We start from the raw sequence: 230,686 nt of genomic DNA, 5'->3' as shown, positions 1-230,686 counted from the left end.
TTGGAGCGGCCGGGTTTCTGCATCATAAAACAGCGACTACGAATGCACCGGCCTATGAGCTGCTGGCTCCATATTGCAAAACAATCGTAACCGACCACCGCATTGTGGAGGACGGAACTACGATAACGGCCGGTGGCGTGTCCGCTTCGCTCGATCTTGGTTTATTCGTTGCCGAGCTGCTGAGCGACACCGAAACAGCGCGGGATATTCAGAAGTCGATGAACTACCCGTATTATCAATCCGCGGCCATTAAACGGGTATGACCCGGCAGCGCCACCTCGCCGCCGGGCTTAAGAAAGCTGTTTATGGTCTTATCATGTGGGTAATAGTCCAATGTGTAGGTGTAAAATCTCTCAAAATCAGGAAGCCTATACCGTTGAAGGGAGTGCATGATAATGACACAGCAGCAGCAAAATACCCCTCCGTCCAGTGCAGCGCCAAAGAGGCCGACATCTTTTCCGCCGCAGCATCAAGACCGCAGGCCGGGTTTGGAGACAGAGATGAACCCGCGTCCGCAGTCGGATTCCCCGGCATACCGACCCGCAGGCAAGCTTCAGGGGAAAATAGCCGTTATATCCGGAGGCGACAGCGGCATAGGCCGTGCGGTAGCCATCGCTTACGCCAAAGAAGGCGCCGATGTGGCAATACTTTATTTGAACGAGCACGGGGATGCGGAAGAAACGAAACGCCTCGTGGAAGAAAAAGGCCGCCGCTGCATCACGTTCGCAGGAGACGTGGGGGATCCTGCTTTTTGCAAGTTAGCCGTGGAAGAAACGGTTAAACAGCTTGGCAAACTCGATATCGTTGTCAATAATGCAGCCGAACAGCATCCACAGGATAGGATCGAGAAGATTACGCCGGAGCAGCTTGAAAGGACGTTCAGAACGAACATTTTTGGAATGTTCTATTTGACGCAGGCCGCAATGCCTCATTTGTCTGCAGGTTCGACTATCGTTAACACCGCCTCGGTTACCGCCTATCGCGGAAATCCTATTCTGCTTGACTATTCTTCGACCAAAGGAGCCATTGTTTCCTTCACACGATCATTGTCGACGAATCTTGCAGACCAGGGTATTCGCGTTAATGCCGTCGCCCCCGGTCCGGTATGGACTCCTCTGATCCCGTCTACTTTCGATGCGCAGAAGGTTGCCAGCTTCGGCTCGGACGTGCCTCTGAAGCGCAGCGGTCAGCCTGACGAGATGGCTCCTGCATATGTATATTTAGCTTGCGAGGACTCGTCCTATATGACCGGACAAGTCCTGCACATTAACGGCGGCGAAGCCGTAAACGGATGATTATAAGGCAATTGATTTAGGAATATACGGCAAAGCAGAAAGAGACACCGTTGGTGTCTCTTTACTTTTTTACTATTACTGGCGATCAATGATGTTCTGCCAAGAAGCAATTTATTGACTGAGTGAACTCGGTTTGCGATCGCGTTTCCATGAAGCGATTGCCAAAAACCCGCCGATAAGCGTAACGAACGCCGCTACAAGAGAGATCGAATCAAGCCCCAGCCTGCCGTCGATAACCCGACCGCCGAGCCATGCCGCAAAGGCGGCGGCAATCTGGAATGCGGAAGCGTTTATTGCGATACCCAGCGTTGGGGCGGCATTAGCGGAAATCAGTACTTTGGTCTGCATGGCAGGGATGACCGAGAAAGCCAATGCACCGATAATAAAAACCATGATCGCGGCTGGAACCTGATATTGACGTACGAGCCAGAACAACACCTGCACGCCTGCCAAACCTGCGAGTAAGCCAATAAGAGACGGCATAAGAGCGCGGTCCGACATCCATCCGCCAGCCAGGTTCCCGACTGTGGCGCCGAGCCCGTATACCAGCAGCAGCACGGGGACAGAACCGGCGCCGAATCCGCTGATATCGGTCAATAGCGGCGCGAGATAGGTGAAAACCGTTAAAACTCCCACATTTCCGACCGCGGTGATCGCGAGGGCAAGCTGCAGCTCACGACTCCTTAGAACGCGCAGCTCAGTTAAAACGGAACCTGTCCTGGTCCCCCCGCGTACAGGCACGAATCTCATCAAAAAAATCAAAGCGATAACGGTAAAGGCTGCAATTGTCAGAAACGTCGCCCGCCATCCGAACTGTTGGCCGATGGCCGTGCCGATCGGGGCACCGAGAATCATCGCCAGGTTGAAGCCAAGGCCTACCTTCGCCACGGCCGAGGCCTGCTTGCCGGGCTGTGCCAGCGAAACGGCTATTACAACGGCCATCGCAAAAAAAGTGGCGACAACGAGCCCGCTGATCAATCTAGCCAGGAGAAGAATGACGTAACCCGGCGCTGCCGCCGCGACAAGGTTACCAATTATGAAGACTAGAACAAGGGCCACGATTAAAGGCTTGCGAGGGATGCCGACTGTTAGAACAGTGAGTATCGGTCCCCCGATAACCATGCCGAGCGCATAGGCCGTTACGAGGTGACCTGCCGAAGAGATGGAAACGGACAGGTCAGCCGCGACCACCGGCAGAATACCGGCGATGACAAACTCGGCTGTGGTGAGCGCAAAAGCGCAAAGCGTTAAGGTCAGAATCGAAAGAAGCTTTGGCGGCTCGCTCCGATATCGTGCGGACTGCATGTCTTCTTCTTTTATTGTGGGTGCATCCCCTTTCAATCCATTCCCCATATTACTGAACTCCTTCATTTGTCGGTTGTTCTCCCGCATAATTGTTTGCCCTCCAGCGCATAAGCTGGAACAATATAAATTAGTAACAATATTGGTATCTGATCAGGGAAATACTAACAAAAACTTTTTTGCCCGTCAAGGTGTTTCTTTGGAATCATCCTATCGATTTCTTGCGTGTGATTGAGAAGAAACCTCATTGACAATAGAAACGACGATACATACAATGGAGGGCAAGACAAGGATAAGATACTTTCCTCACGCCGTATTGAAAAGGAGAATCAGGCAATGTTTACCAACAGCCAATTTGTTATCGCTGTCCATATGATGACGATTCTCGCCGGGAACTGCGGGCAAAGAGTGAATTCGGACATCATGGCGCAAAGCATTAATACGAATGCCGTTATCATTCGCAGAATATTACGCAAGCTGGTCAATGGCGGGCTTGTATCCGCCGCCTCAGGGGCTGCTGGGGGCTCCATGTTGACTCGGAGACCGGAGCAAATCACTTTGCTCGATATTTACCGGATCGAAGGAAAGCAGCCGGTCTGCCTCCCCGGGAACAAACCGAATTGTTCGCTCGGCAACAATGTCCGAAGCGTACTAAGCAATAAACTTGCGGATGCGGAGCAGGCTTTGGAACATAAACTAGCGGAGATCACGATCGCGGACTTGTACATGGAATGTAATATTGCCGAGCATGCGGGAGTGACGGCTGAAACCAGCCTCGTTTTGAATAGAAAGCAGCCATATAAAAAGTAAAACAACCAGCTCCGAAAGTGCTGGTTGTTTCGCTTTATACGGGTTTGAACACTTCGCTCGAAACGTTTAGCGCCTTGCGGTGAGGAGGCTACCGAGCCTCAAAAACAAATGGAAACCCTTCTCGTCAAATCCGCTTCAGCAGCCTTGCAATCGAGCGATCGGCTTCGCGCAGTACGACTTGCTTGTCGACAGTACGTACCAAGCCGCCTTCGACGACCTGCTTGCCGTCGACCCATACCGAATCCACATTGCCGCGGGAAGCGGCATAGACAACACGCGAGTACGGATCGGCTTCATACGATGGAAAGGTGTGAAAATCGTTCAAATCGAGCATAGCGAGATCCGCCTTCTTGCCGGGTTCAATGCTGCCGATGAGGTGATCCAGACCGAGCGTCCTTGCTCCACCGATCGTCGCCATGCGCAGTACGGTCCTCGCATCCATGGTTTCCGGCCCGCAGCGGGCCTTATGCAGCAGCGCGGTAAGCCGCATCTCCTGGAACATATCCAGCGTATTGTTGCAGGGCGCCCCGTCCGCTCCGATCCCCATCCCGATACCATCCTCAAGCAGCTCCGGAATCAGAGCGATGCCTGACGCCAGCTTCAGGTTAGAGCCCGGGCAGTGCGTCATCTTCGTACCGGTCCTCTTCAAGATATCCCGTTCCTCATCGTCGAGCCATATGCAGTGGGCGAGAACGAGCCTGGGGGATGTAAGGCCGATATGGTCCAGATAAACGATGTTGCGCATCCCTCTCTGACTCATAACCAGATCGATTTCCTCACGATTTTCCGCTGCATGTGTATGTACAAGCACGTTATAGTGCGCGGAGAGATCGCGTACTTCTTTAAGGAGCTGCTCTGAGCAGGATACAACAAATCGAGGGCAGTAGGCATATCCGAGCCGGCCGCCGTCGTGGCCGTGCCATTGCTCGAGCAGACGCGTACTCTCTGCGATCGAACGGGCGGTTTCCTCCTGCAGCCCTGCGGGGACGTCGCCACCGGCATCCATCATAACCTTGCCGGATATCGCGCGAATACCGCTGTGCGACAACGCCTGAAACGCCGAATCAGTATGGCTTACCGTCTCCATATCGAGTATCGTTGTCGTCCCACTTCTCAAGAGCTCGCCGATACCGAGCATAGCTGAGTAGTAGACGGACTCTTCATCATGTGCCGCTTCAAGAGGCCATATCCTGGTACGCAACCAGTCCATCAGCGCCATGTCGTCCGCGCGCCCGCGAAACAAGGTCTGGCATAAATGAATATGCGTCTGCACGAAGCCCGGGAGCAGCAGCTTGTCTTTCGCTTCCACGATCTTCGTATCAGCCGCATAGTCCGTGATCGTGCCGCCGACGGATACGATTTTATCGTCCCGAATAAGAACGTCGCCTGTAGCGATATCGTCCCGGTCGTTCATCGTCACAATAGTTGCATTGCGCAGTAAGGTTGAACTCATACAGCCGCCTCCTTTATATTTCCCTTATGCGACTATTGTAGCAGAATGAAAGTGAAGGAGACGACTGTTTTCAAATAATCGTCATAAGTCAATTTGCGCTGTTCAGGCGGCTGCACGTTTGGCCTGCAGCACCACATTATTTTCTGACGCTTTCACTGGGGTTGTTCTGCGCCGGCTGTTTGGCGTTTTTCTCGAGAACCTCTTCCGCATAGTTGTCATTGGCGGCAAACTTTTGGCTTTTATTATCCTTTGTATTCTTCATGTCGGTTTAAATTCACCTCCTCTCTTCATGATCCGCCCAAGCGGCTGCTTAATTCTGCGCGTACTCCGGGATAAGACAGTATCTGCTGCTTAAAGGTTTCCCGTCTGCCCCAGTCCGTCTTCATCGTGACCGTCTCGAACAGATCAACGCTGATTTCCGTAAATGCATTGTGTAAATTGTTATCGAACCAATCGATCTCCGTAGCGGCTTCGTTCTTGATAACTGCAACCATGTCATAGTCGTTATCGAGCGACTCACTGAAAAACGCGAGCAGCTCAGGCGTTTCACTGCTCCCGGTATGTACCTCGACCTCGCAGCACCGCACGCCGTCCCTCTCGACGGTTCTTCTCACATGGGCGTTCGTCACGTTCATGAGAGCTCACCCTCGGGAAAAAGTCCCATTCCTTTGATATGCTTCTTCGTGACCGGCGTGCCAAGCTCGTAGAGAAGCTTGTAAATATCCTTCATAAAGACGTCGTAGCCCTCGTTGATTTCTTCGGAAGAAGCCGTTCCGTATGGATGGCTCGTAAAATGGAACGCCTGTGCTTCATCCATGCTGACCAGCTCCTCGAACAGCTCCTGCAGCCTGTTAAGCTCCTCTTCGTTGGCCCGGATTTCGAACTCGAACACCGCTGCCTCAGGGTCCTCGAGGATCGACCCCGCTTGGACCGAAACATAATAAGTGTGGCGGTCGTAAAACGCGGCCTCACTCCCGTTCTGCACGCTGCCCGGCTCTTTAGGCGAGTCTAAACGCTCATCCATCGTACACCTTCACTCCCTTTTCTGGCGTTTTTCCATGCGATAGCATCCCCCTTCGGACAGACATTTTATCCATATTTACCGCATAACCATCATAGTATCGCTGTTTAAGCCCCGCATAGAGAGGAATGAGAACCATGTGTGGATTCACGGGCTGGATTGATTGGACCGATGACCTGACAAGACAATCAGCGACGTTGGAAAAGATGACCGAAACAATGGCCTTTCGCGGTCCTGACTCATCGGGCACCTGGATATCTCCGAGCTGCGCTCTCGGACATCGAAGGCTTTCCGTCATCGACCCGGTGAATGGCGCTCAGCCGATGGTCCGAACCTCCGACGACGATACGTATGTCATTGTGTATAACGGAGAATTGTATAATGCCCCCGAGCTGAAGAAGGAGCTGGAGGGCAAGGGAAGAAGGTTTACAACGACTTGCGATACCGAAGTGCTTCTGGTTGCTTACATGGAATGGGGAAAAGCTTGCGTTGAGCGGTTGAACGGGATTTTCGCGTTTGCCGTATGGGATTCACGGGAGCAGCAGCTGTTTCTTGCCCGCGACAGGCTCGGCGTCAAGCCGCTGTTCTATGCGAAGCAATCAGGTAAATTCATATTCGGCTCCGAGCCGAAGGCAGTGCTTGCTCACCCTGCGGTTAAGACGGAGGTCGGGCCTGAGGGACTGGCGGAAATTTTTATCCTTGGCCCTGCGCGTACGCCCGGACATGGCGTATATCGGGATCTCGGCGAGCTGCTTCCCGGCCAATACGCGACTGTTAGCCGCTCCGGAGTTTCCATTGCCCACTATTGGAAGCTGGAAAGCCGCCCGCACAGCGAGGACGTGAACGCCACCGCCCGAACGGTTAGAGAACTGCTCAAGGATACGGTCGAGAGGCAGCTCGTATCCGATGTGCCTCTGTGCACGCTGCTGTCCGGCGGCCTCGATTCCAGCGCGCTGACAACGTTGGCAGTCCGCTACTATGAACATACCGGTCAGGGGAAGGTTCATACGTACTCAGTCGATTATGTCGATAACGACAAGCATTTCAAAGCGCACGATTTTCAGCCGAACTCCGATGCGCCTTGGATTGAGAGGATGAACAGCTATTTGGGCACGGTGCATCATCCGGTGCAATTCGATACGCCCGAGCTGATCGAAGCTCTGCGGACAGCCATGCAGGCCCGTGATTTGCCGGGTATGGCGGATGTAGATGCGTCCCTGCTGCTTTTTTGCCGCGAGATAAAGAAGGAAGCGACTGTCGCCATTTCAGGCGAGGCTGCTGATGAGATTTTTGGAGGTTATCCGTGGTTCCATCGGGATGATGCTCTGAATGCGGATACGTTTCCGTGGTCGCTTGCATCCGGCATGCGCGCCGAGCTGCTGTCGCCTGATGTAGCGGCCTGGATCCGTCCGCTCGAATATATACGAGACCGCTATTCCGACGCGGTGGCGGAAGTGCCTAAGCTGGCCGGAGAAGATCCAGTGGCCGCACGGATGCGGGCCATGTCGTATTTGAATATAACCCGATTCATGCCGACGCTGCTTGACCGCAAGGACCGGATGAGCATGGCCGTCGGACTCGAGGTGCGAGTACCCTATTGCGATCACCGGCTGGTTGACTATGTATTCAACATCCCGTGGGAGATCAAGACCGCAGGCGACCGGGAGAAGGGTATCCTTCGCTTTGCGCTCGAAGGAATCCTGCCTCATGACGTGCTTTACCGGAAGAAGAGCCCCTATCCGAAAACGCATAACCCAAACTATCTGAATACGGTGCGCTCACAGCTGCTTGAGGTGCTGGACGAAGGGACGTCGCCGCTTCTCCCGCTTATTAATGTGAAGAAAATTCGCGAGATTGCCGAATCGGACACAGCCAGCTCCAATCTGCCATGGTTCGGTCAGCTTATGTCCGGCCCGCAGTTGTTCGCCTACCTGCTGCAGGTCGACATGTGGCTTCGTGATTACAAAGTGGTCATTCGTTAACAGCGGCGGAATCCCCCGAGCGGCAGCCGCGCCGTGCAGCAATTGATAAAGCCCCGAGACAAGCGCTGGCAGCGCATGCTTCGGGGCTTCTCTCATATTTAAGCACGAACGGTGCAGCGATTTTGGCAAACCAGACTGCCTTAGGCTTTCAGCTTCTTAAGCAGGGATGACAGCGCAGCGCCGCGGTGGCTGATCGCCTGTTTCTCCTCTGTCGTCAGCTCAGCCATCGTTTTGTGAAAAGATGACAGCCAGAACAGCGGATCGTAGCCGAAGCCGCCATCTCCTCTGGGCTTATCGGTAATGCTGCCGGCCACATAGCCTTCAGCCTCGGTGAACGTGCTGCCGGATGGATCGTACAAAGCGAGAGCACATACGAACCTCGCTTCACTAAGGAGCTTCATTCCGTCTTCAAGCCGGTTCGAAGCCGCTGTTATCTTCGAAAGCTCGTCCAGCAGCTTCGTATTATTGCGGGCATCGCTTGCTTCAGGCCCGGCATAACGCGCCGAATAAACACCCGGCTGACCTCCGAGCACTTCCACCTCCAGCCCTGAATCGTCCGCAAGCGCCGGAAGCCCGAGCGCTTCCCCGACGGCCCGAGCCTTCTTGCGGGCGTTCTCGGCGAAAGTGCTGCCATCCTCCACGATATCCGGCAGGTCCGGATAATCAAACATACTGACGACATTCATGCCAAGCTTCCCGAATGCATGGGCAAACTCTCTTACTTTCCCGGCATTTTTCGTCGCTACAACAATCGTATCGCCGGGCTTCATGCTTGAGTCATACCGATCCGGCTGCCGATCGGCCCAAGTACGTCCCGTTGTTTCGCGATCAGCGACTGGATTCCCTCTTCGGCCAAACCGAGCAGTCCGTCCAATTCCTGCCGGGTAAACGGCGATTCTTCGCCCGTCCCCTGAACCTCGACAAATTTGCCTGCTCCCGTCATGACCACGTTCATGTCGACCTTCGCTTTCGAATCTTCCTCATAGTTCAGGTCAAGCAGCGTTCTCTCCTGTATGACACCAACACTTACAGAAGCCAGGAAATCGGTTATCGGATATTTTGCATAATCGACTGTTTTGGAAATCCTATGTACCGCGATCGCCAGTGCCACAAACGCGCCGGTTATCGAAGTCGTCCTTGTACCGCCGTCCGCCTGGATAACATCGCAGTCCAGCGTAATTGTACGCTCGCCAAGCGCTTGAAGATCGACAACCGAACGAAGGGCGCGTCCGATCAGCCTTTGAATCTCCATCGTTCGCCCTGTCAGCTTGCCCTTGGCCGATTCACGTTGATTGCGTACTTGGGTGGCGCGGGGCAGCATGGCGTATTCGGCGTTAATCCAGCCTTTCCCCTGTCCTTTCATAAAGGGCGGCACTCGTTCTTCTACCGATGCGGTGCACAGCACCTTCGTATCGCCGAATTCGATCAGCACCGAGCCTTCCGCATATTTATTCGGATTCATCGTTATTGTAACCGGCCGCAGCTGGTTCTCTTGCCGTCCGTCAGTTCTCATTTAAAGTAATCCTCCATCTGTATGCAGCATGTTACCCGCCTGCCCTGTTACGCGGCTGCAGTTTAATTCATCCCATTTTACCAAACACAGGAGAGAAAAGCACCTTCCGTGTCCTTATTGCCCGATTCAAATAAGCGCCGACTGCCCTAATATGGCGGAAGACGCTCCTTGGGGACGTTCTCGATTCTTAAAATGCCGGTTCGAGCGATTCTTTATACTTGCCCTCGATTTATTTTTTACTTCCCGCGAATTAAGAGCTTTGGCCAACATTCGCTTCCTTCAATAATAGCTGGACTCTAGTATTCTTCCGATTAAAGTTGACAAAAAGTACAATAAACCGAACTATGGATTGTCAATCGATCGATATACTTTCATAAATATGTCGAATAACATTATTTATTATTAATTGTAATGATTAACAAATATAGGCCTAAAGTATGATTACCATAAAAAGTTCATAGTGACATAATATAGTAAGATACAAGCCATCCCCAAACGATTCATTCCTTCGACTTTTCATTATTCCGCCTCAACACACCATCCTGTTCATGGTGCAAGACGGGGATGGCGCTTCAACAATCCCAGTTTCGAGAGAGAAGGGTGTGAAGTAAAAGTATGAATAATCGAAGGTTTTCATTAGTACTTGTATTTGTTCTTCTTTTGTCAGGAATCATACCGTCTTATGCCTCCGCCGATGTCCTTGACGAGTGGCATCCCCGTAATCCGCTGCCAGCCGGCTACGATCTTTCTGCTGTTACTTACGGCAACGGCACGTTTGTGGCAGTAGGAAGTCGCGGAACAATATTGACCTCCGGAGACGGATCAAACTGGGTTAGCCGCCCGTCCGGCATTCCGTATGATCTTGTAGATGTCGCTTTTGGCAACGGCAGGTTCGTAGCGATGAATAAGGATGGCGTATTTCTGACATCCAGTGACGGAACGTCATGGAAGATTAGTTATCTGGTCGGATCCTCGTTAGACCCGGTTGACTATCGACCTTTTATTCGTTTTATTCAAAGCAGTATCACTTACGGCAATGGAAATTTCCTGGTATCTGGCAAAAAAGTATTTCGGGCGTATCCTGCAGATACGACCATCGTATTATTATCGACAACGACACTTAATGGAGACACAATTACGGATTCAAGATCAGTGAATATACCGTTAACTGGGACAGCAATTTTCTTGACATTGCATATGGCGGCGGCAAATTCGTAAAGACAGGCGAGGGTGGAATGGTTTACAACTCCCTGGATGGAAGGAACTGGACTAAATGCGAGTCTGGCACCATAGAACCGCTAGACGGGGTGGCGTACGTCAACGGCATATTCTTGGCGGTGGGGAGATCCGGAACGATTCTGGCATCCGCTGACGGAACAACCTGGACAAGCCGCCAGTCGGGCACATCAAAATATTTAAATGAAATCGCATACGGAAATGGTTCATATATCGTGACGGGTGAAGATGGAACGATTCTGACATCCCCTGATGGAATTAACTGGACGAGTCGCTCTTCCGGCGCTACGCTAGATCTTCAAGGCATCGCTTACGGATACCGCACCTTTGTGGCGGTGGGTAAGGCTGGAACAATCCTGCAATCCTCCATGTCAGCACCTGCACCTGACAATGCTGCCCCCATAACCAAATACTCTGTCAAGCCAAACTGGGTCAACGAAGGGGGCAAAAAATACATCAAAGGCTATACCGTCACTTTGACCGCTACAGATAATTCGTCCGGCGTAAAAATAACTTATTACCGAATTAATAAAGGCGCGTGGACCGTCTATACCGACCCTTTCGTTTTGTATGGCTCGGGCAATTTGGACTTTTACAGCGAGGATAATGCCGGCAATAAGGAAGCGGTGTATTGATAATTCCGTAAAAGAATGGATTTTCAAACCTCATAGCTTTTTTAGTTCGAAGAAGCCTGCCGATAACCTCGGCAGGCTTCTTGCGTTGCGTTATGCACTGCAGCGCTGTCGGTGCATTATATTAAGACTTGAACGCGTTGACATGCTGCGGGGCGCTCACAGGCTGACTGTATGATTGATTGTTGGTATCCTTAATGTCGGTTTTTCCGTTCAGCTTGATTTGGACCTTGGCGGCGCCTGTATTCTCAGTCAATGCGAGAACGATAGCCTGCAGCATTTCAGCCGGCTCCTGCTGCCCTTCTTGATAAGAGTTATCCTGCAAATCGATGGTTACGACGTCGTTCTTCTTGGTGACGCTGTTGACTACGACGTCCGGCGTCATGACGGCGGTAAGCTGGCGGGAGTCGGCAGGGCCGCTGATCATCTGCTGGATAGCCGCTTTCGCCCGGTTATCAGACCGGTTTACGAGCCGGGTGACAGGTACGAAATACATCTGGTCATTTGGCGTGACGGCAGAGAAATACAACGTGACCGGCGTTGTCTGGCTGTAATTATTGACTCCGTCCGCCGCCTCGAGATTAATGCCCACCGCACGGGTCAGCGGCTGATCGATAGGCATGCCGTCAACCGGCATTTCGTTCAGCTTCTGTCCTTCCAGCCAAATCTGCACCTTCTGGATGCCTTCCATTCCGGTTAATGTCCATGTGACCGCTTCAACCATATGCCGTTCGTCCGCTGCGTTATAATCCTCGAACGCTTTCGAGAAATCGACTATTGCCAACTTCTGGTCAGCCACAATGTTGAAACCCTTAACTTGAGTCCCTTTCGGAAGTACCGCTTGGAAGCCTTCCGGCAGTTCATTCGCGTATGGACCGCCGTCTACCATCATTTCGAGCGCTTTCTGGCCGGCTTTTTCTCCGGCTCCCAGTGCGGCTTGTACGGTAACCGGAGCGAGCATACCGTTATCGTCCTTCAGGTATACCGTCATTTGTGTCTGATCGCCCTGTGCGGCGGTCTGTGCGGTATTAATCATGCTGTCGACGTTTTGCGCACCGGTTTGCGGCGGATCAATCGATTTGCTCGCTTCTTGCGAGAATAAACCGCAGCCGGTGGTCAGGATGGGCAGCGCCAGCGCTCCGGCGAGCGCAGCCCGGCGAAACAGGCGATAGTAATTCATGTCGTTTTTTCCTCCCCGTTAATTGGTTGGCATTCATGTAATTGGTATTCATTTGGTACAAGTTCGTCTTTTGTAGTACTATGTATACGAGCCCTTCCTATCAATTAGACCAGTTTTGTCCACCATTTCGAGACAAGAGGTGAGTCCATATGTCCAAATCGAAATTGTACAGCTTAAACAGTGAAAAAGTCGCCTCAGCCACGAACGAATGGCTCGCCAAACGCGGTGTAACAACGAAGCAAATCGCCGAGCTCGTTATGTTCTTGCAAAAGGATTACTACCCGGAGCTGACTATCGAGGAGTGCGAGCTTTACGTTCAAGCCGTACTCTCCAAACGCGAGGTCCAGAATGCGGTGCTCACCGGCATTCAGCTCGATCTGCTGGCTGAAGAAGGCAAGCTGATGCCGCCGCTCCAGGAAATGATCGAGAACGACGAAGGTTTATACGGCTGCGACGAGATTTTGGCGCTTTCCATTGTGAATGTATACGGCAGCATCGGGTTCACCAACTTTGGCTATGTCGATAAGCTCAAACCGGGCATTTTGAAAAAACTGAATGACAAAGAGGGAGCGCAGTGTCATACGTTCCTTGACGATATTATCGGCGCCATTGCTTCGTCGGCCAGCAGCAGGATCGCTCACCGGAAGCAGGCGGAACGTGAAGGAAACATGGATCTGCCACTCGATTGATCCGTTCGCCGGCAGGCTTAGAGCCGCTCCTCATCGAAAATTTCGGCAAAATAAAAAGGGACAGCGAAAGCCAATTGGCTTTCGCTGTCCCTTTCTTACTTTAACTGCGGCTAAGCGCTTCATAGACACGCGCTGCCGCTTCTTTGCCCTGGCGGATACAATCAGGTAAGCCCACGCCGTCGAACGCGGCGCCTGTCACCCAAACGCCTGGCATTTGAGCGGCCATGGATGCGCGCAGGGAAGCAACCTGCTGCGTATGTCCGACGGGATATTGCGGCATGGAACGATGCAGCCGTGTGATTTCCGTAAACAAGGGCACCGCAGTGATTCCCATGATTTCGCGGATATCGCGTCGAACCGCTTCGGTCAGCTGATCATCCGGCAGATCGACGACTTCTTCGTCTCCGGAACGGCCGACATAGCAGCGAAGCAGCACTTTATCGCCCGGGCTCGAATGCAGCCACTTGGCGGATGTCCAGGTGCAAGCCGTAATAGTGGTACCTTCGGACCGGGGAATAACGAACCCCGACCCGTCAAATTCAAGACCGAAGGTCTCCTTGTCGAAAGCCATGACAACATTGGCGACCGAGACGTAACGTACGGCATGCAGTGCCGCTGTTTCCATATGAGGCTCGAGCAGTTCCGCAGCGTCATAAGCCGGTGCGGTTATGACAATACCGTCCGCCCCCAGTATCTCGCCGCTGCTTAGGAGAATTTCGTAAGGTGCCGGAGGTTGTCCGCCAGCTTCCGTACCTGCGCCGGAATCCGGCAAATATAAGCTATCCCCGTCTTCTCCGATATCAGGCTCGTTAATTCGAAAGGCTACCGCTTTGATACCGAGCTTTCGTTCCACGCCGGAAAGCGCGCTATCCAGCGCATTAATCATCGTAGCCAGTCCGCCTTTAAATGTGAGAAACATGCTGCTGCGAAGCTGTGGAGGCAGATTGGCTGCTCCGGAAGCCGCAGCTGCAGCTGCCTTTCTCTTGTTCGCCCGCATTCCCCGGATTAGGCTCCCATGCTTTCTTTCCGCTTCGCGGAACTGCGGGAATGTCGACTGCAGGCTCAGCTTGCGCAAATCGCCCGCATAGATCCCGGCAAGGAGGGGCTCGGCCACCCGTTCCATCACTTCGTCGCCCAGACGGCGCGACAGAAAATCGCCAAGCGACTCGTCACCTTCCTCCCTGCGGGCAGGAAGCACAAAATCCAGCAGAGCGCGCAGCTTCCCGGGCCACGAGAGTAAGCCGGTCTTTGCAAATGGTGTAATTTCCGTCGGTATTCCCAGAACCAGACCCGTCGGCATCGGGTACAGCTTGCCTCGATGAAGGATATATGTTTTCTTGGCCCCCGGGTTGGTGCCGACAAGCTCATGCTCGATACCGAGATCATAAGCCAGATCGATAATCGGCGTCTTACGGGCCAGGAAAGAATCCGGCCCTCTCTCGATAACGAAGCCGTCCCGTTTTAACGTGTTGACCTTGCCGCCTAACCGCTCCGCCGGGTCAACGATAGTAACCTGTATGCTGCGTCCGCGTTTCTCCGCTTCCCGCAGCAAATAAAAAGCGGAGCTCAGTCCGCTGATCCCGCCGCCAATGACGACTAATCGATCAGGTTGTCCGCTTCCCCGCATTCGCGTTCATCTCCTCTTCCTGCATGTGCCGCTTTCTATACATGATATGACAACCTAAAATGGCCATTTATCCTGAGTTCGTACCGATTCCGCAAGCGTGTCCATATAAAGTGGATCGGTATTCAGCATCTGAATCCGCTCAAACTTAACTCCGATTTCCCGCGCTGCCGCTTGTGCTTCGATATCGAGATCGTACAGCACCTCTAAATGATCGGACACAAAGCCGATCGGAGCGGAGAGCACCTGCTTGTATCCCCTCTCGCCTGCTTCCGCCAGCGTTTCCAGAATATCCGGTCCGAGCCACGGCTCGCGCGTTCGGCCTGCGCTCTGCCATGTAAACTGCCAGTCGGACACGCCTGCACCTTCGGCAACCGCAGCTGAGGTTTCGTTCAGCTGGCGTTCGTAAGGATCGTTCATCTCCCTGATTTTCTCCGGGAGACTGTGGGCGCTGAACAGCACTTTTAAAGGCCGCGTACGGTCAAATACATCAAGCGCCGATTTCACCCGGTGCACAAGCGCTTCGATCAGCTTAGGATGTAAATGGTAGCTCTCCACAAAAGTCATTTCCAGGCCAAGCTCATCCGCTTTTTCCCGAGCGCGCTTGATATAACCGCCAACGCTCATAACCGAGTAATGCGGCGCCAGAACGATACCGATCGCCGTGCGAATGCCGTCTTTGAACATTGCGGCGACACCATCCTCAATATATGGCCGCGCATGCTTTAATCCTTGATAACAAACGTAGCGCCCCGGCGCAATTGTATCCAGCTTCTCCTGAAGCCCGGCCACCTGCCGGTTCGTGTTCTCCCGAAGCGGGAAGACGCCGCCCACGACTGCCTCGTAGCGGCCGCTCAGCTCGGCGAGCTGCTCCGTTGTAGGAGGGTGTCCCCTCCTGATATGGGTGTAATATTCTTCAATGCCGTCCATGCTCTCCGGCGTTCCGTAAGACATGACAAGCACCCCGATTTTAAGGTCAGGCATGACGCGCTTCCTCCCGCTTCGACCCGGCAATCGCTTCCGCCGAATACTTATGAATATATGAGGTCAGCTCGCGCAGCTTGTCAAGTGAAGCTTCCGGAAACAATCCATGGCCAAGGTTGAAAATAAATCCCGGCTGCGCGATACCCTCATCAATAATCCCTTTTGCGTAAGATTTCACGACATCCATAGGCGCGGTAAGCACATAAGGATCGAGGTTGCCCTGCACCGCGAAACCTCCGCCCAGACGGCGCCGCCCCTCTGTAATCGGCACGCGCCAGTCGAGTCCGATCACATCAGCCTTTACCGAGCCAAGAGTCGGAAGCAGCTCGCCTGAAGCAACTCCGGGAAAATATATTTTCGGCTGCGGCAGGTCGGACAGCTCATCGAAAATCCGCTCGATCGTAGGCAGCACGAACCGCCGGAAATCGTCGGGCGCGAGCGCACCGACCCAGCTGTCGAACAGCTGGAACGCTTTGCCCCCCGCCGCCATATGGGCACGCAGGTAAGCAATAACCATGTCGCCAAGTTTATCCATCAGCTGATGCCATACCGCCGGATCGCCGTACATAAGCGATTTGGTCCGTATGTAGGATTTGGACGGACGACCTTCAATCAAGTAGCTCGCTATTGTAAAGGGCGCTCCCGCAAAGGTGATAAGCGGCACATCAAGCTCGCGGTCCAATATACGAATCGTATCCAGAACGTGAGACAAATCACCCTCAACATCGATCGGTCTCAGCTTGGCCACATCAGCGGCTGTACGGATCGGATTGTCTATAACCGGCCCGACATTCGGCACAATATCAAAATCTATGCCGATCGATGCGACCGGATTCATAATGTCGGAATACAAAATAGCCGCATCAACACCGAGCTTCTTCACCGGCATAAGCGTAACCTCGGCTGCCAGCTCTGGCTGACGGCATATTTCAAGCAGCGAATATTTCTCTTTTATTTTACGGTATTCGGGATCATAGCGCCCCGCTTGTCGCATATACCAGACGGGTACGCGATCGACTTGCTCCTTGCGGCAAGCGCGGATGAACCGATCGTTGTAGCTCATTGACGTTCCCCATTTCTACTGTTTTCCCATCGTTTCCATTCCATTATGCCCTTTTTACAGCGGTGTAACAACTGTCAACATTCGACGATCATTGACAATCGTATGACAAATGGGCATCGTCCGGCTTCACCCGGCTGTTCGTAAGCGGCCGTCGTTGACAAGCATTCCAAATCTGACCCGATTTTCAGAGCGGGTTTTTGGGGGAGTGGCGGGCTGCCCTTCTATGATATACTGTCTTTATTGTGTTTAATGAGTCAAGCAGCAAGACGGGAGGGCCTTACTATGGAACAATGGAAGAAGAACCTGGCCGTCCTTTGGGTGGGACAGTTCCTCGTTATGGCCGGAATGACGATGATTATTCCATTCATGTCGCTGTATTTGCAGTCCGAAGGCATAGGACTTACGAACCCGCACGAAATCGCCACGTGGGCGGGCGTTATTTTTGCGGGAAACTTTGTGACAGCCTTCCTGTTTCAGCCTCTATGGGGCAAGCTGTCCGACCGTTACGGGCGAAAAATGATGCTGCTGCGTTCAGGGTTCGGCATGGCGATCGTAATGGCGCTCATGGGCTTTGCCACCTCGCCCTGGCATCTGCTGCTGCTGCGGATGGTGAACGGGACGATCTCCGGCTTTAACCCTGCATCGATTTCGCTCATATCCGCCACGACTCCGAAAGACCGGATGGGCTTTGCGATGGGGACGCTGCAGTCCGGCGGTATCGCGGGCACGATACTCGGACCGTTCATCGGCGGATTGTTGGCCGACCAGGTCGGCTTCCGTCCTATCTTCTACCTGACCGGGACACTGTTGTTTCTCGCATCGCTGCTGGCTTTGTTTGTCGTCAAAGAAAGCTTCGACCGCGCGTCCGCCGCGAAACGGCCGAACGTATCGATCGCCCACGGCTTCAAGCTGCTCGGACGGATACCGCAGCTCAGCTCGTTATTCGCCGTAACCTTTCTGCTCCAGTTCGCGATGATCGGACCGATGCCGCTGATGCCTCTCTATGTTCAGCAGCTGCACGGGTCAACCGTTAATCTCGCTTTCTGGTCGGGTTTCGTTGGTTCAGCGGCGGGACTCTCAAATATGATTGCCTCTCCGCTTCTGGGGCGGCTGAGCGATCGGATCGGACAAGAACGCGTGCTGGGCGTCTCGCTTATTGGTGCTGCACTTCTGTTCATCCCCCAGGCTATGGCGACGTCGGTGTGGCAGCTTCTTCTGTTCCGGTTTATTCAGGGAATATTCCTCGGGGGCCTCATCCCTTCCGTAAATGCGCTTATCCGCAGGTTCACGCCGGACGGAATGGAGAGCCGCTCGTACAGCTTCAACAGCAGCACGCTCAGTCTCGGCAACATGATCGGTCCGATTGTCGGCGGGGTAATATCGGGCTGGATCGGTATCGGCGGCGTCTTCCTTACATCAGCGGCACTGTTCGTTATCAATGCCGTCTGGGTTTGGCGGACACTTATTCGAGCGGCTGTGCGAAAATACCCGGCGGCACAATAAACTGCGCCGCCGGGTGCTCATCAGTTCCTCCAAGAACCGCGCCGCCGAGAAACAGAGCTGACGTTTATCCCAGCGTCAACAACTCTCGCTTGCGGGCTACAAGCCGCTTGAACTCGGCGTCGAGCTCAGCCGGATCTTCGCCAGGGCGGAGAACCGACAGCCGGCCGAGCGTTTCGGTGATCGCCCACTCCAGCCGGAGCAGCTCGAGCCGGATTTCCTCGTCCGCTTCTTGCGAAGCTTTGGCAGAGGCTGCTGCTCCGCCTGGACCGGCTTGCGCCGAATCCGGCTCATCCCCGTGTGCATTCAATTCCCACTCTCCATCCCTCAGATACAGCTTATGTGTTGCTACCTTTCGAACGAATGTCTTGTCGTGGGATGCGAACAATATCGTACCGGGGTATTGTCCTAGCGCCTCCTCAAGGCTTTCCCTTGCGAATAAGTCAAGATAATTGGTCGGCTCGTCAAGCAGAAGCGTATTGTATCCGCCGAGTAGCAGCTTCGCAAGCGTAGCTTTGACTCGTTCCCCGCCGCTTAGCTCGCTAACATGCTTGAGCGCATCCTCACGCTTGAACAGCGTTCGCGCCAACACGGTCCGCACATGGGTTTCATTGTAGTTTGTCGTTGCCATGATGTTTTGCAGCACCGTCTTGCTCTCATCGAGCAGCGTAAGATTTTGCCGGAAATATCCCATTCGGCAGCTTGGCGAGAACGTGACGCCCTTCACCTGCCCCGCGATCATCTGCAGCATCGTTGTTTTTCCTGCACCGTTTCGTCCGAGCAGGGCGATGCGCATGCCGGGTCTGACATGCAGGTTCAGCCTGCGAAACAGCACCCGGTCGCCGAATTCCGCTGTGAGCTCTTCGATACGCAGCACATGCTTGCTGCGGCAGGACTCATGGGCTGAGGCATCGAACAAGGGAGCCTCTTCGTCCCGCGGCTTTTCTTTAACCTCCAGCCGCGATAATCGCGACTCCAGGCTTTTCACCTTGCGGTGAAGGGACATTTCGGCGCCGTCACGCTTGCAGATGCCGAGGTTCGCCTCTTTATAGCTCATCCGTCTCGGCTTTTTCCGTACTCCCCTGGCTGAGTCCATGACCTCGGCAATCGCCGTTTCAAGGCGCGCTCTGTCTTTCGCATACTGCTCGTACTCGAAACGTGCACGGGCGATGCGGGCTTGCTTCTCCCGGCGGTAGTCGGAATAATTGCCATCGAATAAAGTAAGCTTGCCGTCTTCCAGCTCAATGATTTGGGTACAAACAGCGTCAAGCAGCGCCCTGTCATGAGATACGAGCACGACAGCGCCGTCATAGGCTGCGATAGTATCCTCAAGCTGCTTCGTGCCTTCAGCATCCAGATGGCTCGTCGGTTCGTCCGCTATGAGCAGCTCCGCTCCGGTCGCCATTAACGCGGCCAAGGCCAGCCGTGTCCGTTCACCTCCGCTGCCGTGAGCTTCAGCCGCCTCTTCCTCAGGGGCGGCCCACCGCTTGGCCGCTTCCGCTTCGCGTTCCGGCGCTGCACCCGGCATCGCCGTCTCCCGGGCCGCTTGCTTACCGCCGCGGCTGCCGGCCGCCTGCAGCAGCTCGGCGGCCGTACATGAACGGATAATCCGCCCTCCGTCCGCCTCCATCCGCCCGGCAAGTATCGCAAGAAGCGTCGATTTGCCCGCCCCGTTGCGTCCGACCACGCCGATTCTGGCCGCGCCTTCGATCAAGATGCGTCCTTCCTGCCGAAAAAGCAGACGGTCGGCGATATATTTTTCGATTCCTTCAATTGTCATCAGCTGCATAAAAAAACCTCCCCAGTTCGATTAGCTCGATCTGAAGGAGGATTCGCTCATTTGTGTCCATGGAAATCCGGTTTCACGGCTTGCAAGCCTTGCCGCACTTTGGAAGCTGCGTGTGAAAACGGGATCAGGCCGCCGGTATGCGAAGGAGCGGTCAAAATAATTCATCTTGAACGCAAATACGGGTGTTTACCGGCAGGGTATGGAGTGAAATGGACAAACGAATCCTATCTTCAGAACATGTACACCGTATGAAATATACGATCGTGCGTGTCTAAAAAGGATTAGTTATCCATGCTCCTGTTACCTTGCCTTTCCCGCTGTGGGCGCTTGTAATGATAACCATTATATAGGAGCCCCGGAAGATCCGTCAACCGCAACCGCAAGCGTAACCAAACATGTGAACGAAGCCGTTATTTCACCATAGCCACTGCAAGCCCGTCGTAAGCCGGCAGCAATGTGCCGATTAGCCGCTTGTCAGTAACCATTCGTTCGTTAAATTGACGCATGGCGATGACAGACGGACCCGATTTCTCCGGATCGGTCGTTTTGCCGTGAAGAAGCGCATTATCGCCTGTAATAACCGCACCGGGATTGGCCAGCTTGATGGCATATTCCAGGTAAAGCGGATAGCTTTCTTTGTCCGCATCGATGAAGAAGAAGTCGAACTTCCTCCCTTCCCGTTCAAGAAGGGACAAATTCGCTTTCGCATCGCCGACGATATATTCGGCCAGGTGCCCAAGTCCAGCCGCTTCCAGGCTGCCTCGGGCTACATCGGCATAGTCCTGAAGAAGCTCAAGGGATGTGAGCCTGCCCCCATCCGATAATCCCCTTGCCAGACAAATGCCGCTATATCCGCCGAGAGCGCCGATTTCAAGCACATTCCTCGCCCCTGACATACGGACAAGCATCGTCAGTAATCTTCCATACCCGGGCGCTATCGAGATCTCCGGCATTTCATGCTCTCGAATTGTCTTATGTACACGCTCCAAATCGGCATCCCTACCGAGCAGCCGCTCCACATATTGCTCTGTAGACATCGGTCTCATTCCCCTTCCCAGCTATAAGTTTGTATTGCCACCTTCGTTTGTCCTATACTTGATTGTATGATTTTCGGTGAACGGAAACAACCAAAGAAGCGAAGCGGAGTGAACATAACTTGGAAAAGCTGCAGTTGATTGCAACATCCCCTATGGGACTTGAGGCGGTAATCGCGAGGGAATTGAAGGATCTTGGATATGACGATGTAAGAGTCGAGAACGGCCGAGTCAACTTTACCGGCGGGCCCGCCGATATTTGCCGCGCCAACCTTTGGCTGCGTACATCAGACAGGGTATTGGTGAAAATGGCCGAATTCCCGGCGCGTACGTTCGAAGAATTGTTCGAAGGAACGAAGGCGGTCGATTGGGCGGACTGGATTCCGGGAGACGGCGAGTTTCCGGTTGAAGGCCGCTCGCACAAATCGCAGCTTACCAGCGTGCCGGCATGCCAAAGTATTGTGAAGAAAGCCGTTGTTGAGAAAATGAAAGCGACATATGGGACCGAATGGTTCCCGGAGGACGGCGCGAGATTCGTTATCGAAGTGTCGCTGCTTAACGATATGGCTCTGATCACGCTCGACACGACTGGACCCGGACTGCATAAGCGCGGCTACCGCAAGCTTGTAACAGAGGCGCCGCTGAAGGAAACGATGGCGGCGGCAATGGTGCTGCTCAGCCGCTGGCGCCCCGAAAGGCCGCTGTACGACCCTTTCTGCGGGTCGGGCACGATTCCGATCGAGGCCGCTATGATCGGCTGGAACATTGCGCCGGGCCTGCGCCGTTCGTTCAACAGCGAGGGTTGGCCGCTTGTCCCCGAGGAGCTGTGGGAAGCGGCGCGCGAGGAAGCATTCGACTCGGTGAAGGACGATATTCCGCTTTCAATCGCAGGCTCGGATTTCGATCCTGCCGCGATTGAAGTGGCCGAAGCCGCCGCGAAGAAGGCGGGCTTTGCCCGCGACATCAAATTCAGCGTCCTCCCGATCGCCAAAGCGAAGCCGGAGGGCGACTACGGCTGCATTATTACGAACCCGCCATATGGAACCCGGTTAGGCGATGAAGCGGAAGCGGAGAAAGCGCTTCGCGAGCTTGGACGATTTGCGCTTTATTTGCCGACCTGGTCCTTCTTCGCAATAAGCCCGTCCAAAGCGGTAGAGCATTATTTCGGCCGCAATGCGGATAAGCGGCGGAAGCTGTTCAATGGCCGGATCGAATGTGCGCTGTACCAATATTTCGGGCCGCTTCCTCCTTTTCCGGGTAAGGAAAAGCCTTGATTCTTGAAAAGATCGGACAGTGTAATATAATTGGGAGGAGAATTATTGACATTTCGTAAAGACAGAGAGGATTACACTGCTAATGGCTGGATGGTTACAACCTGTTATGCGGCGCGCAGCGAGTGCGGCGCTTGGCATGATAGATCGGACGAAGGGCATTGACCTGTTTTTGTTTTACGTGTTAATGATGGCGAAGCTCGTTTTATTCGACCGCTTTGTCGATGTGCCGAATATGAGTATGGATGTGGACGACGTATTTGTCGGGCTGGGGACGCTGGCACTCGTTTCATTTTGGACGCTGTGGCTGCCGGTTCGCGCACGTGTGACCGTACTTGCGCTGCTTAATATGGTGCTGACGATTATCGTATACGCGGATCTGCTGTACTTCAGGTATTTTCAGGATCTTATTTCGATTCCGGTTCTTACACAGGCCGGACAAGTCGGCTCGCTCGGCGAAAGTATCGGCTCTCTGCTTACCCCTGCCGACATATGGTATTTCATAGACTGGGTGTGTCTGATTCCCCTCGTGTTATATTTAGCCTTCCGAAAACGCAAGGCTCGGGCGCAGGTCTCATTCGTTAAGCCGAAATGGGTGCGCCGGTCGTTAATGAGAATGTCGCTGAGCATGATTGTTTTTGCGACCGGACTCACGCTCGTCTTCGTTCCTGTCAACATGGCGACGCGGACCTGGGCGGCCGGACTGTTCGCCAGCAATTGGTGGAACATGTCGCTCTATAACATTACAGGCGTTATCGGCTTCCACGGCTATGATATTTACCGCTTCGGGAAAGAGCGCTTGTTCATGGATAAAACGGTCCCGGCGGAGCAAGTCAGCGAAGCGGAGCAGTGGTTCGGTGAGCGCGGCGCCGTCCGAAAACAGCTGGAAGATGACCCGATGTTCGGTAAATATAAAGGCATGAACGTCATTATGGTACAGCTAGAAGCGTTCCAAAACTTCGTTATCGGTCAAAAAATAAACGGGCAGGAAGTAACGCCGAACATGAACAAGCTGCTCGGAGAATCAATGTACTTCAAAAACTTCTATCATCAGACGTCCCAGGGCCGTACGTCCGACGCCGATCTGGCGGCGAACATTTCGCTTCAGCCCCTGCCGACCGGATCGGTATTCATCCGCTACCCTCAGCACCAATACGACAGCATGCCGTCCGCGTTGAAGGACAACGGCTATACGACGGCCGCCTATCACGCATATGACGGCGGCTTCTGGAACCGCAACACGATGTACAGTGCGATGCGCTACGATGCTTTCTACAGCAAGAAAAGCTTTAAAATCGATGAGCCGCTTGGTTGGTCGCTCGGAGACAATTCGTTCTTTCAGCAATCCGTGGATCTGATGTTGAAGCAGAAGCAGCCTTTCTATTCGTACCTGATCGGATTATCCAGTCACCATCCGTATACGATTCCGGAGCGCGCCCAGTCATTGGACACCGGAGAATTCACTGGAACGATATTCGGCGATTATCTGCAATCCGTCCATTATGTAGACGCTTCGCTCGGACATTTGGTGGAGCGGCTGAAGGAGGAAGGGTTGTGGGACAAATCCATATTCCTGTTCTATGGCGACCATGATAATTCGATCAGGGAATGGGAGCCGTTTGAGAAATTCCTCGGTAAGCCGCTGAGCGAACTGGAACGGCTGAATATTCTGAAGCAAGTACCGTTATTCGTTCATATTCCCAATGGCGACCGCTCAGGGGTATACGAACAGGTAGGCGGGCAGCTTGACCTAACGCCGACCATCCTGCATCTGCTTGGCATTTCAAGCGCGGACAAGTATATGATCGGTACTCCGCTCGTAACGGAAAAGCCGCTTGAGGGCAAAAAGGTCGTGCTTCGCAACGGCAGTTTTACCGACGGCCAAGTGTTCTATATTCCATCCGAGGATTTGCTGCCTGAGCACGATAAATGTCTCGATTTCGCGAGTGCGGCTCCCCTCGAGACGACCGTCTGCCAAGCCGGTGCGGACTATGCCCGCGATGAGCTCACTCATTCCGATCTGGTTATTGAACATAACCTGATTAAACATTACCGGAAACAGCCTTAAAGCCGATAGCCCGTCTCTGAAGATAGGTCAAGCTTCTTCTCTCAAAATTATAAGCAAAGTATACTGTAACCTTATACTTCCTCATAAAAGAATCCCCGCTGATTGTTTAATCAGCGGGGATTCAGCTTATTTCACATATTTGCGGGCCTTCTCGATCGCTTCGTCCTCCGTAGGCGCCGTAACATAACGCCCGTTAATGAAAATAAACGCGAAGCGCGAGCAAGGTCCGCAGTACGACTTGCAGCCAACGCGAATTTCCGCGTCTGGAGCCATCTGCTGCAGCTTTGGCAGCATGGTCTTCGTACGGATATGTTTACATTTGTCGCAAATGCGAATGTCGTTAGCCATCGTCTGTCTCCCCGCTTTACTTTCCGGCAGCAACCTGCTCCTTAGTGATCGCCGTGGTTGCCTTTTGTCGGGTTGGAAATGACGAAGCCTTCCTTAGGCAAATAAAAATAATCGATCTTCACGCCGTCAAGCAGCTCGGCACCCTTCTCCAGTACAACGGTTATTTCCTTGTCGGTTTCAACGACCTCGTCGTCAGCGCCGGCATCGTCCATTCTCATTCCATAATGCGCATGATCGCCATGCGAGTGGGTAACGTAAATACGCAGCAGTTTCCCTTCATTCTCGGGCTTGTCCAGCTCCTGACGCAGAACCTTTGCTGCGTTACGCGTTATTTTGCATTTCATCGTCATGTTCCTCTCCTTATCCCGCTTCCGTTCACAACCGGGAACAGCACCCAAGCCGGAAGTATCCTCAATAAATCATCTTTCCTATTGTAATGAAACCTTGCGGTTTATTCAAGCCGCTTTGTCTCCCGTTTAAAGAAGAATTCTATTGCAAACGGTTGCCCGGCTGTTCCCCGTATTTTCGTTCCATGTACCGGGTATACCATTCCGCGGCGATCATCGTCACCGCAATGTCATCGATCGGCAGAAACGGTATGAAATCAGGCAGGACCCAGTACAGCAGGACGGGCACCGCATATAGAAGCTTGTCCAGCAGCCGGACTTCCCGCGAGGCGAGCAGGCGGAATATCCGGACAAACACATGACGCCAATGGCGAAGCGAGAGCAGTTTGCTCATAATGGCAGTCTCCTCAGGTTTTTATGGCGAAACATCCCATCACTCGAAGAAAGAGTTAAATCTCCCTTCAGGAAACGTACGCTTCCGCCCATTATAGCATACCTTAAGACCAGCCGCCCGTCAGCCACCGCCGTTATTGCTTCAACCCTGCAGCGGCTTCGAGTGCGGCAATCAGCAGAGGGCGGACTTCATCGTACAAATCCGCAAATGATTCAACAGGCAGCGGATTCACGCCGAGTCCGACTTCGACGGTGAAACCGGGTTTACGGAAGTCCTGGATAAACCAGTCCTTAAAGCCGGCATCGCTCCCCTGCAGCTTCACGGACTTATAGCCCGCGGCTTTCGCCAGCCTGCGCGCGATCCGTTCGGATTCCGGCGGCTCATATCCGCGGTAATTCCAGTAAATTTCTTGTCCTTGCGTGTGCAGCGCCACGACAAGATCGAACCGCTGCTCACGGGTAAATTCGGCCAAAGCCAGCGCTTCGGGTTCGGTGAGCGGTGCTTCCCCGGGATAGTCGCGAGGACCCGGCCCATCGGCGCACCTTCTCTCGACCTCCTCTTCCCAGAATGCGGGAAATTGGTCGTTCAGATCGACTCCGCGGATGTTAGCCTTCCATTTCATGAAACGAAAGGACTGCCTGTTCCACGCAAGCAGCTCGGTATAGTGCGGATGACCCGGCCGAAGCCCTTCCTGGACCAGTTCGACTCCGTCGGGATTCACCATCGGAACGAACCATACGGTTACCTTCTGAAGCAGCCCGCGGATGTCCGCACCTCCAAGCTTGCCGCCCAATGCGCATGCTTTGGCCGCATCCTCTGCAAAGGTCATCAGCAGCGTGGAAGTAATCCACTCATTGGCATGCATGGATGCGCTGAACTGGATGGTGCGAGGACCTTCTCCCAGCCTGATGGCAGGAAGCGGCTTACCCATCACACTGTTCCCGATTACAGTCATTTGCAGAAAAGGGTATTCACTTTCAAGTATTTCAAGGTCCTTTGTCAGCTCTTTATATCCGTATTCGGCTCGAGGATCGACAATCCGGTGGTAGCCACCCGCCGGCACGGTGAGCAGCTGCCCTGGTACTGGTCGCTTCGGATCCAGATGAGGATTCGAAGCAATAAGGGCAGTAACGGTAACTGAGAAAACAGACGCAAGCCGAAGGATCGTATCGCCCGGCTGAACGCAGTATACGGTGATGCTCTGCGCCGGAATTGACAGCAGCAGACCGGGCAGAAGCTGCTCTTCCGGAGAAATCCGCGGATTTGCGGCAATAATGGACGCTGAGTTGACCTCAAACCTTCGCGCGATGCGCAGCAGCGTGTCACCAGGCTGTACGATATAGGGAAGCATCACAAACCTCCTTTTTGAACATGCTTTCACGAGCGGTTCGCTCCTTCTAGTCACATGCTATGCAGGGCAGGTTTAGCGCATACCAACCTATTGCCGGGACGAAGAGAAGGTCGGCAAGAGAAGCGGCTGTCGGCCAGCACGGACCAACTCCATGGGTGCTCCTTGCACCTTGGTTCTGTGCAGCGTAGTATAGCGAAAAACTATAAAAAAGAGCGGCTCCATCGTCCTAATGAACGATTGGAACCGCTCCCTGAACCGAAGCTGTCAGCCGATTTGGGGCACTTGCCAGACCACCGGTGTCAGTTCGATCTGTTCGCCAAGCCATTGCTGCGCGATCGTTTTGAACATGCGGGCATCCCCGCTGCAAAAAAATTGGTGCACCGGAAGCTCGTCATTTCGCGCAAGCCGGTTGCGGTCATACAAAATGGTACTGATCTCACGCGCTGTCTCATCAGCCGAACTTATCAAATTAACGCTGCTGCCCATCACTTCGGAAATCGTGTCAACCAGAAACGGATAATGGGTGCATCCCAAAATCAACGTATCAAGTTTTCGCGATCTCAACGGTTCAAGCGATGCGCTTACTGTTTCATAGGTTTCTTGCGAACGGAAGTTACCCTGCTCCACAAGAGGTACGAAACGCGGGCAAGCCAAGCTGATCACTTCTATGTTCGGCGACAGCTGCTTAAGCGCTTGCTCGTATGCGCCGCTGCGGATCGTGCCTTCCGTTCCGATGACGCCCACGATTCCGGTTTGGGTCCGGCCGTTTGCGGCACGGGCACCAGGATGAATAACGCCGACTACCGGTATGGCAACTCGGGAACGTATGTCATCCAGTGCAACCGCTGTCGCAGTATTACAAGCGATAACGATCATTTTCGGACGAAATTGAACCAAATAATCAACGATTTCCCGGGTGAACCGCGTAACCTCTTCTGCAGGACGCGGACCGTATGGTGTGCGGGCCGTGTCTCCAAAGTAGATGATTTTCTCCCGTGGGAGCTGGCGCATTACTTCACGAACGACGGTTAGGCCGCCTACGCCGGAATCCAATATTGCGATCGGTTGTTGCACATACACACCGCTTTCTTGTACGTTTTGGCTGGACATCAATAGAATATGAATGCGGGTATAAAAAGGTACCTACATCTTAGCGCAAAACCGGACAAGGTTCAACAATAACAGAAAGCCGGACCCCTTTCTTCGGGATCCGGCCGAGACTGCGGTACATGTAACTGCCCCGACTCTAACGGTATGCGGGCAGCCAATCCCCGTGAGCTTCAATTAAATCATCGCACATTGCTATGATGTCATCCATTGACAGCTCCGCCCCCGTGTGCGGATCAAGCATCGCAGCATGATAAATATGTTCGCGTTTGCCTGTAATGGCCGCTTCGATCGTCAGCAGCTGCGTATTGATGTTCGTCCTGTTAAGAGCGGCGCATTGCGGAGGGAGGTCGCCGACATAAGTCGGAGTGACGCCGCTGCTGTCTACAAGACACGGCACTTCCACGCATGCTTCGCGCGGCAGGTTCGTAATCAGTCCCGTATTCATAACGTTGCCGCCGATTTTAAACGGAACATTCGTCTCGATTGCTTCGAAGATATAGGATGCATACTCGTGAGTGCGCTCGTGATGAAGCTCCGAATTGTGAACAAGGTCCTGCTTCAGCTTCTTCCAATTATCGATTTGCTCAATACACCGGCGCGGGTATTCATCCAGGGGTATGTTGAAGCGATCGACCAGCTCCGGATAACTCCGTTTGATAAAATACGGATGATATTCCGCATTGTGCTCGGACGACTCGGTAATGTAATACCCGAAATTCAGCATCATTTCAAGCCGCACCATATCCCAGTGCTTCTCTTGTTGCTTTTCCCGGGCACGGCGTTTAATTTCAGGATATAAATCGACGCCGTCTCTGGACACCTCAAGCAGCCATGCCATGTGGTTAATTCCGGCAATTTTCGATTTAACGCCCGTTTGGTCCATGCCCAGGTTCTCAAACAAGCCTTTGACGCATACTTGTACGCTGTGGCACAGACCGACAGTCTTAATGCCTCCTTGCGTGTTCATCACGTTTGTCAGAACAGCCATGGGATTCGTGTAATTCAGGAACAGCGCATCCGGACATACCTCCTGCATATCGCGTGCAAAATCAAGCATAACCGGTATCGTGCGCAGATTGCGGAAAATGCCTCCTATGCCGACCGTGTCCGCAATCGTTTGGCGCAGGCCGTATTTTTTCGGAATTTCAAAATCGGTTATCGTGCATGGGTCGTAACCGCCGACCTGTATGGCATTCACTACATATTTCGCACCGCGAAGCGCTTCCTTACGATCTGTGTATGCTTTAATGACGCTTGTGCTTCCGCTCGTGTTTTTGATATGACTCAGCATTGTTTGAGATTCCGAAAGCCGCTCCGGATTAATATCGTAAAGCGCGAGTTCAAAACCCTGAAGCGCCGGGGTCATTAAGCAATCCCCTAACACGTTTTTCGCAAATACCGTACTGCCAGCACCGATAAATGTAATTTTGGACATGCTCATCCTCCTCGATTGGTCTGACTGATGTAAGCGTTTGAATCCGTTTATCTACTTCATAATATAGAGCAGAACCCAATCTTTTGAGTATGAATTATTGCATGTTTAATATGGACATTTGTAGTTTATTGAGATAGTCTTTATTGTAGGAAGATAAGCTAAAGAAGGGATGACAGCCATATGGTTGTTGATCATTATAAAATTTCGGCCGGCTCGAACACCCAGCCTGCGCATGGCGAACTGACCGTTCTCTTCAGCGGCGAAGGGAAGCCGTTCCCGGCCCATCAAATCGGTCCTGCTGTTCACAACTATTACCTTGTCCATACGGTTATGTCCGGCAAGGGAATATTTGAAATCGACGGGAGGCGGTATGAGTGCGAGAAAGGCGACACCTTCTTTATATTCCCGGATGTGCTCTTCACCTACGCAGCCGACGCCGAGGAGCCTTGGCATTATCGCTGGGTTGCCTTCAAGGGTCATCTGGCGGAACCGCTGCTGCTAAGCTTAGGGATTACCCCGGCAAATCCCGTCATCCACAGCGATAATATCCGCCGGTTCACCAGTCTTTACCGACGCATGCAGGTCACTCTGGAGCGGAGCGTGCATCCTGAGCTGGCAGATCTGGAAGCAAACGGACTGCTGCGAATACTGCTGAAAGAATTCGGCGAAGTAAACGCGAGCAAATTGATGTTTAATACGCCGACGGTTGTGCCGGATATTGAGAGGCAGATTAAACAGGCTGTCCGCTGGTTGTCCTTCCAATACGCCGAGCAGGTCTCAATAGAAGACTTATCCCGAAGGCTTGGCTACCACCGGACACATTTGTCCAAAATGTTCAAACAGCTTACCGGCGTCTCGCCGATACAATTTCTGCTGAAAGTGCGAATGGAAAGAGCTAAAGAGCTTCTCGTCGGCGAGATCTACCTGTCTATCGATCAGATTGCTTCTTCGGTAGGCTACGGCGACGCTCTTTATTTCTCCAAGCAATTCCGCAAAACATACGGGGTCTCGCCTACGGAGTACCGCTCCCGGAGACGCGGGGTACGCTAACCGGGCAAGCTCAGGCAGCAGACGCCTCGTGCAGCTTCATCTCAACATTTAAAGGGCAGAGCCGTAAAACTGGCTCTGCCCTTTAGTCAGGTGCACAAATCCATTGCCTGCTTCGTCGATGAGCGATTTGCATTTCGGTGTCTCAGGTTATCGACTGCAGCTCTTCCGATTTGCTTTCTATGGATTGGTTCTGCTCGTCTTCTCCGCCTTCCGCCGATTCATCACTTTTTGAATTGACGGCATGATTGTCGCCTCGAGATGTGCGCCAGCCGCGGACTCCTTCGATAACACTTCCGGCTGTCTCTTTGGCTCTTCCGGCAGCATTGGAGGCGGTGCTGCCAACCTGCTTGGCGATACGTGTTGTGGTATCACTGACTTGGCTGGCTACACGAACTGTCCGCTCCCCTACCTCCTGCGCGCCTTCCGCAAGATCCTTGCGAATTTCGCGTCCGGCTTTGGGCGCCAGTAAAAGCGCTGTGACCGAACCAATAATTCCTCCGGCGATTGCGCCGAACATAAAGCTTTTCCTTTGATTTCCCTTTGCCATAGTAACTCGCTCCTTTTGCTGCAACCGTGAGACGCTAGCTCTGTGGCGGCTCGGTGTTGTCAGTTTCATCTGCAACCGTTAGACGCGGGTTCGCTGCGGCTCGGTTGTCAGTTTCATCTGCAACCGTTAGACGCCGTTATACTGCGGCTCGGTTGTCAGTTTCATCTGCAACCGTTAGACGCGGGTTCGCTGCGGCTCGGTTGTCAGTTTAATCTGCAACCGTTAGACGCGGGTTCGCTGCGGCTCGGTTGTCAGTTTCATCTGCAACCGTTAGACGCCGTTTTTACTGCGGCTCGGTTGTCAGTTTCATCTGCAACCGTTAGACGCCGTTTTTACTGCGGCTCGGTTGTCAGTCTTTAGTATCGTGCCCTTCGCCATAGTCCGAACATGCAGAGGAGGAACTGTTTTCTTTTCGTTTGGCCTGCCAAAATTGCCATGCCGCATGGCCGATTTCGGCCCAATCTAGCGCATCGGCGATTTGCCGCCGATATTTGCCTCCGGCCTTCGCCACATACCGCTCTGTCGTATCCGAAAGCGCGCCGGATAACCTGCTTACCGCGTCAGCGACCTGATCCGCTGCATCGCCGATGCGCCTTGCCGATTCGAATACCCTTGTGGCTGAATCCAGCTGCCGCTGCACTGATTTAACTGTGGCCGAAGCGGGCTGGATAAACTGTGTGAACTGATCCGCGGTCGTCTTCGCATGACGCTCCAGCGCTTCCGCCGTCTGCAGCAGCCTTAGCAGCTTACGGTCCGCTGCGCGGAGCCACAACAGCACACCAAAAACAAGCATTACGAAAGCCGCGACGAAAGCGGCCGCAAGCCATGTCACTGCCATCCGTTGTTCTCCCCTCCGGGCTGAAGGTACTAGACGAATGCCCAATTCGTAATGTCATTATAGTCAGCATGAGCTTGACTTGATACAATGAAATAAGAATAAAAACCCGGTGAAGTTAAAGAGACTTGGACCATTGACCTGAGGCGATGTTTGACTGGCAAGAGAAGTGAAATGCAGAAAACGTCGTTTATTTAAACAATGTGGTCAGCTTGTTCAGCTAAATGTTCTACCGATGCAAAGAAATCTAATTTATAATTTCTGTTCTCATATATTAATTTTGTTATCGAGCACTCGGGAATAAGGCCGCTTTGCACCGCCACAAAATTGGGGTGCCATTGATTTAGCTGCTTCTCGGAAAATGTATAAACCAGAAAATCAGTAATTAATCCTCCATGTGTAACAATTACAATGTTACTGCCAAGAGGATGTTTCTTAGCCGCTTCCGATAAAAACAAGGATAAGCGTTCGCCAGCCTGCTTCGCGGAATCGCCTATGGGCGGCATATACTCGGGATCATGCGTGCATCGCTCCCACATGGCGACAAATTCTACAAATGGTTGTCCAGGTAAATCTCCCCAGTTTGCCCGTTCCCGCAAACGAATGTCCTCCGAAATAGTTGATTTCGTTTCGCATGCAATATATAAGGCGGTTTCTTTTGCCCTTCGTAGCGTACTTGTGACTATCGCTGCTATCGGCAAGTTACAAAAATATCGGGCCGTCGCTTGCGCTTGCAACCTTCCCTTGGCGGTAATTGGTACATCTCCAATCGCCTTTTCTTTTAAAGCATGTCTTACAAGAAAGAAAGTTGTATTCATCCAACCAAGCCTCCTTCTGATACTGATAATATTAGATAGTTATCTAATTTGATAATGATATAATGGCATTTTACTGCTTTTTCCTGGGCTTAGGCAATAGGTCATTGTAATTATCACAGATCCCATTCAAAAAACATACAAACAAAAAAACACCGGATACTTAGTTCCCGTGTTTTAATGGCCAAACTCTATTTGTCCCCTTCATGCGCCGGTAATGCGGTAGCTGCATTTTCCTCCGCCTTTAGCCAGGCATTCCGTTCGTTCAACCTCGGCGCCGAGCAGCTGCCGAAACAGCGCAAGCTCGCAATGGCACGCTTGCTGATAGCGGCCGGCCACCCGGGAAATCGGACAGTTGTATTCATGCAGGATGAAGCTATCGTCATCGTTCTCCAGTTGAACCATATATCCGCCGTCGTTCTGAATAGCGGCAAGCTCAAGCACTTTATCCTCTAGCGATTTGCCTTCCATGCGCGAAGCGTATCGCTCGATCAGCTTTCGCTTACGTCCCTCAAACAGACGGTCCACGAGAGCGGCGGTTTCAGGGTTGTCTTCCAGTTCTTCCAGAAGATCAAGCGCAAGCACATGATAATTTTTTGGAAATAAATGCTCGGCCTGCTCCGTCAAGCTAAACATATGCGTCGGTCTTCCCATCGCTTGCCTCACCACGGTCGGCCGAATGAGACCGTCGCGTTCAAGCGTGCTTAAATGGCGTCGCACCGCCATTTCCGTAATTTGCAGCCTCTTGGCCAGATCGCCCGCATTCATCTTCCCACTAGTCTTGAGCAGCATGAGTACGGTCTGGCGCGTTGAGCCATCATGCCGGACCGGCAGCTCCTGCTTCGCAATCGGATCTCCTGCTTGTTCCACCCCTGTCACCACCTTACGCGTTCGCCCGATAGTCCGGGACGGAATATTTACGCTCCGTACATCTTTATAATAGCGTCATTTTAACGCATTTTTGTTTTTTCGTAAATCGTTTAGCTGGCAGCAGATTCATAACCGCCCTATCGGCTTTATATGCTTCTATGAACCCAGCTCTTGTGCCACATAGTATTCTACCGCATTTTTAAATCGAACCAGTACTTCAGGTATCGTCAGTGTCAGCGGATGCAATTGATTTCTTGGCCATTCATAATAATCCTGGACAAGCGGCCTGCGCAATCTGACAAGCTCCTGAAGGAGTGCATGCAGCTCGGTGGGAAAGACGCCTTCTCCCGCAATAATGTCCACGATATCCTCGTAGCTGCTCGCATCTCTCATAATAAAGCCGTCAATCAGGAAACTTCCGATATCGGTTACCGTTTCGATCGCCAGATGCAGTGCGCGCTCTTGGGCAAGTCCGTTAAGCAGACTGCCATCCCACTCGGCTTGGAGCGTACCCAGAGCCCTTACGATGTCCGGTATGGTGTCCAGTCTTGCCGATAATTGTTCGCGATTTACAAAATACATCCAATAAAACCCCTGTCTGTTCGATCTGCTTGCAGCTTGATCTTCTTTAGCTTTCGTAGTCGACGCTTGCCGAAGATTCCCGCACTTCACTCATATGCTCGATTACTTTCTTATGGACGGGGTGAATCTGGTATGCTGCAAGCGCATCCATTGACGCGAACTTTGTAACAAGCGCAATGTCGAATGAGCGATCGGAATGAAGCACGTCCGTACCGACTTCGATCGACAGAAGCTCTTCGATTTTCCCCTCCATATCCCTTAACACCTGCACCGTACGTGCAATGCTCTCCGGCGTGCGGTCCTTCAGCTTAAATAGTACAATGTGAGTAATCATACGCAATATCGCTCCCTCGTTTTGTTTATTTTTAATGCGGGCATACGCATGGCGGATGCCCTTTTGTCACATAATAACCCAAGCTGCCGCGCAACGGCAATCATTTTACTGACAACCGGGCTGTATAACCGGCCGAAGCTAACGGTTAAAGGAGATCTGTCACCCATGCGTTATCCGGTTACGATAGTTGCAACGCTGATCGGCGTCGCTTTATGTTTATATAACTTTACGGGATACGACCCGCACAATATGGTCTTCTTTATGCTCAGCGTACCGGGCTGGTTCGCCGATTTGTTTATGGATATCCATGACTTGAATGTGATCCTGATGTATATACTTACAATCGCCAGCTGGGCGCTGCTCGGCTTCTTCTGCGATTGGCTCATACACAAAGGCAGGCGCAGGGGAAGTACCCGCGGTTAAAGCTAAAAAAGGAGCCGCTCCCGGCTCCTTTTGTCTGTTATTCCACAATAATGACAGATTTCATATCAGCATGGCCTACTCCGCACATAACGGAACAGTGTATTGGAAACGTTCCTGCTTTGTCAAAAGTAACTTCCTGCTCCAGCTTGTCGCCTTGTAGGTCGATTCCCAAATCCGGAATCGCAAGACCGTGGATGCCGCTTTTATTTACGAGCTTCAGCAGTACTTTATCGCCTTTTTTCACGTGGTATTCCTTCTGGTCAAATACGAAGTCCTGGCTTGCTTCCACTTTCATCATCGTAACGCCAGGCGGCAGAGTCGCTGCTTCATCTACCGGCTTCTTAGGAAGTTGTGTTGTCAGCAAAAAAACACCCAATACCGATGCCGCCGCGAAAACGACGAACATTATCCACTTATGCATTGCTCTTGCTCCCCTTTGTCATCAGAATGTCTCTCCCTATATTACCTAAGATCGTCCGATGTTCTCAACCTTAAACTGTATAAAGGGGTAAACTTTTTTCGTTTTTTGACAAAACGATGAACGTTATTTGGTCATATACGCTTTTAGAAGCCGTTCAGCTTCCGCCTTGACGAACGTCCAAAGCATGGTAAATGAATGATGGCAGCCGCGGCAAGCGTAGGTAGTCGTCAAAGCATCACTGCCGCGCTTCCCGTCGTACACTTGTATGCCGCTGTCCCGAAATTGCTTCCGCAGCGCTGCCAGCTCCAGCAGTACCCGGTCCTGCAGTCCGCGCAGCATGGACTCGTATACTCTGGGCAGCTTTGTCGCCGCGGAGCCGACAATACGTATATCATGGTCAAGAATCCTCATAAGAATTCCAAGCAGCACATAATGCTTCACAAGCTCCAGCTCTTTACCGATTTGAACAGGCGGCAGAGAGTCGATGTCAACGGCCATATAGAACCCTCCAGCATAATAAGAACATTTGTTCTCATTATAACTCAGCCGAATCCCGGATGCAAGGAGGAGCGTGCAGGTGAAATGAGGAAAGGCCATCCCCTCGAAGGATAGCCCCATATATGGAAATTATTCAGCCGGTCATTTTTTGTTTTTTAGCACTTCAATGAGCTGGCGCAGCCTGTCCGGTATCGGAACGCCAATACGGCCGAGATTTTCGGTAATGGAAATGAATTCGTTGGCCAGATAGAAGTAAATTGCGCCGCCCATCGCTGAGTTCTCCACCTCAAGCAGAACGTCGATCCGATGGGCCAGCAGTATAACGAGCAGCATAATGCCTTTCTTCGCAAGTCCCCATGAACCGATGGCGCTGTTTAAACCTCTCTTCTCCTTCAGAGCGGCAGCTATTCCGGTCAAATAATCTACTCCCATTGCGACAAGCAGCAGTGAAAGGGACTCCGACCACAAGCCGTAAGCGAAAGTAATCAGAGAGCCCATTAGCGCTGTTACCGAGCAAACCATCAATTGTTGCACGACCATCCCCCCTCATATGGAAATATGCTATACCATATGCGGGATGGAGCAAGGTTGTCCGTTTGGCTGTACCGCTGTTAAACGCACAATCCCCCATGACGCGGCCGCGTGCTTCCTCTTAAACGGCCTTAAAGCGATAGACAATACTTGAAAAATCGTCATGGGCACGCGGTCTGACGATGCCCGCATGCATGAGCTCGTCGCCGCCGATAACATCCTCTGTACCGATCAATTCATATCTTCGTTCCGGATCAAGGCCCTTCAAGCGAAGGCGTTCCAGCCGTGCGTTCGGCTCGTTGAGCACGATGACGTGAACGGCAAACGCTTCCGAGCGGTCCGGCGAGACAAACATCCATGCCGTCTCTTCGCCTTCGAAAGGACTTAGCAGCCGGTAAAAGTGCCCGTTCTGCGTCAGCTCCCGCAGTTCCTTTACCATTGCGATTTGCCGCTTCACTTCTTCCTTCTCGGCTTCGGTAAACCGGGTCAAATCCAGCTCGTAGCCGAAGTTGCCCGACATCGCTACGTCTCCGCGGGTTTTGAGCGGGGTCATCCGGCCGACCTGATGATTGGGCACATCTGAAACATGCGCACCCATTGAACTGATCGGATAGACAATACTTGTCCCGTACTGGATTTTCAACCGGCTGACTGCATCCGTGTTATCGCTTGTCCATGTTTGCGGCATGTAGTAGAGCATACCGGGATCGAAGCGGCCTCCACCGCCCGAGCAGCTTTCGAACAAGACGCCGGGGAAAGCCGACGTGATTCGTTCAAGGACATTATACAGACCGAGCATGTACCGGTGCGCGGTTTCCCTCTGACGCTCGGCCGTCAGCAGTGCCGAACCGATTTCGGTCATATTGCGGTTCATGTCCCATTTCACATACGAAATCGGGGCGCTGTCCAGTATGGCGCTAACCGAATTCACAATGTAGTCCTGCACATCCGCCCGGGAAAGGTCGAGGATGAGCTGCCGCCTGGCCTCCGAACGCCGGCGGCCTGGCACATGCAGGCACCAATCCGGATGGGCGCGGTACAGCTCGCTGTCCGGAGAAACCATCTCAGGCTCGAACCAGAGCCCGAACTGCAGCCCCCGGCTCCGAACACGCTCCGCCAGATCATCAAGTCCGTGCGGCAGCTTCTTCCTGTCTACCACCCAGTCGCCAAGCGAGGAATTATCGCTGTCGCGGCGGCCGAACCAGCCGTCGTCGAGCACCAGCAGCTCAATGCCAAGTTCGCTTGCGGATTCGGCAAGCGCTTCGATCTTGTCCGCGTCGAAGTTGAAATATGTCGCTTCCCAGTTATTCACAAGGATCGGCCGGTCCGCATCGCGGTATGCTCCGCGGCAGAGCCGGGTCCGATACATCTCATGATAGGTGCGGGACATGCCCCCGAGTCCTTCGGCGGAGAATACCATAACGGCTTCCGGCGTTTGAAACGATTCCCCCGGCTCGAGCCGCCAGGAGAAGTCAAACGGGTTAATGCCAAGATAAGCGCGCGCTGTATGAAACTGGTCGACTTCTATCCCGCCTACAAAGCTGCCGCTATATACGAGGCTGAATCCGAACACCTCGCCATGGTCCTCCGTGGCATCTTCGGACAGCAATGCAAAGAACGGATTGTTCATATGGCTGCTCGATCCGCGGCGGCTCTCGACCGACTGCGTGCCCGGCGTTAAAGGCCGCCGGTGGATATATCGCTCCCGTGCCCATGCACCGGACAATTGCAGCATTTCATAACGGTCATGCGGGAAATCTATACTGCAGCTGAGTGCCCGCTGCAGCGTGATTACGCCGTCGCTGTTATTGATGATCCGCGAGGAGCGGATTACGGCATCGAACGCTTCAAACACCGTATAGGACAGCTCCACGGCAAGTCCGGACACCCGGTCTTCGAGCTGGATGTACAGCGTCTGCGCTTCCTCTTCGCTTTCCGCATATACGGCCGGCAATCCGCTGAGCTGCGGCTTACCCTTCACGATCGCGTGCGAGACATACAGAAGCTCGGAAGCGGTCGTCCCGTTCGGCAGCTGAGCGGCATATGCCGGATTGCGGTTATCGGTTGTTCCATACCCGGGATATTCCTGCGGAAGCGTATCCAGCGAGATCGAACGGTCTTCCGGCACCGGGTTGGCCGAGAAGGACGCACGCTCCGTGCGCTCCAGCAGACGCCGCGGGTTGGCTTCATTTATTTTGCGTCCCCAGTAGAGATGAGCGGGATAACCGTGAATGGCTTGAAAGATATAGCTCATGGACTTGGTTTGAAGATGAAACAATTGATTGGCTGCTTCATAGCGAATGGACATGATTGTCGTTTCCTCCCAATGCAGTTGTTCGGACTCCCCGATTCAGCTGCAGCATTACTAATAGTATAGGCGGGCATGACCAAAGCTGAACATGGACGGTTTTAGCCGCGATATGGACAAATGTAGGGAGACGATTAATGCATTGCCGTTTTCTTCCGTTGGAGGCCGCAAGGCCATAAAAGAAACCGGCACGCCCTCTCCAGAGTGCGTGCCGGCTTCTTCATATCGCGCCGGGGCCCGGGCGTGATTATCGCTCCATGTGGTCTTCCGGCTGAGCCGCTTTGACTGACAGACCGCCGTCCACCATAAGCAGATGGCCGTTTACCTGCATCGCCTCATCAGATGCGAGGAATACGGCAGCGTCGCCGATCTGTCTTGCAGTGCCGAGCCGTCTCATCGGATTGGCTTCGATTTCCTTACGCCGTATCTCGTCGTCGGCCAGAAAATCGGTGCACATATCGGTATCGACTGTGCTCGGTCCGACAGCGTTGACGTTAATGTTGAACTTGCCCAGCTCGATCGCCATCCCTTTGGTCAGCATATGCGCGGCCGCCTTGGACGATTGATAATGAGGAATGACCGGGCTCGTAACGACCAGGCTGGCCGTGGACAGTACGTTTACGATTTTTCCGTAACGCCGTTCAATCATCGAAGCCGCCGCACGCTGGGAGCATAGGAAAATCGATTTTACATTCGTATTGAATGTACGGTCCCACGTTTCCTCTTGAATTTTCATAAAAGATTCGAATGGCGCCACTCCCGCGTTGTTAACAAGAATATCGACCGGGCCAAGCGATTGCTCAACGGCGTCGAACATGCGCAGCACCTGGTCTTTACTCCCGACGTCTGCTTGGACGGCGATTGCGCGGCATCCGAGCGCCTGTACCTGTTTAACGACGCTACCCGCCTTCTCCCTGCTCGAATCGGATGTGAAATTAACCGCTACATGTGCGCCCTCTTCGGCAAGCCGGATGACGATCGCCTCGCCAATCCCCCTGCTTCCCCCTGTGACAAGCGCTATTTTTCCCGATAATCTACCCATGTCATACGCTCCTTCTCAAAGTTCGGTGAGAAACCTCATTATTATCACTTGAAAAGCTTGGCTTACAAGCTCGGACCGATACGGTTGATGCTGAACTCCTGATGGCCGAGAATCTCGGCTTTCGTGAGCTTGCCGCCCGCCACTTCCACGATTTCGTTCCAAATGGCCTCGCCCGCCTGCTCCACACCCGTCGTTCCTGCAAGAATATCGCTGACGTCTATGTCCATATTGTCCGACATGCGCTCGAACATTTTCTTGTTGCCGGTAATTTTGATAACCGGTACGACGGCGGCGCCGGTAGGCGTTCCCCTGCCGGTCGTGAAGCAGACCAGATGCACGCCGCTTGCGGCCATACCCGATACGCATTCTATGTCATTGCCGGGAGAATCCATGAAATAAAGCCCTGTGCCGGGGATCTCCTCTGCATACTCGAAAGCGCCCATAAGCGGTGATGTTCCGCACTTGCTGATACAGCCGAGCGACTTCTCTTCAATGGTCGTAAGTCCGCCGGCAATATTGCCCGGAGACGGGTTGCCCCCGCGCATATCCGCTCCCATCCGCTCGACCTCGCGCTCGAACCGCTCCACGAATGCATACAGCTGATCCGCCACTTCCTCTGTCGCACAGCGGGCTGCAAGAACGTGCTCGGCTCCAATGATTTCGGTCGTTTCGCTGATGACGACCGTTCCTCCTTGTTCGATCAGAATGTCGGAGGCGGCGCCGAGGGCCGGATTGGAGGCCATTCCGGATGTCGCGTCGGAACCGCCGCATTTCACGCCGATACGCAGCGCGCCGGCGGGAATGGGCTCGGGCTTGATCCGGTCCAGCTCGCTGCGAAGCTCACGGGCAAGCTCGACGCCGCGTCCGATCGCTTTGATCGAACCGCCTGTTTCCTGGATATCGATCACCTCGACCCGTTTGCCGGTCGAAGTACGGATATCCTCAGCCAGTGCATAAGGATCGACAACCTCGCAGCCTAGACTGACGACGAGGACAGCTCCGACATTCGGGTTTTTGCCTGTGCCGGCAAGCGTTGCGAACGTCCGGTCTTTGTCCGCGCCGATTTGGCTGCATCCGTGCTGGTGCGGAATGGCAACGGTTTCAGGAACAAGCTGTGTGATACGGCTCGATACCTGGTTTGCACAAATGACAGTCGGTATGATAAGTACATGATTGCGAATGCCATACTCCCCATTTGGGCGCAAGTAGCCTTGAATCGTTGTCGTCATTTCGTCTCTCCCCCCGCCTGATCTCCGCGTCCGCGAATGCCTTCGACATTGTGAACATGGACATGCCGGCCAACTGCAATCTCTTCGGTCGCTTGACCTATGACTTCACCGTATTTGCGAACTTGACTTCCTGCCGCAATCGGTTTGATCGCAATCTTGTGGCCGAATTGAATATTGTCGAGGGCTTCGACCTGTTGAACATTTTCCCCCGACCGGTACATGATCGTTTCTCCCGATTTAATATCACGGAGGGCGGTCGCGACATCATCCTTGACGTCTACGACAAGCGCATCCGCACCTGTTTGAATAAGTCCTGCCACTACGAATCACCTCATTAGAGTTATCGATAACCCTAAATTAACAGTATAACGGATTGCTGTCAAGATAAGATTAAGTTATAGTAGGATCATATATTCCACCTTGATTATAGGGGTTTGATAATGCGCATATGGTAACTATATATGATATAGCGGAGAAAGCGAACTGCTCGGCGATGACCGTATCCAGAGTTATCAATAACACCGGTCGTATCAGCGATAAAACGCGAAAACGGGTACAGGACATTATGAGAGAAATGAACTATGTGCCAAACACCATGGCGCGAAGCCTGGTCGTTCAGGAAACCCGCTTGCTGTCGCTGCTCATAACCGATATCACAAATCCGTTCTACACGACGCTTGCACGCGGGGCGGAGGATGCGGCACGGCATCTCGGCTACAGGCTGCTGCTCGCAAACAGCGACGAGAGCGTTGATAAGGAGAAGGATTACATCGATACGGTTATTTCCACGCGTGTCGACGGAGTACTGTTCGCCCCGGCGGGCGATCAGTCGCTGCCGAACTTAAAAAAACTTACGAAGCAAAAGATTCCGATCGTCCTGCTGGACCGGGAAGTGCCGGGCGTCGAGTGCGATCTTGTGCTTGGCGACAGTAAAGAAGGTGCGAAGCAGCTTACCGAGCATTTGATAGGGCTTGGTCACCGGCGCATCGCACTGCTTAACGGCTCTTCGTCCGTCTCGACAGCCCGATTGCGGTTAACCGGTTATATTGAAGCGCTTAAGCTCAACAATATTACGTTTACCGAGAGCTATATCGCGGAAGCGGATTATAGGAAAGCCGAAATGGACGGTATCGTGGGAGGGCTGTTCCAATCAGAAGAACCGCCTACCGCTTTGTTTGCCGCAAACAATTTCCTTGCTTTGGGCGCGATCCGTTCGCTGCAGGAGCGGGGATTGCGCGTGCCGGACGATGTATCGGTCGCCTGCTTCGACGAGCTTGAGGCCGGATTCGTCGTCGATCCTTTTATGACGGTTATCGCTCAGCCTGCATACGATTTCGGGTATATGGGAATCCAAATGCTGGTTGACCGCATTCAGGGCAAAGCCCCGGAGAGCTGGCGCCGTATAATTTTGCCGTCCAGGCTGCATTCGAGAAAATCGGCTGCGCCGCTGCAAGGGACATAAAAAGCGAGTCCAAGGCTGCCATTAAGCTGAAGGACTCGCTTTTTATTTTAGGCTATGTTAAACCTAAATGTTGATATTTGATAAATACGAACTAATGTTCTATGATAGAGGTAATATCATAGTTCGGAGGTGGTGTGCCCATGGATTTAAAGGAACTGAAGAAGCTTGCTGAAACGTTGGACGATAATAGCAAGCGGGAGCTTATCTACTTCTTGCAGTCCCGAACCAAGGGCATGTCGGCTCAAGTTCGAGCAATTGATGAAATCCAAGAGCAGAAGCACAAAGATGGGCTTGTTTGTCCACATTGCACAGCCCATGCTGTCGTGCGATTTGGGAAATATACTGTTCAAACACGTGCTGGAGTGGTCAAACGGCAGCGTTACCGCTGTAAATCCTGCTTACAGACGTTTTATGACCTCACAAACACCCCTCTTCAGCGCACACGTAGACCTCATCTGTGGGTTCGTTTCATCGAATTCATGATTGAAGGTTATTCACTGAGAAAATGTGCTGCGGAGCTGCTTGGTGAAGTTACACATGTCACCTTGTTTTATTGGCGGCATAAGATTCTTGCTGCCTTGAAACAGATTCCAACCGAAGCCTTCCAAGGTATCGTTGAAATGGACGAGACCTATTTTCTGTTCTCTGAAAAAGGCAAGCGTAGCATCGTTGAACGCAAGCCAAGGAAACGCGGTGGCAAATCCAAATTACGTGGCATAAGCAACGACCAAGTATGTGTGCTTGTAGCCCGTGACCGTCAGAAGATGACTTACTCTGGCGTTCTTGGACGTGGACGTATTAAGACAACGAAATTGGATGAAGCGATTGGCGGTCATCTATCCGACTCCAACGTGCTTTGTACGGATTCCTGGAGGGCATTCAGCTCTTATGCGAATTCAAAAGGTTTGGCTCATTACCGATTCAAATCCGATGGAAAACAGCGCGTTAAGGGCGTTTATCATATCCAAAACGTAAATAGTTACCACAGCCGCTTGAAGAAATGGATGGACCGTTTCAATGGTGTTGCTACCAAATATTTGCAACATTATTTGGCTTGGTTCCGTTATATAGACAGTAAGGAATATGAGAATACCTCATCGAATAAGAAGAATATGTTAGTCAAATCGTGCCTGTTCACTGTGGAAGACACGAATAAAAAGCTTCGGTTATCTGCTTATTCCTGTTAAGTCGATTGCTGGATAAACAAACCTTTTCTCAAATAATTTCATAAGGTGGTGTAGTGTTGAACTTCGTTATCATAGTTATTTCTTTCATAGTTTCAACGATTTTATCTGTTTATATTATGAGAAATACAAAAAGAAAATGGTTAGGAATGTTATCGGCTTTTGTTATTAACACGACGATATTGGGATTAACCTTTTGGTTCATGTACAACTTAGATGAGGAGTCAAGATTGTTCGGAATTGATTTTCATAATCGTTACGTATTAGTGATGTTCATCCCTTTATTAACTTGGATTAACTTTGTCATTCTCTCTTTTAAAAGAACACGGGGAGTAAGTGCATGAATTGAACAGTCAAGAAAACCGCCTTTTATCGGGGCGGTTTTCTTGTGGTCATAAATCAACATTAAAATTGAACATAGCCTTATTTTAATCGATTCCAATGTCATCAATCATCACTTTGCCCTTTTTCCCACTGAAACGAAACGTGACACGGGAGAGCTCTTTCGGATTAAACTGCGGATTCTCCTCGGCGAAGCGTGTAATGGGCAGCCGGTAGGTCTGAAAGACCGGCTCGGCCGACTGGTTGTACTTGCCGTCTTTAATCCTCTTCTCCAGCCATGAAGCGATAGTGAATGTCGCATGCTCAAGCGGAGCAACAGGCATGAAACGGTCCAGCGGCAGTTGTACGGCCGCCCCATTCCGACTCTCCAGTTCAACGACGATTTGCGGCGGAGCAAATGTGTCCGCTGCAGTCTCCTCATTCAATTCAAGTAGCATATTTGTCATGGAGAAAACGAATGCTGCCGATTCGCCGATTTGCAGTCTATCGCTAAACGGCTCCGGCATTTCAATGGTAAACGAGCCGCCGCCGTTATCTTTCCACTGCAGCACCGCTCCTCGCGTTCCTTTCCCATTACCGTCGCGATCCTCCGCATTCTCCTCCGTCCACAGCAAGCCCCCATCCGTTTCCGCCGTCACTCCATCGCTATGTGTCGTTTTATTCCGGTCATCGTCAAAGCGGACAATCGGACGAAAGCTGCCGTCCTCATAACGGTTCGTATAAGAAGCGCCCGGCAGCCACTCCTCTCCCGACCGGTAATCCATAAACAGCGGCTTATAGTCTTGGTTCCCATGGAGTGCCGTTTCCAGAAATGCGGACACATACACTTTGGTCACTTCCCGCTGGTCGGAGCCATCCATCATACCGCGCCTGTTCAAGAGCAATCCGCCGGGGAGGCTGTCATCCATCGTACCCCACTCGGTGTTAAACCGGCTGTGATTAGCGTCTCCGATATAAAGCGAAGCTTTAAAGCGCTCCGATCCCGGCGTGAACGAGGAGCGTATATACTGCCTTTCCCCGCTGAACGTATCTACATCGCCGTCCATGGCTCCCTGCAGTGTGAGATAATAGGTATCCTTCAGCACCGCCGATTGCTTGTCGACGGTTTTATCGGTCGGCGCAATCCCGATCACCGCCCGTATTTGAACGGCGTCCAGGCTGCTTAAGGACCTGTCGGAAGCAAACCAGCGCGAGCGGTCCGCTGCCATCGCCGCCGCCTGGCCGCCTCTTGAATGACCGATCAGCGCTACCCGGCTCAAATCCACCCTGTTATTAAACGGACTGCCTTCCTGCCCGCTGAATTCAGCGATTTGCTGCAAATGTTTGAGCAGTATCCATGCCCGGGCTTTCATATCCTGCTCTGGTATACCCGTCCATACCGAATAGTTAAGAAAATTCTCATCGACCGATACGGCGATAATGCCGCGGCTGGCCAAGAGTTCCCCCAAATAGGCGTAACCGACATCTGAAAACTGCTCCATTAGATGATTGCCGTGAACGATTAGCGCAAGCGGAAAAGGTCCTTCGCCTCGTGGCATCCAAACATGGCCGTTTAAAGGCAGTGCTTGCTGGTCGAAGCCCCAGAATATTGAGCGCAGCCATGGCCAATACTTAATATAAGAGGATGCATCAACGGGCATGGCTCTAAGCTGGGCGCCTCGGCCGAATTCATCGCGGTGAAGGTCCTCGCCGCTGCCATAGGTGAAGCCGTATATCTCATAGGGCCCCGGCTCGGCCGGATTGGTTGTTTGCAGTGGAGCTACCGCGAACGCTCCGGTCTCCGCATCATCCTGTATCACGGCAGGGACAGGGGGAACCGCTGTACGGCTGAACGCAGGCCAATAAGCCAGCGCCAGACAAATAACCGGCAAGCTTGATAGTGAAACGAGCTTTGTCTTCAAGCTGACAGTCCGGCTTGCAAGAAGGCCTGCAATCATTCCTGCCGTTATACCGGCCCCTGTCTGAATCGCGGACAGGATAACGGCCGAAGAGTATCCGATATCCGCATAAAACCATATGGCATAGATGGAAGAACCTGTATACAGCAATGCTCCGGTATAAAAGCGGGGCAGCGGCACATAACACAGTGAAAGTACAAAAGCCGCCACCCCGGCGGCGGCGGCCATTATGATCGTCCCTAGAAACGAAATAGCGACAGTATCGAATACGATGCCAAGCCCGGTAGGCATTCCCAGAGCGGCCGTTATTAACGTGACGGTATTAATAACCCATAGCCCTATGACCGATATCCGCCAGAAGGGCGTATCGTATTTGAACATGCCGTTTGTTCGGCCCAGGAGCCATAGCAATAACACCGATTTTCTACTAACGGGCGTTACCTGTACATCCATTTCCATATACGTGTCTCCAAATGTTCATTCAGCTATGATAAGCCTTATACTTATACCTGTGACTATTATAAGCCGAATATTCGTTTAACCCAATATTTAACTTTCCAGTGGAGCGAAATTCACTGTAATGTTCAATATCTCCGAGCGGCTGCCGGTCCGGATCGGCGGTCCCCATGTGCCGTAGCCGGAGGATACGATGGCGTGCAGATTCCCCTTGCGCAGGTAACCCCAATCCAGCTCAAACAGCCGACGTGTCAGAAAATGATTAGGCGCCATTTGGCCGCGATGGGTATGACCGTGCAGCGAGAGATCGATGCCGTTGTCGGCAGCTTCGCTGATCGCCGAGGGTTGGTGGTCCATCATAATCAGAGGAAGCGACTGGTCCAAATCCTCAACAAGCTCCCGAACCGCAAGACGTCCCTTCTTCCCGAACCTGCCGCTTCCGGCCGCTTTGTCTTTACGGCCGACAATATAGAAGCTGTTTGCGATCTTCACAGTCTCATCCGTGAGGACGGGGATGCCGGCTTTCTCCATCAGAGCGATAAATTCCTCGATTTTGCCCCCGATATATTCATGGTTTCCAAGCACCGCATAGGTGCCGAAACGTGATTTGAAGCCTTTGATAATACTGCCGAAATCAAATCGCTTGAACGGCTCGACATCATCGTCGATAACATCGCCGGGCAGGAGAACGATGTCCGGCTTCAGCTCATTGACGCGGTCCACCAATAGACTGAGATAACGCCGCCCCACGACCGTACCGAGATGAAGATCGGAGGCCGCGGCGATACGAAGCTGCTTGAGATCGCCCGCCCGTTTGTTTACAGTAACGGTATATTCCCGTACAATCGGATTCCACGCATTCCATGAGCCCCGGAGAAGAATACCTGCATAAATAGCAATTATGACCGTTCCGACGATCATAATCGAAGTATCCTTCGGCAGGGAAGCGCTGCGGAGCACCCAGACGGAAAGATCCGCCACCGGCAGCAGAAGTACGCTGTACTGAAGAATCGCGAACCAATAGGAGCCAATCCATTTGAGCCAGAGCGCAATTCGTCCCGGCAGGACTCTCTCTAGCAGTCTGGAGATCACGTACGACATCGCTACGATCCAATAGAAGGTCCAGAATAACACATCAGATACGCCGCCAAACCATGCGTCCAGAAACTGTATTCCATTCCAGCCGATATAAAACTGCAAGCCGAGAAAAATCAATAAAACAACAACGACCCTTGATATGAGCCGGAATATTCGCATGATTGCACTTCACCTGTCTTTCTCTTAAGCTGATAAACTGATTACTCTATTATAAACCGGAAGGTTCGTCAGTTCTACTAGAATGCTGCCGGAAAAAGAAGCAAGCCTGACCAGGATCATCCTAGGCAGGCTTCTGCTCGTCTTTTCGATATTTAAAAGTCTTCCAGCTGAATTATTTCAACACGTCGTGGTCGACATAACGTTCGCCGTTCATTTCGCTAATCACATTGATTGCGACCTTCGCGCCATCGCTCCTGCCGCCCAGATACCGTCCAGATTGGTTTTGCCCGAAGCGTCAACATCGAATACGGCTTTGACCCGAGGCTCGGTCCCCGGTTTTGTCCGGACTCCTATCTTGTCGGCCAAATCCAGCATGAGGCCGGTTGCGAGAATAACAGCTTTCGCCTCGTATGCTCCGCTCTCGCTTTCAATACGGAAGCCATCGCCGTTTTTCTGAATATCCGTCACTCTTACTTGAGCGAGCTCAGCGCCGAATTTCTGCGCCTGCTTGATGCCTGTCTCTACAAGATCGGGACCTTTGATCTCAGGCACGCCGTAATGATTCTCGATCCACGCCCGTTTCGTGATGCTTTGGTCGCTGTCGATCAGCAGCGTTTTCTTCCCGGCCTTTGCCGTAAACAACGCCGCGCTTCCGCCTGCAGGCCCTGCTCCGATTATCGCAATGTCAAACATCTGTACAAAACCTCCTCACATGGTATAAGCTTACATGCCTATCATACTGCTAATAGGAGGACCTGTACAATTCACATAGCCGATATCATGTCAGTCCTGTTCCGCCAGCCGTTATTTGAAATCGGCCGCCCTTCGCCGCCTTATCTTCGAGCTTGGACTACGGATCCTCTTGCTTCCACAGCGGCGCTTCTTGTCTTATACAGCACCGCGCACAGGATCAATGCGCCTCCATTAATAACAAACAACCAACGGATCGGCAGCCATGCGCCGAGGAGTCCACCGACAATCGGCCCCGCCATTGTTGCTATTTGCGAAGCGGATTGATTCAGACTAAAGGCACGGCCTCGAAAGCCCTTGTCCGTCGCTTGAACGATCATCGCATTGATCGCCGGATATACTCCCGCAAAGAACAGCCCGTACACAAAGCGCAAAATACCGAACCCGATATAATTGGTGATGAAAAACTGCAGAATATTGCCGATGCCTCCGCCAAGAAGCCCAATATACAGCACTTTTCCATAGCCTATGCGCCCGCCCCATTTACCCCACCTTGGAGCCATAAGGACGGTTGCGATGCCGACCGCCGAGAATATAATGCCCGAGCTGAGCGATGCGCTCTTTGTTGACACCCCCATCTGCAGCACATATACCGTGATGAGCGGCTCCAGAATCATGACGGAAAACGTGCTGATCCCGACCATGAAGAGAAGCGCCATAAAAGGCCGGTTGGCAGCGGCCTGCTTCAGATCGTCGCTGACATGCGACCGCGCCGCCGAGCGGTTGAAATTCTGTTCTTTCGCGAAGAATGTGGCGATTAACGCCGAGATAAGAACAATCAGGCTGGAGAAGATAAAAGCCTCCCGGTTACCGTAATAATGGCTGACGACACCACCGATAAGCGGACCGATAATGCTGCCCGTAGCTCCGGCGGTCGACATTACGCCGAGTGCATATCCGGTCTTCTCCTCCGGCGTATTCGTAGCGACCAGCGCAATCGCAGCCGGAACAAATCCAGCCAGCAGCCCCTGAAAGATGCGGACAATAAGGAATAAGTATGGATCATGGACAAAGTAATTTATGAGATAAAGCGCGGCCAAGCTGAAACCCGAACGAATAAGCATCGGCTTCCGTCCATATTTGTCAGCAAGCGAGCCCCAGTATGGTGAAATGAGAGCGCTCGCCAGAAACGTGATTCCGAATGCAAAGCCGGACCATATTTCCAAGTGGGTGTGAACGCCCAGTTCCACGTTCAAAAAAATTGGAAGAAAAGGAATCGACACTGAATATGCCATACTGCAAAAAAATACCCCTGTCCACAGCACTATCAAGTTACGTTCCCATGAAAACTTCAATCGCCACCACGTCCTTTCTTCGTTCAAAAATACCTCCCGGTTAACAACATGCTTTTATATTACTCCTATTCAGCCGGAATCTCTAACCCAAATTAATTTGCCATGTCGAGAAATAGTTACTTCACAGGCGCAGTTTATGACAAACATCGCACTTCTTATCTGATAACATCTATTTCACATTCTCTCAGTCGACCTCCAGGAAAGCGCGTTCAAAAAAGCTGCAGCAGACCGGCCGATGCCCGCCCGCCAATTGCACGTACCGACAGTAGTACTACTTTAAGGAGTGAACTTATGGATTTAATTATGGACCAGGAATTTGATAATGAAACGATTGTATTTGACGGCTTTCACTTCATCGGGTGTTCCTTTACCAAATGTATCATTATCATTACCTCACCCGATTTCGCCTTTGATCGGTGTTCCTTTAAGGATACAGCCTTTCATGTCGACCCGGCCCTTTCGGCGTTTCAGATCGCTCAAACATTCTATCCCGACAGCACTGACAGCTGGACCGGCATTTCGGTCAACGAAACACCCTCCAATCTGCCTTGACCGGTTCCCGCAGCCAGGAAGAATAAGTATGACCAACACGGCGAACCGCGTCGATTGAGACGCGGTTTGGCTTTTGTTATGCGGTTAATCATTCAACGGAGTGAATCAATATGTCTGGAGTCCATTATCCGTATACCGGAAGATAAACACTGATTGTCGTCCCTTTGCCGATTTTGCTGGAGATCTCCATCCGTCCATTATGAGCATCAATAATTCGGTGTGTAACGAGCAGCCCGAGGCCGGTACCCTTTTCTTTCGTGGAATAAAATGGCTCACCCAATTTCTCCAGTTTATCCTCCGGAATGCCGCAGCCTTCGTCGATAATTTCAACCCGAATATGGGCGCTTATCCGCTTCATTGTAACGAGAATGCTGCCGCCGCCCGGCATTGCCTCAATGGCGTTTTTGAGCAGGTTCACAAACACTTGTTTCAATTGAGTCTCCTCTCCCACAATTGGGGAAAGACCCTCTTCAAAATCCGTGATGATTTCGATGCTTTTCATATTTGCTTCGCTGTTCAACAATATATTCACATGATTAATAATATTCTTGAGACTCAGCTCTACATTCCTCGTAACATGAGGTTTGGAGAGGACAAGCATCTCGCTTGAAATCATTTCGATGCGCGCGAGCTCATCATTAATAATTTCAAAGTAATCCTGTCTGCTGTCAGTCCCCTTCATTTGAAGGAGCTTGATAAACCCTTTCAATGCGGTCAGCGGATTACGTATTTCGTGTGCGACTGCTGCGGCGAGCTCCCCTACCACCGATAATTTCTCCGATTTTCGAAGCAACTCCTCCGTTTCTTTCTGCTGTGTCATATCCTTCACAATTGAATACATTCCCACGATACCGCCCGTCATGATGATCGGTACGATCGTGCAGCTCACATAAACAATCCGTCCTTCTTTAGTTCGAATACGAACTTCAATACGGTCCGGAAACGCATCTCCTGCCGCTTCGCCGTATATAGCTCTCATTCTTTCGACATCTTCCGGAATCAGAATATCCCTATAGTCCATGCGAAGCAGCTCTGATCTTGAGTATCCGGTCAAGCGCTCATAAGCAGGATTGACGCATGTGAAACGACCCTTAGTGTCGATAGAACAGATCCCGTCGGGGTGGTTTCCAGCAAAGGACTTATATCGCTGCTCGCTTTCCCACAGCTCGCGCTCCGTCCGCTTCAAATCGGTAATATCCTGAATAATGCCGGACATCCGGCCCTCCGCATTGGTATCGCTGTTACGTGTGGAATAGACCACTCTCTCTTCCCCGTTAGGGCGGATAACACGATACTCGATCCCGAATTGCTTTCCTTTGTGGCCATCCGCCACCGCCTGCATCACCTTTGCCCTGTCTTCCGGATGGATTCTTTTCAAGTGCTCCTCAGTTGCAATACTTCCATGCGGACCAGGCTCAATCCCGAATATTCTAAACGTTTCCGCCGACCAGTAGGAGGTCATCTGCTGGAAATCATGCTCCCAGCTGCCGACATGCAGCATAGCCTGTGATTCCGCAAGTATCTTCTCGCTTTTCCGCAGGAGAGCTTCCGTTTTATTTCGTTCCGTCACATCCTTCGCAATTCCGTATACGCTGACCACCTCCCCATCGACAACAATCGGTATATTCACCACATGGATATCCAGAGGAGTCCCGTCCTTCCGTAAAATTCCGACCTCATAGAATTGGGCGATTCCACTCGCCGCTTTATTGAAATGGATTGCCGTTTTCTCTGCATCTTTCTCCTGTACGAACGACCTAAATGATTCGGTTAGCAACTCGTCTGCAGAATAGCCGAGCATTCTTTGGGTAGCTTGGTTTGCGTCGAGAAAGTTTCCATCCGGATCGAACGAGCAGATCGCTTCAGGGTTCTGCTCAAACAACGACTTGTAATGCTGTTCACACTTCGCAGATAATTTCTTTAGTTCCGTAATGTCACGAAAATAAACGGAGATTCCGGTTGCCGACGGATATCCCCTTACCGCAAACCATTTGTTCAAATTGGGGCTGAATTCGTCATATTCGATCTCGCACTGCTGCGTTATGGCATTGATGTATTCCGTGTAGAAACGCGGTGACAGTGCTTGCGGGAAATCGGACGACAAGCACTTACCGACGACATCCATACATTCCTGGAAAATGAGATGGCGGGCTGCCGAGTTCGCATAATTAATCGTACCGTTGTTATCCATCGCAAAAAAACCGTCGGTTACCCGCTCTAATATTTCATATTCATCCGCTATGTAAAGTTTAGAAATCATATCGTCGTTATTCTTCATCTTGATGCTCCCTTCTCTTTAAAACCCACCCGAATGTTAGGAATATTCTGCATTAATACAGCGTAACCTGCTGAATAATGAAAAAATAACTGTAAACCTCGAATGAAAATTAAATGAGTAACATATTATGGAAATAATTGGTTCGCTTGCGTACTAATAATATTGATTATTATCCCGCCTTTTTATAACGCCCCTATGAATAACCCGTACAGATAGTTATCATATTAATGGTTTTGCGGCTTTTTACTAGAATAGACACTCTACCAGTCCCAAATCTATTAATTAACATAACCTATTGTATATTGGAATTCTAAAAGGTGGTGTTCTGGGATGGTGGAATACTCCACATATGGAAGGCATGTTGTGATGGATGTTTGGGGAGTAAGCTTTGACATGCTGAATGACGTTCATTACCTGCAGAAAATAATGGTTGAGGCAGCCGAGAAAAGCCACGCAACCGTTTTGTCTGTAAGCTTCAAAGAGTTCGAACCCTGCGGCTGCACAATTCTTGTTCTTCTATCTGAGAGTCACCTTTCCATCCACACCTATCCTGAAAAGGAGTTTGCGGCAATAGACGGGTATACATGCGGAAAAGATAAAGACCCCCGGCTCGCTATCGATTTCTTAATCGATCTGCTGCAACCGAAGGAGTTATTTATAAAAACATTAATACGCGGGAGAAAAGAAATCGATATCATAGATTAATCTACTTTCCCCTCTGCGCTCATTTAAAGTACGGCGGGGATGTGATTCTCCTAATTAATACCTTTCATGAATGTCGGCCAAAACTTTGTTGTTATCTGTCTGGATTTTTCTGCGGCTCCATTTTCGCCGGTACTTACTGGAGAATTGAAACATACTTTTCAATTTTGATGAGGTCAAGTAGCGGGTCGAGATTTTAATGTTCAAATCGCTTGACGCGAGCGGTTTGTTCGACGCTGCACAAAAACACCAGTCCTCACCATATTTCTTCCTGGCATCATAATGATAAGGCAATACATATAAGCCGGCTGCCTTGATCGTTGCTATAACACTCCAGCAGAATTCAGGCATTTCAGAAATCATGGAGCAGGCAATGGAAATGACTCCTCCTGTCGTTAGGCGGTTCTTGAGAAGTGTGAAAAACTCCCGGCTGTAGAGTCGGCTAAGCCCTGGAGAATCATGACTGGGTTCAGGTACATCAATGATAATGACATCCCACTTCATCTGGCTCTTCTCCACGAATGCCCTGCCGTCCCGAATGACTGTTTTCACCTTGGCATTGCTCAGCGACCCCTTATTGAACTTGACCAACTGCTTCAAATTCCTGCCCAAATCCAACATTTTGGAGTCTATATCAACAACCGTTACTGTATTCACCCCGCGATAACGAAGAACTTCCCGTGTTGTGATTCCTCCTCCGCCACCGATCATCAGTACGTTCTGCTGCTTCTTGGCAGCGGCCATCGGTATATGAACCAACGATTCAGCCCATATATTATCATCCCCTGTCGTGCCAAACATCACGTAACCGTCGCCGTAAACCAGCACTTTTCCATTTTTAAGCTCGACCACCGCGATTCGCTGATAAGGCGTCTTCATTCGGAGCAAAATTTTGTATTTTCCATCAGGCTCATCATCCTTGGATATATAGTCCCGTAAGGACAAAGCTCTTGGCTTGGTAAGGGGCGTATTATTACTTTTTCTCGAGATAACCTGTGCCTTTTTATAAGTCACTCCATATCCTCCTGTAATTCGAATATTGTCTAGGCCATCTTCATTGAACATAACGTGAAGCACAAATACCTATTATCATTAATGTCGGAATTCCCGTGATTGATGTGGCTATTAGCGGATTTTATGTAAAATGGGCATTCGTTTGTTTTGTACGAGAAGCGGCTGTCCTCTAAGTCTCTTAAACTTAAGGACAGCCTCGTATTTTCTCAGGTTTTGAACGGTTCAGCATCTTTTTTGAGTGAATCCGCTTTATCCGTTCTCTCCCAGGTAAACTCGGCATCCATCCGGCCGAAATGCCCGTACGCAGCCGTCTTCCGGTATATCGGGCGCCGCATATTGAGCATTTGAATAATGCCTGCCGGTCGGAGATCAAAGTGCTTCCGGACTAATTGGATGATTATCTCGTCATCTATTTTTCCTGTTCCGAATGTATCGACAGCTATGCTAACAGGATGAGCGACACCAATGGCATAAGCCAGCTGCACTTCGCATTTCTCGGCGAGACCGGCGGCGACAATGTTTTTCGCTACATAACGGGCGGCATATGCGGCCGAACGATCAACCTTAGTCGGATCCTTGCCCGAAAATGCGCCTCCGCCATGACGAGCGTAACCGCCGTACGTATCGGCTATAATTTTGCGGCCCGTGAGTCCCGCATCCCCCTCCGGTCCGCCGATAACAAAACGGCCGGTCGGGTTAATAAAGTATTTCGTATTTTCATCCATTAATTCATAAGGAATTACCGGAGATATGACGTGCGCCTGAATGTCGATATTGATTTGCTGCGGGGAAGCCTCAGGATCATGCTGAGTTGATATGACGACCGTATCGATGCGTACGGGGGTATCGCCATCATATTCTACGCTGACCTGCACTTTTCCGTCCGGACGCAAATAAGGGATTGTACCATTTTTGCGCACCAATGACAGCCGTGAAGCCAATTTATGGGATAGAATGATCGGCAGCGGCATTAACTCCTCAGTTTCATTACATGCAAAACCGAACATTAACCCTTGGTCGCCCGCACCGATCCCCAGGGCCTCGTCCTCTTCCATCGTACCTTCGCGGATCTCTAATGCTTTATTTACTCCCATTGCAATATCGGGGGATTGTTGGTTCATAACAACCAGCACCGCGCAAGAATCGGCATCGAAGCCGATGTCTGACTGCGTATATCCGATATCTCTGATTGTATCCCTTACGACTTTCTGGTAATCGATGGTGTAGTTGGCGGTAATCTCGCCGGTAACAAGTACAAAACCCCGGCCGACGCAGCATTCACAAGCAACACGCGCGTTTGGATCCTTCTCGAAAATCGCATCCAATATACCATCGGAGATTTGGTCGCATATTTTATCCGGATGGCCTTCGGTCACCGACTCAGATGTAAATAGATGCCGCCCTTTTTTTAAAGGCATTTGCAATTCGTCCACCCGCTTCCTATTCAATTTCCCGGCCTATCCCGGTCGAATCGGTAGAACACTCTCCTCTCGCGAAATATATGTTCTCTCTTATACATAAACGAAGAGAGCAGATTTGGTGTTTACACAATGTAAAAAATAGTTAATTAGTCCAAATAATTAGACTGCTGGCGAGGGGTAAATGTTGATTTTTCGAGACAAATGATAGAAACACAAGCAAATCTACTATTTTTCTCATATAGTTTGCTAAGATATAGTTTTCGACGTTAAAGGTTGTTTAAATTAAATTCGGAAAGGGGAAATCTGTATGGCGGCGATTGTTCTCCGCAAAACTAACGAAAGAATTACCGCTGAAGAGCATGTGAGACAATTTCTGAATGAGCAGGAAGTTCTCTATGAACACTGGGATACAGGCAAGCTGCCTGGGGAGCTTCAGGAAAAATTCATCCTGTCCGATGAGGAAAAACAGAGGATTCTTGAAATTTTCGATACAGAAATCAGAGCGCTTGCGCAAAGACATGGTTACCGCAATTGGGATATTGTCGCCCTTTCGGACGCTACTCCGAATCTGGATGAGCTCTTGAGGAAATTTCAGAAGGTCCATATTCATACCGAAGACGAGGTTCGTGCGATTACCGCCGGGAAAGGGATCTTCACGATTAAAGGGGCCGGAGATACCGGTTACTTCGATGTGGAATTAATGCCTGGAGATGTGATTTCCGTTCCGGTTAATATTCCCCACTTCTTCACCTTGATGGAGAACCGCAGGGTGGTAGCCGTTAGATTGTTTATCGATGCCGCAGGCTGGATCGCCCATTCTTATGAAGACCCGGATTTCCAGGCCTGATGTGCTGATATTCGCGGTTAAACATACTTCAGGCTGCCGGGAACGTGTCCCGACAGCCTATATACTCAATATTTTTAATCGATATTAGGGACCTTATGTTTGGCTTTATCCAACCGGTAGTATCGGAATAACCTCAGATTTTTGGTACTGTTTGGCATAGCATTCTTTTTCTTCGCAAGAAGCTGCTTAGGCAAGTTGAAGAGCGAGGTAATTTTCTTTGGCAGCGTCTGAGTGGGTACTGATACTTTTATACGTCCCGGATTCAGCTCTTTGTAGGAAGCAACGTGGAATCCCCAATCTCCGAATGAAGGGACATAGGTATAATAGCTTTTCGTATTCATTCCCACGCTTCTGAAAGTATGATAAATGCTCCAATATACACGCGGCGTATCTTCGGTCGAATGCGATTGACATACGATTATTCCGCCTGGAGCAAGCGATTTCGTTAATACCTGCAGAAATTCTTTCGTATAAAGCTTGCTTATCTGCTTATCCGACGGATCCGGGAAATCAACGATTACAACGTTATAGCGTTTAGCATTGGATGGAAGAAAAATAGTGGCGTCCTGCAAATGGACTTTTACCCGTTTGCTGAATAACGAACGATTATTTAATACGGATATCGGCTTTCTCTTTGCTAATGCGATAACTTTGGGATCCAGCTCGACCAGATCCACCGATTTAACATCCTTGTATTTGAGCACTTCACGCACTGCCATACCGTCACCGCCGCCCAATATCAGAACATTACGGCGTCCGGACGCCATGGACAGTGCCGGATGAACAAGTGCCTCGTGATACATGCGTTCGTCCAATGAACTGAATTGCAGCTGTCTGTCAAGATACATTCTTACATCCTTGGCTTCGAGAACGATAATTTTTTGGTATTTGCTCTTACCTTGATATAAGATTTTCGGTTTTCTTTGCAAAAGGTGCTTCAGTGTTACTTCATCCCACATATCGCCGCGGTTTATGTTAAGACTCAGTTTTTTTCTACCTGCGATCTTCTTTTGCATTTTCACCTGTCCTTTCCACACCGCTCGTCTGAAACCTCATATAGCTCAATCTTCATCCCGGCCCTGATCGTAGACAGGCTTAGAATTGCTCGTTTATTTGGTTTCATTGTATGTGGGTTATAGCTTGCATGATTGTGCATTTGTCATAGGGGGGTATTCGCCCGCCGCAATTAATGGCCGCTTAATTTGGGTCCGCGGGCCCGGATTCCATGCTTCCCTTCCGTTTTTTCGCATAGAATTCAGCCGCTTTATAACGGTTGCCGCAGGTTTCCATGCTGCACCACCTCCTCTTGCCGCTCTTGGACGTATCGACAAAATACAGAATGCATTCCTCGTGCTCACATTGCCTGATTCGCTCCGGAGAATAGGTATCCAATGTGTCAAAAATAGACCGTATAATCCGGTTTAATACGTAATCCACGGTGTTCTTTCCTTCATACGTAAGTGAGAGCCTCTCTTTCCCGGCATCAATGACAGCAGTTAAGGATAATCGTGCGGCCCGTTCTTGCAGGGACAGAATAATCTCCCCGGTAGGCCTGCCGTGCTGCTCCAGAGCTGAGAGGATAACCATGCACAGCTCACGCAGGGAGGCTAGCTCGGTACAGACCCGATCGAGAGTATCCGGGTCCAGCCCGGACTCGTTGGCTTTCAGCAGATGATTCGCCTCCAGCCAAAGCAGTGCTTTCGTCCGATCCGTTAATACATCCTGAGGCTGCTTATTCTGCATGAACCGGGTATTGACCAAGTTGACCCATATACTTCCGCCCAGCAGATACAAAGCACTATCCATATAGCTTCATCTCCAATCCGATTTAGGAACAATCCTAGAGACTTATCATTTCCTTGGTCTCCAGAATTGATAATTTAACCGTATTTTCTGCAGCCGCCCTTAAACGCTCGAGAAGGTCCGGTGTCTGCGTGTAGATCGGCGGGTGATGAACCAACCCGTAATGGATGGGAATAAGTGTTGCAGCACTCAATATCACCGCAGCGGACACCGCCTGTTCGGGTGTCAGGCAAATCGGTTGTCCGCTCGGCGGCTCCATGCCGGGGCGCTCGAGCAGCGCACCGTTTACAGGCAGGCAAGCTGCATCGAAAGGACCGTATGCCCCGGCTATTTTCCACCAGTAGCCGTGCCACAATGTATCTCCGCAATGAATGAGTTTCTTCTCCCCGTCCTCTACAATCCAGGCCACTTGTGAATCCCCCACTCCATCGACGGAATAAGTCGCAGTCACGGTTAGCTCGCCTACTTCGAAAGAATCGCCAGCCCTTACCCCCGTGAGCGATTTCAGCTTATCGGTTTGGACGAGTTCAAGCGCTTTCGACGGGATATAAACAGGAATTTGCTCTCCATAATAAGCCGCGATGGCATCAGGGTCAAAGTGGTCATAGTGCTGGTGTGTCACGAGGACGGCATCGGCAGGGCCGAATTCATCGAGCGGATAGAGCGAACCGTGGGGCTGACCGAATATGGAGGGGAAGTTAAACAAAGGATCGATGACTACTGCAGTTTTCCCGGCTTCAATCCGAATTCCTGCCCAAGGCAATTTCTGAATGTTCATTGTTACTCACCTTTCTGAAATGGAATGTGGAGTATAACCATTGTTATTCGTTTTACTGGTTATGTATTCATTATAAATGGAGTTTTATAACCTGTAAACATCTTTTTAAAGGTTAGGTGATTGGCGGAGTAAGAAAAACGATGTGCTTTATCTATGACAAAAAACCGCTTCAGTAAGAAGCAGTTTATTTAATTGCTATCGAAGAGCCTAACCCGAGCAATGTGCTGCCATCGGAGTGTCTCACTCATCTTTATGCCAAATTCATTCTGTTCTCTACATTTCATAATACCAACGCCTAACTCATATTCTTTTATGTAGGGTTCAAAATAACTGTGAATCATTCTTGGAGGGAACCAGCCTACATGAGAAATCCGAACGATGATAGCGGGAAGTCATTTATCGTGCCCCAGCCGGTCCGCAGCGACGGCACAGGCGGACCTGATTTCGGCCCCCGGGATATATTGAGGGATATCGAAAATCCGGATATGCTGGTTCCTCCCGTTACAGATGCGGGCTTGCTTCCCAATCTGAAAATGTCCTTCTCCGACACTCATATGCAATTGAATCATGGCGGATGGTCTCGGGAAATTACGGTCCGGGAACTGCCGGTGGCCACCACCTTGGCCGGAGTTAATATGAGCTTAACACCGGGCGGTATCCGTGAATTGCACTGGCACCAGCAAGCGGAGTGGGCTTACATGATATTAGGCCGCGCACGCATTACATCCGTCGACCAGAACGGAAGGAACTTTATAGCGGACGTTGGTCCGGGAGACCTTTGGTATTTCCCGCCAGGTATACCGCACTCCATTCAAGGACTTGCGGAAGGCTGCGAATTTCTGCTCGTATTCGATGACGGCAGCTTCTCAGACCTTAACACTTTATCTATATCCGATTGGCTGGCACATACACCCAAAGAAGTGCTGTCTGCCAATTTCGGCGTTCCGGTAAACGCCTTTGATGCGATTCCACAAGAGCAGCTTTATATTTTTCAAGACGGTATTCCCGGATCCATAGAGAGTCAGGAAATTCAGTCGCCTTATGGCAGCGTTCCTCAGAGCTTCTCCCATCGGCTTCTGGCTCAGCCGCCGATGAAAACGCCCGGCGGAAGCGTCCGTATCGTAGACTCCACCAATTTCCCCATATCAAAAACGGTTGCCGCCGCTTTGGTCGAAATCGAACCCGGCGCCATGAGAGAGCTTCACTGGCATCCGAACAATGACGAGTGGCAGTATTACCTTACAGGGCAAGGACGGATGACGGTCTTTGCGGGTAACGGGGCGGCAAGAACGTTCGACTACAGAGCGGGAGACGTCGGTTACGTCCCCTTCGCTTATGGTCACTATATTCAGAATACCGGAACTAAAACGTTGTGGTTTTTGGAAATATTCAAAAGCGACCGGTTTGTCGATGTTTCATTGAATCAGTGGATGGCGCTTACCCCCCGGGATCTTGTCCGGGACAACCTGAACGTCGGACCCGAACTGCTTAATGCTTTGCGCAAGGAGAAGTGGCCTGTCGTCAAATACCCCGGCTTCTCCTATTATCCCAAATAAAGCGATTTCTGGAGCTAGCTATCGGCTTTCTTGCCTAATTCATTGAATGCTTTCACCAATTGTTTAGGAGCTGCAAGTTTCCATGCCATGATTAACAAATCATGCAATTCGGCCGGATCAATGCGATCCATACGAAGGACCACAAAGTTCATATTAGCGAACCCGTCTGGCAACCGAAAGATATCCGGCGCCATTGTCGTATAAGCGATTTGCTCCTCTTTTGTCGTTTTGATCAATAAGGAGACGCCATCCGGTTGAACGACTGCAAAAATCTTACTTTGCACCCGAAATGACGGTTTGCCCCAATGCTCTCGCTCTTCCGTTTTCGGCAGGGCAAGCGCGAGGCTGCGAATCACATCGGTATTTACCATGGCCTCTTCCTCCTATTCCACCATTTGGTTTAATTATAATACGCCAACAATAGCAAAAAGCAGCCTCATTTGGCTGCGTTTTTGCTTGTTCTCTATGATGACGTTGCGCCTGAATCAAACCATGATTTTGCAAATATCGTTTGTGAACTCAACCGGATCCTGTATGGTCAATCCTTCAATTAACAGTGCCTGATTGTACAACAGGGCGGTATACAGATTGAGCTTCTCCCGATCCTGCTCAAATGCATCCTTCAACGATTGAAATACCGTGTGATTGATATTGATTTCCAGGATTTTCTCGGCTTTAACATTGGGATTATTCGGCATGGCGTTTAAAATCTTTTCCATCTCGATCGTAACCTCGCCGTCCGCAGATAAACATACGGGATGCGACTTAAGTCTCTTCGAGGCTTTTACATCCGCCACTTTTCCGGACAACAGACTCTTCATATACTCGAACAGCTCATTGTTGTCGTTGTTGGCCGAATCGGCATCGCTCTGTTTATCGTCCGCTTCTATGCCAAGATCCCCGCTTGAGACGGATTTGAATTCTTTGTCTTTATACTTCATGACCATCTTTATGGCGAACTCGTCGATATCGTCGGTGAAGTATAAAATCTCGTATCCTTTCTCCGAAACAAGCTCCGTCTGCGGAAGCTTCTCGATTCTCTCATTCGATTCACCGGATGCGTAGTAGATATACTTCTGGTCTTCCGGCATTCTCGATACATATTCATCCAATGTGACCGGCTTCTTCTCTTTGGACGAATAGAACATAAGCAGATCCTGCAAAACTTCCTTGTGTGTCCCATAATCGCTGTATATGCCGTATTTCAGCTGTCTGCCGAAGGATTTGTAAAACTGCTCATACTTCTCTCTTTCATCCTTTAACAGGCTTTGCAGCTGGCTTTTAATTTTGCTCGTAATATTCTTGGCGATCAGCTTCAGCTGCCGGTCATGCTGCAGCATCTCCCTTGAGATGTTGAGCGACAGGCTTTCCGAATCGACCATCCCTTTAACAAAGCTGAAATAGTCGGGAAGCAGGTCCGGACATTTATTCATGATCAACACGCCGCTAGAATAAAGCTCGAGCCCTTTTTCATATTCCTTGGAATAGTAATCGAACGGAATACTTTCCGGAATATACAGGATTGCCTGATAGACAACGGCTCCATCGGCGCTGATATGAATATGCTTGATCGGCTTATCGAAGCCGTAATGCTTCTCGGCATAGAAATTCTCGTAGTCTTCCGCTGTAAGCTCGCTTTTGTTCTTTCTCCAGATCGGAACCATGCTGTTGACACGCTGTTCTTCCTGGTAATCCTCGAGTTCGCTGTCGCTGCCTTCCTTCGGTCTTTTCCCGGCAACGTCCATCATAATGGGATATCTGATGAAGTCGGAGTATTTTTTGATAATAGACTTTAAACGGTAATCCTCCAGGAACTCATCGAAGCTTTCTTCCTCGGTATTGTCTTTTATTTTCAAAATAACCTCGGTACCAAACGTGTCTTTCTCATAAGGTTCAATTGTGTACCCGTCTGTACCTGTGGATTCCCACTTGTATGCGCTGTCGCCGGTTAAAGATTTGCTGATGACGGTAACGGCATCGGCTACCATGAAAGCGGAATAGAAACCAACGCCGAATTGACCGATAATATCATGGCCGTCTTTCGAATCGTTCTCTTTCTTGAATGCCAAAGAACCGCTCTTCGCAATAACGCCAAGATTGTTCTCGAGCTCTTCCCTCGTCATCCCGACACCGGTGTCGCGGATCGTGAGCGTTCTACTATTCTTGTCGGCAATCACCTTGATATAGTAGCTGTCTTTATCAAAAACGAGATTCGGGTCGGTTAATGCGAGATAGTACATTTTGTCAATCGCGTCACTGGCGTTGGAGATCAGCTCTCTGAGAAAAATTTCTCTCTGCGTATAAATGGAGTTGATCATCATTTCCAACAGACGTTTTGATTCCGCTTGAAACTGCTTTTTTTCCATTGAACTACTCTCTCCCTTTGTAATATTCGAACGATTTCGTCATGAGGCGCGTTAGCACTCGAGTCCTTTGAGTGCCAGTCACTAGTTTTTTTATATCATTCCTTATTTTTAAAGTCAATATTGGACTATCCTTGGGGAAACCGTAGAAGTCTCCGCAACAGTAGTGCCTGACGTGTTCCATTTCAAACGTAATAAATTGAAAGAGCTGAACGCCTGCCCGTTCAGCTCTGTCATTAAGTGAAGTATTCAATTTTGGCTAAAGGAAAATGGAGGAATATTTTCTCCGTTATGAACTCGCGCAACGCCTGCGCCTGTTCGTCGGGATACACATATTTGCCTTGGCCCCAGCGTCCCCATTTGTATTTGCGTTTGGCTTCGTCCATCTCCAGCTTGGTCTTGGGGTAGCGTGCTTCGATTACTCTCTTCGCTGTTTTCGTAAACCGGTGCTGGATCAGCTCAAACGTCAGATCGGATGAGGCTTCAGGGGGCAGCGTCTCCGCCACCCTTGAAAGCAGGTCCGCATATCCCTGCTCCCATCCTTCATGCCATATAATCGGCGCGATGATAAAGCCAAGGGGATAACCTGCTCGAGCGACTTTACCTGCTGCAGTTATCCGTTCCTGGAAGCTGGAAGTGGACGGTTCGAAATGACGAATCACGTAATCGGCATTGATGCTGAAACGAAAGCGTGTATGTCCATTATGTCTGGCGTCAAGCAGCGTATCTACATGATGATATTTCGTAACAAAACGCAATCGACCGCTTGGCTGGTCGGCCATAAATTCGATTAGCTGCTTCAAGGATCCCGTAATATGCTCTATGCCTACAGGGTCTGAGGTGCAAGCGGCTTCAAAGCGGGTTACTTCCGGGTCACGTTCTTCTATATATTTGTGCGCGGCTTGCAGAATGTCTTCAATATTGACATAAACCCGTATATACGGCTTGGCCCCAAGCGTCGTTTGAAGATAACAGTAATGGCAGTGCCCCATGCAGCCGGTAGCTATCGGAATCGCATATTCGGCCGACGGCTTCGATGTGTCGAATGTGAGCGTTTTGCGAATACCGACCACTAACGTGTTCTTCGCGATCTTATACTTCTCGAGTTCCGTTTCTCCTGGCAGGTTCGTAATCCGGTTGTGGGAAGTTGTCATATGAACGGGCAAAGCGTGATGTTTAGCCCACTCTAAGATCTGCTTTCCTTTCGGGTATTCAAGCGCATCCGGTTCAAAATAGACCAGCTCCGGCATGAATTTTCGAGTTTCGCGCGGCGCTTTGGAAATACGTGTCGTAATAATAAAAACCCCTTTGGCTTGACTTGGCCATGTCTTGTATAGGAGTAGTGTGTTTTATTTGTTAATTATTATGCAATCGGGACGGTCTGTGACGGCCCAGCATGCCGTCTTCTCCTAGGCGCAAAAAAACCCAATCGCATTGGATCGGGGTTTTTGCGCATCAACGTTCTATTTGAACTGGGGCGTAAAGGGATTTTACGCTTTTTTACTTTTCTTAATTGCTATAGCAATCGTAAGAACGAGTCCGCCCCATAATAAGACTGCCCCGAACAGTAACATACCAATCGCCGCTCCGCTCATGCCCGGAATCCCTCCTGTTTGATATCTGTTTTCCATTTAAACATGTATGCTACAATGAACGAAATCAATAAAGTTGCGCAAACCAAAAGCCATCCGAATGTTAATAGTGCATAAAACGGGTACCCCTCATAGGCTTTTGTGAATTCCAGCTGGAAATTCTTATATGACATAAAGAGCAATACGAGCGGAGTAACGCCCATAATCATGATATTCCACCAGGTCCCTACACGAAAGTCGGATACCAGGTTGTTATCTTCCCGAATGCGGGTTATATTAGCAAACCAGCCGACGAGGACGACCTCAAGCAGACCGGCAATAACAATACCGAAGTTGTTGATGAAGTGATCTATGATATCCAGCAGCACTATTCCGGCACCGGTTGTATAGATGATACTCACGAGCGCACAAACGCCGACTACACCATTGACGGCCGCCTTTCGGGTCAGGCGAAACTTATCCATCAAAGATGCGATTAAAACTTCCACGATTGAGATCAATGATGTGAAACCGGCAATGATAAGCGATAGGAAAAAGAGCATCCCAAATGCACTGTTGAATATGGGGAACGTATTAATTATCTTTGGAAACACGACAAAAGCGAGACCAACTCCTGAGGCAGCCACGTCTTTCACTTCACTGCCAGTGGATACGGCCATAAATCCGATTGCCGCGAACACGCCTATTGCAGCAAGGAATTCAAAACCGCAGTTGCTGAAAGCCATGATAAAGCCACTGTTATTGACTTCCTGTTTCTTGTCCATATAGCTGCTATAGGTAATCATGATAGCAAACGCAACAGAAAGGCTGAAAAATATTTGCCCATATGCGGCCATCCAGACACTATACCATTCCGGATTTGTGCCGCCGAGAAAGCCAGGCAATATTTTAGCGAAATTAGGAGTTAACAGGTGATCCAATCCTACAGCTGCGCCCGGCAGCGTAATAGCACGGATTACAATCAGTATCATGAGAACAAACAGAATCGGTATGAAAATTTTGCTCATCATTTCAATTCCTTTTTTCACGCCGCGGATAAGCACATAATAGGTCCCTGCCCAAACTGCGATTAGTGGGAGCAAAATGTGCCACTGTAAACCTCCTAAATTCAAACCCGACTCCGTAACAGCATCATCGGGAACACCCAGATAGGTTCCGAATAAAAAAGCTTTCGTATCTTCACCCCAACTTAAGTTGAACGAGTAGAAGAAATAGCTGACCGCCCAGGCAACTACCGCAACATAATAGGTTGTAATAACAAAACTAATCAACACCTGCCACCAGCCGAGCCATTCGAACTTGCGGGACAGCTTGCTCAACGATAAAGGCGCGGACCCTCTGCCTGTCCGACCGATACCGAATTCTAACAGCAGAATTGGAATCCCAGCTGTTATTAAAGCGAAGAAGTAAGGAATTAAGAACGCCCCTCCGCCGTTTTCGTACACAACGTACGGAAACCTCCAGATATTTCCTAACCCGACCGCCGAGCCGACTGCAGCCAGTATGAAGCCTACCCTGGTCCCCCACTGTTCACGTTGTTCCATTCTTTTAATTTCCTCCTCATTAGTGTAATAGCTTTTAAAAATCATCATATATTCAAGCCATATTGTCTTAGTTGGCTTCGTCTGACTTTTCGTATTGTATCATAAACGCTTTCTTAAGGAATACCATTTCCTTATTACTAACTTTTACCTAATCATTCCACTCATCTGTGAGCGTCAGCAATTTATTCCGCGGAGGCGCTTGCCAGCCCCATTCCGGGTTTTCACCGTAGAGATACGCCCATGCCGGGCGTACAATGAAAAAACCGAGAGCATAATAATACGCATCCCGGTTCTTACTTTTCATCCCAATATTTTTCAAAAAAGGTTAGCCATTGTTTTATTTCCACCAGGGGCTCTGGCTGAAGCTTGTACCGCGTTTCCCGTCCGACCTTCTGACTGCTGAAAAGTCCCGCATCAGATCGAATATGCAGATGCTTGTTGACAGCTGTGCGCGTAAGCGGGAAACATTCCGTTATTGCAGCAATCGGCATTTCCTTGTCGGCAAGCAATTTAATCAGCCTTCGGCGGGTAGGGTCGGCGATTGCCTGAAATACATCGTGCTTTAATGCAGGCGCAGTGAACTTAAGCCTCTACATATTTGACGGTGCCAGTCATCTCCCCAGTCAATGCCAACACGATTCGGTGGATCGAGTTCTGTCACTTTACATGGGGAATCAGCGAAATGCCCTGCATGAAGGATGAATTCACTGCCCACGATAGGTTTAAAAGTATTAGCCATCCACCATGCGGCAATACCTTCCGAAGCAGCTACAGCTTTCCATACTTTTTCAATCGGAGCATTGAGGACAACCGTTTTACGGATTTCCGGTATAAATCCATCAGCCGGTTTCATACGATGTTTACGGCACGGGCAGCTAATACAGCAAGAATGACTAGCGAAATGGAAGCTTGTGTCATCATTAGCAGTTTTGCACGTCGCGACATAACCGACGTATCAGTTGGGCTGAAAGCAGTATTTGTATTAAACGCCAGAAATAAATAATCAAAAAAGCCCGGTTTCCAATTTGTCAAGCCTGCCGCTATTTGTGGGAAAAGAAAATCCGGTGATTGGCTTTGCCCGGTGTGGCGAGAGACTGGCCCTCCTTGATCTACTTCCCAATACCAAACTGTAAAAACAATGACATTAGCTACCCATAATAGAACCGCATCCCGAAATAAACTCGAAGCTACAGCTTTATGAGTAAACAACGTGTCGATTAGAAAAATAACACTGCTGATGAGCCCCGATGTCACAATCCCAAGAATGATAAAGGTCAATATACGAGTGAATACATGATGGCCCCTTGCGACAGTATAGATTAGTGGAACAAGAAGCATAAATGAGATGGCGGGTATAAACCAGCTTGCACCAACCGTTAACATCTCAGGTAGTGAAGCAAGCAGAGCTCCGATTACGAATATGGCAATCAGAAAAGACCAGCGTGAAATCCGGAGATTTTTGGGAATCTCGTGCTTCGATTTTGTCATTTCCTTAATGTTTGACCAGGATTTCATCTAGTTATGCTCCTTTTGAGTTTTTCGTATACGGGTGCTTATATTCGGATTAGGGTAGTCAAAGGAAAAACGAGCACATTCCAAAATAAACCATAGGAAAAGGGATGTGCGAATAACAAACAAGAGATATCCTTGTACCCCTATATAATTATGTTCTTCTCCCCCGAATAAAGCAATTATGAGCAGTGCGTCGCCCTCAATAAAGGGCAGCAATACAAGTGCGCTTAACTGCGTTAAAATATTAAAGATGCCCAATATTGAAATCAATGGATGAAGAGGAGAAAAAGAATAGAAGAATTATCGCATAACGAGTCCCTGCCACAAAACAGGCATCAAACAGTTTGTTATAGTTTGTTATTACTTTGGGGTGAATGGTATTGGGAAAATGGTTTCCTGAAGCTTATGATATTATAATGAAGCCGCTTGAGCGAAGACGATTTGAACATATTCGAAAACAATTACTTCAGAATGCGAACGGAATCGTGTTGGAGATCGGATCAGGGACAGGATTAAACTTTCCTTTTTATGAACATGCGAAAAAGGTCACCGCAATCGAACCAGATCCTCTTATGAGACAGCGATCGTTAGTAAGATTAGAAAATGCCCAAATCCCAATTGAGGTGATATCTGCAAGGGCGGAGAGTTTACCATTTCCAGACGATAGCTTTGACTGTGTCGTGTGTACTTTGGTCTTTTGTACGATTCCTACGTCACGTAAAGCATTGGAAGAAATACGTCGGGTTTGTAAGCCGGATGGACAAATGTTAATGTTCGAGCATGTAAAAGTTAAACACCCGGTTCTTGGTCCACTTCAAGAATGGATGACGCCACTTTGGAAACGATTATGTGACGGATGCCATTTAAACCGCGATACGATTGAATTGGTAAAGCAGGAAGGATTCAAAATTAACAGGATAGAGCGGTTCTATAAGGATATTTTTGTTGTTATTAAAGCCATTAATAAAAAACAAACCTAACATCGTTCAAACTTCTATCACAATAAGTGACCTTTGTTACACAAGAGGTACCCAGCATCAACGTGGAAATTGGCGGCATTCCGGAGGATCGTCATTATGGAATTCTCCGTCCCGCGGACTCTCGGCAAAAAATTTACCTGCGGGGTACGATGATTGCAAACCGACGACAAATAAGTATCGTTTCATACGAAGACTGCCAACGCATTGCTGAACATATGGGGCTTCCATCAATCAAGCCAGAATGGCTAGGAGCTAACATAATGATAAGGGGGATAACGAAGTTAACTGAGCTTTCGACCGGTGCTCGATTAATTTTCCCGGATGGAACAGGACTTATTTGCGAAGGAGAGAACCTTCCTTGCTTAGGACCTGGTAAGGTAATTGAGTACATTTATAATCAAGCAGGCCTTCACCGCGAATTTGTGCCTGCAGCTCAAAAATTAAGGGGAATTGTTTGTTCAGTAGAACGTGAAGGAAAGATATGTAAAGGCGATTCTCTTAGGATTATCAGTACATCCTAATAAACGCATGAATCATCAATACAGTTAATGATGAACAGAATGGAACAACGTAGCCAATTCATCCAATACGTCCACGTGGACTGAACCCCTGGGGTTCGCCCACCTAGGGGCTTCCTTCAGACGCCGTGCTTCTCCACTTGATGTACTTTCGATGATGATTGTTCAATCGCTCCCACTATGGGCTCCAGCAATATAAAAAATCCACCTTAATATGAGGTGGATTGATTTTAGTATTGGTGGAGACTAGCGGGATCGAACCGCTGACCTCTTGCATGCCATGCAAGCGCTCTCCCAGCTGAGCTAAGCCCCCGTGCTAAATTGCCCTTACTTTTTGAATCATTTTTTGGGTGTGTAACCAACCAGATGGTGCTCCCAGCTGAGCTAAGGCCCCATGCTTTATCGCGACAAGAAAGATCGTAACACAGAAGCGGCAATAGTGTCAATACTATGTGCCGCTATTGTTTCGAAAGCAGGCTGCTTAGCTCTTTCATAAACATGTCGATGTCTTTAAATTGGCGGTAAACGGATGCAAAACGCACGTAAGCCACTTCATCGACCGGATACAGCTGGGCCATTACAAGCTCGCCGATTTCCCGACTTTCCACCTCGGCTTGAGCGGTCGTTCGGAGTTCTTTCTCTACTTCAGACACAATAACTTCGAGCATCTCGACAGGCACAGGCCTTTTTTCGCAGGCCCGGATTAGTCCGCGCAGTATTTTGTCACGGCTGAATTCCTCGCGGCTGCCATCTTTCTTTATGACGATCAGGGGCGTTTCCTCCACCATCTCGAACGTTGTAAAACGCCGGGTGCATTTCTCACATTCGCGGCGTCGCCGTATCGATTTATTTTCGTTGGCGGGTCTGGAATCCAGCACTTTCGTCCCTGCAAAGTCGCAATACGGACATTTCATCGATTCTAAGCCTCCATCTTTGAACGACGGTTTACCAATCGTTACCTGTTATGAAACTTGCGATTTCGCACATAATACAGTTACCAACCGTGAGGAGGTGAAAAACAATGGGTCAAAATCGTAACAGCAATCAACTGGTTGTACCACAAGCCAATGCTGCGCTTGACCAAATGAAATTTGAGGTCGCGCAAGAGCTGGGTATCTCCATCCCGCAAGACGGTTACTACGGTAACATGGCTACGCGTGACGCCGGCTCCCTCGGGGGTTACATCACCCGTAAACTGGTACAAATCGCAGAGCAATCCATCGCTGGACAGTTCAAATAATGACGTGGCTTCATAACGGAAGCTTTGGTCGCTGCCTTTACCGGTAGCCGGCCAAGGCTTTCTTCTTATTCCGTCCTAAAATACCGGATATAATTTCTTGTATTTATTATAATAATAAATGACTCGCTGTACATAGTGCCGGGTCTCGCCATAGGGCAGTTTATCCACCGTCTCGAAACGGCCGTCCCACACCCCATCGGCCATCCAGCGGTTTACCGTACCGGGACCGGCATTATATGCGGCGATAACGGCAACCATATTGCCATCGAACTGCTGGTGAAGCGAATTCAAATACCATGCCCCTATCTCGATGCTTATATCAGCCCGACTGGCGAGCGTATCCGTCGTCACATTTGTAAAGCGGCCCTGCTTGACAATCCACTCCGCCGTATCCGGCATGAGCTGCATAATGCCGAGTGCGCCTTTCTTGGAAACAGCGTTTGCGCTGTAATTCGTCTCCACTCGGATAATCGCCGCAACCAAATACGGATCAAGGTTGTAGTTCTGTGCGCTGATGCGAATATCCGGCTTATACTCAATCGGATACATCCAGCGGTTTATCCAGTCGGAATTGAGGAAAAGCAGCACGATAACAGTAAAAAGAAGGACGAGCAGCACGCGTTTGCGGAATATTTTGCTCATGGCAAGCCTTGATCCCGCCAAAACTGCGCAATTTGGCCCTTGGTATCTTCAAGTGTACCGCTGTTGTCGATTATGAAATCCGCAAGCCGCTTCTTCTCTTCGATATCCATCTGCAAATCTATGCGCTGCTTAGCCTGATCGGCACTCAAAGCGTTACGAACCATAAGCCGCTCCATCTGCAGAGCCCTTGGTATGTATACAACCATAACGCCGTCATAAAGCGAGGCCTGTCCCGTTTCATATAGAAGCGGAATATCTGCAACGACCAGCCGGTCGGGATCCTCTTCCAAGTACGCATCCATCTGCTTCCACATTCTCACCCGGATTGCCGGATGCAAAATTGATTCCAGCTTGTCAAGCCTCTCGCGGTCGCCGAAGACGAGACGTCCAAGCTCGCTTCTGTTCATTGTCCCATCGGCATTCAAGACAGCCTGTCCAAAAACAGAAACGATGCTCTCAAGCGCAGGCTCCCCGGGAAGAACGACCTCCCGCGCCACTTGGTCGGCATCGACGATCTTGGCGCCGCGCGCGGCAAGCATTGCGGACACGGTGCTTTTCCCGCTTGCAATGCCGCCCGTTAATCCAAGTCTCATTGTTTCACCTCATAATACCGCATCCGCGGTATGCGGACACTCACTTTGTAGTATTGCCTACAGCAATCTCATGATTCCAATCACAATTAGCATAATTCCCGGCAAAACCGATAATGTCTGCATTCCCCGCCATGCCGCGAACCGCAGCCCCAGACGCATGCCGCCCAGCAAAAACAATCCGCTTGCCGATGAAATGACAAAGGCGGTCATCAGGGGAGAGAAACCAAGCATCGCCGCACCAAGCCCTGCCCCAAAGCTGTCAAGCGACAATGCAAAACCGAGCAGCACTGCTTCAGATGCGGAAATGATGCCCGAGCTGTCGACGTCCGCGATTTGCGGCCTTCGCAGTATTTGGATAACAAGACCGAGCCGTTTCCATTCAAAAACGATAACGGGGGTCGTGAGCATAATATTCCCATCCGAGGTCATCACCGTCTTCGACCCGGTTTCGGGCGCCGGGTCACTGTGATCCTGCTCGCCTCGGTCCGATTGAGACCGGCTGCGCCAATACTGAAAGATAGCCCAGCCGCCTAATAGCACAAGCAGATAAGCTCCGATTCGTTTGGCCGTAGCAGGTGACATATAGCCGCTCAGCACAGTGCCGATTTGCATCGCTGACCAGACTACAAATCCGGAACAGAATGCGATAATAACCACCGAAACCACAGGAATCCGGATGCGCCGCAAGCCGTAAGTCACCCCGACACCGAAACCATCCAAGCTCACGGCGACAGCAAGCAGCAGTAGTGCCAGAAGGTGTTCAAGCATACGATGTCCCTCCATTAACTGGACTAAGCGCTCCGTTTGCCGTTGATCGCTCAAGAAAGCCGGAAAGAGGCTTTCAGTCAAGGAGACGTGTGTGCATTAGCCCATGAAACATGAATGGTACATCATATGCGATTTACTCATACTCGTGCATTATTTACGGACAGGCTTGGCCGACTTCTTCTTGGGCAGCGGCTGGCATGCGGTGCAAATATGAGTCCCTCTGCCGCCTACCACGAATTTCTCGATAAACCTGCCGCACCTGCTGCACGGTTCGTTCTTGCGGCCGTAGACGAGCAGTTCATGCTGAAACATTCCCATCTCGCCTTGTCCGTTAACATATGATTTAATGGATGAGCCTCCAGCTTCAACAGCACGTCCGAGCGTTGCCCGAACCGCCTCATACAGCCTGGACCATTCGGCGGACACCAGCGTATTAGCTTCCCGCTCCGGATGAATGCCGGCGGCGTACAGCGCCTCATCGACATAGATATTGCCAAGTCCAACCACATATTCCTGGTTCAGCAGCAACGGTTTTATTTTCGTCGTCCGCTTGGCCAGCGTGTTCTTGAAAGCCTTGAGCGTGAACGAATCGTCAAGCGGCTCGATTCCAAGCTTGCTGAGCGGCGGCAGCAAGAGCTCCTCGCCCGGGGCGAAAAGATGCATCGTGCCGAACTGCCGCACATCCTTATATCGCAGTTCCGTACCGTCGTCGAAGTGAAACCGCACATGCGTATGATGCTCTACCGGCTCGTCCTGCCGGTACACGCCGTAACGTCCTTCCATTCGTAAATGTGAAACTAGAACAAGCCCGTCCAGCAATATGCGAATGAATTTCCCTCGGCGTTCGACCGAACCGATTGTACGGCCGGCAAGCATTCCAGCAAATTCAAGCGGTTCCTGTGGCCGCTGAATAATTCTCGGAAGGGTAACGGTAACGCGCTCGATCCGTTTACCTGCCACGAGCTGGTTCAGCGTCCGCCGAACGGTCTCAACCTCCGGCAATTCAGGCATCCATTATTCACCTCCACTAAAGGGTCGGTATCTATGCGATCCATCTGCAGAACAGCGGCTGCACAGAAATTCCGACAGCTGCAGCTTACTTCTTAGCAGCAACCATCCCCTATTATAACCTATTACGGGAAGGGATGCTTTATTTGGCTTCGTACCAATTCACACCGTAATTGACATCCGCTTTGAGCGGTACATCCAGCTTAAGCGCGCTCTCCATTACTTCGGGAACGAGCTTCTTCATTAGCTCCAGCTCATCCTGGGGCACTTCGAAAACCAATTCGTCATGTACCTGCAGCAGCATTCGGCTGCGAAGCTTGCGTTCCTGAAGCTGTTCATTCATCTTCACCATCGCGAGCTTGATAATATCAGCGGCAGTACCTTGAATCGGAGTGTTCATTGCAGTCCGTTCGGCGAAAGAGCGTAAATTAAAGTTGGACGCTTTAATTTCCGGCAAATACCTTCTGCGCTCGAGCAAAGTCGTCACATAGCCGTCACGGCGCGCCTGCATGACAATATTGTCCATATATCCACGCACTCCCCGGAATACTTCAAAATATTGCTCAATGAATTTAGCGGCATCTTTCCGGGTAATGTTCAAGTTGTTCGACAGCCCGAAGTCACTGATTCCATAGACGATTCCAAAGTTAACCGCTTTGGCCGAGCGGCGCATGTTGCCGTCGACCTCCTCCGCTTTGACGCCGAATACGTCCATTGCCGTTTTTGTGTGGATATCCATATCTTGAATGAAAGCTTCCTTGAGCTTCTCATCCCCGGAAATGTGCGCAAGCACGCGCAGCTCGATTTGCGAATAGTCGGCCGCCAATATCATCCAGTCCGGTTCGGAAGGAACGAATGCTTTGCGTATCCGGCGTCCTTCTTCAAGCCTGATCGGAATATTTTGCAGATTCGGGAATTGGCTCGAAAGGCGTCCGGTTGCGGCGATCGTCTGGCGGTAATACGTATGAACCTTTCCGGTATCTCGGTTGATCTCTTTAAGCAGACCCTCGACGTAGGTGGACTGAAGCTTGGTAAGCTGCCTGTAATGAAGGATCAATTTTATGATTTCATGGTAAGGCTCGAGCTTCTCCAGCACATCCGCATCGGTCGAATAGCCTGTTTTCGTCTTTTTCATGGCTGGAAGGCCAAGCTTCTCAAACAGAACCTCGCCAAGCTGCTTCGGCGAACCGATATTGAACTCCATTCCTGCATGGGTATAAATATCGCTTTTGTACCGTGAAATGCCGAGCTCAAGCTCAGCGCCAAGCTCTTCCAAGGTCCCTTTATTAACCTTGATGCCCTGCTTTTCCATCCCGGCGAGCACGATGGCCAGCGGCTGTTCAAGCTCGTAATAGAGCTTGTCCATGCCGCCGCTCTCAAGGTCCCGCTGCTGAAGCGGTACGAGCTTGCGGACAGCGTCCGCCTTCGCGGCCAGATGGCTGCAAAGCGTCGCATTGTCTGGAACCTTGAATTTTGCTCCCTTGCCGTAAACCGCTTCATCCGGCTGAACAAGAGGCAGGTTGTAGCGGTGCATAAGAAATGAAAGCGTCTGATTCGACTCTGTCGGATCAAGCAAATAAGCCGCGAGCAGGACGTCGAATGTCGTGCCGCACAACTCAATCCCAAGCCAGGCGAGAGCCAGATCCGCCTTATGCAGATCATAGCCCCGCTTCGGGGCATTGCTGTCCGCAAGCCAGTTGCGCACCGGCTCTCCCGCCCGGTCCATCAATTCATCGTATGGGACAACAAGAACACGGTCACCCGACGGCACTGCAAGGCCGAGAAGCTGTGCCTGATGCGGATTCTCTCCGTATGCTTCAATGTAAACGCTCTCCGCTCGCGACAGCAGATCGTTAAGCGCCGCAGCGGTCAAATCACCGGCAAAGACAATATCATACGAAGCCTCCGGGGCGACGCCGCCTTCTGCTCCGGCGCCGGCTTCAGGGAGGTCGAGCCGCTCAATAAGCGACTTGAACTCCAGCTTTCTGAACGTTTCCGCGAGCATCGCTTTATCGTAACCGGAGTAAACCAGCTGTTCTTCTTTATTTTCGAGGGGCACCTCACGGAATATGGTTGCCAGCTTCTTGCTCATCCTCGCATCTTCTTGATGGGCTTCGACCTTCTCTTTCATTTTCCCCTTAAGATCAGCCGTGTGGGCAAGCACTTCTTCTACAGTGCCATATTCGTGAAGCAGCTTGAGCGCGGTCTTCTCGCCTACTCCGGGTATGCCGGGTATGTTGTCGGACGCGTCTCCCATCAAGCCTTTCAAATCGATAATTTGCTGCGGTGTAAGACCGTACTTCCCGCGGATTTCATCCGGGTCGAACCGTTCAACCTCACTTACCCCTTTGCGGGTCAATGCAATCGTCACATGATTCGAAGCAAGCTGCAGCATATCTTTATCGCCGGAAACGACGATTGTCTCGACTTCCTGCTCATCCGCCATTCTTGTCAGCGTTCCGATAATATCATCGGCTTCGTATCCCGGCAGCTCGAACTGCGCTATGCCGAACGATTTCAGCATTTCCTTGATGACCGGGAACTGCTCGGACAGCTCTGGCGGCGTTTTGGCGCGCCCGCCCTTGTAATCGCCGTATCCTTCATGCCGGAACGTCACCTTGCCCGCATCGAAAGCAACGAGCATATGCGTGGGCTTTTCCTCTTCAAGAAGCTTGAGCAGCATGGTTGTAAAACCGTAAACCGCATTTGTATGCAGGCCGGCTGAATTCGTCAGAGGAGGCATCGCATAAAATGCCCTGTTGGCAATACTGTTTCCATCGATCAATATCCATTTATCCATCCGAAAGGCACACCTCACCTTGAATTTCCTTCAATCTATCATATCATAAAGCGGACCGGCTTTCCCATAATGCCCGGCTTCCCAGCCGCACAAATGTAATTGTCAATAAAATCATCCTGATAGCGGTGACACCATAACATTTGAGTGAACCCGCGGAACAATGAACTAAGACGAAAAGCCAAAAAGCTGGTTGCATATATCAACCAGCGCCCGAAAATACAGGTGAATATTTCCAAAAGCAATATCAAAGCCAGCCAATTTGTTAATCCCGTTCTCGCACAACAATTTATTCCCCACGCCCCGCGATTCAAATCCGGATTAGTCCGTTACCCGATTACAGGCTGCGGCCTGCCGAGAAGGTAACCCTGCGCGAAACCGACGCCCATCGCTTTCACATGATGGAGCTCCTCTTCCTCCTCGATACCTTCGGCGACGAGTGAAATATCCATTTTCGCTGCAAACTCGGTAAATGTCTGGACGATCTGCTGCTTCATGGGATCGCGGTGAATGTCCTGGATAAGCGACCGGTCGATCTTAATAAAATCCGGCTTAATTTCAACGATCGATTGCAGCGAAGAGTAGCCGGCTCCGGCATCGTCGATGGCGATCTGATACCCCTGGTTGCGGTAATGATCGAGCAGCATCTTGGCGGCGCCGAAATCCTCGAACGAGCTGCGTTCCGTAATCTCAAAGACGACATTATGCGGCGCCAAACCGAAACGCTCAAGCAGTAGAAGCGTCTGTCCCGGCGTAAACGACGGGTCATTCATAATATGCGCGGTAATATTAATGAACAGCTTCTGATTGCTGCCAAGTCCCATACTGCCTTCTATTGCCCGCTCCCGCGCAAGCCGGTCCAATGCGTATGTCATTCCTTCCTCGGCGGCAAAAGCAAACAGCTCCTGAGGCCCGTCAAACCAGCGTTTGTCAAGGAATCGGGAAAGGGCTTCATAGCCGTACACCTTCCCGCACTTCAACGAAACGATCGGCTGATAGACTGAGGAAATGGTCCTGCCCTGAATCAATTGCCCGAATGCGAGTCGCTGCAGACTCCGCTCGGTGGCGCTTGCCGCTTGTCCATGGATCAGTGCGCGCTTGACGCCTTCATACCAGCGGCTTTCCTCGGGTTCCCCTCCGTTCAGGAAGGAAACCCCTGCATGAAGCTTCAGCTCTGCAATCTCGCCGCCAAGGACGGAATGGATAAATCGGCGCTCCCATTCTCTTTTGAAGCGGCTTCCGAGCTCAAACAGGATCTCTTCAAGCAGCTCCGCAGGCACATGAGGCATAGGAAGACAAACGTACAGATCCTCCTGCATCCACATCCCCGTCAGTCCCTTCATGCCGGCGCTGCTTTGATCGGCGATAGCCTGTTCGGCAAACCGCCTCCAATCGGTGCGAATCAGCTTCCTAATTTCCTCCCTTTCCTTAGCCTTACCATGCCAGGCCAGATAAATGATTCCCGTCGGTCCGCTTTCATTGCCGCACAGGCTATTGGTATAATCGGCTGCGGCTATACCGGTATATCGTTTCACGTTCACAATCGTCCCTCTCCCGGATGCATTTCAAAGACGTTCTCCATTATAAATGCGCTGCCCTTAATTGCTTTGGCCTGCTTCTTCAAGCGGGCGGCTGCCTGCGAAACAACCGCAGGCGTGATAGGACGAATACCGTCCCAGATAAGCAAAGACAACGATAAGCTGACACCATTCTGCTCAACCCGGTTTCCGCTTCGGTCCACCACATTAGAGACATCTACGCCGCCGTAATAACGATTCACTCCGCTTTCAAAGCGCTCGATGAACTGCCCGCACAGCTCCGCGGGTTCAATTGCGTCTGACAGCACGATAAAATCGTCGCCGCCGATATGTCCGATAAAATCGTTCTTATCGTCCGAAGCACTTCTGACTTCAAGCAGTACCTCCGCCAAATAACGGATCAGCGCATCACCTTGGCTGAATCCGAAACAATCGTTGAACCATTTAAAATAATCCAAGTCGGCGTAAATGATGGAAAATGGCTTACCGGTATCAATACGCCGTTTCATTTCGCGATGGATGACAACATTGCCGGGCAATCCGGTTAACGGATTGGCGGTGCGGGCCTCCTCCGTCCGCAAATTCGTCATACTCTCGAGTATGGACCGAATCGATGCCGCACCGAGAAGCTTTCCATCGCGAGTTATCGTCACAATATCATACAGCCGCGATATATCCCTAGTCATCGCCATTTGCGCCACCTGCTCCACTGGCAAACCGGCGTCGACGACAAGCGCGTCTTCATCCATGATCTTCTCAATCGATCGATTCCAATAAAGCGGAAGGCCGAATTGTCCAGCAAGCATCTGATGCATTTTTTCCTTCATCACGAGGCCTACAGGCCGCTCTTGACTGACGATCACAGCGCCTTGAAGATGCGGATTCGTCTCGAACATATTCGCGACTTCAGACACGCGGGCTACCGATCTAAAAACCGGAATTGCCTTGGCGAGCGACCCTATCGAATATGATGAACCAAGATCGCCAAGCTCTTGCTCCCCATTGGCACCGCGGCCGTCCTTGAGTTCTGGCGCTGGTATAGGTTCTTGCTTAAGCCCGTGGCGCATGACGGCGGTTAATGCGTGTTTAATCGCATGGTAGATCATCGCCTCCGCTGAGCGCCCCATACCGGATGGGAAGGAGAATGCGCTTCCGATGACGAAGTACGGCTCGTTTCGTCCGCCGCCGGAGACAGCCGCTTGTCCTTCTATTAGCCTTTCTCGAAGCGTTTCGGTTGCTTTATCAACCAGCATGTCCAATCGTTCGCCGGCTTTCTCACGCTGCAGGAAGAAGAAATAATCGTTCTCCATCCGATACCGCCAAATGAGGGGCTGACCGGAAGCCCATGACTGTAACGCGTCCATGACAAAAGCGCGCTGAACAGTCAAATGAAGAATGATGACACCGATTCCCCCTTGGTGCCAACGCTCCGTTATACGGTGAATCATCGTGCGGTCCAGCAGACCATAACCGATTTCGTCCACAATTATCCCTCTTTGGTTGGAACGATTTGACTATTGAATAGTCTGATTGTACCAATTGTTTGTGAAGAGAGAGTAGACGAAGTGTTAAATAAACGTAAAAAAACCAGCCCACATCCGCGGCCGGTTTTCATGTTTGCATCCATTTCGGTTCTAATTTGCGTACAATGCGTCTTTGGCAGCTTTTACAAGCCGGTCAAACAGCTCGTCATCCTCTTCGATCAGCTGTTCCACCGCAAAGATATCTTCTTCTTTGCCCGAAGCATCCCGGAACAGCAGCGCATATGACCAGTCCTTTCCTTTCTTGCTTTGCAGCGTTATCTCATATGCACTCGCGTGGCCCTCCGCCTCGAACTCAACGCCTCCGACATAACCGTCCGCTTCGGTGTGGGTCATACGGGCTTTAATGATAATGATCTTCACTTTATCCAACCCTCCTGAAATTAGCCAAGTTCAATAAGTAATTTCGACGAATAATATCCGTTATCCTTCCCGATATCAGCAAGAAAACAACCGTGTGCGAAGAAGAAAAGAAAACGCACAAAGAAAAAGACCCGCTTCTGCAGCAGGTCATCGCATCATCTTGTATTACATATTCAAATCCGGCCGTTTGCCGGTTACGAGGTAAACCACACTTTCACCAATGTTTGTCGCATGATCGGCAATGCGTTCAATATAACGCCCGACGAAGCTGATCAAGCTCGCCTGCGAGATTGTCTTCGGATTGTCGACCATCAAGGTGAACAAGTCATTAATTACCTGACTGTACAAGGCGTCGACCTGATCGTCGTCCTTAGCCATTTTGTAAGCAAGATCCACGTTCTCCTGGACATACGATTGTATGGATTCGTATATCATAAGCTGCGAAATTTCGGCCATGCGCGGCAAATCGACCAACGGCTTAATGAGGGTCTGACCCTCCAGGCGAACCACGACTTTGGCGATATCGACCGACAGGTCGCCCATTCGCTCCAGATCGCTGGCCATCTTAAACGCAGTCAGAATCCGTCTTAAATCCTTGGCAACCGGCTGCTGCGTCGCAATCATCCGAGCGCCGAGATCATCGATGCTTTCTTCGAGCCGGTTCAGCTCTATATCCTTGGCGATGATTGCCTTGGCTTTTGCCACGTCGACCGTATTCAGCGCTTCCATCGCTTCTCCAAGCACAGTTTCCACACGGTTTCCCATGTCAATCAGCTTCGTCTTCAGTTGATCCAGTCCATCGTCAAACTCTTTGCGTCTGATCACCCGGCTACACTCCTTCATTATGCAATAAATTAACTCTTCGCACTTCTAACCGAAACGGCCGGATATATAATCATCAGTCGCTTTCTCCGACGGATTGGTGAATAATTTGTGTGTCTCATCAAATTCAACCACCTTACCCATATAGAAAAAGGCGGTCTTATCCGAAACCCGGGCGGCTTGATGCATATTGTGCGTGACGATAATGATGCAGTATTCCCGCTTCAGCTCGGAGATCAGCTCCTCCACCTTGGAAGTGGAGACCGGATCGAGTGCAGACGCCGGTTCGTCCATCAAAATCACCTTCGGCCTTACTGCGATTGAACGCGCAATACAAAGCCTCTGCTGCTGGCCGCCGGAGAGCGCCAGCGCCGATTGGTGCAGACGATCCTTCGTCTCGTCCCACAGCGCCGACTTGCGAAGACAGTCCTCGACAATGTCATCGAGCTCCTTCTTGTTGCGGACCCCATGATATCTGGGCCCGAAGGCAATATTCTCATAGATCGATTTATGAAAAGGGTTCGGGCGCTGCCAGACCATACCGATTTTCTGACGGAGCAGGACTACATCCACACCTGCTTCGTTTATGTTATCCCCATCAAGCCAAATCTCGCCTGACGTTTTAACACCGCCGATCGTGTCATTCATCCGGTTCAGGCTGCGCAGGAACGTCGATTTACCGCAGCCTGAAGGGCCGATCAATGCGGTTACCTCACGCGGCGCAAATTCAAGCGTAACATTCTTGATCGCTTCCTTCTCCCCGTAATAAACACTCAGCCGTTTGGCTGCCAGTTCGATAGTATTCATGGTACCCTCCTACTTCGTCGCGGTAAATTTACGATGCAGCAATCTTCCGAACCATCTAGCGGCAAAGTTGAAAATCAGCACCATAATAAGAAGTACCGCTGACGCTCCTGCCGCAATTTGGGCCGCATCGGGAGCAAGTCCTTCACTGTTTATCTTCCAGATGTGCACCGCCAGCGTCTCGGCGGGCCGAAACGGATTAAGCGGCGAGAACGGACTGAGCGGATTCCAATCGGTGAAGTCGAGTCTCGGCGAGCTCATGCCGGCGGTAAACAGCAGCGCGGCCGCTTCGCCGAATACGCGGCCCGCCGCCAATATCGTACCGGTAACAATCGTAGGCATCGCGATCGGAAGCATAACTGAAGTGATCGTTTTCCACCGGGACAGACCGAGTGCCAGGCTTGCTTCCTTCTGCTCGCGCGGCACTCCGCGCAGCGATTGCTCGGTGATTCTCACCATTAGAGGCAGATTGAAAACAGTCAGCGCAAGAGCGCCCGAGAATAAGGAGAATCCAAAGCCGAATAAATTGACGATAACAAGCAGGCCGAATAATCCGATTACGATCGAGGGGAATGAAGACAATACCTCGACCACCAGGCGGATCGAGTCGGTAAACCTGCCTGGCTTCGCATATTCGCTCATATAGATGCCCGCACCGAGACCGAGCGGAATTGTTATGATCAATGTTAACAATAATAAGAATATCGAGTTAAACAGCTGTGGTCCGATGCCGCCCCCTGCTTTGATCGTTTCCGGAGCGGAAGTAAGGAAATGAAAGCTGATATGTCCAAGGCCCCGGACGATGATAAAGCCGAGCAGCCCCACAACCGCCAGCACCATCAATGACGTGATCGTGATGATGACGGCCGTTGCTAACTTGTTTGCGATTTTCGCGCTCATCGTTTGTTCCTCCTTTCCAGGAAACGGACCACAAAGACGAATACGAACGTCATCAGGAGAAGAATGAGGGCAAGGGACCATAAAGCGTTATTATGGGCGGAGCCCATTACCGTATTGCCCATACCAAGCGTAATAGCACTTGTTAAAGTCGATGCCGATTCGAACAGCGAATGGGGAATATGCGGCGCATTGCCGATAACCATCTGCACAGCAAGCGCTTCGCCGAATGCGCGCGACATTCCGAGCACTACTCCTGTCAGCAATGAAGGAAGGGTAGTCGGAATGACAATGCGGTAAATCGTCTGCCAGCGTGTCGCCCCAAGCGCATAGGAGCCTTCCTTCAAGCCGAAAGGCAGCGAAGCAAGTGCATCCGTAGCGATTGTCGTAATCGTAGGGAGGATCATGACGGACAGCACGAGAGCACCGGCGGCGATGCCTATGCCCTGACCAGGAAAAGTCGAACGCAGTAAAGGGACGATTACGGTGAGACCGACAAAACCATATACAACCGAAGGGATACCGGCGAGCAGCTCAATGACAGGCTGAAGCACGCGGCGTCCGAAGCCGGGCATAATTTGCGTCATAAATATAGCCGCGCAGCACCCCAGAGGAGCGGCAATTAATGCGGCCAGCAAAGAGGTGCTGAATGAGCCGAAAATAAAGGGCAGAGCGCCGAACAGCGGTATATCGCCCTCCGGATCCCATTTTAACCCTGTGAGCAATCCGCTGAGACTGACTCCATTAACCAGGAACGTGCTCAAACCGCGGGAAGCGACAAAATAGACAATGGCCACGATCGTTACGACCAACACCAATATGCAGAGCGTCGTATAGACCTTGCCTACCCATTCCTCCATTATGTGCGGTTTTGCGTGTTTTTTTTGTAAACGTTGATGTAAGGGCTGCTCACCCTCTGCCGGCCGGTACATACCATCTCTCCTTAAGCGCTTTACGGAGTAAAGCGCGGGCTTCGTGGAATAAGGCCAGAAGAGGCAGATCACTCCACCTCTCCTGGCTTTATATTCATATCATATCTTGGGTTTATTTCGTTATGGTACCCGCTGCGTCGCGTTTTACTTGCATTTTGCCTACCGGGATGTAGCCAAGCTCGACGACATCGGTGTTCTGAACCTCGACGCTTACCATGTAATCAAGGAATGCTTTAGCGATTTCATTCGGCTCGCCTTTGGTGTACATATGCTCATAAGCCCAAACCGGGTAATCGCCGGTTACGACATTTTCTTCTTTCGGTTCAACACCGTCGTATTTCAATGTTTTAACCGAATCGTCGATATATGAGAATGCAAGGTAACCGATCGCGCCCGGCGTTTCCGCAACAAGCTTCTTAACGGTACCGGACGAATCTTCCTGGATCGAGCCTTGAAGGTCTTCGGATTTAGTTCCCAGAGCGTATTTCTCGAAAGTTTTGCGGGTTCCGGAGCTGGATGGACGATTCACGATCGTAATTTTCTCATCTTGGCCGCCTACATCTTTCCAGTTCGTTACTTTACCCGTGAAAATGTCTACAAGCTGCTGTTTCGTCAAGTTGTCGACGGTGATATCTTTATTAACAACTGTCGCCATTGCAACGACTGCGACTTGGTGATCAACAAGCTCCTTCGCTTTATCCGCATCCGCGTCCTTAAATTTCTCTTCCGCGTAGATATCGGAGTTACCGATATCCGCTTGGCCGCCGGACACCTGCGTCAGCCCCGTACCGCTGCCGCCGCCTTGCACTTGAACGGTAATGCCACTGTATTTGGGGTCTGCCATGAATTTCTTCGATACCTGGTCAACCAGCGGTTGAAGTGCGGTAGAGCCTGCCGCAAGAAGTGATCCGCTAAGCGCCGCGCTGCCGCCTGCTTGCGTATCCGTTTTTCCGTTGTTTTGTGTATTGCCGGAACCGGTTTCTCCTTTAGTACCGCAAGCTGCCAAGCTCACTGTTAACATGACCGCCACTGCAAGAAACAAAATCTTTTTCATCTCTTTGGTTTCTCCTTCCGCTCGCACGGTTATTGGTTTACATGTTCAATTGTAGATTCTCCTTATTAATTTGATATTTTCTAAGTGTTAACGCTATGCTAAATATACATAGATAGATTGTATGTTTATAAGGAATATTATAAATTAATTATATACAAGAAGCCCAAGGGAGTTAAACCGTCATGAGTATGTTAAGAATGAAAATCATTGTGCTGCTGGAGCGTCTCAAAAAAGTTACTGCGGTTGCCGATGAGCTGAATGTCAAGCAGCCTTCAATCAGCTTTCATATGAGAAAATTGGAGGAGGAATGGGGCGTTGCGCTTTTTGAGATGAAGACCGGCAAGGTGCTTCTGACGGAAGCGGGAAAGCTTCTCTTCCACTATGCACAGCAGATCGACCGGGTTTATTCGGAAGCGCAAATCCGGATGAGCGGGCTCAGGCAAACCGGTAAGCTCAAGTTTGTTTTCGGCTCCACCGACGCGGCGGCATCGGCTTTGCTGGCTGCGGGGAAATCACCATTAACGGCGGCTCACGAAGAGATGATTATGTCGTTCAAAACAGGCGGCGAGGAAGAGTTGTACCAAATGCTTCTGGATGGCTCGGCCGATTTGATTACGAGCGGACGTTTATCCCGTGACGCTTTCATCCAAAGCGAACAGATAATGGAGGATCATCTGTCATTGTTAGTACCGCGCGGACACCCGCTTCAACTGAAGGGAGAGCCTGCTTCGTACCGTTTGGCGGGACTTCCGTTTATCATGCTTGAAGAACCATCCTTAATGGAAGCTGTAAGGAAATGGGAAGCGGAGGAGCAGGTGACTCTGCAGATTCGATGGCTTACGGACAGGATTGATCTCGCTCTGAACGCGGTTCGCACTGGCGACAGCTTTAGCATTGTGCCTTCCTCCATACTCGGACAGCCTTTAGAGGGAATTCATGCGATGAAGCTTCCCGGCGCTGCGCCTTCCTGGAAGCTTTATGCCGCTTGGCGCACGGATTATTGGAATGCACCGCTTATGCAGCGGATGATTGAAAGGCTTCGTACTCTTAGTCCGAATGGATCCCAATCGTTATGAAAATAATAAAAGCAGATCCCATAGTCGGGTCTGCTTTTCTCCTTATGAACTTATGAGTTCAAATCCGGGCGTTTTCCGGTAACGAGGTAGACGACGCATTCGCCGATATTCGTCGCATGGTCGGCGAACCTCTCGATATATCTGCCGACGAAAGCGAGTAAATTGGCTTGCGAAATGGTCTTTGGGTCTTCGATCATGATCGTAAACAGCTCGCGAATGATCTGGGAATACAAGGCGTCGACCAAATCGTCGTCCTTGGCCATCTTATAAGCCAAATCCACATTTTCCTGAATGAACGACTGGATGGATTCACGCGTCATCATCTGCACGATTTCCGACATTCGGGGCAGATCAATCAGCGGTTTGATGAGCTTCTGGCCTTCCAGGCGGACGACCGCCTTCGCGATATCGACGGACAGATCGCCCATGCGCTCCAAGTCGCTGGCGATTTTAAAAGCAACAAGAATACGCCGCAAATCTTTGGCTACCGGCTGCTGAGTAGCGATAAGCTTGGCGCCGAGCTCGGAAATCTGCTCTTCGATACGGTTAAGCTCTTTATCCTCTGCGATCAGCCGTCGTGCTTCGGTAACATCCACACGCTCAAGCGCCTTCATTGAATCGTTGATCGCTTTCTCCACCCGCTCACCCATTTCAATGATGTGCGATTTGAGCTCGTCCAATCCCAGGTCGAATTCTTTCCGTTGCGTCATCATTTTAAATGCGCTCCTTTTCTTATCCGAACCGTCCGCTTATATAATCTTCCGTTCGCTGATCTCTCGGATTGGAGAAGAGCTTCTCGGTCTCGGAGAATTCCACTACCTCGCCGTTAAGAAAGAACACCGTCTGATTCGATACGCGAGCCGCCTGGTGCATATTGTGGGTAACCATAACAATGGTATATTTATCCTTCAGCTCTTGAACAAGCTCTTCGATCTTCAGCGTGGAGATCGGATCAAGTGCAGATGTCGCTTCATCCATCAGCAATATGTCCGGGTTAACCGCCAGTGCGCGGGCAATACAAAGACGCTGCTGCTGACCGCCGGACAAGCTGAGCGCAGAACGCTTCAGATAATCTTTCACTTCTTCCCAAAGAACGGCCGCGCGGAGGCTTGTTTCGACGATTTCATCAAGCTTCTGCTTGCTGCTGATGCCATGCAAACGCGGCCCGTAAGCAACATTGTCGTAGATCGATTTCGGAAATGGGTTAGGCTGCTGGAACACCATGCCGACTTTCTTGCGGAGCGTCTCGACATCCACTTCCTTCGAGTAAATATCGGCTCCGCCCACAGTAATCTTCCCCTCGATACGGGTACCGGGAATCATATCGTTCATGCGGTTGAGCGTTCTCAGCAAAGTCGATTTGCCGCAGCCCGAAGGGCCGATAAAAGCGGTGATCGCTTTCTCCGGAATATCCATAGATACATTTTTAAGAGCATGGAAGGTGCCGTAGTGCAAATTTAATTTATCGATATCAATCAATGATTGCATAATGGTCTCCTCCAGATTCGCGGACACAGGTCCACATCTTATAACTTGTATCCTAGCTCCCAATTGTAAAACTCGTATGTTCGTTTTGTTAACGTAATATTAAAATTTCATCGGCTGGCCCTCATATCCAAGGCAAGCCGTTTGATTTCCTCCGTTACCCGTTCCGACTGCCGGTATGCCTGATCGGACAGCTTGCCGATTTCTTTGGCGCTCCTGCTGTTGTCCGCCGCCGCGTGAAACAACTGCTCGAACACTCCGGAAGCCGCTTTTACATTATACTGACTGCTCTGCGCACTCACTCGTCCTAGTTCAACCAGCTCTACCGTTTGACGCACTGCCTCGTGAATAGATGCGATAAGAGAATTGATCTGCTCGGCTGATTGCTTAGTCTGCGTGGCGAGCCCCCGTACTTCATCGGCGACAACGGCAAAGCCCCTGCCGTGCTCGCCTGCGCGAGCGGCTTCGATTGCGGCGTTAACCGCAAGCAAATTACACTGGTCCGCAAGATCTCTTATAAGCTTGGAGACTTTGCCGATCGCCCCGGCACGATTCTGCAGCTCCCCGATTTGTCCTTCCTGCTTCGCCGTATTGTCCGATAGGCTTTGAAATACTGATGTTACCTTGTCCAGTTCGTTCTTGCCCTTTAACGTCAAATCGAGCATGGTCTCGGACAGCTGCTCACCAACCTTAGCCGCTTCAAGGACTTGAACGGCCGACCGGTCGATATCATGGATCATCGACTCTGCGCCCCTGATCGTGCGAATTTGCGATTCGACGCTTTGGCGCTGCAGAAGCCGTGATAAATGGAGCAGGTCGGCCATTGTCAAGACGCCGAGAAATCTTTCTTGATCTGTGACGACAACGCAGTCGTAAAGCGTCTTCTCATCCCGCCCCAAAGCGCGGTCAAGAAGCTCCTGCGGCGAAACGCGAATGTCCACCGTAAGCGGGTGCTCGTCCATCAGCTTCACAATGGGTCGGCTGTAATATAGGTCGTTGCCGAAACGGTGAGTTTGGATGATGGTCAACCTGCTTTTCATCACCAGTCCAAGCGGCTTATTCGATTCGTTACACACAATGATACATTCGCAATCCGGCATTAAACCAAATTGTTCGATAACTTCCCGACACGTGTGAGTTTCATGCACGACCGGCGTAGCTCTTACGAAATCATTTAATACCGTTTGCGCTGTATCAGCGCTGTTCTTAGCGATAGATTCTCCAGCTTCGGCGCGTATCTCAATAACCCTCATGTCTCTCTCCTCCGAAAGTAATATAATGGAGCTAACGCATCTTACGAGAATTTATCCAAAGCGGTACGCGGAAGATCACATTAATGAGCAGTACGACAAAGACGAGCACCGCGGCCGCTTTCTCTGCGATTTCCGCTGCGTCCGGAACGATCGCTTCCGACTGTACATACCACAGGTGAACGGCAAGCGTTTCCCCCGGTGAGAATAAATTGAAATCCCACATTTCGCCCGAAGTCGAGACACCTGCTGTCAATATAATGACTGCACTCTCCCCGAACGCCCGGCCAGCAACTAGGCAAATACCGGTTATAATTCCATTCAGCGCAACCGGGATAAGTACTCGGCGGATCGTCTGAAGATGCGTGCCGCCCAGCGCGAATGATGCGTTCTTCATCTCTTGCGGAACGGAACGAATCGCTTCTTCCGTTACGCGCGTCAGTACAGGCAGATTCAGAAAAGCCAAGCTTACGGCGCCTCCGATTATCGTCAGCCCTATTTGGAATGCTTCGACAAAGAGGGCAATACCGAAGAGGCCGAATATAATTGACGGAACGGATGCCAGTCCTTCCACACAAATCCGGATAAAAGAGATGAATCTGTTGTCCGGCGCGAATTCAGCCAAATAGATTCCTGCAGCCATTCCGAGTGGAATGGAAATAATCAATGATATTATCAACAGATAAAACGAGTTGAACAGCGCAGGTCCGATTCCTCCGCCTTCGTCGATTTCGCTCGGAAGCCCGTACAGAAACGACCAGTCGAGCTTAGGGAGCCCTTTTTGCAAAATAAGAAACAACAGTCCGCATATAAACAAAATAGTGCAAATTCCTATGGTCCAGACAAGAATCGTAAACAGCCGGTTGTTGATATGATTCATACTTTTATGCGAGCTAAAAGGATTTCCTGAGGATTTGGCGCCTGTGCTCATACCTTAACTCCTTTACGCTGGAACAATCGGACCAGCACGATCATCACAAGAGAAATGATAAGCAGCAGGAAGCCCATCATATACAGCGCATAGTTCCATGCGGAATCGAACGGAACATTGGCAATTTGCATCACGATGTTGCTTGTCAGCACCGCTGTCGGCTTGAATAACTCATCGGCGAGCTGAGGCGTGTTGCCGATTACCATGACGACCGCCATTGTTTCACCAATGGCGCGTGCCATTCCAAGGATGACGGCATACATAATCCCGCTGCGGGCGGCCGGAATCACGACCTTCACGATCGTCTGAAAACGCGTGGAACCAAGCGCGTAGGACGCGTCACGGTACTTCTTCGGCACAGCTACGATAGCATCGTCCGTGATCCGGCTGATCGTCGGCAGTACCATAATCGTCAGCACTATCGCAGCGGCAAGCAGTCCGTCGCCCATGCTCGTGCCGGTGACCGAGCGCAGCAGCGGAATGAGGACAGTCATTCCTAGGAAACCATAGACAACCGACGGGATCCCTACGAGCAGGTCCATGACCGGACGGAGCGCGGTTTTCAGCCATCCCGGCGTCATCTCCGATAGAAAAACAGCGATTATGACGGATAATGGAACTGAAATAAGCATCGTCAGAAACGTTAACGCGAGGGTGCCGAAAATAAACACTAATGCGCCATATTGATCATTCTCCGGAACCCATTCCGTGGAGAAGAAGAAGGTGGCCGGCGATACCGTTTCGAATGTCAGTACGCCTGTGCGGCCCATCAGAAACAAGATCGAAAACAGGATCAAACAGACGAAGCAGGCACAGGCGATGCAAATCATTTTGAACGATTTATTGTAAATTGAAAGCCTTGTCTTCCGGTCGAGAGCGCGGCGGGATCCGGATTTAAGGCTTTTCCCCAGCTCCGCGCCATTATATGCCTGGCTTGTTGAAGGCATCTCGAGCATATCTTTTTCATCCTTTCACTCATAATTGAGACAAGCCAGCCTCGCGCATTTCGCCGAAGCTGGCTCTACTTCTTCCGCAGTCGCGGACTTCCACTGCTTACTTCTTCATCGCGGAAATTGGAATGAATTTTAGCTTTTTCAGCGAACCGTTCTGGAACGTTTTGCTTTGCACGTATTCGATGAAGGCTTTCACAGCGCCGGTCGGCTCTCCTTTGGTCATGTAGTAGCCGTAGCTCCATACTTTATAAGATCCGTTGATGACGTTCTGCTCTGTAGCGGCAACACCGTTGATTTTCAGAGCACTCATTTTGCTCGTAACGTAAACAAGGTCGATATAACCGATCGCATTAGGCGTTGTTTCAATCGCCGTTTTCATGTCGCCGCTCGATTTCACTTCTTTATAGTTGTCGCCTTTAGTCATGAAATCCGTTCCGTTCAGCGCCTTCATTTGGAAGTTAACACGAGTACCGGAGCCGAATGCGCGGTTAACCACTACGATGTCAGCATCTGCGCCGCCGACTTCCTTCCAGTTCTTCACCTTGCCCGAGAAAATGTCCTGAAGCTGTTTAGTCGTAAGGTCCCCTACTTTTACGTTGCTGTTCGTTACCGCGGCAAACGGAATGACAGCAACTTTGTTCGCCACTTGACCGTCGAATTTCTTGAATCCGGGAACGTCGGTGGAAGCGTCCCAGTCGCAAGCGCCGATATCGGCGATCCCTTTACGGACCGCTTGAGGACCCGTAACGGAACCCGCTGCAGATGCTGCGATCCTGACTTTCGGATTAAGCTTCTTGAATTCATTAGCCGCTTGCAGCGTTAGCGGAAGCAGCGCGGAGGACCCGTTGACGACGATTTTACCGCTCAGCTTGCTTGCAGCACTTGCTGTGGGAACCGAACTGAAAGCAACCGTCAGGGCGATTGCTGTAAATGCGATATTTTTGAACCATTTCGTTTTCATTGTTTTTAATTTCTCCTCTCGAGTCTCGGAATTCTTTATTGGGTGATCTTCTTCCATTTACCGTTTTGGTCGACCGATATTTGACCGTCAATCACGACAGCAACCGGCGTTCCAGGAGCCGCGATAATCTCGCTCACACTGTTTGGAACTGTATACAGCTCTTTCTTCTCGCCTGTATTGACATCGATCTCGTATACGAGTGCGTCGTTGCCGCCATCGGCCAGGACATATAGCTTACTTCCAGCGATGACCGCCTGGAATACATCTTTATCATCCACCAGCTTGGCAGTGGTCTTGTCCTTTGCCACGGCTACCAGCGAGGACGGCTTGTTGTCCTCTATGCTAACGTAGAACGCTTTGCTTCCGTCCGCAGCTGCTCCGACAAACAGTTTATCGTCAGAGGTCGCGGTCAGCTTCTCCGGCTTCGCGTCTTTGACCGAGGAATCGTAACGGTAGACTTGCGGCTCCGTACCGGTCATATCGATCGCGATATCATCCTGATCGACAGGCTTGCTTGCGTCAGCCGTAACAGCGCCCGGTTTAATAACGGTGTAAATAAACTGCTTCCCGTCGGCGGATACGGTCAGGTTCGATTTGTAGTCGACTTTGTCTTCCAGAACTTTCGCGATCGAACCGTCTGCAAGGTTCAACTTCGCGATTACGCTGCCTTTGTCGCCTTGCAGGAAGTAGATGGACGAGCTGTCGGCGGACCAGACGAGCTCCGGCTTGATGGAGCTGTCCGAAGAGACAAGCGTTGATTGCTTAGTGCTCAGGTCGATGACGTAAACTGCCCCGCTCTCATTGGTGTAAGCCGCTTTCAGACCGTTTGGCGCGATGACCAGATCGGACGCCTCTGCGGACTTCAGCAGCTCCGAGTATTGTCCGGTTGCGGCATCGACGATATAATCCACTCGGCCGTCCTCAGTGATTTGTGAAGCAAGCAAATGCCCTGAGTTGATCCATCTTGCCTCATCGATGTTTTTCACCTTTTGAACCGTGCTGACCGTGATTTGTCCGCCATCGTCTGTGGTCGCTTCAGCGCCAAGCGCGCTTACGAAATCTTCAAGCGTAATATAGTACGAATTGTTTACGTTCTCTATCGCTGCTTTCAGCTCACGCGCTTCACCGTCAACGGTGATTTGTTTCAAGCCGCTGCGCAGTTCGATGGTATGCTCCATGAAGAAGCCTTTTACCCCGCCCTTTTCATTGACAACGAAATACACACCGGCTGCGGTTCCGAGATCGCGCACCGAAACGAGCAAAACACCATTCACTTTAACCGTACGAACAGATACAGCGGTATCGTTAACGAACAGAGAGGATTTCTGCGTTTCGACCATTTGCTGCATTTGGGCTGCCGAAACAACGCCGACGGCCGAAGTGCTGACTGAAGCTGCAAGCGCAGTAATGACAAACGTTTTTTTGATGGACATTGGCTCATGTCACCCTTCTAGTTTGGTTTCTACCTTCTATATTTGTTTAATAGAATCCTGACCGCCCCAGCTTTCATCAACCGCCGGGCTAATCTCCCTCCCAGAACGTCAAAATTATGTACAAGCTGATTATAAAGACCTATTGTAAAGTAACAATCAATCTATTATGTAGATATTGTTAATTTGTGGCAGAAATCACTTATAAAGCTTAATTTGGCTCTCTGCGTGCAACTTCTGACTTGGAAATCACTGTGGCGCTCGGAACGATAAAACTAACTTGGAGCTCACTGTGGCGCTCCAGAACGGCATGCTAACTCTGGACTAACTGTGGCACTCGGGGCGATAAACTAACTTTCGACTCACTGTGGCGCTCCGAACGGTAAATCTAACTTTGGACCCACTATTGCAATTAGAACGGCATACTAACTTTGGACCCACTGTGGCACTCAGACGGTAAAACTGACGTATGCTCTCTTTAGAGATCAAAAGAAGTGGCAGTTGTCCTGCGCCAAAGTCCCAAAGAAGGTAAAACCTGCTAACAACATTAAATTTGGGAATGTCATCGTGTTTAAGCAGGTTAATCCTCTTTACAATGCCAATTACAGCTCTCAATCTGCGCATACTCCACTCTTAAGCAAGATATTCCTGCTTACAGACGCGAAAAAATTCCAACACAAAGCTGTTAACAGTAAAATCCCGCTTAAAACGAAGCCCAGGATAAATTTACTATTTGAACGTTGATTTCAAGCACGTTTCAATAGTACAATTTGCTTATATGTCATTGGTTGTGAAGCACACACCGCTCATCGGAGACGTTATCGTTCCGATGAAGCGGTTTTTTATTTTCTCTGGGAAGGGGTGGGAGAAGTGACTTTTCAAACAGCATATAATTCATGGCTTGAAGAGCATCTAAGGCAGCGCAGAGTGGAGAGGAAACGAAGGTTGGTTCAAGGTCACGGTCATGCTGAGAAATTATTCATTGAGATCAGGCTAGTCCTACTTTGGGGCTATGGCCTACTTTCTGGGCTCAAAAAAAACCCTGCGATTAGCCGCATTACAGCGGTCTCGCAGGGTTTCTTTGCTTTCAAGCTTACAATTCAACCATAGCCTTAATCACTTTGCTCTCGGGCTTCAGCCAAATCTCGAAGTGCTCGATCATCTCGTCGAACGGCGCGCGATGCGTTATATAACGATCGACATCAATTGCCCCGCTGCGCACTGCAGCGAGCACTGTATCGAAGTCTTCAGGCGTTGCATTGCGGCTGCCCATGAGGGTCATCTCCCGCTTATGGAACTCGGGGTCGTTGAAGGTAATGTCCGCACGCACCAACCCGACGTATATGAGCTTGCCGCCATGTGCGACATAACTGAAAGAGTCGGTCATGGAGCGGACGCTCCCAGTGGCATCGAAAACAACCGTCGGAAACTCGCCGCCTGTTAATGCGGCAAGCTTCTCACGCGGGTTATCAAGTGCATTGACCGTATAATCGGCGCCGGCCCAGCCGCGGCAGAACTGCAGACGTTCCTCGTTGATGTCCATGGCGATTACCTTCGCGCCGCGGTCCTTGGCAAAAGCCATAACTCCCAGCCCGATCGGACCGCCGCCGATAACAAGCGCGTATTCGCCGTTCTTCAGCTCCGACCGCCTCACTGCATGGGCTCCGATTGCGAGCGGTTCGACAACCGCCGATTGATCGAGCGTCAGCCCGTTTGTGCCTATCAGCTGACTCACAGGTACCGACATAACCTCGCGCATTCCGCCGTCGCGATGGACACCCAGCACCTGCATGCTCATGCAGCAGTTTGTTTTACCGCCTCGGCAGGCGATGCATTCCCCGCAGGCGATATAAGGAATGACGGCGACCTGATCGCCAGCCGACAGCCCCGCTGCATTCTCTCCAACATGTTCAATGACACCTGACAGCTCATGCCCCAGTATTCGCGGATATTCGAAGAACGGCTGGTTTCCCTTGAACGCGTGCATATCGGTACCACATATGCCGATCCGGCGGATGCGCACGAGCGCCTCGCCCGGCGTGAGCCCGGGTGGAGTCGTTTCCGTCATATAGAGTTTGTCAGGATGCTCGCATACAATTGTTCTCATCGTTGCACCTCTCATCTGAACCGAAAGCTTGCCAATCGGTTTAAGCATTATTATGCGGTTGTATTCGGGCTGGACCGGCCGCTTGTTTTGCCTGAACCGGCTCCATATATCAGGCGTATGCCGGTACAAGACTCGAATTGCAGACCTCTTCTATAAAATAACGCCGTCTTTGAAAATTGCGATTTCGCGGTAACCGTTGCGTTCATTCCGTGTTTGCTCCTGCCCTGAGGCGATTTGCAGCAGCTGGCCGAACAGCTCCTCCGTGAGCTCGTTCATCGTCTTTCCTTCCAGCAGCCTTCCCGCGTTAAAGTCGATCCAATTGCGTTTGCGCTGCGCAAGCTCCGAATTGGTCGAGATTTTGACCGTTGGCACGGCTCCTCCGAACGGCGTCCCGCGGCCAGTCGTAAACAGCACGATATGAGCCCCTGCCGCCGCCAACGCAGTTACTGATACCATATCGTTACCTGGGGCTTCCAGAAGATTCAATCCTTGTGCCGTAATCCGCCTGCCGTATGGCACGACGTCGACTACCGCTGCATGGCCGCCCTTCTGCGTACAACCGAGCGATTTCTCCTCCAGCGTGGATATCCCGCCAGCTTTGTTGCCGGGCGACGGATTCTCATAAATATCCTGGCCGTGATTAATAAAATATTGCTTGAAATCGTTGACCAGGTCGACGATTTTGTTGAATACCTCCTCATCGCAAGCACGATTCATCAGAATCGTTTCCGCGCCGAACATCTCCGGCACCTCGGTAAGTATCGCCGTTCCGCCTTGAGCAATCAAATGATCGGAGAGCGAACCGACCAGCGGATTGGCCGTAATGCCCGACAATCCGTCGGAGCCGCCGCATTTAAGCCCGATTTTCAGCTTGGAAACCGGCACGGGACGGCGTTCGAATTTCTCCGCGTATTCCACCAGCTGCCCGATCAGCTCCATGCCTTCCTCCAGCTCGTCGGCCACATCCTGCGAGCGCATAAACTTGATCCGGTTCGGGTCGTACCCTTCGAGCACCTGCTTGAAAAGATCGATTTGATTATTCTCGCAGCCGAGTCCGACAATTAGCACGCCTCCGGCATTGCCGTGGTTCGCGAGAGAGGCAAGAAGCTTCTGCGTATATTTGAGGTCGTCGCCAAGCTGCGAGCAGCCGTACGGATGGGCAAAGTGGTGAATGCCGTCCACGCGGTCGCCGTACTCGGCGGCAGCGAGCTTCGCGAGCGACTCGCACGTTTTGTTGATGCAGCCGACCGTGTTCAGAATCCAGATTTCATTGCGGATTCCAACCTCGCCATTGTCCCTGGCATAGCCTTGAAAATAAAGCGGCTGCTCTGCAGACTTCGGCTTCCGCTGCTCAACTGTTGAAGAGGATGGGGGTGACGGCGTATAGGCATACTCCAATTTCCCTTTCAACCCCGTTTCCAAATTGTGCGTGTGTATCCAGTGACCCGGCTCAATAGGCTCCTTGGCCTTACCTATCGAATAGCCGAACTTGAGCACATCGTCTCCTTGGGCAACAGCCTTCACAAGCAGCTTATGACCTCTTGGTACCTGATCAAGCACCTTCACCGTCGACCCGCTTTCATCCGTCTGAACCGTTTCGCCCGGCTCCAGATCACGCAGAGCGATCATGACGTGATCGCTAGGGCTCAGTTTAATCCAGTCACTCATTCTCTGTCCCCCATTTCATCAAGCAATCCCGCAACCATTTCAGCGAGGCCCTTCATTCCCGTCAGCTGCTTGCCCCACAGCTGCGCCGACCCAAGCAGGCTGTCAACCATCGCTTCGAGAGTTAGCTGTCCCGCTTCATAACGACTCCATGCGTCGGCGAACAAGCTGAGCGCTGCATGATCGTCACGGACCGTATAAGAGGAACCGTCAAAGCAGCGACCGACGAACAGTTCTCCTTCCGGGCGTACATTATAAAAACGCAGAAGACAGGCCAGCGCCTTGACGATATTCGACGGCAAACGTCCTTCATGTGTTAGGGTATAGCCTTCAAGCGACGGCAGCAGTCTCGTGCGGAACTTGCTGACGCTGTTCATCGCTATATCAAGAAGCCGATGGCGGATGTACGGGTTGGCAAACCGCTCGAATACGGACGCCGCATAAGCGTTCGCCTCTTCAGCAGAGACAGCTGCCGGCATCGCCGGAATGATTTCCCTCTCGATGGTCTCGCGGACGAACGGCCCAAGAACGGGATGCTCCATCGCCTCCCGCACCTCGGAAACGCCATGCAGCAGCGCGATCGGTGTCATAAGCGTATGCGCCCCGTTCAATATGCGCACCTTGCGCAATTGATAAGGGAGCAGGTCGCCCGTCCATTCGACACTCAGACCCGCCGATTGAAAAGGAAGCTTGCGCTCAAGCTCCGCCTCGCCTTCAATGGCCCACAAATAATACGGCTCAGCCGAGTTCAGTAGCTTGTCTTCATAGCCCAGCGTCTCGCGCCAGCCAGCAGCTTCTTCAGCCGGATATCCGGTTACGATCCGGTCTACAAGCGAATTCAGGAACCGGTTATGGTCGCGAATCCATGCCGCGAACGCTTCCGGCAGGTTCCAATCCCGGGCATGCTTCAGCACACAGCGCCTCAGCTCATCTCCATTGCGCTCCAGCAGCTCGCAGGGCAGCAGCACCAGCCCGCGCTGCGGGTCGCCGCCGAACGTCTCGAAGCGGCGGTGCAGCAGAGCGGTCAGCTTCCCCGGATAAGACAGAATTGGCTCTCCTGGCACATATTCCGATGGCTGGTATGCCAGTCCCGCTTCGGTCGTATTAGAGACGACAACCTCAAGCTCGGGCCGGTCGGCCAGCGACAAGAAGGAGTCCCACTCGGAATACGGATCCACCGTCTCGGCGAATACCGCTATTTTCTCCGTGCGCTCAACAGATTTGCCATTCTCTACTCCGCGGACAATAAGCGTATAAATCCCATCCTGCCCCCTAAGCTGTTCGAGCTTCGGCTTGCCGGACGGACGCGGCTGAGAGACCGCGACTGCTCCGTCATATTTGCCCTGCTTGCGCATCTCATGAATCATCCAATCTACGAAGCCGCGCAGGAAGTTGCCTTCGCCGATCTGAAGAATACGCACTGGACCCTGCCTCATCGTATCGAATTCCGCACGCTCTTTATCGCCGAGCGCACTTCTGCCCAGCAGCCGAATGCCGTCTTCTTGTCTCGTCCCCGTCATCACCGATGCCTCCTCTATATATCGCTATAGTTTATAAAACGCGGCGGCATTGCCGCCATAGATAGCAGCAAGCTGGCTCTCTGTAAGCGACTCAGGCAGCACCTCGCCAAGCAATCCATGCACTTCCGAATAGCTGGCGGCGAGCAGGCAAACCGGCCAGTCGCTGCCGTACATCACCCTGTCCGGCCCGAAGATATCGACAATATGGCGTACATATGATGTAAAATGCTCCGGCTTCCATCCATGATGGTCGGCTTCCGTCACCATCCCCGACAGCTTGCAGTATACCTTCGGATGGCGGGCTATTTCCCGCATTTGGCTTGCCCACGGCTCGATGACGCCGGCTGCGATCTGCGGTTTGCACAGATGGTCAATTACGGCACGGAGCCCCGGCACCTGCTCCAGCAGTTCGACGACGACCGGGAGCTGATGCGACACGGCAAGCAGATCTACCGGAATATCGCTTGCAGCCATTTGGCGCAGCGCATCCAGAATATGCGGCCTCAGCGCATCCCGCGCATCCTTCATCTCCTGAATCATAAAGCGGAAACCGACGAATTTCGGATGGCTGCGGAAGGTCTCGAAAGCGGCCGGCCACTCCGAATCATCCAGGTTAAGCCAGCCGACCACACCGGCGATCGATTCATACTTCTCACTCAACTGAAGCATGAAGGTTGTCTCCGCATGGGTGGCCGCGGCCTGCACAAGAATGGTGCGGTCAATGCCGCAGCGCTTAAGCTCGGGTTCGAGGTCTGCCGGCAGAAAGTCGCGGTAAATCGCAGGCGTCCCTTCGGGGGTCAGCCATCCGTAATCGCCCCGGTCCAGCTTCCAGTAATGCTGGTGAGCGTCAATTTTCCGCATCGCCGATAACCCCTTTTTTCAATATCAAATTGGCGTACAGTGCGCTCTCACCGGTCGCCACGATCGCGTATGCTTTCTTCGCCCGCTCGTAGAAAGCGAATCGCTCCACTTCCTCGAAAGGCTCTTTCACATGGGTATGTGGAGCCAGGATTTCGTGGTACCGCTTCCAAATCGGCGTCTCGACATTGTCGCCAGGCACAACCTGCATGAGGGCCGCGGGATGGTCGACATACTCATCCAGCGGAAACAGCTGCATGATCGCTTCCAGAAGCTCGGGAATCGGATGTCCGTCACACCGGACGAGCCGCTGGGTGTGGCTGGCCGCCGGAAAATTGGCATCGGCCAGAACAATCTCGTCGCCGTGACCCATCTCCATCAATATTTTAAGCAGTTCAGGTGAAATAAGCTTCGATATTCCTTTTAACATTCGTATACCCCTGCCTTCTGTTGAATGATATATGTGCAGTTCTCTTCATCATAGCATCAATATTTTGAAATAAAATAGCGAAATCAGACATGAATATATCTTTTTCTGATATACTATTGTCAAAACACAACGGTGAGGAGCAGCCTGCATTGAAACCGATTGTAAAACCTTTTCCAGGCGGCAGCGCGTTCCCCTTCAGCATCGTTTATAAGGACACGAAGCCTCCGCAAAACGAACTGCCCGACCATATTCACGACTGGCACGAAATCGTCTATGTCTACAGCGGTAAAGGCACTTTCTTTATTAACCATTCATTCTACGAAATGGCGCGGGGCGACTTGTTTCTTATTCCGGGAAACACGATTCATCGTGCTTTCCCCGATAAGTACGAGCCTGTGACCTCAACGGCCATTTTCTTCAATTCTTCGCTTCTGCCGGCCGAGAACTACGGTGACAGTTACTCATTTCAGCAGCTGTTTAAGCGAACAGGCGGGATAAGCTACAAGCTCACTCTGCCTTCTGCCAACGCTGCCGATTTCAGCGGCATGATCGATGAGCTTAAGAACGAGACGGAGCGCCAGCTGCATGGTTACAGGCATGTCATCGCGGCGCGCTTGCAGCTGGCGCTTCTGTCGATAAGCCGCTTATTGCCGCTCGAACAGAACTCCCCCTCCAATGTTAAGGCGGCTGCAAGCCCGGCATGGTTCGCCGAAGCGCTGGCGCATATCGACCGCGACGTGGCAGGCTGCTCCAATTTAACGGAGCTTGCCGGACTCTACTCGGTGTCGCCTGAGCATTTCAGCCGGCTGTTCAAGCAGCTCGTCGGGATGACCTTCAAGACCTACATTAATACGAAGCGGATGATTAAAGCGAAAGAGCTGCTCGTGACCACCGATTATAAAGTCGCGGCGATCGCGCAGGAATGCGGCTTCGACAGCCTGCCTCATTTTCACCGCATGTTCAAACGGTTCGCGGGAGCCGCACCCGCCGTGTATCGTCAATCGGCCATAAGATGAATCGGATCCATTGATTAAAGGGGAAAATAAAGGGAAGGGAACGCCCTAGAAGCGCTTCCTTCCCTTCTCTCGTTAAAATCAGACCATCTCTTCAACGAAACGGTTCGTGAGTGCGCCTAGCTTCTCAATTTCAATAGTAACGACATCGCCCGGTTTCAAGTAAACCTGCTTGTCCTCGGGAAGCCCAAGCACAACACCTTCCGGCGTCCCCGTCAAAATAATGTCGCCGGGAACGAGCGTCATATGCTGCGAAATGTAGCTGACAATCTCATCGCAGCGGAAAATCATATCCGACGTATTCGACGACTGGCGAACCTCGCCGTTTACGGTCGCCTTGATCGACAGGTTATTCGGATTGCCGACCTCGTCCGCCGTTACCAGATATGGGCCGAGCGGGCTGAAATCATCGCAGGTTTTGCCGAGCAGCCATTGAGGCGTACGCAGCTGGAGGTCGCGCGCCGACAAATCGTTCACATTGCAATAGCCGAACACGTGGCTCAGTGCATCTTCCCTCGCCACATACTTCGCCTTCTTCCCGATGACGATGACGAGCTCCGCTTCGTAATCAAGCTTTTGCGTTACTTTCGGCACGGCGATATCGCGTCCATGACCGGTAAGCGTGTTATTGAACTTATTGAACAAAATCGGATAAGCGGGGATTTTGGCGTTCGTTTCCTCCGCGTGCTTGCGGTAGTTCAAGCCGACGCAGATGATTTTATTCGGATGCGTGACGCAAGGACCCCATTCAATTCCTGCTTCCTCGAGCAGATACGACGGCGCGTTTCCGCCTGTTGAGGCAGGAAGTCCGTCAATGTACTGCTGCAGCGCAGCTACAGCCGGGCCGCCGCCTTCAATAACTTCCATAACCGTAGTAGGTACCTCTGCACTTGCAGGGCTCGCCTCGAGCGCCTGCTCAATATCAATGATGCCCTCTTCCGTCTTGATCCCCAGTGCATAACGTCCGTTTTTAGCGATACTTACCAGTTTCATCGATGCCTCGACCTCTTTCTATTAGTATTGAAAATTTTATGCGTTCTTGCCGAAAACCACGCCGCCGTCCACGTACAACGGCGAACCCATAACGAATTTCGAATCGTCCGAGGCGAGGAATAATGCCGCCTGCGCCACATCCTCGGGACGGCCAAGCTCTTCGCTCAGCTGCCGCTTCTTCAAGCCTGCGATCGCCTCAGCCGGATTATCGTACGACGTCTTCAAATAATTCTCGACGAACGGGGTCAGAATCGTTCCCGGGAGCAGCGCGTTGACGCGAATGTTATACTGCGCATAGTCCACCTGCATCGATTTTGTAAGCGCGAGCACCGCGCCTTTCGTCGTCGCATATGACGCCCGGCGGGCCAGTCCGATCTCGGCTATGCAGGAGGACATATTGATGATGGAACCGTTGCGTTTCTCGATCATATGAGGCAGAACGTACTTGCTCGGGAGGAAAACGCCGCGAATATTGACGTTCATCACCTTGTCCCATGCCTCCGGCTCGATTTCGTGCAGTAGACCAACGCCGCTAATGCCGGCATTGTTGAACAGCACATCAATTCGGCCGTATTTGGCGATTATCTGTTCCACCATGGATGCTACGGAGCTTGGGTCGGTGACATCCGCCTGGATGAAGACCGCTTCCCCGCCGGCCGATTCGATTTCGTTCACGGTCTCATTGCCGTGCTCCGCGTTCAAATCATTGACCACAACCTTCGCGCCTTCCCGCGCAAACAGCAGCGCCGTGCTTTTGCCGATGCCCGAGCCGGAACCGGTTATGAGCACCACTTTGTCTTGTAACCGCATCTGTAAACCTCCTTGAGAATGTAGATTAATTCAGTGTCAGCACAGACAGCCGCTGTGCCAAAGCTATGATTTCCTTGCGTGTTGCTTCCGCCTTATGCTCCCATTGATGCAGGGGCATCGAGCAGCTTACACCGGCAATTACTTCGCCTGCCCTGTTGAAAATAGGGGCAGCGACGCATTGGAATCCCATTACCGCTTCTTGGTCATCCAGTGCAAAGCCTTGCTCGCGAATGTTTCCGAGCTGCTCGAAAAGCTTGTCCCGATCGGCTATTGTATGAGGTGTCAGCTTTGCGAGATTGCGTTCCGGATACAGCTGCTTTAGTGAGCCGTTCGGCAGCTGGGCAAGCATAACCTTGCCCAAGGCGGTAGCATGGGCAGGAAGCCGCATACCGGGCTCGGACTGAAGCCGGACGGGCGTTAACGCTTCCACTTTGCCGAGGTAAAGGATGTGATCGTCGATCCGCTTCGCAAGCTGGACCGTCTCCTGCAGCCGGTCTCTAACACCGGCCGCTTCGGTCTGGAACGAATCATGCAGATCGAAACGCTTCACAAACGACGATCCGAGAACCGCAATGGCAGGCCCGAGCGAATAGGTATCATCCGTATTCTTCTCCACCCAATGCAGCGCCTCAAGCGTATGGAGCAGCGAGAACATTGAGCTCTTGTTAATATCAAGCCTCTTCGACAGATCAATCAGCTTGTACTTCCCGGGCTCCAGCGCCAATACCGACAATATGCCGTCCGCTCTCTCAAGGGCCGGCACCCAATACTTTCGTTCCTCCGTCACCTGATCGCCTCTTAAACCGGGTTTGTTCGGTTTATTATAATAAACCGAATTCTTTATGATGAACTTCTTTTTATACTATAGCTCGAATGGGTTTTCGCTTCAAGAGAAAATAAAAAAGCCGCATGAGTGTATCAATCTCATGAGGCACTTGACTCTACTTGAATTCCTTGAATGCCTTCCGGCAGCGCGCTGCCGCCGGAATCGAACTGTTAAAGCATAACTTTCTTCCCGGTTCTGGCGCTCTCGACCGCTCCGAATACCATCGCAACGCTCTTGATATTGTCCAGGCAATCGGTTTCCGCCGGGCGGCCCTGCTCGAGGGCTTCGAACATTTCGTCCAGACAGCCGGAATGACCTTCGCGACCTTCCCACTTGGCCGGCGCTTCGACCTTCTTCAGCCCGCTCGTGAATTCCCGCGGCTTGGACTCGTCTACAACCTCGGCTGACGGGTCGCTTGCACCGTCCCACTTGGCCGTTCCGACGCTTCCCGTAACCCGCCAATCGGCTTCCCAGGAAGTATTCATCCCTTCGGCGCACCATGAGCCGTTATAAGTGAATACGGTACCGCCGCTCATCTCGAAAATACAGACGGCAGACGCGTTCCCTGCGTACCACGAGCCCGGCGGGTTATACTCATGGCAGTAGACCGATACCGGATCCGCGCCGGTAATGAAGCGGGCCTGATCGAAAGTATGGATCGCCATGTCAATGATCAGCGGGCTCTCCATTGCGTCCCGAAAGCCCCCGAAATGCGGCCCGAGAAAGAAATCGGCATGAATCGATCCGACGGTCCCAATGACGCCTGTGCCGATAAAATCGCGCAAAGTGCGAATCTGCTTCAAAAATCGGCGGTTCTGCATAACCGCATACCGTTTGCCCGTCTCGTTGCTGATCCGGACAATTTCTTCGGCATCCGCGATTGACTCAGCCATCGGCTTCTCCCCGAATACATTACAGCCGGCCAGCATGGCGGTCGTAACAATCTGCTTGTGGCTGGCCGGAATAGTTACGTCAAAAACAAGGTTCGCGTCCGTCTCCGCCAGCGCCTGCGATAAATCAGTGAACGTCGGAACGTTCATCCCGCGGCGGTCCGCCATCTTCTTGGCGCTCTCTTCGAATAGATCGACAAGACCGACGATTTCCGCGTTTTCCCGATTAACCGCGTAGTCGACCCATGCGTTGGACATTGCGCCGCATCCGGCAACTACGATTTTATGCTGCGTCACACTTAAGCCCTCCTATCCTGATCTCCAAAATATACTTATTTCGGATTCGGAATGAAATCTCCGCCCCTGCACCGTTTCAAATAGTTAAGTCCATGTACTTGTCCGGTCATCTCCAGCTCGCCCTTATAAACAGGATCGTGCCAGCCTTCGATATCGATGCTTCCTTCATAGCCCGCTTGACGTAAAATCGTAATAATATCCGTCCAGTTCGTATCGCCGAAGCCCGGTGTCCGGTGCCAAACGAACTCCTTCGGCCCGTGAATGCCGTATTCGCGGACGATATCCCAAGCGATTGTCGCATCCTTGCCATGCACGTTGAATATTTTGCCCACCCACTTGCGGAGCTGCGGAATCGGGTCGATCAGACTTACCATTTGATGGCACGGCTCCCACTGCAGACCGATGTTATGAGCCGGAACCGCATTAAACATCATCTCCCACGACGTCGGGTTGTGAGCGATATTCCAATCACCGGTTTTCCACGTACCGCCCATGTCGCAGTTCTCAAAAGCCAGCTTGACGCCGCGGCCCTCCGCACGCCGGGCCAGTTCACCGAATACTTCGGCAAAGCGAGGGATCGACTCATCGATAGATCCCGGTACGCGGCCTGTGAAGCCGGTGACCAAATTGGTGCCGAACGCCTCCGCATGATCGATCAGTCTCTGCCAGCTTGAAAGAGTATCGGCATTGTCCCCTGTTCCGGAGAGCGGATTACCGAATATCCCGAGGCTCGAGATGATGATATCCTTCTCGGCGAGTATCTCTTTCACCCGTTTGGCAAGCTCGGATAGATCCGTGCCGCTCGTTGTCTGCCAGAATGTAAGAGCAAACGATTCAAAGCCGTGCGGTATTATTTGCGGCAGCACACGCACCGCGTCGCCTCCGCCAACAAGCGTTCCAATTCGAATTTGTTTCATTAATAGTTCCTCCTAAGGCGTTTTCGGAGAAAACGCAGCTTCATAAGCATACACTTGGCGTTTTCGGAGAAAACGCAGCTTCATAAGCATACACTTGGCGTTTTCGGAGAAAACGCAGCTTCATAAGCATACACTTGGCGTTTTCGGAGAAAACGCAGCTTCATAAGCATACACTTGGCGTTTTCGGAGAAAACGCAGCTTCATAAGTATACACTTGGCGTTTTCGGAGAAAACGCAGCTTCGTAAGCATATCCCCGTATTTCTGTAATTATCGTACTTAATCCACAGCTTCCAGACTATTATCGAAATTGCGATATAATCATACAATCTTACGGTATTATGAAGCATAAAAGCGTTGACATCCCGCCCATTACCTTCTATAGTGAGAAAATCGTATGATTCACTTCAAGTATCCTGCGAAAAGGGGACACCGCCCATGACCGTAAGTCCTCATAAGGAAAAGACATTGATCCCGGACCAGACGTTTCCGATCAACGTTTTTTTCGTTCATCATATTTACCTGCACTGGCATGACCATATTGAATGGATTTTTGTAAAAGAAGGCAAAGCCCGCATTCAAATCGACGCGGATTTCGAAATGCTCCATCAGGGAGAGCTGGCTTTCGTCAATTCCAAGCAGCTGCACGGCACAGCAGAGCTTGAACCCGGCACCGAGCTCGTATGTATCGTTTTCAATGAAGCATTGGTGCGCGGAAGCGGCCTGGATATTACAGAGCATCAATATTTCCTGCCCTATTTGAATCAGCGGCTGAAGTGGCCGAGCACCATTCGGAAAACCGATCCTTTCATGAAAGAGATGAACGAGTCGTTCTCGAAGCTCGTCGAGGAATTCGAGGGCAAACAGCCCGGCTACGAGCTGCTCGTGAAAGGAGAGCTGCTGCGAATATTCGGGCAATATTTCCGCTATGCGCAGCAATGCGCTGCAGTAAAGACGCCACGTCTTCAAAATTCATACGATTTCTCAAGTTTGCTGCAGCTGCTCCGCGAACGGTACCAGGAACAGATCACGGTGGAAGAGGCTGCCCGAATGGTTAATCTCAGCCCGAGCTATTTCTGCAATGTGTTCAAGCAGGTGACCGGCAAAACCTTGATTGAATACATCCACCTGCTGCGGGTGAAGGAAGCGGAACGGCTGCTGCTCGAGACCGATTTGCCGGTAACGGAAATCTCAGGCAGGGTCGGGTTCTCCAACATGACGTATTTCGGCCGCGTGTTCAAAAAGATAAAAAACGCGACTCCCACCGATATCCGTAAGCAGCTGCCTTCGATCGACATAATGCCCGGATAAATACTGCGGCCGCTCCCATTAACGAGGAGCGGCCGCAGCATATATATCGTATCAGTCCTTAATGTCTTACAAAGTAATATCAAGCCTGCTATTTCACGTACAGCCTGCCCGTTTCTTCCCAAATTTCGCCAGGCGCCAGGCTGAACAAGCCGATTTCATCAGCCGACAGATCGACATGCGGCGCGTTGACCAGGTTGATTTGCGGTTCCGGACAGAAGAAGCCCTCGGTCGCACCGTTATTCCAGATCATCCACTGCTTGTACGAGGTGCCGACGTCATAAACGAGCGTCAAGCCAAGCTTCGTATCGGTAAGCTCCATCCGGTTCCGGCCGTTCTGCGCCACAGCTGTATAGTGGTTGTCCATTGCTTCGAAGAACGGGTTGATCCCCTCGCCCTTAAGCAGCTCCTCTTCCGCCTTAAGCGGCTGAAACTTTCCGGTCGGCAGCATCCGCTCATTCAGTTCCCAGCGCTCTCCGATCGTCAGTTTCACGCGGTAATCCTTCGCAGAGCCGCCCGGCGCGAACGGTGCGTTGACAGCGGTGTGAAACGCGAACAGACAAGGCATGACGTCTTCTCCATCGTTGCGGACCAGTATATGCTGGGACAATCCCGCATCGCTCAGCGTGTAGCGAAGCTTAATCGTAAATTTGTGCGGCAGAAATTTGTATACGGCATGCTGCTCGTCCACCTTGAGAGCAACGGTTACGAAGCTCTCGTTAACCGTTTGTCCGAAGTCCTCTACATCCCATGTTTCACTGTGCACAAAGCCGTGCAGGTGGTTGCCCGTTGCAGGCTCGTTGACTGGAAATTCATACGTTTTACCGTTCCATGGGAATTTACCGTCTTCGAAACGGTTCGGCGGTACCAATACCGGAATGCCGTGGATAAAAGGTCTCGCTTTGAATGATTCCATTTCATCCGGCGTCGGTTCGTGCAAAAACCGGTAACCGTTCTCGTTATCGCGGAATGCGATCAGATTCCCGCCGATTTCCGGCAAAATGGCCGCCTCATAGCGGCCGCTCTTTAGCCATACTGCCTTCTCGCCCTGATAGGCGCCCTCGAATGCTTGATTTTCGCTCATATTCGCTCCCCTTTCATCTCAACTTTTTTAGAGTACCATAAATAGCCGTTTGCAGAAAAGCATAGGTATTTATCCCGTCCCTTTATTGCATTTCCGTGCTCCCTGCCCTGCACCTGAGACTGCCAATTCTGTATCCTTGCCCTGCGAATGGCGGTAAAGCTCCTCGTAATAGCCCTTCCGCTCAAGCAGCTGCATGTGCGTCCCTTCCTCTACAACAAGCCCGTGGCGCATGACCAGAATGCGGTCAGCCTGCATAATCGTCGACAGACGGTGCGCAATGACGAGCGTTGTCCGCCCCTTGGAGACCGCTTCAAGCGCCGACTGAATAAGCTGCTCGGTCTGCGAATCCAAATTTGCCGTTGCTTCATCGAGAATGAGCACCTTCGGCTGGAAGACGATAATCCGGGCGAACGATATAAGCTGCCGTTCTCCGGCTGAGAGGCCGCTCCCCCGTTCGGATAAGCGGGTGTCGTAGCCATCCTTCTTCTGCCTGATGAGCGGATCGGCCCCGACAAACGTACAAGCCTGCACGACTTCCTCTCGCGTTATCGTTTCATCGAACAGGCGAACATTATCCACTATGCTGCCCGAATACAGATAAGGCTCCTGCTGGACAAGCCCAACGATCCGGTGGAGCGAGGCCTGCGGAATATCGCGGATATCGGTGCCGTCGATCGTGACATTGCCTTTCTGGGGATCGTAAAACCTGCACAGCAGGCTGATCAGCGTGCTTTTCCCGGCGCCGGTAGTGCCGACAATGCCTATCATTTCGCCAGGCCTGATGTGGAGATCCAAGTCATGAATGACCGGCGTCGCCGCTGTATATCCGAACGTTATCCGGTTGAAATCGATACGGCCTTTAACAGATTTAACGCTGACTTGCTTCGCTTCGTCATGATCTCTTACTTCGGGATTCAGGGAGAAAATATTCCAGATGCGGTTGACCGATACAGTCGTCGATTGGAGCGTATTCCACTGCTGCGTAATGGCGTTGATCGGCTGGAAAAACTGCCGGATATACGTTATAAAGGCGTATAAAACGCCAAATTCGATGCTTTTATTGAATACTGCCATCCCCCCGAGCCATGTAACGAAAGCAAGGGACATGTTGCCGAGAATATCGAATGAGCGGTTGAAGAGTACATTCGTTCTGATTTCCCGGATATTCGCCTTGAAATACAAACTGTTCCGTTCTGTGAACTGCCGCTCCTGCTCCTTCTCCTGGTGAAACGATTGAATCAGATTCATACCCGCCAAATTCTCGGCGACAAAGGCGACAAGCCGCGACAGCTGCGTTCTTGCAATCTGGTAGGTCTTGCGCATATAGGAACGAAACGCGATCGCGATCAAAGCAATGATCGGAAGCAGTATCATGCAGTACAGCGTAAGCGTCGGATCCAGCTGATACATCATCACCAGGATGAAAATCAATGTCAGAACATCGCGTACCAGACTGAGTACGACCTGGGTGAAAAACTGGTTTATCGTTTCAGTATCGCTCGACACATGCGTAATCAGGCTGCCGGTCGGGACTCTGTCGAAGAACGGCATCGACAGCTTGGAAATATGCTCGAACAATTCCTTGCGGATCCGCGCTACGATGCTCTGTCCGGCAAACTGCAGCAAATTATTTTGCAAATACGTAAACAACAGGCCGCCGAAGGCCAGGCCCAAATATATGGCGCCAATAGTTATGATTGTTCCGAAGTCGGTTTTCCCGAGCATCAAATGATTGTCGATGGCGATCTTCATCAAATACGGTTGAAACAAATCTGCCGCAATCGCCAGCACTGTACAGATAACCATCAGGAAAAAGGCCAAGCGATGCGGTTTTACATAAGCATATAAGACACGGAATGCGGATTTGTTGTTCATCTTCGTCTCATCGGTCTTAGGTCCAGCTTCATCCTGCTGTTCCCTTTTAACGGACATGGTCGCCATGCCGGCTCCCCTCCTCCTGAATCGCATGAAGCTCTGCATATAAACCTTTTTGCGCAAGCAGCTTGGCATGCGTTCCCCGCTGTACAATTCTGCCTTCATCCATGACGATGATTTCGTCCGCGTGTTTAATCGCGCTGATCCGGTGTGCGATCAGAATCGTCGTTTTATTGCTTCGCTCCTTCCGGATGGTCTCTATAATACTCGTTTCCGTGACCGCATCAACCGCGCTTACGCTGTCATCGAGAATCATGATCGGCGAATTCTTAATAAGCCCGCGTGCCAGACTTGTTCGCTGACGTTGGCCACCCGATAATGTAATGCCGCGCTCGCCTAGCTTCGTCTCGAATTTGTCCGGAAACTCTTCGATGCTGTCATGGATTTGCGCCTGCTTTGCGGCATTCCTGACGTCTTCAAGCTCGGACTCCCTATTATAGAAAGCGATATTATCGCGTATGGTGGTACTGAAAAGAAAGCCGTCCTGCGGCACATATGCGATCTGGCTGCGCAGACTCTCCAGCGTCAAATTATGGATGTCCAGACCGCCTATTTTCACAGTTCCTTCCGGCGGATCGTACACCCTCAGAAGAAGCTTCATCAGCGTTGTTTTGCCGCTTCCGGTCTTTCCTATAATCCCAAGCGTTTTGCCGGGCTCGACCGTCAAATCGATCTCATGCAGAGCTTCCCGTGCAGCTTCGGGATACGAATACGATAACTGCCGGATTTGAATGGCTGCCTTGTGAAGATTGATGGACACCGCATCCGGAGCCTCTTGTATTTGAGCCTCTACGGACAGCAGATCGTTAATGCGTATCAATGAAGCCCGCGAGCGCTGCATCGTATTAATGACGTTGCCGATCTGCTGCAGCGGGTTAACCATCATTCGAATGTATAAGGTTAGCGCGACGAAGCTGCCGAGCGTGATCTTATGTTCAATCGTCAAATACCCTCCGTACACCAGCGTTATAATGAACGACAGCGCGCCAAGGAACGGAATTAGCGATTGAAACAGCGAAGATACGCGAACCAGCTTCAGCTGATTATCGCGTATCCGGTCGACCGTCACCCCGAAACGGTCGATCATGATCGGTTCGACGGCAAATTTCTTCGTAACGCGAATGCCGCCGAACTGTTCCTCGGCCGAGTCCGTCATTATCCCGAGGGACTCCTGAACCTTCAAGGAGCGTTTACGGATGACCGGGCCGAAGCGGGTTACTATCCAGGGAATGAAGAGTAGAGGAAGCACGCACACCACGATCAAATATATCGGGATGTCACTGATCAGCATCATGAAGACTGCGGATATAATCAGCATAGAAGCGTTTGCGGTCTGATTTACGCCCATGGCGATCGATTCACGTACGGCTGTAACGTCGTTCATGACGTAGCTGAGCCATTTGCCCACGCCGTGCTGGGAGTAGTAGCCTTCATTAAATGTAAGAAAATGACCGAACAGCCGGTTGCGGGTATGGAATTCGAACCTTCGGCCAAGCCACATGATCATATATTGACCCGTCCCGGCGAATAAACCGAAGATTAATCCGATTCCAAGCAGGATCAAGCTGTAATCGATTATTGCAGTTCGAGTCAGTTGGTCGCGATGGAACATATCGGCAAAATCACCGATGATTTTCGGATAATAGGACTGCACGATGTTCGCAATCATAGTCAAGGTTACTGCAGCTGCATACAAGCGCCAGTTCGATTTTACATAATTAAACAGCAGTCTCTGGGGTTTCAATAGAATATCACATCCTCGAAAAAGTCGCACTTTATTATTAAACCCGTTAGACCCGTATTGAAACAGATAACGGATTTATTTAAAGGATGACAGAAAACCCTTCCCGCCGTTATAAATGGATACTCTCCAGTTTATTCCGCATGGGAAGGGATGTATGAATTTTAATAGAATTCGTAGCGCTTCAGCCAAAGCCCGCAAACGCTGCTCCATGAGGCTACATGCTTGTCTTCATCAGCAAGTCCGAGGCCATGACGGCCCTTCTCGTATACATGCAGGTCGAAGGGAACGCCCGCCCTGCTTAGTGCTGAGGCGAACCCAAGACTGTTCTCGACCGGTACGGCTCCGTCGTCGGATGTATGCCACAGGAACGTTGGCGGCGTATCGGTCGTCACCTGAAGCTCACAGCTCATAAGACGGACCAGCTCCTCATCCGGAGCGGGGCCAAGCAAATTGAGCAAGGAGCCTTCGTGGGTGTAAGGCCGCTGCATCGTGATGACCGGATAACACAGCACGATCAAATCCGGCCGGCTGGAATGCCGCTCTACAGGATCGGCCGCATCGGGCCGGCCTGAATCGTAAGAAGTGCCCGCAGCTGCTGTCAAATGTCCGCCGGCCGAGAAGCCCAGCACGCCGATTTTCCCGGCATCAATGCCCCATACGCCGGCATGGTGCCGCACATACCGGATCGCCCGCTGCACATCGTTCAGTGCGCTCGGATAGCGGTAAGGCGCTACCCGGTATCTCAGTACAAACGCCGAGATACCGAGCGTATTTAGCCACTGTGCAATCGGTTCGCCCTCATGCCCAGCGCGGCCGCCATATCCGCCGCCGGGACATACGATTACTGCTCCCTTACCGCCGCCTTCTATTAAATAAGGTGTGATCGCAGGACGGTCTTCATCGGAGCTCCCTTCCGCACCAGGGGCCCCCTCCGGCCACAGCTCAATTATTCCGTTCTCAGATCCAGCCATCTGACTTCCTCCTGTGTCAGTGTGATTTTCGTCGCTTCCAGGCAGGACTTCATCTCAGCCTCATTGCGGGGGCCAATAATGGCAGCCGCCGGGAACGATTGGTTCAGCACGTAAGCGAGTGCGATCTGAATCGTGGATACACCCTTCTCGCCTGCAAGCTGCTCCGCGCGATAATAGCGCTTCCAGTTGGCATCGTTATAAAACACGCGAACCAAATCGGCATCCGAGCGGTCCTCCGGACTGAATCTGCCGGTGAAAAATCCCCTTGCCTGCGCAGACCATGAGAATAGCGGCAGCCCGCTCCGTTCGTGCCATGCCAAAGTTTCGTCATCCACGCTGATGCAGTTCCTCCAGTAAGGCTCCTGTGCTTTAGCCAGACTAAGGTTAGGACTGCTGAAAGTAAAGCCGCGAAGCCCGTTCTCAGCCGCATACCGGTTCGCCTCTGCAATCCTGTCGGCCGTCCAGTTGGAAGCGCCGAAGGCAAGCATGCGTCCCGCCTCAACGTGCTCGTTGAGCGCATCAATGATATGGCCGACCGGTACGTTAAGATCGTCCCGGTGAAGAGCGTACAAATCGACATAATCGGTGCGAAGACGCTCGAGGCTAATCATCAATTCTTCATAAATGGCGGCTTTGTTGACACGCGATTCGTTCCCCTGTGGATGGGCGCCTTTGGTCCAGACGTTGATCTCGCTGCGGTTCTTCCGCTCCTCGAGCCACATGCCGATCGCCTGCTCACTCTTCCCTCCACAGTAGATAAAGGCGGTATCGATCGTATTTCCGCCGATAGCCGTGTACGCGTCAAGGTTCGTACATACAAGCTCGAACACTTCCGGCGCGAAGTAATCCGAACCCATTATAAGCTGGGAAACTCCCTGCTTTAGTCCCGGTAAATTAATCTTCTTCATTCGGTTCATAGCTCCTCTCTAGATAAGCACACGCTTACGGGTATTTGCCGACTCAAGGCAGGCATCGATCGCTTTCATATTGGCCACGGCATCCTCCGGTGTAAACCTTTCCTTCCGCTCTCCCCACACTGCACCGGCAAAGCTGTCTGCCTGAAGGCTGTATTGATTGAGATCCGGCTGCTCCTCTTCCCGCCTGCCGTCTTTCGTATATACATAGAAATTGGGATTGCCGATAAACGCCGAAGGCACCTCAATCCGACCATCGGTGCCGAGAACCTCAAGCGTGTTACGGAATGCAGCCCACATGCCGCAGTCAAAGGTCAATGCTACGCTGCCAGGGAACTCGATAATACCTGAAGCCATCATGTCGACATGATCATGCTCCGGAGACAGAAGGGCATGAACTGTGGCGGCCTCCGGTTCTGCGCCCAGCAGCAACCGGGCTGCGCTGATCGGATAGCAGCCGACGTCGTAGATCGAGCCGCCTCCCCATTCCTTGCGAAAGCGCACATTAGCCTGATTACCGGCGCTGTTGAACGTGAACGTTCCGTGTATGCCGCGAAGCTCGCCGATTTCACCGGATTTAATTATTTCTGCAATCCGCTCATAACGGGGATGATGACGGTACATGAACGCTTCGGCAAGATGAGCGCCTGTCTTCCGGCTCACATCCGCCATCCTGCGGGCTTCGTCAGCGTTCAATGCGATCGGCTTCTCGCAAAGCACATGCTTGCCTGCTTCCATCGCACGTATGGACCATTCCATATGCAAGTGGTTCGGAAGCGGTATATAAATGGCATCAATGTCCGGATCGCTTAATATTTCCTCATAACTGCCGTATGCCTTCGGAATTTGCAGCTTTGCTGCAGTTTCTTCCGCTTTGCTTAGTTCGCGGCTGGCGATCGCGGTCACTTCGCCCGTCTCCGATTGCTGGAAGCCTGGAATAACCGAACGTATGGCGATCCCAGCAGCTCCGATTACTCCCCATCTTAATTTGCGTTTCATATACTCGTTTACACCTGCCTTATTGGATTTGCCCCTAGTATAATTCAATTGATGGCGTTAAGAAATATAAAACAACCTCTTCAAAATATAACATTCTGGCGTAAGCTGCTCCGGGGGTACTTCAGCTGTGCGATGATGTGGGAACAACTGCCGCAACTTGGCCGGGCAAGGGCTGGTAGAGCAACAATAAACCGCCCTTTGGTTCGGGCGGTCATGTCAAATTAATCGTTTTGAAGCAGGAAGGATTCCGCTTATTTCACCTGCTGCAGCATATTCGGTTTAGGAAAATAACCGGAGTTTACGGCGTATTCAATCATTTTGTTTATGAAGGTCCGGTCGGGTAGGGCACAGTTAATTTGTGAATCCTTTAATTGCTCGGAGGTAGCCCTACATCCGTAGCGGTAGCCGGAATTTTTTGCTCCGTCTCCCTCCAGTCCGGCGATTGCCAGCTTCACGCCCTCCGGATGCTTGTTGATGCTGTGATCCAAAAGCCACTCGGTATAAGCCGCCGAATCCATCATCTCCACTTCAAAACCGCAGCTGCGAATCAGTTCGACAAGCCTCGAATAAGGGATCTGCTTCGGATTGCAAATATGGAACATGCGTCCCGAGGTATCCGGCCTAAGCGCCAAATGAACAATCGACTTGCTCGCATAATCGATAGGCGTCAAATCAACCTCCCAGTTGACGTCCGGAGATTTGCCCAGAAGCAGAATGGCTTTTATCATTCGATAAAATGCATTGCTGTCAATATTTTTCTGGAACCGTCCGGTTTCGGAGCTGCAGGAGAGGTTGCCCGCTCTGTAGATGCTGACTGCCAGCCCCCGCTCGGCGGCAGCGATCAGGCTTTTCTCCGCTTCAAGCTTGCTGTTCGTATACACGCTGTCGATACGCAGCTCCGCTTCGAATTCCTGCTTCTCAACTATGCTTTCCCATTTGCCGCTTAGCGCCAGATCTTCTGGAATACCTAACGTCGAAATATGGTGGAAACGGATTACTTTAACGCATTCCAATGCCAGCTCAATCAAATCCTGCGTACCGTGAACATTGGTTTTGGCAAATTGATCCGCATCCCCGAAATGCCTCACATCAGCTGCACAATGCAAAATAGTATCCAGTTTCTCCTGAAGCAGCTGCCGAACCCGTGCACCGAGCCCAAGTCCCGGTTGTTCCAGATTCCCCTCGACCTCAAAGACTCGGCCTTTCATGAGCTCTACTCCGTGAGGTCCGTAGTAATACTCCATTGTACTTTCAAGTCTTGCCATTCCGGGCTCACTACCGTTTATGCGGACAAGGCAGTAAATCGAAGCTTGACTCTGCACAAGCATTTCATATAGCAAATGACAGCCGAGGTAGCCTGTAGCGCCGGTTAACAGCACGTCGGCGGCTTCTTCGAAGTTCCTCTCAAGCAGGCTCCGGTCAAGGACCGCCGGATGTTCTTCAAGCGCCTGCACTGCCCCTTGGGGGACTGAGTACTGTATCTCGGTCCTGTCGCTTTGCAGCTGAACTACACGGCGTGAAAGCCCCTCGATTGTTTTATACTGGAAGAAATCATTGATTCTAAGCTCGGGAAAATGCGGCTTCAGCAGGACAAGCACCGAGATAATGGCCAAAGAGTCTCCGCCAATGGCGAAAAAATCGTCATAAAGGCTTATTTGCCCCAGACCCAGTCCCTCCTGCCAGGCTGCCGCGATAATCCTTTGAGTTTCATTTTCCGGCGCTGCATACTCTCCGCTTTCCTGGTGTTCCTCGTTATGCTCATAACCGGCCAGCTTTTTCCGGTCGATCTTACCGGTCGGCGATATCGGCATCTCGTCCAACTGGATGACCCGCTTGGGTACGAAATAGGAAGGAAGCTTCTCACCCAGCAGCTGTTTTATTTCCGCGACGGATTCGGCTTTCCCGTCCTTTGACGTAAAGTAGCCCACCAGTATGTTCTGGCCGTCTTTATCCTGTTTCGGAATTACGGCTACATTTTGCACATTGGTTATTTTCGAGAAACTATCCTCGATTTCCCCGATCTCGATCCGGTGTCCGCGTATTTTGATTTGGGAGTCTCTGCGTCCCACATACTCAATGTTGCCGTCCGGAAGCAGCTTCGCGATATCACCCGACTTGTAAATTCTTTCGCCCGCCTGGAACGGATTCGGGATGAACGCCTCAGCGGTCTTCTCGGGCTGATTCAGATAACCCCTCGCAAGTCCGACGGTGGAAATATACACCTCGCCGTGAACATTTAACGGGCAAAGCCGATTTTCCTCATTCACGATATAGATTTTATAATTCTGAATCGGTTTTCCAATCGGAATATTCTTTAAATCCTCCGGTATATAACCTCTGACTATGTGGGTGGTGGTGCAAACTGTGCATTCGGTAGGCCCGTACACATTCACAATGTCTATCCCGTCGCGGAATTTGCGCTGGAACGCCCTTACCTGTTCACCGTAAAGCGCTTCTCCGGCTACAGTAATCAACTTGACCCTTGACAGCTTGCGATACCCGTCTTCCGATAGATAAGCGGCCAATTGATTGAAAAAGACGGTAGGCAGAATAGCTATGATGGTCGTTCCCGTTCGTTCGACGGCAGAAGCAAACTCTTCCACCGAAACTCTCTCTTCCGGCGAGAGCAGGTATAGGGTTGCACCGTAAAACAACGCTCCGATCGTGTCCCACACCGAGGCGTCAAAGCTGAAGGTGGCGAACTGGGTTAAGACGTCGATTGCCTCAATCCGGCAATCGCGCCGGACGACCTCACCCAGATTTACGACCCCCTCGTGAGCGATGAGCGCACCCTTCGGCCTCCCGGTCGATCCGGACGTGTATATGATATACGCCAGATCTTGAGGGGTAACTGCCGTTTGCGGATCGCCCTTGCTTGCGTATCGTTCGAATCCCCCGTCCACGCAAATGATTTCCTTAACCGATGCAATGCCGGAGCACAGCTCAGCGGCCTGGTTAGAATACCCTTCCTTCGTCATGACGATTAACGATTTCGTGTCCTCCACGATATACCGGTTGCGCTCGCCGGGATGCTCCGGATCAACAGGAACATAGGCGCCTCCCGCTTTCAGAACACCAAGGAGACTCACGACCAGTTCCATGCTGCGTTCCATAAGAATGGTTACAAAATCTCCCTTGCGCAGTCCCTTCTCGAGCAGCATATGAGCAGCCTGATTTGCACGCTCGTTCAATTGACGGTAAGTGAGCTGCCCTTGCAAGGAAGAAACGGCAATCTGTTCCGGATATTTCTCTGCTGTCTTCTCCACCATTCCGTGGATGGTTTGGTCCCTGTCATATTCCCCCTCTGTTGCGTTCAAACGCTGATGTACAGCTTTATCTTCTTCGGTAAGAATATCGATCGAAGCGATGCTCGCCGAACTGTCCTCCAAAGCTGCTTCCAGCAGCTTGACAAAATAGTGGACATATCGCGCTATTGTCCCCCGGGTAACCACGGAGGAATCATATTCGACTCCGATGCTCCAGCGTTTATCCTCTTCGAACAACCGCCAATTTATCAGTTCATGCTCCGCCTTAATGTACTGGCCAAAGGCGAATCTCGTTTCGGCTGCACCGACCGAAGGTTGTCCGCCGGATGATAGAGACCGGGCAACCGAATCCTGAATGGTTTGAAACGTTCTTTCCGACTGGAGACTGACATGAACCGGCACTCCAGGGGCTTGTTTCGCAACCAGCTCAACCAGCATGTCGCTCTCGCCGGACAGACGATAAATCAATGCAAAATAAACCGATGCAAAAAAAGATTCCGCTTCATTCTCTTTCAGAAGCCATTCGCGGATGACCTGGTCCAGCGGTTCATCCAACGGATATTCATCGCATAGGAAATTATGAGTTCGGTTATGACGCGAATAATCAAGCGGAATCAAGAGAACCGGCATTTCCGAAACGGGGGCTGACGCTTTGTTGGTTGTATTTACGGTCACCATTTGCAAAAACCTCCTGAAGGGATAGAGATGCCCTTCATCCCTGGGATGAAGGGCATCTCGGCTGAAATGACATTATGAAATCCGACGGACATGGAATTGGTTAATCAATTCCTGCAGTTCCTCCGACATGGCGGTCAGGCCGGTTGAGGATCCGACAAGTGAATTCATTGAGATTTTCTGCTCTTCGATGGATTCCGCGATCTTCGCGCTGTTAGCTGCGGTTCGCCCTGTTATCGTTGACAGGTTCTCCGCGGTTGCGGTCAATTCTTCGGTGCCGGCTGATATTTCCTCCGTCGCACTGGAGATTTCCTGAATCTGGTACGTGACGTTTTTGGTTGCTTCCAATATTTCGGCAAGCAAACTCCCCGTTCGAGCCGATATCTGTATGCCGAGCCTAACTTCCTCGGTTCCTTGGTTCATCGCTCGAACGGCGTTCTGAATTTCACTTTGGATTTCCTTGATTACCTCAGTTATTTGGTTGGCCGAATTCTCGGACTGCTCTGCTAGTTTGCGGACCTCGCCGGCTACAACGGCAAAACCTTTACCGTGCTCTCCCACCCTTGCCGCTTCAATTGCAGCGTTAAGTGCAAGCAGGTTTGTTTGGGATGATATCCCAGTAATTATGGAGACAATATTGCCGATTTCCTGGGAGCGGCTGTCGAGCAATGTGATAGCATTGGCCGTTTGGGTCACAAATGCCTCGATTTGTTCCATTTGCCCGGCCACCTGCTTCACGACCTCGTTGCCCTCCAGCGATTTGCGCTCCATCTCGTAGGCTTCGTCTGCTACCTTCGAAGAGTTCGCGGCAATCGTCTGAATGACGGTGGCCATCTCAGCCATTGCTCTCGCCCCGTCCACGGACGCCTGCTCCTGGTTGCTCATTCCATGCGTAATTTCCTGCATGCTGCCTGTGATCGTCTCTACGTTCTTGCTGCTCTGCTCGGAGATGGAATAAAGGATTTTCGCCGAGTCCGTCACCGCATGGGAGGTGTACTGCACCTTCACCATCATGTCGTTGATCCGCTTGACCATCCCGTTAAATTTGGCGTTAATCAGCCCGAGGTCATCATTCCTCGTGCTTAGTTCCACGTCAAGGTTACCGTTGCTTACTTGTTCAATTCCGCCCATGAGTTCTTTGATCGGCTTCATTGTCCACCTTGAAATGAAATATTGAATCAAGAAGATGATGACGAGGAAAATAGCCATTATCGAAATACCGTTTATAAGCAGTTTGCGCAGACCATTCGGAACGGCGCTTGCATCAGCGTCAGCGGCGAAGTAGGCGAATATGTTTCCTTTAGCATCTTTGATCGGATAAGCAATGGTTGTCCATGTGCCGAAATCGTCAGTGTAGAAGCTGGTGAACGTAGGATTGCCGCTTTTAAGCATTTTGGCGAGCGCATCGGCAACCTCTTTAGGCTGGTCGTACATATCGCCAAGGTTCAGCTTCGCCTCTTCGAAAGCTTTCATCAAATTTGTAGGCATAGCCACCAACGAGGTTTTGTTGCCATCCTTTAATTCCGTACCGAATATGTATGCTTGAGCAATGTTCGGGTTATATTTATTGACCTGATCCAGATAAGCTCTCAGCTGGATTTGGACCGGTCCTTGATAGCTTTTCTCGGCGATGGTCTGTTGGACCTTGGCCGGGTCGATGCCTTTCGCCCATTCTTTAGTCAGCCCATTGATTTGTCCCTGAAGCTGATCGATCAGGATTTTTTTCTCGATGAAATACCCGGACGCTATCAGAATAGAACCGATAAGAACAATGTTCATAAACGATAATAATAGGTTCTTCGTGGAAAACGACATTCGTGTGATCTTCTGCATTTTGTCTCCGCTCCCGGTTGGTAGTCTGGTATAAGTTGATGATGCTCAAAATAATGTTCCGGCAATCTCCTCTCGATTGACATATTATGTTTTATTCTGAAGAATAGTAGAAAACAGAATCCCATAATTCGTCAGATCTTATTAATAATTATCGTAATTTTGCCTTGGAATATTTATAGTAAACAGCCATTGATTACAGTTGAATTACAAAAAAATTTAAAAAAAAATAAAAAAAGCCGACCGGGGAAAGAGATGCGGATCCCTTCCCGGTACAGCTTGAATTGATGCCTGATTGGGCTTATATTACTTACCGCTCCAGAGCTCGACGCGAGCTTTGACCAATTCTCCATAGCCTTGCTCGAGCTTAGTTACACCGGCTTTATCGAGATCTTTCATATACGCATCCCAGATAGCATCGAACTGTTCCGGCTTCGCCAGAATCGCTTCCGGAATACGTTTCCATGTGATGTCTTTCATTTTGGCTGCCAGGACGGTAACTTCGCTGTCGCCCGGTACGCTGATGTTCCACGCCGCGCCCCATGGTTTAACAGGGAACTCGTCTTCTTTCGGGAACAGGTCCTTCCACGTCGTTGCGCCGTATGCTTTCAATGTTTCTTTCTCAACATCATTGAAGCCTGCAACGATTTGTTCAGGGAAATTCGTCGTGTAGTAGTTGCCGGTCGAATCCTTCACGCCGTCGCCATAGTGACCGCTAAGCAGTGTGTACATGCCAATACCTGATTCTTTTGAGAAATTCGTTGCATCGTTGATTTTACGGTTGTTCACATCTTGCGGGATGACGCGCTTGCCGTTCTCGACATTGTAATGCTTGCCTTCAATACCCCAGTTGATCAGTACTTGCCCTTCTTCTGAAGCCAGGTAATCCAGGAATTTGATAGCCCGAACCGGATCTTTAGCCGATTTGGTAATTCCGACTCCATATCCGCCCATGAATCCGGTAGGCTGGAAGCTGTGATCCTTGTACTCTTCGGTGAGCGTTACCGGATAATGCCCGTAGCCGCGGTCAAATTTGCCTTCGGCTTTAAGCGCTTTCTCGCCATCGCCATAATCCCAGTCCTGGTCGATCAGACCAAGTACCCGTCCCGTAGCGACTTTTGCTTTATATTGGTCGTATTTCTGTACGAAGCTTTCCGGATCAAGTAAGCCGATAGCGTTCATATGATTCAACCAACGGAAATATTCTTTCTCTTCAGGACGTCTGTAATGATACGTCACTTGGTACGTTTTCGGATCGATGTAGTATTCGCCGTCGTCCGGTGCGCCGGTTGTGATGAACGCCGGGTTGGTTACGGAAATATACATATGCCAGTCGTCCGCGTTTAGCGTGAGCCCGATAGTCGGTTTGCCGTCAATGGTCGGATGCTTGTCTTTGTACGCTTTGATAGCGTTCTCGAAATCCTTTACCGTGCGGATTTTCGGGTATCCAAGCTCTTTCACCACAGCATGCTGCAGCTCGAAGCCGCCGCCGGCGTTGAAGGAAGTTTGATCAACGCCCGAATATGACGGAATGACATAAATGGCTTTGTCGTCGTTGCTGTAACGCAGACGGTTCATTTGATCGCCGAACAATTTCTTGATATTAGGCGCATATTTATCGATCAAATCGGTCAAGTCAAGCATTGCGCCGGCGTCAACCAGCTTGCTAACGTCGCCCTTTGCGCTTACCAAATCCGGATATTCACCACTTGCCGCAATAAGCGCGACTTTCTGTGCCGGATCACCGACTGCGAATTCAGCATCCAGTGTAACTCCTGTTTTCGCTGTGATCGCTTTACCGATATCGTCCTGCATGTTGTTCCAGTTCGGATTCGGGTCTGCACTGAAGAACGAGAACTTGATTGGTGAAGTATCCTCTGCAACAGCCCCGTCTTTGTTGTTTCCAGTGTTTGCCGCAGGCTCCTTCGTATTGCCTGTTTCTTTCGAACTGCTGCCGCAGCCTGCCAGAAGCCCGGCAAGCATCGTGACCGACAGCAGCACGGCCGACAGCTTGGATGTCTTTCTTGTCATGTCTTGTAACCTCCCAGTTTTACTGTTGCATAACATGTATATTGTATAAACAGGTTACCCTGCAGATACCGAGTTAATCAGCTTTTTACAGCGCCCAGCGTCATGCCTTTGACAAAATAATTTTGCAAAAACGGATAGACCAGAAGAATCGGAACCGTTACGGTTATCGTTATGGCCATTTTGATCGAATCCGGCGAAACCTTATTCAGTGCTTGCGTAACGCCTAATCGATAATCGCCATTGTTGCCTGTCGTCGTGCTTTGAAGTACCTTCATCAGCTCATACTGCAGCGTTGTCAGCGCTTCATTGGATCCGTTATATAAATACGTGTCGAACCAGGAGTTCCATTGGCCGACCGCAAGAAACAGCGCAATTGTCGCAAGCGCCGGCTTGCAAAGCGGCAGAATGACCCGCCAGTAAATCGTGAAATCATTGGCTCCGTCGAGCTTCGCCGATTCCTGCAGCGCATATGGAATTCCGTCGATAAACGAGCGGATGACAAAGACGTTAAAGGCGCTCACCATGCCCGGCAGTACATATACCGCAAATGTGTTCATCATGCCAAGGTCGCGGATTAGAATATAGGTCGGGATCAAGCCGCCCGACACATACATCGTTAATGCAAGGCATATTGAAACGAATTTGCGCCCCTGGAAATCAGGCCGGCTGATCGTATAGGCAAGCATGGAAGCGCTGATCAGCCCGAGAATCGTACCGACAACCGTACGGAGTATGGATATTTTAAAGCCGGTCGCCAACCCGGAGAATGCGAAGATCGCCTTATAGTTCTCCCATGTGAACTCTCGAGGCCATATATAAATGCCGCCGCGCACCGTATCGGTGGAATCGTTAAGCGATATAGCCAGAACGTTCAGGAACGGGTAAAGCGTGATAACCGTGACGAACGTTATAGCGAAGTAAACCACAATATTGAACAATCTATCTGACCAAGGCGCCGCTGCATATGATTTTGGTGTGCTCATTCCGGCACCTCCTTACAGAATACTTTCGTTGGAATAACGCTTGAACAAGCCGTTAGCTGCAAACAATAAAATTACGCTTACCACTGAATTGAAAATATTAATCGCGGTACCGAAAGAGAATCTGGCCATCCCAAGACCGTAATTCAGGGCGTACAGATCGAGAACCTCCGAGTAATCCGTTACGAGGTTGTTGCCAAGAAGGAACTGCTTCTCGAAGCCGATGCTGATCAAATGCCCGATCGACAGGATAAGAAGAACGATAATTGTCGAACGGATGCCCGGGATCGTAATATGCCATATTTGCTGTATTCGGCTTGCGCCGTCAACCCTGGCCGCTTCGTACAGCTCCTGTCCGATACCGGCTATAGCCGCCAAATAAATAATCGTATTCCAGCCGGTTTCTTTCCATACGTCCGCTGCGGTTACAATGGACCAAAACAAGTTGCCCTTCGCCATAAATTGAATCGGCTGATCGATAAGATGAAGACCAACGAGGATTTGGTTGATGACCCCGCCGTCTGTCGAAAGCATCTTCGTTACAATACCGGCTACAACAACCCACGAGACAAAGTGAGGCAAGTATGAGATCGTTTGCACGGTACGCTTCATAAATTGATTACGGACTTCATTAAGCAGGACCGCAAATATAATCGGTATCGTAAATCCGGCAACCAGGCTCATACCGCTCATTGCCAGCGTATTGCGCATAATCAGGATGAATCGGTCGTCTGTAAACAAATCCACGAAATGTTTGAAGCCCACCCACTTCTGATCGAAAAAGGACTTCCCGGGTTTAAAATTCTGGAAGGCCATCGTCCAGCCCCACAAGGGTAAGTAGTTAAATACAAAAATCCATGCGATAAAAGGAATTGACATCAGATACAAATACCTTTGCTGCACAAACAGCTTCCAAAATCGGCTTTTCTTTTTTTCCGATATGACTTTTCTCTCTGTTGTTACCGCTTCCACAGTAATCCCTCCTGCTCTTGTCATTAATGATAAAGCAATTGAGCGTACGGGAGTACCCCAAGGATTTAGAGTAAAATCATATAGAAATTAGAACTATAGAAAGTGAATTCCACGTTAAAAAGTACGCGCAGCATAACGCGTACTTTTCGTTTGGACCCTTATGACAAACATCATTTTTTCCGGTAAGCCGAGGGTGAACTGCCCTCGTATTTTCTGAATTTGCTGTGAAAGTAATCGACATTTGTGTAGCCGACTTTTTCCGCAACCTGATAGACTTTCATTCCCTGCTCAAGCAGCTCTTTCGCCTTCTCGATTCGCACTTTATCCAAGTAGGTGTTGAAATATTCGCCTGTCGCATTTTTAAACAGCTTTCCCAAGTAGGCGCTGTTGTAATTGAATACTTCGGCAAGCGATTCCAGCTTCAAATTCTCATAATAATTTCGTCCAATCAAATCAATCATTTTCTTAATTTGCTTGTCCGTGCCTCGATCTGCCATTCCGTCCGACATTTCCTGCAGAAAACGGACAACATGCCGTACTAAGGCGGTGTAGGTCATCTGCTTGTAAATTTCCATGATTCTGACCGAATGCTGATGGCTGTTCGTTTGATTGTCAGAGTCGGCCTGCGCCAATTTACCCAGCACACCGGTAACGATCTGGACAAAGCCGGACTTGATCGCCTGCTCGGATTGTCTTGCGCGGAGCATCCGTTTTCCGGCGCTTTCGAGCAGCTGCTCCACACTGTCGCTATTCCCGATATCGATAGCGAAAAATATTTTATCCGCAACTGCGGCATAATCAAGAGGTTCGTCAAGATTCGGCTCAACAGGCTCGGAAAGGACGACCGGAATATCGCCGCTCGTAATAATACGGTCCGGCTCGTAATAAAAACGGACATGCATAAGCCGCTCCGCCTTCTCGTACGAGGAACGGATGTCATTCAATTTATCGACGCTGCCGCCTGCTGCTAAGGTAAATTCCGCACCCGCCTTAGCCATAAGGTCCTCTATTTCTTTATAGATTCCATTACGTCTTTGTTCGTTCTGCAGATCCTCCTTCAGCAGCAGGCCGAAATACGGCTCCATCATAAATGTGACTCCCCTGCCGGAATCCTCAAACATTTGAGATAACCCTTCCTTTATGAGCACTGTCGTGCCGGCTTCTATTTCCTGATCCCGCCCCTGCCACTTAAGCAATACAACCTCAAAGCTGTCCCACAGCAGTCCGGTCTCGGCAGCCTGATCATTCCCGTATAACGGCGCAGCTGCCCCTCCCCGGGTCAGAATCGACTGAATGATCATCTGCCGGCTCAATCCGCTCATCACATTGATTTTATGCCTGCTATCCGCTTCAGTCGACAGCGAAGCCTTGAGCTTCTCCAAGTATCCGATAAGTTCTTCTTCATCCACCGGTTTCAGCAAATAGCCGTCAACCTGATTAACGATGGCTTTCCTGGCGTATTCGAAATCGGCATATCCGGTTAGTATAAGGATATGAACCCCTTGACCGGCTTTCCTTAACGCTTCGATCAACTCCAGACCGCTTATTCCCGGCATTCGGATATCGACAATCATGAGCTCCGGAGAATACACCTTATATTTCTGCAGCGCTTCATTGGCGTTGGCCGCCGTATCCACCACTTCAAAGCCATACCGCTCCCATTCAATCAGCGTGCGCAGACCTTCGCGAATGGTCGGTTCGTCATCCGTGATCAATACCTTATACATGTAAACCGCCTCCAATCGGAATCGAAAATCGTACTTTTGTTCCTACTCCCGGTTCGCTCATGATGTGCAGGCCGTGGTCACCGCCATATGACAGCTGAAGTCTCATGTGGACATTCCGCAAACCGATGCGGTTATGCTCGCCGTCCTCCTGATCCTCCAGCGATTGATACAAGCTCTCCAATTTCTCCGCTGTCATCCCTGAACCGTTATCGGTAACTTCGATTTGAACCATGGTGTCGATCAGATCGACTTTGATGCTGACCATACCGCCTTCTTCGGTATTTTCCAGTCCGTGAATAACCGCATTCTCGACGATCGGCTGTATTATTAAAGGCAGCACATGAACCTGCTCTGCATTAGGATCGATGAGAAGCTCATATTCCAGCCTGCTCTCATAACGAAACTTCTGGATTTCCAAGTAACAGCGGACAATATCGATTTCATTCTGCAGCGTAACGGTCCGGCTGCCCGCCTCAAGGTTTTTCCTCATCATTTTACCCAGCAGTTTTACAACATTCGAAATTTCTTTCTCGCCTTTCATATGAGCCTTCATACGTATGGATTCCAGCGCATTAAACAGAAAATGAGGGTTTATTTGACTGGCCATCATTTTGAATTTGATTTCATTCTGCTTTGAGACCAGCTGAGCCTTCTGTTGATTGGATTCCTGAACCTCAATCAGGAGCCCGTTAATGCTGGCAACCATCGAGTTGAACTGCCTTGACAGCTGTCCGATTTCATCCTTCCCGTCAATTTCCAGCGCGATATCCAAATTACCGGTCGCCACCTTGGAAATATGCTTGCTTAAGCGAAGCATTCGCTTCGTTAAAAGCGTCGAAAACCAATAAATCAAAATTAGTGCGACAATAAGACTGATCGAAATGACAGTCAGTGCACGGATAATGATTTGGTTCGCGTCCTTCACAATGCTTTCAATCGAAAATACGGAAATAACGCGCAGTCCATTATGACTGGATACCGGTATCAGCGGTTCAATCATTATTTTGGACGATTGGCCGTTTAGGACCGCTTCGTACGTACCGTTTTGTTTATCGATAACGCTTTGGTCAAATTCAATATTGGCAAGGGTCTTGCCCACCCTGCCCGGTCGGTTCGCCGATATAATATTGTTGTTCTCGTCAACGATCATCGTCTCAAAGGTTTCCTGGTCCAGAATCGAATGGAGCATCTGGGAGTTAACGTTGATAACCAGCACCCCGCTGTTCAACTGGCTGCCAAAATTGATTTTGCGGATCAAGCTCAAATATTTGATATTGTCCCGCTCGTCTACTATATAATTCCATCCGATCAGCCCGCCGCTGTCCATGGCTTTCCGATACCAGGTTGTATTAACAATTTCTTCTTCAGTCTGAATAAATTCCCAATTGTTCAGAAGCGTCTGGTTATTGAGATAGACCCGGATATTTGATATCTCTTTATAGAGGTTGATGTACTCCTTAATATCGGGGTATTCCTTGTACGCTTTAACCACATCGTAGATCGTGTCGTACTGCCTGCTGGCAAGTGAAGCCAGCCTGCCATCGTTGGACAAAAGATACGAAATATCGTATGCGGAGTTTATAACCTCAGCCGTTCGCTTCTTAACCCGGTCCACATTCGCTGCGTTCTGTTCAAGAGCATTATCGAGTGCCTTACTGCGCAGCTCGCCGGTAAGAATCACGCCTACAATCATAACCGGAACAAAAACCACCACGATAAAAGAAATTATCAGCTTGGTCCTTAATTTCAAATCATTTATGCCGCGTATAAGCAAATCGAACATCGTGCTGCTCCCCCCTATGAAGAACGAACCAATTGCGGAAGCGTTTCCATTTCTCTTTAAATTGCTTCATCATTCATTGTATACGAGTCTTCCCCTAAAATATATGTCGAAATTCCGCCATTTTTCATACGATACTTTCTATATTTCTTGCCTTGTCGTCTTAATATAGTGCCTGACGGTACGAATGATCTTCATCGCATGGGGTACCCTATTTGATGGAGGTGTGAACAAGCAAATGAGAAAGATTCTGGCATTGCTCTTGTTGGTCCCTTTACTTTATGGAACGCCTACGGCTAAGGTTTACGGCGAGTCTTATGACAAGAAAGGGGAAACGATCGAACGTAAAGACACGATAGAGCCATATCGACGCGGGGGTTTTCGCTCGCCCAGACAAGGCTACAACCCCGGGGCAGGCGCCCCGCGCCGAACGACTCCCGATAACGCGGCCCGTCCGGCTCCTCCCAGAACGACCCCTGCTCCGCGCACAGGCTTTGGCGGATTTTTTGGCGGAATGTTCGGAGGATTGGCAATGGGTGCTATCCTCGGTTCGCTGTTCAATCCGTTCGCCGGTTTTTCGCTCGGTGCTCCTATGCTTTCGCTGATCAGCTTCGCTTTATGGGCCATAGTGATTTTTGCCGTCATTCGGATGTTTCGCAGGCGCAGAGAATCCTAAATGAATCCGCCTCGCGGCATACACTGACCGGCATCATGACACAAACATTGATGCTTCCGCTCGTTAAGGGGTCTACCTTAATGTTTGTGTCATCCATTCCACCCCGCCAAAGAAACACCCCTTAACAGAGGGTCAATTCAATGACCCCCATTAAGGGGAGGGAATTTGATGCTGCCGTTTACGGCTGTTCAATCCGGATGCTGAACGATGTTTTCGCCAGTCCGGCCGCAATCGAAACGGTATTGCCGTCCGCCGATACGGATGCGCCGTCTACAGAGGCAATTGTCTCATTGCCTCTCACCGTGAACGTGAGTGGCTTGCCGCTTCCTTCAATATCGACGTGTATCAAATCGCCTTCACGGCTTGCAATGGCCTTGAGCTCGGGTTCGCCCTTCAAATTTCGTACAAGCGCAGATGCGGTATTTCCATCCTCGAGGTTGAAGAGAGATAATTCCACGCCATCCGCGAAATCGTAATCGGGACGGACATCGTTTGCGCCTAGCGCTACAATAGAATTCCCGCGGACGAAGAGCGGCAGGTTGAAGAAATCATACGTTTCCTTACGCCACGAACCGCCTTGAACCGTTTCTCCGGTAAGCAAATGGGTCCATGTGCCCTTCGGCAAATAATATGAAACATGGCCTTGCTCGCTGAACACCGGCGCCACAAGCAGAGAATCGCCCAGCATGTATTGGCGGTCAAGCGTTTCTGTAGCGGGATCCTCCGGGAACTCAAGCACCATCGCGCGCATCGACGGCAGTCCGAGCTCCGCCGCTTGCCCTGCGGTGTTAAACAAGTACGGCATCAACCGGCATTTCAGCTTCGTAAAGAATCGCGTCACATCGACCGCCTCGTCGTCGTAAGCCCAAGGCACCCGGTACGATTTGCTGCCGTGCAATCTGCTGTGGCTCGACAGTAGGCCGAATGCCAGCCAGCGTTTGAAAATATGGTGAGGCGCCGTATTCTCGAATCCCCCTATATCGTGGCTCCAGAAGCCGAAGCCGGACAGTCCGAGCGATAAGCCGCCGCGCAAGCTCTCCGCCATCGATTCGTAATCCGCATAGCAGTCGCCGCCCCAATGAACCGGGAATTTCTGTCCGCCTACCGTTGCCGAGCGGGCAAATACAGCAGCTTCCTGCTTGCCGAGTTTGTTCTCGAGTACCTCGAACACGACTTTGTTATACAAGTAGGTGTAGTAGTTGTGCATTTTGACCGGGTCCGAGCCGTCAAAATAAGCTACATCGGTCGGTATACGTTCGCCGAAATCAGTCTTGAAGCTGTCCACGCCCATATCAACGAGCTCTTCAAGGTAGCCTGCATACCATTTGCATGCTGCCGGATTCGTGAAGTCGACAAGTGCCATCCCGGGCTGCCACAGATCCCACTGCCAAACATCGCCGCTAGGCTTCTTCACCAGGTAACCGTTTTGTTTGCCTTCCTCGAACAACCGGGAACGCTGAGCGATGTAAGGGTTGATCCAGACGCAAATTTTCAGGCCTTTCTCTTTGAGACGTTTCAGCATGCCGACCGGGTCAGGGAATACGCGCTCGTCCCATTTGAAATCGGTCCAATGGAATTCGCGCATCCAGAAGCAATCGAAATGGAAGACGTGCAGCGGCAGATCGCGCTCCGCCATTCCTTCGACAAAGCTGTTCACTGTAGCTTCGTCGTAGTTCGTCGTGAACGACGTCGTCAGCCACAGCCCGAACGTCCATGCCGGCGGCAGCGCCGGTTTGCCCGTTAAATCCGTATATTTACCCAGGACATCCTTAATCGTCGGTCCATCGATGACAAAGTATTCCAGCGACTCTCCTGGAACGCTGAACTGCACCTTCTTAACTTTCTCCGAAGCAACCTCGAACGATACGAGCTCCGGATGGTTGACGAACACGCCATAACCTTTATTGGATACATAGAACGGAATGTTCTTGTACGATTGCTCCGAGCTTGTCCCGCCGTCTTTATTCCAGATATCAACAATCTGACCGTTTTTAACGAATGGCGTGAAGCGCTCTCCAAGCCCATACACATATTCGCCTACGCCGAGATCAAGCTCTTCACGCATATAAGCCTGCTTGTCCGGGCCGGTAATATAGGCCATCGATTTCTGGGCGCTGCCGGTAATCCTCTCTGAACCCCTGTAGAAATCGACTCCCCAATCCGGACCTTTGCGGATCCGGACCGTCAACTCGCCGCTCGTCAGAATAACCGCTTCCTCATGCTCTTCAATCGCTACATGATCGCCGGTTTGCTCCGTCAGCTCAAAAACCGGGCCGCGCTCCATTACGCCTGCATGATGGATCAGCTTCACGCCGACCACGCCGGGGAGCGGCGAGTGAAACTTGACCGTAAGCAGCATCGTATCAAGCATATTCGAACGGGTCACAATCGGTCGCGGCGATACGTAAGCCGTCAGCTTGCCGTCCTGCTGATCGAAGTCATGCGCCTGCACAGCGCCAAGTACATTATAACCGTCACGGATAAGCCAATTGCCGTCAGTAAATTTCATGTATAGCAGTCCTGCCTTTCATCAGATAGACTTTTAATATTGATTCGTTTATAGTGACATTATACTGATATTAAATAGACAAAACTATTAAAATTCCGACTATTTGTAACACAATTATGATGAAAAAACGCTTTCACGCTGCTATTATTCCAATGTGAGTTTTGAGCTTGCCAAGCTGATTATTCGGGAAGTAGCACTGAAAACTTAAGCTTATGCTTCCGATGTGAGTTTTCAGCTGCAAAGCTGGTTATTCTGGGAGCAGCACTGAAAACTCTGAGGAGGTAAATATGGACCGCACGACAAAGCTGCTGCTGAAGGAGGACCGGCTGCACGGGGATACGATGCTGCCTCTTGCCGTATATGAGGTGAAATGCGAGCCGGGAGAAAAGGGCTTCGAATGCCATTGGCACGATGAGGCTGAATTTCTTGTGGTACTGCAAGGCGAGGCGCTGATCCAGGTCGATACCGAGTATTTTACAGTCAGGGCGGGAGAAGCCGTCTTCATAGACGGAGGCGATATTCACGCCGCGCTCGAAGCAGGCGGAGGAACCCCGACTATTCTGTGCGCAGTCGTATTCGATGCGAGTTGGCTGGCAAGCGGCAGCTATGATTCGGTACAGATGCATTATATTACTCCGCTCATAGAACGAAAGAAAACATTCCCCCGCCGGATATTTCCCGTAACCGAGATGGAGAAAGGTCTGCTCGCCAATCTGGCCAAAATAGTCGCCGCATACGAGTCGCGGCAGCCGGGCTTCGAAATTCTGACTAAGGGCCTGCTATATCTCATGCTCAGCGACCTGAGTGCGGAAGACGGAGCCGCATGCGACCGCAGCGAGACAGGCGCCGCGGACAATGCCAAAATCGAACGGCTAAAAACCGTTATCGTTTATATGCAAAAGCATTTTCAACGCCCGATCCGGCTGCATGAGCTGTCAAGCCTTATTCCGATGAGCGAAGGACAATTCAACCGATTTTTCAAAGCGATGACACGAACGACCCCGATTGAATACTTGAACGCATACCGCATTAAGAGGGCCGGCGAATATCTCATGATGTCCGATAAGAAGATCTCCGCGATCGCGATGGATGTCGGGTTTGATAATTTGAGTTACTTTATTAAAGTGTTCCGCCAAACGATGAAATGTACGCCATCGGAATACCGCAAGGAATATGGATCCCGGCTAATGCGTGCTAGGTAACGGGCTGCCAAGCCGCTTCACCTGCTCGTTAAGACCGAGCATTCTTTGATCGAGCACTGCAATCATGTCGGCTGTTTCCTTCAACTGCTCTTTAAGGTACGCCGGCATGTCCTCATGAAAATGGTAATAAATCTTGTGCTCCAGGCTTGCCCAGAAATCCATAGCGATCGTCCTGATCTGGATCTCTACATTGACATGCTCGATCCGATCGGACAGAAATACAGGAATTTCAACGATCAAATGCAAGCTTTGGTAACCGTTCGGCTTCGGATTCTTGATATAATCCTTCAGTTCAAGCACTTTAACATCGCTTTGCCTGCTTACCATCTCATAGACGCGGTACACGTCCGTCGAGAATGAGCAGGTCACTCTGACGCCTGCAATGTCGCGGATATAAGCCACGGCATTCTCCTTCGTCACTTCAAGACCTTTGCGCAGCAATTTTTCCGAGATGCTTTCAGGTGTTTTGATGCGGGTTTTTATATGCTCGATAGGATTATAATGCTGAACAAATTGGAGCTCCTCGTTTAAAATCGTGAGCTTCGTTTCCACTTCATCCAAAGCGAATTTGTAGGTCATGAGCATTCTGGCCCATTCCATAACCATCTGTTTCTCCATCATTGTCATCACTCCTTGTTGTACAGCCATTCTACTCTAAATATTACTTCTCAATGAACGGATTAGTTGCATAAAAAAAATACCCGCAATTTGTGCGGGTATAACAAAAACTTGTTACAGCCTGGTGAAACAAACGTTAATGAGCTGAAAATATGGCGGAATTATCTCTTTACCAAACGCATGTGAATTCCTTTTTTCGGCCTGAGCGTAATCGAAGGTTCAAGAATGACCGCATGTCGTTCGTCCAATTCAAAATGAAACTTTTGCATAATACCTGCAAGCAGCTGCACCGCTTCCATCATGGCAAAATTATTCCCGATGCTACCCGAGGCCCGGTCCAAAGGGGAAATAAACATAAGGGGGAAGGCTTTTTTCAAAATCCGGACTCCAGCGGTCTGGCACAAAGGATGCAGGAGATGAAAAGTATTCCGGGTGCCTGTGCATCACCCACTGGCTTAAACCGATCTCGCAGCCTGCCGGCAAACAATAATCATCAATCCATACATCTTCCGCAGGTTCACGGGAAATGAACCAAACAGGGGGATATAACCGGTGGACTCTTTAATAATCGCTTCAGTATAAAGGAGGCGGGGAATGTCTGAGAATACAGGCGTGCGCCCCTTTAATTCCGACTCCAACTCCTGCAACAGCTTGCCTTCTGCTTCCGGTTTCCTGGCAAGAGCATATAAAGTCCAGGACAATAGATTGGCCGTTGTTTCATGACCTGCGAGAAATAAAGTCATCACTTCATCTCTTAGTTGTTCTCTGGACATCCCCGTCCCATCGTCATCTCTTGCCAGCAGAAGCATTGATAATAAATAGCCATGATCATGATTATCGCCGCTTCTTTGGTCGATAACAGCAGGCTCCGCCGGCCTGAGATGGTGAGCATATGCTTGTGACGGGCGATACTAACTCACTCAAGTTCGTGCGCTGGACACGAAATAGTGTCACAGGTGCCACTATTCACCCGAGCTCGCCATGCTGAGCGTGAACAGTGCCACGGGGTCCTGTCAATACAGAAAGCCTCCAGAATCACTGTCAAAGTGAAGCTGGAGGCTTTTACTTGTATCATTCGTATTCCATGGAAAGGTAATCAGGATTCCTCATCCGGAACCGGGATGCCGAAATCTGGGGTACCGTCGCTGTTCCACCCGAAGCTTTGGGCGCGGGTATGACGATTGGGATCGTTAAGCGGATCTCCGGTTATTTCCTTATAGTTGCGCGCATGATAAATTAGGATGTCCGTCAAGCCGTCCTCGGCAATGGTGAAGCTGTTATGCCCCGGGCCGTATTGACCAGTCGTCTCACTAGTAGCGAAAACCGGCTCAGCCGATTTGCTCCACGAAGATGGGTCCATTAGGTCGTCCGTGTCGGACGCCGTAAGAAGCCCCATGCAGTAATGATGATCGGTAGCGCTTGCCGAGTAGGTGATGAATATTCGGCCATTACGCTTGACCACCGCAGGACCTTCATTAACGAGGTAGCCGATTTTTTCCCATTCGTACTCGGGCATTGTGATCATCTTTTGCGGGCCTTGTATCGTCCACGGATTGCTCATAGGAGCAATGTACAGGTTGGTGTTGCCGGGAATCTCCGGGTCCTTCTGAGCCCAAACCAGAAAACGGGTACCCTCGTGTTCAAAGGTCGTTGAATCCAGCGAGAACGATTCCCACCCCGTTACAATCTGGCCCTTCTCTACCCACTGTCCTTCCAGTGGATTTGCCGATTCATTCTCGATTACATACATCCGGTGATTGAACGCTTCATCGGATCTTGCAGCCGCGAAATAAATGTACCATTTGTCATCGATATAATGGATCTCCGGCGCCCAAATATTCGCGCTCATCGGGCCTGCATCATGCTTTCTCCAGGCGACAACCGTCTCCGCTGTACCCAGACCCTGAATCGTAGCGGACCTTCTCACCTCGATAAGGTCATATTCTGGAACCGAAGCGGTGAAGTAATAATACCCGTCCGTATGCTTGTACACCCAAGGGTCCGCTCTCTGAGGTATGAGCGGATTAATATATTGCTGCTTCATTTGCTCTTCTTTCGTTTGCATGCGTAATACCCCTTATGATTCTTTACTCAAACTAACTTCTGTTATTCGCCCGCGTTTGTTATTCTCCCGCGATTCCTGCACGTTCAACACTCTCCACAAAATGCCGCTGAATAAATAAGTACAAAATCAAAATAGGGGCAATCGTCATCAAGACCGCAGCCATAACCTGATTCTGCAAGGTCGGCGCCATTCCCAGCGCATCGCTTGCGGATACCGATTGAGCCATTTGATTGACATTCGCGTTTGCATTACCGTTAAAGATGGACATATTTTGAGCAAGGTTAAAATAATCCGGCACCATCAAATAGGTATTCGGTTCGAACAAGTCATTCCAGTGCCAAACGACAGAGAACAGGAATACGACGAGCATGGCCGGTTTCGCGAGCGGAAACATGATCATCCAATATGTTCGAAACGCTCCGGCCCCGTCAATCCTGGCGGCCTCTTCAAGCACAGCCGGCAGCCTGCGGTAAAACTGAATAAAGATAAGGACAAACAAGGCGCCTTTCAGTCCGTGGCCGAAGAGGGCCGGGAAAACAAACGGCAGATGCGTATTGATCCACCCTAAATCGCTGAAAAAGATATAAAGCGGCACGACGATCGTCTGCGGTGGCACCAGAAACGTGAATACGACTAGAGCCAGCCAGAACGTTTGACCGGGAAACCGGTACCTGGCGAACCCGTAACCGATGAGCGAGCAGCTTAGAATTTGCAGAACAGCGCTTCCGAATGAAATGATAACGCTGTTAATGAAACCCTGCCAATAATGAATCTCGCCGAAAGCAATGACATAGTTATTGAAGCTGAATGTTTTCGGTATCCACTGCACTGTGGCGTCGGCAACATCCTGAACTCTCATAAGCGACTGCGAGATCATGTACAGCAGCGGGTAAAGAAATACGAAGGAAAGACTGAATAAAACCAGATAATAGAAAATGTTCCCGGCAATATTCTTCCCCTGTTTGACATAGGTGAACTTATGAGCTTGTTTTACTTTATCTACGGTTTGCGCTTTGGGTAAGGATTGAACGCCAGTCGAGTTCATGTTACAGCCTCCCTTCCGTTGCGGCCAGGCCTTTCCGGAAAGCCAGAAAGACGAACCCGAGCAGGATGAAAATAATGATGAAATATACCCACCCGATTGCCGAACCATAACCGTAATCGTTAGAGCGGAACACAACGTTCAAGATATGATTCATAACATCGTTGTCTGCCTTGGTGAACGAGTTGACGATGCTGTAAAGCGTGTTGACGAAAATCATCGGCATGATCATCGGAAATGTTATTTTCCAGAAGCTTTCCCATTTCGTCGCTCCGTCGCACTTTGCCGCTTCATATAGCTGTGGGGATATTGTCTGCAGGCCGGCCAGGAAGATGAGAATTTGCACGCCCGAATCCCACATGACAAGCGTTAACGAGTCGGCATACTGCAGCAGAGGTTCGAGAATCTGTGCGGGAATGAATACAACCAGCTTCCCGAACAAATCATACTGGTAGAAGATTGGAAGCTTCGCGGCACCCTGCTCCAGCAGCTTACGCAGAATCGCCCCGGAGGCGATAATAACCGGCAGAAAGAATACCCCTCTGAAGAAAATCCTTCCGAACGATTTGCGGTTGAGCAGAAGTGCACTGAACATGGCGAAGATCAGAATCAGCGGCACCTGCGAGAGCATCTTACCGATCGTCGTTTGCAGAAGCGGCAGGAAATTGACATCCGTTGTAAAGGCGCCCCGAAAATGCGTCAGCCCGACATAGGTCGAGATCATGCCGTCTTTCGAAGGCTTCAAATCATGGAGCGAGTAATAAAACGAACGCCCAAGTGGGATTGCCATAAACAGGAGGAAGCCGATAATCCAGATCGAGATAAACGAGTATCCCTCAAAGATGTGCCTGGCTCTCATCGACATTCTTAACCGATTCTTCATCTCTAGCTTCCTCCCCCTGATACGGTATAATCGAGACCTTTGACCGTTTGACCGTCAACCGACTGGGCCGCATCCCCATAGTTAACGATGATTTGAATTCCGTTGGCGTAAGTGGTGCGGTATACGTGCGCACTTATCCGTTCATGGTTGATAATTTGCTGATCGCCGACCTGTTCATACAGCTTCGCAAATTCACTGTACTCCTCGGTCGACGGGTTCAGCCAATAGCTGGAGCTTGAACTGTACAGCCGGTCCTCTATCGTACGCTGCAGCTTGCTCGGCGGCTCGTAGGTCAATTCATAGCTCGGCAGGGCGCCATATTCGACTGCCCGCAAAAACTCTCTGCGCGAATCGTCCCGCAAGTTCGTCGGCTTCGAAGTGTAAGTGACTAGCCCATGGAGTACAAGCTGGTAGAATGGCACCGTCTGATCGGTATAAACAAAATGGCTCGAATCCATGGGGGCGTTATCAATTCGGTCAACATGCCCAAGCGTATAGGCAAAACCGTAATCAACCGACGTTTTCCCCACCTTTTCCTTAAACGCATCAAGAGCGCTTACCCAGGTGTCGGCGGTTTGCTCCCGGCTCGCCGGACTGTCCGGATCCAGATCGGAATAAACCGTATCTCCCATATATTTCAATGAAACGCCGGCAATCCCCAGATCCGCAAAGTCTTCAAGCTCATTCTTGATATGCTTGTCAAGCATGCGTTCAGGCTTCATGAAGTAAAACACTTCGTTATGATTGTTGTAGCGGCTGGCAATAAAGGAATTAAAGCTTTCCATCACTTCACGGTCGATCCCGCGGATGGCGTCATTTCTCTTGGAATAACCGTCGCTGGTCTCAAAAGGTCTGACATAATTAGCCTGCAGATAGACGGATACTCCTTTTTCCTTCGCGTAACTGACCAGTTCCTTGAGCCCTTTCGCACCGCCAAGCTGCCTTTCGACGGGAAAATGATCAGGCTGGTTGCCGTACAATCCGTCCTTCGACCAACCGGTGAACGTCAGTTCAAGGTTTTTGACCCCCATGCCGGCATATTGATCGATGATTGAGCGAGCCTGTTCAAAGGTCGTCATCTCGATAAAGGTCGTTCCGATGATCTCATCCCGCAAAAGTCCGCCAAGCAGCCTTACATTCAGCGGCATCGCATCCTGCTTCACCGGTTTAAGGTTCTTTTCCTTCATTAAATACTCGCGGTAAGCTTTGGCCATTCCGACATAATCGGCCTCTTTGTCCTCAAGCAGCACATAACGGATCTGTCGGTCGCCCGCTATATTCTTGCCTTGAAACAATGGAATCTGGCCCGACGAACCGATAAAGATTACATCCGATTTCCGGTACACCAGCTCAGCCGACGCCCGGTACAGGGCAATATTGCGAATACCGGCCGGAATGCCGTTAATGATCGCATCCTTGTCGCCTTTCGTGATGATGCCCAGAAATCCTGTTCCGTTCCGGTAACTCCCGAACACGGGAAGCGCGATAGATTCCTTCGGAGGCTTCTCCTGCCGCCAATACGGGTCGATATCATTGAAAGATTCGGTTTTAAATGCCAGATCCGGACCATATACGTGTTCGGAATAACCGCTGAAATATTTCGGGTGGTTCTTCCGAAACACCATCAGAGCGCCTGACCCGTCGGGGACGAAGAGCGCCCCTTGATCGGTCTCTTTTCCGGCGTTGAAAGCAGGAAGCACTTCAAGACTGGTCAGTCTCGCCGTTCCAGTTTCTTTGATGGAATCGTAAGGGACCGTTGTTTCCACTCCGTCATCAGTCAGTCGATACTCGACCGCGAAGGACATCTTCAGACCGGTCAGGTCGAACTGGACCCGTGCGCCTTGATCGATATTCTCGATAGTCAATTTCGTCCCGACTTCTTTTTTCAAGGTGTACGTCTGGGTAATATCCGATCCTTCCGTATATTTGATGTGAACCGGAGAGTCGAGAAATTTTTTGTTGTTCGGCAGCGTTTTCCGGTCTACTTGCGGCGCGCCGAGCCATTCTTTATGGGTTTGCTTATTAACCACCCTGATATTGGCTGTCTTAGGGTCCAGGTACAACACAAATTGGTTGTTCTCGGCGACCTTAGTCGTCGCCGTCACCGGATATAGAGAGCTTCGTGGCTGCAAAGTCAGACTCGTGCCCGCAGCGTTACCGCTCTGCGTCGCTTCCGCATCCTTCGTTCCGGCCGGTTCCGCATCCTTCGTTCCGGCTGGTTCCGCCGATTGGGCAGCCGCTGAGTCCGTGTCTTTGTTCTGGTCATTCTGCTGCTGTCCGGCCTGATCGGTCTTCTCCTCCGCACGTCCGATATAAGGGTAGACGACACTGAATGCCAGCATGATAACAATGCTCAGTGTACCGATTACTTTGTGCTTCTTTTTCATGCTTACCTCCTACATGCGGAATTTCATTTCTTTAATCAGGTCAACAACAAAATTGATCAGCTGATTAATCAGTCCGTACATGAGGATGCCGATAAACCATATGATCGCCATGCCGAGAAGGCTGATGAGCGTTATCCAGATCAACTTGCCGAGTTCAAAGTCATGAATGATTTTCACCTTCACGATCAGAAGCCATCCCATCCAGCAGAAGGTTAACATCGTCAGGGAGCTGTATAGGGATTGCTCGCTGAACGAAAGAAGATTCGTCAGCAGTGCGATCGGAACGATGAACAGCATATAAGGTACCATTGCGAATACGCTGCCGATAAATACCTCTTTAAATTTCCCTTCGCCGTCCATGATCGCGCTGACTCCCCAATTGGAGATGCACCAGGTCAGCCACGGCACGACGATCCATATGAACTCATGGATATAAGAAATTTCATACGGCTCTCGCGTCTGAAACGTATAGCTGGTCGCAAGTATGGAGAGCATTCTTGCGGCATAGACGAGAAGGATCAGAACAATTCCCTGAGACCACTTGAGCCGTCCCGGCTCTTGAATGTCGTGGTAAAAATCATAGGGATGGGCGAGAACCTGCTTCATCATGCGAATCGTATTCATTTTAGCTCCCCTCCCCTTACAACGGGCGGTTTACCGAATCTCGGTTCCCATAGCTTTCGCTTGGCCAGCCGGATACTCCATGGAAGCAAGAATCTGAAGATCAGTATCAGAAGAATAATGCCGCCCAAGATTTGGGCGAAGTGATCCCTTGCGTACTGCTTCCGGTATTCGCGGAACGCGTCCGAATAATCGTTTTTGGAACGGGCCAGACTGAAGTACTCCATTGCCTCTTGATAACGGTCCGACTTATATAACGATTTGCCGATTGCAAGATAGGCCATATCGAAATTGGCATTCATATCAAGGACTTCCTTCCACAGCGATTCCGCCTCCGCGTACCTTCCGTCGACGTACAGGTTGGAAGCTTGGTGAACCAGATCGGCAAAAGGCGTCGTACGAAAGCGGTCGATCCGGTTGCGCCCTTTATCCACGACATACAACATGCCGTCTGAGGTTTGATCGATACTGGCAGGCGTTGTGAACAAACCGTCCTGATCTCCGTTGCCGCCGAAAGCGAACAGCAAATTGCCCAGCTTATCGTATTGGAACACTTTGCTTGTCTGCAAATCGAGCGCGCTGATCAGACCGTCTTTGTTGACGGTAACATCGACAAATTGGGTTGTTTCAAAAGGTCCGATATCAAACCTGTCGCCGTAATTTTTGCTTCCGGGAAGTGTATCCACGCCTACGGGCGACAATCGTTTAATCTGATTGTCGTTCACTCCGAGCGTCGTCGTATAAACAAAGCCGTCCTGATCCTGGTCCATATTCGAGAAAGCCAGAGCTTTGACGGCGGATAACTGCTGCTTCTGCTCATCAGTGGCGACGAGCTTCACAAATAACCGATTCCAGCTGAATTCGACATGGTTGGCTCCGTAAAAGCCTTTAAACTCGCCCTTCTGGTTGATTTGCATAAGCCCCTGCGTGTTCCCGTCGCTCACGACAAACATATAATCACGCTTGTCCAGTATTACTTTGGACGGGGAGTATTGAAAGTCCTTGCCGAGAAGCGGGCTGCTTGGCGCCTTCAATTCCCTTACAAATTTTCCGGTCTTATCGAATATGGCGATGCGTTGATTCTTTGTGTCCGCAACGTAGACGGTGCCGTCTTTCTTGACGTATACGCCTTTCGGCTCCGAGAGCATGCCCGGGCCCTCGTCTGCGCCGATGACATCGATCACTTTATGCGTCCTGCTGTCCATATGAATGACACGGCTGTTCCCGGTATCCACAAGGTATAGGGTATCGTCATCCGCGATGAATATATCTTCGGGCGTGTTGAACGTCCCGGTCGGCATATCCGTACCGTCAATCGAATCGACATAAACGTATCCGTTAATGGAGCGTACGTCCTGGCCAAGTTTGTTCCAGGTATACCCTTCATAAGGAATCTCGGCCCGTGTATGCGCCGGCAGAAGAAGCATGAGCAGAGCGAGCATGCATACGGAGGCATTAGCCTTTATAAGAAAACGCTTCAAAATGGTTCACCCCCTACTCTTTCAGTCCCGAGTGGGCCATCGTCTGCAGCACCATCCGCTGTGTAATGACAAATACGATAATGGTCGGAATGATCATCAGGAAGCTCGCTGCCGCCAATGTGCCAACCCGTGCAATGACCCCTGCGCCGCCGCTGATTGTCTGAATCGCAAGCGGCAGTGATTTCATATCCTCGTGCGTGGTATACACCATCGCGGGATAGGGATCGTTCCACGCCTGAATGAAGCTGAACAAGGCGAAAGTCGAGATTGCCGGCTTCAACATGGGCATGATCACCGTGAAGAAAACTTTCCATTCCGAAGCCCCGTCCATACGGGCGGCTTCGAGCAGGGCATCCGGAATTTGCCTCAGAAACTGCGTCATCAGAAACATGCCGATCGGAGCGGCCAGATAAGGCAGGATCATTGCAAAATAGGTGTTCATGAGTCCGATCTTGCTGATAATCAAATACTGCGGAATTTGCAGAACCATCGGCGAGAACATTAAAGCCGTTACCACCATGCTGAAAATCCATTTCTTAAAGGGCATTTCGTGCTTGGCAAGCGGATAAGCCGCCATCGCGGAAATCAGAACCCCAAAGATCACGATGCCGAGTGTTACAACGACGCTGTTGAAAATATACCTCGAAAACGGAACAAAGGACGTTCCAGTAATAAGCAGCAAATCGCGAAAGTTAATGAGCGTCGGATTGACCACAAAAAAACGGGGCGGGAATAGAAACAGCTCGCTTACCGGCTTTATTGCGGTCGAAGCCATGTAGACCAAAGGAGCAAGCATGACAAGTCCCAATACCGTCAAAAACGTGTACAGGGATACGTCTCCCCAATCTACCCTTCTTCCTTTTACCATGCCAGCCATCCGTTAATCCCTCCCGAGCCATTTGAAAATAAGACGGTTCAATCCGAGCATAAGGCAAAACAGTACGACGGCGATCGCGGAAGCATAGCCCATTTCGAACCGGATAAAGGCGTAATCGAAAAGATGGGCGAGAATCGTATGACCGGCGTACAGCGGACTTGGCAAGCCGACCAGCTGCACGCTGACGTCAAACACCTGCAGCGAGAAGACGACCTGCATAACCGCGCCGAACAGCAGCTGCGGCTTTACGGAAGGGATGGTGATGAATATCAGCTGCTGCCAGCGGTATTTGATCCCGTCTATCGAACCGGCTTCGTACAGGTCTTTGGGCACATTCTGCAGTCCGGCAAGGAAGGCGAGAAAACCGACGCCCATGCTCATCCAGAGCGATACAATAATGATGACCGGCACGATCGAATGAATGTTTTGCAAAAACAAGTACGGTTCATCCAGAATGCCGAGCTTCATCAAATAATGATTGAGCAGCCCTTTGCGGTCCCCCGCGAACAGATACAACCACACGACTGACATCGCTACGGCACTTGTTATCGAAGGCGTATAGAAGCAAAGCGTATAGAAAAACCGGTATTTAACCGGAATCTGGCTGATCAGCCATGCGAGCAGAAAAGCAAGCACATAGCCGAGGGGACCGGTGATAAACGCGAATTTCAGCGTAATGCCGATCGCCTTAAGAAAGATGTCGTCGTCGACGAACAATAATTTGTAGTTCGACAAACCGATAAACCGCGGCGCCTCAAGAATGTTGTAGTAGGTGAAGCTAAGCGCGACCGAAGTGAGTATCGGTATAATCGTAAACAACGTGAACAAGATGAGGAACGGGGCAAGGAAGTAGTAGGAAACCCTGTTCCGTTTGATGTCGATCCACAGCTTGGCCATTTTCCCCACTTCGAGAGCACGTGCCGGCTGCTGCTTCACAACAACTGCGCTGCTATGGTCACTCATCGCTTGCCACCTCCTTTTTACCCTCTTGATTGTTTGCCGTCGTTTTTTCATCCAATCCGAATTCTTCCCGCTTCTTGCGAAGCTCCTTGTCGATTTCCTTGACACCGCTCTCGACAGCTTCACGCGGAATTTTTCCGTTCAGGACGATTTCGTTCCACATATTGGCGATATATCGCGTCGTATAATAGCCCCCGAGCACGACCTCACGCTCTTGGAACCACTCCCATTGCTTCATAATCGCATCAAGATCGGATTTATTCCAAGGCAATCGTTTGAGCGCTTCGATGTTTGCGGTGTTCCAACGCGCTTCCACGCCCAGAAGCGACTCCAGCTCGGAACCGAACCTTTCCTGAGAATCGGCGCTGGTCCACCATTTCAGAAACTTCCACGCTTGATCCTGCTTCTTGGAGCTCTTGAAAATAATCCCCGTTTGAGCAAGCCCGCCTGTGGAACGGTTGATTTGCCCGTCGGACTGCTTGATACCCGGCATTGGCTGCATTCCCCACCATCCGGTTAATTCGGGAGCTGCGGTTGACAGCAAAATATAGGTCGAATAATCCGCCACGCCGATCGGCATCTCTCCCGAGCGGAACCGGTTGTAGAAATCGGCTTGCTTCTGGATTTTATAGTTTGTAAATAATCCGGTCCACATTTTCATCGCTTCCATCGATTCAGGCGAATCCAGGTCGGACAGCTTCCCATTTCCCTTGTAAAAGCTGCCGCCTTGCTGGAACAGGAAGGGAGCGAATTCATTGATCGCCATATTCGGATTATTGGGCGCGTGCGGGTAATAGAAATCCATTCCGTTCTGCTGCAGCAGCGGAATCAAATCCATAACATCCTGCCACGTCTGAGGAATTTTATCCTCCGTGATCCCAAGCTGTTCCATAATATCTTTCCGGTAGAAAAGCATGTAGAAGTTCTGATTCTCCGGCAGAGCATAATCGCCGCCGTTATACTTGTACGGGATAAGTGCTCCCGGCCTGAACCGATCGGCAACCTCTTGGTAATCAGGGAAATTCTTCAAGTTTACAAGCGCGTTCCGTACCGCGAAATCGATCGGCACTTCGCCTTCCACACCAAGTGCGGCATCCGGAGCCAGTCCCGCCGTATTGGCAAGCAGCAATGTCTGCATTTGTCCCGCAGGAACGACATTCACATTAACTTTAATTCCCGTTTCAGGAGTAAAATCTTCATCGATCATCTGTTTGATGATGTCAACCCAGTCTCTTCCACGGGCAACCCAAACATCGAGAACCTCTTCATCGGCATAGACGTTCCCGACACCGCTGTAGTTCTTCGTGAAGGAATGCGCCAGATCATAGAGACTTGTCCCCGCCCTCACATACCAAGGCGCATGAGCAGGGGGCCACGATTGCTCAGAGGACTGGATGATCAAATAATCAAGCACTAAACTCTGCTTGCTTAAACCGTTGACCCATATACCTAGAGCCGATTGAAGATCGGTCAACGACGTCATTCTGGCGGGAATAGTCGTCGTGTCCGCTGCCATGCTTAATATTTTGTCGCGCCCTTCATACAGCGAGCTCACTTCGGAGCTGCCTTTGGGAACTCCTAGGTCATACAGCTTATGGATCGCACCGTCCAAATCCTGCGCCAGAACATGGAGTCTCGGAACCAGATTCGTAATGTTCTTCTCCAGCTTCCAATCCGCGTTCGGATCCGGGTTCGTCCCGGTAATTTGCAGAATTTCACGGCTGAGCAGCGATATCTTATGCGCAGCATCCGTTATCGATTCCAGAATCGGTCCGAGCGACCCGATCTGTACTTCCATGCGCAGGGTATGTTTGCCTTTTTCCAAATAAAATAAGTAAGGCTTATCGTCGCCCAGTTTTTTAATTTGCCATTCCGGCTTGTAAGGAAACAGCACTTCGTTCATTTCTTTAAACGGGATTTTTCCATCAATCATCACCGTCCGCTGAACTGGAATGCCGTTCAGGAACCACTGTCCGAAACGCATGCCGATCCGGTATAGGCCGCTTTCCGGAACCTCGAACTCCCACTGGGCCCACTGACCCCCGTTGCGCCAGCCTGGACCGCCGAAAGCGTTAAGGGCCGAGGCGTCTTTATTGAATGGCTCGGTGATCGGCTCGCGGTCTTCAACCCGCTTAAGCGTCGGGTCCGAGCGCAGAGCCGCCGTTTCCGCCTGAATTTTGATCACTTTGTCAGCGGCTTCCGTGTAGCCCTTCTCTTTGTACTCCTTTTCAACTTCCGCATAGGAAGGCAGATGAACTGGAGAAAATACGGACAGCTCGCCTATAGCTGCCGGTTCGCGAATCACATTAATCCGCACAGTATGCTTCCCTTTCGTCATGAAGAAACGAAACGGTTCGCCGACCTTTCCTTCCGAATCCCGAAAATCTCTATATTGCCATCCGTTAACTTCCTTCCTGCTCGGATTGAATTCGTTACCCTGGTTGTCAAACCAGGTTTTGCCGGACTCGCGCCACATCCGCCCGAATTCGATCTTTTTAGCCTGAAAGAATGGATATTCGCCGTCAATTTGCACACTTCTCACGATGGAAGACCTTTTGCCCGGCAACGTATAATAGCTCATTCCCATCTGGTAGTATCCGTCCTGCGGAACTTCGATGGTATAGTCTGCCCAGCTGTCTTCGTCAATTAATGCCAAAGTTGAACCTGCTTGGCCTTCAAGACCTGATTCGATGCGCGTTCCCGTCTTGCTGACTGCGGAATAATCAGTGGAGCGGACCGAAAGCTTAAATCCCTCGGTATCTTTGACACCCTCATCGTTATGCGCTTTATAATAATCGAAGTAAGAAGGCTCGAGCTTGCTTTGGATGTCATCGTCAGCCAGAATCGATTTCATGTCTACATCCTTGTACTTGGGAATACTGGCCATAACCGTATCGTCGAAGCCCCTGGATTGGTTCCACAACGTCAGCGATATCGTTAAAACAAGTACAACGATGATGCTTACCGTGTACTTGCGCATGAATCTTAGCACGAGGAAGTACCCCCTATCTTAATTACCGGCTTTGAATAATCATTCGCCCCCTTGGAAGGGGGCGAATTGAAATGACGGATATTTATTTAGCCATCTCTTTTCTCAATTTTTCGATATCAGGCTTCAGCTTGTTCTCGATATTTTCCTGGATTTCCTGGAGGATTGCTTTGGAGTCAAGGTTTTTCTTGATTGCTTTCTGCACGCCTTCCAGCCAGATCGGCCAAGCTTTGCCGTCAAGCGGATTCAATGTTCTGCTCGGAATATTGGCTTCAAGTTCCTGATACAGCTTGTAGTCTTCTTGCCCGCCAAGGTATTCATTCTTGTGGCCGATATACCAATCGAGGTTCTGGATATTCTTCCAACCCGGCTGGATCGAATATTTCGTCCAAATTTTCCAGGCATCTTCCGATCTCGTAGCCCATTCCATGAATGCCCAAGCTGCTTGTTTGTTTTTGCTTTGCGACGGCATTACGAAGCTGGATCCGCCCATACCTACTGCAAGTCCGAACGGCATTTTCGCCGCTCTCCATTTGCCTTTCAAGTCAGGGAACGTTTTTTCGAGCTCGCGCGCTCCCCACGAACCGATGACCGTTCCTGTCAGCTCGCCTTTCTTAACCATTTGTTTCCCTTTATCGCTGCCCCAGCCTTCATAAGGAGCCCACTTGAGCTGCTCCCCGCGTTTGGTGACATCGAGCAGCTGAGCAAGATTTTCATTATTGCGTAGCCAGCTCAAATCATTGCCGAAATAGCCGATAGCGTCGCCGCCCCAGTGTACAGGTCCGTCTCCCCACTCCATGAAGTATTTACCGTCCGCTTTTAGCGTCTGAGCTACGGTCAGCACGTTCTCGGGGTCTTGCAAATATTCGCCCAATTCTTCCGGATCGCTTGGAAGTCCAAGCTGCTCATAAATATCGGCGCGGTAGTAAAGCACACCAGGCGTTACGTCCCACGGCATACCGAGCAGTTTGGTTCCGTCAACGGATTTCCAGCGGTTCCAGTTATATTCCGATACATCATTTTGAAATCTTCCCGCATCGTATGGCTGCTGAAGCAGATCCTCCAGGACTCCGCCGGTTACATATCTCGGGAACTGACCCTGTTCGATGATGGCAAGATCCGGAGCGCCTGTGCCGGCTGCCAGTGTCGTTGCGAGCTTATCATGCACCGCCCAGCCCATATCAACCACTTTTACTTTAATATTTGGAAATTGTTTATTGAACTCATCGCCGACTTCTTTAAGCTGCGATACGAACGTCCATATGGTAACTTCACCGGTAGCATTGCTGGCTGCAAATTCAACTTTTGCGTCCTCAACCGGAGCGTTTGCCGGGGAATTTCCTTCGGTTTTATTTTCGGTCGTTTCTGCCGCATTCGCCGGTTTATCAGCCTCAGGCGTATTCGCAGTTTTGCTGCCGCTTCCGCTTGCACAGCCGGAAATAACCAAAACTAATGCGAGAAGAAGCGTAATTGTAATGCTTAACGGTTTTTTCATGTTAACCCTCCTATATTGTCTGTTCATTTCGCAAGTCTTGAGAATGCTGCTGATTAAATCTTCATAGCCCACCTCCTTTACCTCATTCACTACATGGGTTATCATGTAATGAATACGCTTCCACAAACGATTTAAAAATTGTCTCGATTCACTGCGCGATCAACAGATAAAACGTAAGTACCATTTATATTAATTAATTTATTTATGTGTTAATAATAATGACAACGCTTCAATTCGTCAATAACCAGTTTTATACTCAATCTATTTTTTTTATATCGATCCGTACTGCTTCTCCTTCTTTCCTTGTTTTGGTAAAGAAGAAATAGCTCCTAAGCCCCAAATTATAGGGATATTCAAATAGCTGTCGACTGATGTCGCTTTCTTGAAATCGGTTTCATTAACAAGGTGCCCCCGATAATCCGCCGCGTGGATCCCGTGATCCTCACCTTCATGTAAGCCCTTTCAAATTGTTAGTTACGGTAATAGTTAAAGTTTAACTTATATATGAATCATTAACACTTACGCTACCCTTTAAGTGCCTAATTGTCAATAAAAACATGAATCACTATTCCTTTCTTGACACTATGGTTCTTGTGGTGTTCTATTAAATCATGTATATTACTGTTATAAACGTTTTTATTAATAACATTATTGTTAATAAATTTATACGGAGGAATCTGTTTGAAAATCGATTTGAGCATAGACAACCTGGCCGTATTCGAAGCGCTGTCCAGCAACGTTCGAATACAGATCATCCATCTGCTTTCACAGAAATCCATGAATATCCGGGAGCTGGCCGAAGCATTGAATCTAAGCAGCGCTATCATGACCATGCACGTTAAGAAGCTTGAGAAGGCCGACATTATCCGATCAGAGATGACGCCGGGCAAAGGCGGGGCCGCGCAAAAGGTGTGCTCGCTTAATATCGATCATCTGGAGATCGCATTTCCGATAAAGGATCATGTTCAACGCGAGCTCAGGAGAACCGATGTATCGATCGGCCACTTTACGGATCTGCTCATCAAACCAACATGCGGAATTTGCACCCGCGAGAAAATTATCGGCATTTTTGACGACCCCCGGTACTTTCTCTCTCCGGAGAGGCTGGATGCAAAAATCCTTTGGTTCGGCGAAGGCTTTGTCGAGTACAAACTCCCCAACTTTATAATGACGAGCGAAATACCGGAAGAGCTCGAGATTTCAATGGAAATCTCATCGGAAGCCCCGAATACGAACAACAACTGGCCATCCGACATAACCTTCTTCTTTAACGACATCAATATCGGCATGTGGACAAGCCCAGGCGATTTCGGGGGGAAAGGCAGGCTGAACCCTGCATGGTGGCTGGACGACGTGAACCAGTATGGTCTATTGAAACGGTTGATTATCAGAAAAGACGGCACGTTTATGGATGGTTTGAAAATCTCCGAGGTAACGCTCGATCAGATTGATATTCGTAACAGCCAGTGGACCTTCCGGATCTCGGTACTTGACGATGCCGAGCATGTTGGCGGAGTCACCTTATTCGGCTCCGGCTTCGGCAACTACAATCAGGATCTCGTATTCAAGCTGTATTACACGAAGGCGGAAAAATAAGCCGTCTTAACTGAATAGGGCGTTCCGCATGCAGACGATATGCAAGCGGAACGCCCTTCTTGTTCGATATTAATTCAATTATCCCGCAATTACCTCAAGCACGGTAACGGACATCGGTGAAAGCTGCGCGCGGATGCTTGAGCCTTCTAGTGAAAACGCTTTGAACTCAGACGGGCTGACGGCGTCAGGCCGTTCAAAAGTATTATGGGCATTCGTCGCTTGAGAAGACAGCTCCGTCCCTGTAACTGTCGTTTTCTGTCCGGCCAGTCCGCGCAGATCGATTTGAACGTCCGCTCCGGACTCATGGCTCAAATTACACAGGCTGATATGAATCCTGCCTTCGCTATCCTTGGATGCGGACACAGAAACCTGTGGAATCCGGTTCCCGTCGTGCTCATAATCGGCGACGACCCAATCCGTACTGAGAAGTTCAGCATCCTGATGCACCTTATACATGTCGAACACATGATAAGTTGGCGTAAGAATCATTTTCTCCCCTTCGGTCAGGATGACGGACTGCAGCACATTAATGACTTGCGCAATGTTCGCCATTTGAACACGGTCGCAATGCTGATGGAAAATATTAAGCGTAATTCCCGCTACCAGAGCATCGCGGATCGTGTTCTGCTGATACAAAAACCCGGGATTGGTGCCCGGCTCCGCATCGAACCACGTTCCCCATTCATCCACGATAAGACCAACCCTTTTGTTCGGATCGTACTTGTCCATAATCGTCGAATGCTTCGAAATCAGTTCATCCATCCATAGAGCCTTCTTCAATGTCCCAAACCATTCGTTGTCGGTAAAATCGGTAGAAGAGCCTTTATTCGACCAGTCGCCGGGAATGGTATAATAATGCAGGCTGATGGAATCCATAAACCTGTGCGCTTCACGCATTACCGTTTCCATCCACCCGTAATCGTCGACGTTCGGTCCGCATGCGATCTTATGAATCCGGTTATCACCGTAATTGCGTACGTAAGTCTGAAAGCGCCGGTACAGATCCGCATAATACTCCGGACGCATGTTGCCTCCGCAGCCCCAGTTTTCATTGCCGACGCCAAAATATTTAACGCTCCACGGCTTTTCGCGACCGTTCTTTTGCCGCCATTCGGCCATTGGGGAAACGCCGTCAAATGTCATATATTCGACCCATTCCGACATCTCCTGCACAGTACCGCTGCCGACATTACCGGAAATGTAAGGCTCACACTCAAGCATTTCGCAGAGCATCAGAAACTCATGCGTACCGAAATGATTATTTTCAACGACGCCGCCCCAATGCGTGTTGATCATCCGCTTTCGTTCTTCCCTCGGTCCGACTCCGTCCTTCCAATGATATTCATCGGCGAAGCAGCCGCCCGGCCATCTGAGAACCGGAATTTTAATTTTTTTAAGCGCGTCCACCACATCGTTGCGGATGCCGTTCGTGTTCGGGATAGGTGAATCTTCTCCGACCCAAATTCCTTCATAAATGCAGCGGCCCAAATGTTCGGAGAAATGACCGTAAATGTTGCGGTTGATCTTCCCTTTTGCGATATCCGCATTAATCGTAACACGATTTGCCATTCTTAAAGCCCTCGCTCTCCTGATTAGAAATTAATAGATTCATTCAATACATAATACTAATATTAAATAATAGGCGCTCCAATTCAACCCGTCAATACTTTATGGAAAATAGAATCCAACATAAAAGAAGCACCGACTCTAAAGGCCGGTGCTTCTTATGTAATTCTCAATCTATAGGAAAATGGCAGGCCACCTGCCTGTCCTCTCCCGCCTCCTGCAGAATGGGTTCCTCCCGCCGGCAGCGTTCTTGAGCGGCCGGACACCGGGGGTGGAAACGGCAGCCTGAAGGCGGGTTGGCAGGGGACGGAACATCCCCCTGCAGGATGATCCTCTCCCGTTTATGGTGAGGCGTCGGCCTGGGAATTGCCGACAGCAGCGCTGCCGTATAATGATGCAGGGGCCGGGCAAACAATTCTTCGGTGCGCGCGACCTCCACCAGCTTGCCCAGATACATGACGCCGACGCGGTCGGAAATATGCCGCACCACATTTAAGCCGTGTGCAATGAAGAGGTAAGTTAAACCGAGCTCCTTCTGCAGCTTCACAAGAAGATTCAAAACCTGCGATTGGACGGATACATCAAGTGCCGATACCGCCTCATCGGCCACGATAAACTTGGGGTTCAATGCGATTGCACGGGCGATGCCTATGCGTTGACGCTGCCCTCCGGAGAACTCATGAGGGTAACGGTTGCGCCTGGTGGCGTCCAAGCCTACAAGCTCCATCAGTTCAACGACCCGATTATCCAGTTCCTTCGCAGATATGTGCCGGTGGATACGAAGCGGTTCCCCGATGATATCCCGAACAAGAAAGCGCGGATTCAAGGAACCGAAGGGATCCTGAAAGATAATCTGCATCTCCTGCCGCAAGCCGCGGAGCTCCTGTGCCTTTAACTCCTGTATGTTCCGTCCCTCAAAAAAGATATTCCCTCCGGTTGCATTATGCAGCCGGAGCATCACTCTTCCAAGCGTTGACTTCCCGCAGCCGGATTCCCCGACCAAGCCGAACGTTTCCCCTTTGGTGATACTGAAGGAAACATCGTCTACCGCCTTCACATGGCCTACGACGCGATTAAGCAGCCCTGTTCTAATAGGAAAATACTTCTTCACATGATGAATTTCGACAAGCTGCTCTCCGGTCATTTACGCTTCACCCCTGTTCCGCTAACGTATGCCATGCTTCCTCTTTCCCGTTTACCCACCGGAGCGGCCTCCTCGTACAGCCAGCAAGCTCCCTGATGATCAGGTCTAAGTTCGACTAAGGCGGGTTCCTCATGCACGCACCTCTCGAAGGCATTCGGACATCGGGGATGGAATCTGCATCCCGACGGCAAATGCTTGATGCTTGGAATATTTCCTTGAATCGTGTACAATTCTCCCCCGCGTTCCCCTTCCAAGCCGGGAATGGACTGCAGAAGCCCCCTCGTATAAGGGTGCATCGGCTGATCAAATATCTCCTCGACCGTTCCCTCCTCGACAATGGTTCCTGCATACATGATCGCAATTCGGTCTGCCATCCCCGCGGCAACCCCCATATCATGCGTGATAAGCAGAATGGACATGCCCAGCTCTCGCTTTAAACGCTGCAGAAGGTCCAATATTTGGGCCTGAACGGTAACATCAAGCGCAGTCGTCGGTTCGTCGGCAATGAGAAGCTCCGGACTGCATGCCAGCGCAATCGCGATGACCACGCGCTGACACATGCCCCCCGACATCTCATGGGGATACTGCCTGGCACGTATTTCCGGGGCAGGTATACCGACCAAGTGCAGCATCTCAATCGCTTTCATCCAGGCTTCTTCGTTGTTCACATTCTGATGCAGCCTCACGCTTTCCGCGATCTGCTCGCCAACCGTAAACACAGGGTTCAGGGCGGACATCGGATCTTGAAATATCATTGCTATTTTATTGCCGCGGATGCGTTTCATTTCTTCCTGGTTCTTAAGGGCCAGATCTTCCCCTTGAAACACGATGCTGCCGTCAAGAATCATTCCCCCGGCATAGTCGATCAGCCGCATAACCGAAAGAGACGTTACGCTCTTACCGCTTCCGGATTCGCCGACAAGGCACAGAGTCTGACCTTTCTCCAGGGAGACCGTTACCCGGTCGGTCGCTTTGACGATCCCATCCTCCGTGACGAAGCCGGCTGTTAAGTTCCGGATTTCGAGTAGTCTTTCCGCCATTGGTCCAGCCTCCTCCGGGAAATCGTTATCTTCTTACGCGGGTCCAAAGCATCCCGAATGCCGTCGCCTATAAAGTTTACGGCCAGAACTACAATCAGTATGCATGAACCGGGATAAAGCGCCTGGAGAGGATCGATCAGCATAAATTCCTGCGCATTGCTGAGCATAAGGCCCCAGCTCGTCTGCGGTGCTTGTATGCCTAATCCGAGATAAGAAAGCGCGGATTCGCTGAGGATCGCGCCGCCTACCATCAATGTGGCGTTAACAATGATCGGAAAGCTTGCATTGCGCAGAAGATGCCTGAATATGATCCCCCAGCTTGAGACCCCAATCGCTTTGGCGGCCTCCACATACTGCATTTCCCTAAGCTGCAGGAAAGTTCCGCGCACAAGTCGGGCAACGCTCATCCAGCCGGTGAAGGCAAGAATCAAGATCATATAGCTGAACTTGGAGCCAAAAATCGCCAGGATCAGAATGTTAAGAAACAGTAGCGGAACCGAGTTCATGACATCGACAAGTCGCATGAGAATGGTATCGACCCAGCCTCCAAAATACCCCGAGACCGCGCCGATCAACGTCCCGATCACGACCGCCACGATCGCCACAGTGAAGCCGATCAGGAGCGATACCTGACTGCTCGATAACAGCCGCGCGAAAATATCTCTTCCGAGCTCGTCCGTTCCCAGCAAATGATTTCCCGTCCCAGCCGGCAGGTTCGCGCTCATCAGATCAATCTTGGTCGGGTCGTACATAACTTTCCAAGAAAATACCGTTGCGCACCATGCAAATACAGCCGCTACTATAAATATAAGCAGGACGATAAGCCCGCCCATGGCATAAGGATTACGGCGGAACTTCTTCCATACCGTTCTCCATGGTCCTTCGGGACTCATAGCAAGAATGTCAGCAGGACTTTCGATTCGGGATTCTTGCAGCTTTAAATCACTCATGCCGATACCCCTCCTTTTCGCCCCAGCTGTACGCGCGGATCGACTAATGCATAAAGAATATCAGCTAACAGATTCCCGACGATGACCATAACCGCCGTAATCATGGTAATGGCCATAAGCACCGAATACTCACGGGCCACCGCCATTTCCACAAATAGCCGTCCCATTCCCGGCCAGTTAAAGACATTTTCCGTAAGCGCCGCTCCTGCTACCAGGATCGGCAGATCCAAGCCGAGAATCGTAATAATCGGAATAAGCGCATTCCGCAGAGCATGATGGAATATGACCTTATTCTCGCGGACCCCTTTGGCCCGGGCGGTGCGGATATAATCCTGTTCGAGCACCTCAAGCATACTTGAACGCGAATATTTCACATATGCGGCGAGAAATCCGAGCGTAAGCACGGTAACAGGAAGGATTAGATGATAAATCAGATCCCCGATATTCCCTTCTTTCCCCATTGTCCACATATCGGATAGTGGCAGAAGGTCCAGCTTCAACGCGAAAAGCTCCTGTAAAATAATGCCGAACCAAAAGACCGGCATAGCAAACCCGATGTATGAAATAAGAGATGCGGTCTGGTCGGATAAGCCGTATTCTCTAGTACTGTTGTAGATTCCCCAAGGTATGGCGATCATTAAGGAAAGGAACCAGGATACCCCCATGAGAACAATCGTATTGCCTACCGTAGGCCATAAGATTTCCCCTACCGGAATATGGTTCTTGAACGTGTAGCCCAAATCTCCTCTCAATAGATCGCCAAGCCAGTTGATATATTGAATCGGGACCGGCCGGTCAAGACCAAGATTGTGCGCCTGCACCTTAGCCGCTTCCGGCGATAAACCCGGAGACAGAAAAATTTGCGTAGGGCCGCCAGGCGCCGCATGGATAAGTGCAAACGTAAGGAGCGTAATAAGGAACAGCACCAATACGGATTGAAGAATACGGCGGATAAGATACTCGGTCATCGCTTGTCCTCCCTAACCATTTAAGGGAAAGGATCCGAAGATCCCTCCCCTTAAAATTGGTTTTTTTCTAGTAGTATCCGATTACTCTACCCACCAGTTAATAATATGGAAGAAGTATCCATAGGCCAGTGAAGGTTCGGGCCTGTCATCTTCCTTATAATGTATTTTAGTGCTAATGCCTTCCGGAAGTCCGTATTGGTATAAAAAAACATAAGGCAGATTAGTCGAAATTTCCTTGCCTATTTGTTTGTAAATTTCTTTCCGTTTAGTTTGATCTGTGGTCGAGTATCCTTCCACCCACAACTTATCCAAGGTTTCGTTCTTGTACCATCCCATGTTCTGCCCGTTAGGAGGGAAGTATTTGGAGGAGAATATGCTCTCCGCATCGGGATCCGGGTTAGAGAGCGACCAAGACAATAGAATGGCCTGGAATTTACCCGGATTCAGATTCTGGTCGACCCAAGACGAGAAATCGATTCCTTTGGGCGTCACTTCGATTCCGACATCCTTCAAGTTGGACTGAATGACCGAAGCCACCTGTTCGCGGCGGCTGTTGCCCGAATTATACTGCAGCTCGAAGGAGAAGCGGTGTCCGTCCTTCTCCAATATACCGTCGGAACCGGCTTTCCATCCGTCTTCCGCCAGAAGCTGCTTTGCTTTTTCCGCATCGTAATTATAGTTAACCGCCGCATCTCCTGGGTCCGCCCAGCTTCCAGGCAGGAACGGCGCGTTCATCAACTTGCCGGTTCCTTTAAGAATGTTGTCGACCATGCCTTGGCGGTTAAGCGCATATGCGATCGCTTGCCTCGTCTTCTCCCCGGTGAATGGGGTTGCCTTATCCTTGAAGTTCTTCGGATCGAAGTTGAAGGCCATATACTCGTACTGCGGTCCCGGCTCCAAAATAACGTTTAAGCCGTCCTTCTTCTTCACCGCGTCCACCTGGGTGACCGGAATCGCTTGCGTGAGGTCGACGTCTCCTTTCATAAGCGCCTGAACCTCGGTATTCTGGTCGGCATAGATTTTATAAACTACTTTCTGAATATGCGGCTTTTGTCCCCAATAACTCGGATCCGCATCGAAGGTCAGATACTGCTTCTGCTTCCACTCGGTCCATTTCCACGGGCCGTTTGTAACGGTTTTCGCAGGATCCTTGCCGTAGGCATCGTTTTGCAGGTCTTTAGGTTTGACATCTTTAAGAATGTGATAAGGGACAAGCGGAGAGAAGAGTGAATATTGAAAAGGCGCATACACCTGCTTCAGCTTGAACTGAACGGTATGATCGTCAATTTTCTCGATTTTTTCCACCTTGTCAAATGAGCTGATTCCAGGGGAACCGACATCCTTATTGCGTATCGAATCATACGTAAAGACCACGTCGTCGGCCGTAACGGGCTGCCCGTCACTCCATTTTGGCGTTGTTTTCAATTTAACGGTATACGTTTTGCTGTCCTCGGAAATTTGCGGCATCTCGGCCGCTAGCGACCAAGGCTCGACAGTTACATTGCCTTGCCGGTCAAGGTCATACAGGTTTGCAAACAGGAAATTCGCAGCGTCGCCTGAAGCGGTATCCTGGAGAAACAGCGGATTTACCGTTACGATATCGGAGAAGCTGCTAAATGTAAGAGTTCCACCGTCCTTCGGTTGATCCGATGCTGTCTCGGTTGGCGTCGTGCCTGTTTCAGGCTTGGTCGTTGTAGTTCCCGGCTCTGTGGTTTCGGTCGTTTTACCGGAATTCGTACACCCAACCAGTAAGACCCCGATAAGCAGCACGATGAGCATTGGTGATATCCATTTTTTAGTATTTCCCATTTTGCACTCCTCCTCTTTATATGTAATGAATATGTAAATAAGATCAAACCCAATTGTACCACTTTTTGCCGGATTAAAAAAATATAATTATCTGAATTTTATAAAATCTTTAAAATATCTCTGTCAAAGTCTTGAAAGATTTCATAGTAAAAAAAGCGCTGACCACCTCAAAGGGTCCGCGCCCTCATAATATGTAACGGTCTATAATATCGGAGAAAGTAGTCTGGTGCACGATTCTTTGAAACGCTGCAGCATGGATCTCGCCTTATAGGCCTCATATGTCAACTCGGTGCAGTGCTGCATATCTTCTTCGAAAATACGTTTAAGCCGAGCTGCCGTGGCCGTATCATAAAGCACCGCATTTACCTCAAAATTGAGCTTGAAGCTCCTTATGTCCACATTTGCCGTCCCTACCGAAGCGACCTTACCATCTACGACGATGGTCTTCGCATGCAGAAAGCCCTTTTCATAAAGGTAGCATTTCATTCCCTCTTCCATTAAATCGCCCAAGTAGGAAAAGGAAGCCAAGTACACCATTTTGTGATCCGGCTTGCTCGGGATCATCATTCGCACCTCGACGCCGGACAGCACCGCCATCTTCAAAGCACCCAACAAACTTTCGTCCGGGATGAAATAGGGGGTCTGGATGCAGATCGATTCTTTAGCCGAGTTCACCATCTTTATAAAGGCGTTCTTGATTTGCTCCAGCTCGTGATTAGGACCGCTGGATACGATCTGGATACCGACATTGCCGGTGCCCTCGATAGTCGGAAAAAAGCTCCGTTCGTTTGCCCCGTCAATCTGATTCGATGATGCCAAATTCCAGTCCAGTAAAAACTGTGCCTGCATTTGCTGAACGGCGCTTCCGGTTATTCGCAAATGAGAATCACGCCAGTACCCGAAACGCCGGTTCAGCCCCAAATATTCGTCCCCTACGTTGAAGCCGCCTATATACCCGATTTTCCCGTCTATAATGGCCAGCTTCCGGTGGTTGCGGTAATTGACCCGATAGTTCAGATAAGGAATTCTCGATGGGAAGAAAGCTGCGACATAGCCGCCCGCTTCCTTAATGGAATCACAAAAACGCTTCGGCAGCTTGTGACTTCCAATATCGTCATACAGGAACCGGACCTGGACCCCCTCCCCGGCTTTCCGGGCGAGCGTCTCGACCAGTTTTTTCCCCAGATTGTCGTTTTCCACGATATAATACATCAGATGAATCGAATCCGTCGCCTGTTCGATGTCTTTAAACAGAGAATCGAATTTGTCGTTTCCATTCGTAAAGATATCGACGGTATTATCCTGAGAATAAAGCGCAAAGCCGCTCGTTAAGTTCATATAAATCATATCCCGGTAATCCGCAATCGCCGCATCGTTGAACGATATATGATTTTGCCGGAAATCCCTGCGCTGGTTTTCAATAAGAGCCGCTATCATTTCCCTGTTGCGTCTTTTTATCTTATACAATTTTTGTTTGCTTAAATTTTGCCCGAATATCAGATAAAGCACAAAACCGACCACCGGCAGAAACAGCAGCACCATAAGCCATGCCCAAGTTACGCCGACGTTGCGTCTCTCGAGAAATATGACCGTGATGGCCAGTACGATGTTTAGAATAGTTACCGTTGTATTCAAATGGAGAAGTATGGTCATATGCCTATGTTCACCTCAGGTCTTCATCGGTACATAAAGATGTATTATTTACCAAAATACCGAATTCCACTCCAGTCAACAATGTTTCTGCCGCAAAAACGACAAAAGGCAAGCCTTCTGTGCGCCTGCCCTTTATCGTTATTAACCCCGAGCCGAGTGTTCATTTCTAAATCCAAGAATTCTTCTCAGCCTATTTGAGCCTGGCAGCTTTGTATGCCTCGACGTATTTGGCCGAGCGTGCCGCGATCAGGTCGAAATTACCCGTCTTCACGGCTTCAGTTGTAAGGTCCGAGCCGATGCCTACTGCAACCGCACCCGCCTTAATCCATTCACCGAGGTTTTCCAGCGTGACGCCGCCGGTAGGCATGATATTTGCCTGCGGAACGGGTCCTTTAATCGCCTTGATCATGGATGGGGAATACAGGTTGCCAGGGAACAGCTTGACGATGTCGACACCAAGCTCCAGCGCCTCCTGGATTTCTTTAACCGTCATTACGCCCGGCATAACAGGAATGCTGTACCTGTTGCACAATGTAACGGTTGCCGGATTAAGCGACGGTCCGACGACAAATTCTGCTCCGCTAAGTATCGCGGCCCGGGCCGTCTCCGGATCGAGCGCCGTGCCAACGCCGATGATCGCAAATTTCGAAGGGTCCTCCGTATCGCTGGAATACGAAGCGGCCAGCCTCTCGATCGCCCGTAGTGCAAAAGGGACTGTCATCGTCACTTCGATAACCTTGATTCCGCCCTCGATACACTGCTTGGCCATCTCAACTACTTCTTCAGGTGATTCGCCTCTAAGCACGGCAACCACACCTTCCGTAGAAATGCGCTGCAGCAGTTTTATCTTCTTCATATTTCCCGCTCCTTTTTCTTTCAACTCTATTAATGATGAATGAATCTCTGTTCTATATCATAGCCGATGAGCGAGTACCGGGCAATCCGCAAACAAAAAACCCCTGCCTTCAGTCGGCAAGGGCATTGGCCTGCTTCTAATATATGCGGTTCTTCCAACCATTCAGCTTTGCAATGGCTTCAACGTAATAATAATCGCCGTAGATGAGGGAGCCGTCGATAAAACTGTTCGCAGGCTTATTACCGGTTCCTCCGACTAGAATCGCCTCGTGCTCAGGCTTATCCCATGTACCATAGTTCTCTGTAAGCGACAGAAGGATGCGTTCTGCGGCTCCGGCATATAAGCGGGCTTCACCTGACGGCACAGCGGCGGCGATCTCGATCAAGCCGGAAGCGGCGATGGCTGCAGCCGAGCTGTCTCTTGGTTCCCCGTCCAATGACTCGACACGGAAATCCCAATAAGGCACACTGTCCTCCGGAAGAGATGCGAGGAAGAAATGGGCGATGCGCTTGGAAACACTCAAGTACCGGATGTCGCCCGTGTTTCGATAAGCATTGGCAAATCCGTGGAGCGCCCATGCGGTTCCCCGGCTCCAAGCAGAGGTGGCAGAGTAGCCCTGACCGCCGAACGCTTCAATAAATTCGCCGGTTTCCGGATCGAACGAGATAATATGATTGACGGACCCGTCTTCACGGATTGCATATTTCAATGTGGTATCCGCATGGCGGACCGCAATATGTTTGTACCTTGGATCCCCGGTTACCCGGCTTGCCCAGAACAGCAGCGAAATGTTCAGCATGCAGTCGATAATCGCCCAACCGTGTTTATCTTCGTTCCATGCACGGATAAAGCTGCCGACCGGATTGAAACGCGCAGCCAGAAAATTAGCCGCTTCGAGACCTCTGCGCAGCCCGTCCTCATCTCCGGTTACCATATGTTTAATTACGGCAGTGGAAAGAAACTGGAAGCCGACATCATGATGCAGCTCGACGGTCGGTTTCACGAACCATTCCTCAAGCACTTCATCCCAATGCCAGGCAGCCTCTTTGTAATGCTCTTTGCCCGTCATGTCGTACATCACCCAAAGAATACCCGGCAAAAAACCGGTCGTCCACCAATCCGTGCCGATATTATCGTAAACGCCGTCCTTACCTGCAAAATGAGGGCATTTATCCCCAATTTGGCCGATCATTCGATCGACTTTCGATTCCAGGCGTTTCATCAGTTCGGTTTTATAAGCAGTATCCACGGTTAGTCCTCCATGTTTCCTTATTTTTGATTCGATTATACATGCATATTCGTCGAAAAAGTTGCGCCCGAATATGTTAAAATGTTGTTACATTGTCTTTAATGGAGGAAACATGGACCTGCTTTTCGAACCTGTATATTTCGATGGAAAGCCTTTGCTGTGGGGAAACAGAACCAGGTCAACCGGTAATTTCGAAGGATTTTACCACTGGCATCAATGCTGCGAAATATTGCTTATTCATGAAGGACAGGGAACCGTCATAGTGAATCAGAACACCTACGAGCTTAAGGACGGTATGCTGTTCTTCTTCCAGCCCTTCGAGCTGCACAAAATTTATGCGAATGTAAGTCCGGATACGCCTTATGAGCGGACTCTTATGCATTTTGATCCTGTCCTCATGGAGTACAATCTTCGGGCATACCCGAACCGCCACAGCTTTTTCAACCTATTGTGGCAGGGACGAACTCACGAACGGGCATATGATTTAGCCGAAAACTTGAAGTTTGCGGCTAACGTCTGCGACATGTACGAGAAAGCCAGAACGCGCGGGAGGGGCGATTCCCAGGAAGAGATCTCGCTTCTTATCTTGCAGCTGTTAACCTATATACAGGCCGCTTGTCCCGAGGGACAAGGTCCGGATATGCCGGGTAACGAACACAGACCGTTCAAGTATTCGGAAACGATTATGAAGTGGCTCGAAGCGCATTATGCCGAAGCGTTCGATTTGGACCAGCTGGCCGACGAGCTGCATTTATCGAAATTTTACGTCTCGCGCGTTTTCCGTCAGGAAACCGGAAGCAGCATCACGGAGTATCTGCAGGCCAGAAGAATCAAGCAGGCTTGCCGGCTTCTGCAAACGACCGATATGCCGGTTGAGCGGGTCGGCTTTGAGGTCGGCTTGCCGAACGTGTCTTATTTCATCCAGCTGTTCAAGAAAGTGGTCGGAGCCACACCGCTCAAATACAGGAACAACAGTTAATCGTTTATGATGCAAGAAGCAAATATTAATGCGATCGTTAATTTTTAAAGTCGGACAGCATTATTATTCAATGAAGAAAACATTATTTCATATCGACCGTAACCATTATTTAGGCTAATCTAGTTAGGTGAAGACAAGGTTCATAATTACCGGGAGGTTCAGAAATGACAGTCAAGATATACGATGCCCCGTCCGGAGCGGTCGGAAGCGGCGACTTTTCCGTTCGGGTCCGTCCCGTTGGAGGTCAGTGGAAAGATTTATTCATCTACAAGGTAAAGGTTGACATGCATAATGTCCGCGAGGCGTCGATGGCGGCATTCGATATGGATGAGAATGTCGAAGTTGAAATTATGTGCGGCTTGAATGTGGAAAACGCAGTTATCCGGCCCTTGTCATTCGAAATTATGCCGGTTGTCAAAGGAACAACAGTCTCGTTCACACTCGATCGTCCCCGTAAGCTGGCAATTGAAATAAACGGCGAACGGTTTCATAATTTGCACCTGTTCGCTAATCCGATTGAGGAAAGCCCTCCGACGCCGGAGGATCCGAATGTGCTTGTCCTAAAGCCGGCGATTCACCGGACCGAGGACATATTGAGGCTTGCCGCCTCACCTCTCACACCTGGCGGCGGCATCCCGGATGTCCTTTATTTTGCTCCGGGAATGCATTATCTGGAGGAGACTGTACTGCGTATTCCATCCGGAAAGACCGTCTATATAGCCGGAGGCGCTGTAGTTGTCGGATCGCTCGTCTGTGAGAACGTACACGACGTGAACATCCGCGGCAGAGGGATATTATATCTGTCCGATTTCCACCGTTTCTCCGCCTTTCGCGGGGTGAGGATCGTATTCTCCACGGGCATCAGCGTTGAAGGCATCACGACGATCGATCCTCCCCACTACAGCATCTATCTCGGGAAATCGCAAAATGTCCGAATCCGCAACTTCAAGTCGTTCAGCACCCGCGGCTGGTCGGATGGTATCGACATGATGGCGTGCTCGGATATCGAAATCGATGATGTTTTCCTGCGGACCTCCGACGACAGCATCGCCATATATGGGACGCGCTGGGACTTTGTCGGCGATGCCCGCAATATCACAGTGAAGAACTCGGTGTTCTGGGCGGACGTCGCTCACGCCCTTATGATCGGAACACACGGCGACTATCACAAGGATGGCGATGTTATAGAGAATATACGGTTCGAAAACATCGATATTCTCGAACATCATGAACCACAGCCCAATTATTGGGGCGCTATGGCCATTAATGCCGGCGACAAGAACATCGTTAGGAATGTCACCTACGACAACATCAGGGTTGAAGCGTTCGAGCTGGGTCAGCTGCTTGATGTCCGCGTCGTTTGGAACAAGGATTACAATCCGGCGCCAGGCAAACGGGTGGAAAATGTCCGGTTTCATAACATTGATTATAACGGCGCCAATACCAATCCTTCCCGCATTCACGGCTACGATGCCGACCATATCGTTGACGGCGTGACGTTTGTCAATCTTCGGATTAACGGTCAACAGATTTTGGACGCAGAATCAGGGAATCTTGATATTAATTCGTTTACAGAGGACATTTCTTTCCGGCTGGAATAACCAGGCTCGGATTGAAGGGATAAGAGCAGTCCAGAGCTTGAAATCACAAGCTTCGGACTGCTGTTTATTTACGCTCCGCAAGGGAGGCTGCAGACAATGCATTTAAATCCACTGAGGTTAAACGAAGCGTTGGAAATCTGCAAATGGAAATACGAGGGTGAATATTCGTTTTACGATTTGGAAGAGAGCCCGGATGCCGTCAATGAGTTGATGGGCGGATCTTATTTTTCGGTGAAAAATGGAATCAGCAATGATCTGATCGGATTCTTTTGCTTTGGTCAGAGCGCTCAGGTACCTGCTGCTCGAGAAGCGGGACTATATGGCGGGGATGGCATTCTGGATATTGGTCTTGGTATGAGACCGGATCTTACCGGCCAAGGTATGGGGATGTTGTTATTGAAAACAGGGCTCGAATTCGCTGCAGTAAAATACAAGCCGGACATTTTTCGTTTGAGCGTCGCCGCCTTTAACCAAAGGGCGATCACTCTTTACACGAATATCGGCTTTAAACTGATAACATCATTCGAGAACAATGGAACGGAATTTAAGTTAATGTCGAAATAAGCTGGAGTTTAATCACAAGCTCAATCCTGCATCCCAAAATGCCGCGCAAAAAATTGTATCATTTCATCCCGGTATTCAGCGGCGGTCAGCCCCTTCGAGTCCCCCTTATAACGGGTCTTGCATTCAATTCCAAGCGAATCAAGCTTTTGTCTCAAGCATTCGCCGAAGAGAGGGTGGTGGATGACGAGCGACCAATCCATATCCTGCGTGATCTGGGCCATATCTCCATTATAAATGAGGAATGCGGGAGGCGCATTGTCACTCGCGTGATTAATTGGCGAAGCTTCCTCGTAGATGCCGTAGGCTCTGGGCGAATCGATCTCCCCGGAAGTAAAACCGAAAAAATCAATCGCGAAATTTTCGCGGACCCGTCCGAACATTTTTCTAAGCGCTCTGGGATCGAGTATTGTTTGTGCATCTTCGCCGCCAACCGCAGCTATGCGGGTCGATTGCCACGAAATGGGATCCAGGCTTGCCGGATCGGCCAAGTCATTATGGAAAGCAAGCCAGAGTGCTATATGACCTCCTGCCGAATTACCCGCCGCAGCAATCTTCCCGGGATTGATATTCCAACCTTGCGCATGATGTTTTAAAAACTGTATCGCTCTGGCACCGTCAAGCATCGGTTCGGGAAATGCCGCTTCCGGGCATAATCGGTAATTGACTGATGCAAGCGAAATGCCTGCGTCCAAGAAAAGCTGCGGATCGGGCATCTCTTCCGCTTTGTCGCCGTACCAAAAACCACCGCCGTGAAACCATACGACAAGAGGCGATGGCTCCTCTGTTGAGGTGAGCCATAGATCGAGAAAATTAAGGTGATGCGGGCCGTATTGAATATCCTTCAATGCGGTTTTTAACAGATTATTCATTGGGTTCACCTCAATGTATAACATTTTTTAAGTACGAATAACGGGCTCGTCAGATCAAATCCGCAGGCAATCCGTGAAGATACATCTGTTTACAATCATCGCTGCCTTTCAATACTGCAATTGTCTCGGCATTCGGCTTCGCGTATATAACGGGGTAATCAATTTCGCCATAGTAGTCCCTTACAGGGAAGGCCAGTTTCTCACGGTCCACTGAAAATTGTGCATCGACCCCATTCTTGTTTCCCCGCGCATCCAACCGAACCCATCTATCGATTGATTTTATGTACAGCGCATTTAATGCATGAATACAATATCCGGTTTCCGGCGTATCCCCGAGTGTCAGCCGCTGATAGCAGAAACCTGCTGGAATCCCTTTACTTCTAAGCAATGCAGCGAGCAGGTTCGACTTTGCATAGCATATGCCTTCTTGGAAAAAAATCACTTCCGAGGCTTTGCAAGTAACCCGGGAGCTTTGGATATCCCAGGAATGAGAGATGCGGTCACGGACGAATTCAAAGGTATTTCTTATAAAGTCCATTTCGGTTAATGATATGCTGTAAAGTTCGACTGCTTTCTCTTGAATGGACGGGTCACTGTAATCGATTTCTTCGGTTTCTGCAAGATAATCATCTAATGTATTAGATTCGCATATAAAGTTCATCTTTGTGCTCCTTTTCTTACTCCTTGAATCTCCGTTAGTTATAATTATGCGTTATATTGCATTTTTATTCAACTAAAAAATTGATCGAGACTGTTCATCACTGTAAGTTCTTCATCACTAGAGATACCTGTATATCATCTACCATTTGTTCAAGAGGGAACCATCCGATCCTTTTAATATTTGCCTGCCCGGCACAAGTTCAGGATCTTCACCTAAAAGGGGTTTTTGCATAAAATCAACATGCACTAAGAAACAGTACTCCGACCCGTGACTGTAATTGCCACTCCTCCCCCGGGAAGTGTCCAAAAGCCGGCATTCCCATCTTCATGGAATACCATAAGGATTTGATTTCCTCTAATTATTGCAGCACAAGCTCGCGATCTATTTTGCATAAATTGGTACCTCCAGTTATTGGGTTATGTTCACTTCAATTTATATACGTGTCCCTTATAATCTTCAAGTTTCACACAGCACCCCCATATTTTCAATGAAGCAGGTTTCGTATTCTTACGATGCAGGATTATTCAAATGGCTTACCGAATACATCTGGATTGTCATTTTATCAGATTCTGCTTAAATCCGTCATAATCTGGTGAAACCAATCTATGGAGGCAAATTGAAATGAACGAACAATCAACGGACATGCAAAAAGACCTTAAAGGATCATCAACGGTTCTACTCGTTCCAGATTTACAGCAATCGATAGACTATTACGAGGCGCTGGGATTTACAAAGGAGGTAATCGGCGGGCATACGCACATGCAGAGGGGACAAGTCACCTTTATCCCCCATCCCGCGAAGAACGCAGACGACGTCAAACCTTCTTCATCGGTTGAAGGCGGTTTGTATTTCGATGTTTTCTGTTATGCTGAAGGAATAAGAACGCTGTATGAGGAATTTCAGGCCGCAGGCGTTGAAATCGTAAACGGGCCTAATTGGGGAGATTCGTGGAGTGAATTTACCATTCGCGATATCAACGGATACCGCATTGCCTTTGGAGGCTAGAATGACGTCTTCTTTCAATGCACGGTAAGGCAGTTTGACCGTATTGTTAAAATGTTAGATTATAAAGACAGTACCTCAAACCAAATGACGACCAGGAGGAACATTAATGGAGATCATTTACCACGGACACTCTTGTTTGCAAATCATCGCCCGGAACAAGTCTCTCGTGATCGACCCGTTCTTGCGGGGCAACCAATTGGCTGTCACAAAGCCGGAGGATATTAAGACAGACTATGTCCTTTTAACTCATGCCCATATGGATCATATTCTGGATGCGGAGCCGATTGCCAAAGCTAATGATGCTCCCGTCGTTGCGAACCCCGAGCTCGCAGCGTACATGTCATGGAAAGGCGTCAAAACAATTGAAATGAACATTGGCGGCACGGTAGATCTGGGATTCGCGAAGGCAAAAATGGTCCAAGCCTTTCACAGCTCGGGAATCGTGCTCGCAGAAGAACAACGAATCCTCTATGGGGGAATGCCTGCTGGTTATATCATCCAATCAGAGGGTCTAACGATCCTACACCCAGGTGATACCGGCCTATTCGGGGATATGAAAATGATAGGTGACCGGTATAAATTCGACGTTGCTTTTATACCGATCGGAGATAACTATACAATGGGACCCGAGGACGCGGTCCAGGCAGCGGAATGGTATAATGCCAAATTGGTAATTCCGATTCATTACAACAGCTTCCCTGTGATTCGGCAGGATGCCGAAGCCTTTGTACAGAAACTGGAAGAACGCGGAATAAATGGCCGGGTAATTGCGCCTGGGGAAAGTATAGAGCTCGGCTAGATTTGAGTTGCGGGGGAGCTGTCATGCTCCTCCGCATCACTGATTCGACAAGTTGGGGCAGAGCTCGTTTCACATATTGGATAAACTTATAAATCTTGTGACAGGCGGACCATATCCCTGACTTGAATCCCGTTCTCGTAAATTTCCTCTGTATAGTGCCTGATGAAGAAGTCCCTGTCAACTCCGGTAATTCGAAATCCGCATTTTTGATACAAAGCGAGCTGTCCAACACCCGAGTTTCCAGTCCCGATTTCAATCGTTAAATAACCAAATGCTTTTGCCTGTTCAATCGCATGTTTAACCAGCTTTTTGCCAACCCCTTGCCCCTGATGGTTCTCATCAACTGCAACGTTTACTAATTCGATGGTCCCGGGTCTAGTCGGGAGCAGCACATAAACACCAATCAACTGATCGTTCATTTGGGCAACAAAGCATTGTCCTCTTTGTAAATATTCAGCAATAAGCGCCTCGGATGGATCAGCTAATAAAAGCAAATTCATCGGCGGTATTTCATTTGATTGTAGCCTCCGTACTTCCATGTTTTTCTCCTCTTCTGTACGAAATCTGTTAATCAATAAACCCTTTGGACATTTTACCATATCCCCTTTTATATAATCCCAATTTTGTGAATTGGACAACTAAGCTTGTAAATAGAATGAAGAGTGTATTTGCAGACAGGGGGCCATTTTAATGGAAAATAGGCAGTGTGCATTTGTTTTTGTGGTAATTCCTTTATCCGAGATCAAAAAGTTCGTAGTCATCGATATTATAGGCGGAACGGTTCTTTATTACGCTTTGAAGCTGCCCTTCCATTCAGTTATCGCTGCCACTGCCGGGAGCATGGTCGGTCCCTTATTGATCCGCCGGTCATTAAAACGAAACCGCCCCGTCCCCTTTAGCAAAAGGTGAACGGGGTCCCGTATTGCTGCTTATATGTGTATGGGTATTCCATGATGCATAATGCCCAGTCTAGGACCCTGGATTCATTTTATGTATGAGATTTGCACTTCCAATTCAGCTATTTATGATGGGTATAGTACGATTTTGTACTAACGGTCATAATTGCTGAGTAGAGGAGAGATAGCATGGAACAGCGGGAGAACAAGCGAAATTATACAATTATCCCAATGACAGAAATCGATTCGCCCGAAACTGCCGTCAATCCGTTTGAGGTTTTCAGCAGGCTCCGGGAAAGCACGCCGATCCGCTACGATGAAGACAGGGACTGCTGGGACATTTTCAGCTATGAGGACGTCCATTACATTCTCAAAAATCCCGCAATCTTCTCATCGAAGAGATCGATCTCCGACAAGGAGAACCTGCTGATCATGGATCCGCCTAAACATACCCAGATGCGCAATCTGATAAACGAAGCCTTTACACCGAAAGCGATAGAAACTCGCCTGCTGCAATTCAGACCTCAATAGCCGAGCGCCAAGAAGCGGCGCACAAGCTTCGCGGCTATTTCACTGGTATTCTTGAGGAACGCCGGAGGAAGCCGGAAGAAGACCTGATCTCCCTGCTGCTGGGTGCGGAAATCGAAGGCCAGAAGCTGACTGAAGAGGATCTTCTCAGCTTTTGCGTCCTGCTGCTTGTGGCCGGTAATGAAACTACAACCAATCTGATAACGAATGCCGTTCGTTATATGACCGAGAAGCCGGAAATGCAGGAACTACTGCGCAAGCAGCCGGAACTCATGCCTGCCGCTATCGAGGAAGTATTGCGCTATTATCCGCCCATTCAGGCCATCGGCAGGGTTGCCGTCAACGATGTTCAGCTAGGCGGTCAACTGATTAAATCCGGTTCACAGATCGTGAACTGGCTCGCTTCGGCTAACCGCGACGGTAAGAAATTCGAGGACCCCGATACATTCAATCCAAACCGGAAACCGAATCCTCATCTGAGCTTCGGCTTCGGAATCCATTTCTGCCTCGGTGCGCCGCTCGCACGCTTGGAAGCAAAGATTGCGCTTAACCTGCTTCTCGAACGGTTCGGACATATAGCCCGTACCGGCTATGAACCGCTTCAGCCGATTCAAAGTCCGTTCGTGTTCGGCGTAAAATCATATCCTGTTACCGTTTCGAAATGATAGATCACGAGTAGACACGTTGGATCGTTTGTTATAAAGGGGAAGCGCTTTGCGGCAGCCGCGGAGACGCTCCTCTTCTTTATGAGTCAGAGCATACGGGCGGAATTCGAGAATTCTAGACGGAATCAGAGGCCTTCTCCAGAATGAGCCTAAGCTCAACCGTAATATTATTTTGGGTATCAAGCAGGACGGTGTGGGGATTCTCCATGCCAAAATCATTGAAAGTGACGACCGAGCTGCCCTCCATGCTGATAACGCCTTGATTGTACACTGCCTTGCTATCAAAGGTCACATCCTTCGAGACACCTTTTACAGTAAGCGTACCCGTCATCTTAAAAGCAACCTGCTCGCCCTCTTTCCACTCACCGGGCAAATTCTCGAATGTTTTTACTGTGAATTTCGCTTCTGGAAACTGCTCTGCATCCAGAAATCTGGTTCCTTTAACATGGCCATCCCTCTGCGAGTTGCCCGATTGCAGCGTATTTACATCCAGTACCGCTTCCGCGCTCATCTTTGCCGAATCGGATGTATCCAGCTGCCATTTACCCTTTACGGAGCTTCCTTCAAAGTTAACGGTTTCCTTGGAGGTTGTCACCGAGAAGTAAACCTTGGAATCCGGGGCAAGGCTCCAATCACCATTCAGCTGCTCCGCATCTACCGGGCTTGCAGCTGCTTCCACGGGCGCATCCGCCGGGATCACCTCCTGAATCGCAACATGATTGCCGGCATAATAGTCGTATGCCAGATAAGCTCCTCCTCCCAATATTACCAATACCCCCGCAGATAAGGCCGCCAGCTTTCGTTTCATAGACATTCATCCTCTCTTAATGGTTTTTTAAATATAATAGCGTATTTCACATTACTTGAACACTACAAAGTGTAGTGATAATGAACAAAAAAAAAGTGACATAAAGTTCGGGAGAAGAGCACCCATTGCTGGGTGCCCCCATTCCGGCTGTAAGCCGGCTCTTCCATATCGTTATTGGCTGCTGAATTGATTCGAAGCATTAAGCTTGCGATCCGCTTTGCGTGCTGCCGGTAGAATCTGTTGCGGCTGGCGCTTGGTCGGCTTGAGGTGCTGGTCCCCATCCGCCAAATCCGCCGCGGTGTCCGCCGCGATGACCGCCGCCGAATCCGGTACCGTTTACGATATTCTGGGCCATTGTTGCAGAATTTGCGATTTTGGTGTCTGCCTGTGCCTGCGTGAGCTTGCCGTCCGTCACTGCCTGTTTGATTTGCGCATCAATTCCAGTTTTCACCAAATCAATGACCTTTTGTGTATCGACGCCCTTCTCGGTGGCGATCGCCGCGAGCGTTTTGCCTCCGGCCAGCGAATTATTCAGCTCCGTCTCGGTCATGCTGAACAGTTTGGCCACATCAGCAAGGTTGGAAACAGCGCCGAATCCGCCCTTGAAGCCCGCTTTATCCAGTTTGTTCGAATCGATCATGCTGTCAAGGTTAGTCGTGAACTGCGTCTTCTCAGCGGCCTGCTTTGCATCGAATGCCTTTGTCAGCGCTTGTTTCAACTGGTCACGGGTAACACCCTGTTCATCAGCGACTGCCGCAAGTGTCTTACCGGCCGCCAGCTTCTCTTTCAGAGCCGCTTGATCAAGCTTGAGCAGATCGAGCACTTCCTGACTGACGAAGCCGCCTCTGCCGCCGAGTCCAAAACCGCGTTCGCCTACGGGATTCACTGCAGCGTTGGCCGCCAGGGTCGTGCTTGCTGCCGTACTTGTTGTCGTACTCGTGGCCGCGTTTGTCGCCGCATAAGCGCTAAGCGGGATCATCACCGCAAGAGCCGCCGTTATGCCGATTGTTTTTACCGTTTTGTTCATGTTAGTTTCCTCCCTGAATCTCATTTTTGTTTTCGTTTCTTACAAGATTCAGTATGGCATCGCGACCTTAAACGAACCTAAGCGGCGGCTGAGTGTTTGCTGAATGTTTGGGCTATGTATTACAACAACTTTCTGGACGTCATTTGAAATGGGCTGACTTCCGGCCTCAAAATGAAACTACCGGCCACAGGCTAAAGACATGCTTTAGCAGGTAACCGGTAGGTTTATAGGAATTTAGTTTAGGCTTGAAAAAGAGCATGACTCCACTCCAAAATCACGTCCGCGGCTTTAGGTGCTCCTCCTGCCTTGCGGAAGGATGCGCCTATCTCCTCGGCGTGTTCCTTATACGAAGGATCTGTTAACAGCTTTTGTGCCGTTTCGCGTAGAAGGGCCGGAGAAACTTCATCGAGATTCAAAGCAATCCCGGCCTTCAGCTCGGCTACCCTTCGGGCTATCAAGGGCTGATCGGCAGAGACAGGAATGACAGCCAGCGGCGTACCGAAATAAAGACCTTCACTCGTGCTGTTCATCCCTCCATGCGTAAAAAACACGTCGGCAATCTGGAGTACTTCCAGTTGCGGCACATAGTTTTTAATAATAAAGTTGTCCGGGATGGTTGAGAACTCGCTCAAATCCGTATTTTTTCCTACGGACATCACAATTTCCGCGTCGAAATCTTTAAAGGCTTCAAAACACATTTGATAGTATTCCTTCAGCTGATTGAATACCGTACCCATTGAGATATAAATGATTTTACTTCCTTTGATATCCAGCGCTGAGAACTCGGGAACACCTTTGCGGTCCGTAATAGAAGGGCCAACGAAATGATACGAGTCGTCAAACTTCTCCGCATTCGGTTGAAAGGACGACGAAGTATATACAAGGGTCATATCGACAGGGTGGATGAATACCCCCGCCGGCTTAAGTAGAAAGGTTAAGTCCAATTCATACTCGGATTTCATAAGCCGGACCCATTCCTCAATTTTAAGGTTTATCGCCTCGCGCGGCCCGGTTTGAAACATCTTTTTAATTGGATCATCCCCATCCGGGTGAATAGCGAAAGTGGTGCACGAGCAGATCTTCGGCAGCTTGAGAATTTCGGCTATCATCCAGCCTGCAATACACATATGGTCATAGATAACATAATCGTATTTCTCGTTCTGAACGGCAGGTAGAATCGATTTAACCAGTTCATCCGATTTCCGCAGCAAGAACTCCATAAAGGCCAAAGGGTCCATATTCGAGTCGGGTCCCCTGCCGCCCACTTTATTGATCAAATCCTGACTAATAAAATTATCGTACGTCCTTACTTCAGCTCCCGCTCCTTCCATTCGTTCCCTGAAATTTTCCACACAATAATACGTTACCTGTTCTCCTTTTTTCGTCAGCTCCTTCACCAAGCCTACCGTCGGATTCACATGTCCCTCCGCAGGAAAGCTGATGAATAACACTTTTCCCATAAATACTCACTCCCTTCAATTATATGGTAATCCGATTAGGTAATAAGGTCAAAGTCAGAATTGTGAAACTTTTTAGCGCAGACCCCCGGATAATCCAATCAATAATAAAAAGAGCCTTAATCTACTAGAAGGGGCTTACGGGACTGACCCCGTAGCGTAGATGGTAAAACGTAAACATGCTTGTAATAAATAAATTTCATCCATACGTCATCCGAGATCAGGTTGTAAACCTTTTATTATCGCAGCGAGATATCGTTGAACCGGTTCTCAATAGTTTCTCGCATCAGCGCTTTGATGGATTGAACTGCATTCGTCTCTGTTCTCTGCGCTTCAACGAATAAATCGATCTGCTCAGAGGGTGTCTTGCTTTCAACCAGATGCCCGAAAATCTGCGCGAGTCTGCCATAGTGCGCGGCTGCAATATTGATTTGCGGCCAGAATGTCTGCAGAAAGGCGGTATACAAAGCGATATCACGCTTCGCCGCCGCATAGCATCGAAAGACCCCCGCAGCATTTTCCGGGTCATAGTCGCCCGTCTTAAGGGCTTGTATGATTGCGTCATAGGCAGCTCTCCCGCAAGCATAGTCCGCTTCCGGCAGCATGAGGTCATGCTGCTCCCACTTATAGACCGCTTGTATGAGAGATTCCTTATAAATTTCCAGCTCGTCCAATTCTATCTTGTCTTCCAGGATCTGATAATACCAATAGGGTGAGACATTAGTGCCAAAATCGGTGTAGCAAAGCCTCAGATACTCATCGCTCAATCCGTCTGTATAGTACAATACCTCGAGATTATCGTCATACCCGGCCGCGATCACAAATTTGTCCTTCCAAAATACAGCTCCAATACCACGGTCAATCGATTTCTTAATGTCGGAAACAGCTTGTTTCCGGTATAGCGGAAATGTAGCATCAAACTGATAACCGGCTTGCTGCGATGACGTGATTCCCAGAAAATCCGCCGCCAGAAAATTTTCCGCTATCCAATTGTAAGCCGTCGGCGATTCCGCTGTTAAGCGGCGGTTTACGGTGAATCGAAAGCCGGATACAGTCATTCCAGAGAGCACCGGCTTGGAACGGTCGGTCCATCCTTTATGCGATAAAATCCCGTGCATCGCGTCAATATACGATTCGGATTCATTTGTCATTCGTAAATCGTTCAAAATCACAGCCCGCATCGTTCATTCATTCCTTTCTTCATCGCGGTTGATGTAAGCCCCACCTGGGTACCGTAGTTCGCTTCAGATCGGGATACCGCCCGGAGAGGATCCGGAATTGACGTACTGCTTGTTCTTCGAACGATTCGGCCGCTGTCAGCATTTCGACCAAAGGAACAATGCGCATCCGGTCTACCCGCTTCACCCCTTCAACCTCTATCAGACAGTTCTTGATTCCCGAGACCGTGCGAACGAGTTGGTCATAAAGGGTATACGCCTCGTCCAGCTCTCTCCAAATTCCCTGAACAGCTTGCAGATATTGCATGATTTCGGTTCGGGCATACAAGTATGACTCCAAGATATATACCGCGCCCCACTCGTCATAATCTCCCTTCCTCAAGCCTCGAATCAAATAGGTATAAGCAAGTCTTCCCGAAGCGATATCGATCGCGGGTAGCGTTTTGTGCGGCGTTTCCCAATCGACGAGAGCAAGCCTGAGCGATTCGAGTATCCTGTCCGCTGGCGCGACCTCTACCTTATCTCCAAATATTTGGCAGTACCAGAATGGCGTAAAATTCAAACCGAAATTGTCATACAGCACGACTTTGCTTTCCGAAGACAAGCCGTCCTGAACAAAAAATACGCGATCCGCATCATCATACCCGTTAATGACACCAAATTCCGGGATCCAATATACAGCGCCGATCCCGCGGTTCAGGCTGTCCTTTACCCACTCTACCGCTTCTTTTTGGTAATAGCCGAAGGTAGGGTGCCGGGTTCGCCCCCCGTCAATCGTTGTGAGTATGCCCAAATTATTCACGGCCGGCTGATGCTCGCTGCCCCATTGGCCGTATGCCGATACCGACAGCGGCAGCAGCCGTTCATGTACGGTAAATTTAAAAGCCATTCCTGTAAGACCCGACAGCATGAATTTGGAACCTTCAAAGAGGCCGGCTGCCGTTAATACGGCATAAAGACTGTCGGTGAACGATTTCGATTCACGCTTCATTACGATATGATCCAAATAGACGGCTGACAAATATTTTTCCTCCTATGATCCAAGAGCTTATTCACCGGTATTGTAATCGGTCAAGCATCTGTCGGCATCTTCCGCTGAGCTTCTCCTTCAACCACTTAGGAGACAGAAGCTGCTCCCATTCCGTTACAAGCAGATGCTGCAGGAAAGAATCCGTGTCGAAGAACTCGATTTCATAAACGAGCTCCTCACTCGATACGACCCGGTAACCTTTCCATGCCCCCCCGTAAAGGGGACTCATTAAGCGTACTTTGGCGGTGAACGGCTTGCGTGCAGGAAGCGGTGCGCCCCATTCATGAGTGCCGATGCTCGCCGGAAGATCAAACCGCTCCGCGGTGACAGTTATATGCTGAATGCCATCAAGGCGGAAGCTGTTCTTCCGATTCCCTTGGTCAGTTAATACAAACACATAGTCGGCATTATAGTTCGACACAATCTTTAGAGGACAGACGGTGTACTGCTCCTCTTTATTCTGATCCCGGTAGGTAAAATGGACGGCCAGACATTCCCGTATGGCATAAGAGAGCAGCTCGATGCTCTGAATAATACGCGGGTCCGCTGCAAAAACAGGAAGCCGGCCGAACGATTCCGCTTCCTTCTCCTCCGTAAACCGGTCCAGCAAATGAGCTACGCGATTGACGGCCGCCGCATTATCGTAATTGTACTGACGATACCGATAGGCAAGGTATTTGAGCATCTTGTTCTCTTCTTCCGTCATATACAGAAGGGGTAAACTATATGTTTTGTCCTCGTAGCAATAACCCCGGTTTCGGGCTACATAAATCAATGGAGCGCGCAATGAAATTTCCAGATACTCAATATCACGCTGCGCTTGCCGCTTCGATATTTCGAATTGCCGCGCAAGGCGGCTGCTGTTCGGGTAGTTTCCCGCTCTGATTTGCTGATCAAACCATTGGATGCGATGCATATTACTCAAAGCTGAATCAGCTCCTTCAATCGGAAAATAATGCTTGTTTTCCCTATTAGATCATTGGAACTACACCTCTGGCAAGCCGCATTCCGAAAAAATCCCCGTCCCTTTAATGCCAGGGGACGGGGACCTTCGAGGCGATAATCTAACCGGTTATTGCGTCAACCTTGTTTTGCGGTGCATTGCAGCATCTCTTACATACTTTGACTGCTGTTCCGTCGGACTTCGCCCGGGGGTACAACAATTTTATTCTCGTACTGCTGCAAACAGGACATGTACCCCTGCCGCGCGAAGGAAGACTCCAAAGCACCCGTCCTCTTTTTGTTTTTGCCACGGTTTTTAACCCCATTTCAACTGTTATGCGTAATGACGGCAGCCCACAATAAGTTGGCTGGGGGTCTGCCTCCATTTGCACCCATTATAAAACAACTGGTACGACATAAAATGTCGCACCAGTTGCCTTATCCGGATTAAATTAGGCCGCTGCTTTCGTTCTCTGACGGAACTCCCGTAGAGCCAGATAGCACAAGAATCCCAGAGGACCGAACATGAGGATCAGAAACAAGAGAACCGATTGCACCGGCAGCGGCACATAGCGGTGTGTCATATTATCCCGGTACACATAGTGGCCGACTGCCTGATCGAAGCAGAGTATATGCAGCCACACCAGGAGGATAAAATCCCGGTTGGCCAACAACCGAACCACTCCTTCGGCCGAGCCGAAATCGCGCACGAATCCTAGCCCCATGTCTGCGATAACGACGGATATGCCAATAACATACAGCAGCGCAAGGAATATCGGGAAAATAGCAGTACCAGCCAGAAACCGGGTGAACCTCCATGAAGGCAGCAGAATCAGAAGAGCCCAGCCAAGCATCGCAATACCATTAAAAGAGAATAATGTTTCGATCAACGCTGCAGCCTCCTCACTTTGAAAAGCTTGAACAGTGATCCTCCAGCCGCCGCATTTCTCACTTTCCGCACAGCCATGAGAGCGGTAAGAAACCATACGAGAAGCGAACCTCCAGCCAAAAGCGGAAGCAGCGACAGCTCAAATACGCTGCGGCCGAGTATGGTTTGGATAGTAATGAGAACGATCGATAACATCCAAGCCCTGCTGCCCAAATGAATCAATAAAGGGGCACGCTTGTTATCGGCATCGGCCCGTTCAAGCAGCCAACCGAGCAGTGGTAGAGCCTGAAGCGCGTGGAAGCCAATCCCGTGCAGAACAATCACATTGCCGGCTCCCCCCATAAACCGGCCCTGCAGCACAATCATCCATAGCCCTGCGGCAAAGGCGATCATCGTTGAAATAAACGCATAGCGGATGCCAAGCACTGTCAGTGTACGCTCACCGTCAGATGGACGCCGGCGGAAAAAAGGAATCGCCAGGAGCACGGTGAACACGATGATCAGGAGTGATTCCAGTCCGAACAAAGCGCCGGATATATTGTCCATAAGAGAGCCCGTGCGTGTGAACCGCGGATTAATACCGCGGAAATGCTGAATGGTCTCTACTGCGTAGGCATAAAGGGTGGCCTGAATAAAGGACCACCTGAGAATTGTCCGCCTGCGCGGGTTAAGTCCGGATAATGGCATGAATGCGGCAATTGACAGAATGAACACACCAATAGCCGCATTAAAGGAGAATGCGCTAACGAGATTTCCTTCAGGCAAAACTACCGCCCCATTAAACCCAATATAAATGGCTACGAATGCGGCAAGCGTTAATCCGAGCAGACCGGTAAAGACAAGCAGGCGTTCTCCTTCAAATAACCTCCTGTTTGTACCTCTGGATGAGTAACGGTTCGTTTGTTTCATTTGGACCATTCCTTTCTCATCAGTATTTACATTTATTTATTGATAAATAAATATAAATTTAAATAAAGAGGCAGCATTATTCACGCCGCCTATGACCTGGACTCCTTCTATTACTTAAATGGACTCCTTCTATTACTTAAAACACAACATCTGTGGTAATCCCAATACTTCCGACACCGTTATTAGAAAGCCGGTCCCAATAAACTGGCTTGCCGCCGCCTCAGCATCAGAAATACCAGCTTGCCTAAACTTGGCGGTTATCGCTTCATGAATAAGACGGAATTTGTCCCTGACGTGCTCCCGTATAACGGGCTCTGCGATCGCGTGGGACTGCATGACGAGGAGAATCTCATCCCGATGTACATTCATAATGGCAATGAACGCCTTACCCATCGTTTCTTCGAGACGGTCGGCAGGTGCCTCTACCGCTGAGAATGTCTCATATATACGGTTCACTGCCCGGTCTACGACCGCCTTGAACAACTCTTCCTTGTTTGCGAAGAAGTGAAATACATACGGCTGCGTGACTCCTGCCGCCTTCGCTACCAGAGCCGTTGTCGCTTTGTAATATCCCCGCTCCGCGAACACCCCTACGGCTTTATCGATGATCTGCTCTTTCCGGTCTTCGCGGACGACCATAGTCACCATCCTATCCCTTAATTTATTTATTGATCAATAAATAAATTATTCCTCGAATTAGTAATATTGTCAAGGCGTAACAAAAACTTAGAAAAAATTTGAGCTGCAGGCCGGTTTTCATATCGGACTTGTATTTTGCCCCATTACTTGTCCGTCAGCCTTCTCAACCTGTAACAGTTCATACCGACTTGCCCCAATTCCTCCAGAAGCCCATAGTTCGCCCATGCACCTACTACCGCGCCTATCCCGGGCACTAGCTGCAGCATTTTCCGAAAATCTATCGTATCGCGGTATTCCTGCTGCAGCTGCAGCCAATCCACCTGGTCGGCATAAGGCTCTGCTAAGGCAGCCTGAGGGGTATTCTGCTTCCAATGTTTAATCGTATCGAGAAGCGCCGGCTTTTTCGTCCGACTGGAGAAAGCGAGCTGAAACACATGCAGAATGAACAGACGCTCACGCATATCTCTTGTGGAATAACCGTAGGCGTGTGCCAATTCAAAAAGGAATTTCAGCTTGATACCAATCAGGATCGGAAAATCGGCTAATCCGAGTAGAATCCCTCCCGCTCCCGTACCTGCTCCTTCAGCGGCTGCGAGTCTTTTATAGAACACAAGCAGTTGTTCGGATTTGATGTCACTTTCTGCCAGGGATGCGCCGGTAAGCGGGTTGTTCGCAGGAATATAATCCATACTGAATAAGGTTGTCTGAATTATTCCTCTGACGGCAGCGGTAATCGCATTGTGCACTCTCACCGGGAGGACTTTGTTTATCCGTGACTGAACGGACCTGGACAAGCCCTCCAGCCGGCCGGAGGGCCTGAGCAATGCGATCTCCCACTGCTCCAGCTGCTTCATAATTTGCTCTTCGTATAACGAATAATGTTCAGCCATCAGACATATCACCCTAAATGTTATTTAACAATACGTATCATCTGAACAACAGGCCGGTTGTCACCGGGAAGCGATGCTTCCGCAGCTTGAAGCTGCGACGACCCGTCTCCGTCAACGAAAATTCCGTCCGCAAGCTGACCGTCACCGACCGTTTCGAGAAGAGCGGCGCGGAATTCCGCCAGCGTTCCCTTCGTGGCGCTCACAACGAGGTACAGCATACCCTTGTTGTCGTACACCAAGGCGGAGCGCAGCCGCTTATCGTCACTGAAGGGCGCGTTCTCAAGCTTCGCCTGAAGCTCCCAAGCGTCATCGCGGCCAATACTCATACTGATACCCCCTTGTGCCCAGAAGCGGTTCGGGTCCTTAACCTTCAGTTCGGCTGAACGCGAGACAATCTGCACACTTAACTTATCTAATGCGCCGTCCCAGAGAAGCGTCCCGCGCGGATATTTCACATTCTCATCGCCCACTCCGTACTGGCCCTTGGGGCCCGCGACCGGAAACCCGTTCACCGTTGCTATGCTGAGCAGGCTTTCCCCGGAGAAGAATCCGCCGTTTATCCCGTAATATCCGGTCTGAGTTACATTCCGCCTGACGAGCTCCAATGTTATATTGGAGGGCTTGCTCTTCAGTACGTGCAGCTCGAAGCCGTTAGAGGCTGTCTTTGTCTTATATTCATACTGCTTGGCTGCGTGAATAATTCCCGTCCGCACGCCGTCGGAACGTAACGTATTGATCATTATGACAAAGATCGCTCCAAACAAGACGATGATCAGGACAATAATCATTGCTAATATCCATGCACGCTGCTTGGGCGATCGCGTTTGTGCAGCCGAGCTGGTTTTTTCCTCCGGGGTCTCGACTTCCGGTGCTTCCCTATTACGATTATTCATTTCAGTTCTAACCTCTCATCTAATTGGCTTGGCGTTGTCTGATACCGGCCATTGAAATCCAGTGACAGATCATTCTCCACTATGCCGACAACCTCGTTACAGATATCGGAGGCGTACGCCGCAGCATGGGTCATATATTGTATACGGAACGTCGTGACCCTGGTTTCCAAGTAAATGATAGCTTGTAATCACGATGCGTATTGTGTTAGTGTAAAAATAGGCACAATTGAATAAGGTTACTTAATTCAAATTTAATCGAGGTGAGCAAACTGAAAAATAAGAACAGCATCAAGCTTGGAGTTCCAAGCAGCGAAGGACAGCTAAGTATTATGTTTGCAAGAGGCGGGCCTCGTGAAGGAGCAGGCAGGAAAAGCGTCGGTGAAACGAGAAAGATCTCTTTAACTTTACCTCACGAAACCTGGGAGAAGCTCGAAGAACGCCTCAGCTCCAAAGGCGGGTCCCGGTCGGAAATCATCCGTGAAATAATCGAATCTTACTTCTCGAAGTGAAATGAAGTCAGTGCGTGAGGTGAATACCTTGTTGACCGATGTACCTCAGGAGCTATTAATAACCGGACTTCAGCATACAATGAAAGCTGTTGCGATGAATAACTCTGTTATTTTACTAGCTCATGTCAATGGACTGACTCTTGATTCAAGTAATATGAGCATGTCCATTCGGTATGACATCCCAGTGGGCACATCAGTTACGGTACAACAAACTGGAACCATTGCCGTGCCGTCACGTTATTTTAACGATATAATTCGGAAATTACCGGCAGGTACTCTCGTAACTCTTGCTGAAGAAGAAAACTTGATTCTATCGATAAAGGCTGGTCAGTCGGTATACCGCCTATGCGGTACGAATCCCGCTGAGCTGCTCCCACCGTCTGCACCCGGACCAAAAGCGAACCGCAGCATTCTTATCCCGAACGAAGCTCTGAAAACGATCGTTCGTCAAGTCGCATTTGCCGTATCTACATCGGAGACCAGACCGATTCTAACCGGTGTTTGCTTCCGTGTTGACGGTAATACCCTTAGATTGACAGCTACTGACGGGGTCCGCTTTGCCTCGAGAGAAACCAAGGTTGAGAATCGCGCCGGAATTGGTGCAAATATTGTAATTCCGGGTAAGAATTTATCTTATATATCGCGAATACTTAAGGATGTTCCGGACAGCACCGAAATTTGCCTTGGCGAAAAACGGATTAGTTTCAAATCCAGGAATCTCGCGGTACATTCGGCAGTTATTGACGGTACATTCCCTGCCCTAGAGAACAAGGTTCCGCAATCTTTTACAACCGAAATAACGGTTGATACAGCCGGCTTTCTGCATGCAGTGGAACGCGTCACCCTGCTGGCCGGGGAGAATGTTATCCGGTTGTACACCTCCATGAACAATAAGTTGGAATTAGCCTCAAACACCCCGGAAATTGGGGATGTCCATGACGAGGTGGGCTTGGCGGACATGTCCGGTCAAGGAGTCGGTATTTCTTTCAACGGCAAATACATGCAGGACATATTACGCTGCATCGACAGCGGGCAAGTCAAGGTTGGATTTGCCGGAGGCAACAAACCGATCGTTATCACCCCTGTCACTTCTTTCGATAACACTTCCGCTTTGTACTTGATTTCTCCGATCCTGAGCCACTCCGCTTACCGGGACAGATTTGTGCAATAATGAATGCGGAGATGATTTTTCAACCGACAGTTGAATAAAACGCCAATCCGTGAATGCAACCAACGCTAGATAAGAAAACGTATGCGGATATGCTATGCTGTTTTTGGGCAGTGCGCACTGTACATTTAGCCGGTGGGAGTGTATAAAATGGTAGACTTACGCAGGATTGGAGCTTATATTTCGAAGCTTCGCAAAGATCGGGACATGACTCAGGCAGAGCTTGCCGACCAGCTGAACATTAGCCATCAAGCGGTTTCAAAATGGGAGCGCGGAGAATCGATGCCGGATATCGGGACGCTGCTGCCGCTTGCTCAGCTATTCGGTAAAACGGTTGACGACATACTGACTGCGGCGGAAGATACGGATAACCGGGAATCCCGGATCTTAGGAACAATCGCTGAAGAAATCGCGGAGAACAGGCCGGAGCAAGCGGCGGAGCTCATCAATAGCGGGCAAGTGAAGATAGACGAATTAATTGAAGTAGCGCCTATGGTCAAGACCAGCTCTCTGCATAAAGTCACCGAACATATAGACAAAAGTGTCTTCAGTTTGGATATAATCTTGAGGCTGGCACCGTTTTTGGGCGCGGAAACGCTGGATGAGATGGTCCGTCATGCAGAGGAAGGCGATGTGCGATGGGATGTTATTACCGGTCTAGCCCCGTTCATCGGCAAGGAAACTTTATACCGCTTGGTAGACAGAACAATAGATGGTTCTTTGGACATTCAAGATCTTGTCGGTATAGCGCCGTTTCTTGGCAGAGACCAGGTGGACCGGTTGGTGCAGCAAGCCGTGGAGGGCAGCTTGAGCTGGGATGCCATTCAAGGGCTGATGCCTTTTATTAGCGGCGAAACGTTAAATCGTCTGGTGAATCAGGCAGTTGACGGGAAGCTAGATGCGAATCGAATCTTAAGCCTGGCTCCGTTTCTAAGCGCTGCAAATATTGAGAAACTGGTCGGCGAGGTGGAAGCGGGAAATCTTAGCCCTGATATTCTGGCGGGTATTGCTCCTTTCGTCGATGCGGGAACACTCGGCAGAATGGTAAAAAACATAATGATTAACTTCAAGCAGCAAACATAACAATGAATGCCTCGGGAGGCTGCAGGGTGAACGCGGAAGATAAACTCAATCAGGCTTTAAACGGTGCTTTACGAAACTGGGAGTCCATGTCCGGGTCGGATTCAGATGAAGCCGAATCGACTGCTGATGAATTTGAAGCTTCCTTCTATAATTTTATCGATGCCCTGCGCGAGTGGGTTTACGGCCTTGACAGTCGGCCCGTGACAATGGAGGAATTTTCGGCGTTACCCCTGGTTCAGACTATTCTAGAACGGCTTCCGGCTCCGTTATATTTGAATTTTGAGACTGAGGCTGAACTCATCCTTGAGAATAAAAGCAGAGTCGAGGACGACAAATATGATTAGCAAATTTGGCCGGCGGTGGGGTAAGAAACCCACCGTCTTTTCTTTTCGGATGTACAGCCTTCCACAGTACCTTCCGACCAAAGTCCAGTCTAAAACCAACCCACGGACCATTATGGAAAGTTTTGTTCTGCGTTACACTATGCTAAGCAGCAAAGTAATTATGTCTGCCAGCGAGGAGCAGCGATTATGGAGTGGATCAACAAGCTCTTTGAGCAGTACGGTTATCTGGTACTATTTCTTGGACTGTTCGCCGAATCTGTAGCGATTCCGTTTCCCGGTGAATTGGCGATGGCCGTATCCGGCCATATGTCGACCATTGGGAGCTTTACGGTCCCGCTCGTTATTTGCTTCTCCTATTTTGGCGCTGTAATCGGCACTGCATTCTCGTACTTTCTCGGTTATAAACTGGGGACACCCTTCTTCGAAAGAAACGGGAAGTACTTCTTCCTTAACAAAGACCGCATCTCCAAGATTACGAAATGGTTTGATAAGTATGGGGATAAAATCATACTAATCAGTTACTTTGTCCCTGGGCTGCGGCACTTCACCGGATATGTATCGGGAATCCTCAAGGTTTCGGTACGCACCTTCTTCATCTATAACTGCATCGGCGGACTTGCGTGGGTACTAACTTACGTTATGGTCGGTAAGCTCTTCGGCTGGCAGATCGAACGATTGCTTCATACTATCGCCAACTACTCCCTTGCTGCAGCTGCCGTCTTCATACTTGCATCAGTCATCGCCGTTCTTGCCAGACGTCGGAGAAGAAGCGTCTCTCAATAATAATCTTTCTTCTGGAATTCAAGAGGACTATCCCTTAGCCACTTTTCCGGCTGTTGGGATAGCCCTCTCAGAGGCTAAGGTTCTTCTTAATGGCTTGTACGATTTTCGCGAGCACTAAAGGACTTAAGTGAACCTGAGATCAGGACGGCCGCCGGAGTCCCACCATATAACCCACTCTTAAGGTGCCGGCGTACATTCTGTGGACTAATTCACCTTAACAAACAAGGCCGCTATATCCACGACCTTCAATTAACTTCAATCAAAAGCTTTTTATTTATCTTTTTAAAAGTTTTGTCATTACAAAAAGAACGACTGCAACATCAATTACAAGTAGTATGTCTACAACCATCCATCTTCAATAGTAAAAACAAGAAATGTTGCTATTATGGTGGATATAAAGACCGTAATGAATGCTCCCTTATGTTTATTCATGGTTATTCAGTCCGCTTCCTTTTATATTTATTATCCTTAGATTGACACACGAACTCTACTGAAAGGATCCCAATAAGACCACGCATAAATGGGGGGGGAAGAAGATCTCCTCCTAATTCTTTTACTGATTCTGCTAGTACCTACAAACTAAAATAGAACTTTTGAGTGCCCACCCTTATAGAGGTTTAAACTTGGTAAAGAACTATGTGAGTACAGTGTTGGATTCTTATGCATAAGACTTAAAGAAAGTCCGGACAAAGGGCACAAGCTGTACCATTTTCGATCACTTGAAGTAATTGTATTTTTTGCTCATATATTTGACAAATGTCATTTTTAGCTGATTCAACTGCTCTTGAAAAACAGCTGAATCGATTTGCGACGGTTTTTCCGGTAACATCTTTAGAGCCTCCGCGAGCTGGTTTATGAAAAACGCTCGGTCTTCATTGAATTTGTTTTGCAGCATTAGCGTAAAAAATTCATATTCGATTTCGCGGTTCAGCCTTACTACTTCGTTTAGCGTGGCTGAGTAATGAACCATATTAAATCCGCTGATCATGCCGGATCCATCTCTTAAGAGACCATACGTCGGGACGAGAGGCTCTCTAGGAGAATTTAGAAGCGCATCATGCGCGCCTACCACGTAGCTTATTACAGTTCCGTATATTTTGGTCTCCTGACTTTTCATCTGCGTATGATTGTGGACAAGCTGCACGATGTACAAAGCCAGCAGCAGCACAATCGTTATTAAAATAATAATTATCCCGTTTCTTTTTGTGAGCATTTGTGTCTTCCTTTTCTGATTGTTATAAATCAAATATATCTTTTAGTAGACGTTGTTAGTAGCAGTATTATTTTCCATACTCTTTTGACAATTTTTTCTTCTATATTAACTTCCCTAAGGAAAGGTGATATTGGCATTAATGCCGCTTTCGAGGCGCAATATACGCTCATTCCAGCTACTGCTTGCTGGAATAGTGAGATTGGAGCTATTTTCAATTCGTTTTGGATGGCTAGTTCTAATATAGTATCATTATTATTCCTGGCTAAAGAATTGATAGATGATTACGTTTAATAAGTTATTTACCGATCTCGAAGTCTAATCCACGTGTCGTACCTGTTACAATTAATGCTTTCATAATACTTCACTTTCATCTAGCTATCCTAAGGATTCCTAAGCAATTAAAGTATTCAATGGTCCACGGGAGTCCTTTATGCACAGAACTCTGCCTATATACGGAACAAAAGGCTGCCACGCGGCAGCCCTTTCGTTATTAATTCTTCCCCTCCTGGGGCTTCCCGGGGACCGATTGTTGAAAGGGTTGACGGCACGGCTTCTTCTAGAATGGTTTAAGGACCATAAGTATGGTTATGGCAATCATAAGCAGCTGTGACGCCGTCTCGATTGGTACGATCTTTTTCATCAATCGACCGAGCTCGTCGGGTACTTCATCCCCTTTGCTTTGAATTATAGATACAATTTCCATGATCCTTTTCATGCGCGGCCCGATCAATCCCTCCATCGTGGCAACCATGAGCAGCGATAATAGGATCGATATATTTAGCCACATTTGGGACAACCCCATCTTGGTAATGATCATAAGCCAAACCCCGGTAATAATAAGTACGGCTCCGCCAATTTTAGGCAGGACGGCAAGCTTGTTCGTTACATCAAAAGCAAAGCGCAACTGGCCGGCGGTTCTAGCGGACCTTGTAATGAAGGGTACTATGAAAGCGGGACCGATTACCGCGATAGAAGCCAATATATGCAAAACGAGGAGCCATCCAAACAAACTGATCATCTCCCTTCTTGCTCCTTAGCGCACCGAAATCTCGCTTTGATAGGCGAGTCCGACCCTTTTCCTCTTATAAGGTCCTCCGAGCTCGATATGGTCCAGCATGCATTTCACGACATCATCATAAGCAACATCCAGCTCTTGTAGCCGACTGAACAAGTAACCGGCTATATCTGCCTCGGATAATTCCTTGATCGTCTCCGGAATTGATATGGGCAAGGTTTCCGTTGTTACATGCAGATGAACCGACGCCGGAGGCTCTAGCGAATCAATCATAGTTCCCGGACACATAATTGACCAATCGAGCTCAGACTGCAGCAGACGTTCAAAATTCCGGTTGTGATTTTTATATGCGGGCGGAAATCCGGGCAGATTGTTGCCAATGAGATCAGTATATGGAATATCCAGCAGGCCGGCACCTCCCATTATCCATACCCTCACGGAAAAACTAGGGTGGATTTCGCATTGGCTTATAATGTTATCAACGAGACAAACGAACTCATCTCCTTGACCTGCATGACCGGCAGCAATAATAGCGGCGTCTTGATGCGACAGCGCCTCGCCGACGCTTACTGGGTTTATGATATCGTCCACGATCACCTTTACATGTTTGGCGGAACGCTCTCCTTGCTGTCCATAAAACTTCTCGGAGTTTCGCACGAATGCGGTCATTTCATGTCCCATTTTACCCCCTTGCTCCAGCGCTCTTCTCCCCGTATTTCCCGTTGCTCCGAAAACAATAATTTTCATCATTTTTTCCTCCTTTTATAAATGACTCCCGATATTTCATCTCTGGATTGACTCAAGCTTAGCATCGTTTAAAAATCTTGATAAGAACCCACTTTAATGTAGGGTCCTTACTTAAAAGTAAGCATTAAGCAGAAAGGGGTATCCATGTTGGTCCACGGCGAAAATCGTAAAAGAAGATTGACTGTAAATAGCAAAAGCTGCCAGGGAAAATCCCGTGGCAGCTTTTGTTATGAGTCCTTGAATTAGTGTGCAATGAATTGAACCAGCTTTAAGAAGCAGATTCTTCATATTTCCGCTTATTATGGTTTTCTCCCCAAGCACACATGACTTCGGCTACAGGAATCAATGTTTTGCCATATTCACTAAGGGAATATTCTACTTTTGGAGGGACGATAAAATCATTGGTTTCCATTTGCCGCCTAAAACATGAATGATTGTCTCCACTGGACATTCAAGCTGATGAATCATTGATAAATCATCCCCTTACCTTTAAGTAAGTTCATTACCTTAAAGTATACACCTAACAAAATTTTACAGGTTATCAATCCGGTCAACAAAAAACAAACTAATTTCTTTACGGATACCAGACGTTCCAGAGGAATACCCCGACGCAATCGACTTTCGGAAAATGCAGCAGATGGTGCCGGGGATTGGAGCGGAGGCGGGCGCTTGGGCGAATTACACCATTCTCGAGGAGCTAATCCATAATCATGTCAACGACTTGTTTCGCAAATGCAGTATAGGGTTCGATCAAATCAGGACTTCGATCAATAGCCCACCTGAGATTATCGAAAGCCCTTAATAGCAGCAAATGCCTCATGTCAGCTAGGTCTTCTACACTTATCCCGTACCCGTCTAAAAACGCTTTGAATTCCTCAATATTTGGGCCTTCTTCTAGTCCTAGTATTTGGTAATGCATCAATTGAATAACAGTTACATGTGGTACCACGTTTACTTCTGCATTCCAATCCAGCAATATAACTTGGTTTGCCTGGTTGACAATCGTATTCTTTATAGAGAGATCTCCATGGTTTAAACCGAACCGGAACGTTTCCTTCTTCAGATTCTCGAACAGTTTTCTTACTCTCTGCGATTCCATCTGAGTAATTACTCCAAGCTCAATCAACCGATCAGACTCCGTCAAACTATTGATATTATACTGCACATACCCTTGCCAACTGCCGTCCGATCCTGCATGAGAAGGTGACTGAAACTCACCATGGACTGGATCAATCAGATTGTCTCCGTATCCTTTCACTTGAATCGAATGAATATGCCTGGCATATTCGCCAAGCTGCCTCCAAATATCGGACCTGGGAACCGTACTGTCTAACCCGTTGTTGCCATCTATAAAAGCTTGAATCATATAGGCTGTTTCATCAACAATGCCAATGGACAACACCTCAGGTCCAGGAATGCCAACTGCGGCTGCTTGCTCGATACACCATTTTTCTTTGATAAAGCTTGGAAATGTATCTTTATCGTTCATGCGGACAACGACTTTATGGCTCTTAGTTTCGACTACGCAAACCTGATTTGTGATACCTTTACCTATGATTTGGTAAGATGTTTTTGTTTGTTCTCGCAGAAAATCGCCTGCAATTCGTTCTGCTTGTATAACTACAGCATCCTCCATAGTTTCTTTCATCCCCCTCAAGTTCGTGCTTCGATCAGTATAGCACACACTTTTTTGAAAAATACTCTTATAACTAAACTATACCACCAGTTAGCGCAACGAGGCTGCCGATTTATACCGGCAGTCTCGTTCCGGTGATCGTTGAACTATCGTGACCGTTAACGCAATAAATTCCTTATTTTTTGCTCCAGATATTTTTAAAAAGTTCTGTAACGGTTAAATGTACTATTCCGGTTTCGTTTAATGAGATTTCTTGTATTTCGTAAGACTCAGTCGGGAAAATATAAAAAGAGAAATCATCTCCGTCTTTATAGTTTAACCCACTCACACCAGATACTGAGCTGGTGTAGTTTTTGCTATTATATTGTGCTGTCATTTTAGCGGTCATATTTGTTGTAAATGAATTTCCGTTTACGGTAGCATGATGACCCCCTGAAATTAATGAAGCACCTGTTAGAGAATAATGTCCACTGGACCGAAAACCGATGCTATATCCTCCAGAATTTATATTTCCTGAATTATCAATCCAAGATACATATATCCTATGGGTACCATCATTGTATAGCTCTTTTCCGATATTACTTTCTAAATTTGACAGGTCAATTGCAATGGTATATTCCCCTTGTACAACATGACCGTTTCTATCAGTAAATTCTTTGGTGTTATTCGCAACATAAGCCATCCCTTCAGTCCATAAACCAACCAAACCTGATAACCAAAGAAAAATTACGGCAACAACTGGTGCCATAATAAATAATACTTTTTTTACTTTCATTAGTTAAACCTCCCTCCTTGAGAATCTGTCGCAATAATGAAATTTCATAATCCTGGCGTTACGATAACCACATACTTACTTTAACGTATATATATGAATTTACTTACGTTCTACTGCCCGTTACTTCAATAAACCAAAAAGGGAGCTGCCCGAAGCTGCTCCTTCACTATCGTTACCCGTTAGTTGAAACTTTTTAAGAAATTACGGTTCAAACCCTTCAAAATTGCATCGCCAATCAGACATCCATGCGGGTGAATACGATGATCGTTGTTGTGTTTTTAGCAATTGACAACCGTTCTGGTGTAGCCGACACTACAATTGATTTTCCCATAGACACAATTTCGAAATAACGCGTCTTCCTCGGAAATGGTCTTCGTCCAGGATTTTCTTTAGCTTCAACAAAAATAATGCTGCTTATCATGAAGTTGGTTTCGGATGACAAGAAGGTATTCAGATAAGTGACAAATTCCGCACTTTCAGGATGTACTCGCGTGTCGGGTCCCATTCAGGATTGATTGCCGGCTGGACTGCGGTTTGTTCGGGAACGATCACATTCCCGTACAGGTCCTTTTTTTAAAACCATTAAAACTGGGCTTAGTTTCGTATTGCCATTTTTGGACCTGTGCTAAGAGTAATTTTCGGGGTAGCTTAACGGCCACACTTCACAGCGCGGTAAAAAGGCTAACGTTCTTGTCGTCCGACCGGAGGAATCACTCGTTTATGGTCTCCTAACCACGTGTACCTTCACTTTAAGTATACTATCTACTGTTGCCAAGATAACGTTGTTCAATGAGTGGGGCAGTATTTCCGTTTCCAGCCATTCGCGGTCTTTACCGATCTCGCTTAACAGCGTATGTTCAATGTGGCCATCCGCAATAATCGGTTTGGTCAGATTGAATGGTTGCATGGGTAGTTTCAGATCAGCCGGAGTTACAGGCTGATAAGCCGTATTTACGAAGACGGATAGTGTACCGCCTGGCTCCCATGCAGCAAAAGCAACCTTCGAGATATCCTCTACGCTCGATTTTCTCAGCTCCGCATACAAGAAATCAATAGTTAACTTCGCTTTAGATAGGTTCCGGTAATCAAGCTTCCCCTCCTGAATAAGGGTGATCGCTGGCGGATCGAAAAATTGTTTAAACAGTGGGATTTTTAGACTGAGCCATATCGCGACTATGTATAGGATCACGAGCGAAACGGTCGTAATCATGGAGCCCTTTAGCCCAAGTTGCTCGTCCGACAGTGGATGCGCAATAATATTTCCCAGCGTTAACGCGATAATGAAATCAAGAAACCTAAGCTGTGATATTGAACGCTGGCCCATCATTTTGGCCGCAATTATTAGAAATACAAATCCGACAATCCCCCGTAAAATCCATCCCATTGTCGTCAATGACTCTTGGCTTTTAAAAAAATCCACGCTTACATTTCCTCCGTTATCTTATTTCCAGCAATTATGTTACCCTATCACTACCCAAGCCATTCAATTCAGCACAATTACGTCCTACTGCCCTATAGTTAAACAGGCTGCCGGTATGCCGGCAGTCCGTTCGTCGTTTCGCTAGCGCGTCCTGATAGTTGAGTTTCCAGTGCAAATCAGACTGGCAATACGGTGATTAGCTCGTCTCCAAAGATTTCGCCGTTGTCACGGAATCCGGGCTTTCATAAAGCTTTTTGTCGGGCAAGTTATCTGCCTTATAAGAAATCCAGCAGTAATGTGCAAGCCCGGCCGGAAAGGTCGTGTAAATTCCAAGGTTTTTTTCATGGCTTCCCGACCGTAGCCCCGGTTCTGGTGGTGCTTGTCGATCATCAGTCGCACGATGCAATAGCTGTCGTGGCGATTGACGGGAGGTCGTATCCGGTGATTCCATAAGTAAGCATAACAAAACCGACCGGCTGCCATCCAAGTAAATGGCTAACGGAAATGGATGTCCCCCATTGGTTGCAAGGACATAGCACGAATATACTATCATGTATCCATGGCTTTTTTAGGGGTATCCTTTTTGACATATTGGCAATTGGTTAATCGGGACATAATTGTGCAGATTTTTTCGTTAACGTAATCTCCGTTTGTTAAACGAAGAAAAAGCGATGGATATCCACCGCTGCGCTCTTGTGTCCGTTAGCTCAATCACTTATCGGACACCTGAATTGGTATGACACCATCATGATTATCGTTTAGCACATAAACTGTCCATACTGAAGCAGTCGGGTCGTACTTAACTTCTTTGACCACATTAAAATGAGATTTCTTAATCTCAAGCGAGGAAATCGCCTGATTAACGGCCTCCGCTTCAAACAACTTGGTTCCTTCTGATTGGGAATCAGAAATAACGGAAACACGCTCTGCCTTACCTTGGGCAGGGTACGACTCCTCTAGCTTTCCTCCCTCTGCCCACACTTCTACTTTCATTCCGACATTAATATTGGATGGCGACTCATCAAACCAAATCGCGGGATAATAATTTTTTGGACCTCCTGTGGAGCTGTAATCTTTAACATCGGGGGAAACCACAAGGATACGGTCTCCGTCGATTTTAACGACATACCCTATGAATCCTTTATCCTGCGTTGTAGAAGCAGTTGTCGAGGTACCTTCAACAGTGCTTTTTGTACTATTATCTTGTTTCACTCCGCAAGCAGAAAGCAACAGTACAACAACGGAAATCAAGAATATTATTTTTAAACGCATGGTTCATTCCTCCTCGTTGTCGGAACACCTTGATAACCTTCATCATCGAACCTCTGTTGTTTGAAATATTCTACACGCCGTCTCGGAACATCAGTTGTGATTAATACTGCGTCATTTATGAAGAACCTTTCACAGGTGACACACTTCAAATGATCTTCGTGAAATGATTAAGCCTGTGTAGGACTAATTGATATTACATCGTTTCCTTCAAATATTACCTTTATTAAATCATCTTTTATGATGTCAACATCTTTAACTATTTGGTTGATTAGCCGCACAGGGCGTCTCGGTAGTCAACATTCTCTTTACTATATTCCACGCCGTTCAATGTTACCGATGCTAAAGCATAAGCCGTTAAACACGCATCATTTTTATCACAGTGAAAACCAAACTGAACATAATCCCGAACAAATGTCACTGAGTGCATCTCGGCTCCGATAAATATGTCTTCTATTGCCATCGTCATTACCCCTCTGACCGTTTAAACATATTTATTCGCGAAAGTGCAAACAAATCCTTTAGCTGAGCGAAGGGGCTACCACGTGGCAGCCCCTTTGGAGTTGAAATATCGTACCCGTCCCTCGGTTTAGTTTAACAACATTCGTGCTATCTAACATTTATCATGCTAATATGGGTCCGCCCTTAACAGCATCATTACAGCGATCACATCTATAATCACCACAATGTGTTATCATAGGATTATTCCTTATGGCATTTTCTGAAATCTTTAGCATTGAATTTACATCAAGTACATTCCATTCACTTTGGCCAACTTTAACTTTTTTAGTAACTGGCATAAGAACATCCTGTAATTTAATAAAACCCTCGGAGCATCCGCCAACCTCAACCTCAATTGTTAAACCTTTAGAATCTTTAGCCCATCGTCTAAACAAATTTCTTCCTGCCATTTGCTCCGCTAAGTGAATTAATGTCAAACGGTTAAAATTAACACCCATAAGAACAACATATCCACCAAGTTCAGCAATGGCTTTTAATGGTGCATATACATTTAACGGAGCTTGTTTCGATATCAATTCTTCTGCATATGACCCAATTGCAGTAAATGAATTTAATGGGTGATTACCTCGTAGTCGATTTTTCAACCTTAGTATTGTTTTGGGAATAGCACCCATCTCTATATCTACTTCATTGCTCGTTGGAGAATAAATATAATTCATTTCTTTGGAATTGTCGTTAGTTAACCAACTATAGTCACCGCAACCATTTTGGGATGGTCTTAGATGTTCTGGTGGGAATACACTAAAGGCATCTGAAAATGTAGGTACAAGTAAAGTACATTCTTCATTTAAGAAACCTTGAACAATTGTTTCTGCTCCTCCATCAATCCATCCAAATGAAGAGAGTGAAGAATGAACACAAACTGGTTTTTTATTTATTCCTAAGTCTATTAGGACTTTTCCAATATCACTTTTTGAAACTGACATGAACATCCATCACCCCAATTAACGATCGTTCTAATCCATTTTTTGAATTGTCACTGTTCTGTAATCACGTGTTTTCAAAACTCTTATTGGCAAATGTTTGTTTAAGTCCATCAATTATATATGAATAGTTTACCACACACTTTTTGGAAAGTACGTTTATAAACTATATTATACTGCCCGTTGAGCTGCCGTGCGGCAGCCCCTTTCGCATTCACTATCGTATCCGTCCCTCGGTTTAGCTCAGTCAAAAGATGCTGCAAAAAGACTAAATATTTCGTTCCTCATACTCAAAGGGTTCTTCACACGAGTAAATTTCATGGAAAAATCCCATATACGGGATATCGTCTTCCAGGCATTTTATGCGATACGACAACTCCTCATCACACTCCGGCTCTTCGCCGTTGTTCCGCATTACCTCGAATGCATCTACAATACCTTCCATGAGGTTTACTTGGATAAATAAGGGCAATTTTTCTAGCATTGAATCTTCGATCCTGGTCTCAGATTTGTATCCCTCGAGGGCTGTTTTAAAATAATCATCCATAAACTTTTTCCGTTTGCCGGCATCTGGTTCAAATTGTATCCAGCCCACTCCGTTTGTCCAGAGACTGGCCAAGTCAAACATATACCAACAGTAACAAGAATTATCGAAATCATAAACGGTTATTTGCCCGTTATCAAAATCTATCGAATAATTCCCATCATTGTAATCAAAATGGATCATACCGAAAGACTCACGGTTCCTGTCCAATTCCTCTAAGGTTTTAAGGAGATCTAACAGCTTCTCCATCAGCAGAGGTAACGAACCGGGAATGAGTTTGTCGATATATTCAGCATTGTATTTGTCAAAAAAACTATACCGGCGATGGACAGGAGTATATCCTTTCGATATTTGGTGTAGCTTCCCCAGGACTTTACCGCAGTTATAATAATATTCGGTAATTGGAGCTCCTTCCCGGTACCGAAAATTATTTTCCACAAGCATTTTTCCCTTGGCCTTTTTAAACAGGCAGATAAAAAAGGTATGATTATTATGAGTTATTTCTTCTAGCAAATTCCCCTTCAGGGAGTTGACTACATCCGAAACACTTCCGCCATGATTGAATAAATACCTGACATACTCAAGTTCACCTAGAAAATCTTCCCGGCTTCTGTCATTTAAGAAGGCGATTCTAAGTATTTTTGCATCGGTGCCCTCTTTCTCACATGTATAAACGACATTACGCCCTCCATTATGTGCCTTAACCGGCATGATTTCATAGCCTTCTAATCCGTACAACTCTGATACTAATGTAAGTAAATATGCATCACTGATTTTAATAACCTCATTATAATTTATAATATCTCCTCCAGTTAAAATTCTTGCAACTCTTCCCACACCGAAATTACCACAGAAGAAGCCTAAAAATGAAAAGTCCTTCTGTGGACTTAAATGATAACCACCTTGTTTAACATTAATAGATCACTCCTTTCAGCTATTTCCGCCTTATATTTTACCTAAAAATGCCATTCAAATTCTAGGGGAAACTTTCTGTATAATAAAATTCAACTTTTAACCTTCTCGAGCTACCTGGCCGAAGCGCAGGGGATTTTTTATGTCTCGCAGGCTACACCATCACTTATCAAGACCTAATTTTAAGAAAGTCAAATGAAATAAAGGGTTTAATTATAGTGTCCCTTTTAGCTGTGAAAAGGCTGCCATGTGGCAACCCTTCCTTTATCCAAGAACGCAACTTACCAGCATAGAAAGAGCGTTCATCTGGATCGGACTCAGAACCCTTTGTCAGATAAAGTTGATCATTCACATATCTAGGGTAAACATGGAGATGATAATGCCACACGTCTTGATTGCCAGCAGGCTCATTATGTTGCCGCGTAGAAATCCCATCACATCATATGTACTTTTCATTGCAAACGCTGTAAGCTGAGCCGCGCGGTGAATTACAACAGCGTAATCCGCTGGGAGTTTTTTGTTCCCTGATTAGGTCGCTCGATACCCGAAACACGACAAAATGGACATTCGTATCCTTCGGGCTTATGTGAAAATGATGCTGTCATCTTTCTCATTCAACTCCTTTCATATTTCTCCAACCAGCTAATAGTTCTTCATAGCTCAACATTCACAAAAATGGTAAAAAACTGCATGATCTATGCTGTCATAATTATTGAGCAATGATTCAATAAGAGTTACATAATCAGACGCCTTATATAATCCATCTTGTCGACCCTTATACTCCCAATAATAGGATTGACCTACTCGTAGTTTATCAACTGAACTCATCTTTTCCCAATCATTCCAAGTAACCTGTGCAAGCTCACTCCTGGAATAGGGTTGAACAATATACCCCCTAATCAAATTCGCATTCAATACTAGGTAAATTGCCAGTATAGACGCCAATAATAGTAAAAGCAATTTATTATTTGAATAAATTTTTTTTAGATTGCCCCGCGCTTTTTGAAAACCGATATAACATGCCCAGTTGAAAACTATAATCATAATGATTGCTATTACTGTTAATGGTCCGAAGTAAATAGCTTCAGTAATAAATGGACCATTTCCCCAGAAACCCGTTAATCCTCCAAAGACGAAACGGTTGAGAAGATAATATAACACGAAAATCAAAGCGCAATTTCCAATGAGTGGTGTTAACATAAATTTTAATTTGTTAATCAAATATTAGCCCCCTGTTCTCTTCAAATATAAATGAAGCATAAAATATTTGACACAGGAGAACTTTGGTAAAACCAATATCATTACACTATGCTGCCCCGAAGAAGCTTGAGTATGAAATGAGCGGCTTCGGGCAGAGGTTGTTTTCTTAAAAAAAGTTACAGGAATTGCAAAGGGGGCGAGCTTAAGCGGGCATAGGCAAGGCAAGTGTATGAGGTCATCCGGTCGGTTCACGAGCAACAGGGGTTCAGCTTAAAGCTGTTGTCTAAGCTCGCAAAGGTAGCGCGTCCAGTTATTAAAAAATGGTTAGCGCAGCGAGGCTGCCGTTAAGATATTAAAAAAAAGGCCCGGATAACCGGACCTTATCGTTGGATATGAGTCTAAGCCGACAGAGCTTCCAGCTGAAGTCGCGGGGCGTTCAACAATTGGATCCACTTTTTGACAGCCATGACGAGAATGATAATGCCTAACACAAGCATCACTATAGATAAGACGGCATTAAGGATGCTGAAACCGGCCGCCGACGGATTGAGATAGACGTTCTTCACCATCCAGTAACCTGCATAATTAACCGTGACAAACAGGTAGGCAAGCGGTATGAGACAGGTCAGCATATAACGGCGCTTATCGGCGATATTCAGGATTACGGTTGCACCAATGATCAATCCTATCGAGGCCATCAGTTGATTGGAAACACCGAACAAAGCCCATACCGAGCCGATATCGCCGGAAAAAAGCAGATAGCCCCACATCAGACACGCAAGCGCGCTGGCAAAAATATTGCCCGGGACCCAGTCCACCCGTTTCAACGGCTTGTAAACTTCACCGAAGAAATCCTGGATGAGATAACGGGCGACGCGGGTTCCCGCATCAATTGCTGTTAAAATGAAAACGGCTTCGAACATAATGACGAATTGGAAGAAATATGGTGCCAGATGGCTGAACCAAGGGATTTTCGTAAAGATATACGTCATTCCGACCGCAAGTGTGACCGCTCCGCCTGTACGGCCTTCCAGACTCAGGCCGATTTCTTGGCTGAGATGCGGCAAATTGACGACATTCATACCTAACGTTTGAAATACAGCGGGTGTGGAGTTGATGGCAAAATAATCTGCAGGCTGAAGCGAGGTAGCCGCTATTAAAGCCATAATGCCGACGACGCATTCGACCAGCATGGCACCGAAGCCGACCACTTTAATATCGGTCCAGCGGTTCATCATTTTCGGCGTTGTCCCCGACCCGACAAAAGCGTGAAAGCCGGAGATCGCGCCGCAGGCGATCGTAATCGAAATAAAAGGCCAGACTGGACCCGCAATAATCGGCCCGCCGCCATTAACGAACTGCGTCACGGCAGGGAATGGAATGCCGGGATTAATAACAAACACGCCTATAATCAGAGCGATGAATACGCCGATCTTCATAAAGCTGCTCAAATAGTCGCGCGGAGCGAGCAGCAGCCAGACGGGAAGCGCCGCCGCAAAAAAAGCGTACGCAGGCAAAATTACGGCTAATGTCTTCGTATCAAAGGTTAGCCACTCTCCAATAACGGTATGTTGAATGGAAGGGCCGGCAAAAACGCCGACCATGAGAAGAATAAAGCCGATCGTCGAAGCTAATTTCAGGTTACCTGTTTTCTTATAAAATAGGCCTACACCCATCGCAATCGGGATCGTAATTCCGACGGCGAACGTTCCCCAGGGGTTGTTCTCCAGCGCATGCAGCACGACCATCGATAATCCCGCCATCGTAATCGTGATGATGAACAGCATCGCGAGACCGGTACAGAAACCCGCAACGGGACCAAGCTCGTCCTTCGCTACCTCAGACAACGACTTGCCATTCTTGCGCATGGAGGCGAACAGGACAACTGCATCGTGAACCGCTCCTCCAATAACCGCCCCGATCAAGAGCCAGAGCAAGCCGGGCAGATAGCCGAACTGCGCAGCGAGTATCGGGCCGACAAGCGGACCGGCGGCCGCAATGGCGGCAAAGTGGTGTCCGAAGGTGACCCATTTATTGGTCGGAACATAATCCTTCCCGTCGTTTAACGTGTGGGCCGGAGTTGGGCTCGCATCGCTGAGCTTCAGTACTTTGGCCGCTATAAATGTGCCGTATAACCGATATGCAATCATGAGAATACAGATCGATCCTATCACTATTGTAACCGCATTCATTCGTATGACCTCCCAAAGGATTTAATTAAATCCATCATACATAATGAAAGGCCGTTTATTAGGTTTTCAGGACAGAACGCAAAGGTTTAAGAGTGAACGGCAATAATCGCGGCCCGAGCTGCAAGCGGTTACACCGATCTAAAATTAAAATCCGATAAGCTGCTTGAGCTCCTTCATGTGCGTCCGGCTGACAGGCACCTTTGACCCGTCCTTCATAATCAGATTATACGTAGAATGGAACCATGGCTGTATTTCAACAATTCCGTCGAGGTTGACGAGAAATGCGCGATGAACGCGAACAATCGGACTGTTATGCAGCTTCTGCTCGAAGGTAACAAGCGAATCGCTAACTGTATACTGCGCATCTTCCGTTACAATGACCGTCTTCCCTTCAACTGAGCTGATGTACAATATTCTGCAAATATTCACTAATAAAATACGGTCTTGGGCGGTTATTGCCAGTTTATCGGTCTGCTCGCGCGGCACGAACTTCTGAAGCGCTTTTAAAGGTTGACTTCCGTCACGCAGACCATTCAGCTTGCACAGCTTCTCCACCGTTTGCTGAATGCGGTACTCATCGAAAGGCTTGAGGATGTAGTCAACTGCCTCCAACTCGAAAGCCTTCAAGGCATATTCGTCATATGCTGTCGCGAATACAATTTCGGGTCTGCGGTCAAAGCTTAGCAGCTGCTTCGCCAAATCCAGGCCGCTGCCTTCGGCAAGCTGAATATCCAGAAACACCACATCAGGCATCAGCTGCCCAATCTGCGCATAGGCATCCTCCATATTTTCGGCTTCCCCCGCCACATCCACCCGCTTCGTCCGGCGAAGAATGTACGTCAATTCATCTCTGGCGAGCGGTTCATCATCAACGATCAAAGCCCTCAGCATGCTGAATTCCTCCCATGACATAATGTAAAGGTACGACAATTGCGATCCTGGTGCCTGCGTTCCATTTGCTTTCGATATGAAAGGCCGCTTCGCCCCCGTAGATTTCTTCTATCCGCGTGCGGATATTGAACAAGGCCGTCCCCGTTCCCTCCGCCGATTTGACGGTTTGTTTGCCAAGCCAGCCAAGCTGTTCCGCAGGTATCCCTCTTCCGTTATCCTCCGTGACCAGAATCATTTGATCACCCTCTTGGTAAGCCCGGACCGTGACTTGTCCCTTTTCTCTTCCTTTGGATTTGGAAAAGGCGTGACGAACGGCATTCTCCACTAATGGCTGCAGGGTAAACGGTGGAATTAGCACATCCTCGAGCGATGGATCAATGTCGAGGCACACCGTATATTTATCCGGAAAACGCGCCTTTTCCAAAGATAAATAGGCACCTACATGCTCGAGCTCCTTATGAAGCGGAATGAGCATTTGACGCGCCCCTTGCAGGTTGCTGCGAAAAAATACGCTTAATTGCAGCAGCAGTTTTCTTGCTTTCTCCGAATCGGTACGGCATAGCGCAGATATGGTGTTAATGGCGTTAAACAGGAAATGGGGATGAATCTGTGCCTGCAGCGCTTTTATCTCGGCATCCTTGAGCAGCCTGCCCTGAAGCTCGGCATCCGCTAGTTCCAGCTGAGTGGAAAACAGCTTGCTCAGACCTTCAGCCAGCTCCTGTTCCACCCTATCCATCTGAGCCGGGTTGGAAAAATACAGCTTTAATGTCCCGACCGTCTTATGGTGAACCTTAAGCGGAAGCACAATCGCAGCCTGCAAAGGGCAGTTTGGCTCAAAGCATTGAATCTTCTCCCGCGATCTCGCCTTCAGGATTCGTCCTTGCTCGAGAACATTTTTCGTTAATTGGGTTGATAGGCTTTGCAGCGGAATGTGATGGTCGGAGCCTGCTCCGACGTGCGCCAATACCTGGCTCTGATTCGTAATGGCGATGGCGGCCGCATTCGTCCATTTCAGAATAACCGCCGCCGCTTCCCGGCATGAATGCGCATTCAGTCCTTGCCGGAAAAAAGGCAGCGTCTGATCTGCAATATACAGCGCTTTGTGGGTCTGCAGCGCACGTGTGCGCTCCTCCTCCTGGAGAATGGATTGAACGATTAACATAAAGAGCAGCGTACCGAAGCCGTTGATAAGAACCATCGGAATGCCGATAATCCGGACCAGATCCAGAGCAGCATCATACGGTTTGGCGAAGATAACGATGACCAGCATCTGAATGCATTCCATCAGAATACCGATCGCTACCGCCCGCATAGGCGTGTTTTTACCGCTCTTACGCAGGTACACACCAATGATACCGGTTGCAATTCCGGCCAATATCGTGGAGATGCAGCAAGCGACAGCCGTAAATCCGCCCAGTGTCAGCCGGTGCAGGCCGGCTATCATACCGACGCCAAACCCGACCAGTGGCCCCCCCAGCAGACCGCCGAGTGCAACCCCCAGCACTCTCGTATTGGCAAGAGCGCTCTCATAGCTGACATCTGTCTGCCACACCTGCGGTAAAATCAAACCATTGCGGATTTCGATCCCCGTATAGTTGCTGATGATGCCGAAGGCTCCGAATATGGCGATCATCAGCATTTTTTCTTTCAGGCCATGCTCATTATGAATAATTTGACGGAAGGACCGCATTCTCGAGAGCAGAAAAACGACAATCAGGAGAATACCGACCCGCTCCAGCATTAATGGCAATAAATTAATCATCCATTCACCTGCTCGCTATTTGTCCTCTTATATTCATCATACAAAAAAAAGGCCTTCATAAGAAGACCTTGGGAGAACCTGTATAGCATTGCGCTGCAGAAGATGATCATATAAGGGGAAAAAAGGACACAATCAGTTTGCACTGACGGTCACTCAAGGTGCTTTGTGAACGTTTTTCCGTCAATTTTATAAAAGGGCCTTTGTTTGTCAAACACCAAGCTGACAGATTTTTCACGGTACCTGACCGTAAAGCTCCCTTCTTGTTTTGCACTTATGGATGCATTCGCAAGACATCCGTCTATCCACTCGATGTCGACTTCAAACCCGCCGCGTGCCCGCAACCCCCGAACGCTTCCTTGCTTCCATGCCGCAGGCAGAGCCGGAAGCAGATTTATTTCGCCGGCATGACTTTGCAGGAGCATTTCTGCGATGCCTGCAGTCCCGCCAAAATTACCGTCGATTTGAAATGGGGGATGATTGCAGAACAAATTAGGTAAAGTAGAAGTTCGAAGCAGCTCCATTACGTTATCGTAAGCAAGCTCCGATTCTTCCAATCTCGCCCACATGTTAATAATCCACGCCCGGCTCCAGCCGGTGTGGCCGCCGCCGTGCATAAGCCTGCGTTCAAGCGTTCGTTTGGCGGCCGCGGCAAGCTCCGGGGAACGGGAGACGTCAATCTGCGAGCCGGGATGGAGCGCGAACAGATGCGAGATGTGCCGATGACCCGGTTCAAGCTCCTCGTAGTCGACGCTCCATTCCTGAATTTGACCGTGTTTGCCGACTGCGGGCTGTGGAATACGCTCAAGCGTCTTCTTCAACGTCTCGGCGAATTCGCTGTCCGTTTGCAGGATATCCGCACTCTTCACACAGTTCTGGAACAGCTCCCGAATGATCTGGCTGTCCATGGAAGGGCCGAAGCACAACGCTCCCGTTTCCCCGTTCGGAAGGAAGTATCTGTTTTCCGGCGAGGAGGACGGACAAGTGACGAGCTGTCCCTGCGGGTCTTCCACCAGATAATCCAGTACGAATTGCGCCGCTTCCTTCATTGTTCCATAAACCCCGCGGAGAAACGCTTCGTCTCTTCCGAACTCATAATGATCCCACAAATGCAGGCAAAGCCAGGCGGCCCCCATCGTCCAGAAGGTGGACGTTATGCAAACGTCCTGCGGAGCCGTATCCGCCCATATATCCGTATTATGATGAGCCACGAAACCGCGGCACCCGTACATCACAGCTGCCGTTTCCCGCCCGCGGACCCGCAGCCTTTCGGTCATATCGAACAAGGGGCGGTGACATTCCGCCAAATTGCACATTTCGGCCGGCCAGTAATTCATTTGCGTATTAATATTGATCGTATATTTGCTGTCCCAAATCGGCAGCATGTCCTGATTCCAGATACCCTGAAGATTGGCCGGCAGCGATCCAAGGCGACTGCTCGAGATGAGCAGATACCGGCCGAATTGGAAGTATAAGCGGGCAAGCCCGGCATCCTCGTTTCCTTCCCGGACTCGTTCCAACCGTCTGTCGATCGGGATATCCGCGAGCGCCGCTTCGGTCTCGCAGCCTTGAAGCATTAAGCTGACACGGCCGAATAAGGACCGGTAATCTTCAACGTGCTTCGCGCGAAGCGACTCGTAAGATTGAGAAGCAGCCTTATCAAGCCGTCGAACGCACTCGGATTCCATATGCTCTTTCGAAATCCTGAAGTCCGTGCATGCGGAGAAAAGAATGGTCACTGCATCCGCCTGCTCAACTTGAAGCTGCCGGCCGGTACTAGTACGCCTGCCTCCCTCCGTCAGCACTCTCACCGCACAGCAGAAACGAATGCCTTCCTCGCCGCCGCTTCGGCCGCGAATAATGAGGTCGCCGGCCTCATTCGTCCCGATCCGGTCCAAATTAGCGTGAAACCCTACCGGATGCTTTAAAATATCCGACCAAGGCGTAGGCTCCAATACAGCCCCACGGCCAAAAAGCATGGAGAACGTAATACTTCCCGGCTTGTCGGCGGTTAGACGGATTGCCATCACTTGATCCGGAAAACTCGAGAAATATTCCCGTTCATGGGAAACATCGTCGACGTTATATTGTACACGTGCGACGCCTTGATCAAGGTCTAATTCCCGGCGATACCGCTTCGCTTCCTCCGTAGCGGAACCAAAATCCAAATACAGGTCGCCGAGCGGTTCATAATGCCGCTGCCCGTCCGGCACTCCGATCAATGACCTCGACGCTAATTCCTCCGCTTCCTGAATTCGGCCGGCGAACACCAGCCTGCGGATTTCGTTTAAATGCTTGAAGGCGTCCGGGTTGTTCCTGTTCATCGGGCCTCCGTACCATAAGCTGTCCTCGTTCAGCTGAATACGCTCGACTTCGCCCTTGCCAAAAACCATCCCGCCCAACGTTCCGTTTCCGATCGGGAAGGCCTCCTCCCAACGGGCGGCAGGCTTATCAAACCACACCTTCAAATCATTCAATTTCGCGTCCTCCTCTTTCTCTCTGTATCCCATTAATTCTTGCATTAATCCGCTTTTCCTTCCGAAAAAACGAAAAAAAACCACATCACCCTGAGGATGCTGTGGTTGATGAATTTATGTTTAATTAAAATTGTTATAAGCTGGTCAAAGGTTGGCAGCCGTGAAAGATGCGATGACTTCTTCAATAAAGATATCTTGCTCTCCAATGTAATAGTTAGAAACATCATCCTGTAAAGCCTTGATTCTTGGGTCGCTGATAAAAATATCCAGAGCTTCCCTGGATTCAAATTACAAATTGAAAATAAAGGAATTCGGAGCGGAAGAGCCGTCTGCCGTAGACAAAACCTTTTTCACCTCGTACTTGGAAGCGCCCTTCTCAAGAACGGTTTTCCTGGACAGTAAGGGAAGATGCGAATTGAAATAATAGGTCTCATCAAATGGGATCTCTCGTTTATAGCAGAAAGTCAATACGATCATGCAATCAACTCCTTAGGGGTTATAATCACATGATAAAGCATGACACCAGTGGTATAGTCAACTGTAATTGCTGCAAACTGATCCGTTACCCCTTGACCGCTCCCATCGTTAAGCCCTGCACTAATTGCTTCTGGGTAAACCAACCCAGAACGACGGACGGCAGCACGGCGGTAGTCGCCACTGCGGACATTTTCCCCCAGAACAGCCCTTCTTGAGTCATAAAGGAAGCCATAAACACCGGCATTGTCGCGGAATTGGTGTAGGTCAGAGTTACGGCGAGCAGAAACTCGTTCCAAGCAAAGACAAAACAAAGCAGTCCGGTGGCAATGACTCCCGGCCTGACCAAGGGAAGCGTTACTTTAAAGAAACCCTGCAGTCCTGTTGCTCCGTCGACTTGGGTTGATTCTGATATTCCAATCAAAGAGCTAATATCCGACATAGGTAATGTCGGATATTCGTTATCGGCATTATTCGAGTATCTGTTCGGCCGTACTTGGGAACGCTGCAGCGAGGATGCCAGACATTTGTGGCAGGTGCTCTGCTTTTTTGGCAGGCCTGCCTCGGAGGAGAGCTGGGGGGCAGCGGCAGGCTTGGATGGCCGACGCTTTTTCTTGGCTGCGGAACAATTGCGGGGCTGTGCTCTTATAGAGACAGAAAGAGTAGAAGGACATTTGCATTATCGGGCTCATCGGACCGTATTGGCATATGGAGAGCAATATTTATCCGAGAACAAAACGTTTGAATCTGAAGCCCGTCAGAGGTGGAGTCAATATTACATTAACTATTTGGACACCTATCTTAAGCGGAATAAGCCTGAGGCGTCTTATTGGAATTGCCTCCTGGGGCGCGATCTTGAAGAAGTTAAACGGGAATGGCCGAATATAACCAAGCTGATGGAGTGGGCAAGCGCCGAAGAGGATGCGGAGCTGTTGATTCAGTTGATGCTGCGGCTAAGTCATTTCCTAAGCCGGGTTAGCCTCCCCATGCGAATTGAATATGGGCTCAAAGCCGCCCGCGCCGCTTTGTCCTTTAATAGAGAAACGCTCAGCGCTTTATTTCTGATCGATACGGCTGGCTGGGCATTGCTCGAAATCGGATTACTGGATGAAGGGCTGCATCGTATCGAGGGCGGCCTCCGGGTACTGGAGAACCTTGATCCGCACGATCCGGAGGTCCAGGGTTTAAAAGTTCTGGGACTCACTTTCAAAGCGAAATATTACTTGAAAACATTCCAGAGAGAGAAGGCCGCGGAGATTCTGGAGCAATCACGCGACCTATATTGTACGCCTCTGATTAAACACCGCTTACTGCTCGTTCGAGGCGATCTGTATTTGTTTAACGGTGAGTTTAGCGATGCCCTGCTTTGTTATGAACAGGCAAACGAGGTCAGTAAGTCATATGGCGGCGAAAAGACGATAGAAGCCTACTTCAACTTGGGAGTATCTTATATCAAATGCGGTGAGTATGAAAAGGCTGAATCGGCGTTTGACCAAATCCTTTACAATAGAACGAAAGCCAATCAGATCGAGCTTATCTATTATCAGTATGGCTTGGCGCAATTGCTGCATCGCAAAGGTAACCACGCTGAGGCATTGAAGCTCACAAAAAAAACGCTTGCTATAATCGACTCCTGGGAGAGAACGATTTGGGTGCGTGAGGAAGTGGAACGATTTCATGCACTATTAACGGATGCTGTTAAAGTTGCGGAGAAGGCTTGAATAGGGTGAAATTCGGTTGGATCCCCCTGCGCTTCAATCTCGCGTCGCAATTCCCCCGAATGGAGATGATCGCAGGGGGAGATGGGCTTCAAGATTACTTCACCGGTACATTAATAGTGCGATACTTTTCCACCTCCGAAGTGAGCTTGTAGTTGTTGTCCGCCGCCAGATTCATAAACTTCCGCAGCAGGTTCAGGTAAGGGCTGTTCCCGTTCTTTGTATACTGCAGCAGAGCAGTGTATCCCTTGATGGCGTTCGGCTGCATCTTTTTGCTCTCGTAGTCGAAGAGCGGCGTATTGTTCGTCCCGTAAAAGGTATAGATCTTATACCTGTCGAACAGGCTTCTTACTTGGACCGTGCGGTTGGAATTCGGAAACTGCTGCACGAACCGCTCTTGAGTAAGGGCACGGTTGACAAGCTCCTGGTAACCGATGACGAGTCCGGCATCCTTGACGCTTGCCTTATTCGATTCGACCGTCATGATGTCAATGTAAGCCTGGATGTCGTCTGTTACATAAGGGCGAAATTTCTGAAAGGCTGCATAATTGATAACTGGAAAAAAATAGCCCTCAGCCGTCTCGAGCTTATATCCGCTTGCGTCCGCTTCCTTCAGCAGCGACTTAAGGGAGCTGTCTTTCGAGCGACTCATGACATCACTGAAGCTGTCTCCGAATTTGTAAACTTTGTTTATGCTCTCCTGTACCGATGTTTTGGCGAATTGCTGATCCATTGACGGAAGCGCTTTTTTCACGGCATTTTCCAGTTGCAGCACCATGATCATAGCCGGATAAGATGATACTTCTCCGATGTGAGCGGATAGATAAGCAATCGCTTCAGGCAGCCGGCCTTTCTTAAGCAGCGCTTCATAGTGGGCGGTCATCTTGGCGGAATCGGCATCGCCCAACGCCGAGTTTACTGTCATAGATGCCGCGGACTTACCGGCGTAAGCACTTGCGGCTGCTGTGATTTCTGCTTGTATTGAAAATGTCAGCGCTGCAAGAACAGCCAGAGTAACAGTCTTTGATTTGCGCGGCAATATAGTTTTCATAAGATTTCCCTCCATGTCGTTTTGGCTCGTTGTCTCTATAACGAATCTTACCCGATTAATGTTTCCGGGAAATATCATCTTCTCTCGGACTGTGCAAAAATCATCTCATAAACAGGTTGAACTCATTACTGATCTTCGTCATTTGAGACAAAAATAAAGCTGCTGTTCAACTTGGAGCGGAAGGGACTTGGCCGCAATGGCTTGATATCCTCGAGTTTATACCTACATATATCATTCAAGTAGTATACAGAATCTGATTTAATATTTTCCTGTTTACGAATGATGAGCTCACCTATATATTTAGCTTTGGTAGATATATATAACCATTAAGTAAAAAAATATGGTGATGATACCCAATCTATCATTAATGGTAATTATTCACGCGTTTTTGGTGCAATTGCCTCGGATAGTGATAAAATATGGGGTTACGGTAGTGTATCTGCTGATCCTATTCCTTATGGCAATGACAAAACAAAATGCTCATACTGGGATCATGCGGCATAGGAGGAAAAGACTAAGATGTTCAGTAAAAAAACAAAACTACTTATTGGAACGTTGTCATTAGCTGTGGTTATAACCACAATAACGGTTATTTCATTTAACCAAAGCGATACCTCATCAAATAAAGTAAGTGCGGATAATATAAACCGTCCTGAAAAAATATCAATTAATTCCTTAGGTCATGTTGGTTCTGGAAAAGTACCAGATAAAATTAATATAAAAGTTGATTTTACAAAACCAGAGAATTTTAAAGTTTATAAAATAAAAAAACCTCAACTACAGAAATCAGATATTGAAAATATTGCTAAAAACTTAGGCGTTGTAGATGAAATAAAGGAAGACGACAAAAAATACCATGCTAAATCAGTTGATAAAAATTTAATTATTGATAAATTAACAGGTTCAATCACCTATACAACGAAAGAATGGGAAAACGAATCAGAGCCACTGAAAAATATGAACTCTGAACAAGAGTACAGAAAACTTGCGGAAGATTTTCTATTAGAAAAGGGCTTAATGAAAAAGGACGCCATATTTTCTGGAATAAAGGTTGACACTAGGGGGATTTATAACCCAGCTACTGATAAATACGATGAAATGCCGTATCAAGTTGGAGTGGAGTTTAGAAGAGATTTGGATGGCGTAACTTGGACTGGTACAGGCCCGAAACTGACAGTATACTTTTATGGTTCAGGTGTAGTTGCAGTCAAAAGTGTTTGGAGAGAAGCAGAAGAAAAAGAAGTGGGGGCTTACCCCGTAATTGAATTAGCAGATGCAGTTATTAAATTAAAAGAAGGAAACGGTCTTGTATTTACCAAAGATGAGAGTGCTTCCGAGGTCGATATCACTAAAATTGAATTAGTGTATTATCACGATTCATTGGGAGTTGAACAAGAGTATGCAACTCCGTATTACTTATTGACGGGAGAAGGCGTTAATGCCGTGGTTAGTGCGTTGCCAGACAATGTTGTTGAATTCAAAAACCATGAGATGACGAATTCTAGCAATATTGTACCCGACAAGAAACAATAACAAGTACTTGAATCCGTGACTAACCCCCGATTTTAACGGCACGCTCACGCGCTTGCCCCGCCTCTTTTAACCCGCAAAACCTTAGACACGCCGTACCTTCGCTTATACCGTCCACTGCCCGGTCTAAGTCGCGCTGTTTTTCGCGAGGTCCACTCGTGAGCTGATACCGTACGTCATACAATAGGCCCGAATCATGCCACCTCGAGCCGAATCGATCTTAATATTCTTTTAATGGCATTCTACGTTTTATAACTCAATCTCATTTCCGCCACAACCGGAAAGTGGTCGCTCGGGAACCTGCCCCCCTGGTGATCGTTCACTATACGAATGGAGTCGACTTGGATGCCGCCACGCGTAATAACCCAATCGATCCGCCAGGTCGGGCCTTTTCCCAGTGGATCCTTGAAGTCATTGAAGCTTCCGAGATCTTCCCCGCCGCGTTCCGCAGCTGAATTCCACGTATCGGTGAAGCCGCCTTGATGGAGTATACGAGATGGCTCTGAATCGGGACCGACGTTGAAATCGCCGGTAATCAGGACAGGCAGCGCCTTATCGAACTCCCCGGCTCGCTCCGCCAGTAACGCAGCGCCTTTGATTCGAGCTTCCTCTGAGAGATGGTCCATATGCGTATTGCACATGTAGAATTGCAACCCGCTGCCGAGCTCCCGAAACCGTCCCCATGTGACCATTCGAGGCGCTTCGTGGTTCCAGGTCGTCGAACCGATCATTCCCGGCGTGTCAGACAGCCAATAGTGATCATACTCCAGAACGTCGAAGCGGTCTCTTCTGTAGAAGATCGCAGAATACTCCCCCCGGCTTCCGCCGTTTCGTCCTAAGCCGATATATTCGTAATCCGGCAATATCGACAGCATATCCTTGATTTGACTGTAGTAACACTCCTGAGTTCCGATCAAATCGGGAATCTCACGCTGAAGCAGCTCCCGAATTAGCGGCAGCCGTTCCTCCCAGGAATTGGGGGAGAGGTCCGTCGCATGCCTTACATTAAACGTCATGACTCTGAGCCCGGAAGTCCGTGTAGACATTCTTAATCTCAGTCCTTTCCTTTACTCTCGAATTATGCCGTCCCGGCCGCTATTCGTGCAACAGAACCGCGGCCGTCTGCTCGGTTGTAAGAAGAACATGCAGCAGCCCGCCTTGTAGGGCACCCAGTATAGCTTCGCGCTTATGTAAACCGTACGCTATTCCGATGCGCAAACCAATGCTCATGAAATCTTCCGCAGAAGCGCCGACCACCCTCGTGCTCAGCTCTTGGAAAGAGAAGCGGCCGGTTTTATTATAAAAATGAAAGATGACGTCTCCGACGCTTTTCTCTGACAGTATCGGACCGGTCAGTCCGGGCACGAGGCCTGAAGTAATAATCGTCGCATTATCGCTGGAATCGCCAACTCCGACAATGATAGCCGAGACATTGCGAATCTCTGCCATCAGTTCTTGAATGCTCGGTTCCTCAAGGAAGCCGATTCTGCTGTCCTCGTTCAATGCGATAGCCGGCGCCGGGAATAACAGCGGCTTCCCCCGCAGCCCCTGGCTCCACATTTGGATGACGGAAGCGGCGGGTACCAGCTCTTCCTTGGCGCCGGACCCTCCGGTTAGCTGCACGATCTTCAACCCCGGCCGCGGATCGGCCAAGTGCAGCTGCGTTCCGACCGCATACAACGTTCTTCCCCAGCCGAGACCGATTGCGCCTTGAGTCGGCAGTATCGAATTCAGGTACTGACCCGCCAAATACTCGAACGAATAAGCCGAATCATCCTGACGGAAAACGGCGCAATCCTTGAGGCCATACTTCCGGTTGAGGCGCTTCTCCATTGCGGAGAGACGGCAATTTTCGATATCTGAGTGAATATGAAACTGTATAATGCCTTTTTCCTTGGCTTCCTGGAGAAATCGTGCAACCGACGACCTTCCAACCGCCAGCCGTTCGGATATCTCCTGCTGATTCATCCCGAGTACGTAATACATTCGGGCAATACGCTCCAGAAAGCTGTCCCTTGATAGCTGCTCATAATTCGCCGTCTTATGCATGATCTCTCCATTGTGAATATAAAGCGGCTTGCTTTTCACAGCTGCTTTATTATCGATGTTATTTTAAAACCTTGTCTCCTTTTTCGGCCGCTTCGGCCATTGCTTTTTCCGGGGTTACGGAGGAATCGACCACCGTCCGCGCAAATTGATCTTCAAAAATCTTCTGCACTTCCGGGAAGTTGGTCACCATCGGACGATGAACCGCATACTGCAGCTGGTCGACCGCTACTTTAAACTGCGGCTTCTCCGCATACAATTTCTTCATTTCATCGCTTTCCAATGCCGAAGTGCGGCTCGGTAAATAACCGGTGAAGGAGCTTGCGTAAATCGCCTGTTCCTTCTCCGTCATCCACTTGATGAATTTCCACGCGGCTTCTTTCTTCTCCTCGGAAAGTCCGCTGATCATGACCAGGTTGCATCCGCCTGTCGGCACGCCGTAACTTTTGTTCGCCGGCATGAACGTGTTGTTCAGTTCAAAACTGGATTCCTCGGCGATCTGCATCAATTTGGTCAAATCGGCCGTTGAACTGAAAAACATGCCTGACCTCTGATTTTGAAAGTCGGTTCTGGCTTGCGGGCCTGCATCGTCCGTCGTTAAAATCTTCAGAATGCCTTCTTCCTTCATTTTCAGCCAAAACTTCAACGGTTCGATGGCTTCCGGCGTATTGAAGGCAGTCTTCGTTCCGTCATCGGACAACAGCTTCCCGCCGCTTTGAATGACGAGAGCTTCATAGAACCACAATCCATTCGTCATCGTCATACCGACGCGCTTGCCGGGAACAGTCATTTTACGCGCATATTCCTCGAATTCCTTCCAGTTCTTCGGCCCTGCAGGGTCGAGGCCCGCTTCCTTCGCAATTGTCGTATTGATGTATAAAATCGGTGTGCTTCTCAAATAAGGAAGCGCATAAAGCTTGCCGTCCACATAAGAATTCCCCATCAAACCCGGCACAAAATCGCCCAGATCCACATTATCCCGCTTTGCCAGCTCAGTCATATCCTGCGTCATGCCGTTTCTCGCGAACAAGGCGACCGTACTGATTTCGTTCTGCGTGACTTCAGGCGCGCTGCCTGCCGCGAATGCCGCTTGAACTTTGGAGTGAAGATCGTTGTAGTTGCCTTGAAACGCCGCCGTGACATGCACTTCCGACTGCGATTCGTTGAACTGCTTAACCAAATTTTCGTTGTTTTCCGCGATTTTATCGCCGTTCGCATACCAATACTGAATTTCGACCGGCTTCTTGTCGGTATTCGCAGCCGTCGGTGCCGGTGCGGCGCTGCCGGGCTCCCCGCCCTGCACGGCTTCCGACCCGGAGCCGCCGCTTCCGCCTCCGCATCCTGCCAAAGACAAGGCTGCAGCGCAGACGAGAATGAATGGTTTAAGCTTCTTCATTAGAATAAAACCTCCAAATTTATATTTCTGCTATTTGACGCCGGAGTAAACAAACGCTTGAATGATTTGCCGCTGTGCGAAGAAGAAGACGATCAGGATAGGGATCACAAGGATCATATTCCCTGCCATCACGACATTCCAGGCCGTTCCGCCTTCGACCTCACGGATCATATAAATGCCGATCGGCAGCGTACGCGCTTCGTTCGATGTGGTCATGACAAGCGGCCAGAAATAATCGTTCCAATGCGCGATAAAGCTGAACAAAGCGAACGTTACGAGAGTCGGCTTCGCCATCGGCACCATCAGCTTCCAGATCATTTTCCACTCCCCGGCCTGATCGAGCCTGGCCGCCTCAAGCAGCTCCTCGGGAACCTGCCTGAACGTTTGCCGCAGGAGGAAAATTCCGAACGCGCTCGTGGCAAACGGCAGTATAAGCGCAAGCTGGGTATTAATGAGCCCCCACTTGCTGAGCATCAGATAAACAGGCAGAAAGATGAGCTGAGACGGGATCATTAGCGTGACCATCGTCAGTCCGAACAGGAAGCCGTCTCCGCGGAACCTGTAGCGCGCAAAGGCGTAGGCGGCAGGAATGATCGTCAGAAACTGCAGTACCAAGATTCCGATCGACACGACGACACTGTTTGTTAAAAAATGCAGAAACGGCCCTGAATTCCATGCATCGGCGAAATTCCCCCACTGAAAATCCTTCGGTATCCAGACGGGAGGGAATACATTCGTCTCCGACAGCGATTTGACTGAAGTTGACACCATCCATACGAACGGAATCGCAAAGGCCGACAGAAGGAGCAGCAGGCCGGCGCTGTGAATCGTTCGAACCGATATCCGTTTGACGTTCATGCCAACAGCTCCTAAGAGTTTTTTGCGACTTCCATGCTAAGCTCCAGCGCAGGATCGCAGGAAACTCACATCGGAAGCATACGCTATCTGTAATGAACTTTACGGCTTAACAGTTTGAAATAGAGAATCGTAAGCAAGCCTACTACAATAAGCAAAATAGCGCCTGCCGATGATGCGTAACCGATTTTGAAAAACCGGAAGCCGTATTCGTAGATATAGAACACCAGGGTGCTCGTCGAATTAACCGGTCCCCCGCCCGTCATAATTGCAATCGTCTCAAAGACCTGAAACGAGCCGATGAGATTCGTAATGATCAAGAAGAACAATGTCGGTGATAGCATCGGAAGAGTCAGCCTGTAGAACGTTCTCCACCTGCTGGCATCGTCCAAAGCGGCCGCTTCATAGATTTGGCTGGAAATACTCTGTAAACCGGCAATGAACACCAAAGTGTTAAAGCCGACACTCTTCCATACCGCAACGATTACAAGCGAGAAGAGTGATGTCTTCGGATCACCGAGCCATTGCAGCTCCGGCAAACCGATGCTCCCAAGAAGCCAGTTGAGTAAACCGTATTGGGGATCCATCAGCCACATCCAAAGCATCGATACGGAAACGAGCGATATGATATGCGGACTGAAGATAAGTCCCTGCATTATACTGTACAGCCTTCCCTGCCGGTTGACCCATAGCGCAATCAGCAATGCCAGCGCAATCGTCAGCGAAACCGTGAACAGCGTGTACGAGAACGTATTGCGAATTACTTGCAGGAATTCGCTGTCACTGAACAAATCCTTGAAATTGTCCGTACCGACGAACGTTTTGTCCGGAGAAATAAAATTCCACTTATGCATGCTTAGATAGATCATGTAGAAAATCGGATAAATGAAGAAAAATAAGAAAATGAGAACGGAAGGCGCAACCATCGCATAAGGCCGAATCCGGGCGTAAAAGCTCATTATTTCGTTCCTCCCGCAACGAGTGCGGGCACAGACGGTTCGGGCCAAGCTTCCGTCCTCTCGCCTTGGTTGTTAAAATAATGCAGCTTGGAATAAGGAACCGCTATCAGCACGTCGGCTGCTTGCTCAGCGGGCTCAAGAAACCTTTTCACAAAGAATGTCCCTGCCGCATGCCGTAATCTGTACACGATTTCGGAACCGAGCATTTCTCTCGATACGATCTGAGCAGTCAAATGGAGGCAGTCTGATTTCTTATCTGTCGCAAATACAGCATGTTCCGGCCGAAATCCGACGAATCCAGTCTCGCTGCCGTTTATCAAACGCAATTCCGGCAGTGCATGCCTTCCCATCACGTTCATCGGAGGGGAACCGATAAACTGGGCGGAGAACAGGTTCGACGGTTTATCGTAAATGCTCATCGGCGAATCGAACTGTTGAATCATACCGCGGTCCATAATAACGATATGGTCGCCCATGGACATTGCTTCCACCTGGTCATGAGTCACGTAGACAAACGTCGTACCAAGACGTTCGTGCAGTTGGACCAATTCCGTGCGCATTTGATTGCGCAGCTTGGCATCCAGGTTGGATAACGGCTCGTCCATCAGGAAAACGGCCGGCTGCTTCACCATCGCCCTCGCCAGCGCCACCCTCTGCCGCTGCCCGCCCGATAAGGTTTGAGGTTTTTTGTCCAAATAGTAGGTAAGACCGACAATTTCCGATATTTCCTCGATGAGCCGGTTTCGCTCGGCTTTCGGCACTTTACGGTTGATCAGGCCGAATTCGATATTTCCTCTGACCGTCATCGTCGGATAAAGCGCATAATTTTGAAAGACCATCGCAACGTTGCGTTTGCCGGGCTCCACCCCGTTCATGGAGGTTTCACCGATAAGGATTTCACCCTCCGTCTGCGTCTCCAGTCCGGCAATCATACGCAGGGTCGTCGACTTTCCGCAGCCGGAAGGTCCGACGAGCACCGTAAAGGAGCCGTCCAAGATCGTCAGGTTCAGGTCGCGGACAACCAAGTCGGAACCGTATTGTTTGCTTATTCCTTTCAAGGTAATATGCGCCATTCTCACCCTCTCCTCCCTCGTATGTCAGACTAATCATTTGCTCAATTTCGGACAATTGCTTGCCGAAAACCATGCTAGCACACAAGATTTCCGGGGTAAATACATTTACCAACTCTTCAAGTTGGTGGAAATTCCGACTTCAAGAAAGAGGTCGAAAAACAGCAAAAAAGCCCGCAGGTACGGCACCTGCAGACTTTTTACCCAGAACCTTATTATTAATGTTTCATGAAATCGAGATTCCGCATTTACAATTCGCAGACGTTTACGACCTATGATGATCAGGACTCTTGAGAAATTAATTCATAGAGGTCTCTTACACCGCATCCGATGGTATCGGCGATCGATATGGCAACTTGAAGGGGCATGACTCTTTTATTTTCCATGAAGTCGGTTATCCGTTCCGTCTTATATAATAAAGCCCGGGCCAGTTCTTCACTGGTCATGCCGGATTCGTGCAATCGTTCGCCCAGCAAGCATCGGCCAAGTTCAAATTTCATACTATGGCACCTCCACATTATGAATTTACATCTGCACCTTCAGACTCCGTGACTTTTCCTGCGAAGACGGAGCGTAAGAAGCACCATAGTCAGGATAATAGATGCCGCCCCAAAGAAGGACAGAACCCGGATATCATTAGCAAGCGTCTCGTACCGGCCTGTCGATATGATTGAGCGATAGCCTTCAATGGTATACGTAATCGGCAGAAACGCATGGACCATTTGCAGTGAACGCGGCACCAGCTCGACGGGAAAAGTGCCGGAGGTGGCCGATAGTTGCAGGACAAGCAGAATGACCGCAGCGAACCTCCCCGCATTATCCCCGGCTGTCACCAGAAACTGAATAAACGACATGAATACGAGACTGGTGAAGAGTGAGAACAACACAAAATACAGCAAACTTGTCGGCTCCAGACCTACTACCTGAGTGACGATAACAGTCATGATAAGCACTTGTCCGGTCGAAACAAGAGCCAACACACTGTATTTGGAGAGGCCCCATACAATTCCTGAAGGAGGCGGACTTGCCGTTGTTCGAAGCGGATAAACCGTACTGAGCAGCAGCGCTCCGACATAGAGACTAACGGAGAGGAAAAAAGGGGCCATACCCGTACCATAGTTAGGCAGCTTGTTTACCCACTCCTCCTTCACCCGAACGGGGTTGGCTATCATATCGTACAGAGCTTGCGAAGCGTGAAGCCGGTTCAATCGGCCCGCTCCATCCGCTAGCGAATCGCTTAATCTGCCGCTTCCGGCAGCCAGCTTTGCTTCTCCTTCCGATAGGCCTTCAAGGCCTGCAACGAGACTATCCCACCCTACTCTTAACTCATGGACTGCTGACGCGAGCGAATGGGTTCCTCTACTTAATTCGGCAGCTTCTTGGGGGAACTGCTTCAGCCTATCGGCGATTTGAGCGATGCCAGACTCCATCTCCGGTTTATTGCGTATTCCGGCGATTGCAGCGTTCAAGCCTTCCGTGGACTGATTCAATTGGGCAGCACCATTCGCAACCGCCAGGGCATCGGACGATAGCCCTGCAAAATTTCGGTCATTCCCGGCTTCGGGGTGCTCGCTAATATACCGCATAAGCCCATCGTTCAAGCTTTGAGAGGTTACTGAAATTTGCTTCAGTCCCTGTTCCAGCTGCCTGCCGCTGAATTCGGCGGATTCCAGCAAGGGCTTCAGCCCGGCCGCCGTCTGCGATAACCCTGCTGCTAAATTCGAAAAATCGGCTGCTAATTTCCCCACTGCCAGATCCAGTTCGGCTGCCCCACGGTCCAACTGGCTGAGCGCAGCTTGTTTAGCCTTCACTCCTTCAAGCATCTGCGACGTGCCGGTCTCAAGCCGGTGCAGTCCTTGATTCAGCTGGCTAGCGCCTTTACTAGCCTGCTCCATACCCTCCTTCAGCGGCTCCAGATCATGAAAGATCATCTCGGCGTAATTCTTGCTTAGACGGTCCGATAGCTCCTGACGAATTTGTTCAACCCCTGTCTGTCCGATTTTCGCAACGGCAAAGTTGAGGCCTTCATTCGTCTTCACGGTCAACTCCAGAGGCGTCGGCCTATTGGCCGTTAGCGTCGCGGCCCGCTCGGAGAAGTCCTCCGGAATCATGATGCTGAAATAGTAGTCATTGTTAACAAGTCCAAGGTCGGCCTGCTTACGGTCAACGAAGTCCCATGCAAAAGAGCGGTCCCTCTTGAATTCATTAACCAACCCATTTCCAATCGCATATGTCTTGTCCTCATAGGAGAATGGAAGGTCCTCGTTAACGACAGCGACGGGAATTCTCTCAATATGAGCATATGGATCCCAGAACGCCCAGAGATATACCCCGCTGTAGAGAACGGGAATGAACATGACGCCGATTAAGGATAAATACGTCTTGGGAGAACGAAGAACGGTCTTCCATTCCGAGGCAAGCCATGAGAAGGGGTTCATAATAGACTCCTTTGGATGCAATTTCCGATGATGGTAAGGTTTATTATTCACAACCTCTCACAGGCTTATTACGAACAATTACCAACAGTTTCAGAAACTAATCTTCATTAATACGGACATTCGGATCGAAATCAGCGACAACGAGCACATCCATATGACGACCAAGCCGTAAAATCGTTTTGACAACGGACTTTCGAAGGAGCGATTGCCAAAATCCCTTTGTGGATTGTCCTATAATCATTTGCGTGCATTTGAGGGAGTCGGCTTTGGCGAGGAGCACTGTCGGCACTTCGCGCTGCGACCCGGCATGCGCAAGCTCGAAGCTTCCGCCCAGCCGCTCCGTCAATTCCCGGACCACGCACACTCTCTGCTTGAGTCTATCCGGGAGCGCAGCGGCGGGATGGACATACATCACATGCCATTCCGCTTTAAGTCTATATGCGATCCGGAAACCCCGCCTGATTAATCGGTCGGCATTGGAGCTTAGCGTAATCGCAACAAAGATACTCTCTCTCCTTCGCCATGGACCGCGCAGGGAACCATTTCGTTCCCAGGCTTCGAGTCGCTCGTCAACATCGTCAGCAATTTCCCGCAGAGCCAGTTCGCGCAGCGCGATCAGATTCCCTGTCTTAAAAAAGTTTCCGAGCGCCTGCTCTACCTTGTCAAGGGCGTAGATCCTGCCTTCCTGCATGCGCTGCTGCAGCGCTTTCGGCGCGACGTCAATCAGCTCCACCTCATCCGCGAGCCGGAGGATATTGTCAGGGACTGTCTCCCGGACGCGGACGCCGGTTATTTGCTCGACAGCATCGTTCAAGCTCTCCAAGTGCTGGACATTCATCGTTGAGATGACCGAGATGCCCGCATCCAGTATTTGAAGCACGTCCTCATATCGCTTTTTGTTCATGCTCCCCGGCACGTTCGTATGCGCCAGCTCGTCGATGAGCACCACCTCGGGATTCCGCTCGAGTATTGCGGGAACGTCCATCTCATTGAGTGAGGTGCCCCTGTAATCAATCACGGCCCGCGGTATCGTGTGCAGCTCCCCCACTTGAGCGGCTGTCTCCTTCCGCCCATGCGTCTCGAGCAGACCGATAACCACGTCGATGCCTTTACGCAGCAGCACATTTCCTTCGCGGAGCATTGTATACGTTTTACCGACGCCCGGCGCCGCGCCGATGTACACTTTGAATGTGCCGCGCCGGATACGTTCGATCTTTTGCTCCACTTCTTTCTCGCTCAGCCGCTTATAAGGAATCGGTTTCTCGATCCGGGTTTTGGTCGGAAGGATGCGCTCACCCTCCTGTTCCGCCCGGTCGGCGACGAAGAAGACGTCGACGTTCTTGATTTTCTTTAATATACCGTTCACGATCGAGCCCTGCCAAAATTCCTGCCAGCGGCTGTGCTTGGAATGGCCGAGTACGATGCGGGTAACGCCACGCTCCATCGCATACTTCACTAGCGTTTTCGGCAAATGGCGTCTGCCGGTTAGCAGAAGCTCCTCAAACTGGGCCCCTATTTTTTCCGTCAATTTGAGAATGGAACGTTTAAATGTAATCTGCTCTTTGCCGAGTGCGAGGCCCGGCTTGACAAGAGAAACAACGAGCAGCTCGCCGTTGAGCCGTTTGGCTATCTGCTGCCCGCGACGGATATATATCGAACCGTTCCAATGGTATTGGACGGATACCAGAATTCGTTCCGAAGCGCCGGATGGACCGATCAGCCCCTGCTCCTCCCGGTATTTCTCAAGTGAATCGTTGACCCCCTCCGCCACAAGACGAAGCGCCAGCTCCCTAAGCTTCCCGAGGTTTCCCCTCTTCAGTAAAGAAGCATCCTTCAGGCTGCTTAAATTCCCTTCATTCATCCGTTTCAAAATCGTCTCCGGTGTCACATCGATGAGCCGCACTTCATCCGCAAGCTCCAGCGTTTCAATCGGAACCGTCTCTTCCGCTTCAATCCCGGTCAAATTCCGGGCAAGCTCCGTCACGCCCTCAAGCTCATACACATTGACGGTTGTTATAACGCTGATTCCCCGGCTCCGCAGGTATTTAATATCTTCAAGCCGGGACGGAAACATCGCTTCCGGCCGGTTACGGTGGGCAAGCCCGTCAACGAGAACGACTTCAGGATTACGCTCAACCAGCGCTTCCACGTTCAGATCTTTCTTTTCAACGCTATCCTTGAACCAATGTATACTCGGTATGCGCTCAAGCGTACCGAGCTGTTCGACCGTTTCGGGACGCCTCATCGTAGAAACCGCACATACGACGACGTCGACGCCTTGGTCCTTTAGTGTTTGACCTTCCCGCAGCATATGATAGGTCTTTCCTGTACCGCTCACCGCACCGATGTAAATCTTTAGTCTGCCGCAATGAAGCTTTGAGATCGAATGCAATATTTCCTCCGGCGTTTTTCGTCTGTAGCTTTTCACAAAGAGCGCCCCCTGAATCCGTTATCCGCTTGTTTTTAACAGAACCCAATTCATAAATGATGAAAGAATAAGTGCAATGCCGAGGAAGAATATCCACTTTTTTATAACCAGGCTACGCTGAGCTCCGAATCCTTTTCCAAACAAAAGAAACAACATTTGCAGGACCATGAACGAACAAATAAATAAAAATACAAAAATCACCCGGCTTCTCACTCCCATAACTGAAAGTACCCCGCCTATTGATGTATAGGCAGGGTCAGGTTTTATTATTTACCCACTAAATGCTGCAGCTCGATATTCAATTTCAGTACGTTTACACGGGGTTCACCAAAGATGACCAAATCACGTCCAACCGTTTGCTTGCGGACGAGCTCTTCCAGCCGCAGTACCGGTATCCCCGTCAGTTTGCTGATCCGGGGAATTTGCACGCTCGCAGATTCCGGCGTGATGTCCGGATCAAGCCCCGAACCTGAGTTTGTTATGAGCGAGATTGGCAGCTTGCTTACCGGGACGTCCGGGTTCTCTTTCTTCCAAGCTTCGATCGAATCTTTCGTTCGCTTGAGCAGATCCGGATTGGATGGCCCATAGTTGTTCGAACCGGACGCCCCCGCGTTGTAACCGATGCTGGATACGCGGCCCTGAAAATATTTCGGATCCGTAAAGCTCTGTCCGATGAGCTCGGACCCGACGACCTCTCCTGCAGCGTTCTTGATCAAGCTGCCGTTCGCCTGGTAAGGCATGAACAGCTGAGCAAGACCTGTACACGCCAGCGGATACAGAATGCCGCAGAGTACGATAAACACGATGCTTGCTCTTACCGCAACAACTACATAGGAACCTCCGGTCGGTTCCGGCAGGCTTACCGATTTATTCATCGTAGATTTCCTTCCTTTCCGATTAAACCCAAAGGTGGACGATCATATCAATGAGCTTGATACCGATAAACGGTACGACCACGCCGCCGAGACCATAGACAAACAAGTTCCGGCTAAGCAGCTTCGAGGCGCTCATCGGTTTATATTTGACACCTTTCATCGCCAGTGGAATGAGAAGCGGTATAATAACGGCGTTGAAAATGAGCGCCGATAGGATGGCCGACATCGGCGAGCCCAGATGCATCACGTTCAATGCGTTCATCTGCGGGATCGCGAGTGTGAACATGGCGGGGATGATCGCAAAATACTTCGCGATATCGTTGGCGATGCTGAACGTTGTCAGCGCCCCGCGCGTCATGAGCAGCTGCTTGCCAATGGACACGACCTCGATGATTTTCGACGGGTCGGAATCCAGATCAACCATGTTGGCCGCTTCTTTCGCGGCGACGGTGCCGCTGTTCATCGCAAGCCCGACGTCGGCCTGAGCCAGCGCCGGCGCGTCATTCGTGCCGTCACCGGTCATCGCGACGAGTTTGCCTTCAGCCTGCTCGCGGCGGATGACAGCGATTTTGTCCTCCGGTTTGCTTTCTGCGATAAAATCGTCCACCCCGGCTTCGCGCGCGATTGTCGCAGCCGTAAGCGGATTATCACCGGTACACATGATCGTCTTGATGCCCATCTTGCGAAGCTGGTCGAACCGCTCTCGCATGCCCGGCTTTACGGTATCCTTCAAATAGATCAGGCCGAAGATGCGGTTATCCACGGCAACGGCAAGCGGTGTCCCGCCCTCGGATGCAACCGCGTTACCTTTGTCGTCGAGGTCGCCCGGGATGGAACCGCCCTGCGCCGACACCCATTTCTTCACCGCATCGACCGCGCCCTTGCGGACCTTGCGGCCTCCCTCCAAATCGACCCCGCTCATTCTGGTTTCCGCTTTGAATTCGATAAACTCCGCGCCAGATGCCAGCGACTCCTGAAAGCTCAAATTTTGTTTCTTCATCAGCTCCAGCACAGAGCGGCCTTCCGGAGTCTCGTCCTTCACTGAACTGATGGCAGACCATTCAGCTACGGTTTCGACGCTTTCGCCGCCGACCGGAATGAATTCGCCGGCCATCCGGTTTCCGAAGGTGATGGTGCCCGTCTTGTCCAGAATCATCGTGTTGATGTCGCCTGCGGCTTCGACCGCTTTACCGGACATCGCGAGTACGTTGAACTGCGTGACGCGGTCCATGCCGGCGATCCCGATCGCCGACAGCAGTCCGCCGATCGTGGTCGGGATAAGGCAGACGAGCAAAGCGATAAGGACAGGGACATCAAGTACAATATTCAGATACTTCGCAATCGGAGCGAGCGTGACGACAACAATCAGGAAAATGAGCGTCAAGCTCGTAAGCAGCGTGTTCAGCGCCAGCTCGTTCGGCGTTTTCTGCCGCTTGGCGCCTTCCACCAGCGAGATCATCCTGTCAATGAACGATTCCCCGGGGTCGCTTGAGATGCGCACCTTGATTTGATCGCTGACGACGCGGGTTCCGCCTGTCACGGAGCTAAAGTCGCCGCCGGCCTCCTTGATGACCGGGGCAGATTCGCCGGTAATGGCCGACTCGTCAACGGAAGCGAGACCTTCGATTACTTCTCCGTCTCCAGGTATCATTTCACCTTGCGAGACGATGACGATGTCTCCTTTGCGGAGCTCGGTGGATGACACGACTTTCACGCTTCCCAAGGCCAGCTTATTGGCCGTCATTTCTTTTTTCGATTTCTTCAGCGAATCTGCTTGCGCTTTACCTCGTCCTTCAGCGAGTGCCTCGGCAAAATTGGCGAACAACACCGTAAACAGAAGGATCACAAATACCGTCAAATTAAACCCGACATTGTGTCCCGTGCCGAAATAGGATGGAAAAACGGTCATCAACAGTACGACAAGCGTACCGACTTCAACTACAAACATGACCGGATTTTTCAACATCGTGATCGGATTTAATTTGATAAAACTGTCTTTTACCGCACCCTGTACGATAGAAGAGGATAGCATCGGTCTTCGATTCGTGCTCATTGTCGGTTCACCTCATCCGTTCCGTTAGCGAAGTGTCAATTGCTCTGCGATCGGCCCGAGGACCAGAGCAGGCAAGAACGTCAGCGCTCCAATAATCAATACTGTTCCGATCAAGATACCCATGAACAAGCCATTGTCCGTCCGGAACGTCCCAACCGTCTCCGGCACCCACTGCTTGCGGACTAGCGAACCGGCCACGGCCAGCATAGCGATCATGGAAACATACCGGCCAAGCAGCATGACTATCCCGGTTGAAATATTCCAAAACGGCGTGTTATCGGCAAGCCCCTCGAAGCCGGAGCCGTTGTTCGCCCCGGAAGATGCATACTGATAAAGCACCTGTGAAATGCCGTGAAATCCGGGATTTGTAATCGATCCTTTTCCGAGATCAGTCAAGAACGCGATAGCCGTCGGTACAAGGATAATGAACGGATGCGTCAGAATCGCGACGGCGATCAGCTTCATCTCTCGCGGCTCAATTTTACGGCCCAGGAACTCCGGCGTCCGGCCAACCATGAGCCCGGCAAGGAACACGCCCAAAATCGCATACATCAGCATGTTCACAAGGCCGACGCCTTTGCCGCCAAATACGCAGTTGAGCATCATTTGAGCAAGCGCTCCGAGTCCGCCGATCGGCGTGAGCGTGTCGTGCATGTTATCGACCGAACCGGTTGTTGCGGCGGTCGTAACGGCCGTGAATAGCGCCGATTGCGCAATGCCGAAACGGACCTCTTTCCCTTCCATACTGCCTTGTGAGGCGTCGATGCCAAGCTTGTTCAGCACCGGGTTGCCGCGTAGTTCTGCAGCATATATCATGACAAGGAATACGATAAACATGGACATCATTGCACCGAATATGACCCAGCCTTGCTTGCGGTTTTTGGAAAACAAACCATAGGTATAAGGCAAGGAGGCAGGCAGCGCCCACATCGATAAAATTTCGATTACATTCGTCAGCGGACTCGGGTTTTCGAAAGGATGCGCCGAGTTGACTCCGAAGAAACCGCCGCCGTTCGTGCCCAAATGCTTGATGGACTCTAACGATGCAACCGGGCCGATCGCGATGTGCTGCGCTGCGCCCTCAAGCGTTGTCACGCTAAGCGTCGGTTCCAGCGTCTGAGGCACATGAAGCGCCACCATTACAAGCGTGAGAATGAGGGCAGCCGGAATAAAAATCCGCGTGTGCGCCTTCACGAAGTCTTCGAAGAAGTTGCCGATTGTCTCCCCTTTGCTCGTCAAACCGCGAACAAAAGCGATCGCAACCGAGAAACCCGTCGCCGCCGATGTGAACATCATCATCATGATAACGATCATCTGTGAAAAGTAAGAGAGCCCCGTCTCGCCGCTGTAATCCTGCAGGTTTGTATTCGTCATGAAGCTGATGACTGTGTTAAACGTCAGCGTTTGCTCCATGTTATCGATACCGTTAGGATTCAACGGCAGCACTTGCTGCAAACGCAAAATCACATAGCTGACTGCAACAAGTACGATATTCATTAGCAGAAAACTGAGCGCATACTTTTTCCATGTCATGCCGGCTCGCTGCTTGAGGCCAATCAGCGTATACAGGATGCGTTCGAAAGGTCCGAATAGTTTATCCAAGCGATTCGGCTCGTTTGAAAAAACATGATATACGTACGTCCCAAGCGGTTTGACTAGTAAAACAATCACCGCCAAGACGATCACTATTTGCAAAATGCCCATCCGGCAACCTCCTTAGAACGGTCTGATCATCAAAATTTTTCAGGATTAATCAAGGCATAAACCAGATAAAGAAAAATAAATAACGTAAAAATCAAGACTGCAATCATAATTGCTCTCCACCTGCCTCATCAATGACTTGGCTGCACCAGGATAGAAAACCGTAGAATAATGTAAAAGCGCCGCCAAGCAGCAAAATCATATATAGGTCAAGCATATTAAGCCTCCTTTACGCATCTGACAACAGATCATCGGTTATAAGGAAAGAGATATCGTTACTGCTGGTATGGATGACATAATTGGCGCCAAGCCCTTTGTATACGAGCCTCGGATTGCAGCTGTCCGTTATGACATAAATCGGCTTTGTCGTCCAGCTGCGGCATATTTGTATATACCGGCAGCAAAGGTTAAGACTGCTTTCAAACAAATATACCTTTCCGATCCGAAACTCCGGAACAGCCCATGTAATTTCCTTGGTTGTATTTACCGCTATGATGCGCTCTACTCCAAGAGTCATTATGCGTTCATGTTCCGCCTTATTGCGGGTAATTACAGCAAATGGAATACGCTTGTCTTTCAGTTGCCTGATAAAGTCTTCGCCTCGAATATTCGGCGCCGAAACCAAAATCAAATCTTGCAATTCGCGTTTCTCCTCCTTGGTTTTCAGGAGTAGGCAACAAAAAAGAAGCCATTGGAAGAGGAACTCTTCTCGCGGCTTCTAGGCACAGTAAAAAACCGTGTCTATTCACGTTAAAAAGTTGCCTCTCTCTGGTACGCTTACGAGGTTAGCTGCCGGATTCGGGCGTGAGAGTCGCCCTACGCCTGGTTGCCATGCAACCGGGCGATTCACCCCATGGATTATAAGACAATCCGTTCGGGTCCCCCGTTCCCTCCTTTATTAGAGGGATTCAGCGAAAAAGACGTTTGCTGAATAAAAAAAACCGCATAGGGAATCTACCCTGCGGCCGATAAAGTCACAAGATCATCCTCCCAACAATGAAGAACCAGATTCTGAAATGAAACAGAATGTTGTCCTTCTACACTTACGAGGTTAGCTGCCGGATTCGGGCTGTGAGAGTAGCCCTACCCGAAGAAGCAACCTTGTCAGTTGGCTCCTCCAGGATTCACCCCAAATGACGGATTATCGACTCTCACATCGAAAGCCGTCATTACATGGTTCCCCCGCTTTCCTTAACGGAAACTCAGCGATTTGATGAAAATATTTCAATTCATGAATCGTATATTACGCCTCCTCTGTCGGTTTGTAAATATAACTAACATGCTGCAAACTGCCTTTACATCACACGTGCATCGATTGCAGCGCTTACATCTTTTAGGAACTCTATAACGCTCTCTCTATCTCATTATCTCTTCGGTTTATAACAATGGTTCATTGTGGTACTGCCGCTTTCACCCTGCCTTCTTTTTATATCTCCATCACGACCTTTCACCAACAGATGCTGCCCACAAAGTTGATCCTTAGCTTCGCATCGGCCCACGAATTGGTGCCGTTTCCGGCTCTTATCGAAGCTTTAATAATGGAAGTGACGTTTGAGGCGCTTCGCGAAGCGGGAGTACGGCTCCCGAAGCAAGTGGGGGCAGCGGTGAGTATTGTCGGCGCGATTGTTATCGGAGAAGCGGCGGTAATGGCTGGGCTTATTTCTGCCCCATTGGCGAAGGAGACGGTTGCGCGGGTACAAAGAGACCAATACGGACGTTCTTGGCTATGCGGATGCTTTTTATAACAAATATATCCTCAGATTTGGAAACAGACACGGGACAACTGGGGCACTCAGTTCCGGCAGGTCGAAACCGATTATGATATCCATGTGAACATTGCACGACCAGGCGAATACGTGCCGCCTTTAGCTGTAAAAAAGGATGGAGGGAAATAATGCTGGTAACGGCAAAGGTATTGTCTGTTGCTTTTATTCTCTTTTTGATCGGCTTATATGAGTGGCCCAAAATAAATCGCCGTTTAAAAAGGGAGCGTATCGTTTTCGTATTACTCTGCACGCTGACGCTTGTGGTGTCGGAAGAGCCGATAGGTTATCCGAAAATGCCCGGAGATATATCCATTGCCGAGTGTGACAGCAATATTTTACAAGCTGGAGCAATACATTACGGTGGAAACGTCGCCTTCCTTGTTTTACACTTGAAGGAGTAAAACTTCTAGCATAAAGGATGGATGACATGAAGCATCAGAAAATCGCTCTCACACCGCCGATGGGATGGAACAGTTGGGATTGTTATGGAGCAGCTGTACGTGAAGAGGAAATCAGAGGAAATGCGCAATATATGGCGAATCATTTGAAACAGCACGGCTGGGAGTACGTCGTGGTCGATATTCAGTGGTACGAGCCGGGTGCGGTTTCCTCCCAATACCGGCCTTTTGTTCCGCTGGAGATGGATGAATACTCGCGTCTTATACCTGCCGCAAACCGTTTTCCCTCCGCAGCCGGCGGACTTGGGTTCAAGCCGCTCGCAGATTATGTGCACAGCCTATCGCTTAAATTCGGCATTCATATTATGCGCGGAATTCCGCGGCAAGCCGTTCACGCTGACACTCCTGTAATGGGAACTTCAGCTACAGCCAGAGATATCGCCCACACGAACTCGATCTGTCCGTGGAATACGGATATGTACGGCGTGGATGCTTCCAAAGAAGGAGCCCAGGCCTACTACGATTCCCTGTTTCGGATGTATGCCGAATGGGGCGTAGACTTCGTCAAAGTGGACGATATCGCGGCTTCGCGCCTTTATCATATTCATAAAGAAGAAATCGGTCTGATTCGCAAGGCAATCGACAACTGCGGCCGCCCGATGGTGTTAAGTCTTTCTCCGGGTCCGGCGCCGCTTGAATACGCTTCCGTCTTCATCGCTGGCGCCAACATGTGGCGGATGACGGACGATTTCTGGGATCTGTGGCCGCTGCTGCACGGCATGTTCGAACGGTGCGAGAAGTGGGCGGAGCACGTCGGCCCCGGACAATGGCCGGATTGCGACATGCTGCCGCTTGGGCATCTCGGCATCCGTTCGGTGGATGGCGGCGGCGCCGACCGCTGGACCCGCTTTACGCAGGATGAGCAGCTCACGATGATGACGCTTTGGAGCATTTTCCGTTCCCCGCTCATGTTCGGCGGAGAGATGCGGGACAATGACGAATGGACGCTTTCGCTGCTAACGAACGAAGAGGTTCTGGCCATGCACCGCAGCAGCAGCGGTGCCCGGCAGGTATATAGGGACGGCGAGCGTATCGTTTGGACTGCCTCAGATGATAACGGGGCGATATACGCTGCGCTTTTCAATGCCGGAGATGAACCTGCGACCGTCAGCGTTTCACTCGAGCAATTAGGAGCAGGGTCGCCGAAACAGGCAAGGGATCTGTGGAACCGGAAGGATATCGGTACGGTTACGGATACGCTGAAGGCAGACCTCCCTCCTCACGGAGCGTCCCTTTACAAATTGATTTAAAAATTTGCACTGTGCAAGAATCAGGCCTGTCTCTTCCTCCACAAGAGACAGGCCTGCTGTATGCCGGGATGAAAAAAGGCGGCTGTTCTGATACGCTATCTGCATAGACAATAGATTATGAATGAGTCCCAAGGAGGATTTTCGCATGACGGAGCAACCCTCCAACTATTCGGTCATCGGATTCCGTTTTTCCGAACAGCCCCCGCATCCCTTATTTGAATTATTTGCAATCGGCCAGGAAAGAATTACATCAACAGATTATAATTGGGACGGCTTGAAACGGACTGACGGTCCCCTTCTGCTTTTTCAATACACGCTTGCAGGGAGCGGATGCATCCGTATTGGCGAGCAGACGCACAAGCTCGGTCCCGGCGCGGCCTTTCTGGTCGAAATCCCAGGCGATCACCGTTACTTCTTTCCGGCTTCCGGGCAATCGTGGGAGTTTCTGTTTATCTTAATCCGGCCGTCGGGGGTTCTGGATTATTGGATCGACATTAAAGGGCAGCTCGGTTCGGTCACGCATATTCCAAAAGACCAGCCGATTATCCAGCTGCTGCAGTATATGTACCGGAATGCTAGAAACGGTGTCATTTCCGATGCCTACCATGCCTCCTCCACCGTCTACCAATTCTCGATGGAGCTGCTTCGTTTCAGCTGCCAAGGCACAGCGGCGGATCATTGGCCGGCCAATATCAAGAAGGCCGCGGAGTGGATTGAGCTGCATTATGACCGTATTATCGGTATTGATGAGATTTGCGGACACGCGGAACTGTCCAAATATCATTTCGTCCGCCGTTTCACTCAAGTAACCGGCCAAAGTCCGAATACCTACTTGACCAAGGTTCGGATCGGACATGCCATCCGGCTCCTCAGGGAGACCGATCTTCATATAGATGAAGTGGCGCGGTCCGTCGGCTTTGCAGGCGGCAGTTATTTCACGAAGGTGTTTCGTAAATGGACAGGCAGCTCGCCAAGCGAGTTCCGGCATGGGCGCGATCGTTTGTCCTTCCATCAGTTCTTCTTCGGTTAAGTGCCTGTATTACCCGGGTACAAGCTGATTAGACTCGTCTCTACAATGTTAATTTCTTTCACATAATAGTGACAATGAAGCCGCGGCCGGTCATATACTGGAATCAGAGTCAGCAGGAAAGCGAGGGAGCATGCAATGGGCAGCAAAACACGGAAAGTGGCGGTTGTCGGTGTCGGTTTTGTCGGGGCAAGCTGCGCTTATTCAATGGTGAACCAGTCGATTTGCGACGAAATTCTGCTCATCGACAGAACGGCTGAACGTGCTTATGCTCAGGCGCTTGATCTTTCCCACTGCATGGATTTCACTCATACCAGGACGAAAGTGTACGCGGGCGGTTATGAGGATTGCAGCGATGCCGATATCGTCGTTCTATGCGCCGGCGCAAATCCGAATCCGAGCGACAGCCGACTTAGTATGCTGGACAGCTCCTTATGAACAGCGGATTTAACGGCATATTCGTTGCTGCCGCGAACCCGGTTGACATCGTCACGTACATGGTATGGAAGCTATCCGGACTCCCTCGCGCTCAAGTAATCGGAACAGGCACTTCGATCGATTCATCGCGGCTAAAAACGCTGCTCTGCGAGTTTCTACCTGTCGACCCCCGAAGCGTTCAGGGATATGTGCTCGGCGAGCATGGTGAATCACAATTCCCGGCCTGGTCGCACGTAACGATCGGGGGCAAGCCGATTCTGGATATTCTCGCCCAGCATCCCCACCGTTTCGGACATATTAAGCTTGATGAAATCGCAGCCAAAACACGCAATGCCGGATGGGAAATCATGCAGCGAAAAGGCTCGACACACTACGGAATCGCCAATGCAATCGCGCACATCGTCAGGTCCGTCTTGAATGACGATTACAAGATAACGGCGGTCTCCGCCATTTTGGAAGGAGAGTACGGGGTGAGCGGTCTGTGTGCCGGCGTGCCGGCGATATTGACGCGGCGCGGCATCGTGGAGCTGGTTGAGCTAAACCTCACGCAGGAAGAGAAGGAACAATTCGCTTATTCCTGCTCCGTCCTCCGCGCCGCGGCCGAACCGCTGGCTTTTCAATGATCAACTAAAATCGCCCTCAACCTGGCCGATACGGCTTAAGGGAGGGCGATTTGCTTTCGTAAGTGTATCTAAGCTGTTATCCGTTTATCCCGGCCAAATTTGCAACTTCTTGCGGCGAAAGGGCCCCTTCATATATGCGCAAATCGTCCATCAGGCCTTTATATGGAGTATCCCACCAGTTCACGCCCAAGCTGAAGCTGGCATCGGCAACCGTAAAGATATCCGGAAAATTCGTCCCTGTAAACTTCTCTACCCCGTTAACGTAGAGATGGATTGTCCCGTTATCGACGGAGAAAGCCAGATGGGTCCATTCTCCCGTTTTGATCGTCATACCAGCCACAGCATCGTACCATCTCGAGCCGGACCAGACCATGGTGTTTCCGCCTACGGGACCGCTCGGAACGAGGCTTACCCAGTTGCTGCTGTCTCGGGCTCCGAAGAAAGTCGTTGTAAACATCGTGAGCTGCTCAGGCTTTAACCACAGTGATACGGAATACGTATTGCTTGAGATCAGGCCGTTCGGCAAACGGACACCGGAAGTTCCGTCAAAGGCTGCAGCTTTACCGAGTTTACCGTCAGCATAAGTTATTGTGCCGCCTGAATTATCGATTCGATTACCGGTTGGCGTTCCTGTGCCGAATTTTTCAGTCGTATCGCTGAGGTTATCGTCAAATGTATAATGAGCCGCGAGGCCGGCGGCCTGATACGGCAAAACCGTAATTGTAAAGCTCTTTGTTGCGGTTACTTCACCTTTGGTGATGGTTGCGGTAAGCACAGCCGTTACACTATCCGAACCGACCTCCGGGCGATGGATGATTCCAGAGTCCGTTATAACGCCGGAATCGGATGACTGCCATGTAATTTGTGAGTTTTGGGTACCTGCTGCGGGAAGCGTCAAATTCGAAATGACGTTCGACGTCTCGCCGAGATTAAGATCATTCAGAACAGCCGCGACTATTTCCTGGTCGGTTTTATTCGGCTGCTTACTTCCCCACACGGATACACCCTGATTCGACATCGCTGTGAACGTCATCACATAGCGTTCCAGGGTTGGGTCCCACAGACGCACGAATACGCCGTAATAGGTGTTCCCATCGACCGTGATTTCCGCTTTGTTATGGCTGGTCTTCTTCCATGTGCCGTTCACATCGCCGGAAATGGTATAGTCATTGTTTAAACGAATGAATACCGAGTTTCTGATCGCTGCGGAATTGTCTTTTCCATGGTTAATCAATTTATATTCCCCGATCAAATCCTGCTCGTTCACTTTGTCAAGCTTCTCACCGGCATATCGGTACGGAGCAACCACCGGCCAGCCCTTCTCGTTCATAAACATTTGATGAACCCGAACCTCGTGGAATTCGCCGGTTTGCGGGAAGCGTGTATGGAAAACCAGGAACTGCTGCCCTGTTTTAGGATCAAGGTATACGGAATTATGACCCGGTGAAACGTAGCCGACGCCGATTCCGGTTCCGGGGTCCCCGATTTTTCTATCAAATAAATAATTGCTCATCAGTTTGTTGCCATAAGGAGCATTATCCGTGTTGCCTGGTAGGACGGCATTCAATCCTTGTGCATCAACATAAGGACCTTCAGGGGATGTCGAGCGGAACTGTCTCATATTATAACCGCCGTCCGCGCCTAACCACCCATAAGTCATGTATAAGTAGTAATAGCCTGCATTCTTATCGTACACGACGTAGGGACCTTCCCCTGATTTCGTGTATCCGCCTGCAATTTTCGTTCCGAAATACCGGTCGATCAGTCTGCCGTCGGCAGTCGTCCCGTCTTCGCCCGGGTATATCGCTTTACCTGTGGTCTTATTGATTTCAAGCAGGAAAATACCACCGGACCACGAACCGTAAGTCATCCACAGCTTACCATTCGCATCATAAAACAGATTGGCATCGATCGCATTCGGATACATGCTGTTCGCATAAGATCCGTTTGCATTAAACCATTCCGGCCTTGTTCCCTTAAGCGTACCGCTATCAATAAGCGCCTGAATGTTCGTATTCGACCATTTCTTGTTAATCACGCTGTTGTTATCGTAAGCCTGATCTCTCGTAAAACCGGAATATACGACAGTATCGCCGTACGTATAAGGTCCTTCTATGTTCTTGGATACCGCATAGCCGATCGCGGATCGAATATATGTGGACGATGCGCAGTAATACATCATGTACGCGCCGATCGTTCCATCTTTATTGATATAGTCCTTATTCCAGAAAACATCCGGAGCCCAAACGGAAAACCCGCCCTTACTGTCGGAATCATTCTCACCGGCCCAGGCAAAAGAACCCGCCAGATTGGAAGAAAGATCGCCGTATAATACATTGCCCGGCGTAGTGTAACCGTTCGTAAACCGGGTCCAGCTCTGCAAATCGGTTGACTTTGCAGCATCAATATGCGAACCGAAGACGTAGAATGTATCGCCGTCTTTAACAATCGAAGGGTCGTGAACGGAAACGTTTTGAAATACCGGAACTGCGCCTTGCTCATCAACATAGGGCTTGTTACTATTATCGCTAAGCTGACTACTCGTACTCTCCATCCCCTCTGCCACTATGATACTTGGTATCATTAATACAAACATTAAGAAAAGAAGTGTAAATCTGCGCATCAAGCTTTTGCTCAT

The 230,686-nt window shown here is 49.9% G+C and carries 208 protein-coding genes, 1 tRNA gene, 9 pseudogenes and 2 riboswitches (1 of these 220 running past the window's edge); of the genes and pseudogenes, 47 read left to right on the top strand and 171 right to left on the bottom strand.

Annotation, left to right across the window (positions count from 1 at the left end):
- On the top strand, nucleotides 1–263 hold the end of the coding sequence (locus KZ483_RS10785) for a DJ-1/PfpI family protein (protein WP_220352647.1). The gene continues 325 nt to the left of window position 1, outside the view; only the last 263 of its 588 coding nucleotides appear in the window; its start codon lies beyond the left edge, outside the window; the stop codon is at nucleotides 261–263.
- Nucleotides 264–395: 132 nt separating this feature from the next.
- Nucleotides 396–1,295 carry an SDR family oxidoreductase gene (locus tag KZ483_RS10780; RefSeq protein WP_220352646.1) on the top strand — a complete coding sequence of 300 codons (900 nt, stop codon included), beginning with the start codon at nucleotides 396–398 and terminating at the stop codon, nucleotides 1,293–1,295.
- Between the two features lie 111 nt (nucleotides 1,296–1,406).
- On the opposite strand, the gene KZ483_RS10775 is transcribed toward KZ483_RS10780, so the two are convergent.
- Entirely contained in the window at nucleotides 1,407–2,648 is a 1,242-nt protein-coding gene (locus tag KZ483_RS10775; RefSeq protein WP_220352645.1) for an MFS transporter, read from the bottom strand.
- A gap of 285 nt (nucleotides 2,649–2,933) precedes the next feature.
- On the opposite strand from KZ483_RS10775, the gene KZ483_RS10770 reads away from it, so the two are divergent.
- On the top strand, nucleotides 2,934–3,407 hold the full coding sequence (locus KZ483_RS10770; protein ID WP_220352644.1) for an Rrf2 family transcriptional regulator: 474 nt from the start codon (nucleotides 2,934–2,936) through the stop codon (nucleotides 3,405–3,407).
- 124 nt (nucleotides 3,408–3,531) lie between these two features.
- On the opposite strand, the gene KZ483_RS10765 is transcribed toward KZ483_RS10770, so the two are convergent.
- From KZ483_RS10765 to KZ483_RS10755, 4 genes are all read right to left on the bottom strand, one after another.
- Entirely contained in the window at nucleotides 3,532–4,860 is a 1,329-nt protein-coding gene (locus KZ483_RS10765; RefSeq protein WP_220352643.1) for a 5'-deoxyadenosine deaminase, read from the bottom strand.
- 136 nt (nucleotides 4,861–4,996) lie between these two features.
- On the bottom strand, nucleotides 4,997–5,122 hold the full coding sequence (locus KZ483_RS28465) for a hypothetical protein (protein WP_258881642.1): 126 nt from the start codon (nucleotides 5,120–5,122) through the stop codon (nucleotides 4,997–4,999).
- A gap of 25 nt (nucleotides 5,123–5,147) precedes the next feature.
- Nucleotides 5,148–5,495 carry a hypothetical protein gene (locus KZ483_RS10760; protein WP_220352642.1) on the bottom strand — a complete coding sequence of 116 codons (348 nt, stop codon included), beginning with the start codon at nucleotides 5,493–5,495 and terminating at the stop codon, nucleotides 5,148–5,150.
- The gene (locus tag KZ483_RS10755; RefSeq protein ID WP_258881641.1) at nucleotides 5,492–5,884 is read right to left on the bottom strand and encodes a hypothetical protein; all 393 of its coding nucleotides are present in this window, start codon (nucleotides 5,882–5,884) and stop codon (nucleotides 5,492–5,494) included. The genes KZ483_RS10760 and KZ483_RS10755 overlap by 4 nt, the downstream gene beginning before the upstream one ends.
- 134 nt (nucleotides 5,885–6,018) lie before the next feature.
- Between KZ483_RS10755 and asnB the strand changes: the two genes are divergently transcribed.
- Entirely contained in the window at nucleotides 6,019–7,863 is a 1,845-nt protein-coding gene (gene asnB, locus KZ483_RS10750; protein ID WP_220352641.1) for an asparagine synthase (glutamine-hydrolyzing), read from the top strand.
- 140 nt (nucleotides 7,864–8,003) lie between these two features.
- Here the strand turns inward: asnB and KZ483_RS10745 are convergent, their stop codons facing one another.
- Together KZ483_RS10745 and rph are read right to left on the bottom strand one after the other, a co-directional pair.
- Nucleotides 8,004–8,633: an XTP/dITP diphosphatase gene (locus KZ483_RS10745; RefSeq protein ID WP_220352640.1), complete on the bottom strand. Its 630-nt coding sequence runs from the start codon at nucleotides 8,631–8,633 to the stop codon at nucleotides 8,004–8,006.
- Nucleotides 8,630–9,376 carry a ribonuclease PH gene (gene rph, locus KZ483_RS10740; RefSeq protein ID WP_220352639.1) on the bottom strand — a complete coding sequence of 249 codons (747 nt, stop codon included), beginning with the start codon at nucleotides 9,374–9,376 and terminating at the stop codon, nucleotides 8,630–8,632. The genes KZ483_RS10745 and rph overlap by 4 nt, the downstream gene beginning before the upstream one ends.
- Nucleotides 9,377–9,991: 615 nt before the next feature.
- Here rph and KZ483_RS10735 point away from each other — a divergent pair.
- Both KZ483_RS10735 and KZ483_RS10730 read left to right on the top strand, forming a co-directional pair.
- On the top strand, nucleotides 9,992–10,594 hold the full coding sequence (locus tag KZ483_RS10735; protein ID WP_220352638.1) for a WD40/YVTN/BNR-like repeat-containing protein: 603 nt from the start codon (nucleotides 9,992–9,994) through the stop codon (nucleotides 10,592–10,594).
- A gap of 17 nt (nucleotides 10,595–10,611) precedes the next feature.
- Nucleotides 10,612–11,247 (top strand): WD40/YVTN/BNR-like repeat-containing protein, encoded by a 636-nt coding sequence (locus tag KZ483_RS10730; RefSeq protein WP_220352637.1) that lies wholly within the window; start codon nucleotides 10,612–10,614, stop codon nucleotides 11,245–11,247.
- 121 nt (nucleotides 11,248–11,368) lie between these two features.
- Here the strand turns inward: KZ483_RS10730 and KZ483_RS10725 are convergent, their stop codons facing one another.
- On the bottom strand, nucleotides 11,369–12,424 hold the full coding sequence (locus tag KZ483_RS10725; RefSeq protein ID WP_220352636.1) for a GerMN domain-containing protein: 1,056 nt from the start codon (nucleotides 12,422–12,424) through the stop codon (nucleotides 11,369–11,371).
- 149 nt (nucleotides 12,425–12,573) lie between these two features.
- Here KZ483_RS10725 and KZ483_RS10720 point away from each other — a divergent pair, with 149 nt between their 5' ends.
- Complete coding sequence (locus KZ483_RS10720) at nucleotides 12,574–13,113, top strand: phosphatidylglycerophosphatase A family protein (protein WP_220352635.1); 540 nt, start codon at nucleotides 12,574–12,576, stop codon at nucleotides 13,111–13,113.
- Between the two features lie 100 nt (nucleotides 13,114–13,213).
- Here KZ483_RS10720 and hemG read toward each other — a convergent pair whose 3' ends face one another.
- Genes hemG through hemE form a run of 3 tightly spaced genes read right to left on the bottom strand, consistent with a single transcriptional unit; the run spans nucleotide 13,214 to nucleotide 16,784 of the window.
- Entirely contained in the window at nucleotides 13,214–14,740 is a 1,527-nt protein-coding gene (gene hemG, locus KZ483_RS10715; RefSeq protein WP_220352634.1) for a protoporphyrinogen oxidase, read from the bottom strand.
- Nucleotides 14,741–14,794: 54 nt separating this feature from the next.
- Entirely contained in the window at nucleotides 14,795–15,721 is a 927-nt protein-coding gene (hemH, locus tag KZ483_RS10710) for a ferrochelatase (RefSeq protein WP_220352633.1), read from the bottom strand.
- Nucleotides 15,714–16,784 (bottom strand): uroporphyrinogen decarboxylase, encoded by a 1,071-nt coding sequence (hemE, locus tag KZ483_RS10705; RefSeq protein WP_220352632.1) that lies wholly within the window; start codon nucleotides 16,782–16,784, stop codon nucleotides 15,714–15,716. The genes hemH and hemE overlap by 8 nt, the downstream gene beginning before the upstream one ends.
- A 282-nt stretch (nucleotides 16,785–17,066) precedes the next feature.
- Between hemE and KZ483_RS10700 the strand changes: the two genes are divergently transcribed.
- On the top strand, nucleotides 17,067–18,287 hold the full coding sequence (locus tag KZ483_RS10700; protein ID WP_220352631.1) for an MFS transporter: 1,221 nt from the start codon (nucleotides 17,067–17,069) through the stop codon (nucleotides 18,285–18,287).
- Nucleotides 18,288–18,351: 64 nt separating this feature from the next.
- Here the strand turns inward: KZ483_RS10700 and abc-f are convergent, their stop codons facing one another.
- Nucleotides 18,352–20,073 carry a ribosomal protection-like ABC-F family protein gene (gene abc-f / locus KZ483_RS10695; protein ID WP_220352630.1) on the bottom strand — a complete coding sequence of 574 codons (1,722 nt, stop codon included), beginning with the start codon at nucleotides 20,071–20,073 and terminating at the stop codon, nucleotides 18,352–18,354.
- A gap of 410 nt (nucleotides 20,074–20,483) precedes the next feature.
- Nucleotides 20,484–21,110, bottom strand: a complete 627-nt coding sequence (locus tag KZ483_RS10690; RefSeq protein WP_220352629.1) for an O-methyltransferase — start codon at nucleotides 21,108–21,110, stop codon at nucleotides 20,484–20,486.
- Nucleotides 21,111–21,229: 119 nt separating this feature from the next.
- On the opposite strand from KZ483_RS10690, the gene KZ483_RS10685 reads away from it, so the two are divergent.
- The gene (locus KZ483_RS10685; RefSeq protein ID WP_258881640.1) at nucleotides 21,230–22,381 is read left to right on the top strand and encodes a THUMP domain-containing class I SAM-dependent RNA methyltransferase; all 1,152 of its coding nucleotides are present in this window, start codon (nucleotides 21,230–21,232) and stop codon (nucleotides 22,379–22,381) included.
- A gap of 82 nt (nucleotides 22,382–22,463) precedes the next feature.
- Nucleotides 22,464–24,446, top strand: a complete 1,983-nt coding sequence (locus KZ483_RS10680; protein WP_258881639.1) for an LTA synthase family protein — start codon at nucleotides 22,464–22,466, stop codon at nucleotides 24,444–24,446.
- 126 nt (nucleotides 24,447–24,572) lie between these two features.
- On the opposite strand, the gene KZ483_RS10675 is transcribed toward KZ483_RS10680, so the two are convergent.
- From KZ483_RS10675 to KZ483_RS10650, 6 genes are all read right to left on the bottom strand, one after another.
- A complete protein-coding gene (locus KZ483_RS10675; protein WP_220352628.1) occupies nucleotides 24,573–24,794 on the bottom strand; it encodes a YuzB family protein in 222 nt (73 codons plus the stop codon).
- Between the two features lie 41 nt (nucleotides 24,795–24,835).
- A complete protein-coding gene (locus KZ483_RS10670) occupies nucleotides 24,836–25,138 on the bottom strand; it encodes an iron-sulfur cluster assembly accessory protein (protein ID WP_220352627.1) in 303 nt (100 codons plus the stop codon).
- Between the two features lie 145 nt (nucleotides 25,139–25,283).
- A complete protein-coding gene (locus tag KZ483_RS10665) occupies nucleotides 25,284–25,535 on the bottom strand; it encodes a hypothetical protein (protein WP_220352626.1) in 252 nt (83 codons plus the stop codon).
- 133 nt (nucleotides 25,536–25,668) lie between these two features.
- On the bottom strand, nucleotides 25,669–26,886 hold the full coding sequence (locus tag KZ483_RS10660) for a M14 family metallopeptidase (RefSeq protein ID WP_220352625.1): 1,218 nt from the start codon (nucleotides 26,884–26,886) through the stop codon (nucleotides 25,669–25,671).
- A 264-nt stretch (nucleotides 26,887–27,150) separates the two neighbouring features.
- Nucleotides 27,151–27,960, bottom strand: coding sequence for a glutamate racemase (gene racE, locus KZ483_RS10655; RefSeq protein WP_309568661.1), 810 nt, complete (start codon nucleotides 27,958–27,960; stop codon nucleotides 27,151–27,153).
- 172 nt (nucleotides 27,961–28,132) lie between these two features.
- Entirely contained in the window at nucleotides 28,133–29,431 is a 1,299-nt protein-coding gene (locus KZ483_RS10650; protein WP_220352623.1) for an alpha-glucosidase/alpha-galactosidase, read from the bottom strand.
- A gap of 180 nt (nucleotides 29,432–29,611) precedes the next feature.
- On the opposite strand from KZ483_RS10650, the gene KZ483_RS10645 reads away from it, so the two are divergent.
- Nucleotides 29,612–30,481, top strand: coding sequence for an AraC family transcriptional regulator (locus tag KZ483_RS10645; protein WP_220352622.1), 870 nt, complete (start codon nucleotides 29,612–29,614; stop codon nucleotides 30,479–30,481).
- Nucleotides 30,482–30,623: 142 nt separating this feature from the next.
- Here the strand turns inward: KZ483_RS10645 and KZ483_RS10640 are convergent, their stop codons facing one another.
- From KZ483_RS10640 to KZ483_RS10615, 6 genes are all read right to left on the bottom strand, one after another.
- On the bottom strand, nucleotides 30,624–31,028 hold the full coding sequence (locus KZ483_RS10640; protein WP_220352621.1) for a YtxH domain-containing protein: 405 nt from the start codon (nucleotides 31,026–31,028) through the stop codon (nucleotides 30,624–30,626).
- A 349-nt stretch (nucleotides 31,029–31,377) separates the two neighbouring features.
- Nucleotides 31,378–31,866, bottom strand: a complete 489-nt coding sequence (locus tag KZ483_RS10635; protein WP_220352620.1) for a DUF948 domain-containing protein — start codon at nucleotides 31,864–31,866, stop codon at nucleotides 31,378–31,380.
- A 191-nt stretch (nucleotides 31,867–32,057) separates the two neighbouring features.
- Nucleotides 32,058–32,681, bottom strand: a complete 624-nt coding sequence (locus KZ483_RS10630) for a histidine phosphatase family protein (RefSeq protein WP_220352619.1) — start codon at nucleotides 32,679–32,681, stop codon at nucleotides 32,058–32,060.
- 201 nt (nucleotides 32,682–32,882) lie between these two features.
- Complete coding sequence (locus KZ483_RS10625; protein ID WP_258881638.1) at nucleotides 32,883–33,548, bottom strand: helix-turn-helix transcriptional regulator; 666 nt, start codon at nucleotides 33,546–33,548, stop codon at nucleotides 32,883–32,885.
- A gap of 156 nt (nucleotides 33,549–33,704) precedes the next feature.
- A complete protein-coding gene (locus tag KZ483_RS10620) occupies nucleotides 33,705–34,130 on the bottom strand; it encodes a DUF86 domain-containing protein (protein ID WP_220352618.1) in 426 nt (141 codons plus the stop codon).
- A gap of 46 nt (nucleotides 34,131–34,176) precedes the next feature.
- Nucleotides 34,177–34,464 (bottom strand): Dabb family protein, encoded by a 288-nt coding sequence (locus KZ483_RS10615; protein WP_220352617.1) that lies wholly within the window; start codon nucleotides 34,462–34,464, stop codon nucleotides 34,177–34,179.
- Between the two features lie 63 nt (nucleotides 34,465–34,527).
- Here KZ483_RS10615 and KZ483_RS10610 point away from each other — a divergent pair, with 63 nt between their 5' ends.
- A complete protein-coding gene (locus tag KZ483_RS10610; RefSeq protein WP_258881637.1) occupies nucleotides 34,528–34,887 on the top strand; it encodes a hypothetical protein in 360 nt (119 codons plus the stop codon).
- A gap of 37 nt (nucleotides 34,888–34,924) precedes the next feature.
- On the opposite strand, the gene KZ483_RS10605 is transcribed toward KZ483_RS10610, so the two are convergent.
- The 7 genes from KZ483_RS10605 to KZ483_RS10575 all read right to left on the bottom strand — a co-directional run bounded on the left by KZ483_RS10605 (nucleotide 34,925) and on the right by KZ483_RS10575 (nucleotide 41,236).
- A complete protein-coding gene (locus KZ483_RS10605) occupies nucleotides 34,925–35,308 on the bottom strand; it encodes a cupredoxin domain-containing protein (protein WP_220352616.1) in 384 nt (127 codons plus the stop codon).
- 123 nt (nucleotides 35,309–35,431) lie between these two features.
- On the bottom strand, nucleotides 35,432–35,806 hold the full coding sequence (locus KZ483_RS10600) for a YhjD family protein (RefSeq protein WP_220352615.1): 375 nt from the start codon (nucleotides 35,804–35,806) through the stop codon (nucleotides 35,432–35,434).
- A 141-nt stretch (nucleotides 35,807–35,947) separates the two neighbouring features.
- Nucleotides 35,948–36,340 carry a phage holin family protein gene (locus KZ483_RS10595; protein ID WP_397376169.1) on the bottom strand — a complete coding sequence of 131 codons (393 nt, stop codon included), beginning with the start codon at nucleotides 36,338–36,340 and terminating at the stop codon, nucleotides 35,948–35,950.
- A 118-nt stretch (nucleotides 36,341–36,458) separates the two neighbouring features.
- Complete coding sequence (locus KZ483_RS10590; RefSeq protein ID WP_220352613.1) at nucleotides 36,459–38,645, bottom strand: alpha-galactosidase; 2,187 nt, start codon at nucleotides 38,643–38,645, stop codon at nucleotides 36,459–36,461.
- Nucleotides 38,646–38,892: 247 nt separating this feature from the next.
- A complete protein-coding gene (locus tag KZ483_RS10585; protein ID WP_220352612.1) occupies nucleotides 38,893–39,687 on the bottom strand; it encodes an SDR family NAD(P)-dependent oxidoreductase in 795 nt (264 codons plus the stop codon).
- Nucleotides 39,688–39,749: 62 nt separating this feature from the next.
- Nucleotides 39,750–40,916, bottom strand: coding sequence for a UxaA family hydrolase (locus KZ483_RS10580; protein ID WP_220352611.1), 1,167 nt, complete (start codon nucleotides 40,914–40,916; stop codon nucleotides 39,750–39,752).
- Nucleotides 40,913–41,236 carry a UxaA family hydrolase gene (locus KZ483_RS10575; protein WP_220352610.1) on the bottom strand — a complete coding sequence of 108 codons (324 nt, stop codon included), beginning with the start codon at nucleotides 41,234–41,236 and terminating at the stop codon, nucleotides 40,913–40,915. Before KZ483_RS10575 ends, KZ483_RS10580 begins: the two co-directional genes overlap by 4 nt.
- A 128-nt stretch (nucleotides 41,237–41,364) precedes the next feature.
- Here KZ483_RS10575 and KZ483_RS10570 point away from each other — a divergent pair, with 128 nt between their 5' ends.
- Nucleotides 41,365–42,378: a LacI family DNA-binding transcriptional regulator gene (locus KZ483_RS10570; protein WP_220352609.1), complete on the top strand. Its 1,014-nt coding sequence runs from the start codon at nucleotides 41,365–41,367 to the stop codon at nucleotides 42,376–42,378.
- 140 nt (nucleotides 42,379–42,518) lie between these two features.
- On the top strand, nucleotides 42,519–43,565 hold the full coding sequence (locus tag KZ483_RS10565) for an IS1595 family transposase (RefSeq protein ID WP_220352608.1): 1,047 nt from the start codon (nucleotides 42,519–42,521) through the stop codon (nucleotides 43,563–43,565).
- Between the two features lie 425 nt (nucleotides 43,566–43,990).
- On the opposite strand, the gene KZ483_RS10560 is transcribed toward KZ483_RS10565, so the two are convergent.
- The 4 genes and pseudogenes from KZ483_RS10560 to KZ483_RS10545 all read right to left on the bottom strand — a co-directional run bounded on the left by KZ483_RS10560 (nucleotide 43,991) and on the right by KZ483_RS10545 (nucleotide 49,560).
- Nucleotides 43,991–46,261: a poly(ethylene terephthalate) hydrolase family protein gene (locus KZ483_RS10560; protein WP_220352607.1), complete on the bottom strand. Its 2,271-nt coding sequence runs from the start codon at nucleotides 46,259–46,261 to the stop codon at nucleotides 43,991–43,993.
- Nucleotides 46,262–46,351: 90 nt separating this feature from the next.
- Nucleotides 46,352–47,515 (bottom strand): metallophosphoesterase, encoded by a 1,164-nt coding sequence (locus KZ483_RS10555; RefSeq protein ID WP_220352606.1) that lies wholly within the window; start codon nucleotides 47,513–47,515, stop codon nucleotides 46,352–46,354.
- A gap of 172 nt (nucleotides 47,516–47,687) precedes the next feature.
- Nucleotides 47,688–48,208: pseudogene (locus KZ483_RS10550) on the bottom strand (FAD-dependent oxidoreductase).
- A gap of 140 nt (nucleotides 48,209–48,348) precedes the next feature.
- Entirely contained in the window at nucleotides 48,349–49,560 is a 1,212-nt protein-coding gene (locus tag KZ483_RS10545) for an MFS transporter (RefSeq protein WP_220353377.1), read from the bottom strand.
- A gap of 291 nt (nucleotides 49,561–49,851) precedes the next feature.
- Between KZ483_RS10545 and KZ483_RS10540 the strand changes: the two genes are divergently transcribed.
- Nucleotides 49,852–50,112 carry a hypothetical protein gene (locus KZ483_RS10540; protein ID WP_220352605.1) on the top strand — a complete coding sequence of 87 codons (261 nt, stop codon included), beginning with the start codon at nucleotides 49,852–49,854 and terminating at the stop codon, nucleotides 50,110–50,112.
- Nucleotides 50,113–50,236: 124 nt separating this feature from the next.
- On the opposite strand, the gene KZ483_RS10535 is transcribed toward KZ483_RS10540, so the two are convergent.
- Complete coding sequence (locus KZ483_RS10535; protein ID WP_220352604.1) at nucleotides 50,237–52,390, bottom strand: PAS domain-containing sensor histidine kinase; 2,154 nt, start codon at nucleotides 52,388–52,390, stop codon at nucleotides 50,237–50,239.
- A 333-nt stretch (nucleotides 52,391–52,723) separates the two neighbouring features.
- Between KZ483_RS10535 and speD the strand changes: the two genes are divergently transcribed.
- A complete protein-coding gene (gene speD, locus KZ483_RS10530; protein WP_220353376.1) occupies nucleotides 52,724–53,095 on the top strand; it encodes an adenosylmethionine decarboxylase in 372 nt (123 codons plus the stop codon).
- 54 nt (nucleotides 53,096–53,149) lie between these two features.
- Here the strand turns inward: speD and KZ483_RS10525 are convergent, their stop codons facing one another.
- Nucleotides 53,150–54,106 carry a spermine/spermidine synthase domain-containing protein gene (locus tag KZ483_RS10525; RefSeq protein WP_220352603.1) on the bottom strand — a complete coding sequence of 319 codons (957 nt, stop codon included), beginning with the start codon at nucleotides 54,104–54,106 and terminating at the stop codon, nucleotides 53,150–53,152.
- 206 nt (nucleotides 54,107–54,312) lie between these two features.
- Complete coding sequence (gene metK / locus KZ483_RS10520) at nucleotides 54,313–55,524, bottom strand: methionine adenosyltransferase (RefSeq protein ID WP_220353375.1); 1,212 nt, start codon at nucleotides 55,522–55,524, stop codon at nucleotides 54,313–54,315.
- A 310-nt stretch (nucleotides 55,525–55,834) separates the two neighbouring features.
- Between metK and KZ483_RS10515 the strand changes: the two genes are divergently transcribed.
- Nucleotides 55,835–56,374 carry an acireductone dioxygenase gene (locus tag KZ483_RS10515; RefSeq protein ID WP_220352602.1) on the top strand — a complete coding sequence of 180 codons (540 nt, stop codon included), beginning with the start codon at nucleotides 55,835–55,837 and terminating at the stop codon, nucleotides 56,372–56,374.
- 74 nt (nucleotides 56,375–56,448) lie between these two features.
- On the opposite strand, the gene KZ483_RS10510 is transcribed toward KZ483_RS10515, so the two are convergent.
- The 3 genes from KZ483_RS10510 to KZ483_RS10500 form a co-directional block, all read right to left on the bottom strand.
- Nucleotides 56,449–57,390 (bottom strand): spermine/spermidine synthase domain-containing protein, encoded by a 942-nt coding sequence (locus KZ483_RS10510; protein WP_220352601.1) that lies wholly within the window; start codon nucleotides 57,388–57,390, stop codon nucleotides 56,449–56,451.
- Between the two features lie 181 nt (nucleotides 57,391–57,571).
- Complete coding sequence (locus KZ483_RS10505) at nucleotides 57,572–58,180, bottom strand: CGNR zinc finger domain-containing protein (protein ID WP_220352600.1); 609 nt, start codon at nucleotides 58,178–58,180, stop codon at nucleotides 57,572–57,574.
- A 34-nt stretch (nucleotides 58,181–58,214) separates the two neighbouring features.
- Nucleotides 58,215–58,955 carry an MBL fold metallo-hydrolase gene (locus tag KZ483_RS10500; RefSeq protein WP_220352599.1) on the bottom strand — a complete coding sequence of 247 codons (741 nt, stop codon included), beginning with the start codon at nucleotides 58,953–58,955 and terminating at the stop codon, nucleotides 58,215–58,217.
- A 362-nt stretch (nucleotides 58,956–59,317) separates the two neighbouring features.
- Here KZ483_RS10500 and KZ483_RS10495 point away from each other — a divergent pair, with 362 nt between their 5' ends.
- A complete protein-coding gene (locus KZ483_RS10495; protein ID WP_220352598.1) occupies nucleotides 59,318–60,511 on the top strand; it encodes an oxalate decarboxylase family bicupin in 1,194 nt (397 codons plus the stop codon).
- 14 nt (nucleotides 60,512–60,525) lie between these two features.
- Here KZ483_RS10495 and KZ483_RS10490 read toward each other — a convergent pair whose 3' ends face one another.
- From KZ483_RS10490 to KZ483_RS10450, 9 genes and pseudogenes are all read right to left on the bottom strand, one after another.
- Complete coding sequence (locus tag KZ483_RS10490) at nucleotides 60,526–60,882, bottom strand: MmcQ/YjbR family DNA-binding protein (protein WP_220352597.1); 357 nt, start codon at nucleotides 60,880–60,882, stop codon at nucleotides 60,526–60,528.
- A 114-nt stretch (nucleotides 60,883–60,996) separates the two neighbouring features.
- Nucleotides 60,997–62,877: a molecular chaperone HtpG gene (htpG, locus tag KZ483_RS10485; RefSeq protein WP_220352596.1), complete on the bottom strand. Its 1,881-nt coding sequence runs from the start codon at nucleotides 62,875–62,877 to the stop codon at nucleotides 60,997–60,999.
- A gap of 233 nt (nucleotides 62,878–63,110) precedes the next feature.
- Nucleotides 63,111–64,124: a spore photoproduct lyase gene (splB, locus tag KZ483_RS10480; RefSeq protein ID WP_220352595.1), complete on the bottom strand. Its 1,014-nt coding sequence runs from the start codon at nucleotides 64,122–64,124 to the stop codon at nucleotides 63,111–63,113.
- A 240-nt stretch (nucleotides 64,125–64,364) separates the two neighbouring features.
- Nucleotides 64,365–64,469 carry a MetS family NSS transporter small subunit gene (locus KZ483_RS10475; RefSeq protein ID WP_220352594.1) on the bottom strand — a complete coding sequence of 35 codons (105 nt, stop codon included), beginning with the start codon at nucleotides 64,467–64,469 and terminating at the stop codon, nucleotides 64,365–64,367.
- The gene (locus KZ483_RS10470; RefSeq protein ID WP_220352593.1) at nucleotides 64,466–66,010 is read right to left on the bottom strand and encodes a sodium-dependent transporter; all 1,545 of its coding nucleotides are present in this window, start codon (nucleotides 66,008–66,010) and stop codon (nucleotides 64,466–64,468) included. Before KZ483_RS10470 ends, KZ483_RS10475 begins: the two co-directional genes overlap by 4 nt.
- Nucleotides 66,011–66,158: 148 nt before the next feature.
- Complete coding sequence (locus KZ483_RS10465) at nucleotides 66,159–66,314, bottom strand: hypothetical protein (RefSeq protein ID WP_220352592.1); 156 nt, start codon at nucleotides 66,312–66,314, stop codon at nucleotides 66,159–66,161.
- Nucleotides 66,304–66,582: pseudogene (locus tag KZ483_RS10460) on the bottom strand (ArsR/SmtB family transcription factor); the annotation flags it as partial. The gene KZ483_RS10465 and the pseudogene KZ483_RS10460, both read right to left, overlap by 11 nt.
- 32 nt (nucleotides 66,583–66,614) lie before the next feature.
- Nucleotides 66,615–66,863 (bottom strand): annotated as a pseudogene (locus KZ483_RS10455) (SRPBCC domain-containing protein); the annotation flags it as partial.
- Nucleotides 66,860–67,525 carry a DUF1345 domain-containing protein gene (locus tag KZ483_RS10450; protein ID WP_258881636.1) on the bottom strand — a complete coding sequence of 222 codons (666 nt, stop codon included), beginning with the start codon at nucleotides 67,523–67,525 and terminating at the stop codon, nucleotides 66,860–66,862. The pseudogene KZ483_RS10455 and the gene KZ483_RS10450, both read right to left, overlap by 4 nt.
- 371 nt (nucleotides 67,526–67,896) lie before the next feature.
- On the opposite strand from KZ483_RS10450, the gene KZ483_RS10445 reads away from it, so the two are divergent.
- Nucleotides 67,897–68,502: a class I SAM-dependent methyltransferase gene (locus KZ483_RS10445; protein ID WP_397376168.1), complete on the top strand. Its 606-nt coding sequence runs from the start codon at nucleotides 67,897–67,899 to the stop codon at nucleotides 68,500–68,502.
- Between the two features lie 62 nt (nucleotides 68,503–68,564).
- A complete protein-coding gene (locus KZ483_RS10440) occupies nucleotides 68,565–69,023 on the top strand; it encodes an MOSC domain-containing protein (RefSeq protein WP_258881635.1) in 459 nt (152 codons plus the stop codon).
- A 234-nt stretch (nucleotides 69,024–69,257) separates the two neighbouring features.
- Here the strand turns inward: KZ483_RS10440 and KZ483_RS10435 are convergent.
- Nucleotides 69,258–69,333: transfer RNA gene (locus KZ483_RS10435), tRNA-Ala, on the bottom strand.
- Between the two features lie 145 nt (nucleotides 69,334–69,478).
- Nucleotides 69,479–69,934, bottom strand: coding sequence for a transcriptional regulator NrdR (nrdR, locus tag KZ483_RS10430; RefSeq protein ID WP_220352588.1), 456 nt, complete (start codon nucleotides 69,932–69,934; stop codon nucleotides 69,479–69,481).
- 107 nt (nucleotides 69,935–70,041) lie between these two features.
- On the opposite strand from nrdR, the gene KZ483_RS10425 reads away from it, so the two are divergent.
- Nucleotides 70,042–70,260, top strand: coding sequence for an alpha/beta-type small acid-soluble spore protein (locus KZ483_RS10425; protein WP_220352587.1), 219 nt, complete (start codon nucleotides 70,042–70,044; stop codon nucleotides 70,258–70,260).
- A 75-nt stretch (nucleotides 70,261–70,335) separates the two neighbouring features.
- Here the strand turns inward: KZ483_RS10425 and KZ483_RS10420 are convergent, their stop codons facing one another.
- From KZ483_RS10420 to KZ483_RS10360, 13 genes are all read right to left on the bottom strand, one after another.
- Nucleotides 70,336–70,902: a lytic transglycosylase domain-containing protein gene (locus tag KZ483_RS10420; protein ID WP_220352586.1), complete on the bottom strand. Its 567-nt coding sequence runs from the start codon at nucleotides 70,900–70,902 to the stop codon at nucleotides 70,336–70,338.
- Nucleotides 70,899–71,495 carry a dephospho-CoA kinase gene (gene coaE, locus KZ483_RS10415; protein ID WP_220352585.1) on the bottom strand — a complete coding sequence of 199 codons (597 nt, stop codon included), beginning with the start codon at nucleotides 71,493–71,495 and terminating at the stop codon, nucleotides 70,899–70,901. Before coaE ends, KZ483_RS10420 begins: the two co-directional genes overlap by 4 nt.
- 57 nt (nucleotides 71,496–71,552) lie before the next feature.
- Nucleotides 71,553–72,263 (bottom strand): MntP/YtaF family protein, encoded by a 711-nt coding sequence (locus KZ483_RS10410; RefSeq protein ID WP_220352584.1) that lies wholly within the window; start codon nucleotides 72,261–72,263, stop codon nucleotides 71,553–71,555.
- A gap of 150 nt (nucleotides 72,264–72,413) precedes the next feature.
- Nucleotides 72,414–73,274, bottom strand: a complete 861-nt coding sequence (mutM, locus tag KZ483_RS10405) for a DNA-formamidopyrimidine glycosylase (RefSeq protein WP_220352583.1) — start codon at nucleotides 73,272–73,274, stop codon at nucleotides 72,414–72,416.
- Nucleotides 73,275–73,413: 139 nt separating this feature from the next.
- Nucleotides 73,414–76,071 (bottom strand): DNA polymerase I, encoded by a 2,658-nt coding sequence (polA, locus tag KZ483_RS10400; RefSeq protein WP_220352582.1) that lies wholly within the window; start codon nucleotides 76,069–76,071, stop codon nucleotides 73,414–73,416.
- A 326-nt stretch (nucleotides 76,072–76,397) separates the two neighbouring features.
- Nucleotides 76,398–77,609, bottom strand: coding sequence for an EAL domain-containing protein (locus KZ483_RS10395; protein ID WP_220352581.1), 1,212 nt, complete (start codon nucleotides 77,607–77,609; stop codon nucleotides 76,398–76,400).
- The gene (locus KZ483_RS10390) at nucleotides 77,606–79,090 is read right to left on the bottom strand and encodes a GGDEF domain-containing protein (RefSeq protein WP_220352580.1); all 1,485 of its coding nucleotides are present in this window, start codon (nucleotides 79,088–79,090) and stop codon (nucleotides 77,606–77,608) included. The genes KZ483_RS10395 and KZ483_RS10390 overlap by 4 nt, the downstream gene beginning before the upstream one ends.
- 150 nt (nucleotides 79,091–79,240) lie before the next feature.
- Complete coding sequence (locus tag KZ483_RS10385) at nucleotides 79,241–79,510, bottom strand: hypothetical protein (protein ID WP_220352579.1); 270 nt, start codon at nucleotides 79,508–79,510, stop codon at nucleotides 79,241–79,243.
- 165 nt (nucleotides 79,511–79,675) lie between these two features.
- Complete coding sequence (phoU, locus tag KZ483_RS10380; RefSeq protein WP_220352578.1) at nucleotides 79,676–80,335, bottom strand: phosphate signaling complex protein PhoU; 660 nt, start codon at nucleotides 80,333–80,335, stop codon at nucleotides 79,676–79,678.
- A gap of 45 nt (nucleotides 80,336–80,380) precedes the next feature.
- Nucleotides 80,381–81,139 carry a phosphate ABC transporter ATP-binding protein PstB gene (gene pstB, locus KZ483_RS10375; RefSeq protein WP_220352577.1) on the bottom strand — a complete coding sequence of 253 codons (759 nt, stop codon included), beginning with the start codon at nucleotides 81,137–81,139 and terminating at the stop codon, nucleotides 80,381–80,383.
- A 9-nt stretch (nucleotides 81,140–81,148) separates the two neighbouring features.
- Nucleotides 81,149–82,036: a phosphate ABC transporter permease PstA gene (gene pstA, locus KZ483_RS10370; protein ID WP_220352576.1), complete on the bottom strand. Its 888-nt coding sequence runs from the start codon at nucleotides 82,034–82,036 to the stop codon at nucleotides 81,149–81,151.
- Entirely contained in the window at nucleotides 82,033–82,965 is a 933-nt protein-coding gene (pstC, locus tag KZ483_RS10365) for a phosphate ABC transporter permease subunit PstC (protein WP_220352575.1), read from the bottom strand. Before pstC (KZ483_RS10365) ends, pstA (KZ483_RS10370) begins: the two co-directional genes overlap by 4 nt.
- Before the next feature lie 112 nt (nucleotides 82,966–83,077).
- On the bottom strand, nucleotides 83,078–84,019 hold the full coding sequence (locus KZ483_RS10360) for a phosphate ABC transporter substrate-binding protein PstS family protein (protein WP_220352574.1): 942 nt from the start codon (nucleotides 84,017–84,019) through the stop codon (nucleotides 83,078–83,080).
- 182 nt (nucleotides 84,020–84,201) lie between these two features.
- Here KZ483_RS10360 and KZ483_RS10355 point away from each other — a divergent pair, with 182 nt between their 5' ends.
- Nucleotides 84,202–85,095, top strand: a complete 894-nt coding sequence (locus KZ483_RS10355; protein ID WP_220352573.1) for a LysR family transcriptional regulator — start codon at nucleotides 84,202–84,204, stop codon at nucleotides 85,093–85,095.
- A gap of 50 nt (nucleotides 85,096–85,145) precedes the next feature.
- On the opposite strand, the gene phoU (KZ483_RS10350) is transcribed toward KZ483_RS10355, so the two are convergent.
- The 12 genes from phoU (KZ483_RS10350) to fucU form a co-directional block, all read right to left on the bottom strand.
- Nucleotides 85,146–85,805 carry a phosphate signaling complex protein PhoU gene (gene phoU / locus KZ483_RS10350; RefSeq protein WP_220353372.1) on the bottom strand — a complete coding sequence of 220 codons (660 nt, stop codon included), beginning with the start codon at nucleotides 85,803–85,805 and terminating at the stop codon, nucleotides 85,146–85,148.
- A gap of 22 nt (nucleotides 85,806–85,827) precedes the next feature.
- On the bottom strand, nucleotides 85,828–86,583 hold the full coding sequence (pstB, locus tag KZ483_RS10345; protein ID WP_220352572.1) for a phosphate ABC transporter ATP-binding protein PstB: 756 nt from the start codon (nucleotides 86,581–86,583) through the stop codon (nucleotides 85,828–85,830).
- 107 nt (nucleotides 86,584–86,690) lie between these two features.
- Nucleotides 86,691–87,833, bottom strand: a complete 1,143-nt coding sequence (locus tag KZ483_RS28895; protein WP_220352571.1) for a methyl-accepting chemotaxis protein — start codon at nucleotides 87,831–87,833, stop codon at nucleotides 86,691–86,693.
- A 31-nt stretch (nucleotides 87,834–87,864) separates the two neighbouring features.
- The gene (gene pstA / locus KZ483_RS10335; protein WP_258881633.1) at nucleotides 87,865–88,710 is read right to left on the bottom strand and encodes a phosphate ABC transporter permease PstA; all 846 of its coding nucleotides are present in this window, start codon (nucleotides 88,708–88,710) and stop codon (nucleotides 87,865–87,867) included.
- Between the two features lie 47 nt (nucleotides 88,711–88,757).
- Nucleotides 88,758–89,708, bottom strand: coding sequence for a phosphate ABC transporter permease subunit PstC (gene pstC / locus KZ483_RS10330; RefSeq protein WP_397376195.1), 951 nt, complete (start codon nucleotides 89,706–89,708; stop codon nucleotides 88,758–88,760).
- A 106-nt stretch (nucleotides 89,709–89,814) separates the two neighbouring features.
- Nucleotides 89,815–90,675 carry a phosphate ABC transporter substrate-binding protein gene (locus tag KZ483_RS10325; protein WP_220352568.1) on the bottom strand — a complete coding sequence of 287 codons (861 nt, stop codon included), beginning with the start codon at nucleotides 90,673–90,675 and terminating at the stop codon, nucleotides 89,815–89,817.
- A gap of 35 nt (nucleotides 90,676–90,710) precedes the next feature.
- Entirely contained in the window at nucleotides 90,711–92,108 is a 1,398-nt protein-coding gene (locus KZ483_RS10320; protein ID WP_220352567.1) for a stalk domain-containing protein, read from the bottom strand.
- 1,090 nt (nucleotides 92,109–93,198) lie between these two features.
- Nucleotides 93,199–94,212, bottom strand: coding sequence for a zinc-binding alcohol dehydrogenase family protein (locus KZ483_RS10315; RefSeq protein ID WP_220353371.1), 1,014 nt, complete (start codon nucleotides 94,210–94,212; stop codon nucleotides 93,199–93,201).
- A gap of 150 nt (nucleotides 94,213–94,362) precedes the next feature.
- The gene (locus KZ483_RS10310; RefSeq protein ID WP_220352566.1) at nucleotides 94,363–95,880 is read right to left on the bottom strand and encodes a UxaA family hydrolase; all 1,518 of its coding nucleotides are present in this window, start codon (nucleotides 95,878–95,880) and stop codon (nucleotides 94,363–94,365) included.
- Entirely contained in the window at nucleotides 95,877–97,397 is a 1,521-nt protein-coding gene (locus tag KZ483_RS10305; protein WP_220352565.1) for a tagaturonate reductase, read from the bottom strand. Before KZ483_RS10305 ends, KZ483_RS10310 begins: the two co-directional genes overlap by 4 nt.
- A 24-nt stretch (nucleotides 97,398–97,421) precedes the next feature.
- Nucleotides 97,422–98,258 (bottom strand): amidohydrolase family protein, encoded by an 837-nt coding sequence (locus tag KZ483_RS10300; protein WP_220352564.1) that lies wholly within the window; start codon nucleotides 98,256–98,258, stop codon nucleotides 97,422–97,424.
- Complete coding sequence (gene fucU, locus KZ483_RS10295; protein ID WP_220352563.1) at nucleotides 98,245–98,685, bottom strand: L-fucose mutarotase; 441 nt, start codon at nucleotides 98,683–98,685, stop codon at nucleotides 98,245–98,247. Before fucU ends, KZ483_RS10300 begins: the two co-directional genes overlap by 14 nt.
- A gap of 149 nt (nucleotides 98,686–98,834) precedes the next feature.
- Here fucU and KZ483_RS10290 point away from each other — a divergent pair, with 149 nt between their 5' ends.
- Nucleotides 98,835–99,701: an AraC family transcriptional regulator gene (locus KZ483_RS10290; RefSeq protein WP_220352562.1), complete on the top strand. Its 867-nt coding sequence runs from the start codon at nucleotides 98,835–98,837 to the stop codon at nucleotides 99,699–99,701.
- Nucleotides 99,702–99,779: 78 nt separating this feature from the next.
- On the opposite strand, the gene KZ483_RS10285 is transcribed toward KZ483_RS10290, so the two are convergent.
- The 5 genes from KZ483_RS10285 to KZ483_RS10265 all read right to left on the bottom strand — a co-directional run bounded on the left by KZ483_RS10285 (nucleotide 99,780) and on the right by KZ483_RS10265 (nucleotide 104,431).
- A complete protein-coding gene (locus KZ483_RS10285) occupies nucleotides 99,780–100,691 on the bottom strand; it encodes a fumarylacetoacetate hydrolase family protein (protein ID WP_220352561.1) in 912 nt (303 codons plus the stop codon).
- A 36-nt stretch (nucleotides 100,692–100,727) separates the two neighbouring features.
- A complete protein-coding gene (locus tag KZ483_RS10280) occupies nucleotides 100,728–101,501 on the bottom strand; it encodes an SDR family NAD(P)-dependent oxidoreductase (RefSeq protein ID WP_220352560.1) in 774 nt (257 codons plus the stop codon).
- 25 nt (nucleotides 101,502–101,526) lie between these two features.
- Nucleotides 101,527–102,288 carry an IclR family transcriptional regulator gene (locus tag KZ483_RS10275; RefSeq protein WP_220352559.1) on the bottom strand — a complete coding sequence of 254 codons (762 nt, stop codon included), beginning with the start codon at nucleotides 102,286–102,288 and terminating at the stop codon, nucleotides 101,527–101,529.
- A gap of 209 nt (nucleotides 102,289–102,497) precedes the next feature.
- Nucleotides 102,498–103,514, bottom strand: coding sequence for a Gfo/Idh/MocA family protein (locus KZ483_RS10270; protein WP_220352558.1), 1,017 nt, complete (start codon nucleotides 103,512–103,514; stop codon nucleotides 102,498–102,500).
- Nucleotides 103,515–103,549: 35 nt separating this feature from the next.
- The gene (locus tag KZ483_RS10265; RefSeq protein WP_220352557.1) at nucleotides 103,550–104,431 is read right to left on the bottom strand and encodes a sugar phosphate isomerase/epimerase family protein; all 882 of its coding nucleotides are present in this window, start codon (nucleotides 104,429–104,431) and stop codon (nucleotides 103,550–103,552) included.
- A 436-nt stretch (nucleotides 104,432–104,867) separates the two neighbouring features.
- Between KZ483_RS10265 and KZ483_RS10260 the strand changes: the two genes are divergently transcribed.
- A complete protein-coding gene (locus tag KZ483_RS10260; RefSeq protein ID WP_220352556.1) occupies nucleotides 104,868–105,740 on the top strand; it encodes a helix-turn-helix domain-containing protein in 873 nt (290 codons plus the stop codon).
- An 88-nt stretch (nucleotides 105,741–105,828) separates the two neighbouring features.
- Here KZ483_RS10260 and KZ483_RS10255 read toward each other — a convergent pair whose 3' ends face one another.
- From KZ483_RS10255 to KZ483_RS10195, 13 genes are all read right to left on the bottom strand, one after another.
- Entirely contained in the window at nucleotides 105,829–106,821 is a 993-nt protein-coding gene (locus KZ483_RS10255; protein ID WP_220352555.1) for an aldose 1-epimerase, read from the bottom strand.
- Nucleotides 106,822–106,890: 69 nt separating this feature from the next.
- Complete coding sequence (locus tag KZ483_RS10250; RefSeq protein ID WP_220353370.1) at nucleotides 106,891–108,753, bottom strand: ABC transporter ATP-binding protein; 1,863 nt, start codon at nucleotides 108,751–108,753, stop codon at nucleotides 106,891–106,893.
- Nucleotides 108,743–110,500, bottom strand: coding sequence for an ABC transporter ATP-binding protein (locus tag KZ483_RS10245; protein ID WP_258881632.1), 1,758 nt, complete (start codon nucleotides 110,498–110,500; stop codon nucleotides 108,743–108,745). The genes KZ483_RS10250 and KZ483_RS10245 overlap by 11 nt, the downstream gene beginning before the upstream one ends.
- A 161-nt stretch (nucleotides 110,501–110,661) precedes the next feature.
- Complete coding sequence (locus tag KZ483_RS10240; protein ID WP_220352554.1) at nucleotides 110,662–111,471, bottom strand: alpha/beta hydrolase; 810 nt, start codon at nucleotides 111,469–111,471, stop codon at nucleotides 110,662–110,664.
- On the bottom strand, nucleotides 111,447–112,379 hold the full coding sequence (locus tag KZ483_RS10235) for an aldo/keto reductase (protein WP_220352553.1): 933 nt from the start codon (nucleotides 112,377–112,379) through the stop codon (nucleotides 111,447–111,449). The genes KZ483_RS10240 and KZ483_RS10235 overlap by 25 nt, the downstream gene beginning before the upstream one ends.
- Before the next feature lie 18 nt (nucleotides 112,380–112,397).
- Nucleotides 112,398–113,384: a Gfo/Idh/MocA family protein gene (locus tag KZ483_RS10230; RefSeq protein ID WP_220352552.1), complete on the bottom strand. Its 987-nt coding sequence runs from the start codon at nucleotides 113,382–113,384 to the stop codon at nucleotides 112,398–112,400.
- 251 nt (nucleotides 113,385–113,635) lie between these two features.
- Nucleotides 113,636–117,328, bottom strand: coding sequence for a non-ribosomal peptide synthetase family protein (locus KZ483_RS10225; protein ID WP_220352551.1), 3,693 nt, complete (start codon nucleotides 117,326–117,328; stop codon nucleotides 113,636–113,638).
- A 72-nt stretch (nucleotides 117,329–117,400) separates the two neighbouring features.
- On the bottom strand, nucleotides 117,401–119,158 hold the full coding sequence (locus KZ483_RS10220; protein WP_220352550.1) for a methyl-accepting chemotaxis protein: 1,758 nt from the start codon (nucleotides 119,156–119,158) through the stop codon (nucleotides 117,401–117,403).
- A 303-nt stretch (nucleotides 119,159–119,461) separates the two neighbouring features.
- On the bottom strand, nucleotides 119,462–121,186 hold the full coding sequence (locus KZ483_RS10215) for an ABC transporter substrate-binding protein (RefSeq protein ID WP_220352549.1): 1,725 nt from the start codon (nucleotides 121,184–121,186) through the stop codon (nucleotides 119,462–119,464).
- Between the two features lie 77 nt (nucleotides 121,187–121,263).
- Entirely contained in the window at nucleotides 121,264–122,169 is a 906-nt protein-coding gene (locus tag KZ483_RS10210; RefSeq protein ID WP_220352548.1) for a carbohydrate ABC transporter permease, read from the bottom strand.
- Nucleotides 122,170–122,181: 12 nt separating this feature from the next.
- The gene (locus tag KZ483_RS10205) at nucleotides 122,182–123,138 is read right to left on the bottom strand and encodes an ABC transporter permease (RefSeq protein WP_258881631.1); all 957 of its coding nucleotides are present in this window, start codon (nucleotides 123,136–123,138) and stop codon (nucleotides 122,182–122,184) included.
- A 170-nt stretch (nucleotides 123,139–123,308) separates the two neighbouring features.
- Nucleotides 123,309–124,865, bottom strand: coding sequence for a response regulator transcription factor (locus tag KZ483_RS10200; protein ID WP_220352546.1), 1,557 nt, complete (start codon nucleotides 124,863–124,865; stop codon nucleotides 123,309–123,311).
- The gene (locus KZ483_RS10195; protein ID WP_220352545.1) at nucleotides 124,858–126,648 is read right to left on the bottom strand and encodes a sensor histidine kinase; all 1,791 of its coding nucleotides are present in this window, start codon (nucleotides 126,646–126,648) and stop codon (nucleotides 124,858–124,860) included. Before KZ483_RS10195 ends, KZ483_RS10200 begins: the two co-directional genes overlap by 8 nt.
- A gap of 235 nt (nucleotides 126,649–126,883) precedes the next feature.
- Here KZ483_RS10195 and KZ483_RS10190 point away from each other — a divergent pair, with 235 nt between their 5' ends.
- Entirely contained in the window at nucleotides 126,884–127,321 is a 438-nt protein-coding gene (locus KZ483_RS10190) for a hypothetical protein (RefSeq protein ID WP_220352544.1), read from the top strand.
- Nucleotides 127,322–127,499: 178 nt separating this feature from the next.
- On the opposite strand, the gene yicI is transcribed toward KZ483_RS10190, so the two are convergent.
- Nucleotides 127,500–129,830, bottom strand: a complete 2,331-nt coding sequence (gene yicI / locus KZ483_RS10185) for an alpha-xylosidase (RefSeq protein ID WP_220352543.1) — start codon at nucleotides 129,828–129,830, stop codon at nucleotides 127,500–127,502.
- A 287-nt stretch (nucleotides 129,831–130,117) separates the two neighbouring features.
- Between yicI and KZ483_RS10180 the strand changes: the two genes are divergently transcribed.
- Nucleotides 130,118–131,032: an AraC family transcriptional regulator gene (locus KZ483_RS10180; RefSeq protein WP_220352542.1), complete on the top strand. Its 915-nt coding sequence runs from the start codon at nucleotides 130,118–130,120 to the stop codon at nucleotides 131,030–131,032.
- Here the strand turns inward: KZ483_RS10180 and KZ483_RS10175 are convergent.
- The 13 genes and pseudogenes from KZ483_RS10175 to KZ483_RS10120 form a co-directional block, all read right to left on the bottom strand.
- Entirely contained in the window at nucleotides 131,015–131,653 is a 639-nt protein-coding gene (locus KZ483_RS10175; protein ID WP_309568659.1) for a GTP pyrophosphokinase, read from the bottom strand. The two genes, KZ483_RS10180 and KZ483_RS10175, sit on opposite strands and share 18 nt — an antisense overlap.
- Before the next feature lie 158 nt (nucleotides 131,654–131,811).
- Nucleotides 131,812–132,027, bottom strand: coding sequence for a cytochrome P450 (locus tag KZ483_RS28450; protein ID WP_258881801.1), 216 nt, complete (start codon nucleotides 132,025–132,027; stop codon nucleotides 131,812–131,814).
- Nucleotides 131,972–132,459: pseudogene (locus KZ483_RS10170) on the bottom strand (cytochrome P450). Before KZ483_RS10170 ends, KZ483_RS28450 begins: the two are co-directional and overlap by 56 nt.
- A gap of 287 nt (nucleotides 132,460–132,746) precedes the next feature.
- The gene (locus tag KZ483_RS10165; protein WP_258881630.1) at nucleotides 132,747–133,715 is read right to left on the bottom strand and encodes a glycoside hydrolase family 43 protein; all 969 of its coding nucleotides are present in this window, start codon (nucleotides 133,713–133,715) and stop codon (nucleotides 132,747–132,749) included.
- A gap of 58 nt (nucleotides 133,716–133,773) precedes the next feature.
- Entirely contained in the window at nucleotides 133,774–134,760 is a 987-nt protein-coding gene (locus KZ483_RS10160; protein ID WP_220352540.1) for a carbohydrate ABC transporter permease, read from the bottom strand.
- 1 nt (nucleotide 134,761) lies between these two features.
- Nucleotides 134,762–135,640 (bottom strand): carbohydrate ABC transporter permease, encoded by an 879-nt coding sequence (locus KZ483_RS10155; protein ID WP_220352539.1) that lies wholly within the window; start codon nucleotides 135,638–135,640, stop codon nucleotides 134,762–134,764.
- Nucleotides 135,641–135,642: 2 nt separating this feature from the next.
- Nucleotides 135,643–138,027: a DUF5696 domain-containing protein gene (locus tag KZ483_RS10150; protein WP_220352538.1), complete on the bottom strand. Its 2,385-nt coding sequence runs from the start codon at nucleotides 138,025–138,027 to the stop codon at nucleotides 135,643–135,645.
- Nucleotides 138,028–138,036: 9 nt separating this feature from the next.
- Entirely contained in the window at nucleotides 138,037–138,651 is a 615-nt protein-coding gene (locus tag KZ483_RS10145; RefSeq protein WP_220352537.1) for a Yip1 family protein, read from the bottom strand.
- Nucleotides 138,648–140,129: a hypothetical protein gene (locus KZ483_RS10140; RefSeq protein WP_220352536.1), complete on the bottom strand. Its 1,482-nt coding sequence runs from the start codon at nucleotides 140,127–140,129 to the stop codon at nucleotides 138,648–138,650. Before KZ483_RS10140 ends, KZ483_RS10145 begins: the two co-directional genes overlap by 4 nt.
- A 13-nt stretch (nucleotides 140,130–140,142) precedes the next feature.
- Complete coding sequence (locus KZ483_RS10135; protein ID WP_220352535.1) at nucleotides 140,143–141,006, bottom strand: carbohydrate ABC transporter permease; 864 nt, start codon at nucleotides 141,004–141,006, stop codon at nucleotides 140,143–140,145.
- A gap of 3 nt (nucleotides 141,007–141,009) precedes the next feature.
- Nucleotides 141,010–141,969 (bottom strand): carbohydrate ABC transporter permease, encoded by a 960-nt coding sequence (locus tag KZ483_RS10130; RefSeq protein WP_220352534.1) that lies wholly within the window; start codon nucleotides 141,967–141,969, stop codon nucleotides 141,010–141,012.
- On the bottom strand, nucleotides 141,962–144,958 hold the full coding sequence (locus KZ483_RS10125; protein WP_220352533.1) for an extracellular solute-binding protein: 2,997 nt from the start codon (nucleotides 144,956–144,958) through the stop codon (nucleotides 141,962–141,964). The genes KZ483_RS10130 and KZ483_RS10125 overlap by 8 nt, the downstream gene beginning before the upstream one ends.
- 82 nt (nucleotides 144,959–145,040) lie before the next feature.
- Nucleotides 145,041–146,450: an ABC transporter substrate-binding protein gene (locus KZ483_RS10120; protein ID WP_220352532.1), complete on the bottom strand. Its 1,410-nt coding sequence runs from the start codon at nucleotides 146,448–146,450 to the stop codon at nucleotides 145,041–145,043.
- A gap of 681 nt (nucleotides 146,451–147,131) precedes the next feature.
- Here KZ483_RS10120 and KZ483_RS10115 point away from each other — a divergent pair.
- Entirely contained in the window at nucleotides 147,132–148,046 is a 915-nt protein-coding gene (locus KZ483_RS10115; RefSeq protein WP_220352531.1) for an ArsR/SmtB family transcription factor, read from the top strand.
- A gap of 78 nt (nucleotides 148,047–148,124) precedes the next feature.
- On the opposite strand, the gene KZ483_RS10110 is transcribed toward KZ483_RS10115, so the two are convergent.
- From KZ483_RS10110 to KZ483_RS10070, 9 genes are all read right to left on the bottom strand, one after another.
- Complete coding sequence (locus KZ483_RS10110; RefSeq protein ID WP_220352530.1) at nucleotides 148,125–149,615, bottom strand: alpha-N-arabinofuranosidase; 1,491 nt, start codon at nucleotides 149,613–149,615, stop codon at nucleotides 148,125–148,127.
- Nucleotides 149,616–149,781: 166 nt separating this feature from the next.
- Nucleotides 149,782–150,756: an ABC transporter ATP-binding protein gene (locus KZ483_RS10105; protein WP_220352529.1), complete on the bottom strand. Its 975-nt coding sequence runs from the start codon at nucleotides 150,754–150,756 to the stop codon at nucleotides 149,782–149,784.
- The gene (locus KZ483_RS10100) at nucleotides 150,753–151,796 is read right to left on the bottom strand and encodes an ABC transporter ATP-binding protein (protein WP_220352528.1); all 1,044 of its coding nucleotides are present in this window, start codon (nucleotides 151,794–151,796) and stop codon (nucleotides 150,753–150,755) included. Before KZ483_RS10100 ends, KZ483_RS10105 begins: the two co-directional genes overlap by 4 nt.
- A complete protein-coding gene (locus KZ483_RS10095; protein ID WP_220352527.1) occupies nucleotides 151,763–152,746 on the bottom strand; it encodes an ABC transporter permease in 984 nt (327 codons plus the stop codon). Before KZ483_RS10095 ends, KZ483_RS10100 begins: the two co-directional genes overlap by 34 nt.
- On the bottom strand, nucleotides 152,743–153,714 hold the full coding sequence (locus KZ483_RS10090) for an ABC transporter permease (RefSeq protein ID WP_220352526.1): 972 nt from the start codon (nucleotides 153,712–153,714) through the stop codon (nucleotides 152,743–152,745). Before KZ483_RS10090 ends, KZ483_RS10095 begins: the two co-directional genes overlap by 4 nt.
- 81 nt (nucleotides 153,715–153,795) lie before the next feature.
- Nucleotides 153,796–155,523, bottom strand: a complete 1,728-nt coding sequence (locus KZ483_RS10085) for a peptide-binding protein (RefSeq protein ID WP_220352525.1) — start codon at nucleotides 155,521–155,523, stop codon at nucleotides 153,796–153,798.
- A 201-nt stretch (nucleotides 155,524–155,724) separates the two neighbouring features.
- Nucleotides 155,725–157,176, bottom strand: a complete 1,452-nt coding sequence (cls, locus tag KZ483_RS10080; protein ID WP_220352524.1) for a cardiolipin synthase — start codon at nucleotides 157,174–157,176, stop codon at nucleotides 155,725–155,727.
- Between the two features lie 190 nt (nucleotides 157,177–157,366).
- A complete protein-coding gene (locus KZ483_RS10075; protein ID WP_220352523.1) occupies nucleotides 157,367–158,032 on the bottom strand; it encodes a bifunctional 2-keto-4-hydroxyglutarate aldolase/2-keto-3-deoxy-6-phosphogluconate aldolase in 666 nt (221 codons plus the stop codon).
- A 136-nt stretch (nucleotides 158,033–158,168) separates the two neighbouring features.
- Nucleotides 158,169–159,254 carry a glycoside hydrolase family 88 protein gene (locus tag KZ483_RS10070; protein WP_220353367.1) on the bottom strand — a complete coding sequence of 362 codons (1,086 nt, stop codon included), beginning with the start codon at nucleotides 159,252–159,254 and terminating at the stop codon, nucleotides 158,169–158,171.
- A gap of 139 nt (nucleotides 159,255–159,393) precedes the next feature.
- On the opposite strand from KZ483_RS10070, the gene KZ483_RS10065 reads away from it, so the two are divergent.
- From KZ483_RS10065 to KZ483_RS10055, 3 genes are all read left to right on the top strand, one after another.
- Nucleotides 159,394–160,260 (top strand): AraC family transcriptional regulator, encoded by an 867-nt coding sequence (locus KZ483_RS10065; protein WP_220352522.1) that lies wholly within the window; start codon nucleotides 159,394–159,396, stop codon nucleotides 160,258–160,260.
- 164 nt (nucleotides 160,261–160,424) lie between these two features.
- Nucleotides 160,425–161,861 carry a glycosyl hydrolase family 28 protein gene (locus KZ483_RS10060; protein ID WP_220352521.1) on the top strand — a complete coding sequence of 479 codons (1,437 nt, stop codon included), beginning with the start codon at nucleotides 160,425–160,427 and terminating at the stop codon, nucleotides 161,859–161,861.
- 96 nt (nucleotides 161,862–161,957) lie between these two features.
- Entirely contained in the window at nucleotides 161,958–162,425 is a 468-nt protein-coding gene (locus KZ483_RS10055; RefSeq protein ID WP_220352520.1) for a GNAT family N-acetyltransferase, read from the top strand.
- A 20-nt stretch (nucleotides 162,426–162,445) separates the two neighbouring features.
- Here KZ483_RS10055 and KZ483_RS10050 read toward each other — a convergent pair whose 3' ends face one another.
- Both KZ483_RS10050 and KZ483_RS10045 read right to left on the bottom strand, forming a co-directional pair.
- Entirely contained in the window at nucleotides 162,446–163,294 is an 849-nt protein-coding gene (locus tag KZ483_RS10050) for an alpha/beta hydrolase (RefSeq protein ID WP_220352519.1), read from the bottom strand.
- 49 nt (nucleotides 163,295–163,343) lie between these two features.
- Nucleotides 163,344–163,955: a transglutaminase-like domain-containing protein gene (locus KZ483_RS10045; RefSeq protein WP_220352518.1), complete on the bottom strand. Its 612-nt coding sequence runs from the start codon at nucleotides 163,953–163,955 to the stop codon at nucleotides 163,344–163,346.
- Between the two features lie 621 nt (nucleotides 163,956–164,576).
- On the opposite strand from KZ483_RS10045, the gene KZ483_RS10040 reads away from it, so the two are divergent.
- Nucleotides 164,577–164,960: a VOC family protein gene (locus tag KZ483_RS10040; protein WP_258881629.1), complete on the top strand. Its 384-nt coding sequence runs from the start codon at nucleotides 164,577–164,579 to the stop codon at nucleotides 164,958–164,960.
- A 106-nt stretch (nucleotides 164,961–165,066) separates the two neighbouring features.
- Nucleotides 165,067–165,759, top strand: a complete 693-nt coding sequence (locus KZ483_RS10035; protein ID WP_220352517.1) for a metal-dependent hydrolase — start codon at nucleotides 165,067–165,069, stop codon at nucleotides 165,757–165,759.
- Nucleotides 165,760–165,845: 86 nt separating this feature from the next.
- Here KZ483_RS10035 and KZ483_RS10030 read toward each other — a convergent pair whose 3' ends face one another.
- On the bottom strand, nucleotides 165,846–166,298 hold the full coding sequence (locus tag KZ483_RS10030) for a GNAT family N-acetyltransferase (protein WP_220353365.1): 453 nt from the start codon (nucleotides 166,296–166,298) through the stop codon (nucleotides 165,846–165,848).
- A gap of 151 nt (nucleotides 166,299–166,449) precedes the next feature.
- Here KZ483_RS10030 and KZ483_RS10025 point away from each other — a divergent pair, with 151 nt between their 5' ends.
- A complete protein-coding gene (locus tag KZ483_RS10025; RefSeq protein ID WP_220352516.1) occupies nucleotides 166,450–166,668 on the top strand; it encodes a hypothetical protein in 219 nt (72 codons plus the stop codon).
- Nucleotides 166,669–166,844: 176 nt separating this feature from the next.
- Nucleotides 166,845–167,848: pseudogene (locus KZ483_RS10020) on the top strand (cytochrome P450).
- Nucleotides 167,849–167,963: 115 nt separating this feature from the next.
- Here KZ483_RS10020 and KZ483_RS10015 read toward each other — a convergent pair.
- The 13 genes from KZ483_RS10015 to KZ483_RS09960 all read right to left on the bottom strand — a co-directional run bounded on the left by KZ483_RS10015 (nucleotide 167,964) and on the right by KZ483_RS09960 (nucleotide 178,680).
- Nucleotides 167,964–168,656 (bottom strand): YceI family protein, encoded by a 693-nt coding sequence (locus KZ483_RS10015; RefSeq protein WP_220352515.1) that lies wholly within the window; start codon nucleotides 168,654–168,656, stop codon nucleotides 167,964–167,966.
- Nucleotides 168,657–168,855: 199 nt separating this feature from the next.
- The gene (locus KZ483_RS10010) at nucleotides 168,856–169,683 is read right to left on the bottom strand and encodes a hypothetical protein (protein ID WP_220352514.1); all 828 of its coding nucleotides are present in this window, start codon (nucleotides 169,681–169,683) and stop codon (nucleotides 168,856–168,858) included.
- A 239-nt stretch (nucleotides 169,684–169,922) separates the two neighbouring features.
- Nucleotides 169,923–171,143 (bottom strand): macrolide family glycosyltransferase, encoded by a 1,221-nt coding sequence (locus KZ483_RS10005; protein ID WP_220352513.1) that lies wholly within the window; start codon nucleotides 171,141–171,143, stop codon nucleotides 169,923–169,925.
- 236 nt (nucleotides 171,144–171,379) lie between these two features.
- On the bottom strand, nucleotides 171,380–172,291 hold the full coding sequence (locus KZ483_RS10000; protein WP_220352511.1) for a hypothetical protein: 912 nt from the start codon (nucleotides 172,289–172,291) through the stop codon (nucleotides 171,380–171,382).
- 49 nt (nucleotides 172,292–172,340) lie between these two features.
- Nucleotides 172,341–173,339: a hypothetical protein gene (locus KZ483_RS09995; protein ID WP_220352510.1), complete on the bottom strand. Its 999-nt coding sequence runs from the start codon at nucleotides 173,337–173,339 to the stop codon at nucleotides 172,341–172,343.
- Nucleotides 173,340–173,370: 31 nt separating this feature from the next.
- Nucleotides 173,371–174,264 (bottom strand): helix-turn-helix transcriptional regulator, encoded by an 894-nt coding sequence (locus KZ483_RS09990; protein WP_258881722.1) that lies wholly within the window; start codon nucleotides 174,262–174,264, stop codon nucleotides 173,371–173,373.
- A 148-nt stretch (nucleotides 174,265–174,412) separates the two neighbouring features.
- Nucleotides 174,413–174,601, bottom strand: a complete 189-nt coding sequence (locus tag KZ483_RS28445; protein WP_258881628.1) for a hypothetical protein — start codon at nucleotides 174,599–174,601, stop codon at nucleotides 174,413–174,415.
- Between the two features lie 141 nt (nucleotides 174,602–174,742).
- On the bottom strand, nucleotides 174,743–175,180 hold the full coding sequence (locus tag KZ483_RS09985) for an ABA4-like family protein (protein WP_220352508.1): 438 nt from the start codon (nucleotides 175,178–175,180) through the stop codon (nucleotides 174,743–174,745).
- Nucleotides 175,177–176,088 (bottom strand): hypothetical protein, encoded by a 912-nt coding sequence (locus KZ483_RS09980; protein WP_220352507.1) that lies wholly within the window; start codon nucleotides 176,086–176,088, stop codon nucleotides 175,177–175,179. Before KZ483_RS09980 ends, KZ483_RS09985 begins: the two co-directional genes overlap by 4 nt.
- 132 nt (nucleotides 176,089–176,220) lie before the next feature.
- Nucleotides 176,221–176,727, bottom strand: coding sequence for a TetR/AcrR family transcriptional regulator (locus KZ483_RS09975; RefSeq protein ID WP_220352506.1), 507 nt, complete (start codon nucleotides 176,725–176,727; stop codon nucleotides 176,221–176,223).
- A gap of 143 nt (nucleotides 176,728–176,870) precedes the next feature.
- Nucleotides 176,871–177,617 (bottom strand): EcsC family protein, encoded by a 747-nt coding sequence (locus tag KZ483_RS09970; RefSeq protein ID WP_220352505.1) that lies wholly within the window; start codon nucleotides 177,615–177,617, stop codon nucleotides 176,871–176,873.
- A gap of 20 nt (nucleotides 177,618–177,637) precedes the next feature.
- Entirely contained in the window at nucleotides 177,638–178,510 is an 873-nt protein-coding gene (locus KZ483_RS09965; RefSeq protein ID WP_220352504.1) for a hypothetical protein, read from the bottom strand.
- Nucleotides 178,507–178,680 carry a hypothetical protein gene (locus KZ483_RS09960; RefSeq protein ID WP_220352503.1) on the bottom strand — a complete coding sequence of 58 codons (174 nt, stop codon included), beginning with the start codon at nucleotides 178,678–178,680 and terminating at the stop codon, nucleotides 178,507–178,509. Before KZ483_RS09960 ends, KZ483_RS09965 begins: the two co-directional genes overlap by 4 nt.
- A gap of 90 nt (nucleotides 178,681–178,770) precedes the next feature.
- On the opposite strand from KZ483_RS09960, the gene KZ483_RS09955 reads away from it, so the two are divergent.
- From KZ483_RS09955 to KZ483_RS09935, 5 genes are all read left to right on the top strand, one after another.
- On the top strand, nucleotides 178,771–179,019 hold the full coding sequence (locus tag KZ483_RS09955) for a ribbon-helix-helix protein, CopG family (protein WP_258881627.1): 249 nt from the start codon (nucleotides 178,771–178,773) through the stop codon (nucleotides 179,017–179,019).
- A gap of 1 nt (nucleotide 179,020) precedes the next feature.
- Nucleotides 179,021–180,190, top strand: coding sequence for a DNA polymerase III subunit beta (gene dnaN / locus KZ483_RS09950; protein ID WP_220352502.1), 1,170 nt, complete (start codon nucleotides 179,021–179,023; stop codon nucleotides 180,188–180,190).
- Between the two features lie 147 nt (nucleotides 180,191–180,337).
- Nucleotides 180,338–181,270 (top strand): helix-turn-helix domain-containing protein, encoded by a 933-nt coding sequence (locus tag KZ483_RS09945; protein WP_220352501.1) that lies wholly within the window; start codon nucleotides 180,338–180,340, stop codon nucleotides 181,268–181,270.
- 26 nt (nucleotides 181,271–181,296) lie between these two features.
- Nucleotides 181,297–181,614, top strand: coding sequence for a hypothetical protein (locus KZ483_RS09940; RefSeq protein ID WP_258881626.1), 318 nt, complete (start codon nucleotides 181,297–181,299; stop codon nucleotides 181,612–181,614).
- A gap of 186 nt (nucleotides 181,615–181,800) precedes the next feature.
- Complete coding sequence (locus KZ483_RS09935) at nucleotides 181,801–182,397, top strand: DedA family protein (protein ID WP_220352497.1); 597 nt, start codon at nucleotides 181,801–181,803, stop codon at nucleotides 182,395–182,397.
- Nucleotides 182,398–183,112: 715 nt separating this feature from the next.
- Here the strand turns inward: KZ483_RS09935 and KZ483_RS09930 are convergent.
- From KZ483_RS09930 to KZ483_RS09915, 4 genes are all read right to left on the bottom strand, one after another.
- A complete protein-coding gene (locus tag KZ483_RS09930; RefSeq protein WP_220352496.1) occupies nucleotides 183,113–183,610 on the bottom strand; it encodes a hypothetical protein in 498 nt (165 codons plus the stop codon).
- A gap of 556 nt (nucleotides 183,611–184,166) precedes the next feature.
- A complete protein-coding gene (locus KZ483_RS09925) occupies nucleotides 184,167–184,628 on the bottom strand; it encodes a DUF2269 family protein (RefSeq protein WP_220352494.1) in 462 nt (153 codons plus the stop codon).
- 15 nt (nucleotides 184,629–184,643) lie between these two features.
- A complete protein-coding gene (locus tag KZ483_RS09920) occupies nucleotides 184,644–185,372 on the bottom strand; it encodes an NAD(P)-dependent oxidoreductase (RefSeq protein WP_220353363.1) in 729 nt (242 codons plus the stop codon).
- 268 nt (nucleotides 185,373–185,640) lie between these two features.
- The gene (locus tag KZ483_RS09915; RefSeq protein ID WP_397376167.1) at nucleotides 185,641–185,784 is read right to left on the bottom strand and encodes a winged helix-turn-helix transcriptional regulator; all 144 of its coding nucleotides are present in this window, start codon (nucleotides 185,782–185,784) and stop codon (nucleotides 185,641–185,643) included.
- Nucleotides 185,785–185,970: 186 nt separating this feature from the next.
- Here KZ483_RS09915 and KZ483_RS28440 point away from each other — a divergent pair.
- A pseudogene (locus tag KZ483_RS28440) lies at nucleotides 185,971–186,072 on the top strand (EcsC family protein); the annotation flags it as partial.
- On the opposite strand, the gene KZ483_RS09910 reads toward KZ483_RS28440, so the two are convergent.
- From KZ483_RS09910 to KZ483_RS09845, 15 genes and pseudogenes are all read right to left on the bottom strand, one after another.
- Nucleotides 186,070–187,008 (bottom strand): aminoglycoside phosphotransferase family protein, encoded by a 939-nt coding sequence (locus KZ483_RS09910; RefSeq protein ID WP_220352493.1) that lies wholly within the window; start codon nucleotides 187,006–187,008, stop codon nucleotides 186,070–186,072. The pseudogene KZ483_RS28440 and the gene KZ483_RS09910 sit on opposite strands and share 3 nt — an antisense overlap.
- Before the next feature lie 175 nt (nucleotides 187,009–187,183).
- Nucleotides 187,184–187,783 carry a hypothetical protein gene (locus tag KZ483_RS09905; protein WP_220352492.1) on the bottom strand — a complete coding sequence of 200 codons (600 nt, stop codon included), beginning with the start codon at nucleotides 187,781–187,783 and terminating at the stop codon, nucleotides 187,184–187,186.
- Between the two features lie 718 nt (nucleotides 187,784–188,501).
- Nucleotides 188,502–189,203, bottom strand: coding sequence for a DUF421 domain-containing protein (locus tag KZ483_RS09900; protein WP_220352490.1), 702 nt, complete (start codon nucleotides 189,201–189,203; stop codon nucleotides 188,502–188,504).
- 176 nt (nucleotides 189,204–189,379) lie between these two features.
- Nucleotides 189,380–189,750: pseudogene (locus KZ483_RS28435) on the bottom strand (GNAT family N-acetyltransferase); the annotation flags it as partial.
- 164 nt (nucleotides 189,751–189,914) lie between these two features.
- Nucleotides 189,915–190,475 carry a YobA family protein gene (locus tag KZ483_RS09895; RefSeq protein ID WP_220352488.1) on the bottom strand — a complete coding sequence of 187 codons (561 nt, stop codon included), beginning with the start codon at nucleotides 190,473–190,475 and terminating at the stop codon, nucleotides 189,915–189,917.
- Between the two features lie 268 nt (nucleotides 190,476–190,743).
- A complete protein-coding gene (locus tag KZ483_RS09890) occupies nucleotides 190,744–190,935 on the bottom strand; it encodes a hypothetical protein (RefSeq protein WP_220352486.1) in 192 nt (63 codons plus the stop codon).
- 160 nt (nucleotides 190,936–191,095) lie between these two features.
- Nucleotides 191,096–191,920, bottom strand: coding sequence for an AAC(3) family N-acetyltransferase (locus tag KZ483_RS09885; protein WP_220352485.1), 825 nt, complete (start codon nucleotides 191,918–191,920; stop codon nucleotides 191,096–191,098).
- A gap of 265 nt (nucleotides 191,921–192,185) precedes the next feature.
- On the bottom strand, nucleotides 192,186–193,298 hold the full coding sequence (locus tag KZ483_RS09880) for a phosphotransferase enzyme family protein (protein ID WP_258881624.1): 1,113 nt from the start codon (nucleotides 193,296–193,298) through the stop codon (nucleotides 192,186–192,188).
- A gap of 735 nt (nucleotides 193,299–194,033) precedes the next feature.
- The gene (locus KZ483_RS09875) at nucleotides 194,034–194,594 is read right to left on the bottom strand and encodes a hypothetical protein (protein WP_220352484.1); all 561 of its coding nucleotides are present in this window, start codon (nucleotides 194,592–194,594) and stop codon (nucleotides 194,034–194,036) included.
- Between the two features lie 377 nt (nucleotides 194,595–194,971).
- Nucleotides 194,972–196,765, bottom strand: coding sequence for a carbon starvation protein CstA (gene cstA, locus KZ483_RS09870; protein WP_220352483.1), 1,794 nt, complete (start codon nucleotides 196,763–196,765; stop codon nucleotides 194,972–194,974).
- 144 nt (nucleotides 196,766–196,909) lie between these two features.
- The gene (locus tag KZ483_RS09865; protein ID WP_220352482.1) at nucleotides 196,910–197,656 is read right to left on the bottom strand and encodes a LytR/AlgR family response regulator transcription factor; all 747 of its coding nucleotides are present in this window, start codon (nucleotides 197,654–197,656) and stop codon (nucleotides 196,910–196,912) included.
- Nucleotides 197,634–199,418 carry a sensor histidine kinase gene (locus tag KZ483_RS09860; protein ID WP_220352481.1) on the bottom strand — a complete coding sequence of 595 codons (1,785 nt, stop codon included), beginning with the start codon at nucleotides 199,416–199,418 and terminating at the stop codon, nucleotides 197,634–197,636. Before KZ483_RS09860 ends, KZ483_RS09865 begins: the two co-directional genes overlap by 23 nt.
- Nucleotides 199,419–199,567: 149 nt before the next feature.
- Entirely contained in the window at nucleotides 199,568–201,937 is a 2,370-nt protein-coding gene (locus tag KZ483_RS09855) for a glycoside hydrolase family 95 protein (protein ID WP_258881623.1), read from the bottom strand.
- Between the two features lie 243 nt (nucleotides 201,938–202,180).
- Complete coding sequence (locus KZ483_RS09850; RefSeq protein ID WP_220352479.1) at nucleotides 202,181–202,369, bottom strand: EthD domain-containing protein; 189 nt, start codon at nucleotides 202,367–202,369, stop codon at nucleotides 202,181–202,183.
- Nucleotides 202,370–202,454: 85 nt separating this feature from the next.
- Complete coding sequence (locus tag KZ483_RS09845; RefSeq protein WP_258881622.1) at nucleotides 202,455–202,790, bottom strand: ABC transporter permease subunit; 336 nt, start codon at nucleotides 202,788–202,790, stop codon at nucleotides 202,455–202,457.
- Nucleotides 202,791–202,980: 190 nt separating this feature from the next.
- Here KZ483_RS09845 and KZ483_RS09840 point away from each other — a divergent pair, with 190 nt between their 5' ends.
- Entirely contained in the window at nucleotides 202,981–204,087 is a 1,107-nt protein-coding gene (locus KZ483_RS09840; protein WP_258881621.1) for a tetratricopeptide repeat protein, read from the top strand.
- 94 nt (nucleotides 204,088–204,181) lie between these two features.
- Here KZ483_RS09840 and KZ483_RS09835 read toward each other — a convergent pair whose 3' ends face one another.
- The gene (locus KZ483_RS09835) at nucleotides 204,182–205,135 is read right to left on the bottom strand and encodes a hypothetical protein (protein WP_220352476.1); all 954 of its coding nucleotides are present in this window, start codon (nucleotides 205,133–205,135) and stop codon (nucleotides 204,182–204,184) included.
- A 519-nt stretch (nucleotides 205,136–205,654) separates the two neighbouring features.
- On the opposite strand from KZ483_RS09835, the gene KZ483_RS09830 reads away from it, so the two are divergent.
- A complete protein-coding gene (locus KZ483_RS09830; RefSeq protein WP_220352475.1) occupies nucleotides 205,655–206,668 on the top strand; it encodes a hypothetical protein in 1,014 nt (337 codons plus the stop codon).
- 239 nt (nucleotides 206,669–206,907) lie between these two features.
- Here KZ483_RS09830 and KZ483_RS09825 read toward each other — a convergent pair whose 3' ends face one another.
- The 15 genes from KZ483_RS09825 to KZ483_RS09755 form a co-directional block, all read right to left on the bottom strand.
- Nucleotides 206,908–207,711 carry an endonuclease/exonuclease/phosphatase family protein gene (locus KZ483_RS09825; protein ID WP_220352474.1) on the bottom strand — a complete coding sequence of 268 codons (804 nt, stop codon included), beginning with the start codon at nucleotides 207,709–207,711 and terminating at the stop codon, nucleotides 206,908–206,910.
- Nucleotides 207,712–207,760: 49 nt separating this feature from the next.
- Nucleotides 207,761–208,714, bottom strand: a complete 954-nt coding sequence (locus tag KZ483_RS09820) for a sugar-binding transcriptional regulator (RefSeq protein ID WP_220352473.1) — start codon at nucleotides 208,712–208,714, stop codon at nucleotides 207,761–207,763.
- A gap of 58 nt (nucleotides 208,715–208,772) precedes the next feature.
- Nucleotides 208,773–210,107, bottom strand: a complete 1,335-nt coding sequence (locus KZ483_RS09815) for an ABC transporter substrate-binding protein (protein WP_220352472.1) — start codon at nucleotides 210,105–210,107, stop codon at nucleotides 208,773–208,775.
- A 30-nt stretch (nucleotides 210,108–210,137) separates the two neighbouring features.
- Complete coding sequence (locus tag KZ483_RS09810) at nucleotides 210,138–210,965, bottom strand: carbohydrate ABC transporter permease (RefSeq protein ID WP_220352471.1); 828 nt, start codon at nucleotides 210,963–210,965, stop codon at nucleotides 210,138–210,140.
- An 83-nt stretch (nucleotides 210,966–211,048) separates the two neighbouring features.
- Nucleotides 211,049–211,921 carry a carbohydrate ABC transporter permease gene (locus KZ483_RS09805; RefSeq protein WP_220352470.1) on the bottom strand — a complete coding sequence of 291 codons (873 nt, stop codon included), beginning with the start codon at nucleotides 211,919–211,921 and terminating at the stop codon, nucleotides 211,049–211,051.
- Entirely contained in the window at nucleotides 211,921–212,994 is a 1,074-nt protein-coding gene (locus KZ483_RS09800) for an ABC transporter ATP-binding protein (RefSeq protein WP_220352469.1), read from the bottom strand. Before KZ483_RS09800 ends, KZ483_RS09805 begins: the two co-directional genes overlap by 1 nt.
- Nucleotides 212,995–213,272: 278 nt before the next feature.
- Nucleotides 213,273–213,491 carry a helix-turn-helix domain-containing protein gene (locus tag KZ483_RS09795; RefSeq protein WP_220352467.1) on the bottom strand — a complete coding sequence of 73 codons (219 nt, stop codon included), beginning with the start codon at nucleotides 213,489–213,491 and terminating at the stop codon, nucleotides 213,273–213,275.
- A gap of 39 nt (nucleotides 213,492–213,530) precedes the next feature.
- Nucleotides 213,531–215,429 (bottom strand): YhgE/Pip domain-containing protein, encoded by a 1,899-nt coding sequence (locus KZ483_RS09790; protein ID WP_220352466.1) that lies wholly within the window; start codon nucleotides 215,427–215,429, stop codon nucleotides 213,531–213,533.
- A gap of 97 nt (nucleotides 215,430–215,526) precedes the next feature.
- On the bottom strand, nucleotides 215,527–217,857 hold the full coding sequence (locus KZ483_RS09785; protein ID WP_220352465.1) for a histidine kinase: 2,331 nt from the start codon (nucleotides 217,855–217,857) through the stop codon (nucleotides 215,527–215,529).
- Nucleotides 217,858–218,123: 266 nt separating this feature from the next.
- A complete protein-coding gene (gene kdpC, locus KZ483_RS09780) occupies nucleotides 218,124–218,732 on the bottom strand; it encodes a potassium-transporting ATPase subunit KdpC (RefSeq protein ID WP_220352464.1) in 609 nt (202 codons plus the stop codon).
- A gap of 22 nt (nucleotides 218,733–218,754) precedes the next feature.
- A complete protein-coding gene (kdpB, locus tag KZ483_RS09775; protein ID WP_220352463.1) occupies nucleotides 218,755–220,785 on the bottom strand; it encodes a potassium-transporting ATPase subunit KdpB in 2,031 nt (676 codons plus the stop codon).
- A 24-nt stretch (nucleotides 220,786–220,809) separates the two neighbouring features.
- Nucleotides 220,810–222,489: a potassium-transporting ATPase subunit KdpA gene (gene kdpA, locus KZ483_RS09770; protein WP_220352461.1), complete on the bottom strand. Its 1,680-nt coding sequence runs from the start codon at nucleotides 222,487–222,489 to the stop codon at nucleotides 220,810–220,812.
- Between the two features lie 29 nt (nucleotides 222,490–222,518).
- The gene (gene kdpF, locus KZ483_RS29110; RefSeq protein WP_220353360.1) at nucleotides 222,519–222,596 is read right to left on the bottom strand and encodes a K(+)-transporting ATPase subunit F; all 78 of its coding nucleotides are present in this window, start codon (nucleotides 222,594–222,596) and stop codon (nucleotides 222,519–222,521) included.
- Complete coding sequence (locus tag KZ483_RS09760) at nucleotides 222,593–222,703, bottom strand: DUF2681 domain-containing protein (protein ID WP_220352459.1); 111 nt, start codon at nucleotides 222,701–222,703, stop codon at nucleotides 222,593–222,595. The genes kdpF and KZ483_RS09760 overlap by 4 nt, the downstream gene beginning before the upstream one ends.
- 12 nt (nucleotides 222,704–222,715) lie before the next feature.
- A complete protein-coding gene (locus KZ483_RS09755; protein WP_220352458.1) occupies nucleotides 222,716–223,126 on the bottom strand; it encodes a DUF4218 domain-containing protein in 411 nt (136 codons plus the stop codon).
- A gap of 119 nt (nucleotides 223,127–223,245) precedes the next feature.
- Nucleotides 223,246–223,410, bottom strand: a riboswitch (cyclic di-AMP (ydaO/yuaA leader).
- A gap of 101 nt (nucleotides 223,411–223,511) precedes the next feature.
- Nucleotides 223,512–223,704: riboswitch (cyclic di-AMP (ydaO/yuaA leader) on the bottom strand.
- Nucleotides 223,705–223,841: 137 nt separating this feature from the next.
- On the opposite strand from KZ483_RS09755, the pseudogene KZ483_RS09750 reads away from it, so the two are divergent.
- The 5 genes and pseudogenes from KZ483_RS09750 to KZ483_RS09730 form a co-directional block, all read left to right on the top strand.
- Nucleotides 223,842–224,159: pseudogene (locus tag KZ483_RS09750) on the top strand (spore germination protein); the annotation flags it as partial.
- A 221-nt stretch (nucleotides 224,160–224,380) separates the two neighbouring features.
- Nucleotides 224,381–224,653: a hypothetical protein gene (locus KZ483_RS09745; RefSeq protein WP_220352456.1), complete on the top strand. Its 273-nt coding sequence runs from the start codon at nucleotides 224,381–224,383 to the stop codon at nucleotides 224,651–224,653.
- 26 nt (nucleotides 224,654–224,679) lie between these two features.
- Nucleotides 224,680–225,960 (top strand): glycoside hydrolase family 27 protein, encoded by a 1,281-nt coding sequence (locus tag KZ483_RS09740; RefSeq protein ID WP_220352455.1) that lies wholly within the window; start codon nucleotides 224,680–224,682, stop codon nucleotides 225,958–225,960.
- A gap of 145 nt (nucleotides 225,961–226,105) precedes the next feature.
- A complete protein-coding gene (locus KZ483_RS09735) occupies nucleotides 226,106–226,990 on the top strand; it encodes a helix-turn-helix domain-containing protein (protein WP_220352454.1) in 885 nt (294 codons plus the stop codon).
- 135 nt (nucleotides 226,991–227,125) lie between these two features.
- Nucleotides 227,126–228,048: pseudogene (locus KZ483_RS09730) on the top strand (L-lactate dehydrogenase).
- 76 nt (nucleotides 228,049–228,124) lie between these two features.
- On the opposite strand, the gene KZ483_RS09725 reads toward KZ483_RS09730, so the two are convergent.
- Nucleotides 228,125–230,686 (bottom strand): LamG-like jellyroll fold domain-containing protein, encoded by a 2,562-nt coding sequence (locus KZ483_RS09725; RefSeq protein ID WP_220353359.1) that lies wholly within the window; start codon nucleotides 230,684–230,686, stop codon nucleotides 228,125–228,127.

This window comes from Paenibacillus sp. sptzw28 (assembly GCF_019550795.1).
Classification (GTDB): Bacteria; Bacillota; Bacilli; order Paenibacillales; family Paenibacillaceae; genus Paenibacillus_Z.
The sequence above is the reverse complement of the archived record's forward strand: the minus strand, read 5'-3'. Positions and strand labels throughout refer to the sequence as shown.

What these genes read in the sequence shown, in the direction of transcription:
- KZ483_RS10780 (WP_220352646.1), top strand. Translation starts at nt 396, where the DNA reads ATGACACAGCAGCAGCAAAATACCCCTCCGTCCAGTGCAGCGCCAAAG.
- KZ483_RS10775 (WP_220352645.1), bottom strand. Translation starts at nt 2,648, where the DNA reads ATGGGGAATGGATTGAAAGGGGATGCACCCACAATAAAAGAAGAAGAC.
- KZ483_RS10770 (WP_220352644.1), top strand. Translation starts at nt 2,934, where the DNA reads ATGTTTACCAACAGCCAATTTGTTATCGCTGTCCATATGATGACGATT.
- KZ483_RS10765 (WP_220352643.1), bottom strand. Translation starts at nt 4,860, where the DNA reads ATGAGTTCAACCTTACTGCGCAATGCAACTATTGTGACGATGAACGAC.
- KZ483_RS28465 (WP_258881642.1), bottom strand. Translation starts at nt 5,122, where the DNA reads ATGAAGAATACAAAGGATAATAAAAGCCAAAAGTTTGCCGCCAATGAC.
- KZ483_RS10760 (WP_220352642.1), bottom strand. Translation starts at nt 5,495, where the DNA reads ATGAACGTGACGAACGCCCATGTGAGAAGAACCGTCGAGAGGGACGGC.
- KZ483_RS10755 (WP_258881641.1), bottom strand. Translation starts at nt 5,884, where the DNA reads ATGGATGAGCGTTTAGACTCGCCTAAAGAGCCGGGCAGCGTGCAGAAC.
- asnB (WP_220352641.1), top strand. Translation starts at nt 6,019, where the DNA reads ATGTGTGGATTCACGGGCTGGATTGATTGGACCGATGACCTGACAAGA.
- KZ483_RS10745 (WP_220352640.1), bottom strand. Translation starts at nt 8,633, where the DNA reads ATGAAGCCCGGCGATACGATTGTTGTAGCGACGAAAAATGCCGGGAAA.
- rph (WP_220352639.1), bottom strand. Translation starts at nt 9,376, where the DNA reads ATGAGAACTGACGGACGGCAAGAGAACCAGCTGCGGCCGGTTACAATA.
- KZ483_RS10735 (WP_220352638.1), top strand. Translation starts at nt 9,992, where the DNA reads ATGAATAATCGAAGGTTTTCATTAGTACTTGTATTTGTTCTTCTTTTG.
- KZ483_RS10730 (WP_220352637.1), top strand. Translation starts at nt 10,612, where the DNA reads ATGGTTTACAACTCCCTGGATGGAAGGAACTGGACTAAATGCGAGTCT.
- KZ483_RS10725 (WP_220352636.1), bottom strand. Translation starts at nt 12,424, where the DNA reads ATGAATTACTATCGCCTGTTTCGCCGGGCTGCGCTCGCCGGAGCGCTG.
- KZ483_RS10720 (WP_220352635.1), top strand. Translation starts at nt 12,574, where the DNA reads ATGTCCAAATCGAAATTGTACAGCTTAAACAGTGAAAAAGTCGCCTCA.
- hemG (WP_220352634.1), bottom strand. Translation starts at nt 14,740, where the DNA reads ATGCGGGGAAGCGGACAACCTGATCGATTAGTCGTCATTGGCGGCGGG.
- hemH (WP_220352633.1), bottom strand. Translation starts at nt 15,721, where the DNA reads ATGCCTGACCTTAAAATCGGGGTGCTTGTCATGTCTTACGGAACGCCG.
- hemE (WP_220352632.1), bottom strand. Translation starts at nt 16,784, where the DNA reads ATGAGCTACAACGATCGGTTCATCCGCGCTTGCCGCAAGGAGCAAGTC.
- KZ483_RS10700 (WP_220352631.1), top strand. Translation starts at nt 17,067, where the DNA reads ATGGAACAATGGAAGAAGAACCTGGCCGTCCTTTGGGTGGGACAGTTC.
- abc-f (WP_220352630.1), bottom strand. Translation starts at nt 20,073, where the DNA reads ATGCAGCTGATGACAATTGAAGGAATCGAAAAATATATCGCCGACCGT.
- KZ483_RS10690 (WP_220352629.1), bottom strand. Translation starts at nt 21,110, where the DNA reads ATGTCTACAGAGCAATATGTGGAGCGGCTGCTCGGTAGGGATGCCGAT.
- KZ483_RS10680 (WP_258881639.1), top strand. Translation starts at nt 22,464, where the DNA reads ATGGCTGGATGGTTACAACCTGTTATGCGGCGCGCAGCGAGTGCGGCG.
- KZ483_RS10675 (WP_220352628.1), bottom strand. Translation starts at nt 24,794, where the DNA reads ATGGCTAACGACATTCGCATTTGCGACAAATGTAAACATATCCGTACG.
- KZ483_RS10670 (WP_220352627.1), bottom strand. Translation starts at nt 25,138, where the DNA reads ATGAAATGCAAAATAACGCGTAACGCAGCAAAGGTTCTGCGTCAGGAG.
- KZ483_RS10665 (WP_220352626.1), bottom strand. Translation starts at nt 25,535, where the DNA reads ATGAGCAAACTGCTCTCGCTTCGCCATTGGCGTCATGTGTTTGTCCGG.
- KZ483_RS10660 (WP_220352625.1), bottom strand. Translation starts at nt 26,886, where the DNA reads ATGCTTCCCTATATCGTACAGCCTGGTGACACGCTGCTGCGCATCGCG.
- KZ483_RS10650 (WP_220352623.1), bottom strand. Translation starts at nt 29,431, where the DNA reads ATGTCCAAAATTACATTTATCGGTGCTGGCAGTACGGTATTTGCGAAA.
- KZ483_RS10645 (WP_220352622.1), top strand. Translation starts at nt 29,612, where the DNA reads ATGGTTGTTGATCATTATAAAATTTCGGCCGGCTCGAACACCCAGCCT.
- KZ483_RS10640 (WP_220352621.1), bottom strand. Translation starts at nt 31,028, where the DNA reads ATGGCAAAGGGAAATCAAAGGAAAAGCTTTATGTTCGGCGCAATCGCC.
- KZ483_RS10635 (WP_220352620.1), bottom strand. Translation starts at nt 31,866, where the DNA reads ATGGCAGTGACATGGCTTGCGGCCGCTTTCGTCGCGGCTTTCGTAATG.
- KZ483_RS10630 (WP_220352619.1), bottom strand. Translation starts at nt 32,681, where the DNA reads ATGAATACAACTTTCTTTCTTGTAAGACATGCTTTAAAAGAAAAGGCG.
- KZ483_RS10620 (WP_220352618.1), bottom strand. Translation starts at nt 34,130, where the DNA reads ATGTATTTTGTAAATCGCGAACAATTATCGGCAAGACTGGACACCATA.
- KZ483_RS10615 (WP_220352617.1), bottom strand. Translation starts at nt 34,464, where the DNA reads ATGATTACTCACATTGTACTATTTAAGCTGAAGGACCGCACGCCGGAG.
- KZ483_RS10605 (WP_220352616.1), bottom strand. Translation starts at nt 35,308, where the DNA reads ATGCATAAGTGGATAATGTTCGTCGTTTTCGCGGCGGCATCGGTATTG.
- KZ483_RS10600 (WP_220352615.1), bottom strand. Translation starts at nt 35,806, where the DNA reads ATGGCCGTTGACATCGACTCTCTGCCGCCTGTTCAAATCGGTAAAGAG.
- KZ483_RS10590 (WP_220352613.1), bottom strand. Translation starts at nt 38,645, where the DNA reads ATGTCCATTCGCTATGAAGCAGCCAATCAATTGTTTCATCTTCAAACC.
- KZ483_RS10585 (WP_220352612.1), bottom strand. Translation starts at nt 39,687, where the DNA reads ATGGGTAGATTATCGGGAAAAATAGCGCTTGTCACAGGGGGAAGCAGG.
- KZ483_RS10580 (WP_220352611.1), bottom strand. Translation starts at nt 40,916, where the DNA reads ATGACGACAACGATTCAAGGCTACTTGCGCCCAAATGGGGAGTATGGC.
- KZ483_RS10570 (WP_220352609.1), top strand. Translation starts at nt 41,365, where the DNA reads ATGGTAACTATATATGATATAGCGGAGAAAGCGAACTGCTCGGCGATG.
- KZ483_RS10565 (WP_220352608.1), top strand. Translation starts at nt 42,519, where the DNA reads ATGGATTTAAAGGAACTGAAGAAGCTTGCTGAAACGTTGGACGATAAT.
- KZ483_RS10560 (WP_220352607.1), bottom strand. Translation starts at nt 46,261, where the DNA reads ATGGAAATGGATGTACAGGTAACGCCCGTTAGTAGAAAATCGGTGTTA.
- KZ483_RS10555 (WP_220352606.1), bottom strand. Translation starts at nt 47,515, where the DNA reads ATGCGAATATTCCGGCTCATATCAAGGGTCGTTGTTGTTTTATTGATT.
- KZ483_RS10540 (WP_220352605.1), top strand. Translation starts at nt 49,852, where the DNA reads ATGGATTTAATTATGGACCAGGAATTTGATAATGAAACGATTGTATTT.
- KZ483_RS10535 (WP_220352604.1), bottom strand. Translation starts at nt 52,390, where the DNA reads ATGAAGAATAACGACGATATGATTTCTAAACTTTACATAGCGGATGAA.
- metK (WP_220353375.1), bottom strand. Translation starts at nt 55,524, where the DNA reads ATGCCTTTAAAAAAAGGGCGGCATCTATTTACATCTGAGTCGGTGACC.
- KZ483_RS10515 (WP_220352602.1), top strand. Translation starts at nt 55,835, where the DNA reads ATGGCGGCGATTGTTCTCCGCAAAACTAACGAAAGAATTACCGCTGAA.
- KZ483_RS10510 (WP_220352601.1), bottom strand. Translation starts at nt 57,390, where the DNA reads ATGCAAAAGAAGATCGCAGGTAGAAAAAAACTGAGTCTTAACATAAAC.
- KZ483_RS10505 (WP_220352600.1), bottom strand. Translation starts at nt 58,180, where the DNA reads ATGGATAGTGCTTTGTATCTGCTGGGCGGAAGTATATGGGTCAACTTG.
- KZ483_RS10500 (WP_220352599.1), bottom strand. Translation starts at nt 58,955, where the DNA reads ATGAACATTCAGAAATTGCCTTGGGCAGGAATTCGGATTGAAGCCGGG.
- KZ483_RS10495 (WP_220352598.1), top strand. Translation starts at nt 59,318, where the DNA reads ATGAGAAATCCGAACGATGATAGCGGGAAGTCATTTATCGTGCCCCAG.
- KZ483_RS10490 (WP_220352597.1), bottom strand. Translation starts at nt 60,882, where the DNA reads ATGGTAAATACCGATGTGATTCGCAGCCTCGCGCTTGCCCTGCCGAAA.
- htpG (WP_220352596.1), bottom strand. Translation starts at nt 62,877, where the DNA reads ATGGAAAAAAAGCAGTTTCAAGCGGAATCAAAACGTCTGTTGGAAATG.
- splB (WP_220352595.1), bottom strand. Translation starts at nt 64,124, where the DNA reads ATGCCGGAGCTGGTCTATTTTGAACCGGATGCGCTTGAATACCCGAAA.
- KZ483_RS10475 (WP_220352594.1), bottom strand. Translation starts at nt 64,469, where the DNA reads ATGAGCGGAGCGGCGATTGGTATGTTACTGTTCGGGGCAGTCTTATTA.
- KZ483_RS10470 (WP_220352593.1), bottom strand. Translation starts at nt 66,010, where the DNA reads ATGGAACAACGTGAACAGTGGGGGACCAGGGTAGGCTTCATACTGGCT.
- KZ483_RS10465 (WP_220352592.1), bottom strand. Translation starts at nt 66,314, where the DNA reads ATGAAAAGTAAGAACCGGGATGCGTATTATTATGCTCTCGGTTTTTTC.
- KZ483_RS10450 (WP_258881636.1), bottom strand. Translation starts at nt 67,525, where the DNA reads ATGAAATCCTGGTCAAACATTAAGGAAATGACAAAATCGAAGCACGAG.
- KZ483_RS10445 (WP_397376168.1), top strand. Translation starts at nt 67,897, where the DNA reads ATGGTATTGGGAAAATGGTTTCCTGAAGCTTATGATATTATAATGAAG.
- nrdR (WP_220352588.1), bottom strand. Translation starts at nt 69,934, where the DNA reads ATGAAATGTCCGTATTGCGACTTTGCAGGGACGAAAGTGCTGGATTCC.
- KZ483_RS10425 (WP_220352587.1), top strand. Translation starts at nt 70,042, where the DNA reads ATGGGTCAAAATCGTAACAGCAATCAACTGGTTGTACCACAAGCCAAT.
- KZ483_RS10420 (WP_220352586.1), bottom strand. Translation starts at nt 70,902, where the DNA reads ATGAGCAAAATATTCCGCAAACGCGTGCTGCTCGTCCTTCTTTTTACT.
- coaE (WP_220352585.1), bottom strand. Translation starts at nt 71,495, where the DNA reads ATGAGACTTGGATTAACGGGCGGCATTGCAAGCGGGAAAAGCACCGTG.
- KZ483_RS10410 (WP_220352584.1), bottom strand. Translation starts at nt 72,263, where the DNA reads ATGCTTGAACACCTTCTGGCACTACTGCTGCTTGCTGTCGCCGTGAGC.
- mutM (WP_220352583.1), bottom strand. Translation starts at nt 73,274, where the DNA reads ATGCCTGAATTGCCGGAGGTTGAGACCGTTCGGCGGACGCTGAACCAG.
- polA (WP_220352582.1), bottom strand. Translation starts at nt 76,071, where the DNA reads ATGGATAAATGGATATTGATCGATGGAAACAGTATTGCCAACAGGGCA.
- pstB (WP_220352577.1), bottom strand. Translation starts at nt 81,139, where the DNA reads ATGAATACTATCGAACTGGCAGCCAAACGGCTGAGTGTTTATTACGGG.
- pstA (WP_220352576.1), bottom strand. Translation starts at nt 82,036, where the DNA reads ATGAGCGCGAAAATCGCAAACAAGTTAGCAACGGCCGTCATCATCACG.
- pstC (WP_220352575.1), bottom strand. Translation starts at nt 82,965, where the DNA reads ATGTACCGGCCGGCAGAGGGTGAGCAGCCCTTACATCAACGTTTACAA.
- KZ483_RS10360 (WP_220352574.1), bottom strand. Translation starts at nt 84,019, where the DNA reads ATGAAAAAGATTTTGTTTCTTGCAGTGGCGGTCATGTTAACAGTGAGC.
- KZ483_RS10355 (WP_220352573.1), top strand. Translation starts at nt 84,202, where the DNA reads ATGAGTATGTTAAGAATGAAAATCATTGTGCTGCTGGAGCGTCTCAAA.
- phoU (WP_220353372.1), bottom strand. Translation starts at nt 85,805, where the DNA reads ATGACGCAACGGAAAGAATTCGACCTGGGATTGGACGAGCTCAAATCG.
- pstB (WP_220352572.1), bottom strand. Translation starts at nt 86,583, where the DNA reads ATGCAATCATTGATTGATATCGATAAATTAAATTTGCACTACGGCACC.
- KZ483_RS28895 (WP_220352571.1), bottom strand. Translation starts at nt 87,833, where the DNA reads ATGAGGGTTATTGAGATACGCGCCGAAGCTGGAGAATCTATCGCTAAG.
- pstA (WP_258881633.1), bottom strand. Translation starts at nt 88,710, where the DNA reads ATGAATCATATCAACAACCGGCTGTTTACGATTCTTGTCTGGACCATA.
- pstC (WP_397376195.1), bottom strand. Translation starts at nt 89,708, where the DNA reads ATGCCTTCAACAAGCCAGGCATATAATGGCGCGGAGCTGGGGAAAAGC.
- KZ483_RS10325 (WP_220352568.1), bottom strand. Translation starts at nt 90,675, where the DNA reads ATGAAAACGAAATGGTTCAAAAATATCGCATTTACAGCAATCGCCCTG.
- KZ483_RS10320 (WP_220352567.1), bottom strand. Translation starts at nt 92,108, where the DNA reads ATGTCCATCAAAAAAACGTTTGTCATTACTGCGCTTGCAGCTTCAGTC.
- KZ483_RS10315 (WP_220353371.1), bottom strand. Translation starts at nt 94,212, where the DNA reads ATGAGAACAATTGTATGCGAGCATCCTGACAAACTCTATATGACGGAA.
- KZ483_RS10310 (WP_220352566.1), bottom strand. Translation starts at nt 95,880, where the DNA reads ATGAGTGACTGGATTAAACTGAGCCCTAGCGATCACGTCATGATCGCT.
- KZ483_RS10305 (WP_220352565.1), bottom strand. Translation starts at nt 97,397, where the DNA reads ATGACGGGGACGAGACAAGAAGACGGCATTCGGCTGCTGGGCAGAAGT.
- KZ483_RS10300 (WP_220352564.1), bottom strand. Translation starts at nt 98,258, where the DNA reads ATGCGGAAAATTGACGCTCACCAGCATTACTGGAAGCTGGACCGGGGC.
- fucU (WP_220352563.1), bottom strand. Translation starts at nt 98,685, where the DNA reads ATGTTAAAAGGAATATCGAAGCTTATTTCACCTGAACTGCTTAAAATA.
- KZ483_RS10285 (WP_220352561.1), bottom strand. Translation starts at nt 100,691, where the DNA reads ATGAAACTGGTAAGTATCGCTAAAAACGGACGTTATGCACTGGGGATC.
- KZ483_RS10280 (WP_220352560.1), bottom strand. Translation starts at nt 101,501, where the DNA reads ATGCGGTTACAAGACAAAGTGGTGCTCATAACCGGTTCCGGCTCGGGC.
- KZ483_RS10265 (WP_220352557.1), bottom strand. Translation starts at nt 104,431, where the DNA reads ATGAAACAAATTCGAATTGGAACGCTTGTTGGCGGAGGCGACGCGGTG.
- KZ483_RS10260 (WP_220352556.1), top strand. Translation starts at nt 104,868, where the DNA reads ATGACCGTAAGTCCTCATAAGGAAAAGACATTGATCCCGGACCAGACG.
- KZ483_RS10255 (WP_220352555.1), bottom strand. Translation starts at nt 106,821, where the DNA reads ATGAGCGAAAATCAAGCATTCGAGGGCGCCTATCAGGGCGAGAAGGCA.
- KZ483_RS10250 (WP_220353370.1), bottom strand. Translation starts at nt 108,753, where the DNA reads ATGTCCGTTAAAAGGGAACAGCAGGATGAAGCTGGACCTAAGACCGAT.
- KZ483_RS10240 (WP_220352554.1), bottom strand. Translation starts at nt 111,471, where the DNA reads ATGGCTGGATCTGAGAACGGAATAATTGAGCTGTGGCCGGAGGGGGCC.
- KZ483_RS10235 (WP_220352553.1), bottom strand. Translation starts at nt 112,379, where the DNA reads ATGAAGAAGATTAATTTACCGGGACTAAAGCAGGGAGTTTCCCAGCTT.
- KZ483_RS10230 (WP_220352552.1), bottom strand. Translation starts at nt 113,384, where the DNA reads ATGAAACGCAAATTAAGATGGGGAGTAATCGGAGCTGCTGGGATCGCC.
- KZ483_RS10225 (WP_220352551.1), bottom strand. Translation starts at nt 117,328, where the DNA reads ATGGTGACCGTAAATACAACCAACAAAGCGTCAGCCCCCGTTTCGGAA.
- KZ483_RS10220 (WP_220352550.1), bottom strand. Translation starts at nt 119,158, where the DNA reads ATGCAGAAGATCACACGAATGTCGTTTTCCACGAAGAACCTATTATTA.
- KZ483_RS10215 (WP_220352549.1), bottom strand. Translation starts at nt 121,186, where the DNA reads ATGACAAGAAAGACATCCAAGCTGTCGGCCGTGCTGCTGTCGGTCACG.
- KZ483_RS10210 (WP_220352548.1), bottom strand. Translation starts at nt 122,169, where the DNA reads ATGAGCACACCAAAATCATATGCAGCGGCGCCTTGGTCAGATAGATTG.
- KZ483_RS10200 (WP_220352546.1), bottom strand. Translation starts at nt 124,865, where the DNA reads ATGTATAAGGTATTGATCACGGATGACGAACCGACCATTCGCGAAGGT.
- KZ483_RS10195 (WP_220352545.1), bottom strand. Translation starts at nt 126,648, where the DNA reads ATGTTCGATTTGCTTATACGCGGCATAAATGATTTGAAATTAAGGACC.
- KZ483_RS10190 (WP_220352544.1), top strand. Translation starts at nt 126,884, where the DNA reads ATGAGAAAGATTCTGGCATTGCTCTTGTTGGTCCCTTTACTTTATGGA.
- yicI (WP_220352543.1), bottom strand. Translation starts at nt 129,830, where the DNA reads ATGAAATTTACTGACGGCAATTGGCTTATCCGTGACGGTTATAATGTA.
- KZ483_RS10180 (WP_220352542.1), top strand. Translation starts at nt 130,118, where the DNA reads ATGGACCGCACGACAAAGCTGCTGCTGAAGGAGGACCGGCTGCACGGG.
- KZ483_RS10175 (WP_309568659.1), bottom strand. Translation starts at nt 131,653, where the DNA reads ATGATGGAGAAACAGATGGTTATGGAATGGGCCAGAATGCTCATGACC.
- KZ483_RS10165 (WP_258881630.1), bottom strand. Translation starts at nt 133,715, where the DNA reads ATGCAAACGAAAGAAGAGCAAATGAAGCAGCAATATATTAATCCGCTC.
- KZ483_RS10160 (WP_220352540.1), bottom strand. Translation starts at nt 134,760, where the DNA reads ATGAACTCGACTGGCGTTCAATCCTTACCCAAAGCGCAAACCGTAGAT.
- KZ483_RS10155 (WP_220352539.1), bottom strand. Translation starts at nt 135,640, where the DNA reads ATGAAGAATCGGTTAAGAATGTCGATGAGAGCCAGGCACATCTTTGAG.
- KZ483_RS10150 (WP_220352538.1), bottom strand. Translation starts at nt 138,027, where the DNA reads ATGAAAAAGAAGCACAAAGTAATCGGTACACTGAGCATTGTTATCATG.
- KZ483_RS10145 (WP_220352537.1), bottom strand. Translation starts at nt 138,651, where the DNA reads ATGAATACGATTCGCATGATGAAGCAGGTTCTCGCCCATCCCTATGAT.
- KZ483_RS10135 (WP_220352535.1), bottom strand. Translation starts at nt 141,006, where the DNA reads ATGGCTGGCATGGTAAAAGGAAGAAGGGTAGATTGGGGAGACGTATCC.
- KZ483_RS10130 (WP_220352534.1), bottom strand. Translation starts at nt 141,969, where the DNA reads ATGAGTGACCATAGCAGCGCAGTTGTTGTGAAGCAGCAGCCGGCACGT.
- KZ483_RS10120 (WP_220352532.1), bottom strand. Translation starts at nt 146,450, where the DNA reads ATGAAAAAACCGTTAAGCATTACAATTACGCTTCTTCTCGCATTAGTT.
- KZ483_RS10110 (WP_220352530.1), bottom strand. Translation starts at nt 149,615, where the DNA reads ATGGCAAATCGTGTTACGATTAATGCGGATATCGCAAAAGGGAAGATC.
- KZ483_RS10105 (WP_220352529.1), bottom strand. Translation starts at nt 150,756, where the DNA reads ATGACCGGAGAGCAGCTTGTCGAAATTCATCATGTGAAGAAGTATTTT.
- KZ483_RS10100 (WP_220352528.1), bottom strand. Translation starts at nt 151,796, where the DNA reads ATGGCGGAAAGACTACTCGAAATCCGGAACTTAACAGCCGGCTTCGTC.
- KZ483_RS10095 (WP_220352527.1), bottom strand. Translation starts at nt 152,746, where the DNA reads ATGAGTGATTTAAAGCTGCAAGAATCCCGAATCGAAAGTCCTGCTGAC.
- KZ483_RS10090 (WP_220352526.1), bottom strand. Translation starts at nt 153,714, where the DNA reads ATGACCGAGTATCTTATCCGCCGTATTCTTCAATCCGTATTGGTGCTG.
- KZ483_RS10085 (WP_220352525.1), bottom strand. Translation starts at nt 155,523, where the DNA reads ATGGGAAATACTAAAAAATGGATATCACCAATGCTCATCGTGCTGCTT.
- cls (WP_220352524.1), bottom strand. Translation starts at nt 157,176, where the DNA reads ATGACCATACTTCTCCATTTGAATACAACGGTAACTATTCTAAACATC.
- KZ483_RS10075 (WP_220352523.1), bottom strand. Translation starts at nt 158,032, where the DNA reads ATGAAGAAGATAAAACTGCTGCAGCGCATTTCTACGGAAGGTGTGGTT.
- KZ483_RS10070 (WP_220353367.1), bottom strand. Translation starts at nt 159,254, where the DNA reads ATGAAACGCCTGGAATCGAAAGTCGATCGAATGATCGGCCAAATTGGG.
- KZ483_RS10065 (WP_220352522.1), top strand. Translation starts at nt 159,394, where the DNA reads ATGGACCTGCTTTTCGAACCTGTATATTTCGATGGAAAGCCTTTGCTG.
- KZ483_RS10060 (WP_220352521.1), top strand. Translation starts at nt 160,425, where the DNA reads ATGACAGTCAAGATATACGATGCCCCGTCCGGAGCGGTCGGAAGCGGC.
- KZ483_RS10055 (WP_220352520.1), top strand. Translation starts at nt 161,958, where the DNA reads ATGCATTTAAATCCACTGAGGTTAAACGAAGCGTTGGAAATCTGCAAA.
- KZ483_RS10050 (WP_220352519.1), bottom strand. Translation starts at nt 163,294, where the DNA reads ATGAATAATCTGTTAAAAACCGCATTGAAGGATATTCAATACGGCCCG.
- KZ483_RS10045 (WP_220352518.1), bottom strand. Translation starts at nt 163,955, where the DNA reads ATGAACTTTATATGCGAATCTAATACATTAGATGATTATCTTGCAGAA.
- KZ483_RS10040 (WP_258881629.1), top strand. Translation starts at nt 164,577, where the DNA reads ATGAACGAACAATCAACGGACATGCAAAAAGACCTTAAAGGATCATCA.
- KZ483_RS10035 (WP_220352517.1), top strand. Translation starts at nt 165,067, where the DNA reads ATGGAGATCATTTACCACGGACACTCTTGTTTGCAAATCATCGCCCGG.
- KZ483_RS10030 (WP_220353365.1), bottom strand. Translation starts at nt 166,298, where the DNA reads ATGGAAGTACGGAGGCTACAATCAAATGAAATACCGCCGATGAATTTG.
- KZ483_RS10025 (WP_220352516.1), top strand. Translation starts at nt 166,450, where the DNA reads ATGGAAAATAGGCAGTGTGCATTTGTTTTTGTGGTAATTCCTTTATCC.
- KZ483_RS10015 (WP_220352515.1), bottom strand. Translation starts at nt 168,656, where the DNA reads ATGAAACGAAAGCTGGCGGCCTTATCTGCGGGGGTATTGGTAATATTG.
- KZ483_RS10010 (WP_220352514.1), bottom strand. Translation starts at nt 169,683, where the DNA reads ATGAACAAAACGGTAAAAACAATCGGCATAACGGCGGCTCTTGCGGTG.
- KZ483_RS10005 (WP_220352513.1), bottom strand. Translation starts at nt 171,143, where the DNA reads ATGGGAAAAGTGTTATTCATCAGCTTTCCTGCGGAGGGACATGTGAAT.
- KZ483_RS10000 (WP_220352511.1), bottom strand. Translation starts at nt 172,291, where the DNA reads ATGACAAATGAATCCGAATCGTATATTGACGCGATGCACGGGATTTTA.
- KZ483_RS09990 (WP_258881722.1), bottom strand. Translation starts at nt 174,264, where the DNA reads ATGCATCGCATCCAATGGTTTGATCAGCAAATCAGAGCGGGAAACTAC.
- KZ483_RS09980 (WP_220352507.1), bottom strand. Translation starts at nt 176,088, where the DNA reads ATGAAACAAACGAACCGTTACTCATCCAGAGGTACAAACAGGAGGTTA.
- KZ483_RS09975 (WP_220352506.1), bottom strand. Translation starts at nt 176,727, where the DNA reads ATGGTCGTCCGCGAAGACCGGAAAGAGCAGATCATCGATAAAGCCGTA.
- KZ483_RS09970 (WP_220352505.1), bottom strand. Translation starts at nt 177,617, where the DNA reads ATGGCTGAACATTATTCGTTATACGAAGAGCAAATTATGAAGCAGCTG.
- KZ483_RS09965 (WP_220352504.1), bottom strand. Translation starts at nt 178,510, where the DNA reads ATGAATAATCGTAATAGGGAAGCACCGGAAGTCGAGACCCCGGAGGAA.
- dnaN (WP_220352502.1), top strand. Translation starts at nt 179,021, where the DNA reads ATGAAGTCAGTGCGTGAGGTGAATACCTTGTTGACCGATGTACCTCAG.
- KZ483_RS09945 (WP_220352501.1), top strand. Translation starts at nt 180,338, where the DNA reads ATGGTAGACTTACGCAGGATTGGAGCTTATATTTCGAAGCTTCGCAAA.
- KZ483_RS09935 (WP_220352497.1), top strand. Translation starts at nt 181,801, where the DNA reads ATGGAGTGGATCAACAAGCTCTTTGAGCAGTACGGTTATCTGGTACTA.
- KZ483_RS09930 (WP_220352496.1), bottom strand. Translation starts at nt 183,610, where the DNA reads ATGCTCACAAAAAGAAACGGGATAATTATTATTTTAATAACGATTGTG.
- KZ483_RS09925 (WP_220352494.1), bottom strand. Translation starts at nt 184,628, where the DNA reads ATGATCAGTTTGTTTGGATGGCTCCTCGTTTTGCATATATTGGCTTCT.
- KZ483_RS09920 (WP_220353363.1), bottom strand. Translation starts at nt 185,372, where the DNA reads ATGAAAATTATTGTTTTCGGAGCAACGGGAAATACGGGGAGAAGAGCG.
- KZ483_RS09915 (WP_397376167.1), bottom strand. Translation starts at nt 185,784, where the DNA reads ATGGAAACCAATGATTTTATCGTCCCTCCAAAAGTAGAATATTCCCTT.
- KZ483_RS09910 (WP_220352493.1), bottom strand. Translation starts at nt 187,008, where the DNA reads ATGGAGGATGCTGTAGTTATACAAGCAGAACGAATTGCAGGCGATTTT.
- KZ483_RS09905 (WP_220352492.1), bottom strand. Translation starts at nt 187,783, where the DNA reads ATGAAAGTAAAAAAAGTATTATTTATTATGGCACCAGTTGTTGCCGTA.
- KZ483_RS09895 (WP_220352488.1), bottom strand. Translation starts at nt 190,475, where the DNA reads ATGCGTTTAAAAATAATATTCTTGATTTCCGTTGTTGTACTGTTGCTT.
- KZ483_RS09890 (WP_220352486.1), bottom strand. Translation starts at nt 190,935, where the DNA reads ATGGCAATAGAAGACATATTTATCGGAGCCGAGATGCACTCAGTGACA.
- KZ483_RS09885 (WP_220352485.1), bottom strand. Translation starts at nt 191,920, where the DNA reads ATGTCAGTTTCAAAAAGTGATATTGGAAAAGTCCTAATAGACTTAGGA.
- cstA (WP_220352483.1), bottom strand. Translation starts at nt 196,765, where the DNA reads ATGAATGCGGTTACAATAGTGATAGGATCGATCTGTATTCTCATGATT.
- KZ483_RS09865 (WP_220352482.1), bottom strand. Translation starts at nt 197,656, where the DNA reads ATGCTGAGGGCTTTGATCGTTGATGATGAACCGCTCGCCAGAGATGAA.
- KZ483_RS09860 (WP_220352481.1), bottom strand. Translation starts at nt 199,418, where the DNA reads ATGATTAATTTATTGCCATTAATGCTGGAGCGGGTCGGTATTCTCCTG.
- KZ483_RS09855 (WP_258881623.1), bottom strand. Translation starts at nt 201,937, where the DNA reads ATGCAAGAATTAATGGGATACAGAGAGAAAGAGGAGGACGCGAAATTG.
- KZ483_RS09850 (WP_220352479.1), bottom strand. Translation starts at nt 202,369, where the DNA reads ATGATCGTATTGACTTTCTGCTATAAACGAGAGATCCCATTTGATGAG.
- KZ483_RS09835 (WP_220352476.1), bottom strand. Translation starts at nt 205,135, where the DNA reads ATGAAAACTATATTGCCGCGCAAATCAAAGACTGTTACTCTGGCTGTT.
- KZ483_RS09830 (WP_220352475.1), top strand. Translation starts at nt 205,655, where the DNA reads ATGTTCAGTAAAAAAACAAAACTACTTATTGGAACGTTGTCATTAGCT.
- KZ483_RS09825 (WP_220352474.1), bottom strand. Translation starts at nt 207,711, where the DNA reads ATGTCTACACGGACTTCCGGGCTCAGAGTCATGACGTTTAATGTAAGG.
- KZ483_RS09820 (WP_220352473.1), bottom strand. Translation starts at nt 208,714, where the DNA reads ATGCATAAGACGGCGAATTATGAGCAGCTATCAAGGGACAGCTTTCTG.
- KZ483_RS09815 (WP_220352472.1), bottom strand. Translation starts at nt 210,107, where the DNA reads ATGAAGAAGCTTAAACCATTCATTCTCGTCTGCGCTGCAGCCTTGTCT.
- KZ483_RS09810 (WP_220352471.1), bottom strand. Translation starts at nt 210,965, where the DNA reads ATGAACGTCAAACGGATATCGGTTCGAACGATTCACAGCGCCGGCCTG.
- KZ483_RS09805 (WP_220352470.1), bottom strand. Translation starts at nt 211,921, where the DNA reads ATGAGCTTTTACGCCCGGATTCGGCCTTATGCGATGGTTGCGCCTTCC.
- KZ483_RS09800 (WP_220352469.1), bottom strand. Translation starts at nt 212,994, where the DNA reads ATGGCGCATATTACCTTGAAAGGAATAAGCAAACAATACGGTTCCGAC.
- KZ483_RS09795 (WP_220352467.1), bottom strand. Translation starts at nt 213,491, where the DNA reads ATGAAATTTGAACTTGGCCGATGCTTGCTGGGCGAACGATTGCACGAA.
- KZ483_RS09790 (WP_220352466.1), bottom strand. Translation starts at nt 215,429, where the DNA reads ATGAACCCCTTCTCATGGCTTGCCTCGGAATGGAAGACCGTTCTTCGT.
- kdpC (WP_220352464.1), bottom strand. Translation starts at nt 218,732, where the DNA reads ATGAATAAATCGGTAAGCCTGCCGGAACCGACCGGAGGTTCCTATGTA.
- kdpB (WP_220352463.1), bottom strand. Translation starts at nt 220,785, where the DNA reads ATGAGCACGAATCGAAGACCGATGCTATCCTCTTCTATCGTACAGGGT.
- kdpA (WP_220352461.1), bottom strand. Translation starts at nt 222,489, where the DNA reads ATGGGCATTTTGCAAATAGTGATCGTCTTGGCGGTGATTGTTTTACTA.
- kdpF (WP_220353360.1), bottom strand. Translation starts at nt 222,596, where the DNA reads ATGATTGCAGTCTTGATTTTTACGTTATTTATTTTTCTTTATCTGGTT.
- KZ483_RS09760 (WP_220352459.1), bottom strand. Translation starts at nt 222,703, where the DNA reads ATGCTTGACCTATATATGATTTTGCTGCTTGGCGGCGCTTTTACATTA.
- KZ483_RS09745 (WP_220352456.1), top strand. Translation starts at nt 224,381, where the DNA reads ATGCTGGTAACGGCAAAGGTATTGTCTGTTGCTTTTATTCTCTTTTTG.
- KZ483_RS09740 (WP_220352455.1), top strand. Translation starts at nt 224,680, where the DNA reads ATGAAGCATCAGAAAATCGCTCTCACACCGCCGATGGGATGGAACAGT.
- KZ483_RS09735 (WP_220352454.1), top strand. Translation starts at nt 226,106, where the DNA reads ATGACGGAGCAACCCTCCAACTATTCGGTCATCGGATTCCGTTTTTCC.
- KZ483_RS09725 (WP_220353359.1), bottom strand. Translation starts at nt 230,686, where the DNA reads ATGAGCAAAAGCTTGATGCGCAGATTTACACTTCTTTTCTTAATGTTT.